The sequence below is a fragment of the Microbacterium sp. NPDC007973 genome (assembly GCF_042958465.1).
In the GTDB taxonomy this organism is placed as follows: Bacteria; Actinomycetota; Actinomycetes; order Actinomycetales; family Microbacteriaceae; genus Microbacterium; species Microbacterium galbum.
Window position 1 is genome coordinate 168,300 of the sequence record NZ_JBIBJJ010000004.1, and the last position, 225,637, is coordinate 393,936.

Annotated in this window: 216 protein-coding genes, 6 tRNA genes, 1 other RNA gene and 1 pseudogene (2 of these 224 only partly in view); 95 read left to right on the forward strand and 129 right to left on the reverse strand. The window is 70.7% G+C overall.

Features of this window, described 5'->3' with window-relative positions; genetic code table 11:
• The 6 genes from paaZ to ACFZA2_RS13545 form a co-directional block, all read right to left on the reverse strand.
• Positions 1-690: the beginning of a phenylacetic acid degradation bifunctional protein PaaZ gene (paaZ, locus tag ACFZA2_RS13520; RefSeq protein ID WP_391405747.1), read on the reverse strand. 1,404 nt of this gene lie to the left of the window's left edge; the window shows 690 of its 2,094 coding nt (coding positions 1-690); the start codon lies at positions 688-690; its stop codon lies beyond the left edge, outside the window.
• Entirely contained in the window at positions 687-1,487 is an 801-nt protein-coding gene (locus tag ACFZA2_RS13525; protein WP_391406922.1) for a 3-hydroxyacyl-CoA dehydrogenase family protein, read from the reverse strand. The genes paaZ and ACFZA2_RS13525 overlap by 4 nt, the downstream gene beginning before the upstream one ends.
• Before the next feature lie 206 nt (positions 1,488-1,693).
• On the reverse strand, positions 1,694-2,569 hold the full coding sequence (locus ACFZA2_RS13530; RefSeq protein WP_391405750.1) for an enoyl-CoA hydratase/isomerase family protein: 876 nt from the start codon (positions 2,567-2,569) through the stop codon (positions 1,694-1,696).
• Positions 2,562-3,752: a thiolase family protein gene (locus ACFZA2_RS13535; protein ID WP_391405753.1), complete on the reverse strand. Its 1,191-nt coding sequence runs from the start codon at positions 3,750-3,752 to the stop codon at positions 2,562-2,564. The genes ACFZA2_RS13530 and ACFZA2_RS13535 overlap by 8 nt, the downstream gene beginning before the upstream one ends.
• A 356-nt stretch (positions 3,753-4,108) precedes the next feature.
• A tRNA-Arg gene (locus tag ACFZA2_RS13540) sits at positions 4,109-4,184 on the reverse strand.
• 14 nt (positions 4,185-4,198) lie between these two features.
• Positions 4,199-4,933 carry an NRDE family protein gene (locus ACFZA2_RS13545; RefSeq protein WP_391405756.1) on the reverse strand — a complete coding sequence of 245 codons (735 nt, stop codon included), beginning with the start codon at positions 4,931-4,933 and terminating at the stop codon, positions 4,199-4,201.
• 171 nt (positions 4,934-5,104) lie between these two features.
• Between ACFZA2_RS13545 and coaBC the strand changes: the two genes are divergently transcribed.
• Positions 5,105-6,316 (forward strand): bifunctional phosphopantothenoylcysteine decarboxylase/phosphopantothenate--cysteine ligase CoaBC, encoded by a 1,212-nt coding sequence (gene coaBC, locus ACFZA2_RS13550; protein WP_391405759.1) that lies wholly within the window; start codon positions 5,105-5,107, stop codon positions 6,314-6,316.
• A gap of 64 nt (positions 6,317-6,380) precedes the next feature.
• Here coaBC and ACFZA2_RS13555 read toward each other — a convergent pair whose 3' ends face one another.
• From ACFZA2_RS13555 to ACFZA2_RS13570, 4 genes are all read right to left on the reverse strand, one after another.
• Positions 6,381-7,583, reverse strand: a complete 1,203-nt coding sequence (locus ACFZA2_RS13555; protein ID WP_391405762.1) for a DUF2510 domain-containing protein — start codon at positions 7,581-7,583, stop codon at positions 6,381-6,383.
• A gap of 66 nt (positions 7,584-7,649) precedes the next feature.
• Positions 7,650-11,180, reverse strand: coding sequence for an error-prone DNA polymerase (locus tag ACFZA2_RS13560; RefSeq protein WP_391405765.1), 3,531 nt, complete (start codon positions 11,178-11,180; stop codon positions 7,650-7,652).
• 66 nt (positions 11,181-11,246) lie between these two features.
• Positions 11,247-12,791, reverse strand: coding sequence for a DNA polymerase Y family protein (locus tag ACFZA2_RS13565; RefSeq protein ID WP_391405768.1), 1,545 nt, complete (start codon positions 12,789-12,791; stop codon positions 11,247-11,249).
• The gene (locus ACFZA2_RS13570; protein WP_391405771.1) at positions 12,791-13,507 is read right to left on the reverse strand and encodes a hypothetical protein; all 717 of its coding nucleotides are present in this window, start codon (positions 13,505-13,507) and stop codon (positions 12,791-12,793) included. The genes ACFZA2_RS13565 and ACFZA2_RS13570 overlap by 1 nt, the downstream gene beginning before the upstream one ends.
• A 303-nt stretch (positions 13,508-13,810) precedes the next feature.
• Here ACFZA2_RS13570 and ACFZA2_RS13575 point away from each other — a divergent pair, with 303 nt between their 5' ends.
• From ACFZA2_RS13575 to ACFZA2_RS13590, 4 genes are read left to right on the forward strand one after another with little or no spacing between them, the layout of a single operon-like run.
• Positions 13,811-15,727: a glycosyltransferase family 2 protein gene (locus ACFZA2_RS13575; RefSeq protein ID WP_391406924.1), complete on the forward strand. Its 1,917-nt coding sequence runs from the start codon at positions 13,811-13,813 to the stop codon at positions 15,725-15,727.
• A 1-nt stretch (position 15,728) separates the two neighbouring features.
• Complete coding sequence (locus ACFZA2_RS13580; protein WP_315994763.1) at positions 15,729-16,064, forward strand: STAS domain-containing protein; 336 nt, start codon at positions 15,729-15,731, stop codon at positions 16,062-16,064.
• On the forward strand, positions 16,057-16,473 hold the full coding sequence (locus ACFZA2_RS13585) for an ATP-binding protein (RefSeq protein WP_315994764.1): 417 nt from the start codon (positions 16,057-16,059) through the stop codon (positions 16,471-16,473). The genes ACFZA2_RS13580 and ACFZA2_RS13585 overlap by 8 nt, the downstream gene beginning before the upstream one ends.
• Positions 16,470-19,079 carry an OpgC family protein gene (locus ACFZA2_RS13590; RefSeq protein WP_391405776.1) on the forward strand — a complete coding sequence of 870 codons (2,610 nt, stop codon included), beginning with the start codon at positions 16,470-16,472 and terminating at the stop codon, positions 19,077-19,079. The genes ACFZA2_RS13585 and ACFZA2_RS13590 overlap by 4 nt, the downstream gene beginning before the upstream one ends.
• Before the next feature lie 60 nt (positions 19,080-19,139).
• On the opposite strand, the gene ACFZA2_RS13595 is transcribed toward ACFZA2_RS13590, so the two are convergent.
• The 4 genes from ACFZA2_RS13595 to ACFZA2_RS13610 all read right to left on the reverse strand — a co-directional run bounded on the left by ACFZA2_RS13595 (position 19,140) and on the right by ACFZA2_RS13610 (position 23,427).
• Entirely contained in the window at positions 19,140-20,321 is a 1,182-nt protein-coding gene (locus ACFZA2_RS13595) for a SpoIIE family protein phosphatase (RefSeq protein WP_391405779.1), read from the reverse strand.
• A 402-nt stretch (positions 20,322-20,723) separates the two neighbouring features.
• A complete protein-coding gene (locus ACFZA2_RS13600; protein ID WP_391405783.1) occupies positions 20,724-21,221 on the reverse strand; it encodes an HNH endonuclease in 498 nt (165 codons plus the stop codon).
• Between the two features lie 352 nt (positions 21,222-21,573).
• Positions 21,574-22,389: a M23 family metallopeptidase gene (locus ACFZA2_RS13605; RefSeq protein WP_315994768.1), complete on the reverse strand. Its 816-nt coding sequence runs from the start codon at positions 22,387-22,389 to the stop codon at positions 21,574-21,576.
• Between the two features lie 339 nt (positions 22,390-22,728).
• Positions 22,729-23,427 carry a metal-dependent transcriptional regulator gene (locus tag ACFZA2_RS13610; protein ID WP_315994769.1) on the reverse strand — a complete coding sequence of 233 codons (699 nt, stop codon included), beginning with the start codon at positions 23,425-23,427 and terminating at the stop codon, positions 22,729-22,731.
• 99 nt (positions 23,428-23,526) lie between these two features.
• Between ACFZA2_RS13610 and serC the strand changes: the two genes are divergently transcribed.
• Positions 23,527-24,648, forward strand: a complete 1,122-nt coding sequence (gene serC, locus ACFZA2_RS13615; protein ID WP_315994770.1) for a phosphoserine transaminase — start codon at positions 23,527-23,529, stop codon at positions 24,646-24,648.
• A gap of 63 nt (positions 24,649-24,711) precedes the next feature.
• Here the strand turns inward: serC and ACFZA2_RS13620 are convergent, their stop codons facing one another.
• Both ACFZA2_RS13620 and ACFZA2_RS13625 read right to left on the reverse strand, forming a co-directional pair.
• Positions 24,712-25,359, reverse strand: coding sequence for a DUF3027 domain-containing protein (locus ACFZA2_RS13620; protein WP_391405788.1), 648 nt, complete (start codon positions 25,357-25,359; stop codon positions 24,712-24,714).
• Positions 25,343-25,726, reverse strand: a complete 384-nt coding sequence (locus tag ACFZA2_RS13625) for a cold-shock protein (RefSeq protein ID WP_076676768.1) — start codon at positions 25,724-25,726, stop codon at positions 25,343-25,345. The genes ACFZA2_RS13620 and ACFZA2_RS13625 overlap by 17 nt, the downstream gene beginning before the upstream one ends.
• Before the next feature lie 106 nt (positions 25,727-25,832).
• On the opposite strand from ACFZA2_RS13625, the gene ACFZA2_RS13630 reads away from it, so the two are divergent.
• From ACFZA2_RS13630 to ACFZA2_RS13650, 5 genes are all read left to right on the forward strand, one after another.
• The gene (locus tag ACFZA2_RS13630) at positions 25,833-26,114 is read left to right on the forward strand and encodes a multidrug ABC transporter ATPase (protein ID WP_391405793.1); all 282 of its coding nucleotides are present in this window, start codon (positions 25,833-25,835) and stop codon (positions 26,112-26,114) included.
• A 1-nt stretch (position 26,115) separates the two neighbouring features.
• Complete coding sequence (locus tag ACFZA2_RS13635) at positions 26,116-27,846, forward strand: helicase-associated domain-containing protein (protein WP_391405796.1); 1,731 nt, start codon at positions 26,116-26,118, stop codon at positions 27,844-27,846.
• Between the two features lie 47 nt (positions 27,847-27,893).
• Positions 27,894-29,543, forward strand: coding sequence for a DNA repair helicase XPB (locus ACFZA2_RS13640; RefSeq protein WP_391405799.1), 1,650 nt, complete (start codon positions 27,894-27,896; stop codon positions 29,541-29,543).
• A 69-nt stretch (positions 29,544-29,612) separates the two neighbouring features.
• Positions 29,613-30,305, forward strand: a complete 693-nt coding sequence (locus ACFZA2_RS13645) for a response regulator transcription factor (protein ID WP_076676776.1) — start codon at positions 29,613-29,615, stop codon at positions 30,303-30,305.
• Between the two features lie 136 nt (positions 30,306-30,441).
• Positions 30,442-32,121 (forward strand): sensor histidine kinase, encoded by a 1,680-nt coding sequence (locus tag ACFZA2_RS13650; RefSeq protein WP_391406926.1) that lies wholly within the window; start codon positions 30,442-30,444, stop codon positions 32,119-32,121.
• Positions 32,122-32,484: 363 nt separating this feature from the next.
• Here ACFZA2_RS13650 and groL read toward each other — a convergent pair whose 3' ends face one another.
• The 5 genes from groL to ACFZA2_RS13675 all read right to left on the reverse strand — a co-directional run bounded on the left by groL (position 32,485) and on the right by ACFZA2_RS13675 (position 36,499).
• Positions 32,485-34,104, reverse strand: a complete 1,620-nt coding sequence (gene groL, locus ACFZA2_RS13655) for a chaperonin GroEL (protein ID WP_315994775.1) — start codon at positions 34,102-34,104, stop codon at positions 32,485-32,487.
• Positions 34,105-34,276: 172 nt separating this feature from the next.
• Complete coding sequence (locus tag ACFZA2_RS13660) at positions 34,277-34,477, reverse strand: cold-shock protein (RefSeq protein WP_391405804.1); 201 nt, start codon at positions 34,475-34,477, stop codon at positions 34,277-34,279.
• Between the two features lie 130 nt (positions 34,478-34,607).
• A complete protein-coding gene (locus ACFZA2_RS13665; protein ID WP_315994776.1) occupies positions 34,608-35,210 on the reverse strand; it encodes a LytR C-terminal domain-containing protein in 603 nt (200 codons plus the stop codon).
• Between the two features lie 35 nt (positions 35,211-35,245).
• Positions 35,246-35,500, reverse strand: a complete 255-nt coding sequence (locus ACFZA2_RS13670; protein WP_363389834.1) for a DUF3263 domain-containing protein — start codon at positions 35,498-35,500, stop codon at positions 35,246-35,248.
• Positions 35,501-35,509: 9 nt separating this feature from the next.
• Positions 35,510-36,499 carry a DUF2332 family protein gene (locus tag ACFZA2_RS13675; RefSeq protein WP_391405809.1) on the reverse strand — a complete coding sequence of 330 codons (990 nt, stop codon included), beginning with the start codon at positions 36,497-36,499 and terminating at the stop codon, positions 35,510-35,512.
• A 72-nt stretch (positions 36,500-36,571) separates the two neighbouring features.
• Between ACFZA2_RS13675 and msrB the strand changes: the two genes are divergently transcribed.
• On the forward strand, positions 36,572-36,991 hold the full coding sequence (gene msrB, locus ACFZA2_RS13680; RefSeq protein WP_315994779.1) for a peptide-methionine (R)-S-oxide reductase MsrB: 420 nt from the start codon (positions 36,572-36,574) through the stop codon (positions 36,989-36,991).
• Positions 36,988-37,557, forward strand: a complete 570-nt coding sequence (locus ACFZA2_RS13685) for a nitroreductase family protein (protein ID WP_391405812.1) — start codon at positions 36,988-36,990, stop codon at positions 37,555-37,557. Before msrB ends, ACFZA2_RS13685 begins: the two co-directional genes overlap by 4 nt.
• Positions 37,558-37,698: 141 nt before the next feature.
• Here the strand turns inward: ACFZA2_RS13685 and ACFZA2_RS13690 are convergent, their stop codons facing one another.
• From ACFZA2_RS13690 to ACFZA2_RS13700, 3 genes are read right to left on the reverse strand one after another with little or no spacing between them, the layout of a single operon-like run.
• Entirely contained in the window at positions 37,699-38,673 is a 975-nt protein-coding gene (locus ACFZA2_RS13690) for a DMT family transporter (protein ID WP_391405815.1), read from the reverse strand.
• A gap of 47 nt (positions 38,674-38,720) precedes the next feature.
• Complete coding sequence (locus ACFZA2_RS13695) at positions 38,721-39,092, reverse strand: GntR family transcriptional regulator (protein WP_391405817.1); 372 nt, start codon at positions 39,090-39,092, stop codon at positions 38,721-38,723.
• Positions 39,089-40,087, reverse strand: coding sequence for a hypothetical protein (locus tag ACFZA2_RS13700; RefSeq protein ID WP_391405820.1), 999 nt, complete (start codon positions 40,085-40,087; stop codon positions 39,089-39,091). The genes ACFZA2_RS13695 and ACFZA2_RS13700 overlap by 4 nt, the downstream gene beginning before the upstream one ends.
• A 233-nt stretch (positions 40,088-40,320) precedes the next feature.
• Between ACFZA2_RS13700 and ACFZA2_RS13705 the strand changes: the two genes are divergently transcribed.
• From ACFZA2_RS13705 to ACFZA2_RS13715, 3 genes are all read left to right on the forward strand, one after another.
• Complete coding sequence (locus ACFZA2_RS13705) at positions 40,321-42,210, forward strand: amylosucrase (protein ID WP_391405823.1); 1,890 nt, start codon at positions 40,321-40,323, stop codon at positions 42,208-42,210.
• 14 nt (positions 42,211-42,224) lie between these two features.
• The gene (locus tag ACFZA2_RS13710; protein ID WP_391405826.1) at positions 42,225-42,506 is read left to right on the forward strand and encodes a hypothetical protein; all 282 of its coding nucleotides are present in this window, start codon (positions 42,225-42,227) and stop codon (positions 42,504-42,506) included.
• Positions 42,507-42,578: 72 nt separating this feature from the next.
• On the forward strand, positions 42,579-43,052 hold the full coding sequence (locus ACFZA2_RS13715) for a nucleoside deaminase (protein ID WP_391405829.1): 474 nt from the start codon (positions 42,579-42,581) through the stop codon (positions 43,050-43,052).
• 43 nt (positions 43,053-43,095) lie between these two features.
• Here ACFZA2_RS13715 and ACFZA2_RS13720 read toward each other — a convergent pair.
• The 3 genes from ACFZA2_RS13720 to ACFZA2_RS13730 all read right to left on the reverse strand — a co-directional run bounded on the left by ACFZA2_RS13720 (position 43,096) and on the right by ACFZA2_RS13730 (position 44,601).
• Positions 43,096-43,168, reverse strand: a tRNA-Thr gene (locus ACFZA2_RS13720).
• 48 nt (positions 43,169-43,216) lie between these two features.
• The gene (locus ACFZA2_RS13725) at positions 43,217-43,591 is read right to left on the reverse strand and encodes a hypothetical protein (RefSeq protein ID WP_391405832.1); all 375 of its coding nucleotides are present in this window, start codon (positions 43,589-43,591) and stop codon (positions 43,217-43,219) included.
• A 56-nt stretch (positions 43,592-43,647) separates the two neighbouring features.
• Positions 43,648-44,601, reverse strand: coding sequence for a DsbA family protein (locus ACFZA2_RS13730; RefSeq protein ID WP_391405835.1), 954 nt, complete (start codon positions 44,599-44,601; stop codon positions 43,648-43,650).
• A 213-nt stretch (positions 44,602-44,814) separates the two neighbouring features.
• Between ACFZA2_RS13730 and ACFZA2_RS13735 the strand changes: the two genes are divergently transcribed.
• Entirely contained in the window at positions 44,815-45,918 is a 1,104-nt protein-coding gene (locus ACFZA2_RS13735) for an ABC transporter ATP-binding protein (protein ID WP_391405838.1), read from the forward strand.
• Between the two features lie 80 nt (positions 45,919-45,998).
• The gene (locus ACFZA2_RS13740) at positions 45,999-47,321 is read left to right on the forward strand and encodes a DUF4032 domain-containing protein (RefSeq protein ID WP_391405841.1); all 1,323 of its coding nucleotides are present in this window, start codon (positions 45,999-46,001) and stop codon (positions 47,319-47,321) included.
• A 187-nt stretch (positions 47,322-47,508) separates the two neighbouring features.
• Here ACFZA2_RS13740 and ACFZA2_RS13745 read toward each other — a convergent pair whose 3' ends face one another.
• The 3 genes from ACFZA2_RS13745 to cysS are packed head-to-tail and all read right to left on the reverse strand — an operon-like array spanning position 47,509 to position 50,555.
• Positions 47,509-48,150 carry an NAD(P)-dependent oxidoreductase gene (locus ACFZA2_RS13745; RefSeq protein WP_391405844.1) on the reverse strand — a complete coding sequence of 214 codons (642 nt, stop codon included), beginning with the start codon at positions 48,148-48,150 and terminating at the stop codon, positions 47,509-47,511.
• Between the two features lie 19 nt (positions 48,151-48,169).
• Positions 48,170-49,168, reverse strand: coding sequence for a 23S rRNA (guanosine(2251)-2'-O)-methyltransferase RlmB (gene rlmB / locus ACFZA2_RS13750; protein WP_391405847.1), 999 nt, complete (start codon positions 49,166-49,168; stop codon positions 48,170-48,172).
• Complete coding sequence (gene cysS, locus ACFZA2_RS13755; RefSeq protein WP_391405850.1) at positions 49,161-50,555, reverse strand: cysteine--tRNA ligase; 1,395 nt, start codon at positions 50,553-50,555, stop codon at positions 49,161-49,163. The genes rlmB and cysS overlap by 8 nt, the downstream gene beginning before the upstream one ends.
• Before the next feature lie 68 nt (positions 50,556-50,623).
• Between cysS and ACFZA2_RS13760 the strand changes: the two genes are divergently transcribed.
• The gene (locus tag ACFZA2_RS13760; protein WP_391405853.1) at positions 50,624-51,085 is read left to right on the forward strand and encodes a GNAT family N-acetyltransferase; all 462 of its coding nucleotides are present in this window, start codon (positions 50,624-50,626) and stop codon (positions 51,083-51,085) included.
• Between the two features lie 9 nt (positions 51,086-51,094).
• Here the strand turns inward: ACFZA2_RS13760 and ispD are convergent, their stop codons facing one another.
• Both ispD and ACFZA2_RS13770 read right to left on the reverse strand, forming a co-directional pair.
• The gene (ispD, locus tag ACFZA2_RS13765; protein ID WP_391405856.1) at positions 51,095-52,294 is read right to left on the reverse strand and encodes a 2-C-methyl-D-erythritol 4-phosphate cytidylyltransferase; all 1,200 of its coding nucleotides are present in this window, start codon (positions 52,292-52,294) and stop codon (positions 51,095-51,097) included.
• An 89-nt stretch (positions 52,295-52,383) separates the two neighbouring features.
• The gene (locus ACFZA2_RS13770; RefSeq protein WP_013585821.1) at positions 52,384-52,866 is read right to left on the reverse strand and encodes a CarD family transcriptional regulator; all 483 of its coding nucleotides are present in this window, start codon (positions 52,864-52,866) and stop codon (positions 52,384-52,386) included.
• A gap of 171 nt (positions 52,867-53,037) precedes the next feature.
• Here ACFZA2_RS13770 and ACFZA2_RS13775 point away from each other — a divergent pair, with 171 nt between their 5' ends.
• Complete coding sequence (locus ACFZA2_RS13775; RefSeq protein WP_315994793.1) at positions 53,038-53,601, forward strand: DNA modification methylase; 564 nt, start codon at positions 53,038-53,040, stop codon at positions 53,599-53,601.
• A gap of 67 nt (positions 53,602-53,668) precedes the next feature.
• Here ACFZA2_RS13775 and ACFZA2_RS13780 read toward each other — a convergent pair whose 3' ends face one another.
• Together ACFZA2_RS13780 and ACFZA2_RS13785 are read right to left on the reverse strand one after the other, a co-directional pair.
• Positions 53,669-54,352 carry a response regulator transcription factor gene (locus ACFZA2_RS13780; protein WP_315994794.1) on the reverse strand — a complete coding sequence of 228 codons (684 nt, stop codon included), beginning with the start codon at positions 54,350-54,352 and terminating at the stop codon, positions 53,669-53,671.
• Complete coding sequence (locus ACFZA2_RS13785) at positions 54,349-55,563, reverse strand: sensor histidine kinase (protein ID WP_391405860.1); 1,215 nt, start codon at positions 55,561-55,563, stop codon at positions 54,349-54,351. Before ACFZA2_RS13785 ends, ACFZA2_RS13780 begins: the two co-directional genes overlap by 4 nt.
• Positions 55,564-55,735: 172 nt before the next feature.
• Between ACFZA2_RS13785 and phoU the strand changes: the two genes are divergently transcribed.
• The gene (gene phoU / locus ACFZA2_RS13790) at positions 55,736-56,419 is read left to right on the forward strand and encodes a phosphate signaling complex protein PhoU (protein ID WP_315994796.1); all 684 of its coding nucleotides are present in this window, start codon (positions 55,736-55,738) and stop codon (positions 56,417-56,419) included.
• Between the two features lie 58 nt (positions 56,420-56,477).
• On the opposite strand, the gene ACFZA2_RS13795 is transcribed toward phoU, so the two are convergent.
• Positions 56,478-57,224: a phosphoglyceromutase gene (locus tag ACFZA2_RS13795; RefSeq protein ID WP_391405862.1), complete on the reverse strand. Its 747-nt coding sequence runs from the start codon at positions 57,222-57,224 to the stop codon at positions 56,478-56,480.
• A 60-nt stretch (positions 57,225-57,284) separates the two neighbouring features.
• On the opposite strand from ACFZA2_RS13795, the gene ACFZA2_RS13800 reads away from it, so the two are divergent.
• Positions 57,285-58,073, forward strand: coding sequence for a class I SAM-dependent methyltransferase (locus ACFZA2_RS13800; protein WP_391405865.1), 789 nt, complete (start codon positions 57,285-57,287; stop codon positions 58,071-58,073).
• Positions 58,074-58,158: 85 nt separating this feature from the next.
• Here the strand turns inward: ACFZA2_RS13800 and ACFZA2_RS13805 are convergent, their stop codons facing one another.
• The 4 genes from ACFZA2_RS13805 to ACFZA2_RS13820 all read right to left on the reverse strand — a co-directional run bounded on the left by ACFZA2_RS13805 (position 58,159) and on the right by ACFZA2_RS13820 (position 61,376).
• Entirely contained in the window at positions 58,159-59,268 is a 1,110-nt protein-coding gene (locus tag ACFZA2_RS13805; RefSeq protein WP_391405868.1) for an aromatic acid exporter family protein, read from the reverse strand.
• Complete coding sequence (locus tag ACFZA2_RS13810) at positions 59,265-60,353, reverse strand: YgfZ/GcvT domain-containing protein (protein ID WP_391405871.1); 1,089 nt, start codon at positions 60,351-60,353, stop codon at positions 59,265-59,267. Before ACFZA2_RS13810 ends, ACFZA2_RS13805 begins: the two co-directional genes overlap by 4 nt.
• Position 60,354: 1 nt before the next feature.
• The gene (locus tag ACFZA2_RS13815) at positions 60,355-60,954 is read right to left on the reverse strand and encodes an FABP family protein (RefSeq protein ID WP_315994801.1); all 600 of its coding nucleotides are present in this window, start codon (positions 60,952-60,954) and stop codon (positions 60,355-60,357) included.
• Positions 60,955-61,085: 131 nt separating this feature from the next.
• Positions 61,086-61,376, reverse strand: coding sequence for a hypothetical protein (locus ACFZA2_RS13820; RefSeq protein ID WP_391405875.1), 291 nt, complete (start codon positions 61,374-61,376; stop codon positions 61,086-61,088).
• A 116-nt stretch (positions 61,377-61,492) separates the two neighbouring features.
• Between ACFZA2_RS13820 and ACFZA2_RS13825 the strand changes: the two genes are divergently transcribed.
• The 4 genes from ACFZA2_RS13825 to ACFZA2_RS13840 are packed head-to-tail and all read left to right on the forward strand — an operon-like array spanning position 61,493 to position 65,860.
• The gene (locus ACFZA2_RS13825) at positions 61,493-62,185 is read left to right on the forward strand and encodes a response regulator transcription factor (RefSeq protein WP_315994803.1); all 693 of its coding nucleotides are present in this window, start codon (positions 61,493-61,495) and stop codon (positions 62,183-62,185) included.
• A 56-nt stretch (positions 62,186-62,241) separates the two neighbouring features.
• A complete protein-coding gene (locus tag ACFZA2_RS13830) occupies positions 62,242-64,410 on the forward strand; it encodes an RNA degradosome polyphosphate kinase (RefSeq protein ID WP_391405877.1) in 2,169 nt (722 codons plus the stop codon).
• A complete protein-coding gene (locus tag ACFZA2_RS13835; protein ID WP_391405880.1) occupies positions 64,407-65,345 on the forward strand; it encodes an NUDIX domain-containing protein in 939 nt (312 codons plus the stop codon). The genes ACFZA2_RS13830 and ACFZA2_RS13835 overlap by 4 nt, the downstream gene beginning before the upstream one ends.
• Positions 65,342-65,860 carry a 4'-phosphopantetheinyl transferase family protein gene (locus ACFZA2_RS13840; protein ID WP_391405883.1) on the forward strand — a complete coding sequence of 173 codons (519 nt, stop codon included), beginning with the start codon at positions 65,342-65,344 and terminating at the stop codon, positions 65,858-65,860. The genes ACFZA2_RS13835 and ACFZA2_RS13840 overlap by 4 nt, the downstream gene beginning before the upstream one ends.
• A gap of 60 nt (positions 65,861-65,920) precedes the next feature.
• Here the strand turns inward: ACFZA2_RS13840 and ACFZA2_RS13845 are convergent, their stop codons facing one another.
• Both ACFZA2_RS13845 and ACFZA2_RS13850 read right to left on the reverse strand, forming a co-directional pair.
• On the reverse strand, positions 65,921-67,219 hold the full coding sequence (locus tag ACFZA2_RS13845; protein ID WP_391405885.1) for a M1 family metallopeptidase: 1,299 nt from the start codon (positions 67,217-67,219) through the stop codon (positions 65,921-65,923).
• Positions 67,216-71,160 (reverse strand): Pls/PosA family non-ribosomal peptide synthetase, encoded by a 3,945-nt coding sequence (locus ACFZA2_RS13850; protein ID WP_391405888.1) that lies wholly within the window; start codon positions 71,158-71,160, stop codon positions 67,216-67,218. The genes ACFZA2_RS13845 and ACFZA2_RS13850 overlap by 4 nt, the downstream gene beginning before the upstream one ends.
• Before the next feature lie 159 nt (positions 71,161-71,319).
• Between ACFZA2_RS13850 and ACFZA2_RS13855 the strand changes: the two genes are divergently transcribed.
• The 4 genes from ACFZA2_RS13855 to pstB all read left to right on the forward strand — a co-directional run bounded on the left by ACFZA2_RS13855 (position 71,320) and on the right by pstB (position 75,519).
• Positions 71,320-72,447, forward strand: a complete 1,128-nt coding sequence (locus ACFZA2_RS13855) for an extracellular solute-binding protein (RefSeq protein ID WP_391405891.1) — start codon at positions 71,320-71,322, stop codon at positions 72,445-72,447.
• Between the two features lie 156 nt (positions 72,448-72,603).
• Positions 72,604-73,641 (forward strand): phosphate ABC transporter permease subunit PstC, encoded by a 1,038-nt coding sequence (gene pstC / locus ACFZA2_RS13860; RefSeq protein ID WP_391405894.1) that lies wholly within the window; start codon positions 72,604-72,606, stop codon positions 73,639-73,641.
• Entirely contained in the window at positions 73,638-74,720 is a 1,083-nt protein-coding gene (gene pstA, locus ACFZA2_RS13865) for a phosphate ABC transporter permease PstA (RefSeq protein ID WP_391405897.1), read from the forward strand. The genes pstC and pstA overlap by 4 nt, the downstream gene beginning before the upstream one ends.
• Positions 74,721-74,739: 19 nt before the next feature.
• Positions 74,740-75,519, forward strand: coding sequence for a phosphate ABC transporter ATP-binding protein PstB (gene pstB, locus ACFZA2_RS13870; protein WP_264631205.1), 780 nt, complete (start codon positions 74,740-74,742; stop codon positions 75,517-75,519).
• A 70-nt stretch (positions 75,520-75,589) separates the two neighbouring features.
• Here pstB and ACFZA2_RS13875 read toward each other — a convergent pair whose 3' ends face one another.
• The 4 genes from ACFZA2_RS13875 to sigK all read right to left on the reverse strand — a co-directional run bounded on the left by ACFZA2_RS13875 (position 75,590) and on the right by sigK (position 79,140).
• On the reverse strand, positions 75,590-76,474 hold the full coding sequence (locus ACFZA2_RS13875; protein ID WP_391405900.1) for an aminodeoxychorismate lyase: 885 nt from the start codon (positions 76,472-76,474) through the stop codon (positions 75,590-75,592).
• A 551-nt stretch (positions 76,475-77,025) separates the two neighbouring features.
• A complete protein-coding gene (locus tag ACFZA2_RS13880; RefSeq protein WP_391405903.1) occupies positions 77,026-77,664 on the reverse strand; it encodes a DNA-directed RNA polymerase subunit beta in 639 nt (212 codons plus the stop codon).
• 64 nt (positions 77,665-77,728) lie between these two features.
• Positions 77,729-78,541, reverse strand: a complete 813-nt coding sequence (locus ACFZA2_RS13885; RefSeq protein WP_391405906.1) for an anti-sigma factor domain-containing protein — start codon at positions 78,539-78,541, stop codon at positions 77,729-77,731.
• Positions 78,538-79,140, reverse strand: a complete 603-nt coding sequence (sigK, locus tag ACFZA2_RS13890; protein WP_366374899.1) for an ECF RNA polymerase sigma factor SigK — start codon at positions 79,138-79,140, stop codon at positions 78,538-78,540. The genes ACFZA2_RS13885 and sigK overlap by 4 nt, the downstream gene beginning before the upstream one ends.
• Positions 79,141-79,439: 299 nt before the next feature.
• Between sigK and ACFZA2_RS13895 the strand changes: the two genes are divergently transcribed.
• Positions 79,440-80,114, forward strand: a complete 675-nt coding sequence (locus tag ACFZA2_RS13895) for a fasciclin domain-containing protein (protein ID WP_363578462.1) — start codon at positions 79,440-79,442, stop codon at positions 80,112-80,114.
• Positions 80,115-80,224: 110 nt separating this feature from the next.
• Here ACFZA2_RS13895 and ACFZA2_RS13900 read toward each other — a convergent pair whose 3' ends face one another.
• Positions 80,225-81,253 carry an ABC transporter substrate-binding protein gene (locus tag ACFZA2_RS13900; RefSeq protein ID WP_391405911.1) on the reverse strand — a complete coding sequence of 343 codons (1,029 nt, stop codon included), beginning with the start codon at positions 81,251-81,253 and terminating at the stop codon, positions 80,225-80,227.
• Positions 81,254-81,300: 47 nt separating this feature from the next.
• On the opposite strand from ACFZA2_RS13900, the gene ACFZA2_RS13905 reads away from it, so the two are divergent.
• The 3 genes from ACFZA2_RS13905 to ACFZA2_RS13915 all read left to right on the forward strand — a co-directional run bounded on the left by ACFZA2_RS13905 (position 81,301) and on the right by ACFZA2_RS13915 (position 83,464).
• Positions 81,301-82,353 carry a FecCD family ABC transporter permease gene (locus ACFZA2_RS13905; protein WP_391405914.1) on the forward strand — a complete coding sequence of 351 codons (1,053 nt, stop codon included), beginning with the start codon at positions 81,301-81,303 and terminating at the stop codon, positions 82,351-82,353.
• Entirely contained in the window at positions 82,350-83,348 is a 999-nt protein-coding gene (locus tag ACFZA2_RS13910; protein WP_391405917.1) for a FecCD family ABC transporter permease, read from the forward strand. Before ACFZA2_RS13905 ends, ACFZA2_RS13910 begins: the two co-directional genes overlap by 4 nt.
• Positions 83,349-83,388: 40 nt before the next feature.
• Positions 83,389-83,464 (forward strand) — tRNA-Lys (locus ACFZA2_RS13915).
• Between the two features lie 145 nt (positions 83,465-83,609).
• Here the strand turns inward: ACFZA2_RS13915 and ACFZA2_RS13920 are convergent.
• The 8 genes from ACFZA2_RS13920 to ACFZA2_RS13955 all read right to left on the reverse strand — a co-directional run bounded on the left by ACFZA2_RS13920 (position 83,610) and on the right by ACFZA2_RS13955 (position 90,512).
• On the reverse strand, positions 83,610-84,803 hold the full coding sequence (locus ACFZA2_RS13920) for a low temperature requirement protein A (protein ID WP_391405920.1): 1,194 nt from the start codon (positions 84,801-84,803) through the stop codon (positions 83,610-83,612).
• Between the two features lie 93 nt (positions 84,804-84,896).
• Positions 84,897-85,433 (reverse strand): hypothetical protein, encoded by a 537-nt coding sequence (locus ACFZA2_RS13925; RefSeq protein WP_391405923.1) that lies wholly within the window; start codon positions 85,431-85,433, stop codon positions 84,897-84,899.
• Positions 85,434-85,590: 157 nt separating this feature from the next.
• Positions 85,591-86,538 (reverse strand): hypothetical protein, encoded by a 948-nt coding sequence (locus ACFZA2_RS13930; RefSeq protein WP_391405926.1) that lies wholly within the window; start codon positions 86,536-86,538, stop codon positions 85,591-85,593.
• 137 nt (positions 86,539-86,675) lie between these two features.
• Positions 86,676-87,281: an ATP-binding cassette domain-containing protein gene (locus tag ACFZA2_RS13935; RefSeq protein ID WP_391405929.1), complete on the reverse strand. Its 606-nt coding sequence runs from the start codon at positions 87,279-87,281 to the stop codon at positions 86,676-86,678.
• Entirely contained in the window at positions 87,272-88,315 is a 1,044-nt protein-coding gene (locus ACFZA2_RS13940; RefSeq protein WP_391405933.1) for a peptidoglycan-binding protein, read from the reverse strand. Before ACFZA2_RS13940 ends, ACFZA2_RS13935 begins: the two co-directional genes overlap by 10 nt.
• Positions 88,316-88,331: 16 nt before the next feature.
• Positions 88,332-88,916, reverse strand: a complete 585-nt coding sequence (locus ACFZA2_RS13945; protein ID WP_391405936.1) for a hypothetical protein — start codon at positions 88,914-88,916, stop codon at positions 88,332-88,334.
• Between the two features lie 53 nt (positions 88,917-88,969).
• Positions 88,970-89,230, reverse strand: a complete 261-nt coding sequence (locus ACFZA2_RS13950) for a hypothetical protein (protein WP_315994837.1) — start codon at positions 89,228-89,230, stop codon at positions 88,970-88,972.
• A gap of 340 nt (positions 89,231-89,570) precedes the next feature.
• On the reverse strand, positions 89,571-90,512 hold the full coding sequence (locus tag ACFZA2_RS13955) for a LysR family transcriptional regulator (protein ID WP_391405940.1): 942 nt from the start codon (positions 90,510-90,512) through the stop codon (positions 89,571-89,573).
• Positions 90,513-90,632: 120 nt separating this feature from the next.
• Here ACFZA2_RS13955 and ACFZA2_RS13960 point away from each other — a divergent pair, with 120 nt between their 5' ends.
• The 4 genes from ACFZA2_RS13960 to ACFZA2_RS13975 all read left to right on the forward strand — a co-directional run bounded on the left by ACFZA2_RS13960 (position 90,633) and on the right by ACFZA2_RS13975 (position 94,119).
• Positions 90,633-91,616 (forward strand): putative oxygenase MesX, encoded by a 984-nt coding sequence (locus tag ACFZA2_RS13960; protein ID WP_391405943.1) that lies wholly within the window; start codon positions 90,633-90,635, stop codon positions 91,614-91,616.
• A gap of 20 nt (positions 91,617-91,636) precedes the next feature.
• Positions 91,637-92,665 (forward strand): methionine synthase, encoded by a 1,029-nt coding sequence (locus ACFZA2_RS13965; protein ID WP_315994840.1) that lies wholly within the window; start codon positions 91,637-91,639, stop codon positions 92,663-92,665.
• A 135-nt stretch (positions 92,666-92,800) separates the two neighbouring features.
• Complete coding sequence (locus ACFZA2_RS13970; RefSeq protein WP_391405947.1) at positions 92,801-93,841, forward strand: aldo/keto reductase; 1,041 nt, start codon at positions 92,801-92,803, stop codon at positions 93,839-93,841.
• Between the two features lie 92 nt (positions 93,842-93,933).
• Positions 93,934-94,119 (forward strand): hypothetical protein, encoded by a 186-nt coding sequence (locus ACFZA2_RS13975; RefSeq protein ID WP_136586667.1) that lies wholly within the window; start codon positions 93,934-93,936, stop codon positions 94,117-94,119.
• A 7-nt stretch (positions 94,120-94,126) separates the two neighbouring features.
• Here the strand turns inward: ACFZA2_RS13975 and ACFZA2_RS13980 are convergent, their stop codons facing one another.
• A complete protein-coding gene (locus ACFZA2_RS13980) occupies positions 94,127-94,825 on the reverse strand; it encodes a hypothetical protein (RefSeq protein ID WP_391405951.1) in 699 nt (232 codons plus the stop codon).
• Positions 94,826-94,900: 75 nt separating this feature from the next.
• A complete protein-coding gene (locus tag ACFZA2_RS13985) occupies positions 94,901-95,389 on the reverse strand; it encodes an Lrp/AsnC family transcriptional regulator (protein WP_391405954.1) in 489 nt (162 codons plus the stop codon).
• 80 nt (positions 95,390-95,469) lie between these two features.
• Between ACFZA2_RS13985 and ACFZA2_RS13990 the strand changes: the two genes are divergently transcribed.
• From ACFZA2_RS13990 to ACFZA2_RS14000, 3 genes are all read left to right on the forward strand, one after another.
• Positions 95,470-96,399 carry a DMT family transporter gene (locus ACFZA2_RS13990; RefSeq protein ID WP_391405957.1) on the forward strand — a complete coding sequence of 310 codons (930 nt, stop codon included), beginning with the start codon at positions 95,470-95,472 and terminating at the stop codon, positions 96,397-96,399.
• Between the two features lie 94 nt (positions 96,400-96,493).
• Positions 96,494-98,080, forward strand: coding sequence for a molybdopterin-dependent oxidoreductase (locus ACFZA2_RS13995; protein ID WP_391405960.1), 1,587 nt, complete (start codon positions 96,494-96,496; stop codon positions 98,078-98,080).
• Positions 98,081-98,185: 105 nt separating this feature from the next.
• The gene (locus ACFZA2_RS14000) at positions 98,186-99,310 is read left to right on the forward strand and encodes an ATP-binding protein (protein WP_391405963.1); all 1,125 of its coding nucleotides are present in this window, start codon (positions 98,186-98,188) and stop codon (positions 99,308-99,310) included.
• On the opposite strand, the gene ACFZA2_RS14005 is transcribed toward ACFZA2_RS14000, so the two are convergent.
• From ACFZA2_RS14005 to ACFZA2_RS14060, 12 genes and pseudogenes are all read right to left on the reverse strand, one after another.
• The gene (locus ACFZA2_RS14005; protein ID WP_391405965.1) at positions 99,299-99,877 is read right to left on the reverse strand and encodes an isochorismatase family protein; all 579 of its coding nucleotides are present in this window, start codon (positions 99,875-99,877) and stop codon (positions 99,299-99,301) included. The genes ACFZA2_RS14000 and ACFZA2_RS14005 overlap by 12 nt on opposite strands.
• A 251-nt stretch (positions 99,878-100,128) precedes the next feature.
• Complete coding sequence (locus ACFZA2_RS14010; RefSeq protein WP_315994848.1) at positions 100,129-100,524, reverse strand: hypothetical protein; 396 nt, start codon at positions 100,522-100,524, stop codon at positions 100,129-100,131.
• 55 nt (positions 100,525-100,579) lie between these two features.
• Entirely contained in the window at positions 100,580-101,113 is a 534-nt protein-coding gene (locus ACFZA2_RS14015; RefSeq protein ID WP_391405968.1) for a hypothetical protein, read from the reverse strand.
• Positions 101,114-101,237: 124 nt separating this feature from the next.
• A tRNA-Thr gene (locus ACFZA2_RS14020) sits at positions 101,238-101,310 on the reverse strand.
• Positions 101,311-101,375: 65 nt separating this feature from the next.
• Positions 101,376-102,047 carry a deoxyribose-phosphate aldolase gene (deoC, locus tag ACFZA2_RS14025; RefSeq protein ID WP_315994850.1) on the reverse strand — a complete coding sequence of 224 codons (672 nt, stop codon included), beginning with the start codon at positions 102,045-102,047 and terminating at the stop codon, positions 101,376-101,378.
• A 56-nt stretch (positions 102,048-102,103) separates the two neighbouring features.
• Positions 102,104-103,645, reverse strand: coding sequence for an alpha/beta hydrolase (locus tag ACFZA2_RS14030; protein ID WP_391405971.1), 1,542 nt, complete (start codon positions 103,643-103,645; stop codon positions 102,104-102,106).
• Positions 103,642-104,820, reverse strand: coding sequence for a DNA polymerase III subunit delta' (locus ACFZA2_RS14035; RefSeq protein WP_391405974.1), 1,179 nt, complete (start codon positions 104,818-104,820; stop codon positions 103,642-103,644). The genes ACFZA2_RS14030 and ACFZA2_RS14035 overlap by 4 nt, the downstream gene beginning before the upstream one ends.
• Before the next feature lie 65 nt (positions 104,821-104,885).
• A complete protein-coding gene (tmk, locus tag ACFZA2_RS14040) occupies positions 104,886-105,560 on the reverse strand; it encodes a dTMP kinase (protein WP_391405977.1) in 675 nt (224 codons plus the stop codon).
• Entirely contained in the window at positions 105,557-108,466 is a 2,910-nt protein-coding gene (gene topA / locus ACFZA2_RS14045; protein WP_391405980.1) for a type I DNA topoisomerase, read from the reverse strand. The genes tmk and topA overlap by 4 nt, the downstream gene beginning before the upstream one ends.
• Positions 108,467-108,526: 60 nt before the next feature.
• A complete protein-coding gene (locus ACFZA2_RS14050; RefSeq protein ID WP_363389985.1) occupies positions 108,527-108,856 on the reverse strand; it encodes an Rv3654c family TadE-like protein in 330 nt (109 codons plus the stop codon).
• Positions 108,856-109,224 (reverse strand): TadE family protein, encoded by a 369-nt coding sequence (locus ACFZA2_RS14055; protein ID WP_391405984.1) that lies wholly within the window; start codon positions 109,222-109,224, stop codon positions 108,856-108,858. Before ACFZA2_RS14055 ends, ACFZA2_RS14050 begins: the two co-directional genes overlap by 1 nt.
• A 110-nt stretch (positions 109,225-109,334) precedes the next feature.
• A pseudogene (locus tag ACFZA2_RS14060) lies at positions 109,335-109,445 on the reverse strand (DUF4244 domain-containing protein); the annotation flags it as partial.
• A 39-nt stretch (positions 109,446-109,484) separates the two neighbouring features.
• Between ACFZA2_RS14060 and ACFZA2_RS14065 the strand changes: the two are divergent.
• The 10 genes from ACFZA2_RS14065 (at position 109,485) to ACFZA2_RS14110 (ending at position 116,656) form a co-directional block, all read left to right on the forward strand.
• A complete protein-coding gene (locus tag ACFZA2_RS14065) occupies positions 109,485-110,174 on the forward strand; it encodes a hypothetical protein (RefSeq protein ID WP_391405987.1) in 690 nt (229 codons plus the stop codon).
• A 390-nt stretch (positions 110,175-110,564) separates the two neighbouring features.
• The gene (locus ACFZA2_RS14070) at positions 110,565-111,242 is read left to right on the forward strand and encodes a hypothetical protein (protein ID WP_391405990.1); all 678 of its coding nucleotides are present in this window, start codon (positions 110,565-110,567) and stop codon (positions 111,240-111,242) included.
• Between the two features lie 70 nt (positions 111,243-111,312).
• Complete coding sequence (locus tag ACFZA2_RS14075; RefSeq protein ID WP_391405993.1) at positions 111,313-111,882, forward strand: hypothetical protein; 570 nt, start codon at positions 111,313-111,315, stop codon at positions 111,880-111,882.
• Entirely contained in the window at positions 111,879-112,505 is a 627-nt protein-coding gene (locus ACFZA2_RS14080; RefSeq protein WP_391405996.1) for a hypothetical protein, read from the forward strand. Before ACFZA2_RS14075 ends, ACFZA2_RS14080 begins: the two co-directional genes overlap by 4 nt.
• On the forward strand, positions 112,505-112,873 hold the full coding sequence (locus ACFZA2_RS14085) for a hypothetical protein (RefSeq protein WP_391405999.1): 369 nt from the start codon (positions 112,505-112,507) through the stop codon (positions 112,871-112,873). The genes ACFZA2_RS14080 and ACFZA2_RS14085 overlap by 1 nt, the downstream gene beginning before the upstream one ends.
• A 177-nt stretch (positions 112,874-113,050) precedes the next feature.
• Positions 113,051-113,506 (forward strand): hypothetical protein, encoded by a 456-nt coding sequence (locus ACFZA2_RS14090; RefSeq protein WP_391406002.1) that lies wholly within the window; start codon positions 113,051-113,053, stop codon positions 113,504-113,506.
• Entirely contained in the window at positions 113,503-113,724 is a 222-nt protein-coding gene (locus ACFZA2_RS14095; protein ID WP_391406005.1) for a hypothetical protein, read from the forward strand. The genes ACFZA2_RS14090 and ACFZA2_RS14095 overlap by 4 nt, the downstream gene beginning before the upstream one ends.
• Positions 113,724-113,999: a WhiB family transcriptional regulator gene (locus tag ACFZA2_RS14100; protein ID WP_391406008.1), complete on the forward strand. Its 276-nt coding sequence runs from the start codon at positions 113,724-113,726 to the stop codon at positions 113,997-113,999. The genes ACFZA2_RS14095 and ACFZA2_RS14100 overlap by 1 nt, the downstream gene beginning before the upstream one ends.
• Positions 114,000-114,156: 157 nt before the next feature.
• Positions 114,157-114,759: a recombinase family protein gene (locus ACFZA2_RS14105; RefSeq protein WP_391406011.1), complete on the forward strand. Its 603-nt coding sequence runs from the start codon at positions 114,157-114,159 to the stop codon at positions 114,757-114,759.
• 124 nt (positions 114,760-114,883) lie between these two features.
• The gene (locus ACFZA2_RS14110; protein WP_391406014.1) at positions 114,884-116,656 is read left to right on the forward strand and encodes a hypothetical protein; all 1,773 of its coding nucleotides are present in this window, start codon (positions 114,884-114,886) and stop codon (positions 116,654-116,656) included.
• On the opposite strand, the gene ACFZA2_RS14115 is transcribed toward ACFZA2_RS14110, so the two are convergent.
• The 5 genes from ACFZA2_RS14115 to ACFZA2_RS14135 are packed head-to-tail and all read right to left on the reverse strand — an operon-like array spanning position 116,653 to position 120,755.
• The gene (locus ACFZA2_RS14115) at positions 116,653-116,958 is read right to left on the reverse strand and encodes a hypothetical protein (protein WP_391406017.1); all 306 of its coding nucleotides are present in this window, start codon (positions 116,956-116,958) and stop codon (positions 116,653-116,655) included. The two genes, ACFZA2_RS14110 and ACFZA2_RS14115, sit on opposite strands and share 4 nt — an antisense overlap.
• Before the next feature lie 49 nt (positions 116,959-117,007).
• Positions 117,008-118,597: a recombinase family protein gene (locus ACFZA2_RS14120; RefSeq protein ID WP_391406019.1), complete on the reverse strand. Its 1,590-nt coding sequence runs from the start codon at positions 118,595-118,597 to the stop codon at positions 117,008-117,010.
• A complete protein-coding gene (locus ACFZA2_RS14125) occupies positions 118,560-118,814 on the reverse strand; it encodes a DUF4244 domain-containing protein (RefSeq protein ID WP_391406022.1) in 255 nt (84 codons plus the stop codon). The genes ACFZA2_RS14120 and ACFZA2_RS14125 overlap by 38 nt, the downstream gene beginning before the upstream one ends.
• 43 nt (positions 118,815-118,857) lie before the next feature.
• A complete protein-coding gene (locus ACFZA2_RS14130; protein ID WP_391406025.1) occupies positions 118,858-119,730 on the reverse strand; it encodes a pilus assembly protein TadB in 873 nt (290 codons plus the stop codon).
• A complete protein-coding gene (locus ACFZA2_RS14135; protein ID WP_391406029.1) occupies positions 119,727-120,755 on the reverse strand; it encodes a TadA family conjugal transfer-associated ATPase in 1,029 nt (342 codons plus the stop codon). Before ACFZA2_RS14135 ends, ACFZA2_RS14130 begins: the two co-directional genes overlap by 4 nt.
• A gap of 387 nt (positions 120,756-121,142) precedes the next feature.
• Between ACFZA2_RS14135 and acs the strand changes: the two genes are divergently transcribed.
• On the forward strand, positions 121,143-123,110 hold the full coding sequence (gene acs, locus ACFZA2_RS14140; protein ID WP_315994860.1) for an acetate--CoA ligase: 1,968 nt from the start codon (positions 121,143-121,145) through the stop codon (positions 123,108-123,110).
• A gap of 88 nt (positions 123,111-123,198) precedes the next feature.
• Here acs and ACFZA2_RS14145 read toward each other — a convergent pair whose 3' ends face one another.
• The 3 genes from ACFZA2_RS14145 to ACFZA2_RS14155 all read right to left on the reverse strand — a co-directional run bounded on the left by ACFZA2_RS14145 (position 123,199) and on the right by ACFZA2_RS14155 (position 124,728).
• A complete protein-coding gene (locus tag ACFZA2_RS14145) occupies positions 123,199-123,903 on the reverse strand; it encodes a phosphatase PAP2 family protein (RefSeq protein WP_391406033.1) in 705 nt (234 codons plus the stop codon).
• Positions 123,904-124,045: 142 nt separating this feature from the next.
• Positions 124,046-124,513: a RidA family protein gene (locus ACFZA2_RS14150; protein WP_391406036.1), complete on the reverse strand. Its 468-nt coding sequence runs from the start codon at positions 124,511-124,513 to the stop codon at positions 124,046-124,048.
• A complete protein-coding gene (locus ACFZA2_RS14155) occupies positions 124,510-124,728 on the reverse strand; it encodes a hypothetical protein (protein WP_108317699.1) in 219 nt (72 codons plus the stop codon). The genes ACFZA2_RS14150 and ACFZA2_RS14155 overlap by 4 nt, the downstream gene beginning before the upstream one ends.
• 117 nt (positions 124,729-124,845) lie before the next feature.
• On the opposite strand from ACFZA2_RS14155, the gene ACFZA2_RS14160 reads away from it, so the two are divergent.
• The 4 genes from ACFZA2_RS14160 to ACFZA2_RS14175 all read left to right on the forward strand — a co-directional run bounded on the left by ACFZA2_RS14160 (position 124,846) and on the right by ACFZA2_RS14175 (position 130,317).
• Complete coding sequence (locus ACFZA2_RS14160; protein ID WP_391406040.1) at positions 124,846-127,548, forward strand: transglycosylase domain-containing protein; 2,703 nt, start codon at positions 124,846-124,848, stop codon at positions 127,546-127,548.
• Positions 127,549-127,559: 11 nt separating this feature from the next.
• Positions 127,560-128,468 carry a metallophosphoesterase gene (locus tag ACFZA2_RS14165; protein ID WP_391406928.1) on the forward strand — a complete coding sequence of 303 codons (909 nt, stop codon included), beginning with the start codon at positions 127,560-127,562 and terminating at the stop codon, positions 128,466-128,468.
• Between the two features lie 114 nt (positions 128,469-128,582).
• A complete protein-coding gene (locus ACFZA2_RS14170; protein ID WP_391406043.1) occupies positions 128,583-130,082 on the forward strand; it encodes a hypothetical protein in 1,500 nt (499 codons plus the stop codon).
• 158 nt (positions 130,083-130,240) lie between these two features.
• A tRNA-Pro gene (locus ACFZA2_RS14175) sits at positions 130,241-130,317 on the forward strand.
• 519 nt (positions 130,318-130,836) lie between these two features.
• On the opposite strand, the gene ACFZA2_RS14180 is transcribed toward ACFZA2_RS14175, so the two are convergent.
• Entirely contained in the window at positions 130,837-132,861 is a 2,025-nt protein-coding gene (locus ACFZA2_RS14180; RefSeq protein ID WP_391406046.1) for a hypothetical protein, read from the reverse strand.
• Positions 132,862-132,977: 116 nt separating this feature from the next.
• Here ACFZA2_RS14180 and ACFZA2_RS14185 point away from each other — a divergent pair, with 116 nt between their 5' ends.
• Together ACFZA2_RS14185 and ACFZA2_RS14190 are read left to right on the forward strand one after the other, a co-directional pair.
• Entirely contained in the window at positions 132,978-133,385 is a 408-nt protein-coding gene (locus ACFZA2_RS14185; RefSeq protein WP_391406049.1) for an META domain-containing protein, read from the forward strand.
• A gap of 196 nt (positions 133,386-133,581) precedes the next feature.
• On the forward strand, positions 133,582-134,361 hold the full coding sequence (locus ACFZA2_RS14190; RefSeq protein ID WP_391406052.1) for an HAD-IIB family hydrolase: 780 nt from the start codon (positions 133,582-133,584) through the stop codon (positions 134,359-134,361).
• Positions 134,362-134,476: 115 nt separating this feature from the next.
• Here the strand turns inward: ACFZA2_RS14190 and ACFZA2_RS14195 are convergent, their stop codons facing one another.
• The 7 genes from ACFZA2_RS14195 to ACFZA2_RS14225 form a co-directional block, all read right to left on the reverse strand.
• Complete coding sequence (locus ACFZA2_RS14195; protein WP_391406055.1) at positions 134,477-135,298, reverse strand: siderophore-interacting protein; 822 nt, start codon at positions 135,296-135,298, stop codon at positions 134,477-134,479.
• Between the two features lie 10 nt (positions 135,299-135,308).
• Positions 135,309-136,082 (reverse strand): FadR/GntR family transcriptional regulator, encoded by a 774-nt coding sequence (locus ACFZA2_RS14200; protein WP_391406058.1) that lies wholly within the window; start codon positions 136,080-136,082, stop codon positions 135,309-135,311.
• Between the two features lie 62 nt (positions 136,083-136,144).
• Entirely contained in the window at positions 136,145-137,173 is a 1,029-nt protein-coding gene (galE, locus tag ACFZA2_RS14205) for a UDP-glucose 4-epimerase GalE (RefSeq protein ID WP_391406061.1), read from the reverse strand.
• A gap of 213 nt (positions 137,174-137,386) precedes the next feature.
• Positions 137,387-137,992: a thymidine kinase gene (locus ACFZA2_RS14210; protein WP_315994887.1), complete on the reverse strand. Its 606-nt coding sequence runs from the start codon at positions 137,990-137,992 to the stop codon at positions 137,387-137,389.
• 7 nt (positions 137,993-137,999) lie between these two features.
• The gene (locus ACFZA2_RS14215) at positions 138,000-139,472 is read right to left on the reverse strand and encodes a malate:quinone oxidoreductase (protein WP_391406065.1); all 1,473 of its coding nucleotides are present in this window, start codon (positions 139,470-139,472) and stop codon (positions 138,000-138,002) included.
• A gap of 100 nt (positions 139,473-139,572) precedes the next feature.
• Positions 139,573-140,643, reverse strand: a complete 1,071-nt coding sequence (locus ACFZA2_RS14220; protein ID WP_391406069.1) for an aspartate-semialdehyde dehydrogenase — start codon at positions 140,641-140,643, stop codon at positions 139,573-139,575.
• 227 nt (positions 140,644-140,870) lie between these two features.
• A complete protein-coding gene (locus ACFZA2_RS14225; protein WP_391406072.1) occupies positions 140,871-142,157 on the reverse strand; it encodes an aspartate kinase in 1,287 nt (428 codons plus the stop codon).
• A gap of 179 nt (positions 142,158-142,336) precedes the next feature.
• On the opposite strand from ACFZA2_RS14225, the gene ACFZA2_RS14230 reads away from it, so the two are divergent.
• On the forward strand, positions 142,337-143,734 hold the full coding sequence (locus tag ACFZA2_RS14230) for a threonine/serine exporter ThrE family protein (protein WP_391406075.1): 1,398 nt from the start codon (positions 142,337-142,339) through the stop codon (positions 143,732-143,734).
• 69 nt (positions 143,735-143,803) lie between these two features.
• On the opposite strand, the gene recR is transcribed toward ACFZA2_RS14230, so the two are convergent.
• The 8 genes from recR to ACFZA2_RS14270 all read right to left on the reverse strand — a co-directional run bounded on the left by recR (position 143,804) and on the right by ACFZA2_RS14270 (position 155,194).
• Positions 143,804-144,397 (reverse strand): recombination mediator RecR, encoded by a 594-nt coding sequence (gene recR / locus ACFZA2_RS14235; RefSeq protein ID WP_391406078.1) that lies wholly within the window; start codon positions 144,395-144,397, stop codon positions 143,804-143,806.
• Positions 144,397-147,408 (reverse strand): DNA polymerase III subunit gamma and tau, encoded by a 3,012-nt coding sequence (locus ACFZA2_RS14240; protein ID WP_391406081.1) that lies wholly within the window; start codon positions 147,406-147,408, stop codon positions 144,397-144,399. The genes recR and ACFZA2_RS14240 overlap by 1 nt, the downstream gene beginning before the upstream one ends.
• A gap of 254 nt (positions 147,409-147,662) precedes the next feature.
• Positions 147,663-150,200 (reverse strand): glycoside hydrolase family 65 protein, encoded by a 2,538-nt coding sequence (locus ACFZA2_RS14245; protein WP_391406084.1) that lies wholly within the window; start codon positions 150,198-150,200, stop codon positions 147,663-147,665.
• Between the two features lie 121 nt (positions 150,201-150,321).
• Positions 150,322-151,056 carry an HAD family hydrolase gene (locus ACFZA2_RS14250; RefSeq protein WP_391406087.1) on the reverse strand — a complete coding sequence of 245 codons (735 nt, stop codon included), beginning with the start codon at positions 151,054-151,056 and terminating at the stop codon, positions 150,322-150,324.
• An 84-nt stretch (positions 151,057-151,140) separates the two neighbouring features.
• Positions 151,141-152,298 (reverse strand): N-acetylglucosamine-6-phosphate deacetylase, encoded by a 1,158-nt coding sequence (locus ACFZA2_RS14255; protein WP_391406090.1) that lies wholly within the window; start codon positions 152,296-152,298, stop codon positions 151,141-151,143.
• The gene (nagB, locus tag ACFZA2_RS14260) at positions 152,298-153,083 is read right to left on the reverse strand and encodes a glucosamine-6-phosphate deaminase (RefSeq protein ID WP_391406930.1); all 786 of its coding nucleotides are present in this window, start codon (positions 153,081-153,083) and stop codon (positions 152,298-152,300) included. The genes ACFZA2_RS14255 and nagB overlap by 1 nt, the downstream gene beginning before the upstream one ends.
• A gap of 49 nt (positions 153,084-153,132) precedes the next feature.
• Positions 153,133-154,713, reverse strand: coding sequence for a PTS transporter subunit EIIC (locus ACFZA2_RS14265; RefSeq protein ID WP_391406093.1), 1,581 nt, complete (start codon positions 154,711-154,713; stop codon positions 153,133-153,135).
• A 31-nt stretch (positions 154,714-154,744) separates the two neighbouring features.
• On the reverse strand, positions 154,745-155,194 hold the full coding sequence (locus ACFZA2_RS14270; RefSeq protein ID WP_391406096.1) for a PTS glucose transporter subunit IIA: 450 nt from the start codon (positions 155,192-155,194) through the stop codon (positions 154,745-154,747).
• 167 nt (positions 155,195-155,361) lie between these two features.
• Between ACFZA2_RS14270 and ACFZA2_RS14275 the strand changes: the two genes are divergently transcribed.
• A complete protein-coding gene (locus ACFZA2_RS14275; protein ID WP_391406099.1) occupies positions 155,362-156,108 on the forward strand; it encodes a GntR family transcriptional regulator in 747 nt (248 codons plus the stop codon).
• A 7-nt stretch (positions 156,109-156,115) separates the two neighbouring features.
• Here ACFZA2_RS14275 and ACFZA2_RS14280 read toward each other — a convergent pair whose 3' ends face one another.
• The 3 genes from ACFZA2_RS14280 to ACFZA2_RS14290 are packed head-to-tail and all read right to left on the reverse strand — an operon-like array spanning position 156,116 to position 160,299.
• Positions 156,116-157,348, reverse strand: a complete 1,233-nt coding sequence (locus ACFZA2_RS14280; protein ID WP_391406102.1) for an acetate/propionate family kinase — start codon at positions 157,346-157,348, stop codon at positions 156,116-156,118.
• Complete coding sequence (gene pta, locus ACFZA2_RS14285; RefSeq protein ID WP_391406105.1) at positions 157,345-159,483, reverse strand: phosphate acetyltransferase; 2,139 nt, start codon at positions 159,481-159,483, stop codon at positions 157,345-157,347. Before pta ends, ACFZA2_RS14280 begins: the two co-directional genes overlap by 4 nt.
• A gap of 9 nt (positions 159,484-159,492) precedes the next feature.
• A complete protein-coding gene (locus ACFZA2_RS14290; protein ID WP_391406931.1) occupies positions 159,493-160,299 on the reverse strand; it encodes a DeoR/GlpR family DNA-binding transcription regulator in 807 nt (268 codons plus the stop codon).
• A 44-nt stretch (positions 160,300-160,343) separates the two neighbouring features.
• Between ACFZA2_RS14290 and ACFZA2_RS14295 the strand changes: the two genes are divergently transcribed.
• Complete coding sequence (locus ACFZA2_RS14295) at positions 160,344-161,012, forward strand: NUDIX domain-containing protein (RefSeq protein ID WP_391406108.1); 669 nt, start codon at positions 160,344-160,346, stop codon at positions 161,010-161,012.
• Positions 161,013-161,065: 53 nt separating this feature from the next.
• On the opposite strand, the gene ffs is transcribed toward ACFZA2_RS14295, so the two are convergent.
• The 7 genes from ffs to ACFZA2_RS14330 form a co-directional block, all read right to left on the reverse strand.
• An RNA gene (ffs, locus tag ACFZA2_RS14300) (signal recognition particle sRNA small type) lies at positions 161,066-161,162 on the reverse strand.
• Between the two features lie 101 nt (positions 161,163-161,263).
• Complete coding sequence (locus ACFZA2_RS14305; RefSeq protein WP_391406111.1) at positions 161,264-164,290, reverse strand: alpha-mannosidase; 3,027 nt, start codon at positions 164,288-164,290, stop codon at positions 161,264-161,266.
• Positions 164,291-164,319: 29 nt separating this feature from the next.
• Entirely contained in the window at positions 164,320-165,234 is a 915-nt protein-coding gene (locus tag ACFZA2_RS14310) for a carbohydrate ABC transporter permease (RefSeq protein WP_391406114.1), read from the reverse strand.
• Positions 165,231-166,163 carry a carbohydrate ABC transporter permease gene (locus ACFZA2_RS14315; protein WP_391406117.1) on the reverse strand — a complete coding sequence of 311 codons (933 nt, stop codon included), beginning with the start codon at positions 166,161-166,163 and terminating at the stop codon, positions 165,231-165,233. The genes ACFZA2_RS14310 and ACFZA2_RS14315 overlap by 4 nt, the downstream gene beginning before the upstream one ends.
• A 2-nt stretch (positions 166,164-166,165) precedes the next feature.
• Positions 166,166-167,524: an extracellular solute-binding protein gene (locus ACFZA2_RS14320; protein ID WP_363390077.1), complete on the reverse strand. Its 1,359-nt coding sequence runs from the start codon at positions 167,522-167,524 to the stop codon at positions 166,166-166,168.
• A 136-nt stretch (positions 167,525-167,660) separates the two neighbouring features.
• On the reverse strand, positions 167,661-168,857 hold the full coding sequence (locus ACFZA2_RS14325; protein WP_391406121.1) for an ROK family protein: 1,197 nt from the start codon (positions 168,855-168,857) through the stop codon (positions 167,661-167,663).
• Between the two features lie 60 nt (positions 168,858-168,917).
• Complete coding sequence (locus ACFZA2_RS14330) at positions 168,918-169,850, reverse strand: ROK family protein (RefSeq protein ID WP_391406124.1); 933 nt, start codon at positions 169,848-169,850, stop codon at positions 168,918-168,920.
• 166 nt (positions 169,851-170,016) lie between these two features.
• Between ACFZA2_RS14330 and ACFZA2_RS14335 the strand changes: the two genes are divergently transcribed.
• The 3 genes from ACFZA2_RS14335 to ACFZA2_RS14345 are packed head-to-tail and all read left to right on the forward strand — an operon-like array spanning position 170,017 to position 174,612.
• Positions 170,017-171,060: an AAA family ATPase gene (locus ACFZA2_RS14335; RefSeq protein ID WP_391406127.1), complete on the forward strand. Its 1,044-nt coding sequence runs from the start codon at positions 170,017-170,019 to the stop codon at positions 171,058-171,060.
• Between the two features lie 8 nt (positions 171,061-171,068).
• Positions 171,069-172,313 (forward strand): DUF58 domain-containing protein, encoded by a 1,245-nt coding sequence (locus ACFZA2_RS14340; RefSeq protein WP_391406130.1) that lies wholly within the window; start codon positions 171,069-171,071, stop codon positions 172,311-172,313.
• Positions 172,300-174,612 (forward strand): DUF3488 and DUF4129 domain-containing transglutaminase family protein, encoded by a 2,313-nt coding sequence (locus ACFZA2_RS14345; RefSeq protein WP_391406133.1) that lies wholly within the window; start codon positions 172,300-172,302, stop codon positions 174,610-174,612. Before ACFZA2_RS14340 ends, ACFZA2_RS14345 begins: the two co-directional genes overlap by 14 nt.
• Positions 174,613-174,658: 46 nt before the next feature.
• Here ACFZA2_RS14345 and ACFZA2_RS14350 read toward each other — a convergent pair.
• From ACFZA2_RS14350 to ACFZA2_RS14365, 4 genes are all read right to left on the reverse strand, one after another.
• Positions 174,659-174,750 (reverse strand) — tRNA-Ser (locus tag ACFZA2_RS14350).
• A 113-nt stretch (positions 174,751-174,863) separates the two neighbouring features.
• The gene (locus ACFZA2_RS14355) at positions 174,864-175,793 is read right to left on the reverse strand and encodes an acetamidase/formamidase family protein (protein ID WP_391406135.1); all 930 of its coding nucleotides are present in this window, start codon (positions 175,791-175,793) and stop codon (positions 174,864-174,866) included.
• Positions 175,790-177,211 (reverse strand): APC family permease, encoded by a 1,422-nt coding sequence (locus ACFZA2_RS14360; RefSeq protein WP_391406138.1) that lies wholly within the window; start codon positions 177,209-177,211, stop codon positions 175,790-175,792. Before ACFZA2_RS14360 ends, ACFZA2_RS14355 begins: the two co-directional genes overlap by 4 nt.
• A 68-nt stretch (positions 177,212-177,279) precedes the next feature.
• Positions 177,280-178,170: a proline iminopeptidase-family hydrolase gene (locus ACFZA2_RS14365; protein WP_391406141.1), complete on the reverse strand. Its 891-nt coding sequence runs from the start codon at positions 178,168-178,170 to the stop codon at positions 177,280-177,282.
• Between the two features lie 78 nt (positions 178,171-178,248).
• Between ACFZA2_RS14365 and ACFZA2_RS14370 the strand changes: the two genes are divergently transcribed.
• Positions 178,249-178,992 carry a FadR/GntR family transcriptional regulator gene (locus ACFZA2_RS14370; RefSeq protein WP_391406144.1) on the forward strand — a complete coding sequence of 248 codons (744 nt, stop codon included), beginning with the start codon at positions 178,249-178,251 and terminating at the stop codon, positions 178,990-178,992.
• Between the two features lie 70 nt (positions 178,993-179,062).
• Here ACFZA2_RS14370 and ACFZA2_RS14375 read toward each other — a convergent pair whose 3' ends face one another.
• Complete coding sequence (locus tag ACFZA2_RS14375; protein ID WP_391406147.1) at positions 179,063-179,683, reverse strand: GNAT family N-acetyltransferase; 621 nt, start codon at positions 179,681-179,683, stop codon at positions 179,063-179,065.
• Positions 179,680-180,051, reverse strand: a complete 372-nt coding sequence (locus ACFZA2_RS14380; RefSeq protein WP_391406150.1) for a MerR family transcriptional regulator — start codon at positions 180,049-180,051, stop codon at positions 179,680-179,682. The genes ACFZA2_RS14375 and ACFZA2_RS14380 overlap by 4 nt, the downstream gene beginning before the upstream one ends.
• Positions 180,052-180,172: 121 nt before the next feature.
• On the opposite strand from ACFZA2_RS14380, the gene ACFZA2_RS14385 reads away from it, so the two are divergent.
• On the forward strand, positions 180,173-181,666 hold the full coding sequence (locus tag ACFZA2_RS14385) for a SulP family inorganic anion transporter (protein ID WP_391406153.1): 1,494 nt from the start codon (positions 180,173-180,175) through the stop codon (positions 181,664-181,666).
• 22 nt (positions 181,667-181,688) lie between these two features.
• Here the strand turns inward: ACFZA2_RS14385 and ACFZA2_RS14390 are convergent, their stop codons facing one another.
• Positions 181,689-182,624 (reverse strand): AraC family transcriptional regulator, encoded by a 936-nt coding sequence (locus ACFZA2_RS14390; protein ID WP_315994918.1) that lies wholly within the window; start codon positions 182,622-182,624, stop codon positions 181,689-181,691.
• A gap of 507 nt (positions 182,625-183,131) precedes the next feature.
• On the opposite strand from ACFZA2_RS14390, the gene ACFZA2_RS14395 reads away from it, so the two are divergent.
• Complete coding sequence (locus ACFZA2_RS14395; protein ID WP_315994919.1) at positions 183,132-183,476, forward strand: hypothetical protein; 345 nt, start codon at positions 183,132-183,134, stop codon at positions 183,474-183,476.
• A gap of 120 nt (positions 183,477-183,596) precedes the next feature.
• Here the strand turns inward: ACFZA2_RS14395 and ACFZA2_RS14400 are convergent, their stop codons facing one another.
• Positions 183,597-184,046, reverse strand: a complete 450-nt coding sequence (locus ACFZA2_RS14400; protein WP_391406158.1) for a MarR family winged helix-turn-helix transcriptional regulator — start codon at positions 184,044-184,046, stop codon at positions 183,597-183,599.
• Between the two features lie 198 nt (positions 184,047-184,244).
• Here ACFZA2_RS14400 and ACFZA2_RS14405 point away from each other — a divergent pair, with 198 nt between their 5' ends.
• From ACFZA2_RS14405 to ACFZA2_RS14435, 7 genes are all read left to right on the forward strand, one after another.
• Positions 184,245-185,057: a hypothetical protein gene (locus tag ACFZA2_RS14405; protein WP_391406161.1), complete on the forward strand. Its 813-nt coding sequence runs from the start codon at positions 184,245-184,247 to the stop codon at positions 185,055-185,057.
• Positions 185,035-185,448 (forward strand): phage holin family protein, encoded by a 414-nt coding sequence (locus ACFZA2_RS14410; RefSeq protein ID WP_391406164.1) that lies wholly within the window; start codon positions 185,035-185,037, stop codon positions 185,446-185,448. Before ACFZA2_RS14405 ends, ACFZA2_RS14410 begins: the two co-directional genes overlap by 23 nt.
• Entirely contained in the window at positions 185,445-186,008 is a 564-nt protein-coding gene (locus ACFZA2_RS14415; protein ID WP_391406167.1) for a DUF3618 domain-containing protein, read from the forward strand. Before ACFZA2_RS14410 ends, ACFZA2_RS14415 begins: the two co-directional genes overlap by 4 nt.
• A 177-nt stretch (positions 186,009-186,185) precedes the next feature.
• Positions 186,186-186,371 carry a hypothetical protein gene (locus ACFZA2_RS14420; RefSeq protein WP_363390106.1) on the forward strand — a complete coding sequence of 62 codons (186 nt, stop codon included), beginning with the start codon at positions 186,186-186,188 and terminating at the stop codon, positions 186,369-186,371.
• Positions 186,372-186,543: 172 nt separating this feature from the next.
• The gene (locus tag ACFZA2_RS14425; RefSeq protein WP_391406170.1) at positions 186,544-187,740 is read left to right on the forward strand and encodes a glycosyltransferase; all 1,197 of its coding nucleotides are present in this window, start codon (positions 186,544-186,546) and stop codon (positions 187,738-187,740) included.
• 202 nt (positions 187,741-187,942) lie between these two features.
• Entirely contained in the window at positions 187,943-188,782 is an 840-nt protein-coding gene (locus tag ACFZA2_RS14430) for an SDR family oxidoreductase (protein ID WP_391406172.1), read from the forward strand.
• A 23-nt stretch (positions 188,783-188,805) separates the two neighbouring features.
• A complete protein-coding gene (locus tag ACFZA2_RS14435) occupies positions 188,806-188,997 on the forward strand; it encodes a DUF2795 domain-containing protein (protein WP_391406174.1) in 192 nt (63 codons plus the stop codon).
• 138 nt (positions 188,998-189,135) lie between these two features.
• Here ACFZA2_RS14435 and ACFZA2_RS14440 read toward each other — a convergent pair whose 3' ends face one another.
• Complete coding sequence (locus ACFZA2_RS14440) at positions 189,136-189,468, reverse strand: hypothetical protein (protein WP_391406177.1); 333 nt, start codon at positions 189,466-189,468, stop codon at positions 189,136-189,138.
• Positions 189,469-189,637: 169 nt separating this feature from the next.
• Between ACFZA2_RS14440 and ACFZA2_RS14445 the strand changes: the two genes are divergently transcribed.
• Genes ACFZA2_RS14445 through ACFZA2_RS14455 form a run of 3 tightly spaced genes read left to right on the forward strand, consistent with a single transcriptional unit; the run spans position 189,638 to position 192,541 of the window.
• Positions 189,638-190,732 (forward strand): type III polyketide synthase, encoded by a 1,095-nt coding sequence (locus ACFZA2_RS14445; protein WP_391406180.1) that lies wholly within the window; start codon positions 189,638-189,640, stop codon positions 190,730-190,732.
• A 47-nt stretch (positions 190,733-190,779) separates the two neighbouring features.
• On the forward strand, positions 190,780-191,439 hold the full coding sequence (locus tag ACFZA2_RS14450; RefSeq protein ID WP_391406933.1) for a methyltransferase domain-containing protein: 660 nt from the start codon (positions 190,780-190,782) through the stop codon (positions 191,437-191,439).
• Complete coding sequence (locus tag ACFZA2_RS14455; protein ID WP_391406183.1) at positions 191,432-192,541, forward strand: FAD-dependent oxidoreductase; 1,110 nt, start codon at positions 191,432-191,434, stop codon at positions 192,539-192,541. The genes ACFZA2_RS14450 and ACFZA2_RS14455 overlap by 8 nt, the downstream gene beginning before the upstream one ends.
• Positions 192,542-192,633: 92 nt before the next feature.
• Here ACFZA2_RS14455 and ACFZA2_RS14460 read toward each other — a convergent pair whose 3' ends face one another.
• The 3 genes from ACFZA2_RS14460 to ACFZA2_RS14470 form a co-directional block, all read right to left on the reverse strand.
• On the reverse strand, positions 192,634-193,248 hold the full coding sequence (locus ACFZA2_RS14460) for a hypothetical protein (RefSeq protein WP_391406186.1): 615 nt from the start codon (positions 193,246-193,248) through the stop codon (positions 192,634-192,636).
• A gap of 245 nt (positions 193,249-193,493) precedes the next feature.
• Positions 193,494-194,321 carry a UbiA family prenyltransferase gene (locus ACFZA2_RS14465; protein WP_391406189.1) on the reverse strand — a complete coding sequence of 276 codons (828 nt, stop codon included), beginning with the start codon at positions 194,319-194,321 and terminating at the stop codon, positions 193,494-193,496.
• Between the two features lie 118 nt (positions 194,322-194,439).
• A complete protein-coding gene (locus tag ACFZA2_RS14470) occupies positions 194,440-195,213 on the reverse strand; it encodes an MBL fold metallo-hydrolase (protein ID WP_391406191.1) in 774 nt (257 codons plus the stop codon).
• Between the two features lie 164 nt (positions 195,214-195,377).
• Between ACFZA2_RS14470 and ACFZA2_RS14475 the strand changes: the two genes are divergently transcribed.
• On the forward strand, positions 195,378-196,340 hold the full coding sequence (locus ACFZA2_RS14475) for an SDR family NAD(P)-dependent oxidoreductase (protein ID WP_391406194.1): 963 nt from the start codon (positions 195,378-195,380) through the stop codon (positions 196,338-196,340).
• Positions 196,341-196,432: 92 nt separating this feature from the next.
• Here ACFZA2_RS14475 and ACFZA2_RS14480 read toward each other — a convergent pair whose 3' ends face one another.
• Together ACFZA2_RS14480 and ACFZA2_RS14485 are read right to left on the reverse strand one after the other, a co-directional pair.
• Positions 196,433-196,993: a DUF2231 domain-containing protein gene (locus tag ACFZA2_RS14480; RefSeq protein WP_391406197.1), complete on the reverse strand. Its 561-nt coding sequence runs from the start codon at positions 196,991-196,993 to the stop codon at positions 196,433-196,435.
• Between the two features lie 5 nt (positions 196,994-196,998).
• Entirely contained in the window at positions 196,999-197,880 is an 882-nt protein-coding gene (locus ACFZA2_RS14485; protein WP_391406200.1) for a manganese catalase family protein, read from the reverse strand.
• Between the two features lie 240 nt (positions 197,881-198,120).
• Here ACFZA2_RS14485 and ACFZA2_RS14490 point away from each other — a divergent pair, with 240 nt between their 5' ends.
• The 4 genes from ACFZA2_RS14490 (at position 198,121) to ACFZA2_RS14505 (ending at position 200,926) form a co-directional block, all read left to right on the forward strand.
• Entirely contained in the window at positions 198,121-198,576 is a 456-nt protein-coding gene (locus ACFZA2_RS14490) for an Hsp20/alpha crystallin family protein (RefSeq protein WP_391406203.1), read from the forward strand.
• 106 nt (positions 198,577-198,682) lie between these two features.
• Complete coding sequence (locus tag ACFZA2_RS14495) at positions 198,683-199,753, forward strand: iron-containing redox enzyme family protein (RefSeq protein ID WP_391406206.1); 1,071 nt, start codon at positions 198,683-198,685, stop codon at positions 199,751-199,753.
• Complete coding sequence (locus tag ACFZA2_RS14500) at positions 199,750-199,950, forward strand: CDGSH iron-sulfur domain-containing protein (protein ID WP_391406209.1); 201 nt, start codon at positions 199,750-199,752, stop codon at positions 199,948-199,950. Before ACFZA2_RS14495 ends, ACFZA2_RS14500 begins: the two co-directional genes overlap by 4 nt.
• A gap of 13 nt (positions 199,951-199,963) precedes the next feature.
• Positions 199,964-200,926 (forward strand): glycosyltransferase family 2 protein, encoded by a 963-nt coding sequence (locus ACFZA2_RS14505; RefSeq protein WP_391406212.1) that lies wholly within the window; start codon positions 199,964-199,966, stop codon positions 200,924-200,926.
• Between the two features lie 79 nt (positions 200,927-201,005).
• Here ACFZA2_RS14505 and ACFZA2_RS14510 read toward each other — a convergent pair whose 3' ends face one another.
• Positions 201,006-201,365 (reverse strand): sugar ABC transporter ATPase, encoded by a 360-nt coding sequence (locus ACFZA2_RS14510; RefSeq protein WP_363390142.1) that lies wholly within the window; start codon positions 201,363-201,365, stop codon positions 201,006-201,008.
• A 187-nt stretch (positions 201,366-201,552) separates the two neighbouring features.
• On the opposite strand from ACFZA2_RS14510, the gene ACFZA2_RS14515 reads away from it, so the two are divergent.
• The 4 genes from ACFZA2_RS14515 (at position 201,553) to ACFZA2_RS14530 (ending at position 204,895) form a co-directional block, all read left to right on the forward strand.
• Positions 201,553-202,485: a helix-turn-helix transcriptional regulator gene (locus ACFZA2_RS14515; protein ID WP_391406216.1), complete on the forward strand. Its 933-nt coding sequence runs from the start codon at positions 201,553-201,555 to the stop codon at positions 202,483-202,485.
• A gap of 111 nt (positions 202,486-202,596) precedes the next feature.
• Positions 202,597-202,923: an ATP-dependent DNA ligase gene (locus ACFZA2_RS14520; RefSeq protein ID WP_391406219.1), complete on the forward strand. Its 327-nt coding sequence runs from the start codon at positions 202,597-202,599 to the stop codon at positions 202,921-202,923.
• A gap of 52 nt (positions 202,924-202,975) precedes the next feature.
• A complete protein-coding gene (locus ACFZA2_RS14525) occupies positions 202,976-204,181 on the forward strand; it encodes an NAD(P)/FAD-dependent oxidoreductase (RefSeq protein ID WP_391406222.1) in 1,206 nt (401 codons plus the stop codon).
• Between the two features lie 261 nt (positions 204,182-204,442).
• Positions 204,443-204,895 (forward strand): SRPBCC family protein, encoded by a 453-nt coding sequence (locus ACFZA2_RS14530; RefSeq protein ID WP_076677050.1) that lies wholly within the window; start codon positions 204,443-204,445, stop codon positions 204,893-204,895.
• 67 nt (positions 204,896-204,962) lie between these two features.
• Here ACFZA2_RS14530 and ACFZA2_RS14535 read toward each other — a convergent pair whose 3' ends face one another.
• Entirely contained in the window at positions 204,963-205,955 is a 993-nt protein-coding gene (locus tag ACFZA2_RS14535) for an aldo/keto reductase (protein ID WP_391406225.1), read from the reverse strand.
• 151 nt (positions 205,956-206,106) lie between these two features.
• Here ACFZA2_RS14535 and ACFZA2_RS14540 point away from each other — a divergent pair, with 151 nt between their 5' ends.
• Positions 206,107-206,589: a hypothetical protein gene (locus ACFZA2_RS14540; RefSeq protein WP_391406227.1), complete on the forward strand. Its 483-nt coding sequence runs from the start codon at positions 206,107-206,109 to the stop codon at positions 206,587-206,589.
• A gap of 133 nt (positions 206,590-206,722) precedes the next feature.
• On the opposite strand, the gene ACFZA2_RS14545 is transcribed toward ACFZA2_RS14540, so the two are convergent.
• The 3 genes from ACFZA2_RS14545 to ACFZA2_RS14555 all read right to left on the reverse strand — a co-directional run bounded on the left by ACFZA2_RS14545 (position 206,723) and on the right by ACFZA2_RS14555 (position 210,479).
• Complete coding sequence (locus tag ACFZA2_RS14545) at positions 206,723-208,051, reverse strand: Cpe/LpqF family protein (RefSeq protein ID WP_391406230.1); 1,329 nt, start codon at positions 208,049-208,051, stop codon at positions 206,723-206,725.
• 142 nt (positions 208,052-208,193) lie between these two features.
• Entirely contained in the window at positions 208,194-209,639 is a 1,446-nt protein-coding gene (locus ACFZA2_RS14550; RefSeq protein WP_391406233.1) for a PepSY-associated TM helix domain-containing protein, read from the reverse strand.
• Between the two features lie 240 nt (positions 209,640-209,879).
• Complete coding sequence (locus tag ACFZA2_RS14555; RefSeq protein ID WP_391406236.1) at positions 209,880-210,479, reverse strand: hypothetical protein; 600 nt, start codon at positions 210,477-210,479, stop codon at positions 209,880-209,882.
• Between the two features lie 116 nt (positions 210,480-210,595).
• Here ACFZA2_RS14555 and ACFZA2_RS14560 point away from each other — a divergent pair, with 116 nt between their 5' ends.
• A complete protein-coding gene (locus tag ACFZA2_RS14560) occupies positions 210,596-211,642 on the forward strand; it encodes an epimerase (protein WP_391406239.1) in 1,047 nt (348 codons plus the stop codon).
• A 69-nt stretch (positions 211,643-211,711) separates the two neighbouring features.
• Here ACFZA2_RS14560 and ACFZA2_RS14565 read toward each other — a convergent pair whose 3' ends face one another.
• Complete coding sequence (locus tag ACFZA2_RS14565; RefSeq protein ID WP_391406242.1) at positions 211,712-211,963, reverse strand: DUF3040 domain-containing protein; 252 nt, start codon at positions 211,961-211,963, stop codon at positions 211,712-211,714.
• Between the two features lie 49 nt (positions 211,964-212,012).
• Between ACFZA2_RS14565 and ACFZA2_RS14570 the strand changes: the two genes are divergently transcribed.
• Complete coding sequence (locus ACFZA2_RS14570) at positions 212,013-212,285, forward strand: hypothetical protein (RefSeq protein WP_391406245.1); 273 nt, start codon at positions 212,013-212,015, stop codon at positions 212,283-212,285.
• A gap of 1 nt (position 212,286) precedes the next feature.
• On the opposite strand, the gene ACFZA2_RS14575 is transcribed toward ACFZA2_RS14570, so the two are convergent.
• Positions 212,287-213,216, reverse strand: coding sequence for a helix-turn-helix domain-containing protein (locus tag ACFZA2_RS14575; RefSeq protein ID WP_391406248.1), 930 nt, complete (start codon positions 213,214-213,216; stop codon positions 212,287-212,289).
• A gap of 86 nt (positions 213,217-213,302) precedes the next feature.
• Here ACFZA2_RS14575 and ACFZA2_RS14580 point away from each other — a divergent pair, with 86 nt between their 5' ends.
• Positions 213,303-213,767 (forward strand): GNAT family N-acetyltransferase, encoded by a 465-nt coding sequence (locus tag ACFZA2_RS14580; RefSeq protein ID WP_391406251.1) that lies wholly within the window; start codon positions 213,303-213,305, stop codon positions 213,765-213,767.
• 220 nt (positions 213,768-213,987) lie between these two features.
• On the opposite strand, the gene ACFZA2_RS14585 is transcribed toward ACFZA2_RS14580, so the two are convergent.
• The gene (locus tag ACFZA2_RS14585; RefSeq protein ID WP_391406254.1) at positions 213,988-214,881 is read right to left on the reverse strand and encodes an SDR family oxidoreductase; all 894 of its coding nucleotides are present in this window, start codon (positions 214,879-214,881) and stop codon (positions 213,988-213,990) included.
• A gap of 51 nt (positions 214,882-214,932) precedes the next feature.
• A complete protein-coding gene (locus ACFZA2_RS14590) occupies positions 214,933-216,741 on the reverse strand; it encodes a glycoside hydrolase family 15 protein (protein WP_391406257.1) in 1,809 nt (602 codons plus the stop codon).
• 169 nt (positions 216,742-216,910) lie between these two features.
• Between ACFZA2_RS14590 and ACFZA2_RS14595 the strand changes: the two genes are divergently transcribed.
• Complete coding sequence (locus tag ACFZA2_RS14595) at positions 216,911-217,471, forward strand: Dps family protein (protein ID WP_391406261.1); 561 nt, start codon at positions 216,911-216,913, stop codon at positions 217,469-217,471.
• A 102-nt stretch (positions 217,472-217,573) separates the two neighbouring features.
• Here the strand turns inward: ACFZA2_RS14595 and ACFZA2_RS14600 are convergent, their stop codons facing one another.
• The 3 genes from ACFZA2_RS14600 to ACFZA2_RS14610 form a co-directional block, all read right to left on the reverse strand.
• Positions 217,574-217,990, reverse strand: a complete 417-nt coding sequence (locus tag ACFZA2_RS14600) for a hypothetical protein (RefSeq protein ID WP_391406264.1) — start codon at positions 217,988-217,990, stop codon at positions 217,574-217,576.
• 137 nt (positions 217,991-218,127) lie between these two features.
• Positions 218,128-220,659 carry a DEAD/DEAH box helicase gene (locus ACFZA2_RS14605; protein ID WP_391406267.1) on the reverse strand — a complete coding sequence of 844 codons (2,532 nt, stop codon included), beginning with the start codon at positions 220,657-220,659 and terminating at the stop codon, positions 218,128-218,130.
• A 193-nt stretch (positions 220,660-220,852) separates the two neighbouring features.
• Entirely contained in the window at positions 220,853-221,635 is a 783-nt protein-coding gene (locus ACFZA2_RS14610; RefSeq protein ID WP_391406270.1) for a hypothetical protein, read from the reverse strand.
• Between the two features lie 90 nt (positions 221,636-221,725).
• Here ACFZA2_RS14610 and ACFZA2_RS14615 point away from each other — a divergent pair, with 90 nt between their 5' ends.
• Positions 221,726-222,760: an LLM class flavin-dependent oxidoreductase gene (locus tag ACFZA2_RS14615; protein ID WP_391406273.1), complete on the forward strand. Its 1,035-nt coding sequence runs from the start codon at positions 221,726-221,728 to the stop codon at positions 222,758-222,760.
• A gap of 80 nt (positions 222,761-222,840) precedes the next feature.
• A complete protein-coding gene (locus ACFZA2_RS14620; protein ID WP_391406276.1) occupies positions 222,841-223,329 on the forward strand; it encodes a GNAT family N-acetyltransferase in 489 nt (162 codons plus the stop codon).
• On the opposite strand, the gene ACFZA2_RS14625 is transcribed toward ACFZA2_RS14620, so the two are convergent.
• The gene (locus ACFZA2_RS14625; RefSeq protein WP_315994959.1) at positions 223,313-223,681 is read right to left on the reverse strand and encodes a hypothetical protein; all 369 of its coding nucleotides are present in this window, start codon (positions 223,679-223,681) and stop codon (positions 223,313-223,315) included. The genes ACFZA2_RS14620 and ACFZA2_RS14625 overlap by 17 nt on opposite strands.
• A 227-nt stretch (positions 223,682-223,908) precedes the next feature.
• On the opposite strand from ACFZA2_RS14625, the gene ACFZA2_RS14630 reads away from it, so the two are divergent.
• Both ACFZA2_RS14630 and ACFZA2_RS14635 read left to right on the forward strand, forming a co-directional pair.
• Positions 223,909-225,312 carry a glycoside hydrolase family 113 gene (locus ACFZA2_RS14630; protein ID WP_391406279.1) on the forward strand — a complete coding sequence of 468 codons (1,404 nt, stop codon included), beginning with the start codon at positions 223,909-223,911 and terminating at the stop codon, positions 225,310-225,312.
• Between the two features lie 17 nt (positions 225,313-225,329).
• Positions 225,330-225,637: the 5' end (the start) of a DUF4440 domain-containing protein gene (locus ACFZA2_RS14635; protein ID WP_391406283.1), read on the forward strand. 361 nt of this gene lie beyond the right edge of the window; 308 of the gene's 669 nt are visible here — the first part of the coding sequence; its start codon is at positions 225,330-225,332; the stop codon falls past the right edge of the window.

Consider the following 225,637-nt stretch of genomic DNA (forward strand, 5'->3'; position numbering starts at 1 on the left):
GACGGTGTCGCCGAGGTCGAGGAGGTCGAACAGGCCCGGGACGCTCCCGCTGATCAGCTGCAGGGCTCCCTCGGGCAGGAGGCCGGTCTCGACGACCATCCGCACCCACGCCTCGGCGATGTACGCCGTCGGGGTCGCGGGCTTCACGATCGTCGGGAGTCCGGCGAGGAACGCGGGCGCGAACTTCTCGAGCGCCCCCCACATCGGGAAGTTGAAGGCGTTGATCTGCACGGCGACGCCCGGCAGGCGCGTGTACACGTGCCGACCGAGGAAGGAGCCGTCCTTCGACAGCGGCTCGATCGGTCCGTCGAGCACGACCTTTCCGGCGGGGAGTTCGCGACGGGCCTTCGACGAGAAGGTGAAGAGCACGCCGATGCCGCCGTCGACGTCGCTGAGCGAGTCGCGGCGGGTCGAGCCGGAGCGCTCCGAGAGGGCGTAGAGCTCTTCGCGGCGGTCGTTCAGCGCGATCGCGAGGTTCTTCAGCACCATCGCGCGCTGGTGGAAGGTGAGGGCGCCGATGCTCTTCTGGCCCGTCTCGCGTGCGAAGGCGACGGCACCCGCGAGGTCGAGCCCGCGCGTACTGACCCGCACGATCTCCTCCCCCGTCGACGCGTCCCGCACGATCGTCGCGTCGGGGTCGCCGTCCGGCGTCCACCACGCGCCCTTCACATAGCTCGGCAGAAACGTCATCGTTCGCTCCATTCGTAGAATCCGCGGCCGGTCTTGCGACCCAGGTGCCCCTGGGCGACGAGCTCTCGCAGCAGCGCGGGCGGGGTGAAGCGCGCGCCGAACGCACGCTCGAGTTCTTCGGCGATGCCCAGGCGCACGTCGAGCCCGACGATGTCGGTCGTGCGAAGGGGGCCCATCGGGTGCCGGTACCCCAGCTCCATCGCCGTGTCGATGTCGTGCGCCGACGCGACGCCCTCCTCGAGCATGCGGATGGCTTCGAGCCCGAGGGCGACGCCGAGGCGGCTGGAGGCGAAGCCCGGCGCATCGCGCACGACGACGGCGGTCTTGCCGATGGCCTCGACCCAGTCGGTCGCCGCGCCGACGACCTGCGGCTCGCTGCGCAACCCGGTGACGACCTCGACCAGCGCCGACGCCGGGACGGGGTTGAAGAAGTGCAGGCCGAGGAACCGCTGCGGGCGGCGGAGCGCGGCGGCGAGCGCATCGATCGAGATGGAGGAGGTGTTGGATGCCACGACCGCGTCGTCGTGCACGGCCCCCTCGATCCGCGCGAGGGCGTCGACTTTGAGCGCCCGATCCTCGGGGACGGCCTCGATCACGAGGCCCGCGTAGGCGAACGCGGCGGTGTCGACGCCGGTCGTCAAGGTGTCGGCATCCGGGATCTCGACGCCCTTCTGCGCGGAGCGGGCCAGAGCGGTCTCGACGCGCTCGCGGGCGGCCTTGGCGGCCGCCGCGTCGCGCTCGACGACGTGCACGCGGGCACCGGCGAGCAGGAACGCGTGCGCGATTCCCGCGCCCATCCGGCCGCCGCCGAGCACACCGACGCTGGTGGGCACGGATGCCGGGACCCGGGCGGTCGAGGGGCGCGGCGCGGCGGCGGTTCCGGGCGCGGCGGTTCCGGGCGCGGCGGTTCCTGGCGCGGCGGTTCCTGGCGCGGCAGTTCCGGGCGCGGCAGCGCGGCGGCGCGCGGCGGCGGCGTGGGCCGGAGACGTGGTCTCGGGAAGGGTCACTTCTTCTTCCTCTCGAGGAACGCGGTCATGCGCGCGCGCTTGTCGGCGCTGTCGAACAGCTCGGCCTGGAGTTCGCCGTCGATCGCGGGGTGCTCCGCGCGGGGCGCGAGCAGGGCGGTCTTGGTGAGGATGGTCGCGCGCGCGGAGTTCGCGGCGATGCGGTCGGCGATCGCGTGGGCGGCGTCCAGCAGGGCGTCGGGCTCGTGCACGCTCGACAGCAGTCCCCAGGCGAGGGCCTCGTCGGCGTCGATCACGCGCGCCGTCAGCAGAAGCTCACTCGCGCGGGCGTGGCCGACGATCTCGGGTAGCCGCCACGACGCTCCGGCCGCGGCGATGATGCCGAGCCCCGGCTCGGGGTTGCCGAATCGCACACGCGGGGTGCCGATGCGGATGTCGGCCGCGTAGGCGAGCTCGGCTCCCCCGCCGAGCGCGAAGCCGTCGACGGCCGCGATCACGGGCATCGGCAGGCGGCGGATGCGGTCGAACGCGGTCGCGTTGATCCCGCGGCGCGCGTCGTCGCCGGTGCGTTCGCGCAACTGAGCGATGTCGGCCCCAGCGGCGAAGATCCCCCCGGCGCCGGTGATGATGAGCGTGCGCGGGCGCTCCTCCAGCTCCTCACAGAGGGCGTGGAGTTCGTCGATCATCGCCTGGTCGATCGCGTTGCGGCGCTCCGGTCGGTCGAGGGTGGCGACGACGCGATCGGCGCGGTCGTCGAGGCGGATGCGCGGTGTCGAGCCCGTCGCCCCGGTGGCTGAGCTCGTCGAAGCCCCCGGCCCCAGGTCTCCGCCGGCCCCGGTCCCTTCGACAGGCTCAGGGACCTGCGCCGGCGCATCGACCTGAGCCGAGGTTGCCGGCGTGTGCGTCTCAGCCATCGACCCGCTCCACGATCATCGCCGTGCCCTGCCCGACGCCGACGCACATGGTCGCCAGGCCGTAGCGCGCGTCCTCGCGCTCGAGCCGACCGAGCAGCGTCACGAGAAGCCGCGAGCCGCTCGACCCCAGCGGATGTCCGAGAGCGATCGCCCCGCCGTCGGCGTTGACGATCTCGGGTTCGAGCCCCAGCCGGCGCATGCACGCGAGCGACTGCGACGCGAACGCCTCGTTGAGTTCGACCGCCCCCAGATCGAATGCGGACAGCCCTGCCTTCGCGAGAGCCTTCTCGGTCGCGGGCACGGGGCCGAGCCCCATGATCTCGGGCGCGAGACCGGCGGAGGCGTGGGCGACGATCCGCGCGCGGGGGCGCAGTCCGTAGCGCTCGACCGCGTCGGCGCTGGCGACCACGATCGCGGAGGCTCCGTCGTTGAGCGAGCTGGAGTTGCCTGCCGTCACGACCTCCCCGCCCTTCACGACGGGTCGGAGCCCGGCAAGGGCGTCGAGGGAGGTGTCGCGGCGGGGCCCCTCGTCGGTGTCGACGACTCCCCGCCCTGTATCGACGCCGACGATCTCGTCGCGGAAGTGCCCGGCATCCTGAGCCCGGACCGCCCTCTCGTGACTGCGCAGAGCGAAGGCGTCGGCGTCGGCGCGCGAGATGCCGTCGACGCGCGCGACCTCTTCGGCCGTCTCGGGCATCGTGAACGTGGCCTTGTCGCGCGCGGCGAGACGCGGGTTGGTGAAGCGCCAGCCGATCGAGGTGTCGAAGGCGTCGCCCGGCTTCGCCCACGCCCTCGAGGGCTTCGCCTGCACCCAGGGCGCGCGCGTCATCGACTCCACCCCGCCCGCTACGACGATGTCGGCGTCGCCCGCCCGCACCGCCTGAGCGGCGAGCGCGATCGCGCTCATGCCCGAGGCGCAGAGACGGTTCACGGTGAGGCCGGGGATGGCATCCGGAAGTCCCGCGAGCAGCACGGCCATCCGCGCGACGTTGCGGTTGTCCTCGCCGGCCTGATTCGCCGCCCCGAGGATCACCTCGTCGATCGCCTCGGCGGGAACACCCGCGCGGGTCACGGCCTCACCGACGACGAGGGCCGCGAGATCGTCGGGACGAACGGATGCCAATGACCCGCCGTACCGCCCGACCGGGGTGCGCGCACCGCCGATGAGAAACGCCTGCGACATCGCCATCCTCTCCCCCGCCGGCTCTGGCGGGGTCGCGTCCACCTCGACTGCGAGGTTTTCCGACCGATCGTTCAGTAATCATGTCATGCGGCCGACGCGAGGGCAACGGGGCGACTGAGGTCGAGCGCGAGGGCGGGGGGCGAGGGCACGGCCTCGACCACGACGCGAGAGAGACGACGGCCTCGACCTCGTCGCGAGCGACGCGGGCGAGGCCCCAAGCGATGTCGCAGACGCCGCAGGTGGCCCGGGGCCACATTCATCGCCCCGGGGCCACCTGCGGGCACACGTCGTACCGCCAGTCGAGAGGGACGCCGGATCAAGGGGCGCGCGCCCGGAGAGCCGCCCGCGGCGTGAGATGGTGCCCCCGACAGGATTCGAACCTGCGACGCCCGCGTTAGGAGTGCGGCGCTCTATCCCCTGAGCTACGGAGGCGGGATGCCACCAGCCTACCGCCGCGACAGCGGGTCGCCCGTGAGCAGCCGGGACGGGAGCCCGGCGTCCCAGTGTCCCGGCTCCGCCAGGCGCGCTTCGCGCATCTCGACGCCGTCCGGGCCGATGCTCGCGGCGCAGACGAGCAGCGATTCGAGAACGAGGCCGTCGTGGGCATCGCTGCGGAGGACCGACGACGCGGGGTCGTGCGTCGACTGTTCCACGACGCGCATCCACGGCTCCCACCACGCGGAGTCGGCGGCGAGTCCTGCGCCGCGAAACTCCGCGAGCCATCGTGCGATGCGCGGGGTTCCGGCGTCGTCGACCGCGTGGTGCGCGACCATGTGGGTGCCGGGGCTCAGCGGCGTGCGCCGCACCGCGAGGCCGTCCCACTCGACGAGGCGGGCACCCGTGGCATCCACCTCGACGAGGTTGAACCCGCGGGTCGGAGGGTGAGCCGGGATGCCGTCACCCAGCGCATCGAGGGCGATCGCGCCGCGGCTGACGACCTCGTCATCCGCGCGCGTCGAAAGGTCTTCTCGGTTGAGGAGCACCGCCAGCCGACCTCGATCGGGATCGACCGTCAGCCACGCACCGCCCGCGCGGTCGTCGCGCACACCGAGAACCCCGGGGCGGTCGGGCCACCACGGTCCGAGGCCGCGCCACGGGCGGTCCCGGTCCTCATCGCGGACCGCGAGGAGGCGCACGGGGCCACCGGGCGCGGCGGGGACATCGATGACGACGGTGCACACCCGCTCTACGCTACCCGCGCCCTGAGGACCGGGGATGCGACGAGGACAGGGCGCACGGCGCCACCTCGGCCTGTTCTCGTCGCATCCCCTGTTCTGGTGACGGCGGCACCTGTGCCGCTCGCTGTGCCCGCACCACCCCCGCCGAGCGACGCGACCTGGAAGACTGGTGCGATGTTCGTCGTGGTGGGAGTGACCGGGGGCATCGCCGCCTACAAGACCGTCGGCCTCGTGCGCCTGCTGGTGAAGGCCGGGCACGACGTGCACGTGATCCCCACCGACGACGCCCTGCGGTTCGTGGGACTGCCCACCTGGGAGGCGCTCAGTCGCAACCCCGTGACCACGTCGGTGCATGACGACGTCGCCAAGGTCCGTCACGTCGCGCTCGGCCAGTCGGCCGACCTCGTGATCGTCGCTCCGGCGACGGCCAACACCCTCGCGGCGATGACCGCCGGGCTCGCCTCCGACCTGCTCGGCACGACGCTGCTCGCGACCACCGCCCCTGTCGTGGTCGCTCCGGCCATGCACACCGAGATGTGGCGGCATCCGGCGACCGTCCACAACATGGAGGTGCTGCGAGGCCGCGGCGTGCACGTCGTGGGACCGGCCGACGGTGAGCTCACCGGCGGCGATTCCGGTCCGGGCCGCATGTCGGAACCCGAGGAGATCGCCGCCGCGGCCCTCGCCCTCGTCGAACGCCCGCGTGACCTCGACGGCGTCTCGATCGTGGTGAGCGCCGGCGGCACGCGCGAGCCGATCGATCCGGTCCGCTTCCTCGGCAACCGCTCCAGCGGACGGCAGGGTGTCGCGATCGCCCGCGCGGCCGCCGACCGCGGCGCGCGGGTGACCCTCGTCGCCGCGCATCTCGACGCCGACGTGCGCCCCGACCCCCGCGTCGAGGTCGTGGCGGTCGGAACCGCCGACGAACTCGGACGGGCGATGGATGCCACGGCTCCCGACGCCGATGTGATCGTCATGGCCGCGGCGGTCGCCGACTACTCCGTGGCCGAGGTGTCGGCGCACAAGCTGCGCAAGCAGGACTCCCCGGGTGGACTGACGGTGCACCTGACCGAGAACCGCGACGTCGTCGTCGGGCTCGTCGGAGCCCGGCGTGCGGGTCAGACGATCGTCGCTTTCGCCGCGGAGACCGTGGCCGATGACGACGAGCTCCTCGCGCGTGCCCGCGCCAAGGCCGCGCGGAAGGGCGTCGACCTCCTGGCTGCGAACGCCGTGGGGTGGACGCGGGGCTTCGAGGCGGCGGACAACGCCCTCACGATCGTGGATCGCGACGGACGCGTCGTGGCGACGGCATCCGGATCGAAGGATGACACCGCGCACGCGCTTCTCGACGCGATCGCGGCGGTGCGGGCGACGTCGCACGACTGACGGGCCTCGCCCGGAACCGCCGCGAGCCGGGTGAGGACGCCCTCGCCCACACCCGCGCGCCGGCTCAGTATCCGTAGTACTGGAGCTCCTCGATCAGCGGGATGATCTGCCAGAGCAGGAAGATCCCCCACGCGATGATGGCGATGAGCGCCACGACGTTGACCGCGATGGCCGCCCACATCGGCGCGAGACCGCTCCGTGTGCGCTTGCGCAGGATCACGGCGCGACCGATGACGTACACCAGCCCGCTGCCGATGAGGAAGACGAAGAAGCTCCACGCCCAGTGGAACGGCCGCTCGACCCCGCGAGCGCGCAGCACACGCCAGTCGAGGAACGCGAAGAGCACCGTGACCGCCGAAAAGACGAGTCCCAGCACGGTGGTGACGGCAGACACCACCGCCTCGACGGGCGACGTCCCGCCGCCGTAGACCTGCGCGTAGAACGACTCCTGGATGAAGGTCGACCAGTCGAACAGGAACAGCGAGAGAACCCCGACCAGCGGGAGGAGGGCCACCAGCCAGACCCAGACGGTGTTGGTGCGGATGTCGGTGCGCGGGGCGGCATCCGGCGAGGCGGAGGCGCTCGAATACGCCGGAGCTCCCGGGTAGGCGGGCGGACTCGCATACCCCGCGGCACTCGGCGAGCTCGTCGCGGTCGGATACGCGGGCGCGGGCGCCGGCGCCGACACGGGCACTATGGGCGGGACGACGGGCGGCACGGCAGAGGCTGCCGCAGGAGCCGGATCGGTCTCGGCACCATGGTCCGGGGCCACGACAGGATGCGGGGTCGCCGACGGCTCCGACGCGACGGCGGGCTCGGATGCAGCCGATGCACCCGTCGCGAGGTCGCGCTCCAGGGTCGCCGACGGCTCCGACGCCGCGGACGGCTCCGACGCGACGACGGGCTCGGGTGCGGTCGGCTCCGGGCTGCCCGCGGGCGCCTGTGCGGCCGGCTCCGGGCTACCCGCAGACTCCCCCGCGAGATCGGGGTCCGACGCCACGACGCGCTCACCGATCCCCGGCTCCGACGCGGTCGCGGCCTCCTGCGGTTCGGCCGAGGCGAGGGGCTCGCGCGCGTGTGGGACCGCGTCGTGCGCGACGGCGCTGTCCTCGCTCGTCGGCGCGGCCGTGGCCTCGGGCGCGGTCGGCGTCGACCCGTCGACCGCGCGCACCTCGTCGGTCCAGCTCGTGCCGTCCCAGCGGCGAAGGCCGCCGCCTCCTGCGGGGTCGGGATACCAGCCGTCGGGCGGTGTGGGCGTGTCGGTCATGGTCGTTTCCCCTGTCTGGTGCGGAACCGGGCGAGATCGCCCCGAGTCTAGTGAGGGTGCTCGAGGTCATCGGAAGTCCCTCGATGCGTGCGCGACCCCGACGCGCAGATCCGTGAACCCGTCAGCGACCACGTTGGTGACCCCCTCGACCGAGCGCTCGAGCATTCCGCGCACGATGAGAGCGGGCGATTCCCGGGCGACGCGCCGGTACCTGTTCCACACCCCCACCGAGCAGATGATGTTCATGAGCCCGTGTTCGTCTTCGAGGTTGAGGAAGGTGATCCCGGATGCCGTGGCCGGCCGCTGCCGGTGGGTCACCAGGCCCGCGACCTCGATGCGTCGGCCGGTCTCGAACGTGCGCAGTTCCCGCGAGGTGATCACCCCGCGGGCGTCGAGCGCGGAGCGGAAATGGGTCAGTGGATGGTCATCTGCCGAGAGGCCCGTCGCCCACAGGTCGGCGGCGAGCACCTCGTAGCTGGAGGGGTCGGTGAACAGAGGCGGCTGGACCGAGACCAGCGAGTCGGGGAGAAACTCGGGGCGATCCATCGAGGCCGATCCGGCGAGCCAGATCGCCTCGCGGCGGGTGTGCCCGAGGCACTCGAACGCCCCCGCCGTGGCGAGCGCCTCGATCTGCGCGGTGACGAGTCCCGTGCGCCGCACGAGGTCGCGCAGGTCGCGGTACGCACCCCCGCTCTCACGCTCGGCGACGATACGCTCGGCGACCTTGACCCCGATTCCGGTGACCTCCGCGAGCCCGAGCCGCACGGCGAACCCCCCGTCTCGACGGTGCGCGAGGGTCTCGTCGGGGTCGGAGGGGTCGAACTCCCCCGTCGGCGGCTGATCCGCGTGCGCGCACGCGGGGCGTCCGGTCGGCGCCCCGGCCCCGCGGTGGGGTACGTCGTGCGCATCGGGGGCTCCCCCGCCATCTCCCGGCCCGCGCCGCGTCTCGCCGACCGACGCCCCCGCCGGAGCCCCGGCATCCCCTCCATGCTGCGAACCGGCGTCGTCGTCGAGCACCTCGAGCGAGGCCTGGACCTTCGAGCGCAGCAGATCGGGTCGGCGCACCACCACACCGTGACGGCGGGCGTCGGCGGTGAGGGTCGCGGGCGAATAGAACCCCATCGGCTGCGCGCGCAGGAGCCCCGCGAGGAACGCCGCCGGGTAGTGCAGCTTGATCCACGAACTCGCATAGACCAGGAGAGCGAACGACAGCGAGTGCGACTCCGCGAAGCCGAAGTTCGCGAACGCCTGGATCTTCGCGTACAGCTCGTCGGCGACCCGACCGACCAGGCCGTTCTCGGCCATGCCGGCGTACAGCGTCTCGCGGAGGGAGTCGATGCGTTCGAGCCCGCGCTTCGACCCCATCGCCCGGCGCAGCAGGTCGGCGTCTTCGGCCGAGCAGTTGCCCACGGCCACCGCCATCTGCATGAGCTGCTCCTGGAACACCGGGACACCCATCGTGCGTGACAGCACCGGCTCGAGCTTGGGGTGCACGTAGGTGATCTCCTCCTGGCCGAGCTTGCGCCGCACGAAGGGGTGCACCGCCCCGCCCTGGATAGGCCCGGGACGGATGAGGGCGATCTGCACGACGAGGTCGTAGAACTTCCGCGGCTGCAAGCGCGGCAGCAGACCCATCTGCGCACGTGATTCGACCTGGAACACCCCGATCGAGTCGGCCCGGCACAGCATGTCGTACACGGCCTTCTCTTCTTTGGGCAGGGTCGACAGCTCCCACTCCTCCCCCGTGGCATCCCGGATCAGATCGAAGCAGTACTGCAGCGCCGCGAGCATGCCCAGGCCCAGCAGGTCGAACTTCACCAACCCCATCCAGGCCGCGTCGTCTTTGTCCCACTGGATGACCGTGCGGTTCTCCATGCGCGCGTGCTCGATGGGCACCACCTCGCCCACCGGCCGGTCGGTGAGCACCATTCCCCCCGAGTGGATGCCGAGATGCCGCGGCGCCTTGAGCAGCTCGGACGCGAACTCGATGACCTGATCGGGGATGTCGTGATCCGACCCGGTCTCGAGCGTCGCCCCCCAGCGCTCGACCTGCTTCGACCAGGCGTCCTGCTGACCCGGGGAGTGCCCGAGAGCGCGAGCCATATCGCGCACCGCGTTCTTCGGGCGGTACTGGATGACGTTCGCCACCTGCGCCGCCCGTTCGCGCCCGTACTCGCCGTAGACCCACTGGATGATCTCCTCGCGCCGGTCGGAGTCGAAGTCGACGTCGATGTCGGGCTCCTCGTCCCGCAGGCTCGACAGGAACCGCTCGAACGGCAGCTTGTAGAAGATGGAGTCGACCGCGGTGATGTTCAGCAGATAGCAGACGGCGCTGTTCGCGGCCGAGCCCCGCCCCTGACACAGGATGCCGCGACGACGGGCCTCGGCGACGATGCCGTAGACGATGAGGAAGTAGCCGGGGAAGTCCTTCATCTCGATCACCTCGAGCTCGCGCTCGATACGGCGGCGGTCGTCGTCGGAGAGATTCGGATACTTCGTCGGCACCGCCTCCCAGACCAGGTGCCGCAGCCACGACATGGGCGTGTGCCCCTCGGGCACTTTCTGCTTCGGCAGGGCCGGCTTGGCCCGACGCAGGGGGAACGCGATCTCGTCGGCGAGCGCCACCGTGCGCGCCACGGCTCCCGGATACCGGGCGAAGCGCGCGGCCATCTCGGCCCCCGAGCGCAGGTGCGCCCCGGCGTGGGCGGGGAGCCAGCCGTCGAGCTCGTCGAGGCCGCGGTTCGCCCGCACCGCGGCGACGGCGGCGGCGAGGAGCTGCTTCTGCGGGGCGGCGTAATGCACGTTGTTGGTCGCCAGGGTCGCGAGCCCCCGTTCGGCCGCGAGCCCGGCGAGCACGTCGTTGCGGCGTGAGTCGAGCGGGTCGCCCTGATCCATCAGCTCGACGTAGACGGCCTCGTCCCCGAACAGGTCGACGAGGGTGTCGAGCTCTCGCGCCGCACCCGCCGGCCCCTCGAACGCCAGGGCCTGTCGCACCGCCCCCTTGCGGCATCCGGTGAGCACCGCCCAGTGCGGATCGCGCGGACCCCCGGCGCGTTCGGCCAGGTCGTCGAGATCGTAGACCGGGCGTCCTTTCTCGGCGCCCTCGAGCTGCGCGTGGGTGATCGCTGCGGCGAGGCGGTGATACCCCTCTTCGCGCCGCGCGAGCACGAGGAGGTGCGAACCGGTCGGGTCGGCCTCGCCGTTCTGCGGGCCGCGGAGGCCCAGCGACAGTTCCGCGCCGAACACCGTCTTCACCGCGCGCGCCTCGGCGGCCTCGGCGAAACGCACGATGCCGTAGAACCCGTCGTGATCGGTGAGCGCGAGGGCGTGCAGGCCGAGGCGTTCGGCCTCTTCGACGAGCTCCTCGGGCGACGACGCCCCGTCGAGGAACGAGTACGACGAGTGGGCGTGCAGTTCGGCGTACGGCACGGTGTCGGCCGGACGCTCGATCGTCGGAGGCACGTAGGCGCCGCGCTTGTGCGACCACGCCGGACTGTCACCGCCGTCGCCGTTCGGCGGGGCACCGGTGGGGCGCCGCGCGTCGCTGAGCAGTCGTTCGAGCTCCGACCACTTCACCGGCGGATTGGTCCAGCCCATCACGCACCTCCCGATCCGAGGGGCGACGACCGAGCGGCGAGCGCGCGCGAGGAGAGCGGATGGGGGTCAGTCATAGCGCCCCTCCGCTCGCCATTCCCCCTCTTCGACGACGAGCAGCCACGCACCCCCGTCGGCGTCGACGACCTGGAACCGGTGCGCCCGCCGAGCGCGCAGGGGATCCCACCCGCGCTCGCTGATCGGCCAGGGACCCGCCCACTCCTGGATGCGTCGACGCTGCCCCGCCGTCTCGAGCACCGCGGGTGGGGCGCTCAGCGCGTCTCGCTCGCCCACGGTCACGGGCGCCCCCGCGATGTCGGTGACCCCCACCAGGCGAGGCTCGGGATAGACGGTCGCCGGCAGGGGGTCCGGGAGACTCCCCGGCCAGGGGCGCGTGCGCTCCTTCGCCGTGACGGCACGGTCTCCCCACGGCACCAGCACCTGCCGTTCGGCGAGCCACCGCCCGCCGCCGATCACCGGCGTGACCACCGCGCGATGTCCGAGCATCGCCTGCACGCGCGAGAGGGCGTGGTGCACGCGTTCGTCGGGCCCCGCACCGAACAGACCCCGGGCGTGGTGCGCGGCGGCATCGACGGCCTCGGGCTCGATGTGCACGCCCGCGACCCCGCTGCCGAAGATGCCCTGCGCGTCTTCGGCGAGCTGCCACCGCACGCGGTCGACCACGCCCGGCGCGTCGAACGAGCCGGGGTGCAGCCACACGCGCTCGCTGCGCTCGCCCCGCTCGCCGGTGAGGACGACGCGCAGTTCGGTGCACACCAGGTCGTGCGCGCCGAGGCGCGCGATGAACTCCTCGGCCGCTACGCGCATGCCGAAGGCGATCTGGTCGGCCAGCTCGAGCGGGGGCTCGAAGGCGACGTCGCGATGGAGCTCGGGCGGGGGCGTGCGCGGCAGCACCGGCTGGGAGTCGAGGCCCCCCGCCAGGGCGTGCAGACGCACCCCCCGTTCACCGAACCTCTCCCGCATCCTCTCGACCGGCAGGCCGGCCAGCTCGCCCAGGGTGTGCACCCCCAGGCGCGAGAGGAGGCTGCCGAACTCGTCGTCGTCGAGGGTCGCGATCGACAGCGGCGCGAGGAACGCGCCCGCCTCCCCCGGCGGTACGACGCGCACGGGCTCGTCGAGGCCGGCCGTGCGGGCCGCCTGCTCGGCGGTGAAGACGCCGTCGGCCACGCTCGCCCGCACTCCGGCGAACCCGTCGTCGTCGAGCAGGCGGATCAGCATGCGGGCCGCCTCGTGCTCGCCGCCGTAGTAACGGGCCGGGCCCCGGGCCTTCACGGCGCACAGCCCCGGCCGCACCACGTGCACGCCGGGGGCGTGCTCCTCGACGCGAGCGACCACGGGGGCGAAGGCTCGGGCGTCGCGCACAGCGTCGGCGGGCACCACCTGCAGCCCCGGGCACAGGGCCTGCGCATCGCGCCGCTTCTGCCCGCGCCGCACGCCGTGCGCGCGAGCCGCCCACGAGCACGCGACGACGACGTTGTTCGCGAACACCGCCACGGCGGCATCCGGCTTCGGAGGAGACACGGCCTCGCGCACGAACGCCGTGATCGGCCAGTCGGGGAACCACAGCACGAGACTGCGCGTCGGCGCCGTCATCAGCCCACCGCCCGCACGGGGTAGGCCTCGCGCTCGCGGGGCACGAGACGTTCGGCGGGGGCGCCGAGCAGTTCGATCGAGCCGTCGGCCGCGGGCAGCATCATGCGGGCGCGGCGGGCGTTCGGCGAGCGACGACTGCTGACCGACACCGTCAGTTCGCGCCCGGCCAGGTAGCCGTGCCCCTGCCCGAGCCCCGTCCAGTGCGGGTCGGCCACGTCGATCACGGCCTCCGCCTGCGGCCAGGCGCCCTGCACCAGCAGCACCGATCCGCGATCGCGCAGGCGTGCGGCCAGGCGGGTGGTCTCGGCCCCTCCTCGCGCGGCCGGGGAGCCGAGGGGCGGACGCACGGCCACCACGGGGAGCACCTCGGTGATCGTCGCGGTCACCGCGAGCCAGCGCGGTCCGGGATCGGGGATGAAGACGAGCCGGTCGAGGTCGAGCCCGTACTTCTCGGCCGCCTCGGCTCCGAGCTCGGGCATGCCGATGACCCCGCACCACGCTCCGTCTTGGGAGGGACGCGCCATCAAGGCCAGCAGAAGGGATGCCGAGCGGGCGAGCGCATATGCCGACCCCGAGCGCAGACCCCCGCCGGGCAGCAGCGACGAGAACGCCGGATGCGTGGGCAGCACGGGGGCGTCCATGCGCCGCCCCTGCATGCGCTCGAGGCGATCGCGCAGCGCGGTGATGTCGGGTACGGCCTGTACCTGGTCTCTCACGATCGCCCTCACTCCCACAGGTTAGAACATGTGTTCTAGTGTCTCAATCCTGTGGTCGAAGATACGATCGACCTCCGACATCGTCGGCCGGCGACCCCGTCACGACGAACCCGCGCCCGCGGGAGCGTACCTTCTCGACTCGACGACGCGCGCGTCAAGGATCGACGCGAGAGCCCGTCTTCATAGAAGATGAAAAGCGACGAAAGGTCCCCCCAATTGGTCGTCGAAACAACGATCCGTCGCGATGATCTGCGACGGGATGCACGACGTCGCGACGTCTCGCGCACACGACGTCTCGCTCTGGTGCGCGTGATCGTCATCCTGTCCGCCGCGACGGGCCTCAACTACATCACGTGGCGCTGGCTGGCGTCGGTGAACTGGGAGTCCTGGTGGATCGCGGTCCCCCTCGTGCTGGCCGAGACCTACAGCCTCATCGACTCCCTCCTCTTCGGCCTCGGCGCCTGGCGGCTGCGCGAGCGCCACGACGCTCCCCCGCTGAAGCACGAGGTGACGGTCGACGTCCTCGTGACGACGTACAACGAGCCCCTCGACCTCGTCATGGAGACCGCTCGAGCGGCCAAGGCGATCCGCTACCCGCACGAGACCTGGATCCTCGACGACGGCGACCGCCCCGAGCTGCGCGCCCTCGCCGAAGCCGAGGGCATCGGCGTGATCACCCGCTCGGAGGCGTGGCGCGATCGCCCGCGTCACGCCAAGGCCGGCAATCTCAACAACGCGCTGATGGTGACCGAGGGCGAGTTCTTCCTCATCCTGGATGCCGATCAGATCCCCTCCCCCGACATCCTCGACCGCACGCTCGGATGGTTCGAGGACGACCGCGTCGCCCTGGTGCAGACCCCGCAGTGGTTCACCAACGTCCCGGCCAGCGACCCCCTCGGCAGCCAGGCGCCCCTGTTCTACGGGCCGATCCAGCAGTCCAAGGACGGATGGAACGCCGCCTTCTTCTGCGGCTCCAACGCGATCCTGCGCCGCGAGGCCCTCATGCAGCTCGGTGTCTCGCGCTACGTCGGCGAGGTCACCCTCGCCGTCAACCGCGGCATCCGCTCGTCCCGTCGCGTGCTCGCCCGAGCGCGACGCGAGCACGCGACCGACGCCCGCATCGTGGCATCCCTCGATCGCGTCTCCCGCGCGCTCGACGACCTCAAGGCGGGGATCGCGCGCGGCGACGCCCTCGCCGATCTCACCTACGGGTTCCAACGGCAGATCATGGCGGTGCGCCGCGAGCTCGCCGATCAGGACATCGCCGACGTGCGCGCCGAGCTCGCCGAGCTGGCGGAGGTGACGGGAGACCCCGCCGCCCTCGCCGCGATCGACGACCTCGCCCTCGAAGCCCTCGGCGAGCGCAGCCTGTCGCCCCTGGCCGCGGTCGAGTCGGTCAGCATGCTGGTGGAGTCCTTCGACGTCGGGCGCGAAGAAGAGGCGCAGGCCATCATGCCCCTCGCCACGATCTCGGTCACCGAGGACATGGCGACCTCGATGCGCCTGCACGGCCTCGGCTGGAAGTCCGTCTACCACGACGAGGTGCTCGCGAAGGGTCTCGCCCCCGAGGACCTCCCCACCATGCTCACCCAGCGGCTGCGCTGGGCGCAGGGCACGATGCAGGTGATGTTCCGCGAGAACCCGCTCGTGCAGAAGGGCATGAGCTGGGGTCAGCGACTGATGTACTTCGGCACGATGTGGAGCTACCTGTCGGGCTTCGCCGCGATCGTGTACGTCGCCGCCCCCGTGCTGTACCTGTCGTTCGGCGTCATGCCCGTCCAGGCATGGAGCGTGGACTTCTTCGCACGCTTCATCCCGTTCTTCGTCATCAACCAGGTGCTGTTCCTGGTGGTGGCCAACGGCCGACCGACCTGGCGGGGCGCGCAGTACTCTCTCGCCCTCTTCCCCGTGTGGATCCGCTCCGTCACGAGCGCGTTCGACAACGTCTACCGCGGGCGTTCGCTCGGATTCTCCGTCACCCCGAAGACGCGCTCGCTCGAGAACCGCCCCCGCTGGGACCTCGTGAAGCCGCAGCTGTGGGTCATGGGCGCCCTCGTGGCCTCGCTCGGCGTCGTCGCCGTGCGCTACGCCGCGGGGCAGGCCGAGGGCATCGCTCCGCTCATCAACATCGCGTGGGTCCTGTACGACCTCGCCGTCTTCAGCATCATCGTCCGCGCGGTGCTGTACTCCGCCTCCGATCACCAACCGAAGGGTTATTGACATGCTCCAGGTCGACATCGACTCCCGCCCCGACGGAACGGTCGTCACGCCGCGCGGCCGTCTGACCATGGTGTCGGCGAAGTCGTTCCGCGAGACGGTCACCGCCGAGATCACCCGCGGGAAGGGCGACATCGTGGTCGTGGACCTCTCGGAGACCGAGTTCGTCGACTCGTCGGGACTCGGCGCGCTCGTCGCCTGCCTGAAGACCGCCCGCCAGGCCGGCGGCGACCTGCGCCTCGCGGCCCCGAGCGAGCAGGTCACGATGGTGCTCGGCCTCACCAACCTCGACCGGGTGCTGCGTCCGCGTCCGAGCGTCGATGAGGCCCTCCGTGACTGAGCCCGCTGCCCGCCGCTCCCTCGACGCCGCCGTCGTCCCGGCGAGCCTCGACGCCATCTTCGACCTGCTCGCCGGGTGGTGGGACGAGGTGGGCGAGGTGACGCCGATGACGCGGTTCGGCTTCGAGACCGCGGTGATCGAGATCGCCGGCAACATCGTCGAGCACTCGCGCGGCGAGTCCGACGAGCGCCGGTTCACCCTCGACCTCTTCGCCGACGCGCAGCGGCTCGTCGCGACCTTCCGCGACGACGGCGACCCTCCCCTGCTCGATCTGGCATCGGTGCGCATGGCGGATGCCGACGAGGAGAGCGGCCGCGGTCTGGCCCTCGCCAACGCGGGGGTCGACGACGTCGACTTCCGTCGCGACGGCGACCGGAACGTCTGGACGTTGGAGACGAGACGAGAGTGAGGCACGCGGGACGACGGATCGCGGCGGCCGTGGGGGCCACCGCCGCACTCCTTCTGATCGGCGTCTCCCCCGCCCTGGCCGCGGTACCCGCGCCCTCGGCGGCATCCGGCACGGTCGCGGCGCCCGCGACGCCGGATCCCGACGCGACCCCCGACGCGCCCGGGGCATCCGTCACGCCTTCCGCCACCCCGACCGCGACGCCGCCCGCCCCGGCGACCGACGGTGTGCGTTTCGGCCCCGAGCTCGACTGGGGCGACGACGGACCCGACGGCTACCGCACCCGCCTCGGCGAGACCCCGGCGATGTACAGCGTGCGCCTGTCGTACCCCCTCGACGCGCGTTCGATCTCGGAGTGGCAGCACGCCGCCCTGCAGGTCGCCGGGCAGGGTGCCTCGCTGGTGCTCACCCTGGAGCCCTCGGTCGAGCTCGAGACCCTGACCGACGCCGACGCGGCCGAGCTCACCACGCGCCTCGAGCGCTACCACTCGCAGTACGGCACCGAGCAGTTCGTGCGTTTCGCGCCCGAGATGAACGGCTCGTGGGTGTCGTGGGGCCAGCAGCCCACGGCCTACGTGGCCGCGTTCGACGACGTCGCCGCTGCCGTGCACGCCGGCACCTCCGGCGCCGAGATGGTGTGGAGCCCCTCCTACGGCGCCGGGTACCCCTTCGAACGCGCCGACGGCCGCCTCGACGCCATCACCGCGCGCGACCGCGTCGCGATCGACACCGACGGCGACGGACTGTTCACCGAGGCCGACGACCCGTACGGTCCGTATTTCCCGGATGCCGACTCCGTCGACCGCGTGGGACTGTCGCTGTACTACTTCGGCAAGGGCGAGGCGGCCGCCGCCGCCGGCCGCGACGTGCCGCTCGAGCAGAACACCGCCCCGGAGGACGGCGAGGTCGCCGCACGGCTCGACGAGAGATGGGGCTACACGACCGGTCAGCGCTCCTCGTTCTACGACCGCTTCGCCGTCGGCCAGGGCAAGCAGCTCCTGCTCGACACCGGTGCGTTGTACGACTTCGGTCGCGAGGGCGACTCCGAACTGGCGGTGAAGCGCGGCTGGTGGACGCAGGTGCTCGCCGAGCTCGGCGAGCACCCCCTCATCACCGGGGTCACGTGGCTCGAGGTGGTCCGCGAAGAGGCCGAGGCCGGTGGACGCGAGGTCGACTGGCGCGCGACGGCGAACGGCGAGCTGGCCACCGCGCTGCGTGACGACCTGCTCTCGACGGGCCTCATCCGCTGGGGACCGGTCTCCGATGTCGTCACGCCCGAGCAGGGGGTGGCCGCCACCGTGCAGGTGCGTCAGGGCGGCGCGGATCCGAACGAGGAGATGAACTGGATCACCGGCAGCGCAGCCGTCCTCGCGGTCGCGTTCCTGGCATCCGGGATCATCGGTCGCGCGTTGCCGAAATGGCGCTACGACGACACCTCGGCCAGCCGCGACCTGCGCATCGACATGGTGCGCGGCTTCATCATCGTGGTGGTGGTCGTGACGCACATCGAGGTCACGAGCCCGTTCGCCTACGCCTCGCTCAAGGCGATCGGTGCGATCACCGGGGCGGAGTTGTTCGTGCTGCTCAGCGGCATCGTGCTGGGCATGGTGTTCCCCGCGGCGGTCGCCCGCGCGGGCGAGTGGGGCGCGGCGGTGGCGGCGTGGGGACGCGCGCGCAAGCAGTACCTCGTCGCCCTGGCCGTGATCCTCCTGGTCTTCGCGATCGGCTTCCTCCCCTTCGTCGACGCCTCCGCGGTGACCACCTTCACCGATCGCGGGACGGGCGAAGGAGGCTCCGGCGACAGCGGACGCGTGTACGACCTCTATCCCAACGGCGAGCGCCTGCTCGACTATCCGCCGCCGTGGTACGCCGTCCGGCAGTTCCTCCTGCTCGAGATGGGCCCGTGGCCCTTCAACATCATGGGTCTGTTCGTGGTGCTGAGCCTGGCGTATCCCGCCCTGATGTGGCTCATCAAGAGGCGCCTGTGGTGGCTCGTGCTCGCTCTCAGCTGGGGCGTCTACGCCCTGCACGGCATCGCCCCCGACGTCCTGCGCCTTCCGTCGCAGTTCGACGCGGTGTTCCCCCTCGCGCTCTGGCAGGTGCTGTTCACGCACGGCCTCGTGATCGGGTACTACCGTCGCCGGATCATCCGCGCACTCACGTCGCTGCCCGGCAAGATCGGTGTCGGTGTCTTCGTGGTCGGCTATGCCGGCATCCTGGTCTACCTGTGGGCGGGGCAGACCTACGGCTTCACCCCCGTGCCCTTCCCGGCCGACCTCTACGCGGGTCTCTACGACTCCGGCTACCAGCGCATCTTCCTCGAGTGGGGGCGTCTGCTCGACCTGCCGCTCGTGCTGGTGTGCACCTACGCGGTGCTGACGGTCGCCTGGAAGCCGATCGAGAAGAGCATGGGCTGGCTCTGGATCCCCCTCGGCCAGGCGAGCCTGTACGTATTCATCGTGCACGTGTTCTTCGTGCTCGCCGTGGCGAACATCCCGGGGCTGGACCGCGGGAGCTTCTGGCAGGGGACGCTCATCCACGCGGCGGTCATCGGGATCATCTTCTTCATGGTCCGCAAGCGCTTCCTGTTCACCGTCATCCCCCGCTGACGGCCGCGACGACGGATGCCGGGTCCCTCGCGCCACGCGAGGACCCGGCATCCGGAGTGCTCAGTGCACCGACAGCACGACGGCGGTGACGTCGTCGTCGACCTCGTGGGTGGAGACCTTCAGCGCGAGCTCATCGAAGAACCCGCCGGTGTCGGCGGCGGCGCGCAGGTCGTCGCCGATCATGCGGAGACTCTCGAGCGTGGAATCGTAGGCGTCGAGCGCCCCGTCGGAGACGCTGACGAGCAGGTCGCCGCGACCCACCCGCACGTGACCGGGCTCCCAGTCGACGTCGGCCGGGCGCAGTCCGAGCGGGAGGTTGCGCGAGTCGAGCCTCTCGCTCGTCCCGTCGGCGTGCAGCACGAGGGTCAGGCCGTGACCGGCGTCGACGAAGTCGACCGTGCCGGAGGCGGCGTCCACGACGGCGTGGAAGACGGTCGCGAACACGTCGCGGTAGCGGCCGTCGGTGCGGGCCTCGGCCTCGACCGAGAGCATCGCCTGCACGGGGTCCATGTCGCGCCGGGACTGCAGGGCGCCGAGCAGCGCGTCGGCGACGACACCGGCGGCCTCGCCCTTGCCCATCACGTCGGCGAGGGTGACCACCACCCGTCCGCCCACCTGCTGCCAGCCGCTGCTGTCTCCGCTGACGACCCCGTGCGGGATGGCGAGGGATGCCAGGCGGACGCCGTCGGCGCTGCCCCGCTTCTCCCGCCCGGTCGCCGGGCCCGCTGCGGCGGCCGGATCGGCGGGGGCGGCCGGGACGGACGCGTCGGCCTCGCTCTGCCGCACCTCCGCCTGGGCCCAGCGGCCGAACTGCTCGAGGCTGCGCCGCTGCGCGTCGCTCAACGACCGGGCGTCGGAATCGAGCAGGCACAGCGTCCCCACGGCATCACCGTCATCGGTGCGCAGGGGGAAGCCCGCGTAGAACCGCATCCCGAATTCCGTGACCGACGCGATGTCGCGGAACCGCTCGTCGGCGGTCGCGTCGTCGACCTCGAGCAGACCGTCCTGCTTGACCGTCTCGCCGCAGAAGACCGCCTCGCGCGGCGACCGGCCGAAGCGCGGTCCCTCCGGTTGCGACTTCGTGTAGACCTCGTCGGTGTCGACGATGTTCACCAGTGCGTAGTCGACGTCGAAGAGCTCGCGCGCGAGGCGCGTGATGCGATCGAACCGTTCCTCGGGGGGCGAGTCCATCAGGCCTGTGCGGTCGACGGGGGATCCGGGGGTGGAGGTGTCGGAGGTCATCGGGGGGTCTGTCCTTCCGCGAGGCGTGACACCGCACGGATGAGCGGTGACCGACGCGCTCTCGCGGACGCGGATCAGCTTCGACTCGGAAGGCTCCCCCACGTCGTCGCGGAATCGATCGCGCCGACTCTTCGACTCTAGCGAGTGAGGGGCGACGTCGGGCGGACCCGCCCCTCGATCCCCGTTCTCGCCGGAGCGACCGGAGGTCCGCCTCCCTCGCCGCGACCTCGCCGATCACCGTCGGCACGAGGCGGTCGAGCACCGTCGCACGGGAACGCCGCCCACCGCTCCTTGAGACGTTCACCGCCGCAGCCACCGCGCCGTCCCGGCCGCGCGAGGGCACCGCCACCGAGGTGAGCCCGGGCGCGAGCTCGCCGTCGACGACGGCCCCCGCGCGTCAGATCAGGCGGCGAGCGCCAGGTACGGCTCCCAGCGCGGGTCGCTCTTGTCGACGCCCCGCACCGTCCACGACGAGCCGCGCGGGGGCGCGGGCACGAGTCGCAGCTCCCACCGCATCTCCTGCGGGGTGCGATCGCCCTTGATGTTGTTGCAGGCCAGGCAGCAGGCCACGAGGTTCTCCCACGTGTCCTTCCCGCCGCGAGAGCGCGGCAGCACGTGGTCGATGGTCGACGCGGCCTTTCCGCAATAGCCGCACCGGTGCGCGTCGCGCCGCAGGACCCCGCGGCGCGTGACCGGCACCTGACGCGCCCCCGGCACCCGGACGTATCGCGTCAGGATGATCACCGCCGGGCGGTCGTAGGTTCCCGCCGCCGCCCAGACGGGGTCTTCCTCGATGCGTTCGATGACCGTGGCCTTCTCGTTCATGACGAGCACGAGCGCTCGTTTGAACGACACGACCGCGAGGGGCTCGTAGCCCGTGTTCAGGACCAGTGTGCGCATTCCGCTTCCTCTCGAATGGCCGAGACGGCTTCTCGGATGTTCGACTCGCGACGACGGCTGAGGCGCAGGGGTATGAAAAAAGGCGCTGTCTAGACAGACAGCGCCTGGGTGATCGCGGCGAAGCCGCGGCATCCGAACACACGATGCCGAAGAACGAGCAGCCCGAGCGCATCCATGGTGCGGATGCGCGGGCTGGTGTTCATCGGCGTTCCCTCCGGTTCTTCCGACGTCGCTGACAGGCTAACCCACTGCGACACGCCCGGGGTCGGGTGCGGGGGGAAACAGGAAGCGGCGTGTCGGAGAACGATCGTCTCCGGCACGCCGCTTCAGGTCGCGATCTCCGCGACGAAGGTCAGCCCGCGTTCTGCTGCAGCCAGGCGTAGGGGTCGACGACCGAGCCGTTGATGTGCACCTCGAAGTGCAGGTGGTTCGCGGTCGAGCTGCCCGTCGAGCCGACGAGGCCGATCAGCTGGCCTGCGGCGACGGTCTGGCCCGCCTGCACCTGACGGCTGCCGTACGTCATGTGACCGTAGGTGGTCGACACCTTCTGGCCGTTGATCACGTGCTCGATGACGATGCCGACGCCGTAGCCGCCGTAGCTCTCGGACGAGACGCTCACGACACCCGCCGCGGCGGCGAAGATCGGCTGACCGCCGGGAGCGAGCAGGTCGACGCCCTGGTGGTAGCCCGAGTCCCAGAGACCACGGCCGAGGATGTAGCTGGTCAGCGGCCAGCGCACCTCGCCCGAGCCGGGAGCGGTCATCGTGAGGTCGATGTTCGAGACCGACGAACCGGCGGTGGATGCCGACTGGCGGGCCCGCTCCGCGGCAGCCGCCGCGGCGGCTGCAGCCGCCTCCTCGTCCTTCTTCTTCTGGATCTCCTCCGCCGTGGTGGCGGAGTAGCTGCTGCGGTCGAGGCTCTCGGCCGTCGCGTCCGACGCGACGACGAGCGACTGGTTGTCGGGGGCCGACATCTGCTGCAGCGACATCGTCTGGGCCGCAGGCACCGTGGCCGCGTACGCCGGGATCGCGACGGTCGCGACGAGCCCCGCGACCATCGAGAGGATCACGGCGCTGCGCAGCGGCTTGACACCGCGCCGACGGGCGGCGCCGGTGGGTGCGGGAGCGGTGCGGGCGACGGGTGCCGTCGCGGTGGAGCGGGACTGCATCGGGCGGCGGGTGGATCGAGCGACCTCTGCGCGCGCGCTCTTGCGGGTGGGACCCGTTGCAGGGACCTCGGGTAGGTCCGCAGCGGGATCGTTGTGTTCAGCCAAAGTTCCTCCGGCGCCTCTGCGTCTGGGACGCTGGCTCGTCAGCACTCGATGGTTGGGGGCACGATGTGCGGGCTTCACCCTCTGCGGACGACGAGCCGATGAGGCAAACCGCGAGGGGTCCGACGGCGGGCTTCTCGCCTGTGGACCCTCAGAGGCTACCCGAAGATAACGAACAAGTCACGCTCTGCATCGCGTGACGGCCCGATGCCCGGCGAAGGCTCAGCCTCGGTCGACTCAGCTCTCGGCGACGAGGAAGATGTGCGACGCGACCTCGACCGGGAGTTCGAGCCCCTCGTCGACGCCCTCCATCTGCACCAGCACGTACCCCTCGTTGAAGCGGTAGTCGCCGCGCGCTCCGGGCAGGACCCCCGCCGCCTTCAGCTGCTGCAGGAGCTCGGGGTCGACCTGCGCCGGCTCGGCGAGCCGACGGACCGTGCCCGAGATCGGTCCGCCCGCGTCGGTGAGCTTGCGCACCAGACCCACGACCCCGTCGTCGAACGTGGCGCTCGCGGTGTCGCCGAGCTGGTCGAGACCGGGGATCGGGTTACCGTAGGGAGACTCGGTGGGGTGGCCGAGCAGCTCGACGAGCCGGCGTTCGACCTGCTCGCTCATGACGTGCTCCCACCGGCAGGCCTCGTCGTGCACGTAGGCCCAGTCGAGACCGATGACATCGCTCAGCAGCCGCTCGGCGAGACGGTGCTTGCGCATGACGTCGACCGCCTTCTGACGACCGTCGGAGGTCAGCTCGAGGCGCCGGTCCTCGGACACCACCACGAGGCCGTCGCGCTCCATGCGTCCCACGGTCTGCGACACCGTCGGACCCGAGTGGCCGAGACGCTCGGAGATGCGCGCGCGCAGCGGCACGATCTTCTCCTCCTCGAGCTCCAGGATGGTACGCAGGTACATCTCGGTGGTGTCGATCAGGTCGGTCATTCAGCAGTCCTCGATGTCGCGCGGCAGGTCTTCCCAGCCTACCGACCCCCTCCGACATGAGCACCGGAGGGCCGGGACCGGGACCCTAGAATCGGTCCCATGCCGCACGTGGAACTGCCCAGTGACCTCCTGCCCGCCGACGGCCGCTTCGGATGCGGCCCTTCGAAGGTGCGCGGTGCGCAGCTCGAGGCCCTCGTCACCCGCGGGGCGTCGATCCTCGGCACTTCGCACCGCCAGGCGCCGGTGAAGAACCTCGTCGCCAGCACGCGCGAGCGCCTCGCGCAGCTGTTCCGCCTCCCCGAGGGGTACGAGATCATCCTGGGCAACGGCGGATCGACCGCGTTCTGGGATGCCGCGGCCTTCGGCCTCATCGAGAACCGCAGCCAGAACCTCGTCTTCGGCGAGTTCGGCGGCAAGTTCGCCTCCGCGGCCGCAGCCCCCTGGCTACAGGCGCCCGATGTCCGCAAGGCCGAGCCGGGCACCCGCACGGTCGCCGAGGCCGTCGAGGGCGTCGACGTGTACGCGTGGCCGCACAACGAGACCTCCACAGGCGTATCCGCGCCCGTCCAGCGCGTTCAGGCGGATGCCGGCGCGCTCACCGTGATCGACGCGACCAGCGCCGCGGGCGGCATCGACTTCGACGTGACGCAGGCCGACGTCTACTACTTCGCCCCGCAGAAGAACCTCGGCTCCGACGGGGGCCTGTGGTACGCCGCCGTCTCGCCGGCCGCGATCGAGCGCATCGAGGGCATCGCGGCATCCGACCGCTACATTCCCGAGTTCCTGAGCCTGAAGAACGCGCTCGACAACTCCCGCCTGCAGCAGACCCTCAACACCCCGGCCCTGGCCACCCTGCTGCTGCTCGACGAGCAGCTCGGCTGGATCCTCGACAACGGCGGTCTGTCGTGGGCGGCCGGGCGAACGGCGGAGTCGTCGGCGGCGCTGTACGACTGGGCGGATGCCAGCACGGTCGCGACCCCGTTCGTCGCCGACCCCGCCGACCGCTCCCCCGTCGTCGTCACGATCGACTTCGACGAGAGCATCGACGCCGCGGCGATCGCGAAGAGCCTTCGCGCCAACGGCATCGTCGACACCGAGCCCTACCGCAAGCTCGGCCGCAACCAGCTGCGGGTGGCGACGTTCGTCTCGATCGAGCCCGACGACGTCCGCCGCCTCATCGGCGCGATCGACTACACGATCGAACGCCTTCCCGGCGCCTGAGCCGCTCACGACGAAGGCCGCCCCGCATCACGCGGGGCGGCCTTCGTCGTTCGGGGCTGCGCGTCAGTAGCTGCGTTCGCCCTCGTCGCGATCGTCGTCGTCGAGATCGTCGTCGTACGCGTCCGCGTCGTCGTCGTCGTCCGCGTCGTCCGAGTCGTCATCATCCGCGTCGTCGTCGTCCGCCCGATGGTCGGCGGAGTGGTCCGCGTCGAGCTCGTCGATGTCCACGCCGTCGAGGTCACCGGCGTGGAAGCGGGCCTTGGGCTCGTCCTCTTCGTCGTCGTCGTCATCGGAATCGTCGTGCTCGTCGTCGGCGTCGTCGACCTCGTCGTCATCCGCGTCGTCGTCGGCATCCTCTGCCGCCGCGGCGGCCTGGGCCGCCTGGTACTCGGCCAGCCGCGTCGCCCACGGCACCCAGTCGGGGGCGAGCAGCGCGCCGTCTCCGGGGAGCAGCTCGACCTCGAGCACCGTCGGCTCGGAGTCCTCGACGACCGCCACGCTCACCGTCCAGAACCACCCCGGGTATCCCGACAGGCGCGTGTGGAAACGAAGCGAGACGACGCCGTCGTCTTCGAGGGTGTATCCCGCGGCGGGGCCGACGGTGTCGGCCGCGGTGATCTCGTGCAGGGCCGCGAGGGCGAGATCGTGCGCGCCGGTCAGCCGCTCGTCGGCGACCGGCGAGGGCTCACCCTGCTCAGGCTTCGAAGTCATCGGCGACCTTGCGCAGGACCGCGGCGATCTTCTGTGCGTGCGGGCCGTTGGGGTAGCGACCGCGACGCAGGTCGCCGCCGATGCCGTCGAGGAGCTTCACGAGGTCCTCCACGATGATCGCCATGTCGTCGGCCGGCTTGCGCGACCGCTTCGACAGGCTCACCGGAGCGTCCAGCACGCGGACCGACAGCGCCTGCAGTCCGCGCTTGCCGTCGGCCACGCCGAACTCGAGGCGCGTTCCGGCTTTGGGAGCGGGGGTCCCGGCGGGCAGAGCCGTGGCGTGCAGGAACACGTCCTGGCCGTCATCGGTGCTGATGAAGCCGAAGCCCTTCTCGTCGTCGTAGAACCTGACCTTGCCGGTGGGCATGGACACCTCGCTGGATATGTGCGCGAACGCGCGGCGGAACGCGGGAACCGAGCGGATCCCGGTCTTCCAGCCTACGACACCGGCGCCAGGCAGTAGGCTGAGCGCGATGAGCACCCGCACCACCGGCGGCAGCACGCCGGGCGACGACGTTCCCGTCCGACGTATCGACCGCATCCTGGCGTTCATGTCGCTGGGACTCCTCGTGCTGTCGATCGTGTGCTTCTTCGCGATCATCGTGGGCTCCAGCTCCGGAGCCGACATGGGCTCGGGCATCTGGCCGACGATCGGGGTCATCGTCTACATCGCCCCACCGGTCGCGTTCGCGTGCCTGCTGGCCGTGCTCATCATGAGCTTCGCCCGAAGGGCGCGGGCCAACAAGGCCCGCTGACGTGCCCGAGACCTCCGCACAACGCGCACTGGCGGTCTCGTTGGGCGCGCGCGACGACGCCTCTCTCGCACGCCTGTTCGCGGGGCGGCACGTCGCGCCCTCGAGCGCCTGGCGCGACATGTTCGACGCCGCCGAGGCGCTTCTCGATCCGGCCTCGGTCGCTCGCGAGCTGCCCGCCCTCACGCGCGACGAGGCGGTCGCGCTGCTCGACGCCGTCGCCGGTACCCCGGCGACCGGCGCCGCGCGCGACGCGCTGATTGCGCGCGCCCTGGTCGGCGACGACGGCATCCCGTTCCCGACCGTCGCGAGCGCGGCGCGTGAGGCGCTTCCCGACGGACTGCCCGCGGCCCCGTCCGCGACGACGCCTGCCCCGGCCGCCGAGACGGCCTCGGCAGCGGCGGAGGCCGCTTTCACCAACGCTGCCTCCGTCGCCGACATCCTCATGCTCACGCTCGAGTCCCCCCTCGGCCGCATCGGGTCGGGGTCGCTCGGCGCGACGGAGCGGCGACGGCTCGTCGACGCGGGGGCGGTGACCACCGCCGCCGAAGCAGACCTGCTGGTCGGCCTCGCCTCCGACGTCGGCCTCCTGGGCGCGAACGACCGGGCGTGGCTCGTTTCGCCCCGGGGCCGCGAATGGCTGCGCCTGCCGACCCTCGAGCGCTGGAGCCGCACGGCCGTGGCCCTGCGCGATGCTCTCCCCCGCGCGTATCGCGCGGATGACGGAGGCTGGATCCCCAGCGAGCGCTGGGCCGACGCCACCCCCTTCGACCCCGAGGGGCCCGAGCGCGCGACGCTGTGGATCCGGCGGCTGGTGCGCTGGGGCCTGCTCGACGCGGCGGGACGCGTGGCGCCCTGGGCGGCCCCCCTCGCGGCCGGCGGCGAGCTCGACACCTCCGCGTTGGAAGAGCTGCTGCCCCCCGAGGTCGACCGCGTCTACCTGCAGAACGACCTGACCGCGATCGCGCCGGGTCCACTGGCGCCCCACCTCGACGTACGGCTGCGCACGATGGCCGCGCGCGAGTCCCGCGCTCAGGCCTCGAGCTACCGCTTCAGCGCCGGCACGGTGGGCGCGGCGATCACCGCGGGCGAGACCGCGGAGTCGCTCCGGAGCTTCCTCACGGAGATCTCCCTCACGGGCCTGCCGCAGCCTCTCGCGTACGTCATCGAACGCACCTCCGCCGAGCACGGCCGCGTGCGCGTGGGCGTCGATGCCGACACCTCTCTCACGCGCGTGACCACCGACGACGAGACCCTGCGACGCTCGATGGAGGTCGATCAGTCGTTGCGCTCGATCGCCCTGGCGCGCGACGACGGCGACGACCTCGTCTCCCACGTCTCGGCCGACGTCGTGTTCTGGGCCCTCACCGACGCGCACTATCCCGCTGTCGCCGTCGATGCCGACGGCCGCCCCCGCGCTCTCGAGCGCGCGAAGCTCGCCGGTGCCGAGCAGCCGGCATCCGACCCCGACGAGCTCTACGCCCCGCTCCTGGAACGCCTGCGCACCGGCGCCCAGGACTCGGATGCCGCGTGGCTCGAGCGCGAGCTCGATCACGCGGTCCGCGCCCGCGCCGTGGTCGACGTGACCGTGCGGCTGCCCGACGGGTCGGCGCGCGTGTTCCGGCTCGAGGCGACGGGTCTCGGCGGCGGACGCCTGCGCGGTCGCGACCGCGCGGCCGACGTCGAGCGCACGCTCCCCCTCTCGCACATCGACGGGGTCGCCCCGGTCGACTGAGACCAGGGGACGCCGGGCCGCCCGCGACCCCGGTAGACTCGAACGCTATGTCTGACGGCCCCTTGATCGTGCAGAGCGACCGCACCGTCCTCCTCGAGGTCGCGCACCCCCAGGCGGAGACGGCGCGGCACGAGCTCGCGGTCTTCGCCGAGCTCGAGCGCGCACCCGAGCACATCCACACCTACCGCATCACGCGGCTGGGCCTGTGGAACGCCCGCGCGGCCGGCCATGACGCCGACGCGATGCTCGAGACGCTCGACAGGTGGTCGCGCTTCCCCGTCCCCGCATCCGTCAGCACCGACATCCGCGAGACGGTCAACCGGTACGGGCGCCTCGTCATCGAGCGCAACGACGAGGGCGCCCTCGTCCTGCGGTCGACGGATGCCGCCGTCCTCGGAGAGGTCTCGCGCAACAAGCGCATCGCTCCCCTGCTGATCGGGCATCCCAGCCCCGACAGCTACCTCGTCGACGCATGGGCACGCGGTCACATCAAACAGGAGCTGTTGAAGATCGGCTGGCCCGCCGAAGACCTCGCCGGATACACCCCCGGCACCCCGCACCCGATCGACCTCGCCGAAGACGGGTGGAGCCTGCGCCCCTACCAGCGTCAGGCGGTGGACTCGTTCTCCGAGGGCGGGTCCGGCGTCGTGGTGCTCCCCTGCGGCGCCGGCAAGACGCTCGTGGGCGCGGGGGCGATGGCCGACACGCGCACGACGACCCTCATCCTCGTCACCAACACCGTCAGCGCCCGTCAGTGGCGCGACGAGCTGCTGCGGCGCACGACCCTGACCCCCGACGAGATCGGCGAATACTCCGGTCAGGCGAAGGAGATCAAGCCGGTCACCATCGCGACGTACCAGATCCTCACCGCCAAGCGGAAAGGCCAGTACGCCCACCTCGCCCTGCTCGACGCCCTCGACTGGGGCCTCGTGCTCTACGACGAGGTGCACCTCCTCCCCGCCCCGGTCTTCAAGCTCACCGCCGACCTGCAGGCGCGCCGTCGCCTCGGCCTCACCGCGACGCTCGTGCGCGAGGACGGACGCGAGGGCGACGTGTTCAGCCTCATCGGCCCCAAGCGCTTCGACGCGCCGTGGAAGGAGATCGAGGCCCAGGGCTTCATCTCCCCGGCCGCCTGCTACGAGGTGCGCATCGACCTCCCGGCCGACGAGCGCCTCGAGTACGCCGCCGCGGCCGACGAGGACCGCTATCGCCTCGCCGCCACCGCCCCCGCGAAGATCGACGTCACGCGTCGCCTGGTGCAGCGGCATCCGGGTGAGCGCGTGCTGGTCATCGGGCAGTACCTCGATCAGATCGACGAGCTCGCCGAGGCCTTGAACGCCCCGCAGATCACCGGCGCCACCCCGATCCCCGAGCGCGAGGAACTGTTCCAGGGCTTCCGCGACGGCAGCATCCCGCTGCTCGTCGTCTCGAAGGTGGCGAACTTCTCGGTCGACCTCCCCGAGGCGTCCGTCGCGATCCAGGTGTCGGGCTCGTTCGGCTCGCGGCAGGAGGAGGCGCAGCGCCTCGGACGTCTGCTGCGACCCAAGCAGTCGAACCACACGGCGAGCTTCTACACCCTCATCGCGCGCGACACCGTCGACCAGGATTTCGCCCAGAACCGTCAGCGCTTCCTCGCCGAGCAGGGCTACGCCTACACGATCCTGGATGCCGACGGGATCGACGCCGCGGCCGCCTGACGCATACCAGCACGCGGCTTTCCGTTCCATATCCAGGACATTGCGGGGTCGGATCACGATAATGAGGGGATGACAGCTCCTCGCATCCTCGTCGTGGACGACGAACCGAACATCCGCGACCTGCTCATCACGAGCCTGCGCTTCGCCGGTTTCCAGGTGCGAGCCGTGGCCAACGGCGCGCAGACGATCTCGGCCGTGCTCGAAGAAGAACCCGACCTCATCGTGCTCGACGTGATGCTGCCCGACATGAACGGCTTCAGCGTCACCAAGCGGCTGCGCGGTGCGGGCTACACCGCCCCCATCCTCTTCCTCACCGCGAAGGACGAGACCGAGGACAAGATCGAGGGTCTGAACGCCGGTGGCGACGACTACGTCACCAAGCCCTTCAGCCTCGATGAGATCGTCGCCCGCATCCAGGCGATCCTCCGCCGCACGATGCAGGCCGACGAGGAGTCGATCATCCGCACCGGCGAGCTGACGATGGACCAGGACACCCACGACGTCAGCGTCGGCGACGTCTCGATCGACCTCAGCCCCACGGAGTTCAAGCTCCTGCGCTACCTCATGCTCAACCCCAACCGCGTGCTGTCGAAGGCCCAGATCCTCGACCACGTCTGGGAATACGACTTCAACGGCGACGCCGGCATCGTCGAGAGCTACATCTCGTACCTGCGTCGCAAGATCGATCCGCACTCCTCCGAGCCGCTCATCCAGACCAAGCGCGGCTTCGGCTACATGCTGAAGTCGGGCAAGAGCGCCTGAGCGGAAGGCATCCGTCCTGTCGCCCTCCGACGATGCCCTGACGCGCTGGTGGCGGGGTCTGAGCCTTCGGACCAAGGTCACCGGTGTGACCGTCGCGCTGCTCGCGATCGGTCTGTTCACCGCGGGCATCGGCACCATGGTGTTCCTGCGCACCACGCTGGTGAACAACCTCGACGAGCAGTTGGCCCAGCAGGCGGCGGGCAGCATCGCCAACAGCATCTTCACCACGACACCGGTCGACGGCGGCATCGAGTTCACGCAGGTCGAGAACGCCCCGCAGATCGGGTCGATGGTCGTGGTCTACGGTCCTGACGGCCGACGCGAGGCGTTCTACAACGGCACCTCGTCGAAGGCGCTGCCGCAGCTGCCCGACACCTTCACCGTCGAGCAGACGTACGGCCAGATCGACCGACGCATCGAGCTGGAGGACCCGGACTCCGGAGCGCATTTCCTCGCGCGCGTCGGCGTCCTGCAGGTGCCGGGCAACCCCGGCGTCTACACGCAGATGGTCGTGCAGCCCCTGGCGCCCACCGACCGCATCGTCGCCGCGTACGTCGGCATCTACGCGTTCGTCGCGCTGCTCATCCTCATCGCCACGGCCCTGCTCACGAGGTGGCTGGTGACCCTCGCCTTCCGCAACCTGCGCCAGGTCGAGACGACCGCGATGGACATCGCCGCGGGCGATTTCAGCCAGCGCCTCACCGACATCGTGCCCGACACCGAGGTGGGGCGGCTCAAGACCGCCATCAACGCCATGCTCGCGCGCATCGACGGCGCCCTCGGGCAACGGGATGCCACCGTGCGGCAGATGCGCCGGTTCATCGGTGACGCGAGCCACGAGCTGCGCACTCCGCTCGTGACGATGCGCGGCTATGCCGAGCTCTATCGCATGGGCGCGATCCGCTCCGACGAGGACGTGGCGCAGTCGATGGAGCGCATCGAGAAGGAAGCGATCCGCATGGGGGCGCTCGTCGAGGATCTCCTCGCGCTCGCCCGCCTCGACGAGCGCCGTGACGTCTCGATCACCGAGCTCGACCTGCGTCCCATCGCCCGTGACGCCGCCCTCGACCTGCGGGTGACCTCGCCCCAGCGCGAGGTCACGGTCGACGACACCACCTCTCGCGGTCCGCTCGTGCTGCCCACGATCACCCTCGATCCACTGCTCGATTCGGGCGGACACCCCGCCGAGGCCGCGACGCGACGGCGCACGGCTCCCACCACGTCGGCCATGGCGATCGCCGGAGCCACGCTGTCGCGCCTGCGCCGCCGCCAGAAGGACGGCACCGATCCCGCCACGACGACCGGGGAGGCACCGACGACCGAGCCGGCCGCCCCGCCGGCCGGAGCGATGCGTCCCACGCCGCGGCTGGCCCCGATCGTGCTGGGCGACGAGAACAAGGTGCGTCAGGTGGTGGCGAATCTCCTGGGCAACGCGCGTCGATTCACCGCCGACGACTCCCCCATCGGGCTGCGCGTGGGAGTGGATGCCGAGAACGACATGGGCTGGATCGAGATCATCGACCACGGCGAGGGCGTTCCCGAGCAGATCCGCGACCAGATCTTCCAGCGCTTCTGGCGCGCCGACACCTCACGCACGCGCGAGACCGGCGGATCCGGCCTCGGTCTGTCGATCGTGGCATCCATCGTCGATCTGCTGCACGGCACGGTCGAGGTCGTCGACACCCCCGGCGGGGGCGCGACGTTCCGGGTGTCTCTTCCGCTGGCCGATCGTCGCGACGCCGCGGAGCATGCGCTGATCGAGACGCAGCCGCTCGAGCGCCTCCCCGACGATCACCGGCCTGACACCCAGGCCTGAGACACTCGCCCCTCTCCCGACGGTCGGGATCACGTGAGCGGGCCCCCGTCGGCAGATCACGCCGCGTGTTCGCCCCGCGACGTGGGCGAAGCGATTTGCAGCACGCCGGAAGGACACGCGGCGGGCTCGAGCGCTCGCGCGCGAGCGGAAGCGGGCTCGGCGGCTTTCGTCGACGCACCGCCTCGAGCGGTCGGGCTCGAGCGCTCGCGCGAGCGAAAGCGGGCTCGGCGGCGGCGTTCGTCGACGCACCGCCTCGAGCGGTCGAGGCGCCCCCGTTCACGTGTGAGCACGAGCCACCCGACCCACCGGAACGAAGAACGCCCCCTCCCGGAGGAGGGGGCGTTCTCAGGCGTCAGGCGTGGATCAGAAGTCCATGCCACCCGTCGGGTCGCCCGCGGGAGCGGCCACCTTCTCGGGCTTGTCGGCGACGACGGCCTCGGTCGTGAGGAACAGACCGGCGATCGACGCGGCGTTCTGCAGAGCCGAGCGGGTCACCTTGGCGGGGTCGATGATGCCCTGTGCGAACAGGTCACCGTACTCGCCGGTCGCGGCGTTCAGGCCGTGGCCCACGGGGAGCTCCGACACCTTGTTCGCGACGACGCCGGGCTCGAGACCGGCGTTGAGCGCGATCTGCTTGAGCGGAGCCTCGATGGCGACCTTGACGATGTTCGCACCCGTCGCCTCGTCGCCCGAGAGCTCGAGGTTGGCGAGAGCGTTCTTGCCGGCCTGGATGAGCGCGACGCCACCACCGGCGACGACACCCTCTTCCACGGCGGCCTTGGCGTTGCGCACGGCGTCTTCGATGCGGTGCTTGCGCTCCTTGAGCTCGACCTCGGTCGCGGCACCGGCCTTGATGACGGCGACGCCACCGGCGAGCTTCGCGAGGCGCTCCTGCAGCTTCTCGCGGTCGTAGTCGCTGTCGGTGTTCTCGATCTCGCGGCGGATCTGGGTCACGCGACCCTCGATCAGCTCCGACTCACCGGCACCCTCGACGATCGTGGTCTCGTCCTTGGTGATGATGACCTTGCGCGCACGGCCGAGCAGGTCGACGGTCGCGTTCTCGAGCTTGAGGCCCACCTCTTCGGTGATGACCTGGCCGCCGGTGAGGATCGCGATGTCCTGCAGCTGCGCCTTGCGGCGGTCGCCGAAGCCGGGAGCCTTGACGGCGACCGACTTGAAGATGCCGCGGATCTTGTTCAGCACCAGGGTCGCGAGCGCTTCGCCCTCGACGTCCTCGGCGATGATGAGGAGCTCCTTGCCCTCCTGGATCACCTTGTCGACGATCGGCAGAAGGTCCTTGATGTTGGAGATCTTCTGGTTGGCGATCAGGATGTACGGGTCTTCGAAGACCGCTTCCTGACGCTCGGGGTCGGTGACGAAGTAGGGGTTGATGTAACCCTTGTCGAAGCGCATGCCCTCGGTGAGCTCGAGCTCGGTGCCGAAGGTGTTGCTCTCCTCGACGGTGACGACGCCTTCCTTGCCCACCTTGTCGATGGCCTCGGCGATGAGCTCGCCGATCGCGGGGTCGGCGGCGGAGATCGACGCGGTGGCGGCGATCTGCTCCTTGGACTCGACCTCCTTGGCGGAGGAGAGCAGCTCGTCGGTGACGGCCTTGACGGCCTTCTCGATGCCCTTCTTGAGCGAGATGGGGTCTGCGCCGGCGGCGACGTTGCGCAGGCCCTCGCGCACGAGCGCCTGGGCGAGAACGGTGGCGGTGGTGGTGCCGTCACCCGCGACGTCGTCGGTCTTCTTGGCGACCTCCTTGACCAGCTCGGCGCCGATCTTCTCGTACGGGTCGTCGAGCTCGATCTCCTTGGCGATCGAGACACCGTCGTTCGTGATCGTGGGGGCGCCCCACTTCTTCTCGAGCACGACGTTGCGACCGCGGGGGCCCAGGGTCACCTTGACGGCGTCGGCCAGCGTGTTGAGGCCGCGCTCGAGACCGCGACGGGCCTCTTCGTCGAAAGCGATGATCTTTGCCATAAGTGTGTCGTCCCTCCCGGACGGGTGACTTCCAGATTTTGGCACTCGACGAAAGCGAGTGCTAACTCATTCTGGCACTCGCCCCTGGGGAGTGCAAGCCGCGACGCCGTCCGTGAGACGACGAACGCCGTGGCATCCCGGTGCGGGATGCCACGGCGTTCGAGCCAGCGGATCAGGCCAGTCGCACGGACTCCGCCTGCGGGCCCTTCTGACCGGTGCCGACGGTGAATTCGACCGTCTGGCCTTCCTCGAGGACGCGGAATCCCGACATCTCGATGCTCGAGTAGTGGACGAACACGTCCTGCCCATCGGACACGGTGATGAACCCGTAGCCCTTCTCGGCGTTGAACCATTTGACGGTGCCCTGCGTCATGCGAATCTCCTGTTGCTGGATGACTCGGTCATCGTAAGCACGCCGGATGCCGCCGAACCGGCCCCTCCGGCCATTGTTGACGCGCGTGCCCCCAACTTGTTACGCCGCGGAAACACGCGGCGCGAGAGGGTCACTGCGCGGTGGCGGAGGGGGTCGCGCCGGCGGCGCGGTCGAGGCCGATCACCACGACGAGTCGCTTGACGGCACTCTCGTCGTCGGGGGTGTTCGGGTCGTCGGTCGGCTGCAGGAAGTCGCTCTGCGCGACCTCGGCGCCGCCGATGGTCTGCGCGAGGCCCCGCGCCGCCGCCTCGTCGCCGTCGCGCAGGTAGTAGATCGTGGTCTGCGCGAAATCGGTGGAGTCGGAGTCCCCCGTCTCGACGGTGTCACCGGCCCACCCCGCCGCCACGATCTGATCGCGCACCGTCGCGGCGAGGCCGTCCTGGCCCGTGCCGTTCAGCACCACCACGGAGTACGAGGTGTCGACGACGACGGCCTCGGTCGGTTCTGCCGACACGGTCGGGACCGGTGCGTCATCGGCGCCGAGGCTGATGCGGCCCGAGGCCACGAGCGACCCGAAGATGCCCACGATGATGAGCACGAGCGTGGCGATGGCCGCCCACAGGAACACGATCCATCCGCGCGTGCGCGGTCGCTCGGCCCGGTGCGCCCCGACCCGGCCGGTGGAATCGGGCAGGTCGTCGAAGCGATCCCGAGGGAAGGTCGATCTGGCCATTGGACGATGCTATCGGTCGACGCCTGAGCACCCCGTCAGCGGGCCGCCGTCCGACCCAGCCGGGCGCGCTGCTGCGCCACTGCGTCGTCGCGTCGCCGCCGCAGACGGCGAACGAGCATCGGGTCGTGCGCGAGGGCGTCGGGGGTGTCGATCAACCGCCCCAGCAGCTGGTAGTAGCGCGCCGGCGTGAGGTCGAACTCCGCCCGGATCGCCTCCTCCTTCGCACCCGCGTGGCGCCGCCATTCACCCTCGAAGGCGAGGAAGGCGAGGTCACGGTCCGAAAGAGGCACGGCGCCACGCTACTGCGCCGACGACGCCCCTCCCGGATGCCACGCCACCCACGCGCCGAGTGGATCCACCTCGGCCAGCACCTCCCCGTCCAGCGCCAGGGCGAATCCGCCCCGCTTCACGCCCGGTGTTCCCGTCCATCCGTCGTGGAGGGCGGGGGCGTCGAGCGTCACCCAGCGTCCCGCGGTGCGGGCGGCGTCGATGACCGCCCCGCGCCGAGCGCGCGGTACGTGCGCGAGAACGCCCGGCGTCGTGACCACGAGCGTGGCGTCGGCCGGGGCCTGCGCGGCGAGCGCCGGCAGGGCGTCCGCGCCGTCGCCGCAGACCAGGAGCGGCGGATCGACGGCGGCGATGTCGAGAGCGGCGACGATGCGCTCACGTCTCCCCTCCTCCCCCGGCCACACGAGCCCCTCGAGCCACGCCCGGTCATCCGCGTCCCGGGCGTCGAGCGGGTTGAGGTCGATCCCGGCCCGCCAGACGATCTCGGGCATCCGAAGGACGGGGTCGCCGGTGAGGTCGCTGTGCAGCTCGACCGTCGAGGGGCCGTCGACCGGGTCGAGGGCGATGAGCTCGTCGCCTCGGCGGTAGCGGTACGAGTACCGGTCGGGGTACAGGCACAGCCCGGCGCTCGCACCGACCTCGAGCAGCGCGATCGGACCGTCGATGCGGGCGAGCGCCGGCAGCAGAGCGGCACACCGGAGCGGCTCGTTGGTCTGCACGCTGCGCACCCGGCACTGCGCGGCGATCTCGTCGGCGTGTGCGACGACCCATGGGGCCCACGCGTCGACGTCGTCCATCGGCGCCCCCTGCACGCGCATCACCGCGAAGACGAGCGGGGGTTGACGGCGGGTCTCGGGAATCGGCACGAGCGCCGCAGCGACCGTCGGATCCTCCGCCACGCGATGCGCCCAGGCCTCGTAGACCGCGGATCGGCCGGGCGCCTCATCGCGGGCGAACCGTCCGTAGCGTTCGACGACGGCATCCACGGCATCCTGATCCACTCACGAATCATCGCAGCACGACCCGGTCGGCGCCGGGCACGAGACAATGGGAGCAGACGAAGGAGAGAACACATGACCTACGCCGTCGACAAGTCCGACGACCAGTGGCGCGCCGAGCTCAGCCCCGAGCAGTACGCGGTGCTGCGCCAGGCGGGAACCGAGCGCGCCTGGACCGGTGAGCTGCTCGACGAGAGCCGCGCCGGCCTCTACACCTGCGCCGCGTGCGGCAACGAGCTGTTCCAGAGCGGCACCAAGTTCGACTCGCACTGCGGATGGCCCAGCTTCTACGAGTCGGTGCGGCCCGAAGCGGTCGAGCTGATCGACGACAACAGCCACGGGATGCAGCGCACCGAGGTGCGGTGCGCCAACTGCGGCTCGCACCTGGGACACGTCTTCCCCGACGGCTTCGGCACACCTACGGGCGACCGGTACTGCATGAACTCGCTGTCGCTGAACTTCACCCCGGCCGACTCCCCCGCCGACGGAGCATGAGCGCCCTCGAAGCCATGCGCGACCGTCGGTCGTGGTCGAAGGTCACCGACCTCGCCCCGACCGGTCCCGAGCTCGAGGCCTTCGTCGCCGCGGCCGGTCGCGTCGCGGATCACAAGAGCTTGAAACCGTGGCGCCTCATCGAGATCCGCGGTGCGGATCGCGACCTCCTCGCGCGTGCGCTGAACAAGGCCGACGGCAAGAAGGGGTATTCCTCCAAGCCCCGGCGCGCTCCGCTCATCATCGCGGTCGTGGCCGATCTCGGCTCGAAGAAGATCCCCTCGTGGGAGCAGGAGGCCGTGGCATCCGGTGTCGCCCACATGCTGAGTCTCGTGCTCGACGAGGCGGGGTTCGGGGTGTTCTGGCGCACCGACGACAACACCCGCCACAAGGTGCTGGCGAAGGCTCACGGCCTGGCGAAGCACGAGGTGCTGCTGGGCTGGCTCTACGTCGGCGGCAAGCCGAAGATGTCGCGGCCGGTCCGGCGCAAGACGGTGGATGCCGCGAAGCACCTCTCGCGCATGCCGGGGGGCAAGAAGAAACGAAAGGTCGACGAAGCTCGCCTCTGACGCGAAAGCGACACGGCCTCGACGCCGCCGACTCCGGTCGGCGGCGTCGTCGTGTCTCCGGCGGGGCATGAACGCGCCGCGGGCGCGCGGCGTGAGCGGCGCGAACGGCCGACGTGTCGGGCCGCGTCCGGGGGAACGCTCCTAGCGGCTCCGGCGCCTCCACGGCACGGCGGCCACGGCGACCCCGGCGATCGCCACGGCCGCAGCGAGAAGCGCCACCGGGGTGGCGGGCGCGGCGGGAGCGGGCCAGAGGGCGTCGAGCAGCACCGAGGTGGTGAGCAGGCCGACCACCGACCCGAGACCCAGCAGCAGCACGCCCGTGCGGCGCACGACCACCGCCGACAGGAAGATGTAGACCACGCCGACGGCCCCGCCGACGTAGAGCCACGGTTCCGTCGGCACGGCGCGGGGAGCGCCCACGACGCCGACGTGCACGAACGCGGCCACGAGCAGCACCACGGTGCCGCCGATGAAATTCACCAGCGTCGCCGTCAGCGGACTCTCCACGCGCACGCGCAGTCGCCCGTTCGTCCCCTGCTGCCAGGCGACGCCCGCTCCGGCGATCGCCGGAACGATGAGCATCCAGAGCGGCACACCGCCGATGGCATCCCCCGACAGGCACACCACGACCCCGGCGATCGCCAGGAGCGCGCCGATGACGCGTCGCACCGTGACGGGCACGACGCCCGCCGGCCCGAAGCCGACGCGGTCCAGCACGAGCCCCCCGGTGGTCTGCCCGGCGACGAAACCGACCGTGAAGAGGGCGACTCCGATGGTCGCCACCGTCAGCCCCTGACTCGCGACGGTGAACGCTCCCGCAAGACCGCCCAGCAGCGTCCACGCGGGGATCGTTCGCGATCGGATGCCGGAAACGAGGCGCTCGAATCCGCGGCGACCCTGCGGAACCAGGGCCGACAGCGCGATGAGGATGACCAGCCCCGACCCGAACGAGATCGCGGCCGCGACGAACCCGTCACCGATCTCCGCCCCGAGCGTGCCGTTGATGCGGGCCTGGAGGGCCGTGAGGGCGCCGATGAGCACCGCTCCGGCGACGGCGAGGCCGACCGATCCGCGCTCCGCCACCGCTCTCCCCTCGTTCCCCCGCTCGGGGGCCACGGTCGATCGTAGGGGACGGCCGGTCGCGGCCGACGCGCGCCGATAGGTCACGCGGAACGGACGTCCTCCGACATGGTGCGCAACACGTCGATCAGCGTCTCGAGATCGACCCCCTCCGCCGCCGCCGCATCGGCGATCGACCGGAGGCGTCGCGCGAGATCGGCCGAGAGCGCGGCCACCCCGGGGGCGACCCGGGTTCCCGATCCCACCCTGCTCACGGTGAGACCGTCGGCCTCGAGGGCGCGATACGCCTTCTGCACCGTTCCCGGCGCCACACCGAAGTCGACGGCGGCTTGACGCACCGTCGGCAGCTTCTCCCCGGCGCCGAGCCGCCCCGAGACGATCAGCCCGCGGAAGAAGCGGTGGAGGTCATCGGTCGAGGCGGGCTCGACGACGTCGTCCGGAGTCGGAGTCCTCACGCCGCGCTCCCCGCGGTCCGGGCGAGGCGCCGGCCGGGCACGACGAGCTCGCTCGCGCGGATGACGAGGAGCGCGAGCACCACGATCCCGCTGATCTCGAGCACGGGCGCGAGCATCCCGCCGAGAACGATGAGATCCTCGTGCGGGACGGAGACGTTCACGGTCTCCCCGCTGTCGGCGAACGTCATCGACGTGAGGACGGCCGCCCGCGCCATGCGCAGCAGACCCGCCAGCGCCAGGAGCGTCGCCGCGAGAGCGACGGCGACCAGCCCGCGGGCCGTCATCGCGCGTCGAGAGCTCTCCTCGTCCCACCCGAGGCCCCCACGGAAGGGACGGACGCTGTTCCGATGCAGCGCGAAGACGGTCGCCGCGATCACGAGCACGAGGGCCGAGATCGTGGGGATGCCGTAGGCCCACCCGGGAAAGGGCAGAACGACGGGTGCGTACGCGGTGTTGGGGGCGTCCAAGGCGACGTGAGCGCTGACCCCCGGTTCGAGCGACATCGCCGTGGTCCCGAACACCACGACGATCGCCCCGGTGAGGGCGGCGAGCGCGACGAGCGCGACGAGTTCGCGACGCGGCCCGAAGGTCGTCCAGGTGCGCCGCGTCACCGAGAGGGCATCGACCGCGCGCCGCGCCCCTCCGGCACGCAGCGATGCGCCCAGGACGACGAGGCCGCCGGTTGCGATGAGAGGAGCGACGGCGAACCGCCACCACGACACGGTCGCCGACATGTCGAAGACGTACCCGCGCAGGACGATGTCGGCGAGCCACGCCGCGCCCACCATGAGGGCGAGCGCGCCGAGCGCGACGCGTTCGCGATCGGCGCCGGCGCCGGACGCCCCGCCCGGTCGCCGCCGGACGCGAGCGACGATGAGGGCGAGGACGACGGCTCCGGCGGCGCACACCACCGGAGACGACGCCAGCCCCCACCCGATCTCGGCCGGCGACGCCTGCCACAGCCTGCTCGCGATGCTTGCGATCTCGCCCATCATCGTGCGCCCACCTTTCGTATCTTTCCACTGGCACAATTTGTACCACACAGACGGAACAAAAGGGGTCAACTCGGGCCCCCGTCCGGATCACTCGCCCCTCCCTTCGCCGCGGGTACGCCGCCCCCAACCGCCCGTGTTTTGAAGAGGATGTACCGCGCACCCCGGCATCCGTGCCGAGATCGAGACCACGTCGTTGTCGCCCCCATCCCCTCCGATGCGTCAGGATTTCCCCCGTGACACAGCTCCGAGGCACCTCCCACGACGTCTCCGCGATCCTCGCCGACCTCGCCGCCGACCAGGTCGATCGCGAGTTCCTGGCGAACGCCGAGGTGCATCTCCCCCGCCTCCACGACCTGTTCGCCCAGCTCTACGGCGACCGCGCCGACGGCTTCGAGCGTCTGGCGTCCATGGTCGACCTCGCCCGACGTTCCTGGGCGGCGCGTCCCGCCGACCTCAAAGCACTCGACCGCGCGCGAGAGAGCGAGCCGGAGTGGTTCGAGAGCGAGCGCATGGTCGGAGGGGTCTGCTACGTCGACCGGTACGCCGGGGGACTCAGCGGCATCCGCGACTCCATCCCGTATTTCCGCGAGCTCGGCCTGACCTACCTGCACCTCATGCCGCTGTTCGAGAGCCCCGAGGGCAACAGCGACGGCGGCTACGCGGTCTCGAGCTATCGCCGCGTCAACCCGAAGCTCGGCACGATGGCCGATCTCGCCGAACTCGCCGCCGACCTGCGCCGGGCCGGTATCTCGCTCGTCGTCGACTTCATCTTCAACCACACCAGCAACGAGCACCGCTGGGCGCAGAAGGCCGTCGCGGGCGAGCGCGGGTACGAGGACTTCTACCTCATCTTCCCCGACCGCGAGATGCCCGACGCGTACGAGCGCACCACTCGCGAGATCTTCCCCGACGACCACCCGGGCTCGTTCGTGCAGCTCGACGACGGCCGGTGGATCTGGGCGACCTTCTACCACTTCCAGTGGGACCTGAACTACGCCAACCCCGCCGTCTTCGAGGCCATGGCCGGCGAGATGCTGTTCCTGGCGAACCAGGGTGTGGAGATCCTGCGGATGGATGCCGTGGCCTTCATCTGGAAGCGCCTCGGCACCACGTGCGAGTCCCTGCCCGAGGCGCATCTGCTGCTGCAGGCGTTCAACGCGGTGCTGCGGATGGCCGCTCCCGGCCTGCTGTTCAAGTCGGAGGCGATCGTGCACCCCGACGAGGTCGTGTCGTACATCTCCCCCGACGAATGCCAGATCTCCTACAACCCCCTGCAGATGGCGCTGACCTGGGAGGCGCAAGCCACCCGAGACGGACGCCTCCTCCAGCAGGCCCTCGAGCGCCGCCACGCCCTGCCCGCGGGCACGGCCTGGGTCAACTACGTACGCAGCCACGACGACATCGGGTGGACCTTCGCCGATGAGGATGCCGCCGAGCTCGGGATCGACGGCCACCCGCATCGCCGCTTCCTCAACGACTTCTACGTCGGCCGAGCCGAGGGCACCTTCGCCCGCGGCGTGCCGTTCCAGGAGAACCCCCGCACGGGCGACGCCCGCGTCACCGGCACCACGGCATCCCTCGCCGGGATCGAGGCGGGCGACGCCGGTGGCGAGGACCGCGTCATCCTCGCGCACGCGCTGGCCCTGTCCACCGGCGGCATCCCGCTGCTCTACCTCGGCGACGAGGTGGCCCAGCTCAACGACTACGGCTATTCCGACCGCCCGGAGGAGGCGGGCGACAGTCGATGGGTGCACCGCCCCTTCCGTCCCGCGCAGAACTACGCGGACCGGAGGGATGCCGACACCCCGGCCGGACGCGTGTTCGCCCGTCTCACGCGCCTGCTCGACGTCCGCCGCGCGACCCCGGAGTTCTCCGGCAACGAGCTGATCGCCTTCGACGCCCACGTCCCCTCCGTCGTCGCCTTCCTCCGCCCGGGCGACGACGGATTCGCCGTCCTCGTCCTCGCCAACGTCGCCGACTCGGCCGTCGAGATCGACGCGCTGACCCTGTCGGGCATGGCGCCCGAGGCGCTGGACCTCGTCTCGTCCGCGCCGATCTGGTTGGGAGCCGGTGTGACCCTCGGTGCGCACGGGACCCGGTGGCTGCGCGTGCGGCCGCGCTGACGAACAACGCGTTCATGAGCTCCGAAGCCGCCCCGCCCCGCAACCACGTCCGCCATGTCGTGGCGTTGCTCGCCGGGGTGGCGGCGATGGCGAGCGTCGTGTGGGCGCCGGTCGGTCTCGTGGGAGACCTCATCATGCTCGTCGTCGGCGTCGCGGCACTCCTCTTCGCCGGGGAGGCGGGTACCCGCCCCGGCCCCCTGCGCGCCCTCGCCATCGCCGGTGCACTGCTCGCGGGGCTGGTCACGGTCGCCGCGGGGGGCGTCTTCCTCGTGGCGCTCGCGAACGCCCTGTCGTGAGCCGGCGCTAGCACGGTTCTCCCCCGCCGCCCAGCCCCGGACCCCGGACGACCGGACGCCTAACGTCGAGCCATGAACCACCAGGAGCTGTCCGCCCTCACCGTCTCGCGCGCGCAGGAGAACGTCGATGCCGGAGGCAAGCCCTTCGCGTGTCTCATCGTCAAGGACGGCGAGATCGTCGTCGAGGCGGTCAATCACGTCGCCCAGGACGGCGACCCGACCGCGCACGCCGAGATCCGCGCCATCCGCGCGGCCGCCGAGAAGGGCATCCGCGACCTGGCCGGTCACGACATGTACGTCACGGCCTATCCGTGCCCGATGTGCCTGGGCGCCGTGTATTACGCCCAGCCGGACCGTCTCTTCTTCGCCGTCACGCGCGAGCAGGAGGGCGAGCACTACGAGGACGGCAACCGGCTCATGACGCTGGCGTCGTTCTACGACGAGTACACGAAGGCTCCCGAGGACCGTGCGCTGCCCGCCGAGCAGATCGAGGTGGATGACGCGACGGCGCCGTTCCGGGAGTGGACCGCGCGTCACGGATCCTGAGCCCCGCGGCGTCGGCCGGCGTCCCTCATCGTCACGGGCGACGTGCCGGCTACAGGACTTGAACCTGCAACCCCCGTATTACAAGTACGGTGCGCTACCAATTGCGCCAAGCCGGCGTGAGGCGCTCAGCGCCTCGGCGATCGAGTCTACGACGCGCGACGACCTCAGTCGTGCCGCCCGCTCTGGCGATCCCACTCCAGCGATTTGAACTGCAGGAAGGAGCAGAGATTGCCGGCGATGACCAATTCGGCGGCGAGGCTCGCCATGTCATGGGGGCTGAGCGTGAGGTCATCGGGGCGCGCGGTGAGCGTCGCCTCCCAGAGGGGGTCGTCGTAGCCGCGCGGCTGCATGTAGATCGACGCCTTGGTGTTGCGGAGGTTCATGACCACCAGCCCGGTGTCCTGACCGTCGGCATCTTCCTGGTCGACGACCTTGATGGTGCCGGCCACGGCGTGACCCTGGGTGAGGAACTCTTCGACCCACACCGCCAACTGACCACGGGATCGCCGCGGCGGGGAGTCCTCGAGCTCGTCGTCCATGTCACCAGAATCTCATACGTCGGTCATGCCACACATGCGGCGTCGCCGCGACGCGATCAACCCGCGGGAGTCGCCGAGGGGGTGGGCGTCGGAGTGGCCGTGGAGTAGTACGCGTTGCTGTCGACGGTGAGCACGAACTGCGCGAACTCCTTCGCGTCGTCCATGTTGCCGACGTACTCCGTGCCGTTCACGAGCACCGTCGGAGTCGCGGTGAGCGCGTGACCGTCGGTACCCGGCAGGCCCTTGATGGCGCGGTCGGTCGCGGCCTTCGCCCACGAGGTGTACGTCTCGTCTTCGATGCAGTCGCGCACGGTCGCCACGTCACTGACGCCAGCGCCCTGGGCCATGTCGGCGAGCTGCTGGTCGCTGTAGCCGTCGGAGTCCACCGCGGGCTGGTTGGTCAGCAGCTCGTGGTTGAAGGCGAAGAAACGGTCCGAGGCGTGGGTCGCGACGCACGCCGCTGCGCCCGCGGCCCGCAGGCTGTACTTCGTGCCGTTCGACTTCGACGTGAGCATGGCGACCGGGTAGTAGGTGAGGGTCGCCGCGCCGTCGTCGACCCACTTCGACAGCTGGGTCGCGTTGGCCGCCTGGAACTCGTGCGCCTCGGTCGACATGTAATCGACGTACACGCGGATGTCGACCGGAGCGGCCGTTCCGGTCGGTTCCGGAGTCGCGGCGGGCGAGGGGGCGGCATCCGTCGACATCGTCGCAGCGCTGCCGTCGACGGTCTGATCGGCGAGGGGGTCGGCGACGCCCGTCGCGGAGGTCACGATGAAACCGTCGTCGGTCGCGGTGTCGGGCAGGGCCTGCGAGCGCGCCTCGCGCGAGTTCAGCGCGGCGGAGACCCCGACCGCACCCACGGCTATCACCGCGACGGCCCCGACGCCCAGCAGCGATCGGCGCACGATGCGCCAGCGCGTCTGCTTCGCCTTGACCTGCTGCGCCTTCTCACGCACCGCCTCGCGACGGTCGCGTTCGGCGGGAACGTTCGGGGACTGGTCGTGGGACATGAAACCTTCCGGGCATAAACGTCTGCCGCATGAAATCGGGGGGAACGCGCGGGTGGAGCGAACGATCAACGATGCTAACGAGGCTGGCTGAGAAATGACCAGACACGTGCGATACTGACCCTGCGTCCACTGTCGGGCGCACGGGGTCGCCCCCGTTCATTCCATTCACTACGGATCGTCCGGCACGTACCTGCCGGTGAAGGAGAAGAAAACATGGCGTCCGTCACCTTCGACAACGCAACCCGTCTGTACCCGGGCGGCACCCGCCCCGCGGTCGACAAGCTGAACCTCGACGTCGCAGACGGCGAGTTCCTCGTCCTCGTCGGTCCCTCGGGCTGCGGGAAGTCCACCTCGCTGCGCATGCTCGCCGGCCTCGAAGAGGTCAACTCGGGTCGTATCCTCATCGGCGACCGCGACGTCACCGACGTGCCCCCGAAGGACCGCGACATCGCGATGGTCTTCCAGAACTACGCGCTGTACCCCCACATGACCGTCGCCGAGAACATGGGCTTCGCGCTCAAGATCGCCGGCGTCGGCAAGGAGGAGCGCGCCGCGCGCGTCCTCGAGGCCGCCAAGCTCCTCGACCTCGAGCAGTACCTCACCCGCAAGCCCAAGGCCCTCTCGGGTGGTCAGCGTCAGCGCGTCGCCATGGGCCGCGCGATCGTTCGCCAGCCCCAGGTCTTCCTCATGGACGAGCCGCTGTCGAACCTCGACGCCAAGCTCCGCGTCCAGACGCGCACCCAGATCGCCTCGCTCCAGCGTCGCCTCGGGGTCACCACGGTCTACGTCACCCACGACCAGACCGAGGCCCTCACCATGGGCGACCGCATCGCGGTCCTCAAGGACGGCCTGCTCCAGCAGGTCGGCACGCCGCGCGACCTGTACGAGACCCCGAAGAACGTCTTCGTGGCCGGCTTCATCGGCTCGCCCGCGATGAACCTCTTCACCGCCGACCTCGCCGAGGGTGGCGTGCGCTTCGGCGACCTCGTCGTCCCCGTGGAGGCCGACGTCATCGGCAAGGCGCACGGCTCCGAGGTCACCGTCGGTGTGCGTCCCGAGGACATCCAGGTCGCCCCGGCCGACGGCCGCGGCCTCTCGGTCGTCGTCGACCTCGTCGAGGAGCTCGGTGCCGACGGCTACCTCTACGGCCACACCGACATCAACGGCAAGCGCACCGACCTGGTCGCGCGCGTCGACGGTCGTCGTCACCCCAACGCGGGCGAGACGGTCGTGCTGGCCCCGGTTCCCGGACACGTCCACGTGTTCGACCTCGAGTCGGGCGAGCGCCTGACCGACCGGGCCATCGCCTCCGCCTGACCCTCGCACCGACGCGGCGCGTCCTCGTTCCCGACCTCGTCGGGTCGAGGGCGCGCCGCACCGTTTTCCCGGAGGTACCCGTGTCCGAATCGCTCAGCATCACGGCCAGCACCGTCGACCCGGGCCTTCTTCAGCTGCCGTGGTCGACCAGCCTCGCCGATTGGCCGAGCAGCCACATCGTCGCGCTGCCGAAGGGCATCTCGCGTCACCTCGTGCGCTTCGCGAACCTCTCCGGTCGCGTCGTGGCCATCAAGGAGACGACCGAGGAGATGGCCCGTCGCGAGTACGACATGCTCGGCAACCTCGACCGCCTCGACGCCCCGTGCGTCGATCGCGTCGCGGTGATCGCGGGCCGCACCGACGCCTCGGGGCGCCCCCTGCCCGCGGCCCTGGTCACCGCGCACCTTAAGTTCTCGCTCCCCTATCGCGCGCTCTTCACGCAGGTCCTGCGCCCTCACACCGCGACGCGCCTCGTCGACGCCCTGGCCGTCCTCCTCGTGCGGCTGCACAACGTGGGCTTCTACTGGGGCGACGTGTCGCTGTCGAACACCCTGTTCCGGCGCGACGCGGGCGAGTTCGCCGCCTACCTCGTCGACGCCGAGACCGGCGAACTCCACGGCAACCGCCTGAGCCCGGGTCAGCGGGCGCACGACCTCGACATCGCACGCACCAACATCGCCGGCGAGATCATGGACCTCGAAGCCGGCGGGCGCCTGGAGGGCGGGGTGGACGCCGTCGCCATCGCCGACGGTCTGGTCGCCTCGTATCACTCGCTGTGGGGCGCCCTCACCGACAAGGAGACCTTCGCGGTCGACGAGTCGTGGCGCATCACCGAGCGCGTGCACCGCCTGAACGCCCTGGGCTTCGACATCGGCGAGATGTCCATCCGCACCGCCAGCGACGGCACGCAGGTGTCGATCCAGCCGAAGGTCGTGGACGCCGGGCACCACCAACGCCGTCTCCTGCGGCTGACGGGTCTCGATGTCGAGGAGAACCAGGCCCGCCGTCTGCTCAACGACCTCGACGAGTTCCGCGCGCGCGTCTCGCGCCTCGGCGCCGACGAGGAGATGGTCGCCCACGAGTGGCTGACGCGCGTCTTCGAGCCGATCGTCATGGCGATCCCCTGGGATCTGCGCGCCAAGCTCGAGCCCGCTGAGGTGTTCCACCAGGTGCTGGAGCACCGCTGGTACATGTCGCAGGCGCGGGGCCGCTCCGTTCCCCTCGCCGAGGTCGTCAGCTCCTACATCGACGACGTCCTGCGCCACCGCCGCGACGAGGCGACCGTCATGGGCCCGCCGACCGACACCATGTCGCTTCCGACGGTGTCCGACGCCGACGCTCCGGCGACGGGCGAGGTCCCGACCACCGACACCGACCTCGTCGACTGGCGCGACCTGGTCTGAGACGCGGCGGTGTCGCACGCATCCCCCGCCGCCGAGGGCACGCGATCGCGTCGAGCTCACAGTGTCTGACGCACCACCTCGTCATCCCCGTGTCATTTCGCGCATAGGGCGGCACCCCGGCGGAACGACCGAGGCCGTGGCATCCGGAATCAGGATCCGGATGCCACGGCCTCGGTGGTCTGCGGTCTCAGTACCCGACGGTGAAGCGCTCCCGCGAGTGCGCGGGGTTCTCGATCTCGTCGAGCACAGCCACCGCGAAGTCGGCCCCGCCGATGAAGGAGTCGCCCTTGTCGTCGACGACGAGCACGTCGCCGCCGTCGCGGTAGGAGCCGGTGCGCTCCCCCGGCGCCCACGAGCCGAAGCCGCCCGCGGGGTGCACGTAGAACCAGTCGCGCCCGGTGTCGTCGGCCTGCAGGTCCTCGAGGATGCCGATGGCCTCACGTGCCTCGGGCTTGTACTCCTCGGCGAAGCCCTCGGTGTCGATCAGGCGCGGGCCGCCCTCGGCGACCAACGATCCACCGGCACCGCCGACCACGCCCACGCGGACGTTCTCGGGCAGAGCCGTGACGAGTTCGGCGATGGCGGGGCGGAGCTTGCCCTCCATGTCGCCGCGGGGGGCGGCGGCCGACACGACCACGTCGACGCCCTCGAGCTGGGCGACGAGACCGGGGACGTCGAGAACGGTGCCCTCGAGGTAGGTGGCCCCCTCGACGCGCTCGGTGGGGACCGAGCGGGCGATGGAGACGACGGTGTGACCGCGGCGGACGGCCTCGGTCACGATGTGGCTGCCGGCGTAGCCGGTGCCTCCGATGACGGCGATGCGGGGCATGAGCGTTCCTCTCGACGGGTCAGACGGTGCCGCGCAGCGTCGACACCTGGTACAGGGCGACGGATGCGGCGATACCGGCGTTCAGCGATTCGGTGGCGGCGGAGATGGGGATGGAGACGACCTGGTCGCACGTCTCGGTGACCAGGCGCGACAGGCCCTTACCCTCCGAGCCGACGACGATCACGACGGGACGGTCGGCGAGTTCGAGGTCGGGCAGCGACACGTCGCCGTCGCCGTCGAGGCCGAGGACGAAGACACCCTGCTTCTTGAACTCCTTCAGCGTCGCCGTGAGATTCGCGGCGAGGGCGACCGGGATGCGGGCGGCGGCTCCCGCGCTCGTCTTCCACGCGGCGGAGTTGACGCTCGCCGAACGACGCTGCGGGATGATCAGTCCCTGGCCGCCGAACGCGCCCGTCGAGCGGATGATCGCGCCGAGGTTGCGGGGGTCGGTCACTCCGTCGAGCGCCACGAGCAGCGGCACCTCGCCGCGGTCGATGATCTTCTCGAGCAGATCCTGCGGGTGCGCGTACGCGTACGGCGGCACCTTCAGGGCGACGCCCTGGTGCACGCCGTCGAAGCCGGCCATGCGGTCGAGCTCGGGTCGGGTGACCTCGAGCACGGGGATGCCGCGGTTGGTGGCGATCGACAGCATCTCCTTGACGCGGTCGTCCATCTCGACGCGCTGGGCGATGTACATCGCCGTCGCGGGGATCTTCGCCCGCAGCGCCTCGAGCACCGAGTTGCGGCCGGTGACCGTCTCGGTGTCGTCGGCGGCCTTGGGGCTCTTGCGGTTGGGGTTGCCGCCCACCGCGCGCACACCGGGGCGCCCCTTCCCGCCCGCTGCGGCGTAACGCTCTTCGGCGGCCTTGCGCTTGCCGGCGGGGTGCCAGGCGCGGTCCTCGGCCTTCGGGGTCGGGCCGCGCCCCTCGAGCGCCTTGCGGGAGTGCCCGCCGGTGCCCTTGAGAGGGCCCTTCTTCTTGCCGGGGTTGCGTGCTCCCGGGCGTCCTGGCTTAGGCATCGATACTCCAATTGGTTCCGGCCGGAGTGTCCTCCAGCGTGATTCCGGCGGCGGCGACGGCATCGCGGATGCGGTCGGCGGCTGCCCAGTCCTTGTCGGCGCGAGCGCGGGCGCGCTGCGCGATCATCTCGTTCACGAGAGCGTCGAGGGTCGCGTCGACCGACCCCGTCGCCCCGGTCGGCTCCTCGGCATCCAGCCCCAGGATGCCGAGCATCGCCGCCACCGCGCGGTGAGCGGCGACGGCGGTCTCGAGGTCTCCCCCGTCGATGGCCGCATTGCCGGCGCGCACGGTCTCGTGCAGGGTCGCGATCGCCTGCGGTACACCGAGGTCGTCGTCCATCGCCGCCGCGAAGTCCGCCGGCACCTCGCCGGGCACCACGACGAGCGGGTCGGCCGCGGCGGCACGCAGAACGCGCTGGCGGAAGGTCGAGATCCGCTCCAGCGCGCTCGCCGCTTCAGAGAACGCCTTGTCCGACACGTCGAGGCTCGAGCGGTAGTGCGCCGCCGCGAGGGCGTACCGCACGACCCGGGGGTCGTGTGCGGCGAGCACGTCGGCGGCCAGGGTGAAGTTGCCGAGCGACTTCGACATCTTCTGCCCGTCGACGGTGACCAGGCCGTTGTGCACCCAGTACCGCGCGAAGGCGTCGCCCGCGGCGGTCGACTGGGCGATCTCGTTCTCGTGGTGCGGGAAGCGCAGATCGAGGCCCCCGCCGTGGATGTCGAACTCGGGCCCGAGATAGCGGCGCGACATTGCCGAGCACTCGATGTGCCACCCGGGCCGTCCCGCACCCCACGGCGACGACCAGGTCGCCGAGGCGGGCTCGCCGTGCTTCGCGCCCTTCCACAGCGCGAAATCGTGCGGGTCGCGCTTACCCCGGGGATCCGCGTCGGCGGCGGGTTCCATGGCATCCAGGCTCTGCCGCGTCAGCTCGCCGTAGGCGGGCCACGAGCGCACATCGAAGTAGACGTCTCCCGAGGCGGCGTAGGCGTGCCCGCGCTCGATGAGCTCGGCGATGAGCTCCTGCATCTGCGTCACCGAGGCGGTCGCCCGCGGCTCGTACGTCGGGGGCAGGATGCCGACGGCGGCATAGGCCCGGGTGAACTCGAGCTCCATGCGGTACGCGAGCGCCCACCACGGCTCCTCGTCCGTGGCGTGGGCGAGCACCTTGTCATCGATGTCGGTGACGTTGCGCACGAAGGTGACGCGCCCGAAACGGTGCTCGAGCCAGCGGCGGAGCAGATCGAACGCGAGGGCGGCGCGCACATGGCCGATGTGCGGACCGGACTGCACGGTCGGTCCGCAGACGTAGAGGGTCACGTTCGAGGGGTCGAGAGGGACGAAGTCGCGCAGAGCCTGCGCTTTCGTGTCATACAGCCGAACGGTCACCCTCTCAGCCTACCGGCCGCCCCTGCGCGCGACCCGTGCCGGAAACACGCCCCGACTAGGGTGCCGGAGTGCCTCTGCTGATCCGTCCCGATGACCTCTCCTCCGATGCCACGCGCGCCCTGGCCGCCGCGCACCTCGCGGGGATGCTCGAGAACACCCCCGCCGAGAGCGTGCACGCCCTCGACCTCGACGGCCTCACCGCCGACGGCATCACGGTGTGGTCGGCGTGGGTCGACGACGAGCTCGCGGGAATCGGCGCGTGCAAAGACCTGGGCGATGACCGGGCGGAACTGAAATCGATGCGCGTGGTCGACGCCTTCCTCGGGCAGGGCATCGGTCGTGCGATCCTCCGACACATCGTCGAGGACGCCCACGAGCGCGGCATCCGCAGCCTCTGGCTCGAGACGGGCAGTACCGATGACTTCCTCCCCGCGCGTCGGCTGTATGCCAGTGAAGGGTTCGAGGAGTGCCCGGCGTTCCCGCCCTACGCCCCCGACCCGCTGTCGACGTTCATGACACGACGCCTCTGAGACGCGCGCTCAGGCGGGGACCACGAGCGCCGTCGCGAAGGCAGCCACACCTTCGCTGCGCCCGGTGAAGCCGAGACCGTCGGTGGTCGTCGCGCTGACGGAGACCGGGGCGCCCACCGCGGCGGAGAGGATCCGTTCCGCCTCGACGCGTCGCGCGGCGAAGCGCGGCCGATTCGCCTGCACCTGCACCGACACGTTGCCCACCCGCCACCCGGCGGCGGAGAGCAGCCCGACGGTGTGCGAGAGGAAGGCATCGGCGTGGGCGCCGGCGAACTCGGGCCGGTCCGTCCCGAAGTGCGTTCCGATGTCGCCGAGCCCCGCGGCGGCGAGCAGGGCATCGACGATCGCGTGGGCGACCGCGTCCCCGTCGGAATGCCCGGAGAGGGCCACCTCACCGGGCCACTCGAGTCCCGCGAGCCACAACGCGCCCTCTCCGCCGAACGCGTGGACGTCGGTCCCGACGCCCACTCGGGGCCCCCGCGGAGCCGGCGTCGCCGCGGCGACGGGCGACGGTCGCCCGGAGAGGAGCGCCCGAGCACGGTCGAGATCGGGGGCCGTCGTGATCTTGAACGCCACCGCGTCCCCCTCCACCGTCGCGACCGGGTGACCGGCGGACGCCACGGCCGCGGCGTCATCGGTGTGATCCGCGTCCGCGTCCCGCAGCGCAGCCTCGAGCACGTCACGACGGAAGCCCTGGGGTGTCTGCGCCGCGGCCAGCTCGGAACGATCGACCGCAGCGACCACGCGGCCGTCGGCGTCGACGCGCTTGATGGTGTCGACCACCGGCACGGTCGGAATGACGGCGACGGATCCCGCGTCGATCGCGGTCACGACCCGATCGAACACCGCGGGCGGCGTGAGCGCGCGGGCTGCGTCGTGGACGAGAACGATCTCCACATCGGCCCACAGCGCAGCGAGCCCGGCGGAAACGGACTCCTGTCGCGTCTTGCCGCCCGTCACGATCGTGACGAGGTCGGCGCGTTCCCCGGCGGCGTCGCGCGCGTCGGTGAGGGCTTCGCCCTCGAACCCCTGAGGAATGACGACGACCACCTGCGCCGGCTCGGCCGCGAAGACGCCCACGAGACAGTGGTGCAGGATGCTGCGCTCGTCGAGGCCGACGAAGGCCTTGGGCGCTCCGCCCTTCAGGCGGGTGCCGGAACCGGCGGCGACGACGATGACCGCGAGACGCGGAACCGGAGTGAGAGTCACCCGTTCACGCTAGCGCGGCCGTGCGCGCGCAGCGGCCGCGACGACGATCGGCGCGCGCCCGGGAAGGACGCGCGCCGATGTCGATGTCGTCAGGACGCGAGGACCTCGTCGAGCACGACGCTCGCACGGTCTTCGTCGGTCTTCTCGGCCAGAGCGAGCTCGGACACGAGGATCTGGCGCGCCTTGGCGAGCATGCGCTTCTCGCCCGCGGACAGGCCGCGGTCCTGGTCGCGACGCCACAGGTCGCGCACGACCTCGCTGACCTTGATCACGTCGCCCGACGCGAGCTTCTCGAGGTTCGCCTTGTAGCGACGCGACCAGTTGGTCGGCTCCTCGGTGAAAGGCGCGCGCAGCACGTCGAAGACGCGGTCGAGACCTTCCTTGCCGATCACGTCACGGACGCCGACGAGGTCGACGTTGTCGGCAGGGACCTCGATGACGAGGTCTCCCTGGGTGACGTTGAGCTTCAGGTACTTCTTCGTCTCGCCCTTGATAACGCGTTCTTTGACCTCGATGATCGTGGCCGCGCCATGGTGCGGGTAAACGACGGTCTCGCCAACCTCAAAAAGCATGGAGTTATGTCCTTTCGGCAACATCCAGGATACCACAGGCCCGCATGCGCTAAGGTTCCGCCCACCGTGACGCCTCTCGCTCTCTGCGCGCGCGAGGCCGAAGCAGGACCGGGGCGCCGCCGTGGACCGCGTAGGATGATTCCGATGTCGTCTGCCGTTCTTGGAGGATCCGTGAAAACGCGCCTGATCGCGTCCATCGCCGTGGGTGCCGCTGTCGTGCTGGGCACGACGGGGTGCAACCTCATCGCACCGCAGGCGACCACCATCGACTATTCCGCCTCCGACGGCGTGAACGTCCCGGCCGCCGCCGGTCCGCTGCACGTGCGCAACGCGCTCATCGTCGCCGACGAAGAGGGCACGACCGGCAACCTCGTCGCGGCGATCGTCAACGACACCACCGACTCGCTCACGCTCCGCGTCGAGGTCGGAGAGGGATCCTCGGCCGTGAAGTCGACCGTGATCGTGCCGGCCAACCGCACCGTCAGCCTGGGCGACCTCACCAGCGACACCGAGCCGCTCCGTCTCGACGGCATCGACGCGATGCCCGGCACCACGGTCCCCGTCTACTTCCAGTCCGGCGACGGCGAAGGCTCGCTCATGCAGGTGCCCGTGCTCGACGGCGCCCTCGAGTACCTCTCCCCCCTCGCCCCGACGCCGACGCCGTCCTTCTCGGTCACGCCGATCCCGGTCATGCCGACCGTGACGCCGTCGCCCTCCGCGACCCCCGCGTCCTGACGCGAACGACGAAGGCGCCGACGGTTCTCCGTCGGCGCCTTCGTCGTTCGCGGGGGCGGGTCGAGCGTCAGGCCTCGAAGCGGTAACCGAGACCGCGCACCGTGACGAGCATGCTGGGCTCGCTGGGGTTCTGCTCGATACGCGAGCGGATGCGCTTGATGTGCACGTCGAGCGTCTTGGTGTCGCCGAAGTAGTCGGTCCCCCAGACGCGGTCGATGAGCTGACCGCGCGTGAGCACGCGTCCGGCGTTGCGCATGAGCACCTCCAGGAGCTCGAACTCCTTGAGGGGGATGCTGATCTCGCTCCCGTCCACCGCGACCGTGTGACGGTCGATGTCGAGCACCACCCGTCCGCCCGAGAGCACACGGTCGTCGAGATCGGCGTCATCGGGGGTGCGGCGCCGCAGCACGGCCCGCATCCGCGCGAGGAGCTCGCGCGTGGAATAGGGCTTCGTGACGTAGTCGTCGGCGCCGAGCTCCAACCCCACCACGATGTCGACCTCGGAGTCCTTCGCGGTCAGCATGATGATCGGCACCTGAGAGGTCAGGCGCAACTGCCGGCACACCTCCGTCCCCGGCATCCCGGGGAGCATGAGGTCGAGCAGCAGGATGTCCGCTCCGCGCTCGCGGAAGGCCGCCAGAGCGAGCGCGCCGTCTTCGGCGATCTCGACCTCGTATCCTTCGCGGCGCAGCAGGTAGGCCAGCGGGTCGGCGAGGTCGGGCTCGTCCTCGACGATCAGAACGCGGGTCATGCGGTGTCTCCCTTCACGGGTGAGGCGATCGCTGCGGTGGCCTTTCGACCCTTGCGACGCGGTTTGGAACGGACGCTGTCGAGATCGGGCGTCTCCGACAGCGGAAGGCGGATGGTGAACGTCGACCCGCGGGAGGGCCGGGACCACAGGCGCACCTCGCCGCCGTGCCGCTGCACCGCGTGCTTCACGATGGACAGGCCGAGACCCGTTCCCCCGGTGCGTCGCGAGCGGGCCTGGTCGGCGCGGTAGAAGCGTTCGAACACTCGGTGCTGGTCACTCTCGGGGATGCCGATCCCCCGGTCGGTGACGGCGATCTCCACGACGCCGTCGTCGAGCTTGACCCCGACGCCCACCTTCGAGCCCTCCGGTGAGTACGCGATCGCGTTGGCGACGAGGTTGCCGAGCGCCTCGGTGAGGATCTGCGGCTCCCCGCGCACCCACAAGCCCTTCGTGCCGCCGCGGACCACCGTCACCTGCGCGGCGTCCGCCTGCACCGTGTTGGCCTCGACCGCGGCGGTCACGACCTCGTCGATCGACACGTCGCGCACGTCGCGCAGCTCGTCGGCCGCCTGCAGGCGCGACAGGCTCAGGATGCGATTGACGAGCGCGCTCAACCGGGTCACCTCGGCCTGCAGACGCACGGAGAAGTGCCGCACCTGTGCGGGATCGTCGGCGGCGGACTCGATGGCCTCAGCGAGCAGGCTCACCGCGCCGACGGGCGTCTTCAACTCGTGGCTGGTGTTGGCGACGAAGTCTCGCCGCATCTCCTCGACGCGCTCGCGCTCGGTGATGTCGCGCAGCACCAGCAGCGTCAGGCGTCCCGAGATGGGGGTGGCGCGCACCGCGACCAGCCGGGGTTCGGCGGGGGCGGCACCTCGGCGCAGACGCAGGTTCTCGGCGATACCGGCGCCTGTGTCGCGGGCCACGCGGGCGACACGCTTGAGCTCGTCGCTGGCGATCACCTCGCCGACCTGGACTCCGAACACCTCGGCCGCCGGCGAGAGCGCCAGCACCGTCGAGGAGGTGTCGCACACGAAGGCGGGGTCGTCCATCGCATCCAGCATGGCCTCCACGCCCTCCGGAACCTCGGTCGAGGTCTGAGCCAGAGTGCGGTTCCGGGCGCGGATGGCTCCGGCGATGAGGCCGACCACCGCGGCCCCGATCAGCAGGCCTGCCAGGAGCGCGAGCAGCGAGAGCTGCGGTTGTTCCATATCCACAGCGTAAAGGGGTGGATGCGACGTCACCCGCCGTTCACCCCTGCCCGGGCCCGGGCAGCGGCTACTATTCACTGTCACAGCACCACTCGTTAACCTTCGCTGGGAAGAATCCCCGAGGGTTGCGGGACACCCATGTGCCGTGCCGCCGACGAGGAAGGTACCCGCGATGCGCGAAGTATTCCACCAGTCCCTCGAGGACGTCCAGAGCCGCCTGGTCGAGATCGCCGACCTCGTGACGGTCGCCATCGACCGCGCCACGCGCGCCTTCGGAACGAGCGACGTCGCCCTCGCCGAGGAAGTCATCGAGGCCGACGCGATCATCGATGAGAAGGCCGTCGAGCTCGACGAGCTGGCCATCGAGATCCTCGCCCGCCAGCAGCCCGTCGCCCGCGATCTGCGCATCGTCGTCACCGCCCTGCGAGTGAGTGCGTCGCTCGAGCGTATGGGCGACATGGCCGAGCACATCGCTCAGCTCGCCCGCTCGCGCTTCCCCGAGCGCGCCATCCCCAAGGGACTGCGCACGACGTTCACGCGCATGGGCGAGCTCGACGTCGAGGTGGCGCGCAAGCTCGCCGAGCTGCTGCGCACGCAGGACCTCCGCATCGCCGAGTCCATCCGCGACACCGACGACGACATCGACGAGCTGCACATCAGCGTGTTCGAGAAGGTCCTCGGCGAGTCCTGGAAGGGCGAGGCCACCGCCACGGTCGACGCCACCCTCGCCAGCCGCTACCACGAGCGCTTCGCCGACCACGCCGTTTCCGTCGCGAAGAAGGTCGTCTACCTGGCCACGGGCGACTGGGCCGGTGCCGACGAGGAGGCCGAGCACGAGCCCAGCCCGGTCATCTGACCGCGCACACGACGAAGGGGTGGATGCCATGGCATCCACCCCTTCGTCGTGTGCGGCGTCAGTGCTTGTTGCCCTGCGCGGCGACGGCGGCCGCGCCGGCGGCAGCGGCCTCGGGGTCGAGGTACTCGCCCGGGCCGAGGGGCTTCATGTCGTCGTCGAGGCGGTAGACGAGCGGGATGCCGGTGGGGATGTTGAGCTCGGCGATGTCGGCGTCGCTGATGCCCTCGAGGTGCTTGACGAGGCCGCGCAGCGAGTTGCCGTGCGCCGTCACGAGCACGGTCTTGCCGGCCTGCAGGTCGGGCACGATGTCGGAGTGCCAGTAGGGCAGCATGCGGTCGATGACGATGGCGAGCGACTCCGTGTCGGGCACCTCGCCGTCGATGCCCACGTAGCGCGGGTCGCCGACCTGGCTGTACTGGTCGTCGGCGGGCAGCGGCGGCGGCGGGACGTCGAACGACCGGCGCCAGAGCATGAACTGCTCGTTGCCGAACTCCTCGAGGGTCTGCGCCTTGTCCTTGCCCTGCAGGGCGCCGTAGTGGCGCTCGTTGAGGCGCCACGAGCGCTTCACCGGGATCCAGAGGCGATCGGCTGCGTCGAGGGCGATGTTCGCCGTCTGGATCGCACGGCTGAGCACCGAGGTGTGCAGCACGTCGGGCAGCACGCCGGACTCGGCCAGCAACTCGCCGCCGCGCTTCGCCTCGGCCTTGCCCTGGTCGGTGAGTCGCACGTCGACCCAGCCGGTGAACTGGTTGGTCTTGTTCCACTCGCTCTGCCCGTGGCGGAGGAGGATCAGCGTGTGAGGCATGACTCCATGCTATCGACGCGGGACCCGCGCTTTGCGAGTGGGTGCTGGCATCATGTCCGAGTGACACCCTCGCCCGTCGGACGCCCCACCCGCGGCACCACGGGGACCAACCGCCTTCGGCGCGTCGACCGGTGGATCGCGCGCCACCCCGTGCTGCGGCGCACCGACGACCCCCTCGTCGTCGACCTCGGATTCGGCGCGAGCGCGGTGACGCCCCTCGAACTCCTCGCCCGGCTGACGCGCCAGCGAGCGGATGCCACCGTCTTCGGCCTCGAGATCGACCCCGACCGGGTCGCGCGTGCGCGAGAGCAGGCCGCGGGGGTCGCCGGTATCGCGTTCGCGCAGGGCGGCTTCGAGGTCCCCGTCGCGGACGGTCGACGCCCGGCCGTCATCCGGGCGATGAACGTGCTGCGCCAGTACGACGAGGCCGACGTCGCCGATGCGTGGGCGCGCATGTGCGGCCGCCTGCAGCCCGACGGCATCCTCGTCGAAGGCACGTGCGATGAGATCGGACGCATCGCCACCTGGGCGGAGGTGGGGGCGGATGCCGTGCCGCGCAGCCTCACGGTGTCGCTGAGCCTGAGCCACCTGGACTCCCCCGCGATCGCTGCGGAGCGACTGCCGAAGGCGCTCATCCATCGCAACGTCGCCGGAGAGCGCGTGCACGAGTTCGTGGCATCCCTCGATCGGGAATGGACGCGCGCGGCGGTGGTGGCGCCCTTCGGCCCGACCCATCGCTGGCGCACGGCGATGGCCGCCCTCGCCGCCGAGGGCTGGCCGCTGGTCCGGCGCGAGAGATGGCGACTGGGTGAGGTCGGGGTGGCGTGGGAGGCGGTCGCTCCGCGGTGAGTCGCGCGGAGCGCTCGATGGCGGCGGGATCGCCGCCGACGACTGCGCCGCGTCGCGACGAAGGGAGCCCGCCGGCGGGCAGCCGTTAGATCCGCGGCAGGAGTGCGCGCGCCTCGGCTGAGGGCATCCCCGCCGCGACGAGCAGGTCGACGGCGAGCGGGCGCATCGCGGCGACGAGATTGAGCTCGCCGATGCCGCCGTCGGGCAGGAGCCGCGCGGGGTCCAGGCGGGGGGTGAGGCCGGTGAGCGCCTCCCGCGCCGCGGGTTCCATCGAGATGTCGTCGAGGCCGTCGCGCACGAGGGCGGCCGCTCGAGCGAGCTCGGCGAGGAGGTCGGCGGGCACCGGGCGAGGCTGGCCGTCGGCGCAGAGGTAGGCGGCGCGCCGCGCCACGACCCGCAGATTGCGCGTCGCGAGGTCGAGCGCCTCCCGCACGCGCTCGTGGCGCTGCAGCTCGGTGCGCTGACGGCGCAGGAACGGCGAGATCCTCGCCACCTCGCGGCCGGACTCCAGCGATCCGCTCCAGGCGTCGACGTAGGTCTGCAACGAGCGTGCCCGCTCCAGACCCCGCTCCGCGCGAGCCCGGTCGCCCCTGCGCAGGGCCCGGACGATCGTGGCCATCGCCGCATCCACGGCGTCGAACAGCTCGTCGGCGTCGCGCAGCTCCGTGCGCCGCAGCGTTCGCGGGATGAGGGCCGTCACCGCCAGCGCCGCGACACCGCCGACCGCCCCGTCCACGAGGCGCAGAAACGGCGCGCCCGAGACGAGCACCAGAGCGATGAGCGACTGCACCACCGCGGCGAGCGCGAACCCCGGCTGCGGCGAGAGGAAACGCGCAACGACGAGTGTGACGGCCATCGCCACCGCGATCTGCCACCACCCGGCGCCCGCGACGAGCAGCACCACCTCGGCGATGAGGATGCCGACGAGCATGCCCAGGACGGTCTCCGCCACGCGCCACGGTCTCGCGTCGCGCACCAGACCGAGGCTCGAGACGGTCACGGTGGCGGCGAGCAGGGGCACGGGATGGCCGAGCACGAAATGCGCGAAGGCGAAAGCGGCCGTCGCGGCGACGACGATCTGCGCGATCGCGGGCACCGACTCGCGTACACGATGCAGCCGGCGCGACAGCGTCGACCGCCAACGCGAACGAGGGACGACGACCCCGACGGTCGTCGACGACTCGTCGGTGCTCATTCCGGGGCGCGGCGGCGGCCCAGGCGCGGAAGTCGCGGGACCGCGGCGGTCGCTCCGGCATCCGCCGGGACGACCGTTTCGGCGGATGCCGCGAGCGGGCCGTCGGCGGTCATGACGACCAGGGGCACGTCTTCAGGAGCAGTGCGCTTGACGAGGGCGAGAGCGATCGGCCCCTCCTCGTGGTGGACGGCGACCGACGTGATGGTTCCGATCACCGCGTCGCCGGCGCGCACCTCGTCGCCCCGAGCGGGCAGGACGTTGTCGCTGCCGTCGAGCTGCAAGGCGACCACACGGCGCGGCGGATGACCGAGGTTGTGCACCTTGGCCACCGTCTCCTGCCCGCGGTAGCAGCCCTTCGACAGGTGCACGGCCGTGCGCAGCCAGTCCATCTCGTGCGGCAGCAGCCGCTCGTCGGCGTCGACGCCCACGCGCGGGCGCCATGCCGCGACACGCAGCGCCTCGACGGCATCGAGCCCGGCCAGCGCGACCTCGCCGCGCACGGCGGCATCCACCAGACGCGCGTACTCCGCGGCATCCAGGATCGCCTCGGACCAGTCGCGCTCGGCACCCGGGTGCGGCTCGACCCGGGCGTAGGCCCACCCGCCGGGAGAAACCTCCGGCCACGGGTCGACCCACACGGGTGCGACCGTCGTCAATGCCGCCAGGGCCGAGCGCGTGCCACCCACGACGAACAGGTCGTCGGAGCGATCGCGCACCTCCACCCGCAGGCGGAAGCGCATGCGGGTCAGCCACGCCGCGAGGGCCTCGGCGTCGGTCGCGTCCACGAGGAGCCACGTGGTCTCGCCGTCGTCGACCACCGCGGCGGCATGCTCGACACGACCCTGCGGATCGAGGATGAGCAACTCGGTCGACACGCCGGGAGCGAGGTGAGTCAGGGCCTGCGACGACAGCGAGTCCAGCCAGCTGCGGCGGTCCTCACCGCCGACCGAGATGACGCGACGGTCGCCGAGGGGCGCGAGCGCCTGCCCGGATACGAGCTTGCGCTGCTCCGTGACGGGCGAGCCGACGTGGCGGAGACCGTGCTCGTCGACGACGGCACCGGGGACGTCCGTGAGCGCGCTCACGTCACTCCGCCCGCGCGAGACGGGCCGAGGCGTGCGATCCGAGCTCGCGCCCGAGGGCGGCGATGTCCCACGCCCAGAGCAGGTGGTTGTCGACGAGACCGTAGAGCCGCGTGGCGGCCGTGTAGGGCTTGGCACCGGCGGTGCGAACGACCGCGTCGGTCGCGAGGTCGATGCGCGGGCCCTTCACCTGCCCGACGTAGAGCTCGAGAACGCCATCGGCGTGCGCGAGGCTGACCTCGATGTCGAAGCCGCCGTCGGCGTTGCGCAGGGCTTCCACGTCGTCGGCGGAGCGCTCGGCAGCTGCGGCGGTCGCCGGCAGCAGCGCCGGGCCCGCATCGGCGTCGGAAGCGGGGCGCGCCAGGCGCCAGTACCCGATCTCGGAGACCAGGGGACGCCGCTCGTTTCCGTCGAGCAGCCAGGCGTCGGCCGAGTAGTTCAGGAAGGCGCCTCCGTCGTGGCTGAAGCTCACGCGATGCGCGAACTCACCGGAGAAGGTGCGCCCGCCGGCCTCGTAGTCGATGACGCCGGTGCCCTCCCAGACGCCGACGAGCCACGACAGGGGGACGAGGTCGGCCGGGAGGTCGGTCGGGATCTCGATCACGGGAGCGCTCAGCGCTGGCCGCGATAGAGGTTCCAGATGACCGTTCCCGACACGAAGGCGATCGCCAGCGAGGCGAGGCCGAGAAGTCCCACGAAGAACAGTTCGAGCGCGAGGAGGTCCATACGTCGATCTTAGAGGGCGGCGAGCTCGGCCAGCGCGAAACCGACCGTGATGACGCCGAGAACGACGAGTGCGCCGAGGCTGCTGAGCGCCATCCGCTGGATGAACGCCTGCGACCGGCCGTACCAGAGCTGCACGGCGAAGGCGGCGATGATGCAGCCGCCCAGCGCGACGCTGACCCACTGGGCGCGCCACTCCGCCGGGGCGAACAGCCCGATCGCCACGCCGGCCAGGGCGGCCAGCACCCAGACGGCGACGATCCCGCCGAAAGTGCGCCGCGGAGCGAGGTCGGGAGTGGACATGCCCCCATCATCGCCCAGGAGGCGTCGTCCACGCACGCGAAGCGCCGGTGACGGTGCGCCGCGGCGCGTCACCCTAAGATGATCGGGTGCGCGGCAGGCCGCGCGGGGAGGTCCACTTGGCTCAGCTTCTCGTTCTCAGTTCCGCCCCCGGCGGCGGTGCCGCGCTGCCCGCGCTCGAATTGCTGAGCCACCGCGTGCGCCAGATCCCCGCCGAAGCGGCGCAGCTGATCAACGCCCCCAGCGCCGACGTCATCTTCATCGACGCCCGCTTCGACCTGGTCGGCGCGAAGTCGCTGTGCAAGATCATGTCGACCACCGGCGTCGAGGCCCCGCTGGTCCTCATCGTGACGGAGGGCGGGCTCACGGCCGTCTCCACCGACTGGGGTATCGACGACGTCGTGCTCGTGGGTGCCGGCCCGGCCGAGATCGACGCGCGCATCCGCCTCGCCATGGGGCGCCGCACCGTCGACCAGGTATCCACGCGCATCCAGACCTCCGGCATCACGATCGACGAGTCGTCGTACTCGGCGAAGGTGCACGGCAAGCCGCTCGACCTCACCTACAAGGAGTTCCAGCTCCTGCACTTCTTCGCCACGCACCCCTCCCGCGTCTTCACCCGCGAGCAGCTGCTCAGCGAGGTGTGGGGCTACGACTACTTCGGCGGCACCCGCACGGTCGACGTGCACGTGCGACGCTTGCGCGCCAAGCTCGGCGATCTCGAGCAGCTCATCGGCACCGTGCGCAACGTCGGCTACCGCTTCAACGTCTACGAGGACGACGCGCCCGCCACGGCATCCGCCCCGGCCTGAGACGCGCGGAACCGCCCGTTCACTCCCGTGTCACCGACCCCTGCAATGATGTGGGAATGATGGAACACGACGCGCTGGATGCCGGACTCGGCGACGCCGACGACGACGACTTCGACGAGGCGGTCGAAGCCGAAGACGACCAGCTCCCCGACCACCGGTACCTCGACCGCGAGTTGAGCTGGCTCGCGTTCAATCAGCGCGTGCTCGAGCTCGCCGAGGACCCGAGCGTCCCGGTCCTGGAGCGAGCGAACTTCCTCGCCATCTTCGCCAGTAACCTCGACGAGTTCTTCATGGTGCGCGTCGCAGGTCTCAAGCGCCGCATCGTCACGGGACTCGCCGTCCCCACCAACGTCGGTCGCGCCCCGCTCGACGTCCTGGCCGACATCTCCGCCGAGGCCCATCGCCTGCAGCTGCGCCATGCCGCCGCATGGACCGAGAAGGTGCGCCCCGCCCTCGCCGAGGCCGGCATCGAGGTCGTGACCTGGGACTCGCTCGACGACGACACCGCCGCGCGCCTGACCGAGTACTTCCAGCGCAACGTGTTCCCGGTGCTCATGCCCCTCGCGGTCGACCCGGCGCACCCGTTCCCCTACATCTCGGGGCTCTCGCTCAACCTCGCCATCCGCATCCGCAACGCCCGCACCGGGCGTCAGGAGTTCGCCCGCCTCAAGGTGCCGCCGATGCTGCCGAGGTTCGTCGAGGTCGCCGGCGACGGCCCCGGCGTGCGCTACCTCCCCCTCGAGGAGCTCATCTCGAACCATCTCGGCGACCTCTTCCCGGGAATGGAGGTGCTCGACCACCACGCGTTCCGCCTCACCCGCAACGAGGACATGACGATCGAGGAGGACGAGACCGAGAACCTCATCCAGGCCCTCGAGGCCGAGCTGCTGCGTCGCCGTTTCGGTCCGCCGATCCGTCTCGAGATCACCGAGGACATGGATGACGTGACCCGGGCGCTGCTGCTGAGCGAGCTCGACATCACCGAGCAGGAGGTCTACCGTCTGCCCGGCTCGCTCGATCTGCGCGGCCTGTTCGATCTCTCTCGGATCGACCGCCCCGACCTGCACTACCCCCCGCACGTGCCCAAGACCGCGCTGGCCTTCCAGCCGCCGGAGCAGAACGGGCGCGCCGACCTCTTCGGGGCGATCCGCAAGGGCGATGTGCTCGTGCACCACCCCTACGAGTCGTTCGCGACGAGCGTGCAGGCCTTCCTCGAGCAGGCCGCGCGCGACCCGCACGTGCTCGCCATCAAGCAGACGCTGTACCGCACCTCGGGCGACAGCCCGATCGTGCAGGCGCTCATCGACGCCGCGGAGGCCGGCAAGCAGGTGCTCGCGCTGGTCGAGGTGAAGGCGCGCTTCGACGAGGCGAACAACATCGTCTGGGCCCGCAAGCTCGAGAAGGCCGGCGTGCACGTCGTCTACGGACTCGTGGGCCTGAAGACCCACTGCAAGCTCGCCCTCGTCATCCGCGAGGAAGAGGGGCGTCTGCGCCACTACAGCCACGTCGGCACCGGCAACTACAACCCCAAGACGAGCCGCATCTACGAGGACTTCGGTCTTTTCACGGTCGACGACCAGGTCGGGCGCGATCTCACCCGCCTGTTCAATGAGCTGAGCGGCTACGCGATCGAGAAGAAGTTCAAGCGGCTGCTCGTCGCGCCCCTGCACCTGCGCAAGGGCCTGCTGCGCCACATCGAGAAGGAGCGGCAGAACGCCCTCGCCGGCAAGCCGTCGGGCGTGCGCATCAAGGTCAACTCGATGGTCGACGAGCAGATCATCGACGCCCTGTACCGGGCCAGCCAGGCCGGCGTCCCGGTCGAGGTGTGGGTGCGCGGCATCTGCTCGATCCGGCCCGGCGTCCCGGGAATGAGCGAGAACATCACGGTGCGCTCGATCCTCGGCCGCTACCTCGAGCACTCGCGCATCTTCTCGTTCGCGAACGACGGGGATCCGCAGATCTTCATCGGCAGCGCCGACATGATGCACCGCAACCTCGACCGCCGCGTCGAGGCTCTCGTGCGCGTGATCGACGAGAACCAGCTGCGCGAGTTGACGACCCTGTTCGATCTGGCCATGGACGACGGCACCAGCTCGTGGCACCTGGGGTCGGAAGGCGAGTGGACGCGTCACAGCGTCGACGCCGAGGGCGCCCCGCTGATCGACCTGCAGGAGCACACCATGGCGCTCGTGCAGCGCAAACGACGCGCCCGGACGGCCCGGTGACGGAGACGGCCGTCTACGCCGCGGGCGGTGTCGTGTGGCGGGTGGTCGAGGGGAAGCTCCGCGTTCTCCTCATCCACCGCACGAAATACCGCGACCTGACGCTGCCCAAGGGCAAGGTCGACCCCGGTGAGACCCTCGCCGAGACCGCCGTGCGCGAGATCCGGGAGGAGACCGGCATCCGCGTGGCCCTCGGCGTGCCCGTGGGGGTGTCGCGATATCGGATGCCGAACGGCCGGACGAAGATCGTGCACTACTGGGCGGCCGAGGCGACCGACGCGGCCGTGCGCACCTCCAGCTTCGTGCCGAACAAAGAGGTCGCGGCGATCGAGTGGATGAGCCTGAAGAAGGCGCGCAAGAGCCTGAGCTATCCCGTCGACGTCGAGATCCTCGACGAGTTCCAGCGCCTGGTCGACGAGCGTGCTCTGCCGACCTTCCCCATCGTCGTCCTCCGACACGCCAAGGCGCGCTCGCGCGACGACTGGGACGGCGCCGACGACGTGCGTCCCCTCACCCCTCGCGGTCGGCGGCAGTCGCAGGCGATCGTGGGACCGCTGCTCGCGTTCGGCGTGCGGCGGGTCATCTCGAGCCCCGCCGAGCGGTGCGTCCGCACCGCGACGCCCATCGCGCAGGCCATCGGCCAACGCGTGCAGTTCTCCGCGTCGATCAGCCAGGACGCCTGGGAAGAGGGACGCGCCGACGCGCGGTCGGTCATCGGCCAGCGGGTGCGGTCGCGCAAACCCGTCGTGCTCGCCAGCCACGGCCCCGTGCTCCCCGACATCCTGCACGAGCTCGCGCTGGCCACCGGCACGATGAGCGGGTCGTACCTGGGCAGCGCCTCGGCGCTCGAGCCGGCCGCGTTCTCGGTCGTGCACGTGCCGGTGGAGCACCCGGGCGCGGGGATCGTGGCGATCGAGACGCACGAGCCGCAGGTGTGACGCTCCCCGCCGGGCTCACCGTCGCCTGGGGCGAGGTCCCCGCGGGCGTCGCCCGTCGTGCGGTGTCGCGGCGCCTCCTCGGCCGGCTGCTGCCCGAGGCGCGCTTCGTCTCGCGGTGCCCGGCCTGCGCGGGCGACCACGGTCGCGTGCACGTGGAGGGGGCGGATGCCACGGTCTCGGTGTCGTACGCACCGGGATGGGCGGTCGTCGCGATGATCCGCGAGCGCACGCGGGTCGGTGTGGACGCTGCTCCCCGTGAGGTGCGCGGGTTGGAGCGGGTGCGACCGGGCGCGACGGCGCAGGCGATCGACTGGGCCCGCGTCGAGGCGGTGCTCAAGGCGGACGGCCGAGGACTCGCGGTCGACCCGGCGCGGGTCGAGGTCCGCTCGGGCGGCACCGCCTGGACCGCGACCATCCGGCCCGGCGCTCTCGACGGCGCGACGTCGTCCGTCGTCTGGCGCGGCTGGGACCTCGACGCCCCCGATGGACTCGTCGCGGCGGTCTCCCTGCCCTGAGGCGATCGCGCTATCGAGCCGAAGGCGGGATCGGCCGAGAGGGCGCGGCGCGCGACCCGCTCAGGGACGAGGGGGAAGAGCCCGGTGGTCGATCCATCGCGACAGCACCGTCGCGGCATCCCCTCCCCCGGCAGCCTCCACGGCGCGGCGGAAGTCGTCGGTCGTCACGAGGCGGTGACGATGCTCGGCCGTCCACGCGCGCAGCAGGTCGAAGAACGCGGCGTCACCGACCTCGCGTCGGACCGCGTGCAGGGCGATCGCGCCACGTTTGTAGACGCGGTCGTCGAACATGTCGTCGGGACCGGGGTCGACCAGCAGCAGATCGCGGGGCTTCGCCACCAGACCCGCGTAGTTCTCGGCGACGCAGGTCTCGACATCGGTGCCGCCGGACTCCTCCGACCACAGCCACTCCGCGTAGCAGGCGAAGCCCTCGTTCAGCCAGATGTCGCTCCAGCGCGCGAGTCCGACGCTGTTGCCGAACCACTGGTGGGCGAGCTCGTGAGCGACGAGCCGCTGCGCAGCGGGGACGAGGTGGTTCATACCGAAGACGGCGAGCCCCTGCGCCTCGAGCGGGATCTCCAACTCGTCGGCCGTCACGACGAGGCTGCACGCCTCCTGGGGATAGGGGCCGAACAGCCGGTCGAACAGCCGCAGCATGTCGGGCACCGTCGCGAACGCCCGATCCGCGGCCGACGTCAACGCGGGCGGAGCTGTGACCGACACGGGCGGGATGACGCCGTCGCCGCTGCCGGCGAGCGGACGCGTCCGGTACCGACCGACGTGGACCGCCGCGAGATAGGTCGCCGTGGGCACGTCGGAGGTGAAAGTCGTCGTCACCCGTCCGCCGCGGCGGATGATCGCTCCTGCCACCCCGGTGGCCGCGACCGCGTAGCCGTCGTCGACGGTGATCTCCATCCGCATGCGCGCCCGGGCATCGGGGCGGTCGTTGCAGGGGAACCACGTGGGGGCACCGATCGGCTGCCCCGCGACCAGGGCGCCGTCGGTCAGCTCCTCCCAGCCCACCGTGCCCCACCGCGAGCGTCGAGGGGCGGGGGCACCGCCGTAGGTCACCTCCACCGCGAAGCGCTCCCCCGGCGCGATCGTGCGGCCGGGGGTGACGCGCAGCACGCGCGGTCCCGCGGCGAAACGCACGGGGGCGCCGTCCATCCGGACGCGTCCGGTCCGCAGGCCGACGAGGTCGAGCGCGAACGACGACAGGGACTCCCGGGCGATGCCCACGATCGTGGCCACCCCGTCGAGGCGGTTGGTGCGGACGCGATAGGTCAGAGACAGGTCGTACGACTCGACGTCGTACGACCTGTCTCCGCTCTGCGGGGCGTAGGGATCGGCGCCGCTCACGTCGTCGACTGGTAGGCGCGCACCTTCACCGCGCGCCAGGGGCCGATGGGGTTGCCGCTCCACCGCGAGCCGACGGGGACGGTCTCGCCGCGCATGACCAGCGAGGCCGGACCGACGGTCGCGTGCGCGCCCAGGGTCGAGGCGGGCAGCACCACGCTGTGAGGCCCGAGGGTCGCCCCGGGCTCGAGCTCGACGGTGTCCATGCTCATGATTCGATCATGGAAAAGGTGCGTCTGCACCACGCAGCCCCGATTGACCGTCGATGCGTCGCCGAGCGTCACGAGATCGGGCTCCGGCAGCCAATAGCTGTCGCACCACACGCCCCGGCCGATGCGCGCGCCCAGGCTGCGCAACCAGACCGCCAGGGCCGGCGTCCCGGCCGCCGCGCGGGCGAACCAGGGTGCGGCGACCATCTCGGTGAAGGTGTCCGACACCTCGGTGCGCCAGACGAAGCTCGACCACAACGGCTGCTCCCCGGCCCGGATGACGCCGACGATGGCCCACTTCGCCGCGGTCGACACCCCGGCCGCCACCGCACCGGCCGCGAGCATCACGACGCCCGACAGCAGCAGCGTCCACACGGGGCCGAGGCCCTCCCAGAGCGCGGCGAGCGCGAAGATCACGCCGAGGCCGATGCCGCACGTCACGACCACCGGAACGAAACGGCACAGCTCCCACAGCGTGCGGGCCAGCCGGAGCCGCGCCGTCGGCCGGTACGTGCGCGACTCGTCGCCCTCCGCGGACAGCCGTCGCAGGCGCACCGCGGGCGAACCGAGCCACGACGACCCGGCCTTCGCTTTGCGCGGCGCGGCCGACAGCACGGCCACGAGCCCGTCGCGCGGCACGCGGTGGCCCGGAGCCGCCATCCCCGAGTTGCCCAGGAATGCGCGCTTCCCGATACGCACGGGCCCGAGTCGCAGCCACCCGGCGTGCAGTTCGTAGGAGGCGACCATGGTGTCGTCGGCGAGGAACGCACCGTCCTCGATGCGGGTCATCGACGGGATGAGCAGAACCGTGGACGCCTCGACGTCGCGACCGACGCGCGCGCCCAGCATCCGCAGCCAGACGGGGGTGAACAGCGACGAGTACAGCGGGAAGAGGATCGTGCGCGCGGCATCCAGGAGGCGCTCGATCGTCCAGGCCTGCCACGCGACGCGGCTGCGCACAGGATGCGTCCCCTCGACGAGACCGAGCGAGAGCAGCCGCACGAGCAGCACCACGGATGCCGCGAACACGAGGCCGGTGACCGCGACGGCGGGTACGAGCCACGCGAAGGCCGCTCCCGCGGCGGCACCGAGGGTCGCTGATCCGCGCACCCCGTGCGCGAGCACGAGGCCGCCGACGGTGAAGGCGGACAACGGCAGGAGGGCGAGCAGCACCGCCGAACCGGCGTAGGCCCAGAGCCACCGCGTCGGTGTGGCCGGGCGCTCCGCCGGCCAGTCCTTGGCGGTGCCGCCGACGCGGACGGCGGGGGAACCGGCCCAGGACTGGTCGGCCTTCACGCGGCCGAAGACGGCCGAACCCGGCGCGATCTCGGCGCGTCGCCCGATGCGCGTTCCCGGCGCGAGGGTGGAGCGCGCCCCCACCGTCGCCTCGGCGCCGATGCGCACCTCGCCGATGCGCACGAGGTCGCCGTCGATCCAGTACCCGGTGAGATCCACCTCCGGTTCGATCGACGCACCGTCGCCGACGACGAGCAGCCCCGTCACCGGCGGCAGCGCGTGCAGATCGACGTCGCGCCCGATCCGCGCGCCGAGCGCGCGGGCGTAGTACGAGACCCACGGCGCCCCCGCCAGGCCCACGGCATCCACCTGATCGGAGATCTGCTCGGCGAGCCAGAGCCGGATGTGCACCCAGCCGCCGCGCGGATAGTCGCCCGCGCGGACCCCCGCGAGCAGGAGACGAGCGGATGCCACGGCGATCGCCATGCGCCCGAACGGCGTCGCGAACACGACCAGGCCGATGACCAGCACGGGCCACGGGACGCTCGGCAGCACGTCGAATCCGGGCAGGAGCCGCAGGATCGCGGACGCGGTGAGCAGGTACAGGAGCCATCGGATGCCGGAGAGGATGAACAGCGGAGCGCCCAGGACCGTCTGCACCCATTGCGTCGTGCGCGGCGTCGGGGCGGCCCGGTGGAAGGAGGCCGGCGTCTCATCGGCCAACTGCGGTCCGAGTGCCTTGGCCATCGCGCCCAGCCGCGGCACGTCGTAGATGTCGGCCACCGAGAACTCCGGCACACGCGCGCGGATGCGCGAGACGAGCTGCGCCGCGGCGAGGGACCCGCCCCCGAGGTCGAAGAAGTCGGCCCTGCGATCGGTGACCGGCATTCCCAGCACCGCCTGCCACTGCTCGGCGAGCCAGGACTCGTCGGCCGAGAAATCGGTGGCGGCGGGGGTTTCCACCCCGGGCAACGGCCACGGCAGCGCCGCGCGATCGACCTTCCCCGACGTGCGCACGGGCAGCGACTCGACGACGCCCAGAAGCGGGATGGTCGCCGCCGGCAGACGCTCGGCCAGCAGCGCGCGGGCCGCGTGCCGGTCGAGCTCACGACCCTCCTCCATCACGAGGTACCCCACGAGCACCGGCACGCCGGCTTCGGTCGTGCGCACGGCGACGGTCGCCGCGCTCACCTGCGGCAGGTGCTGGAGGGCCGACTCGACCTCGCCCAGCTCGATGCGGCGGCCCCCGACCTTCACCTGATCGTCGGCGCGACCCTGGAACACCAGCCCCTCCGTGTCGAAGCGCACGAGATCGCCCGAGCGGTACGCCCGCTCCCAGCCGAGTGTCGGCATCGGCGCGTACTTCTCGGCATCCTTGGCTGGATCGAGGTAGCGCGCGAGCCCCACACCCCCGATGATCAGCTCGCCGACCTCTCCCTCGGCCACCGGCCGACCCTCGCCGTCGACCACGGCGAGCGCCCACCCGTCGAGCGGCAGGCCGATGCGCACGGGAAGCGAGCCGTCCAGCGGTGCGGCGCAGGCCACGACGGTGGCCTCGGTCGGGCCGTAGGTGTTCCACACCTCGCGCCCCTCGGCGACGAGGCGGGCGGCGAGCTCGGGCGGACAGGCCTCGCCGCCGAAGATCAGCAGGCGCACGTTCTCGATGGAGTCCGCGGGCCACATCGCGGCGAGGGTGGGCACGGTGGACACGACCGTGATGCCCTGACGCAGTAGCCACGGCGCGAGGTCCTCCCCGGATCGCACGAGAGAGCGAGGGGCGGGGACGAGGCACGCGCCGTGCCCCCAGGCGAGCCACATCTCCTCGCACGAGGCGTCGAAGGCGACGGACAGACCGGCGAGCACGCGGTCTCCCGGGCCGAGCGGCTCGTCCTGCACGAAGATGCGCCCCTCGGCTTCGACGAACGCCGCCGCGGATCGGTGCGAGACGGCGACTCCCTTCGGCACCCCCGTCGACCCCGAGGTGAAGATGATCCAGGCGTCGTCGTCGACGGAGGGCGGCGCCACGATCGGCACGGCGCTCGTACTCGGGTGGGGCGCCTCTCCCTCGTACAACCGCACCAGGTCGCCCGTACCGTCGCCCGAGACGAACTCCCCGTCCCCCGCGACGATGCCGCGCACGCCCGCCTCTCCGAACACCAGCCGCGCGCGCTCGTCGGGGTCGTCGGCATCGACGGGAACATAGGCCGCCCCCGCGGCCATCACCGCGAGGATCGAGACGTAGAGCTCCTTCGACCCCGACGGCATCCGCACCCCCACCCGGTCACCGCGGCGTACGCCGGCATCGTGCAGGGCCGCGGCCGTCCGCCAGACGCGCGCCAGCAGCTCGCGGTAGCTGAGGGCGCCCGATCCGTCGTCGATCGCCGATGCTTCCGGATGCCGGGCGGCCACCGCCGACAGCAGATCGATGAGCGTGCGCGCGGGGGCGGCGGCATCCGTTCGATCGAGCGGGCCCTGGGCGGCGAAGGCAGAGGTCGTCACGGGGCTGAACAGTACAAGGCCTAGGCGAACACCCCGGACGGGCCACCCCGGTTCACCTTCCGTTCACCCATGCAACGCACACTCTTAAGAGTCGCTGTTTACCGTTCCCGACGAACCCTGCACCGGGTTCCGTCCCCAAACATGCGAAGGATTCACATCGTGAAGCTCTCCCGACTCGCCCAGCTGGGCACCGTGGCCGCCGTGGCCTCCCTGACTCTCGCCGGTTGCGCCGGCACCTCGGGCTCCGGCGACGCCGCGGGCTCCTCGGCATCCCCCACGTCGTCCGACGTGGCGTTCAGCATCGATCCGAACCTCTCGGGCACGATCACCGCGGGCGGCTCCAGCGCCCAGTCCAACGCGCAGGCCGCGTGGACGAGCGCCTACAACGCGCAGGCCAAGGGCGTCACGATCAACTACGACAAGTCGCAGGGCTCCGGCGGTGGCGTCACCAACTTCCTGAGCGGCGCGTACGACTTCGCCGGCTCCGACGCCCCCCTCAACGCCGACCAGACCGCGCAGTCCGAGGCCCTGTGCACCGAGGGCGGCGTCAACATCCCCGTCTACCTCGACGGTGTCGCGATCATCTTCAACATCCCCGGTGTCACCGACCTGAAGCTCTCGGGCGAGACCATCGCGAAGATCTTCGCCCTGCAGATCACCGACTGGTCCGACCCGGCCATCACCAAGGACAACGGCACCGCGCTCCCCGCCGGCGCCATCACCACCGTCGCGCGCTCGGACGGCTCGGGCACGACCCAGAACTTCACGAACTACCTCGCCGCGACCCAGTCGTCGGTGTGGACCTCGCCCGCCGGCAAGGACTGGCCGATCGAGGGCAACGTCTCGAAGCAGAAGGGCGGCTCGGGCGTCGTCGAGGCCGTCAAGGCCGGCTCGGGCACGATCGGCTACGCCGACCACTCGGCCATCGGCGACCTCAACGCCGCGTCGATCATCCAGGACGGCACCGCCGTCGCCTACAGCGCCGAGGCCGTCACCGCGACGTTCGAGGCCGCGGCCGTCGACGCCTCCACCGGTGTCACGGGCGACCTGGCGAAGAAGTTCGACTACTCGAAGCTCACGGCCGAGACCTACCCGATCCCGCTCGTGTCGTACGCGATCACCTGCACCACGTTCAAGGACGCCAAGCAGGCCGAGCTCGTGAAGTCGTACCTCGGCTTCGTCACCAGCTCGCTCGGCCAGCAGGTCGCCGCGAAGAACGCCGGCTCGGCGCCGCTGCCCGACTCGGTGCTCGAGGCCGCGGCCGAGACGCTCGCCGCCATCAAGTAAACATCTCTTCGGTTTCGGCCCGGCCCGCACCTCGCGTGCGGGTCGGGCCGGGCTGATCGGAACGGTCGACCCGGGTCGAACGCTCCGCTGAGCCGAATCCTCAGAGAACACCCGACCGAGGAGCACCCATGACCCGTGCCGAGCGTGAGGTCCCCCGTGACTGACACCGTCTCCGACACCGAGACCGCCCCGTCCGCACCGACCGATCCGACCACGTCGACCCCGGCCCGCACGAGCATCGTGGGCAAGCGCCGGGTCGGCGACTCCGTCTTCCTGGGTCTGTCGACCACCGCCGCGGTGTCGATCATGATCATCCTCGCGGGTGTCGCGATCTTCCTCATCCTGCGCGGTCTCCCCGCGATCACGGCCAACTGGAGCGAGGGCGACCTCGCCGGCTACCAGAACGGCCAGTGGTCGAACTTCTGGGAGTACGTCGGCCCGCTGCTCTTCGGCAGCGTGTGGGCGGCCCTGATCGCCATGATCATCGGCACCCCCGTGGCCATCGGCATCGCGCTGTTCATCTCGCACTACGCGCCGCGCCGCATCGCGGGCGCCCTCGGCTACGTCGTCGACCTGCTCGCCGCAGTGCCCTCGATCGTGTTCGGCCTGTGGGGCATCATCGTCATGCGCCCGCTGCTCCTGCCTGTCGGCGAGTTCCTGAACGAGTACCTCGGCTGGATCCCGCTGTTCCAGGGCCCCGTGTCGTCGACCGGCTCCACGATGCTCACCGGTGGGGTGGTGCTCGCGGTGATGATCCTCCCGATCGTCACCTCGATCACCCGTGAGATCTTCCTGCAGACCCCGCGTCTGCACGAAGAAGCCGCACTGGCCCTCGGCGCGACGCGCTGGGAGATGATCCGCCTGTCGGTGTTCCCCTACGCCCGCAGCGGCATGGTCTCGGCCACTCTGCTCGGACTCGGTCGGGCCCTCGGCGAGACCATGGCCATCGCGCTGATCATCTCGCCGAGCCTCATCTACTCGGTGCTGCTGCTGACCGACGGTTACAACTCGCAGACCATCGCGGCCAACATCGCGCTGAACTTCCCCATCGCGACCGACCTGCAGCGCTCGGCGCTCATCGGCACCGGTCTGATGCTGTTCGTCATCTCGCTGGCGGTCAACATGTTCGCCCGCTACATCATCGGCGCGACGGGCCCCGGCGCCAAGGGTCGCAAGAAGGGCAAGCGCTCATGACCGTCACGGCTCCCTCCGCGCCGCTGGCCCTCACCAGCGGCCAGCTGCCCCGCTTCATCGAGCCGATGGTGCTCGCGGGTGTCGCGATCGTCGTCGCCGGCCTGCAGTTCCTGTTCGGCGGCTTCAACCTCGCGGCGTGGCTCATCCTCACCGCGCTTCTGTACCTGATCGCCATCGGCATCGGCTCGGCCATCGTCGAGAACCGCCGCAAGGCCGTCGACCGGGTCATCCGCGGCCTCGTCACGGCGGCCTTCCTGCTCGCCGTGGCGCCCCTCATCTCGACGCTCTACACGGTCGTGTCCAAGGGCCTCGCCGTGGTGAACCTGCCGTTCATCACACAGGTCGGCGGCTCGGCATTCGACCCCGACACCCTCGAGGTCGTGGCGACCGCGGGTGCCTGGCAGGCGATCACCGGAACGCTCATCATCACGGGGATCGCCGCCCTCATCTCGGTCCCGATCGGCATCCTCGCGGCCGTCTACCTGGTCGAGTACGCCCAGCCGAACAACCCGCTGCGCCGCGCGATCACCTTCCTCGTCGACGTCATGACGGGCATCCCCTCCATCGTCGCCGGTCTGTTCGCGTTCTCGCTCTTCAGCCTGATCGTCGGCCCGAAGGCGTTCAGCGGGTTCTCGGCATCCATCGCCCTGTCGGTGCTGATGATCCCGATCGTGATCCGCTCCACCGAGGAGATGCTGCGTCTGGTTCCCGCCGACCTGCGCGAGGCGTCCCTCGCGCTGGGTGTGCCGCGTTCGGCGACCATCATCAAGGTCGTGCTGCGCACGGCCGCCTCGGGCATCATCACCGGTGTCGTGCTCGCGGTGGCCCGCGTCGTCGGCGAGACCGCTCCGATCTTCATCGCGGCGAGCTTCACCGACAACTTCAACGCCAATCCGTTCGAAGGCCCGATGCAGACGCTGCCCGTCATGGCGTACACCGCGTACAGCTTCCCCGGGCAGGACATCGACGCGTCGCAGGCCAACGCCTGGGGCGCCGCGTTCCTCCTCGTCGTCCTCGTCGTCATCTTCAACCTGATCGCCCGTATCGTGGCGGCGGTGTTCGCGCCCAAGGCGCGCTGAGCCCAGAAAGGCACCTCTCGTGTCCAAGAGCATCGAGGTCCAGGACCTCAACGTCTACTACAGCGACTTCCTCGCGGTCGAGGGCGTCTCGATCGACATCGAGCCCCGCTCCGTCACCGCCTTCATCGGTCCCTCCGGCTGCGGCAAGTCCACGTTCCTGCGGACGCTCAACCGCATGCACGAGGTCATCCCCGGTGGTCACGTCAAAGGCCGCGTGCTCATCGACGGCGACGACCTCTACGGACCGGGCGTCGACCCCGTCCTCGTCCGTCGTCACGTGGGCATGGTCTTCCAGCGCCCGAACCCGTTCCCCACGATGTCGATCCGCGAAAACGTCCTCGCCGGCGCGCGCCTGAACAACAAGCGCCTGTCGAAGAGCGACGGCGACGCGCTCGTCGAGAAGTCGCTGCAGGGCGCCAACCTCTGGAACGAGGTCAAGGACCGCCTCGACAAGCCCGGCGGCGGCCTCTCGGGCGGTCAGCAGCAGCGCCTGTGCATCGCCCGCGCGATCGCCGTCTCCCCCGACGTCCTGCTGATGGACGAGCCCTGCTCGGCCCTCGACCCGATCTCGACCTTCGCGATCGAGGAACTCATCTCCGAGCTGAAGAACGAGTACACGATCGTCATCGTCACGCACAACATGCAGCAGGCGTCTCGCGTGAGCGACAAGACCGCCTTCTTCAACATCGCGGGTACCGGCAAGCCCGGCAAGCTCATCGAGTACAACGACACCTCCACGATCTTCACGGCACCCACCGTGCAGGCCACCGAGGACTACGTCTCGGGACGCTTCGGATAAGCACTCGCCCCCCGCGAGCACGAAGGCCCCCGCTGTTGCGGGGGCCTTCGTCGTTCTCGAACGGGACGGATCAGTCGCGTCGACCGAGCAGGAAGGTGTTCAGCTCATCGGTGAGCCCCCGGTCGACGGCGACGGCGCGGCCGTCGACGGCGGAGAGGGGAGCCGCCAGGCGCACGCTCGATAGGAGCCACGCGGCATCCGCCCGCGACAGGTCGGCGACGGGGACGTTCTTGTAAACGGTGTCGACGCCGCGTCGCTCGAGGTGCGCGAACACGCTCAGCTGCGTCGTGCCGTGCAGGATCCCGGCGCTCGGCGACGGAGTGACGAACCGGCCGTCGATGCGGAGGAGAAGGGAGGCCGTGGGCGCCTCGAGGAGGTACCCGTCGGTCGTGACGAACACGGCGTCGTCAGCGCCCCGTCGCTTCGCCTCGCGGATCGCGGCCATGTTCACGGCGTACGAGAGCGTCTTGGCGCCGAGGAGCAGCCAGGGCGCGCGAGCGGGCACGCCGAGGGGGTATCCGCGATCGAGCGTCACGACGCGAACGCCGTCGCGTCGGGCCGCGGAGTTGTCGGGGGCCGTCGCCAGAGTGACCCAGGCGGTCGGTGTCGAATCGCCTTCGATGCCGCGACTCAGGATGAGCTTGATGACGCTCTCCCCCGGCCCCGCCTCGGCGCTGACGCGTTGGATCGCCGCGCGCCACTGCGCGAGATCGGGTGCCGGCAGATCGCACAGGGATGCCGAGTGCGCGAGTCGTTCGAGGTGCGGGCCGACCTCGTGCGGGCGGCCGTCGACGACGCCGATGGACTCGAAGACGCCGTCGCCACGCTGCGCGCTCAGCTCGCCGAGCTCGAGTGCGGGTGCGGTCGGGTCGATCACGCGGAGCGTGCTTCGCAGATCGCCGCCCTTCTCGAGGGATGCCACGGGGTCGATCATGAGAGCGAAGCGCAGAGCCATGACGTGAGCCTACGGGGAGACCCCGACACGCCCGGGTCTTGTCAACGGGGGTCGCGGAGGGAATGTCTCGGGGGCCGCCTTGTTACACTTTTCTGGCCGGGCCGCAGTAACCCCGGGCTCCATCTTCTGCCGCTCTGAGCGGCCTTGCGCCGAGAGGCGTTCTGCGGTCCGGCACTTATCTGCTCCGGCGTTCCTCATCGATGCGGCGTACAGTCCTCCCGCCCGTCGACCGCCTCGTTCCGTCCCGACCGCCGCGCTCTCCCACGCGCCCGTGCCCCGCGCCTGTGCCCCGCGCCCTCCTGGGTCGAGTGTCCACGACACGCCGCGACCGGCGCGTGCCTTCGGCGTGTCCTGGACACGCAACGGATGACGAGGCGGTCGCGTGGCCCAATGCCGGCCTCTGCGCCGCGCGGCTCCCGAAGCAGGAGGCCCGCGGCATCCCGTGACGAGTGTCCAGGACACGCCGCGTCCCCCGAGTGGATGCGGCGTGTCTTGGACACTCGAGGAGAAAAGGGGCCGGGTTGCGCGGAAGGGAGGCGGGGCGGGGCGGCTCAGGTGAGGGCGTCGCGGCGCCAGAGCGACGCGGATGCCGACAGGTCGTCGGCGTAGGTCGCGAGGCGCAGCGCGCGGGTGGTGAGCGCCGTCGCGCGCTCCGACTCGGTGTTCTCGTAGTCGTCGGCCAGATGCGTCGATCCGGCAGCCTGGACGCGGCAGAAGGCGGCGGCACGGTCGAGAGCCACCGCGAAATCGCCCTCGAAAAGACCGCGGAGGATGGTGTCGATGAGCTGCACGAGCTCCTCCGGGCCGGCCGGGGCGGGCGCTCCCGCGACCACCGCATCGACGGTGGCGATCTCCACCCGTCCCCGCTCGTACAGCAGCGCCGCCGTTGCCGCATCGTCGTGGATCATCAGCTGCAAGAGGTAGAGACGCCACAGGGCGCCGGGGAGCGACCGGGCAGGCGAGCGCGACCAGAGTTCGGCGATGTCGTCGATCCCGTGATCGTCGGTGAAGGCGACGAGGCGTTCCACCACGTCCACGCTCGGGTCGGCGCGAACCCGCGACAGCAGCGCCTGAGCCGTGCTGTGGGCGACGCGCGACACCTCGGCGGGATCCTCCGCCGAGAACAGGCGGTCGAAGAGTTCGGCGGGACGCCGGACCGGCTTGTGGAATTCGCGGGGTGAGTCGCTCATCATTCCAGGCTAGAGCGTGCCCCGCCGCGGGCGGGCCGCCGACGACCCGCTCACCGGTCGTGGATCACGCCGTGGCGACGGCGACGACCGGAGCAGTGCTGGGCGTTCCGTCGGGCGACCCGCCCGCCGGCTCGATCGTCACGGCGATGACATCGCCGCTGTGCATCTCGCCCTGCAGGACCGCCGTGGCCTTGCCATCGGCATCCGGTTCGAAGGTGCCCGCGGCGATCGGCGTCTCGCCGCGCACGAACCACAGCTCGTAGGTCTTCCCCTGCTCGGGGGCCGGCATGCCGTCGGTGACCAGAACGCTCTGCCCCGTCGACGGCGACCAGTGCGCGGTCGCCACGGTGCCATCGGGCATCGTCGCGGTCGCCGACTGCGCGTCAGGGGCGTCTTCGATCTGCTGGAGGGCCACGACGGCGGCCGGCGGAGCGAAGATCTGGCTGACGGTCACAGCGCCGAAGCCGAGCACGAGCACGGCCGCGAACGAGGCCGCGAGCGTGAACCACCGACGCGGTCCCCATCCGGATGCTGCGGACGGACCGACGGTGACGCTTTCGCGCTCGGGTGCGACCGGAGCGGCACCCACGGCCGCGAAGTCCTCCTCATCGAGACGCGAGGAGGACTCGTCGACCGGTGAGGCCGAGTCCTGCGGGAGCTCCGAGATACGCGCGAACAGGGACGCGCGGACGGAGGGTGGGGGCTCGACAGGCTCGACGGAGGCGCTGATCGCCGTCACGATGTCGCTCGCGTCGCGCACGTGGTGGTCCCAATGCGGGTTTCCCGCCAAAGCCTCCTGGTACGCGCGCTCATCTGCCTCTGACAACGCGTTCAACGCGTGTCCGACGGCGAGGTCGGCGAAATCCCTCTCGTTCACTTGTCCACCCCCATTTCCATTCTCAAGCGCGACAACCCGTCGCGCATTCTGGTCTTGACCGTTCCGAGCGGCGCCCCGACGAGGGTTGCGATCTCACTTTGGCTGTACCCGCCGAAATAGGCGAGCGTGAGGGCTTCCTTCTGGGCGTCGGGAAGCGCCGCCAATGCATCGACGACGCGCCGCCCTTCCATCTTCAGTTCTACTCTCTCGGAGACATCGTCATAAGCGACGTCCATATCGCGGAATCCCGCGCGCACATCTCGATCCGTACTCGACTGCGACGACCGGACCCGGTCCACCGCTCGCCGGTGCGCGATCGTGAGCACCCACGATCTTCCCTGACCTCTGTTCGGAGTGAACCGTGAAGCGGATTGCCAGACTTCGAGGAAGACCTCCTGCAGGACCTCCTCGCTCTGGGCACGGTCGACGAGCACGCGCAGGATCAGACCGAAGGCCCGCGCGGAGAGAGCGTCATACACGCCCGCGAATGCGGCACGGTCGCCGGCGGCGACGCGCATCAGAAGGGCGCCGATCTGGTCGACCGATCCCGTCCCGTCGTCGGGGAGGTCGAAGCCGTCGATCACCATGTCATCCATCATTGCCTACCGGCCTGGAGAGTCCCACGCATACGCGCGCGCGTCGCGGTTGAGCTAGGGAGGGCGGGAACGAACCCCCACGGGGTGCTCGAAAAATATTCGGAAGAATATTTACTCAACTCTGATCTGGGCTTTTCCTTCAAATGGGGCGGCATTTCGGGGTCCGCGCGCAACATTCCGCAATCCGATCCCCGGGGGGTCCCGAAGACCCTGTGTAAGCCGCTCCACGGCGAACCGCCCCTCGCACCGGGGTGTCCCTGCCGGGTCGCAGACCGCGATCCGAACGATTTCGGAGGAATGTCATGCTCACCAACAAGAAGCCTGTCGTCGCCGGTCTCGCCCTCGTTCTGGGTTCGGCCTTCGCTCTCACCGCATGTTCGGGTGGCACCACCTCGGGCAGCACCGCCGAGGAGAGCTCGTCCGCTCCCTCGATGGCCGCTTCGCCCTCCGCGTCGGCATCGTCGTCGATGATGGACCCGGCCGCCAACCTCGTGGGCCCCGGTTGCGCCGACTACGCCGCCGCCGTTCCCTCGGGCGCCGGTTCGGTCGAGGGCATGGCCGCTGACCCGGTCGCCGTCGCCGCGTCGAACAACCCCCTCCTCACCACGCTCACCGCGGCCGTCAGCGGCCAGCTGAACCCCAACGTGAACCTGGTCGACACCCTCAACGGCGGCGAGTTCACCGTCTTCGCTCCGGTCGACGACGCCTTCGCGAAGATCGACGCCGCGACGATCGACTCGCTGAAGACCGACACCGACACCCTGACCAAGATCCTCACGTACCACGTGGTTCCCGGCCAGATCGCGCCCGACGAGATCGACGGCACGCACACCACCGTCGAGGGCCAGGACGTCACCGTCGCCGGCTCCGGCGACGCGATCACGGTCAACGGCTCGACCAACGTCATCTGCGGTGGCGTCCAGACCGCCAACGCGACCGTGTACCTCATCGACTCGGTGCTGATGCCCCCGATGTAAGTCCTCGGAGCGTGAGCGATCACGCTTCCGACCGATCGACGACCGATCGGACCTGACGGCGAGCGCCGGACCCCAGGCGAGGGGGTCCGGCGCTCGCTTTCGTCTGCCGGTCAGCCGGCGCCGACCTCGCTGATGATCTCGTCCTGCACGAGCCGGGCCGCCGTGGGTCCGGCATTCATGAACCACGGGTCGTAGTCCACCGGTACGGCCCGCCCGTCGGTGACCGCTCCGAGCGTCGTCCACAGCGGAGCGCTCTCGATGAACGCGACGCCCTCCCCCGTGCCCGCGTAGAACACGTGGTCGGCGTCGGCGAGATCGATCTGCTCCGCGCTGATCTCCTGCGACGTCTCGTCGAACTGCTGCGACGAGGGGCGACCGAGGCCGAGATCCTGTGCGAGACCGCCGGCGAAAGACGGCACTCCCATGATGCGCGTGCGGTCACCCGTCGACTGCAGGAACGACACGGTCGTCGCTTCCGCCTCGCGTCCGGCGGCGAACGCCGCGCTGTCACCCTGGAGCGAGTCGAGAACGCCCCGCGCCGCGCCCTCGTCGCCGAGCGCGTCGGCGATGAGGAGGAAGTCGCTCTTCCAGTTGACCCCGTTTCCCTTGGTGACGACCGTCGGCGCGATCGCCGACAGAGCGTCGTAGAGCTCGGCGCCGCGCGTGGCGTTGACGAGGATGAGCTCGGGGGCGGCTTGCGCGATCGCCTCGAGGTCGGGCTCCGTGCGCTGGCCGATGTCGGTCATGGCGTCCAGGGCCGCGGCATCCTGGGGGAAAGCCTCGCGAAGGTACGCGGGCACGAGTCCGCTGTTCTCGGCGCGGGTGGCGGCGGTGGGCACCCGGCCCAGAGTGAGCAGGGCGTCGAGCTGGCCCGTCGACACCACGGCGATGCGGGTGGGGGCCGCGGGGATCTCGGTCACACCCGCGAAGTGGGTCACCGAGCGGGGGAAGACCCCGTCGCCCTCGGTCGAGCCCATCCCGGGCTCGAGGTCGCGCGCGACGACCCACTCCCCGGTCGAACCGGCTTCGGAGTCGATGGATGCCGCGGGGGCGGCCGTTCCGGCACACCCGGTGAGGGCCAGGATGGTCGCCGCGGCAAGGACGCCGAGCAGGCGTCGGGGACGGAAACGGTCGGTCACGGACGAAGAACGAAAGACGATCACCCAGTTAGGTTATCCTTACCTGTGTGCCCGACGTGACCGCCGCCGTGCTCCCGACGGCCGTCGCGGAGCGCGTGATCGCGCGGCGTCGTCGCGCACGCGCGCGCGCCCTCGTCCTCACGCTCGTGATGCTCGGGGCCGTGGCCATGCTGGTGATCGCGAGTCTCGCCATCGGCTCTCGCCCTCTCGCCCCCGGCGATGTCGTCGCCGCCCTCTTCTCGGATCGGCGGAATGCCGCGGGCGTCATCGTGCACGAGCTGCGAGCGCCGCGGACGCTCACGGCACTGCTGACGGGCGCGTGCCTCGGCGTGGCCGGAGTGCTCATGCAGGCCGTGACGCGCAACCCCCTCGCCGATCCGGGCCTGCTGGGCGTGAACGCGGGGGCCGCGGTGGGAGTGGTCACCGCGATCGCCTTCTTCGGCGTCGGCACGGCGAGCGGATACGTGTGGTTCGCCTTCGCGGGGGCCGCGGGTGCGGCGGTGCTGGTGACGGCCGCAGCACGATCGGGTCGGCGCGGCGACACCGTGGGTCTCGTGCTGGCGGGGGTGGCGCTGAGCGCGTGCCTCGGGGCGCTCGTGCGCATCATCACGCTCGTGGACGACGACACCTTCGAGTCCTTCCGCTTCTGGGCGGTCGGCTCATTCGAGCGCCGGGATCCCGACGTCGCCCTGCAGTTGCTGCCGTTCGCCCTCGCAGGTGTGATCCTCGCCGTCATCGTCTCGCGCGGTCTCGATCAGCTCCGCCTCGGCGCCGACCTGGCGCGCGCGCTCGGGGTGTCCCCCGTCCTCGTGGTCCTCGGCGCGGGCGCGGCCATCACGTTGCTGTGCGCGACGGCCACCTCCGCCGCGGGACCGCTCGCATTCATCGGACTGCTCGTCGCTCATCTCGTGCGCGGGATCGGCGGCGTCGGCGTCCGCTCGTCGCTTCCGGTCGCCGCGGTGACCGGCGCCGCCCTCACGGTCGCGAGCGACGTCATCGGGAGGGTCATCGCTCCCCCCGGGGAGATCGAGGCCGGGATCGTCGCCGCGTTCCTGGGCGCCCCGCTCCTGCTGTGGCTCGTCATCCGGAGGGCCTCGTGAGCTCCGTCGCGGCCGTCGCCCGACGACGTCGATACGCCCTGGTCACGGCGGCGATCGTCACCGTCGCCCTCGGCTCCGCCCTCGTGGGGGTGACCACGGGGTCCTTCCAGACGTCGCTGGACGATGTGGCGTCCGTCTTCTCCGGCGGCGCCGATGCGCGCACGAGCGTCGTGGTGCTCGGGCTGCGCGTGCCCCGCGTGCTCGCGGCGCTGCTGATCGGCACGGCACTGGGTCTGGCGGGCGCCGTCTTCCAGACTCTCGCCCGCAACCCGCTGGCGAGCCCCGACATCGTCGGCTTCACGGCCGGCTCGGCCACCGGCGCGCTCGTCGGCCTGATCGTCGTGGCGCCCACGGCGTCGCCGGCCGCGGGGGCGTGGATGGGCGGACTGCTCACAGTGGCCGTCGTCATGCTCATCGCGCGCAGCGTCGGCGTCTCCCGCGAACGCACGATCCTGGCCGGCATCGCCCTGTCGATGCTGCTGGCCGCGGTGAACGACTACCTGCTGACGCGCGCGCCGATCGAGATCGCCCGCAACGCCGACCAGTGGCTCCACGGCAGCCTCGCCGCCACCTCGATGGATGACGTCGCCCTGCTCGCCGGGGCGATCGGCATCCTGAGTGTCGTGCTCGTCCTGCGCCGGCGCGATCTGCGCGCCCTCGAACTCGGCGACGACACCGCCCGATCGCTGGGGGTGCGCACCCCGCGGGTGCGGCTCGTGCTGCTCGTCGTCGCCGCACTGCTGACCGGCACGGCGACCGCGGTGTCGGGTCCGATCGGCTTCGTCGCCCTCGCGGCTCCCCAGCTCGCCCGGCGCCTCTTCGGCACGAGCGGAATCCCGTTGCTCGGGTCGGCCCTGACCGGCGCGGCCGTCCTCGTGATCGCCGACGTCGTCGCGCAGCGCGCGCTCGCGCCGCTGCAGATCCCCGTCGGTCTCCTCACCGGCGTCGTCGGCGGGGCCTATCTGTTCTGGATCGTCGCGCGCTCGCGCCGGTGAGCACGTCGGGCTCGGGCGTCCCGGTAGGCTGGAGTCATCAGGGCCTGTAGCTCAGTTGGCAGAGCATCGGACTTTTAATCCGCGGGTCGAGGGTTCGAGCCCCTCCGGGCCCACCATGTCATCGTTCCTCGAGTATCGACCTCGACGATGTTCAGGCGAGTCGCGACGTGCGAGCGCTTCACACCGCCCCCGCTCCGAGGGGCGGTTTGTTTTCGCGCGCACGAACTCTTCGTCCACTGAAAGCGGCTGGCGAACGGCGAGTCATCCCCCCGCCCTCCTTCCGCGACGTATCCGCTCGACGGTCTCCCCCGCTGCCACGCCCACGAGAAGGACCGCGGCCGCGATCGACAGCCTGAGCGCGTCGAAGAGCGGGAGGAAGAAGGCCATCCCCGCGAGAGAGACCAGACCGACGAGGCCGACCAGCTGAGCTCGCGACCACCGTCTTTCGAGAGTGCGCCGGAAGAGCGCGGTGCCGGCGAGGAACAGCATGGGCGCGCCGACGATGACGATCGTCGCGGAGACACTCCGCTGGTCGGGATGCGAGAGCATCTCTTTGTCGCCCACGCTCATCAGGACGATTCCCGCGATGATCGGGAGATGCACCCAGGTGTACGCGGTGCGGGCGAGTCGGGCCGGTTCGTCCGACGCCTCGATCGCCTCCGCACCGATGCGCTCGCCGTGGTCGAAGTAGATCCACCATGCGGCCGCGGCGGTGACGAAGGCCGTCACCAGCGACGCGACCGACGACGCCGACGACTCCTTCTCGACGAAGGCGAGGCCGGTGATGAGCAACCCCTCGCCGACGGCGATGAGGACGAAGAGCGAGGTCCGTTCGGCGATGTGAGGGCCGGACAGATCCCACGATCGAAGAAGCACTTTTCCTCGACCCGGTATCGGGTACCCGAGGGTCGTACCGAGCAGTTCGAGAGCGAGAGCCGCGGTCCACAACGGCAGCTGCCACGCATGCGGCAGCACGGCGCCGACGATCCAGAGGGCGCCGCCCGCGGCGGTCCACCCGAGGATCAGAGCGAAATCGTGCGCCACCCGCCGGTCGTGGCGCGCCGTCGCCCACACGATGAACGCCGTTCGACCGACCTGGAGGACGACGTAGGAGAGCGCGAACGCCCACGCCCGATCACCGAACGCTTCAGCGATCGACACGCTCATCACGAGCGCGACGAAACCCAGTGCGACCACCGCGCCCCGAACGGGGAGCTTCACCGGGTCGAGCCAGTTGGTCACCCACGTGGTCGACACCCACGCCCACCACAGGGCGCACACCATGATGATGCCCTCGAAAGCGCCGAGCGGAGTCTGGTTCTCGTACAGGTAGGCCGACAGCTGCGTCAGCGCCAGGACGAACATCAGGTCGAAGAACAGCTCGACGTAGGTCACCCGATCCGCGCGCGAGGAGTCCGAGGGACGGAGGACGTCGCGGGCCATACCGAATGCCATGCCCCATCCTGACACCGGTGCAGGGGGCTCAGGCGGATCTCCGAGGCCGGTCGTGACGGGCCCACCTCCCACGGTGGGGCCTCACCGGCCGCCTCACCCGCCCGGGCAGTCGCAGGTCCCGCCACTGGCGCACTGGCACGGCAGCGACGGGTAGTCCTCCGCGGTCACCGTGCGGCGCACGTCGAGTCCGTCGATCGACTCCGGCTCCCCGTAGCGCGCGTAGTCGATGACGTCGGCGACATCGGCGAGACCGTGGCCGGCGCCGTCGGTGCAGTCGGAGGCGAGGGTGTGGATCTTCCGCTCACCGGCAGGGAAACGCAGCTCGAAGCAGACGGGCGCGCTGCGCTGGTCGTAGAAGAGTCCACCGCCCGTCTCGACCCCCGCCGAGGTCGCGAGAATCAGAGACGTTCCGTCATCGGATGTCGCGAGACCGAGGAGCTTGTACAACCCCCCGGCCGGGACGACGGCGGGGTCGGCGTACGCGGGTCGCACATCGGAGACGAATCCGATCCGGGCGATCGTCGCCTCCGGGTCGGAGACGATGTCGGCGCGAAACGGCCAGAAGGTGTCCTGCGCCCCGTCCACCGAGCGCGCGAGCGCATCCTCCAGCTCCGCCTCCGGCGAGGGCATCACCCCGCACCCCGCCGCCAGCAACGCAGACAGGCCGATGGCCACCGAACAGATACCGCGTCGTGCTCCCCCGTGCATGCGGGTCAGTGTGCCGCATCCCGCATCACCGCAGCGGCATGCGGGTACCCCGCGGCGTGACCAGAGACACCGGCCCTCCTCAACGCTCACGAAAGTAGGAGAGAGCGCGACCTGCATCGATCGACGCGACCCCCAGCAGTGCACCGCAGAACGCGCCGGCCATTCCCACGGCTGCTGAGAACAGGGAGAACTCCATCGCCGGCGAGAACGCGCCCCTCGCCTGCACCGCGGATAGCGCAGACGTGACCACGAGCGAGACCGCCGACGACACCGTCAGCCAGGTACTCGACTCGAGAAGCAGCATGACGCATTGATCAGCGGGGCGGATGCCGATCAGTCGAGCGGCAGCCAGTTCCACACGCCTGGATCGCACGGCGAAGAAGCCGAGCGATGCCCCCAGAACCACGAGCGATCCCGGGACAAGCACGCTGGCACGTCCGCGATACTTCGCTTCGCCATCGAAGCTCATTCCCATCGACGCGTTGAGCTGACCTACCGTCGGGGGGCCCTGACCCGCGTCGTCTCCTCCCACCACCGTCGAACTGGCTATGGACTGGATGCGGGGCGACTCCGGCCACACGTCCACCCAACATTGATCGAAGACCCCCGAGACGGGAGCCGTGTCGATGGCGGCATAGCCGAGAATCGCCCTCCGACCGTCGTCCGGATAGGCGAAGGTGCCTGTCAGATGAGCTTCGCCCGTCACGAGCTCCAACCTGGACCTGTCTGCACCGAGGGCTCTCGCCGCCTCTGCGGACAGGAAGACACCATATGCGTCACCCGTATCGGGCCGCAGCATGGGGAGGAGGCCGGGGGTGACATCGAAGGTGGGAAGCTCGACCCCCGGCGTGATGGTCGGCGTGATCTGTCGCGCGGCGGACCGCAGCGCGCCGGCCTGACGGACATTGGGTAGATTCGCGAGATTCGCGCACCGCAAGCCGTCGACGCGACCGGCGGCTTCGACCACGATGATGTTGGCGCCCGCGTCACGGTATGTCGCCGACGCAGCGAGGAGATCGGCGGTCACTGCCGCGTTCCATGCCAAGACGACCGAGAGCAACACGCACCAAACAGCGCCGAGAAGGACCGCTCGGGTCGTTCCCGACACCAGGTTTCGCCCCGCTTCGGAACACAGCACTCTCGGCCGGATCGTCGACCCGTCTCTCACGATTGATACCCCGCCAAGTCCAGGACGTCGGTGCAGGAGTCTCGCGTACCCGCATCGTGCGTGGCGATGACCACGATGCATCCTCGTTCCGCCAGGCGTCCCAAGAAGTCGTTCACAACGGCGGCCGTTCGCACGTCGAGTTGCGCGGTGGGCTCGTCGACCAGCAGAACGCCGGGCGCTGCGGCGATGGCACGCGCCAGCATCAGACGCTGCGCTTCCCCTCCCGAGAGGTGGCGAAACCGTTCCTCAGCCACGGAGCCCAAAGCGAATTGCTCGAGGAGATCCCGCGCCTTGCCCTCGGCCTCGGCGCGACTGTCGCCACGAGCAAGAAATGCCAATGCGACGTGATCGAGGGCGCGTCTTCCCGGGACCCCGTGGGGATTCTGAAACACCCAGTTCGACGTGGTCGACCTCGCACGGACGACACGCCCGCGGGTCGGTTCGAGATTCCCGGACAGGATGTTCAAGAGGGTGCTCTTCCCGGCACCCGACGGGCCCACGACGGCATAGGTTCGGCCCGGGATCAACTCCACACTGATCGCCGAGAAGAGAGCACGTCCCGTCTCGTATTCATGGCCGACGTCGTCGAGAATCAGGGACATGTCTGCTGATCGTCAGGGGCGATGAGGACCTCCGAGGGGCTCCCCGACGCGAAACTCATCAACGTGTAACCCAGCTCGCTCGTCAGGATCTCTCCTTCGTACGTCTGCACGCCGTCTGAGACGCACCCCTTTCCCGTGCGCGTGCCGAAAATGGCCGACGGAGGGATCCGAGAAACCCGGACCGGGGTCGTTAGCTGGACGTCACCCTTGAGTACAACCGTCTTTGGATCCGCCACGTACGCCTCGAAAGAGGGCGTCTCCGAGATCTCCGGCCACGACTGTCGATCGACATTCCCCTGCTCATCGACTGCCGCCGAGATGCCGTCGATGACGACGGTCCGCGGCAGGTCAGGCATGACGACCGGCAGAGTGCCAATCCCCAACGCGGACAGGCGAGGCGGGAGCTCCGCCACGACGTCACCCGGATGGACCACGCTTCCCACGGGGACGGGGCAGCTCGCGCCGGTCACCGACTCTTCGGGGAGCCAGACGATATCGGACGGTGCGATCTCGGTGACAAGGGGAGCATCTGACGCGATCGCGCGCCGCAGACCGTTGAAGAACGCGATGGTCTGCGGCCCCACGACCCCATCGATCGCTCCGCGAAACCCGAGGCTCGCGAACGAGCGCTGGAGCTCGCGGACGTCTCCCCCCTTCGCATCGGCGCCGAGCGGCCGCCATAGCGGATGCGGGGTGGACAGATCGATGAGCGGCGTGCCGTCGACGGCGAAGACCGAGTCGCCGCTGACAATTGCCGCCTCGGGCGCACAAGAACTCGAGGTCACGATCCCGCTCGTCTGAACGAGCACCCTCGAGCTGGTGTGGAGCGAGACCTCCATCACCACGGTGTGCCGGTCGGAGAAGTCATCCACCTGAACGTCGTAGCGTTCCACCGCGAACGGGGGCGCAAGGTCGGTAGGTACGGAAAGCCTGCCCTGCACGTATCCGACCGCCGCCCCACAGCCGACCAGAAGGGTCAGCGCGCCAACGAGGATGACGACCCGCTGGCGCTTCTCCGCTGATCGGCTCTTCATGACTCGATCGCACCTCCTACGGCGCACCCATGACGCCCAACGGATCTTGGACACATCGTTGGACGTCATCTGCCGACCAATCCACTCCCGTTTGGTCCGCCAGATCTTTGGCATATTGCGCCACGGTGTAGGCGACGGCGACGATGTGGTGCCGTTTGAAGCACTCGACCACGATGAGGGATTCGTCTTTGCGCTCGGGATTCCGTCGGATCTGCTCGTAGAGCATCGCGACCGATCCGACGGTCTTCTTCTCACACCCGGGCACCGCGTCGGTCGTCACCTGAGCCTCCGTGAGCTTCCCGTCAGCCCGGACGGAAAACCCGCCATCGGGATCGAGCACGACCGAGACACCGAGGTCCTCCAGGCAGCGGGTGAAATCGTTGCGAAGACCGGCGTACTCGGTGTCGGTGATGATGCCGTCGGCGAGGATGTCCCTCTGTGCGGATGTCGTGTCGGGATTCTCAAAGATGCGTGTGAACCAGTCCGACCACGGTCCGTGGAATGGGGGAGAGGTCGCGACGCGTGGCGGCTCGCCCCGATCACTCGACGCACCTGCGTTCGTATCCGGATCGGCGCACGCCGAGAGGACACTGACGCACACCAATCCAATGAGTACCGCCCGAAGAAGCGACCGCTCCCGCACAGCAGGGTTTCTCACACCGTGTGGAAGGCGTAGGTGTACCACACCACGTTCGCGTAGCTCGCGCTCTGCCACGACGTCTGGCCCGTGGGCGCCCAGCGCGCGTAATGGATTGTGCTGCCCTCCTTCACCTGGCTCTGAACGACCTTGTTTGCACAGAATGACGTGCTGTTGACAGCTCGGGACTCGGAGTAATACCCGCACGAGCCGTTGTCCGCGAAAGCGGCGGGAGCGGCGACGAGAGTCGCTCCACTCACTGCGATTGCGATGGTCATCGCGGCCGCGATTCTCGTCGTTGGCTTGATCATGATCGTCCCTCTCCTCCGTTGATGGCGGACGACGTCGAGCCGTCCACGCGCTCAGAGAAGCACCGGAGGACCATGCGGTGCACGGAATGCGTGCTGCGTCATGCGAAGGTGAAGCCAGCGAGCCTGTCCACTCTCCCGCGCTGGGCACGAGCTGCACATGCGCCTGAATGAGGAGGCGCGCCGCGACGGATCACCCATCTCATCGATCCCGCAGGAGCGGAGATTCGCCCGCCTCGACCACTTCCCGCACAACCGGCGTCCCGGCGCGGAGGTCCTCCCGCATGCGGCGCCAGCCGAAGCCCGCCTCTCAGTCGAGCAGCTCCACCCCGAACTCCGCGACGACCGCGCGCACCTCGCCGAGGTAACGCTGCGCCTGCTCGGTGAGGGGGATGGCGGTGCGGTCGATCCAGCCGATCTCGATCTGCTCGTCGACGTCGAGGGGCACGGCGACGATCTCGGGATCGAGATCGTCGCTGATGATGCCGGTCGAGATCGTGTAGCCGTCGAGACCGATCATGAGGTTGAAGATGGTCGCGCGGTCGGACACGCGGATCTCCTGCCGGCTCGACAGCGTCGAGAGGATCTCCTCGGCGAAGTAGAAGGAGTTGTTCGCGCCCTGGTCGAAGGTCAGGCGCGGGAGGTCGACGAGGTCGTCGAGGGTCGCGCGCGAACGGGATGCCAGGGGGTTGCGGCGCGAGACGAAGATGTGGGGAGCCGCGACGAACAGCGGATGGAAGGCCAGTCCCGAGTCGCGCAGCAGCTTGTCGAGCACGTTGCGGTTGAAGTCGTTGCGGAACAGGATGCCGAGCTCGCTGCGGAGGGTCCGGACATCTTCGATGATGTCGAACGTGCGCGTCTCGCGGAGGGAGAACTCGTACTCGGCGGCATCCGTCGCCTTCACCATGCGCACGAACGCGTCGACGACGAACGAGTAGTGCTGCGCCGAGACGCCCAGCAGGCGCCGGGAGGGAGGGCGGCCGAGGTAGCGCTGCTCGAGGAGCTCGGCCTGCTCCACCACCTGCCGGGCGTAGCCGAGGAACTCCACGCCGTCGTTGGTCAGTGTGATTCCCCGGGCCGAGCGCGTGAGCAGGTCGCGGCCGACCCGCGTCTCGAGGTCTTTCATCGCGGCCGACATGGTGGGCTGTGCCACGTAGAGCAGATCGGCGGCGGCGGAGATGGACCCCTCGGCCGCGACCTCGATGAAGTACTGCAGCTGCTGCAGGGTGATCCCGCTCGCGCGTTTTGCCATAGGTACAAGCTATATCAGTGCATAGTCGACGGGAATTACCCGATGACCCGGGGGTCGGCGCACGATGGAGGACACCACCGTCCGCGGGCTCATCCGGCCCCCGCACCCGATTGGCCCGTCATGGCGAACGACATCGCGTTCAGCATCACCACCACCCGTTTCGACGAGGACTACGCTCCGGCCGAGTCCTCGCGCGTCACGACGAACTTCGCCAACCTCGCGCGGGGTGAGGGCCGACAGCAGAACCTCCGCAACGCCCTGTCGATGATGAACCACCGTCTGAACGAGCTCGTGCCCGGCGAGGCCGACCGGTACCGCGTCGAGCTCGACATCGTCTCGGTGCACCTGCGCTTCGCAGACGGGGCCGATGACGAGGAGTTCCCCGTCATCGAGGTGCTCGACGTGAGCATCGTTGACACGCGTACCGGCGAGCGCCACCGCGGCATCGTCGGCAACAACTTCTCGTCGTACCTCCGCGACTACGACTTCAGCGTCGTCCTGCCTGCGGCGAATGCCGGCGGCGCCGGGTTCACGGTGCCGGAGGACTTCGGCATCCTGCACGGGAAGATCTTCCAGCACTTCCTCGACTCCGACGCCTACCGCGAGCGCTTCGCACAGGCTCCGGTGATCTGCATCAGCGTCTCGACGAGCCGCACCTACCGGCGCACGGGGGTCGTGCACCCCGTGCTCGGCGTCGAGTACGAGCAGGACTCCTTCTCGCTGACCGACGACTACTTCGGCCGTATGGGCCTGCAGGTGCGGTACTTCATGCCGCGCGGCAGCGTGGCACCGCTGGCGTTCTACTTCCGCGACGACCTGACTGCGGAGTACTCCGACCTGCAGCTCGCGGGCACGATCGCCACGATGGAGACGTTCCAGAAGATCTACCGCCCGGAGATCTACAACGCCGTCAGCCCCGCGGGCGAGGTGTACCGCCCGACCCTCGACGAGCCCGACTTCGTGCGCACCGGCATCGACTACGACCGCGAGGAGCGCAGCCAGCTCGCCGTGACGCAGGGCCGCTACGCCGAGGAGCACTTCGTGAAGCCCCACCGTCACATCCTCGACGCGTGGGCCGCCGACTACGCCGCACCCGTCCGATGACCACCGAAGGATCCGCCGCCGTGACCACGCTCCTGCCCACCTCGACCGTCGGCAGCCTCCCGAAACCCGCTTGGCTCGCCAAGCCCGAGGTGCTCTGGTCACCGTGGGAACTCGAGGGCGACGTCCTCGTCGAGGGCAAGCACGACGCCCTCCGCTCGGCGGTGCAGGAGCAGGAGCGCCGCGGCCTCGACATCATCAGCGACGGAGAGCAGACGCGCCAGCACTTCGTGACCACGTTCATCGAGAACCTCGACGGCGTGGACTTCGAGAACCGCGAGACGGTGCGCATCCGCAACCGCTACGACGCGAGCGTTCCGACCGTCGTCGGCGCCGTGAGCCGTCGCGGTCCGGTCTTCGTGGAGGATGCCGCGTTCCTGCGCGCGCAGACCGACCGGCCGATCAAGTGGGCTCTGCCCGGTCCCATGACGATGATCGACACCCTCTCCGACCGCTACTACGGCAGCCGCGAGAAGCTCGCGTGGGAGTTCGCCACCATCCTGAACGACGAGGCGCGCGAGCTCGAGGCCGCCGGCGTCGACATCATCCAGTTCGACGAGCCGGCCTTCAACGTCTTCTTCGACGAGATGAAGGACTGGGGTGTCGCCGCCCTCGAGCGCGCCGCCGAGGGACTGCGCGCCGAGACGGCCGTGCACATCTGCTACGGATACGGCATCAAGGCGAACACCGACTGGAAGGCCACGCTCGGTTCCGAGTGGCGCCAGTACGAGGAGTCGTTCCCCCTGCTGCAGCGCTCGAGCATCGACATCGTCTCGCTCGAGAGCCACCACTCGAACGTGCCGATCGATCTCGTCGAGCTGGTCCGCGGCAAGAAGGTCATGCTCGGCGCCCTCGACGTCGCCAGCGAGCGCATCGAGACGCCCGAAGAGGTCGCCGACACCCTCCGCCGCGCCCTGGAGTTCGTGGATGCCGACAAGCTCATCCCCAGCTCCAACTGCGGCATGGCGCCGCTACCGCGCCGCGTCGCCTTCGACAAGGTCAGCGCGCTGACCGCGGGAGCCGCACTCCTGCGCGAGGAGCTCGCGGGCTGATTCCGCGACGGGTCGGGAGGCCACGGCATCCCGACCCGTCTTCGATCGCCCCACGCGGAGCCGGTTCCGTCGCGAACGCGGATGCCGTGGCAGAGTCGGAACGATCCCTTCCCCGTTCCGAGGAGCAGCAGTCCCATGCCCATCGCCGCCGATGACCCCCGCCTCGTCTCGCCCTTCGACGCCGCCGCGACCCGCTACGACGACGTGCCGTTCCAGCGCGCCGGCGCCAGCGGCATCCCCCTCCCCCGCATCTCGCTCGGCCTGTGGCAGAACTTCGGCACCGGGCGCACGCTCGACAGCCAGCGCGCGATCCTGCGGCACGCGGTCGACCGCGGCGTCGTGCACATCGACCTCGCCAACAACTACGGCCCGCCCTACGGCGCCGCCGAGGCCACGTTCGGCACGGTGCTCGACAGCGACCTGCGGCGCTACCGCGACGAGCTGTTCCTGTCGACGAAGGCCGGCTACGACATGTGGCCCGGGCCCTACGGCGACGGCGGTTCGCGCAAGTATCTGATGCGCTCCCTCGAGCAGAGCCTCACGCGCATGCGCACCGACTACGTCGACGTCTTCTACTCGCACCGCGTCGATCCCGACACGCCGATCGAAGAGACCGTGCACACCCTTGCCGACATCGTCCGCAGCGGGAAGGCCCTGTACGCCGGCATCTCGAACTACCCCGCCGACCTCACCCGTCGCGCGCATGAGCTGCTCGCGGCCGAGGGCGTGCGCCTGTTCATCCACCAGCCGCGGTACTCGCTGTTCGACCGGACCCCCGAAGCGGAGCTCTTCCCGACGCTGCGCGGGCTCGCCGTGGGGAGCGCGGTGTTCTCGCCTCTGGCGCAGGGCCTGCTGACCGCCAAGTACCTCGACGGCACCGTGCCCGCCGACTCGCGTGCGGCCGACAGCCGCTTCCTCGACGCATCGGCGCTGACCGACGACTACCTCGAGCGCATCCGCGGCATCGACGGCGTCGCGCGCGAGGCAGGGCTGTCGATCCCCCAGCTCGCCGTGGCGTGGGTGCTGCGCGACCCGGTCGTCACCACCGCCATCATCGGCGCCTCGCGCACGAGTCAGATCGACGACGCCGTCGCGGCCAGCACCACGCCGCTGTCGGACGACGTGATCGAGGCCCTCGAGCCCTTCGCCGCCGGCGTGGGCGAGCGCATCGCCTGAGCGCACAGCACACCGTCGTCCGCGGCGCAAGCGGCATGGCATCCCTCGGTTCGTCGCGTTGGCTGGGACTCCAGCTGACTGAAGGAGGCGCCATGGGTGTTGCACGATGGATCGGGACCGGGGCCGTGGGACTGGCCGGAGCGGTGATCGCGCGGACGGCGATCGGACGCGCGGTCGCCGCCGGGACCGTGGCCTACCGCGTGTGGACCGACCCGAAGGTGCAGAAGGTGCGTCGCCGGGTGGTGGCGAAGCTCGCGAAGCAGCGCCGCGCGCGCTGACAGCGCCTCACCGCCCGGGGATCACCCCCAGGATGACGCAGGCCACGCCCGCGATGAGGAGGACCACCGCGTACAGCACGCGGTGGTCCTTCTCGATGAGCCGCACGTAGACGCCGTTCACCCGCGCCGCCGTCGTGGGAAAACGCGTCCATGCCGCCGCAAGCAGGACGAAGGGTGCGGCGAGCGCCGCGAGGAACACGGCGTACGCCAGCCACCGCAGGAGCGGGTGATCGCTGACCCCATCGGCCACGCGGCCCGTCATGTACATGATCGGCAGCGTGGTGAATCCCACGATCGAGCAGCTGACTCCCAGCACGAACGAGCTCCAACCATGGGCGTGCGACGACGCGGTCGTGCGGTGCGGTGAGCGCGCGGGTCGTCGGACCCTCCAGATCCCCACGGCGACCGCGCCGGCGAGGAACACCGCACCGGCCGCGAGGTCGACCCGGCGATCGAGCACCGCGTCGGTCGTGCCGCGTTCCGCCGCCGCGACGAACTCGGTCGGGTCGAAACTCTGCAGCAGGAGGTAGAGCACGGTGGCGCCGGTCGCGAGACCCGCGACCATCCACCCGACGCGGGCGCCGACCCGGGTGTTCTGCGCGAGGGCATCCGCCGTCGCGGCATAGAGCGCCGGGTTGAGGCCCAGGGTCACCCCAAGACCGACCATCGTGGTCAGGGCCGCCGTCCAGCGCGCGAGGTCGTCCACGTCGCGGGGCTCCTCTCAGAGGGTCAGGGCCCTGGTGGCGCTCGGGCGGATCGTCACATCGTAGCGAGGCGCGCGTCAGCGGCCGTCGGACGAGCGCGCACCCCCGACGGGGAGCGGCGAGAGCGGCTTGGTGACGCCGAAGGCGAACGTGGTGTCGATCGACGAGAGGGAGGGGATCGCGCGCAGGTGCTCACGCAGCAGGCGTTCGTACGCCTCGAAGGTCGGTGTGACGATGCGGACGAGGTAATCCCAGTCGCCGGCGAGCAGGTGAGCCTCGACGATCGACGGGATCGCGCGCAGTCGCTCCTCCACGGCATCCACCGTCGCCCCTTCGTGCGAGGCCAACCGCAGGCGGACGAACGCCGTGATCTCGAGATCGACGGCCTTCGGCGACACGACCGCGCGGTAGCCCGAGATGACCCCCGCCTCCTCGAGCCGGCGCACGCGACGCAAACACGGCGAGGGCGAGAGGCCGACCCTGTCCGCCAGGTCTTGATTGGTGAGGCGGCCGTCGCCCTGTAACTCGGAGAGAATGAGGCGGTCGATCTCGTCGAGGGCGTCCATCCGGCAGATTCTGCCAAATGAGACCCGGTACGAGCAATTTTCGCAATCCTCTGCGCCCATGATGTTTCTACGCTCGCAAGGTGACCACCTTCGCCCTGCCCCGCCCGTCGGCGCTTTCGCGACGTACTGTGGTCGGGATCGCGGCCGTGGCCGCCGTCGTCTGCCTGTGGTCGTCGTTCGCGCTGTCGACACGGGCGCTCGAGGCGACGGGGATGAGCATCGGCGACGCGGCGACCGTGCGATTCGGCGTCCCCGCCCTCGTGCTCTCCCCCTGGATCCCCCGCACGCTCCGCCGCCTCCGCGGCGAGCCCGCGACGGTGATCGCCCTCGTCCTGCTCGCGGGGCTGCCGCACTTTGTCCTCTTCGCCTGGGGCGCGCACCTCACCTCAGCCGCCCTGACCGGCCTCCTCGTCCCCGGGACGGTCCCCCTCTTCGTGACGATCCTGCTCTTCCTGCACCGGCGGACGACGGTGTCACGAACCCGACTCATCGCACTCGCGGCGATCGTCGCGGGAGTCGCGGCGAGCGCCGTCCTCATGGGAGGGGTGGCGGATGCCGGGGGCATCGCGGTTCTGCTCGCGGCCGGTCTCGTGTGGGCGGCCTACACCCTGGGGCTGGCGCGGACGCGACTCGACCCGGTCGGGGTCATCGCCCTCGTCTCCGTCGTGTCGCTCGTCGCCGCTCTCGCGCTCACCGCCACCGGTGCGATGCCGTCGCACCTGTTCGACGGACGCGTCGACGTCTCCGCCTGGGTGGCCTACGCCCTCGTGCAGGGCGTGGGAACGGGGCTCCTCTCGACCGCCTGCTACGTCGTCGCGGTGAAGAACCTCGGCAGCAGCATCCCCGCCGCCGCCGGGGCCCTGAGTCCCGTGCTGACCGCCCTCGTCGCTGTCCCCCTCCTCGGCGAGCAGATCTCCCCCGGGCTCGTCGTCGCGATGGTGCTGATCGTCACCGGGGTGGTCGCTTTCACCCTCGCCCCCGCACGGACGACGTCGACGCCGTCGCCCTGACGGCATCCGGCCCCGGCGGCATCCGATCCCGCTCCCGCTCCGAACAAAGGACGAGGCAGGCTCGCGCGTGCGCGGCGCCGGAAACGAGGACGCCATGACCACCGACACCACGGCACGCACCGTCGAGACCACGAGGGTGCGCCGGCCCCACGCCTGGATCTGGGCCGCCCTGGCCGGAATCGTGTCGGCGGCGACGCTGCTGGCGGTCGCCGAACTGTTCGCCGCCCTCGTGGCGCGCTCCGCGAGCCCCGTGCTGGCCGTCGGCTCGTTCATCGTCGACATCGTGCCGCGCCCCCTGAAGGAGCTCGCGATCACGCTGTTCGGCGAGACCGACAAGATCGCGCTGCTCGTGGGCGTCGGCCTCGGTGCGGCCGTCGCCGCCGCCGTGGCCGGGGTGCTGCAGTACCGGTTCCGGCCGGTGGGCGCCGTGCTGCTCGGGATCGGCGGCGCACTCGCCACCGCCGCGATCATCACGCGCACGGGCGCCGGAGCCCTCGCGTGGCTGCCGCCGGTGCTCGGCACGGTGGCGGGTGTCGTCATCCTCATCCTCACGATCGCCCGCCTGAAGCGCTGGGTCGCCGCGGCCGATGACCGCGACCTCGACGGGGTGCGCGCCGGGCGTCGTCAGTTCCTCCTGCTCACCGGATTGACCGCCGTCGGCGCCGTCGTCGTGGGTGTGGGCTCCCGCATCCTCAACGCCACGACCTCCTCCGTCGCCGCCGCGCGCGACGCCCTGCGCCTGCCCGCGCCGCGCACCACGGTCACCGTGCCCGAGGGCGCGAACTGGGAGATCGATGGACTGAGCCCGATCATCACGCCCAACAGCGACTTCTACCGCGTGGACACCGCTCTGACCGTTCCCAACGTCGACCCCACCACCTGGCGCCTGCAGATCGACGGCATGGTCGACACCCCCGTCGAGCTCAGCTTCGACGACCTCGTGAACATGGGCCTGAACGAGTACGGCGTCACCCTGACTTGTGTCTCGAACGAGGTCGGCGGAAACCTCGTCGGCAATGCGATCTGGACCGGCGTTCCGATCCGCGACGTGCTGCGTATGGCGGGCGTCCAGTCGGACGCCGACATGGTGCTCTCCGAGAGCGTCGACGGGTACACGGCATCCACTCCCCTCAGCTCGCTGACCGACGACAACCTCGACGCCATCTTCGCGGTCGCCATGAACGGCGAGCCCCTGCCGTTCGAGCACGGCTTCCCCGTGCGCATGGTGGTGCCGGGCCTCTACGGCTACGTCTCGGCGACGAAGTGGGTCACGAAGCTGACGGTGACCCGCTTCGACAAGGACGAGGCGTACTGGACGCCCCGCGGCTATGCGGCGCAGGCGCCCATCAAGATGTCGTCGCGCGTGGACACGCCCAAGATCGGCGCGCCCGTGCCCGCCGGCACCGTGGTCATCGCGGGGATGGCGTGGGCCCAGCCCATCGGCGTGCAGAAGGTCGAGGTGCAGATCGACAACGGCGACTGGCAGGAGACGCAGCTGTCGACGCCGATCAACGATCAGTCGTGGGTGCAATGGCGCCTCGAGTGGACCGCCGAAGCCGGCAGCCACTACATCGCCGTGCGCGCGACCGACAAGCAGGGCAACGTGCAGATCCAGGAGCAGGCTCCCATCGCGCCCGACGGCTCGAGCGGATGGCAGCGCACCCTCGTGACCGTGTCGTGATCGGGCGGAGTCGGCGAGTGGATGTCAATCGCTGTCTCTCCCGGCCGGTGACGGGCATGATCGAGCCATGCCTTCAGCAAGCATCCGCACCCGGTTCCGTGCCGCATGAGCACCGTGCCCGATGAGCCGCCGACCCTGCCCGCCACCCCGGGGGTGATCCCCGACCACCCGCTGACGAGCATCCGTCGCTCGATCCCGCGCGACTGGGACGAGCAGGTCGACCTCTTCGCGATCGTCAAGCTCGACAGCGGCGGCTTCGTCCGCGGGTGGAATCTCGGCGCGGAGCGCATCAAGGGCTACACCGAGGACGAGATCCTCGGCTCCCACTTCTCGCGTTTCTACCGCGAGGAGGCGCAGCGACGCGGCGTTCCCGATCAGTTGCTCGCCGCCGCTCAGCGTGACGGCCACGTCGAGGACACGGGATGGCGCGTCCGCAGTGACGGCACCGAATTCTGGGCGCGCGTGACCATCTCGGCCATCCGCAGCGACCAGGGTCAGGTGCTCGGTTTCGTCAAGATCGTGCGCGACCTCACGAGCGAGAAGCAGGCCGCCGACGAGCGCGCCTCCCTTCAGAGGACCTTCGCTCACGACCTGCTCTCCCCCGTCACCGCGCTCCGCGGCTACCTCGACCTCATCGCCGAGGAACTGCCGCCGGATCACCGCCTCCTGCGCCTCGCCGGTGACGCGAGCGACCACATCGTCGCCATGGCCCAGGCGCTCATGGCCGACGTCACCTCGTCCGCCGAGCGCGGTCGCCGCCGGGCGACCCTCGATCTCGTCGCGCGCGGCGCCGTCGCCCTCGTGCTCCCGGGCGAGCTCGGCCGCGTCCGGTTCGGCACCATGGATGCCATCCCCGTCCGCGCCGACGTGTTGGGACTGCGACGCGCGATCGCCAACGTGCTCGAGAACGCGGCGAAGTACTCCGACGACGTCATCGAGCTCGACGCCTTCGAGACCGACGAGGGCGCGGCCGTCCGCGTGCGCGACCACGGTCGTGGCATCCATCCCGACGATCTCGCGACGATCGTCGAGGAAGGCAGCAGAGGGCGTTTCGCTGTCACGACGGACGGCGGCCAGGGGATCGGCCTGTCGAGCGTGCACCGCGTCGTCGCCGAGCACGGGGGGAGCCTGCGCCTCACGAGCACCCCGGGCAAGGGCACGACGGTGACCCTGACGGTCCCCCGCGCCGACGACGACGAACCCGTCGTCCGCGAAGATTCAGTCGACTGAGCGGGCCAGCACCGCGCCGGCGGCCTCGATCTCGCGGAGGGCCTCGGCACTCGAATCGGGGTGCACCCCGGCGATCAGGTCGGTGAGCACCCGCACGCCGCGACCCGCCGAGACCGCGTCGAGAGCGGAGGCGCGGACGCAGTAATCGGTCGCGATGCCGACGATGTCGATGTCGCGGATGCCGTGCGACTCGAGAATCTGCGCGGCGGTCTCGCCGTCGTCGGACACCCCCTCGAACAGCGAGTATGCGGGCTTGCCCTGCCCCTTCTTCAGGTGGTGGGTGACGCGTTCGGTGTCGAACACCTCGTCGTAGTCGGCGCCGTACGTGCCGCCCACGCAGTGCACCGGCCAGGTGTCGACGAAGTCGGGGGTCGCGGAGAAGTGCCCGCCGTTGTCGTCGTCGCCGTGGTGCCAGTCGCGCGAGGCCACCACCACCGCGTAGTCATCGGCGTGCGCCCCGAGATAGCGCGAGATGCGGGCGGCGACCTCGTCGCCACCCTGCACGCCCAGCGCCCCGCGCTCGGTGAAATCGTTCTGGACGTCGACGATGAACAGGGCGCGGCTCATGAGGCGAGCCTACGCGCGTCGGGCTGGCCGCGGATCGCGTGCGGCGTGGCTCCGTGAGGTGCGGCGCGAGCTGCCGACGGGCGCGGGCGGGCGCGGCCGGCCACGGCCGGGCGAGGGCGGGCGAGGGCGGGCGAGGCCGGGCGCGGGCGGTCACGGAACGAGCCCGGGTCGCCGGGCCTCCCGGAGGGGTCGCGTCATCCGCGGGTGGTCCTGGGACGCGCCCGATGACCGGGCTCCGGGGAGGAGTCGGGTCACCCGCGGGCGAACAGCAGCACGATCGAGACGACGAACGCCACCGCGCCCAGTGTCAGGACGCCGGCGGAGAGCAGCGAGAGGAACCGCACCACGGGCGAGGACCGCGTGAGCCGCATGCGGTGCGACGCACCGCGGCGGTAGAAGATGTCGGCCATGTCGGCCGCGCCGATCTTCGCGTCGTCGTGCGCCGACAGGGGCGCCTCGTTGACGCCGCCGCCGTCGTCGAACCAGCGCACGACACGTCCGCCGTCGACCGGTTCGACCACGGCCCGAGCCGGAGACCACGTGCCGTCGAGCAGGAGGAGGACCACCGCCGCGAAGGCCAGGACGAGCCCCCCGCCCAGCCCGACCCACGTGAAGATCTCGATGAGGGCATCGAGGGCGTTCGACACGGGTGCTCCTGCAGGCTGACGACGCCGTCACGCGGACGCGGAACGGCTCTCCAGCCTATCGGCCCGTGACGGGCGCTCTTCGGCCTTCCAGGGCCTCGAGACGGCGCGTGGCGACGAAGGCGACGATGAGCGGTACGGCGGCCACCAGGCCGAACGAGATGTCGATCAGCTGCCAGCCGAGCGGCAGCCCGCGAAGCGCCCCCGCGATGAGGGCGAGGGGCACGATGCCGGCGCACGCGATCAGCCCCCATACCGTGACCCAGACGTTGCGGACGGGGTCCAAGAGCGGCCCCACGAATGCGACGGCGATGAGCAGGTGCGCGAACGCCAGCCAATCGGTGCCGTAAGCGATGAACGGGAACGCCGCAGCCGTGGCATCCAACCCCTCCCCCACCCGGTCCACCCAGCCCGTGAAGGCGGGAGCGAAAGCCGCGACACCCGTGAATCGCAGGGCCTCTCGAGCGAGGGCGAGTTCCTCCCGCAGCGGGAACGCGGTCACGCCGCTGACCACGAGACCCGCGATGACCACGCCGAGACACAGACGGATGACGCGACGCAGACCCCTCGCGTCAGAGACGAGTGCGGTCACGGTGCCCCCTTCGGGGCGTGTCACCCCTGCGCCGACCATACGGCCGCACGCCCACAGCCGACGCGCACTCGTCTCGACGACGAAGAAAGGCCCCCACCCGGTGGAAGCGGGTGGGGGCCTTCGGAGCCGCCTAAGGGAATCGAACCCTTGACCTATTCATTACGAGTGAATCGCTCTGCCGTCTGAGCTAAGGCGGCATGTGCGCGCTGTCGCGTGCACGATCATCGATCTTACATGCTCCAGCGGCCCTCGCGGTACGCGGTCAGTAGTCGCCCGTCGCGGAGCGGTCGGCGAGGATGTCGCGGCTCGACGACAGGCCGAGACGCGAGGCGCCCGCGGCGATCATCTCTTCGGCCGCGGCGCGCGTGCGGACGCCGCCGGAGGCCTTGACTTCGGCGCGGTCTCCGACCGTGCGCTTCATCAGCTGCACCGCGTGAACGGTCGCCCCGCCGGCGGGGTGGAAGCCCGTCGAGGTCTTGACGAAATCGGCTCCCGCCGCGACCGCGGCCTCGCACACGGCCACGATCGCCTCGTCCGACAGGGCGGCGGACTCGATGATGACCTTCAGGACGGTGGGCGCCGGCGCCGCGGCGCGGACGGCGCGGATCTCGGCCTCGACGACCTCGTAACGCCCCTCGATGGCGGCGCCGATGTCGATGACCATGTCGATCTCGTGCGCGCCCTGGGCGACCGACAGCGCCGCCTCGGCGGCCTTGACCTCGGCGTGGTGCTTGCCGCTGGGGAACCCGCACACGACGGCCAGTTTGAGACCCTCCGGCAGCTGGACCGGGAGGAACGACGGCGAGAGGCACACGCTGTAGGTTCCGAGCTCGGCGCCCTCGGCGATGATGCGCTCGACGTCGGCACGGGTGGCCTCGGGCTTGAGCAGCGTGTGGTCGATGTAGCTCGCCAGGTCGGCGATGGGCGCGGTCATAGGGGTCTCCTCCGGATGTGACGGATCAAGCGTAGGCGCACGACGTCGCCATGGGGCTACTCGCAGCGCAGATCGGGGCCGGGCACGGTGCCGTCGACGAGGTAGTCGTCGACCGCGCCGTTCACGCAGTCATCGCCCTTGTTGTAGGCCAGGTGGCCCTCGCCGACGTAGGTGACGAGGACACCCTGCGAGAGCTGATCGGCGAGCGCCTGGGCCTCGGCGTAGGGCGTGGCCGGGTCTCCGGTCGTGCCGAGCACCAGGATGGGCGGCGACCCCGGGGCCGTGATGGCCGCCGGCCGGCCCGTCGACGGCGCCGGCCAGGCCGCGCACGCGTCGGGCCCCACCCAGTAGGGCGCGACGACCGGAGCCTTCTGCTCCAGCTCCTGCTGCAACGCCGTCTCGTCGGTGTCGTCCTCGCGGGGGTAGTCGACGCAGTTGTAGGCGCGCAGGGCCTGCATGGTGTTGTCGGTGTACTGCCCGTCGACGCGGCCGTTGTAGAAGTCGGCGAGCTGGAAGGCGACGGAGGCGTCGCCGTTCTGCACGTCGGCGAGGGCCACGCGCAGATACGGCCAGTTCTGGTCGCTGTACAGTGCGGCGACGATGGCCGTCAGCAGCGTGTCGGCGCCGAGCAGGCGTCCGTCGGAGCCCGCGAGAGGGCGCGCGTCGGCGCGGGCGAGCAGCGAGGCCACGTCATCCATCGCATCGTCGACCGAACCCGAGAACGGGCACTCCGAGGTGCGCAGGCAATCGGCCATGAACGCCCGCAGCGCGTTCTCGAAGCCGACCGCCTGGGCGATTCCGCTCTCGCTCCCGGCGAGACTCGGATCGATGCCGCCGTCGAGCACCATGCGCCCCACGCGCTCCGGGAAGAGCCCGGCGTAGGTCGCACCGAGCAGGGAGCCGTACGAGAAGCCGAGGTAGTTCAGCTTCTCGTCGCCGAGGACGGCGCGCAGCAGATCCATGTCGCGCGCCGCGTTCTCCGTGGAGATGTAGGGCAGGATGCCGTCGCTCCCCGCCTCGCAGGCCTTCGCGAAGTCCGCCTGCCGCTGCTCGAGGGCCGCGTTGCGCTCGTCGCTGCCGCGCGCGCCCGGCGGGACGTCGTACAGGTAGGCATCCATTCCGGCGGCGTCGTAGCACGACACCGCCGTCGACCGGCCCACGCCGCGGGGGTCGAACCCGATCACGTCGAAGGATCGCGTCAGCGCTTCGTCGGCGACGAGCGACAACGAGTCGCGGACGGTGTCGACGCCGCTCACCCCCGGGCCGCCCGGGTTGGTCAACAACGACCCGAGCGGTTCGCCGGAGGTCGCGCGGTGCCGGATGACGGCGAGCTGCAACTCACCCGCAGAGGGGTCGGAGTAGTCGCGCGGGGCGGTGACGGTGGTGCAGTCGAAGCCGGCGCTGCCGCACGCGGTCCAGGTCAGCGTCTGGCCGTAGTAGGGCAGCAGAGCGGCATCGATGCCCTCCGTCTGAGGGGCGAGGGAGCGACCGCCGTCGGGGGCCATGGGCGGGATCTGTGCATAGAGGCAGCCCGTCAGTGCCAGCGCGACGCCCGCGAGACCTGCAATCAGCGCGGTCAGGCGCCGTCGCAGGCTCACGGGGCCGAACCGTTCGCCACGGTGATCATGAGGCTCTCCAGGGCGAGCAGCGGCGCGGCGTTCTGCTCGAGGTTGCGGCGCGTCGCCGAGATGCGATCGAGGACGCCGAGGGTGCGCGCGGGCGTCCACTGCGTCGCCAGCGCGCGCAGAGCGTCGAGGCGTTCGACGTTGACCAGGTCGGCCTCGCGGCCGTATTGGACCATCACGACATCGCGGAACAGCGATTGCAGATCGGTGAGCACACGATCGATGCCGTCGCGCAGGCTCCGCGTGGCCCGGCGCTTCTGATCGTCTTCCAGCGCGTTCACCTGCCCCCGCACCGAGGGCGGGACCGCGGCCCCCTCGGCAACCCCGAGCATGCGCAGCAGAGCACGTCGCTCCTCCTCGTCGCGAGTGGCGGTGAGCGCCTTGGCGTCCTCCGTGGCCAGGCGCACGATCTGCCCCGCGACCTCGACGGCGTCGCCGACCCCCCGCACGGCCAGCACGGCCGCGAGGGTCTCGGCGCGTCGCGCCCGGGCGTCGTCGTCGGTGGCCAGACGCTGAGCCATGCCGATGTGCCTCTGCGCGTGACGCGCCGACTCTTCGGCCACGTCGGGCGTGACCCCGGTGCGCTCGACGATGAGACCTGCGACATCGGCGACGGAAGGTTCCTGCAGCCGCAGAACGCGCACCCGCGAGCGGATGGTGGGCAGCAGATCGGCGTCACTCGGGGCGCAGAGCACCCAGACGGTCTTCTCCGGCGGCTCCTCGAGAGCCTTCAGCAGCACGTTCGACGTGCGCTCGGCCATGCGATCGGCGTCTTCGACGACGATGACGCGGTGCCGACCGAGCGAGGGCGCGAAGGACGCGCGCTCGACGAGACGGCGCGCCTCGTCGATGCGGATGACGACCTGCTCCGTCCGCAGAGCGGTGAGATCGGGGTGCGTCCGCGCGAGCACCTGATGCTGCGCCCGCTCGTCGCCCGGGTCGGCGATGAGCTCCGCGGCGAACGCGTAGGCGAGCGTCGAACGCCCCGAACCGGGCGGCCCGGTGATGAGCCACGCGTGGGCGAGCGCGGAGGGGTCGGATGCCGCATGGCGCAGGGCCGCGACGGCCTCGTCCTGACCCCACACGGCGTCCCATGGGAAGGGGGCCGCGCCGGCGGCCCGCGGAGACGGCTCGAGCGCGACGGACATGCGTTCCAGCCTAATCCCGGGGTCGGACAGCGCTGCTGAGCATCGACTGTCGGTGCACGTCCGGCTCAGCGGAGCCGCGCGGCGACGGCGTCCCGTACCCGAGCGGCCAGGACCTCGGGCGTCTGCGTCGCGTCGAGGACGACGAACCGATCGGGCTCGCGTCGTGCGAGGGCCAGGAAACCCTCGCGGACTCGGGCGTGGAAGTCGTTCTTCTCCGCCTCGAGCCGATCGAACGGCTTGTCATCGGCGTCGAGCCGCTGACGCGCGGCCGTCGGGTCGAGGTCGAGCAGCACGGTCAGGTCGGGGAGCAGGCCTCCGGTCGCCCACAGCGACAGCGCTCGCACGTCATCGGCGTCGAGCACCCGGCCCGCACCCTGATAGGCCACCGACGAGTCGAGATAACGGTCCTGGATGACGACATCGCCACGGGCGATGGCCGGCTGCACGACGGTCTCCACATGGTGCGCCCGATCGGCGGCGTACAGCAGCGCTTCGGCACGCGCGGCGATGTGACCGCGGTGGTGCAGGACGATCTCGCGGATGCGCACGCCCACCTCGGTGCCGCCCGGCTCGCGGGTGCGCACGACAGTGCGCCCGTCGTCCGTGAGCCACTCCTCGAGCATCGACGCCTGGGTCGTCTTGCCCGCGCCGTCTCCCCCCTCGAAGGTGACGAACAAGCCGGGACCCCCGGCCGACGCCGCCCGAGGGGCGTGCAGCGGCCGGGGTTCGAGGCCGGTCACGAGTTCTTCGCCGGGGCCTTGCGGGTGGTCGAGGTCGTCTTGGCCGCGGTGGTCTTGGCCGTCGTCGTCTTGGCCGCCGTCGTCTTGGCAGCCGTGGTCTTGGCCGCCGTCGTCCGCGTCGCGGTCGTCTTGGCGGCGGCCGTCTTCGCCGCGGCGGTCTTGGTCGCCGTAGTCTTGGCAGCCGTGGTCTTGGCAGCGGCGGTCTTGGCGGCCGTCGTCTTGGTGGCAGCCGTCTTCCGCGCGGTGGTCGTCTTCTTGGGTGCCGGTCCCTTGGCGCGCTTGTCGGCGATCAGCTCGACCGCGCGCTCGAAGGTGATCTCCATCGCGTTCTCGCCGCGGGGAACCGTGGCGTTCGTCTCCCCGTCGGTGACGTACGGCCCGAAGCGACCGTCCTTGAGCTTGATCGGCTTCCCGCTCACCGGATCGGCATCGAACTCCTTGAGAGCGCTCGACGCGCGACGCGCGCCGTACTTCGGCTCGGCGTACTTCGCCAGCGCCTCCTCGAGCGTGATGTCGAAGATCTGCTGCTCGTTGTCGAGCGACCGCGAATCGGTGCCCTTCTTCAAGTACGGACCGAAGCGACCGTTCTGCGCGGTGATCTCGTCACCCGTCGACGGGTCGGCGCCCACGACGCGCGGAAGAGAGAGCAACTGCAGGGCGGCGTCGAGCTCGATGGTGTCGACCGACATCGACCGGAACAGCGACGCCGTGCGGGGCTTCGGGGCCGCCTCCTTCTTGGCACCGCGCTTCTTCGGGGCCTCGACGACCTCTCCCGTGGCCTGATCGACCTCTTCGGGCTCCTCGGCGTCGACCTCCTGCACGTAGGGGCCGAAGCGACCGTCCTTGACGACGACGAGCTTGCCGTTCTCAGGGTTCTCCCCCAGCACGCGGTCGCCGGCGACGGGCGCGTCGATCAGCTCCTGGGCCTTCTCGGGGGTGAGCTCGTCGGGCGCCAGGTCTTCCGGAATGTTGACGATCCGCGGCTTGGCCTCGGCGTCGCCCGAGGGGTCGGCGACCTCGAGGTAGGGACCGTACTTGCCGAACCGCAGCGTGGCCGTGTCGGTGATGCGCGTCGAGTTGAGCTCGCGGGCATCGATCTCGCCGAGGTTGTCGACGATGTGACGCAGGCCGACCTGCTTCTCCGACCCGAAGTAGAACGACTTGAGCCACTCGGTGCGACGCTGCTCGCCGCGGGCGATCGCATCGAGGTCGTCTTCGAGTGCTGCCGTGAAGTCGTAGTCGACGAGGTCGGCGAAATGCTCCTCGAGCAGCCGCACCACGCTGAAAGCGAGCCAGCTCGGGACGAGCGCCTGCCCCCGCTTGGTGACGTAGCCGCGGTCGAGGATCACGCCGATGATGCTCGCGAAGGTCGACGGGCGACCGATGCCCTTCTCCTCCAGCGCCTTGACCAGGCTCGCCTCGGTGTAGCGCGGCTTGGGAGAGGTGCTGTGCCCCTTGGGCTCGACGTCGTTCATCGAGAGCTCGTCGCCCACCGCGACAGCAGGCAGCGACTGGTCGGCGTCGTCGTCGTTGCGCTTCTCGTCGGCGCCTTCTTCGTAGGCCTCCAGGAAGCCCTTGAAGGTGTAGACGGTCCCGGATGCCGTGAACTCGGCGACCTGCGCGGCGGCCTGCACCGTGAGGGTGACCGTCGTCGTCTCGTATTTGGCATCCGCCATCTGGCTGGCGACGGTGCGCTTCCAGATGAGGTCGTAGAGCTTCTGCTCGTCGCGGTCGAGCGACGAGGCCAGCGAAGCAGGGGTGCGGAAGGTCTCGCCCGAGGGGCGGATGGCCTCGTGCGCCTCCTGGGCGTTCTTCGACTTGCTCTTGTAGACGCGGGGGTTCGCGGGGACGGCCTTGTCGCCGTACAGAGCCACAGCCTGCGCGCGGGCGGCCGAGATGGCCTGTCCCGACAGCGCGACCGAGTCGGTTCGCATATAGGTGATGAAGCCCTTCTCGTACAGACGCTGCGCCACGCCCATGGCGTGCTTCGCGCTCATCGAGAGCTTGCGACCGGCCTCCTGCTGCATGGTGGACGTCGTGAAGGGCGCGCGAGGGCTGCGGGTACCCGGCTTCGCCTCGACCTTCGACACCGTGGCGCGACCGGCGGCGGTGATCGCGTCGGCCAGCGCACGGGCGGCCGCCTCATCGAGCACCACGACGGCCTTCTTGAGCTGACCGTTGTCGTCGTAGTCCCCACCGCGGGCGATGGGAGCCCCATCAAGACGGTTCAGTCGCGTGGTGAACGACGAACCCGACCGCGAGGCGAGCGCTTCGACGTCCCAGTACGACGCCGAGACGAACGCCATGCGCTCGCGCTCGCGCTCGACGACCATGCGCGTGGCGGCCGACTGCACGCGGCCGGCGCTCAGCGCCGTGCCCTCGCGACCGGAACCGACCTTGCGCCAGAGCACCGGCGAGACGTCCCAGCCGTAGAGGCGGTCGAGGACGCGACGCGTCTCCTGTGCGTCGACGAGCGAGACATCGAGGTCGCGCGTGTGCTCCGCCGCGTCACGGATGGCGTCCTTGGTGATCTCGTGGAAGATCATGCGGCGGACGGGGACCTTGGGCTTGAGGACCTCGAGCAGGTGCCACGCGATGGCTTCGCCTTCGCGGTCACCATCAGTGGCGAGCAGGACTTCGTCGGCGGTCTTCAGCGCGCGCTTGAGCTCGGCGACCGTCTTCGTCTTGCGATCGTTGACCACGTAGAAGGGATCGAAGTCGTTCTCGACGTCGATGGAGTACTTGCCGTACGCCGCCTTCTTGTCGGCCGGGATCTCTTTCTTCGACGCGAGGTCGCGGATGTGACCGACCGAGCTGAGCACCTCGTAGTCGTCGCCGAGGTATCCCTGGATCGACTTCATCTTCGTCGGGGACTCGACGATGACGAGCTTCTTTCCGTTTGCCACTGGGGTCCTTTCTTCGATGCACACCATACACACGCCTCCCTGTTCGGGTTCCGGGAGGTCTCACGGGCTCGAGACGACGGGAGGTCCGGCTCGCGAGCGCGCATCGAGGGGAACTCCACCGTACGCCCCGGCGACCGTGACCGTGGCGACCAGGCCGTCGACATGGCACTCCGCCAGCTCCCACCCCGCTGCGGCGGTCACCCGTGCGGCGGCGTCGCACGGGTAGCCGGTCACCGCACCACTGGCCGTGTCGGCCGCCGCGAGAGCCGCCGCATCCGCCGTCCCCGCCACCCGCCGCGCGGTCACCGCAGCACCGCCGACCGCGGCCACCGCCACCGTCAGGGCGGCGACGACCGCCACGACGCCGACGGTCGACGCGCTACCCGCCATCAGCGGCCGCCGTCGAGGGCGCAGGCCCGCGCCTCCGCGGGCGGGAGCGGAAGGGCGATCGGGATGGAGCGCGTCGCCGACGTCGACACGCAGACGAGACCGTCGCCGCGCATCACGGTCATCGAGCCGCCGGCCGCGGCGAGCGCCGCCGACGCCCCCGCGTCGTCCCCCCGACCGAGGAGCCGCGCTCCCTCGGTCGCCGCCTGCTGCAGACGGAGCGTCGTCATGGCCGTGCCGAGCACCCCCACCCCGAGCGCCAGGACGATGAGCACGGCGGGGAGGGTCACGGCGAACTCGGCCGCGACGGCGCCCCGCTCCCCCAGTGGGGAGAGCGGTATCCCGGTCGCACCCCGATCCTGACGCTGCACGCGCGTACCCGCGGCCGTGACAGACCCTCCCCGCGGGAGTCTCCGACCCGCGCCCGTTTTCCGCTCCCCGGGCCGGACGCTCGAGCCCGCCCGCGACCGACCAGGCGTCGTCATTGCACGGTGAGCGCGCGGCGCACGAGGTCGGTGAGGATGCCGCGCACCTCGTCGCTGCGCATGATGACGACGAGCAGCCCCGCGAAAGCGACAGCGGCCACTGTCGCTCCCTGGAGCGTATTCCGTACACCTATACGCTCGGTCGCGTGAGTGATGACTTCTATCAAGACGTGGCCATCCGCTGGGCAGCGCCAGTCCGCCCATGGCGCATCATGTCCGACCTCGTCCAGTTCATTGAGGGCGCGATGGGTCCACTCTGGAGTCAGGTGAAGTCGAGCTTTACCGCGTTGAGCACCACGGACATCTCATTTGAGTCAAATGATCTGGTGAGTCTGCAGCAGCGGTTCGAGGATTACGGCGGATCACTCAAAAGCATCCGTATCAACGCTGATGCGCACCCCGGCGGGAATCTGTTCTTGCTCGCCGCCTACGTTTTCGTCGACGACGGCGTCAAGACTTCGTCCGCGAAGGTCACCTGGAATGTGCCCTCGCGTGCTGACGCCGAGTCCTTCGGCTACAGCGTGCTGAAGTCGGTGGATGCCATGAGGAGCCGCAAACGGTGGGCCGGGGCTAGGACGACGTTCTCAAAGGTGGTCCACCACAGCACGGCAGGGGAGAGCGGGACGCCGCATGCGTACCTATCTGTTCGCGCAACCCGCTGGAGGCTGCGCCGATGGTTCGTCCGCAACCGCGATGGCATCATCGTGTCCCTCGCGACGGGCATCATCGCCAGCATCGCCATTATCTTCCTTCAGCTGTCGGGCGTTCTGCCCGTTCCCTCAGGCGAACCCGGCGAGCGCTCAACACCTTCTACGTCAGAGGTTTCGGAAAGTTAGCGCGTAACGCGCAAGAAAAACCCAGGTCAGCGCAAGATCGAGATCGCGAGTAGGATCAGCGCATCCGCCCTGGGGCACGAGAAAGCCGCCCCCCTCCGGCAAGAGGTGAGGCGGCTAAAGAAACGATCTCTCGTGATTAGCGTACCCGACGCCGCACCCGCACACAGTGACTTCTCTTGTGAGTCTTCGGCACCTGTGAAACCCCCCTCCCAGAGGGCTCTCTTCATCAGTGCCTACAGCACTCGAAAGCGACTCCGTGACTGCACCCCTGGGTGGTCCTGCGCATACGCCGACTGTCCATCGTGCGGCGAGCGCGTAGCGCGACGAGCACAGCAGGACGCCCTGGCCAAGTTCGCCGATCACCCATGGTGCCTGTCGATCCGGCTCTCCGTGGACCTGCATCGTGATCTTCACCGTGGCCATGATGACCTGGCCCGAGTGCGAACCTCGTTTCTGAAACTAGCCCGCCTGAATCACACGACCAGGGCCTACCTCCGCTCCACCGAAGTCACCAGACCAGATGCCCGCTGGAATTGGCATGACCACTGGATCATCGTCCCCATCGGGAATGCCGACGACGAGCGTCGACTCCTTCTCGACCTGTGGGATGACGCCTGCCGTCAGCACGGCCTCACGCCCTCCTCGTACGCCCAGCGGAGCACGACCGACTCCGCCATCACCTACATCCTGAAACCACGCGAGGGGAGCGGTGAGGGGTCCCTACGCGATGTCCTGGCCCGTGCAGCCCGTGGTGACGCCGACGCCGTGGACGACTGGATCGAGTGGGACCGATGGCGGCAGGCCCATCCTCGTGTGAGGTTCCGCCACACAATGTTCGCAGCCACCGCCACCAAGGCCGAGACCAGCACCACGGTCCCGCGCGACCAGTACACCGTCGCAGTCTCGGATTCCGATCTGGGCCGCATGTCCCTGCTCGCCGCCTTGGGCGTCACGAGCAAGCGTCAGCAGGCAAGCATCCTGGGGGTGAACCCCTCGACCATCGCCCGACGACGACGACACCTCCCTGCGCCCCGCCCTGGACTCATCCCGTTCCGCGTTAGCGCGTAACGCGCACTAAACCCCAGGTCAGACAAAGATTAAGTTGCAACCCTGGTACAAGCATTGATACAATCAATGCGTGACCACCTCGAACGCACCGACACGACGCCCAGGGCGTCCGTGCGGCGTGTGTTCCCTGCCCGCCTATGAGCGCGAGCAGATCGAGATCGCCCTGGCCGAGGGGGTCAGCCTTTCCCGCGTTTCCCAGCAGCACTGGGCCCCGGGCCGAGAGAGTCTTCGTCATCACCTCGATGGTGGCCACCTCCGTGCCGACCTCCAGGAACGCGCTGAGCGGGCCCTGGGCCTGGATTACACGAGCGTCGTCGCCCGCATCGCGGACATCGCCCAGCGGGCTCGCACGACGGCCCTGGAAGCAGCCGAGGCAGGCGACCGTGCTGGAGTGCTCCGAGCAGGCGACAGCGAGCTACGCGCCTTGGCCGTCCTCACGGCCAACGGCGAGTCCAGCGAACTCGACATCGCGCGCAATGCCTGGACTCAGGATGTGGCCCTTGCCGTCGTGCGTGTGGGCCGTCGCGGAGACCGCGCTGTCGATGCCGTGGCCGACGAACTCGATGCACTGCACCAAACCGAGATCGCCGACGAGATCCGCAACCTCCACCCCGATTCTGGAATCGAGATCACCTCATGACCGAGCAGACCACCCCCGCCGAGACCACCGGCCAGCGCCGCCTGCGCGAGGCGCGTGAGCGCGCAGCAGAGCGTGAGGCCAACCCGGCGAGCGCGACCGCCATCAAGCTCCCGACCCCCGGCGAGACTGTGCACTGCCTCGTCTCGGGGACGACGCTTCACCGAGGTGGATTCGAGGGCGGCTACGTGCTCCTCCGGGGTCAACAGTTCATCGTCACCGCTGAGATGATCGAGGCGAGCCGCGACCGGTTCGGGCGTCATCGCGGCGTCGCGCTCGTGCATCATCCCGAACTCCAGAAGCTCGCACACAAAGGCCGTGTGCTCTACGCCCCTGGGCCGACCCCCGAGGGCTTCGAGCCGTGGGAATACGGCGACCCTGCCTGGGCTGATGCCCGGGAGCGAGCCCGTCTCGACGCGCATGCGCAGCGGACGGACGCCGAGCGTCGTGCAGCCCTCGCCGAGGTCCACCGCCGCTACGGTCCCGCGCAGCCGATGAACTCGTTCACCAAGTACATCTCCGCCGCCGACCGCGAGGCTGAGGCCGACCGGAAGGCCCGCCTCGCCGCAGCCCGCGCCGGTCAGCCGTTCCTCGGCTCCAGCAGCGAGGGCGGGGGCGACGCCTGATGGCCGCGGGAGCGCCCGCGGGCAACAAAAATCGCGCGACGCACAGCGCGGTGACCGAGTTGGTGGCGCTGTACCTCGACGCCGAGGGTATCGACGCAACGGCGAACAGGCGACCTGCACGGCTGTCTGATCGCATCGGCGACGTGCGGCCCGACATCAGCGCCAAGGGCGTCGCCGTGACAGTGACCAGCAGACTCGATCACCGCCTGCACACCGACCTGGGCACGGCGGTGGCGACAGGCCGACTCGCCGGTGCGGACATCTCGGCCTTGGTGCAGTGGCGCGCGTCCCGCGACATCAGCGAGGCCTACACGGTGATGACTCTCTCCGACTTCGCCAAGTTGCTCCGACTCGCGCGGCCCGCCTGATTCGCAAACTCAACACGACTCCGCGCGAGAGCTTGGGCATGGCTCTCCCGCGGCCCCCGCTCGGTAAGGCGACCCCTTCTCCCGCCGACCCGAGCACGCCCGCTCTCCCGTCTCGGTTCCGGGGGAGCGGGCACCCCCGCACCCGGGGCCCTTCCCCACCACGAGAGCGAGCACATCATGGGCAGACACCCCGCCTCCAAGATCGGCGCGTGGCGCACGTCGGGCGTCAACCGGCCCGGTTACAGCCGACCCCCTCAGCAGGCGAACGCGGCCCCTCAGCAGGTCCTCAGGGGCGACATGCGCGTCGACCTCGCCAACCTTGGCCCCGATGCCACCGCGTACCTCGCAGCGGCGGAGGAGGCGGGCGTGACCCTCGTGCCGCCGTTCCGCCCGGACCCGGCCACCCCCTGCGCCACCGTGCGCGCCGGTCGGTTCAAGATCCGACTCCCTCTTGGCTGGGAGGCCAGCGTGAGCAAGTCTCGTCTGGGCGGGTGGGTTGTCTTCGTGCTGGAGCCAAACCACACGCTGCACGTCCTTGCCGAGCGCGAGGGGAAGCTGTGGGAGATGTCCAAGCTCCCCCAGTGGATCGCCGACGACTTCGTGAGCGACAAGTTCCAGGAGAACCCGCGGTGAGGGGCGTCCGGATCGTCTCTGTGGGCTACAGCGACAAGACCGCCGCCATCGCGTCAGACGCCCTCGTGCTCGTGCACCCCGCCGCGACGCTGTATCACGTCGCCGGTGACCTCCACCGTCTCCACGTGCAGGGCGACGCCGTGGTCGACGTGCCAGTGCCGCAAGGGACGCAGGCCTACCGCGCGGGCATGGCGTTGTTCTCGACGGACGGCGACTGATGCCGTCCCCCACCAAGGCGTACGCCGCACTCAGAGAGGCCTTGGTCGACGCCAAGCCGTCGTGCGCGGGCGACGACCGCTTCACCTCCGAGACCGCGAACGCGGCAGACCTCGCACCGCTCTGTCGGTCCTGCCCCGTCTTCGATGCCTGCCACGCCCTGGCCGTGTCGAGCGACCGGCCCCCGGTGTGGGGTGTGCTCGCTGGGATCGCGCGTCGGCACAGCAACCCCATGCTGGGCACCGGGCCCGGGCGGGTAGCCGAAATCTACGGTTGACGTTTTCGGAGCCGTCTTAGAAACGATCCACGGACGAGACAGCGCACCGAACTACCGAAAGGGCCCGACACGCCGGTCGAAGGTGTCTCACGGATTGCGTCTCCAAACGGGTGCGCACCCGTTGCTTTGGAGACACGACATATGAGACAATCGAGACATGACGACGAACACGGGCCGACTCATCGGATACGCACGAGTGAGCACCGCCGAGCAAGATGAGGCCTACCAGCGCGACAAGCTCATCAGCGCAGGCGTCCAGGGCCGTGACATCTACGTCGACCAAGGCGTCAGCGGCACCAAGACGAGCCGCCCCGCCTGGGATCAGATGATCGAGAACGGCCTCCAGCCTGGCGACACCCTCGTCGTCTGGAAGCTCGACAGGATGGGCCGCAACAGCGGGCACGTCATCACCACGATTGAAACCCTGGTCGGTCGCGGCATCAACGTACGAACGCTCGACGGCATCGACACGACCACGGCCACCGGGCGCGGCATGCTCGGGATGCTGGCCGTCTTCGCGCAGATGGAACGCGACTTCAACTCCGAGCGCACCCGCGCCGCGCTCAACCACAAGCGCGAGCAGGGCATCGTCGGCGGACGCCCCCGCTCCCTGGACACCAAGCAGGCCAAGCTGATCCAGCGTCTCTACGACGAAGGCGAGAAGGTGCCCGACATCGCACGCACCTTGAAGTGCTCCCGCGCGACCGTCTACCGCTACCTGAGCGCTAAGCAGTCCACCGAGCCCACCCCCGTCGACTAGACGCTCGTCGTCTCGCAGGCCCTCAGATTCCCCCGTGTGGGTCCTGGGAGCCTCTGTCATGTCCACACGGCTCGTCGTCGCTCGTCCTCGGTGAGGCGATGTGATGATCTTCGGTGGGGGAAGTATGACGAACGAGCACATGGTCAACTGGGCGCACAGTCGCGCCTACTTCGACCGCGTTGTCGAAGCATTAATCCGGCGCATGTGGGAGTCGAAACCGGACATCCAGGTGCACGTCATCGACGGACGCGGCGGTGATGATGGCCTTGACGTGTACGTCGAGCGCAACGGCGTCACCGTTCACGTCTACCAACTCAAGTTTTTTCCCGAAGGAATGTCGGGCGGCTGGAAGACTCGGCGCGCTCAGGTCAAGCGGTCCTTCAAAAGCGTGCGAGATCTTGACGGTCTCGAAGACTGGACCCTCGTCACGCCGCGGAATCCGACCGTGCAGGAGAAGCAGGCGGTCGGAGCCATGCGCGAAGGACGCGCCATCCGCATGCACGTTTGGGGACAGGCTGCACTGGACGATGAGCTATCCAAGTTCCCGACCCTTCTCACCTGGGCCCAGCGAGACGATGCGCTCACGTTCTTGAAGACCGCGGCGCACGAGAAGGACGCCCTGGCTGGGCCCGACGATTTACAGAACCGGGTGCGCGACATCGCCGCGATTGCCGACTCTCGCAGCATCTACTGGGGCGTCAACGTCTCTGTCGAGCACGGCGTCACAACCGAGACCTTCTACGCCAAGCGACCAGACGCACCCGAGAAGGAACCCATCAGCTTCACCATCGCGCCGACGTTCGGGCCGGAGCACACCGACTTGCAACAGCACTTCCGTCGCGTGATGGAGTTTGGCTCGACCAGCCCGGTCAGACTCCCTCCTGAGGTGCTGGGGACCTTTGAGGTGAAGGGGCCCGAATGGGTCGCGTCTCGAAGTGAAAGCGCCGCGCTCGAACTGGGCTCACCGTCGCTCAGTGAGGCCGCTCCTGCGGAGTTGCGCGTGAGACGGCCTGGAGCGGGCTACCTCGCTCGACTTCCTGGCGAGGTCACTGCGGTCTCTCGCGGGCTGAGGGGCCTGATGCTTCACGCCAACTTCTCCGGTCTCACGATGGAGTTCCGTAAGCCCGACGAGGGCACTGACGGCGACGCCGACATGCACTACGACGTGGTTGGCATGAATGCCACGGAGGCGCGAGCCGTGCTCCAGACCGTCAAGTACATGGACGAGGGCCATGACTTCGAGATATTCATCCGCGGCCAGTCGATCTTCCAGACGGAGGGCTACGCGCCCTCGGACTCTGGCACCAGGGTTCGGGAGACACTGTGGAGCATCGTCGACGATCTCGCCGTCCTGGAGAGGGAGTTCATGGTCGGCTTCGCTGTTCCGAACAGGATTTCGGTGGAGGAGCGCATAGACGTGCGCGTCGCGCGCCTCCTGGCCGAAGGGGTGGCGACGACCTCGCCCAAGATGGCCTCCTTGACGCTCACTGCCACCGATGAGCCTGGAGATGATGGGCCAGACATCCTCGATGGTCAGCCGCGCGCCATGACGACATCTAACAGCGACTTCGTCATCGAGGTGCTTGGGCAAGAACTCCATGTCGGCACGTTCCGGACGTATCACCCCGCGGTCGCTGTGCAGGATGCGAAGGCTCTGCGCGAGAAACGAGCACGGGGCGACATCAAGGGCTCAAAAGTCATCTTGGCTCCCACCGATGGCACCCCCCTTCGCATCTGGCTCGAAGAGCGGTGGAAGGGCGGGCCGAGCAGCGTCATCGTCCCCACACCCTGGGAGCTAACAGGCATCCCCGAGACCAAGGGCTTGGGTGACATCGACACCACGAAGGACTCCAAGCACCTGCCCGGCAGGACCTCGCACTCGATCACCTCCCTCTAGGCCCAGCGTTGCTCAGGGCCACCATGGACGCCACGTGCGCGACGACTACGGCCTAGCTCGATCCATGAGCCCAGGCCGTCGATCTGGGCCTCCAAGGCGTCGCACAGCACCGCTGAGTACCCGTCGCGGTAGTACCCGACCGCCAGGCCGCACACCTCGCGCAGTAGGTCGACATCCTCCCCGGCGAGCGCTCGAAGCTCCGCGATGACGGGCTCGGGGTCGCCCGTCCGGATGTTTCGCGTGAGCACCGACGACATCGCGACATCGAGCGCGACGCGCGGAGTCAGGCGGCGTGAGGGCATGGGCAGAAGCTACGGCCCACCCCCGACATCGTCAGCCCATGCCCAGCGATCAGGCGTCGAGCGCGTGCGCCAGCGCCGCCCTCACGCCGTCCGACAACGCCGAGTAGATACCCATGTCCGCAGCGACCAGCGCCTCATTTGCGAGCGCGGGCAGGGCTACGTGGTGACGCCCCGGTCGATTCCAGATCACCGCTACGGACGCAGCGGCTTGCTCCAGAGTGGTCACCCGGACGCCCTTACCTACAGGGCGTATGACGAGCACGAACAGTTCGGACACGATGCGGCGTTTCCGTGCGAGGGTGAGCGCGTCCCAGGCCGCTCGCACGTCCGAAGCCGTGACCACGGAGGCGAACGGATCGACGGACAGCGCAGCACCGATGGAGGCTGTGACCTCTACCAGCTCATCGTCAATGGGTGCGGCCCTGTCTCGGATCTCTGTCGCGCTGAACGTGCCAGACGCAGCGAGATCGAGCAGCGTCGCACGAACACCCCGCAGAGCACCCTCCCGCGCCCTGAGAGCGTCGAGATCCACCCCGGGCGCAGGTTGGATGAGCGACGCCGCGTCAGGGGCGCTCAGTCGCTCGATGACCACCTGCTCGACGTAGCGGTCCAGGATCTCGCCGGAGCGCTGGAAGTGTCCTGTCGGGCACCGGTATCCCTGGTATCGCTCCTTGGTACGCGCCGAGCGCACGCGGCTACCGCAAACGTCACAGACGGCGAGTCCCGAGAGTAGCCACCGTCGAGAGGTTCCCTGTTGCTTTCTGCGTGAGGGATCGATCAGAACCGAACGCGCAGCGCGGACCGCGTCCTCGCCGACGATGGGCTCCCACACGCCCGGGGTGCAAGCGTCGAGATCGACCGCCTCGGCGCGATAGTTCCCTGCGCCCGGAACGATAGGTGGCAACAGCGCGGCGTACATAGGTGAGATAGCAACCCTCCGCACAGTAGATGGGATCCACCGCGTCCCTTTCCGTGTCGCGCGGGTCGACGCGGTGAGCACCTCGCCCGACTCAGGATCTCGCGCTGTGCCAGCGTTCAGTTCCCGTGCCACCATGCCCAGAGGCGACCCTGCAATGACCTCAGAGAAGATGAAACGAACCGCCGCCGCCTCCTCCGGCACAATCTCAAAACGTCGCCCGTCAGGGTCCCGGCGGAGCTTCGCGACCCATCGGTATCCGTATGGCACTTTCCCCGACGACGGGTGTCCGTGCGCGTTCCTCGCCGCCCGATAGGGGATAGCGCGCTGAGACTTGGTGTTGATCTCGTTCTCCGCCACCAAGACGAACAAACTCAGGATGAAGAACCCCATCGCATCGCTCGTGTCGATCCCACCTCTCACGACGAGGATTCGCACGTCTCGACGCGGCGGCCTTACCTCCAGCACATCCGACAGTCGACGCATGAGCCTGTCCACTGCAACGACCAGGACGCAGTCGATCAGCCCCGCGTCGATGTCGGCCAGCATGCGAGCCCAGGCCGTTCCTGCTCCACGCGCCTTCGACGCGGACACGTCGTTGTCGACGTACGTCTCCTTGACACTCCAGCCGCGCCGCTCTACTTCAGCTACGCACTCTCTCCTCTGTTGTTCGATTCCCTGTTCCTCACGCACGCTCTGGCGTACGTAGATGCCAACCTTCATGGCGTCTCCTGTCTGTCCTTCGTGATACGCACGACAGGGGCCTGGGATAAACCTTCGGTACGTCTTTTTTCGCCACGGTGGCCATCGTCGCGATGGCGTACTCCGCGGTGGCGGCGCCGCGCTCGTCGAGGAACACGCGTCGCGCGCCGGCTCCGGTCAGGAGCGGGAACGGCGACGTGTCGCGGGCGAAGAGGGATCGGGGGTCGAGGTCGGACATGGGTTCTCCTTGTTCTTCAGAGGCATTCGGGTCGACGACGTGGTCAGGGGACGACGCCGGAGCGGAGCAGGCCGAGCACGATCGGGGCGACGGCGAGCAGGAGGAACGCGGGCAAGGTGCAGATGCCCAGCGGGAGGAGCAGCCGCGTCGACAGGCGTGCGGCCGCCTCTCGACCGTCGGTGCGTGCCCGGTGTCGCGACGCCCAGGCGTCGGCGCGGAGCAGCTCGGCGGCGGGGATGCCGGCTCGCAGCGCCAGGTCGAGCGTCTCGTCGATGGCACGCGCCCCGGACTCGCCGGGGCTGCGCGCGCGGCGCGCGATCACGGTCCGGGCCCGCTCGGGGGACGCGCCCGCGGAGAGCGCGACCGCCCACAACTCGGCTTCGAGACCCGGCACCGTCGCTGACGGACGCGCGGACCGCGCCAGCCGCCGCGTCCAGACACGCGCAGCAAATACCAGGGCGACTCCGCCGGCCAGGCACCCGCGCCCGATCGGATCGGCGAGGAGCGTGCCGGCGGTATCTGCTCCGAGGAGCATCCCCAACGGCACGCCGGCAACGGGGAGCCAGCCGAGCAGGCGGGCCGTCGCGAGCGGCTCGGCCACCGCGACACGCACGTCCGAGGTGACTTCGGCTGCATCGCGAAGGGCCCCCGCGACGGAACGGAGCGTCTCCGCCAACGGTGCGCCCGTCTCGACGGCGACGCTGTAGACGGCGGCGATGTCGGCCCAGGCCCCTCCGGCGGCGGCGAGTACGACGCCGACGTCATCGCCGCCCTCGGCGGCTCGGGCGGCGGCCCGCACGGCGGGATCCCCTCCCACCGCCAGGTGCTGCCACGCGAGGGCGGGCGCGGCTCCGCCACCCAGCAGCACCGCGAGCCGCACCACGGTCGCGTACGGGTCGCTCTTCGGCGCCGTCACGACCACTCCTGCGGGCGGATGGTCAGTCGGCGGCCGCGCAGGACGGGGCGCCCCCACGCTGTCACTCGTCGGAGTCCGTCCGAGCGCTCCACATGCACCACCGCGCCGACGGCGCTCACGACCTGCCGCGCCGTGGTCACGGCATCCATTCCGGAGAGTGCGCCCAGCGCCTCCAGACGCGTCGCGACGTCGGCGAGGCTGCTCGCATGGAGCGTGCCGGCGCCCCCGTCGTGTCCGGTGTTCAAGGCCATCAGGAGCTCGCGCAGCTCTTCGCCGCGACACTCCCCCAGAACGAGACGATCGGGCCGCATGCGCAGCGCCTCCCTGAGGAGCCGCGCGAGGGGGATGCCGCCTGCTCCCTCGATGTTGGCCTGGCGGGCCTCGAGGGCGATGTGGTGAGGATGCGCGGGACGCAGCTCCGCCACCTCCTCGATGGTGATGACACGCTCCGTCGGGGGCGCGGATGACAGCAGGGCGGAGAGCAGAGTCGTCTTCCCCGCGCCCGTCGCCCCCGTGATGAGCACGTTCTCGCGTCGGTCCACGAAGTCCTCAAGACGCTCGCGCTGCGCGGCCGACAGCATCCCGGCCCGTTGCAGCAGCGCGAGGTCGGGTGCATGCCACCGGGGGACGCGGATGGAGATGGTCCTCCCGCGGGTGGCGACGGGGGCCAGTACCGCGTGCACCCGGACGCCCCGCTCCCAGCGCACGTCGACGCACGGAGAAGCATCGTCGAGATGCCGTCCGCCTCGCGCGATCAGCCGGACGGCCAGACGGCGCACCTCCGTCTCGGTCGCCCGCCACGACGCCACGCGCTCGATCCCCGCGCCCCGATCGACGAACAGGCCGTCCTCTCCGTTGATGAAGAGGTCGGTGACGAGGGGGTCGTCGAGGAAAGGGCGGAGGAAGGTCACCGCGGCGTCGTCGTCGGCCGCGACCGCGCCGTCGCCCTGCGCCACCGGCCGGGTTCCGGCCGGGGCGATGCGTGCGGGGGAAGGGAGGGATGCCACGACCACGACGGTAGGCATCGCCGGAGCCCCGGCACGGGGCGGAGACGGGCATCCGTGGACAACGGCCCGGATCTCCTCGCTGGGGAGGAGGGGCGCGAGGGCCCGGAAAAGAAGGGGGCGGCATCCCTACAGTGGGGGGCGAGGGATGCCGCCGCGCGCCGGAGGAAAATTGGGGGGCTCCCCCCGACGCGAGTGCCGGAAGCGATGTTCGGGCGTTCCTAGAGTACGCGCGCCGATGAGCCGGGCCAACTCTCGCGACCTATTCATCGCGATATATCACCTGTTTCCCGGGCGGCTCCGATCCCAACTATCGGAGGTGGCCCCGGTGCAGAGCGGTCGCTAGCGTGACCCGGGTAGAACGCCGCGCATCGACGCGGCGTGACGTGAACGCGAAGGAGCGCCGCGATGAGCAGCCAGATCGACCACCTCCTCAACGAGACCCGGCGGTTCGCACCGTCGGCCGCTTTCGCCGAGAGCGCCGTCGCAGACCGGAGTCTGTACGAGCGCGCGGCCGCCGACCGCGAGGGCTTCTGGGCCGATCAGGCGCGCGAGCTGCACTGGCACACGCCGTTCACGCAGGTGCTCGACTGGTCCAACCCCCCGTTCGCGGAGTGGTTCGCCGACGGCGAGCTCAACGTGGCCTACAACTGCCTCGACCGGCACGTCGAGGCCGGGAACGGCGATCGCATCGCGCTGCGGTGGGAAGGCGAACCCGGCGACCAGCGCAACGTCACCTACGCGGAGCTCACCGACGAGGTCAAGCGCCTCTCCAACGTGCTCCTCGACCTCGGCGTCGAGCGCGGGGACCGCGTCGCGCTCTACCTGCCGATGATCCCCGAGGCCATCGCCTCCATGCTCGCCGTCGCCCGCATCGGCGCCGTGCACTCGGTCGTCTTCGGCGGCTTCTCGGCCGACAGCCTCCGCGCACGCATCGACGACGCCGGCGCGAAGGTCGTCATCACCGCCGACGGCGGCTGGCGGAAGGGGAAGGTCTCCCCCCTCAAGCCCGCGGTCGACCAGGCCCTCTCCGACCGCAACGGCTCCGGCATCCAGGAAACGGTCGAGCACGTGCTCGTCGTCAAGCGCGGCGAGAACGAGGTCGAGTGGAACGCCGACCGAGACATCTGGTGGCACGACGCCGTTCCGCAGGCCTCCGCCGAGCACGAGGCCGAGGCGTTCCCCGCCGAGACACCGCTGTTCATCCTCTACACCTCGGGCACGACGGGGAAGCCGAAGGGCATCCTGCACACCTCCGGCGGCTACCTCACGCAGGCCGCGTTCACGAACCGGGTCGTGCACGACGTGCACCCCGAAACCGACGTCTACTGGTGCACCGCCGACATCGGCTGGATCACCGGGCACACGTACGTGACGTATGGTCCACTCGCCAACGGCGCGACTCAGCTGCTGTACGAGGGCACGCCCGACACGCCTCACCCGGGTCGCTGGTGGGAACTCATCCAGAACCACGGCGTGACCGTCTTTTACACCGCCCCGACGGCGATCCGGTCGTTCATGAAGATCGGGCGAGACGTGCCGCAGAGCTTCGACCTGTCGTCGCTGCGCCTGCTCGGCTCGGTCGGTGAGCCCATCAACCCCGAGGCGTGGGTCTGGTACCGCGAGATCATCGGCGCCGACGAGACGCCCATCGTCGACACGTGGTGGCAGACCGAGACGGGCGCGATCATGATCTCGGCGCTTCCCGGGGTCACCGAGACCAAGCCGGGGTCGGCGCAGGTGCCCCTGCCCGGCATCTCGATCGCCGTCGTGGACGATGCCGGCGAACCCGTCGGCAACGGCAGCGGGGGGCTGCTCGTGGTCACCGAGCCCTGGCCCAGCATGCTGCGCGGAATCTGGGGCGATCCGGACCGTTACCGCGAGACCTACTGGGAGAAGTTCGCCGAGAAGGGCTACTACTTCGCCGGCGACGGGGCCCGCCTCGACGACGACGGCGACGTGTGGCTGCTCGGCCGGGTCGACGACGTCATGAACGTGTCGGGGCACCGTCTCTCGACCGCCGAGATCGAGTCGGCCCTGGTCGGCCACGAGGGCGTGGCCGAGGCGGCCGTCGTCGGCGCATCGGACGAGACCACGGGCCAGGCGGTGGTCGCTTTCGTGATCGTCAAGAGCCGCTACCTGAAGCAGAACCCCGTCGAGGGCCTCGGCGACGAACTGCGCAAGTGGGTCGGGGAGCAGATCGGCCCCATCGCGCGCCCGCGCGACGTCTACATCGTCGGGGAGCTGCCGAAGACCCGCTCCGGCAAGATCATGCGTCGCCTGCTGCGTGACGTCGCGGAGGGACGCGAGGTGGGCGACACCACGACCCTCGCCGACACCGCCGTCATGAGCGTCATCAGCGCCCAGGTGAAGTGACACTCGCCGGCCGGGGATGCCGCGTCCGCGGTGTCCCCGGCCGGTCCTTCCTCCGAGGCGGTTCCCCCGTGCCCCGGCGCGTCGCGCGTCAGACGACCCGGCGCGCGCGACGGCGTCGCATCCCGGCATCCACCCTCGCGACCACCACCGCCCATCCCCCGCGCACGGCCGGGAACACCCCCGCCACCCAGACGAGGGATGCCACCGCGTCGCCCAGGTAGTGCACGCCCTCGATCACGACGGCGGCGGTCATACCCGCGACGAGGACAGCGCTCACGACGATCACGAGCGAGCGCCACCGGGTTCCCCACGCCAGGCACACGCACGCGGCGACGAAGGCCGCGGTGAAGGCGACGTGACCGCTCGGGAAGGAGGCGTCGGCGGCCCGTCCGATCGTCGCCATCGCCGCCTCGCTCATCCCCGGTCGCGGACGGCCGACCACGACCTTGACCGCCTCGGCCGAGCCCCACGTCACCGCGACCGCGCCCAGGAAGACGGCGGCGGGCCGCCACGAGCGGGTCAGGCCCGCCACCGCGGCCGTCGCCGCGAGCGTGATGATCGCTGCGGGCATCGGCTTGAGGGCGAGATAGAACGCCTCCGCGGTCGACCGGAGCGCACCCCCTCGGAGGTGGTGGATGGCCGCCGACGCGGCGACATCGATCTCGGTCAGGCGCAGCAGGAAGCCGACCAGGATCAGGCCGACGATGGTCGCGACGGCGATCGCCGCCTGCCGCCGCAGGCGTGCGGGAGGGTGCGTCAGCACGGAACCGGTCACCGCGAGAGGAGGAGTCACGAGGGCGATCGTCCTCCTCGCTCCTTCTGAATCAGCCGAGTCACCCGTGGTGCCGGACCCGCCTCGCCGCACCGAAACGGCCGCCCGAACGCCGGAGGGCCGTGGACGTCATCCGCGTCCACGGCCCTCCACGATCACGTCGTCAGGCGACGGTGAAGATCACCTCGACCTCGACCGGGCTGTCCAGCGGCAGCACGGGCACGCCGACGGCTGATCGCGCGTGCGCGCCGGTCTCGCCGAACACCTCGCCGAGGAACTCGCTCGCTCCGTTGATGACTCCCGGCTGCCCGGTGAAGTCGGGGACGGATGCCACGAACCCGGTCAGCTTCAGGACGCCGGTGAGGTTGTCGACACCGCCGACGAGGGCTGCCGCAGCCGCGATGGCATTGAGCGCGCACTGTCGGGCGTAGCCCTTGGCATCCATCGGGGTCACCAGACCCTCGGACTCGCCGACCTTGCCGGTCGCCGGCAGCGTGCCGTGCACCATGGGCAGCTGACCCGAGGTGTAGACGAGATCGCCGTGGCGCTTCGCGGGGATGTACGACGCCACCGGCGGGACGACCGAGGGGACCTCGACGCCCAGAGCGGCCAACCGCTCGCTGACGCTCACTGCTGGCCCTCGAACTGACGCGCTGCCGCCTCGGCGGCACCCAGACCGGCGTTGGCGCTTCCGCCGCCGACGGGGCGCTTGAAGTAGGCGACGAGACCGCCCTCGGGGCCGGTCACCACCTGCACGAGCTCCCAGCCCTGCTTGCCCCAGTTGTTCAGGATCGCGGCGGTGTTGTGGATCAGCAGCGGCGTGGTGAGGTATTCCCACGTGGTCATGTGACGGCTCCCCGGCGGTCGCCGCGCGCGTGGATCTCGCGCGCGGAATCGGATACGTGCGCGCGCGAGCGCACGCCTTCGAGGCATCGCCCAGCAACGTCGCTTAGCATCAACCCTATGCCCGAGAACAAACGAACGGCTAGCGGTGCCCTCGGCGGCATCGTCGGCCTCGTCGGCCTGAGCGCGGTCGCCGGACTCCTCGTCACCGCCGCCGTGACGCCGGCCATCGCCGTCTCCGGCGCGGCCGCGTCGAGCGCGATCACGATCTTCGACAAGATGCCGAGCTACCTGCAGCCCGACGAGCTCATGCAGCCGACGACGCTGATGGCCGGCGATCAGGTGCTGGCGAAGTTCTTCGACCAGAACCGCTCCCCCGTCACCTTCGACCAGGTCAACCCCGTCATGTACGACGCGATCCTGTCGTCGGAAGACCCCCGCTACTACCAGCACGGCGGCGTCGACCTCATCGGAACGACGCGTGCCCTGCTCAGCAACGCCTCGGGCGGCGAGACCCAGGGCGGATCCTCGATCAGTCAGCAGTACGTGAAGAACGTGCTGGTCCAGCGCTGCGAGCGCGACGCGAAGGCCGTCGAGGCGACCGACACGACGCCCGCCATGACGCGCGACGAGGCCCTGCAGAAGTGCGCTCTCGAGGCGATCCAGTCCGACGGCGCCGCGGGCTACCAGCGCAAGCTCCAGGAGATGCGCTACGCCGTGCAGCTCGAGAAGGAGTACACGAAGGACCAGATCCTTCTGGGCTACCTCAACATCGCCAACTTCGGCGGCGTCACCTACGGCATCGACGCCGCGGCCAAGCGCTACTTCAACGTCACGGCCTCGCAGCTGAACGTCGGGCAGGCCGCGGTGCTCGCGGGCATGGTGCAGAACCCCAACCGGTTCCGCATCGACATCCCCGAGGGCTCGATCAACGACGGCACGACCGCGTGGAACAAGGCGCCCGACGGGTCGATCGACGACGTCGACCAGGGCACCATCCAGGCGCTGTACACGCTCCGCGACAACGGCGAGATCACGCAGGAGCAGCTCGTCAACGCCGCCGACGGCTACAGCGAGACGAAGGGCCGTCAGCTCTACGTGCTCAGCCGCATGGAGGCGGACGGCAAGATCACGCACGAGCAGTACGTGCAGTTCGCGATCGAGCCGATCACCCCCCAGATCACGTCGACCGACCAGGGCTGCGTCGTCTCCGCCGCGCCCTACTTCTGCCAGTACGTCGTCGCGACGATCCTCAACGACCCCGCCTTCGGAACCGAGACCGACGATCGCGTGCGGGCTCTCCGTCAGGACGGTCTGACCATCCAGACCACCCTCGACTGGCGTGTGCAGGATGCCGCGCAGCAGGCGATGAACGACAATGCGCCCGCCATGTACGCCAACATGGACTTCGGTTCGACGGCGGTCAGCCTCGAGGCCGGCACCGGCCGCGTCCTCGCGATCGCGCAGAACACGAAGTTCACCCAGGACCAGGCCCAGGCCGAAGCCGACCCGTCGTACAACTCGATCGTGTTCGCCGGCGACAGCACCTACGGCGGCTCCGACGGCTTCAACGCCGGATCGACGTTCAAGTTGTTCACCCTGGTCGATTGGGTCGAGAAGGGGCACTCGCTCAACGAGAACCTCAACGGTCGTCTGGGCCCCGTGCCGAACATGACGAACTCGTGCACCGGCGACTGGATCAACTTCAACAAGAAGGACATCATCCAGAACTTCGGGAACAGTCAGGGATACGTGGGTACACCGCTCCGCTTCACGCGGGACTCGCTGAACACCGGTTACCTCGCGATGGCCTCCGAGCTCGACCTCTGCGACATCGCCAAGACGGCGAAGAAGCTGGGCGTCACGCGCGGCAACGGCACCGACATCGACATGGCGGTCGCGAACAACGTGATCGGCAACGACCCGGTGTCGCCTCTCGCGATGGCGGGTGCCTACGCCACGGTCGCCAACGGCGGCACGCACTGCCAGCCCAAGGTGATCGACAAGGTCACCGACAGCGACGGCGCCGAGCGCCAGGCCCCGGTGCGCGATTGCACGCCCGCCCTCACTGCCGACGTCGCCGCCTCGGTCGGCTACGCCCTGCAGGGCGTCATGGCCAGCGGCGGTACGGGCTCCTCGGCGAACCCGTACGACGGCACCCCCGTGCTCGGCAAGACGGGTACGCACGAGGGCTGGAACACCTGGATGATCGAGTCGTCGACCAAGGTCACAACGGCGGTCTGGGTCGGCAACTGGCGCGGTATCGAGACGCTGTTCGGAAAGTACTGGAACGGACAGCAGCTCTCCGACATGCGCTACTCGATCGCCCGGGCGACCCAGAGCGCGGCCGACGAGTTCTACGGCGGCGACCGCTTCCCCGACCCGCCCTCGAACGCCCTGCGCACGCAGCAGCGCGATCTGCCGAACGTCGTGGGTCAGTCCATCGACAGCGCTCGCTCGACGCTCGAGAACGCGGGCTTCCGCGTCTCGGTCGGCGACCCGGTGGACGCCGATTTCGGTAACGACCGTGTCGCGGCGCAGAACCCCGGCGGCGGATCCGCCCCGGCCGGTTCCGTGATCACGCTCAGCCCCGGCAACGGCCAGGGGGGAACCGTGCCCGACGTGGCCGGCCAACCGGTGAGTTCCGCCCGCGCGGCGATGCTCTCGGCGGGCTATGGCACCGTCTCCATCGGTTCGTGCTCGAAGGACGAGAAGGCGCCCGCAGAGGGACAGGTCGTCTCGACCAACCCCGCCGGCGGCTCCTCCGCGAACAAGAGCACCAACATCGCCCTCACGATCGTCGCCAAGGACTGCCCCTCGTGACCGGTCCGGTGATGAAGGCCGCCCTCGCGCCCCTCGGGGTCGCGGGGGCGGCCGCCGTCGGGGCAGCCGTGTGGGGAATGGGTGTCGAGCGTTACCTCTTCACGGTGCGCTACCACGCCCTGCGCGTGCTCCCCAAGGGTGCGGAGCCGCTCCGCATCCTGCACGTGTCCGACGCGCACATGGCGCCGTGGCAGCATCGCAAGCAGGAGTGGATGGCACGACTCGCGGAGCTCTCGCCCGATCTTGTCGTCAACACCGGCGACAACCTCGGACACCGCGACGGTCTGACCGGTATCCGCGCGGCCCTCGCCCCTCTCCGCGGTGTCGCGGGCCTCGTCGTGCACGGCTCGAACGACTTCCAGGAGCCCTCCCCTCGGAATCCGCTCCGTTACTTCCTGGGCCCCTCGGGCAACCTCCCCGCCCACAAGCACCTCGACGTCGACGCCCTCGATCGGTTCTTCACCGACGATCTCGGCTGGAGCATTCTGGATGACACCGCGGTGTCGGTCGAGGTGAAGGGCCTACGGGTCACCGCCTTCGGCGTGAACGATGCCCACCGGAAGTGGGACAAGCCCGAGCTCATCCCGCCGGTGCTGGCAGCGCTTCCCGCCGCCGACCTCACGCTGGGGGTCATGCACGCGCCCTATCGCCGAACCCTGGACACCTTCGTCGAGTTCGGCGCCGACGTGCTGTTGGCCGGGCACACGCACGGTGGTCAGGTGAGGATCCCCTTCAGCAGCAAGGCCCTCGTCTCCAACTGCGATCTCCCCCTCGATCAGGCGCGCGGTCTGAGCGAGTGGACCGCGGCGGGGCGTACCGTCCCGCTCAACGTCAGCGCCGGCCTCGGGCACTCGATCTACGCCCCGGTGCGCTTCGCCTGCCGCCCAGAGGCGAGCCTGCTCACGCTGCTGCCGCGCTGACCTTTCCTCCACACCCGGAGAAGGGATCGATCCGTCCACGGATCGGTCCCTTTCTCGTGCGCACGGGCGGGCGATTCCCAGACCATCGAACTCCTCGATCGAAGGGAATCCCTCATGAACCATCCGCCTCCGTCGTTTCGTCGTCTGCCGGCCGCACTCGCCCTCCTCGCGGTCCTCCTCGGCAGCCTCGCCGTCGCACCCGCCGCTCAGGCCGCCGAGCGCGGCACGGGCTTCGGCACCTGGGCGCCGCTCTCACGCACCGGCTGGCACGGATCCATGCGCGTCGGAGATGTGCACACGTACTGCATCCATCCGGGCCTGCCCGTGGCCACCGACGCGACGACCGATCACGGCACATCGAGCGACGTCAACGGTCTCTCGCCGCAGCAGCTCGTGTCGATCAACCATCTCGTGTCCACCTATGGCCAGACCGACGACCCCGTGCAGGCCGCGAGCGTCGGGTGGGCCGTGAAGGCGATCGTCGACCGGCAGACCACTCTTCACTCGTGGGGGTACGAGGGAGACGACCTGCCCGGCGCCATCGATTGGATCATGCGACGCGCCAGCCCCGAGAACAGCGGTGCGATCCAGGAGCGGACGATGCGGTACCTCGCCGAGGCCGAGGCCGTGCCCGTTCCCCGCGTCGGTGGCACCCTCGCGCTCGGGACCGACGAGGCGGACCCGACCCGTGGTTCCCTCACCGTCGACGTCGATCCCGCCGCGACGGGAACGGTGCGGCTCGAGAACGCGGTCTTCGCCGACACAGGAACCTCCGTTCGCGAGAACGTCCACGGCGGTGAGGTCCACCCGATCATCGCCCCCGCCTCGTCCTCCGACGACGGGCGTCCCTACACCGTTCGCGCGACGGGTTCCTTCACGGTCCCGGCGGCAGCCATCCGCTTCTACTCCACCCCCGGTCAGCAGGAATCCGCGGGACCGGCCGATCCCGAGCGGTTCGACCTCTCGGCGGAGGATGCCACGCCGCGACCGGTGCAGTTCTCGCCACGCCTCGAGACGACCGCGCAGGTCGCGGAAGGGCGGTACGTCGACGAGGTCACGGTGTCGTCCCCCGAGGGGGTCTGGCCTCGGCGCGGCGACGGGTCGTTCGTGCCGATCACCGCGACGGCCGATATCTATCGCACCGGCGCCTGGCCCGCCGAAGCCGCGGAGGTTCCCGCCCATCTCACCCCCGTCTCGCACCTCAGCCTGACGACCGACCCCGCGCTGGGCGCCGGCACCTACACGGTGCGAAGCGCCGAGCTACCCGGCCCCGGCGTGTACACCGCCGTTTGGCGGATCGATCGGGAGGCGCAGGATGCCGCTGTCTCGCCGCACCTCCCTCGGGGCTACCTCTGGGTGGAGCGTTTCGCCTCCCCCACCCAGACGGAGCAGGTCGCACCGCCCGCGCCGCCCACGGCGGCAACCGCTCCGACTCCCCCGCCCGCCGGGACCCCGCCGCTCCCCCCGTCGGCCCCGGCCCCGCTCGCCTCCCTCGCCGCCACAGGGACGCCTTCAGCGGCGCTCCCCGGCGCGATAGGGATCGTGACGACGGCAGGGGGACTCGCGGCGGTGGCGTGGGCGTTTGCACGCCGGCGTCGCGCCCTGCACCCCTGACGACACCGGGCGGCGGTCCGCCGGGGGCGAGCCGCCGCCCGCCCGTCGTCGCTTGCCGATCGCGGCGGGCGCGCGACCGGCCCGCAAAGAGCGGCGCGCCCGAAGGTCCGTGTGGTTCGGAGCATGGCCCGCGGCAGGGTAGACTTTTCAAGTTGCAACGGGGTGTGGCGCAGCTTGGTAGCGCGCGTCGTTCGGGACGACGAGGCCGCAGGTTCAAATCCTGTCACCCCGACCATCGCATCATCGAGAAGGGCTCCCGCCCAGCGGGAGCCCTTCTTCTTTCCTCCTTCGAGGGAGGCCTGCGGGGCGCCGGCGCTGCAGGCCAGTCGCGTGTGAGCCTTCGTTCCCGGGCGGAGAGCGGCGCGTTCATTCCTCGCTCGAGCGCTCACGCCGCCCTGCCGGCCCGCACCGCAATGCCGACGTACGCCGCCTGCCGATGTTCGCCGCATGATGGTGTGCGCCGCATGCTGATGTGCCGCTCTGCCGATTCCGCCCCGTGCCGAAACACCGCGCCGCGCCCAGCCTTCCGCCGTACGAGAGCGCCTCGCCGTGCTTCAACCCGCCGCCGTGCCGAGTGGGCCCCGCGCCGTACGCCACGCCGTGCCCCGTCCTCCGCCGCGCCGAACAGCAGCGCCGTGCCGAACGGCAGCGCGTTGGCGACATCCGACGCACGACCGGAAATCCCGCCTGCACGAAAAAGCGCCCCCGGACCTTCCGAAACGGGAAGGCGCCGGGGGCGCTCACTCAGGGATGCTTAGCGCACGGAGCGACGCACCTTGCGGTAGCCGAGGGCACCGAAGCCACCCAGCATGAGGGCGAGAGCGCCCCACGCGAGGGGAGCGACGTCACCCATACCGGTGTTGGCGAGGCCGCCACCGTTGCCGCCGCCGGGGTTGCCACCGGGAGCAGGGGTGCCGCTGGGCGAGGGAGCCGGAGCGGGAGCGGCGGTGACCGAGAAGCTCACCGAAGCGGAGCTCGACACACCGTCGACCGTCTGCGTGGCGACCACGGCGTAGTCACCGGCGGCCAGAGCGTCCTTCAACACGACCGACCACTTGCCGTCCTTGACGACCGTCTCGCCGACCTTCGCGTCGTTGATGGTCACCGTGATGTCGGCGCCCGTCAGACCCGTGCCCGAGATGGCGGTGGGAACCGCGGCGCCGCTGTACGACTCGCCGTTCTGGATGCCGGTGATCACCGGAGCCGACGGGGCGACGGTGAACTCCACCGTGGCCGCTGCCGACGTCTGGCCGTCACGCGCCTGGGTGGCGGTGACCGAGTACTGGCCGATGCCCAGGTCGGTCTCGACCGACCAGGAGCCGTCCTCGGCGACCTTGGCGGAGCCCTTGACGTCGCCGGTGAGGGTCACCGTGGCGCCGGCGAGGCCGGTGCCCGAGATCGCCGTGAGCTCGTTCTCGACCGTGGAGCCGTTGGCCGGCGTCGTGATGACCGGCGCCTCGGCCTTGACCTCGACGGAGGCGTCGACCGTGGTCGAGGTGTTGTACCCGCTGACCGAGGTGAGCGAGAAGGAGTAGGTACCGAGCTTGTCGGGAGCGGGGAAGCTCCAGTTGCCCGAACCGTCGACCGTGACCTCGAAGGAGTCACCGGAGGACGGCTTGACCTTCAGCGTGGTGCCCACCTGAGCGGTACCCGAGATGACGCCTCCGACGCCCACCGAGCCGCCGTCGGCGGGGGTGGTGAGGGCGGGAGCGTCGATCTTGAGGGCGACGGTGTAGCCGTCGGTGCGGGCGAGACCTGCTTGCAGGTCGGCGACCCACATGAAGTTGCCGCCCGGGGTTCCCGTTGCGGGGTCGGGGTCGTTTCCGCCCGAGACCACACCGACGGCGGTGTTGCCCTGGAAGACAGCCCCGCCCGAGTCTCCACCGAGGACCATGTTGTAGTCGCCGACGACGCCGAATCCGTACACCCAGCGCCCGCTGACCTCGGCCCAACCCTCGATCGACTCAACGGTGCCCGACGTGAGGCCGGTCGTTCGCCCCGACTTGGAGGCCGGGACGTCGACCTGCGCCTGCCCAATGGCCTTGACAGCGATGGTTGAAGCCGCCAGGTCATTCGACGAGGCAGTCGTCCAGTCCGTGATCTCCGGCTTCAGATCCAATTCCGAGTTGGTCACATCGATGACAGAGATGTCCACCGAAGACTTGTCGCCGTCAGCGCCGACCGAGTTTCCGGGGCCCCCGTACTGCGAGTACGCGACGGTGCCGAGGGGAGCCAGCTCCTGGGGCGTCGTACCGCCCGCGGCCGTGTCGTTCGCGGGCTTGGTGAGAAGTGACTTGTTAGCAGTGCCGTCGACGGTGCAGTGGCCGGCGGAGATGACGGCGGGCGCGCCTTGGGAGCTCCACCCAGCGAAACCGACTGAACAGAGGAACCCGCCCTCAGCACCACTCGGGTCCGGGGAGTAATACCCGGCGCCGCCGACCACATCGGTGGCGGCCAGCGCTTTGATGGGGGTACCGATCGATTTCACGACGACGTTCGACTTCGAGTCGACGAAGCTGCGCGCCTCGCCGCTGAGCTCGTTCTCGTCGCCGGCCGTATAGACCACAACATTGCCGCGGCCATCCTTGGCCACGGCCTGAATGTCGTCGTCACCGCTCAGCAGCTGCTGCGCCGTGGCGTCGAAGTCCGCACCCGCCGTGGGCGCGATCGACGGGTCGTCACCGGCGAAAGCCACCGTGGGGGCCAGCAGACCGGATGCGGTGAGCGCAATGGCGGCGGTTGCGCCGCCCCATCCTCTGCGCTTGATGTTTCGTGTCATCGTCTCATCTCATGTGTGTCGTGGAGTGCGCACGATGATGCAGACGGGGATCGCGTTCGGGCCCCCACCCACCTCACAGCGTCGGCGCCTACCCTACGACAACCTGACAATCCGATATGAAGAATATTTCGTATTCCGATGAAAATGAGGAGAATCTCATGTTGCGCCGTGCGTTCGCTGTCGTCGCCCTCATCGCCGTGGGCTGGAGTATCACCGCCTGCGCCAGTTCTGCGGCCGAATCGGGGCTCACCTCGGAAACCGGGGAATGGGTAGGTATGGGACCGGAATCGCTCTCTCTGCGCGATGGCAAAGTCAGCGGAAACGATGGATGCAACGGCATCGGCGGAAGCTACAAAATGCAGGACGGCCGCATTGTCGTCACGATGGGTCTTTCGACCAAGATGGCGTGCCCGGGGGTCGACACATGGCTTCGCGGCATCGCGACCGCGATCGTCTCCGACGACACGATGACCGTCTACAACGGTGCAGGGGATCAGATCGGCGTGATGACGCGCGCCGGGTGAGCCTGCGCGCCCGCTCAGGCGGGACGGATCGCGCATGGCCCGAAGGAATTTTCCTAGCGCCGTGCACGAAGCGCGCCCCTCACCCCTCCTGTTCACCCGCAATCGCGGTTGTCGAGGGTCGATAGAATTCGAAGACGTCCACTCGAGTGGCGCACGCCTCTCGTGCGTCGCCCGTACCTCACCTCGCAGGAGCCCCGTGTCCGACACCTCGCCCCGCCTCGTCGCCTTCGACCTCGATGACACCCTCGCCCCGTCGAAGTCGGCCATCGATCCGCGGATCGGCGAACTCCTGCTCGCCCTCGCCGAGCGCGTCGAGGTGGCGATCATCTCCGGCGGACAGCTGCAGCAGTTCCGCACGCAGGTCGTCGAGCGCCTGCCCGAGGCGGCTCCGGAGCTGCTGTCGCGGTTCCACCTCATGCCCACCTGCGGCACTCAGTACTACCGCCTGACGCCCGACGGCATCGAGACCGTCTACGCCCATTCGCTGACCGACGACGAGAAGCAGCGCGCCCTTTCGGCCGTGCGCCAAGAGGCCGAACGCCTCGGGCTCTGGGAGGCCGAGCCGTGGGGCGACATCCTCGAAGACCGCGGTTCGCAGATTACGTTCTCCGCCCTCGGCCAGTCGGCCCCGCTCGAGGCGAAGATGGCGTGGGATCCGACGGGCGAGAAGAAGAACAGCCTGCGCGAGGCGGTGGCCGCGCGCATCCCCGACCTCGAAGTGCGCTCGGGTGGCTCGACCTCGGTGGACATCACCCACCGCGGCATCGACAAGGCCTACGGCATGGGCAAACTCGCCGACACCACGGGCATCCCGCTCGACGACATGCTCTTCGTCGGCGACCGGCTCGACCCCGACGGCAATGACTACCCGGTGCTCGCGATGGGCGTCGACTGCCACGCAGTGCATGGCTGGGAGGACACCGCCGGCTTCCTCGAGCAGCTCATCCCCACCCTCCCGGAGAAAGACCCGTCCTGACCTGCCGAGCTCGTCCACGTCCGGACGAGCGCGGCCGAACGAGAGGCGCGCGAACCGAGAGCCGAGGGCGCTCGATCGACAGGAGCATGGACGCGCCCCCGAGCCCCCGCTCGCCTCAGAGGATCTTCCCGATCGGTTCGCGTTTTTCGGCCTGGAATCGGTCCTCGGTCCGGCCGTAGGCCCAGTACCCCGAGAGCGACACCTGCTCGCGTCGGAGCCCCCACCGGGTGAAGACGATATCGCGAAGGGCTTTCATCGCCTCGCGTTCCCCGTGCGCGAAGACCTGGCCGCGCCCATCGAGTGGATGCCATGCCCCCACCGCCTCGGCCAGCACCGGCGTCGAACCGGCCGGGGCCTCGCCCCGGTGCACCCAGGTCACGACCACACCGGCGGGAGCTGTGAGGGGCACATGCTCGTCGGCGCTCTGCACCTCGAGGAACGCCGCGCCGACGGCATCCGGGGCGAGGGATTCCAGCGCGGCCGCGATCGCCGGAAGTGCCGACTCATCCCCGGCGAAAAGGTGCCAGTCGGCCGACGGATCGGGCGCGTATCCGCCCCCCGGTGACGAGACCACGAGGCGGTCACCGGGCTGAGCGTGCGCCGCCCAGGGACCCGCGAGTCCCTCCTCACCGTGGACGACGAAGTCGATGCTCAGCTCGTCGCCGTCGACCGCGCGCACGGTGTAGGTGCGCGTCACCGGCAGGTCGTCGGCGGGAAGGGTCTCTCTGAGCGCCGCCAGGTCGTAGGGCGGCTCGAGACCCAGCTCGGGCTTCGCGAACGTGATCTTCACGTATGCGTCGGTGTGGGGACTGTCGCGGAACGCCGTCAGGTCGGTTCCGCGAGCGCGCACGCGCACGAGGTGCGGACTCAGCCGCTGCGTGGCGACGACGTGGAGCACATGCTGCGGGCGCGGCGGGCGCGCGGGGCGATCGATCACGGGGTTCCTCTCACGGGGTGGCCGACGCCCGCACGGCAGCGCGCACAGCGTCGCCGACCGCGTCGTCGGCGGTGTCGGAGGGGCTCAGGGCCTGCGCCACCTCGGTGTAGTAGTCGGTGATGTGTGCGCGCACGCGCTCTCGCGCGCTGTCGGCATCTCCGCGGGACACGGCGTCGACGATGTGCCGATGCTCCGCTCGGAGCCGGTCGGAGGTCGCCGTCCACGAGTCCAGGCGAGCGGCTCCCGCCTGCGTATAGGCCTCGATCGAGCTGCGGAGCCCTGCCATCATCGCCGACACGACGGCGTTGCCGGACGCCTCCGCCAGCGCCTGGTGGAAGCGCGCGTCCAGGGCGAGGAACTCGACGGGGTCGAGGGACTCGGCATCCATCGCCTCGAGGATGCCGGCGATCTCGGTCAAGTCGGCGTCGGAGCGCGCAAGCCGCTCGGCGACGTCGCACTCGAGCACGACGCGGGTGCGCACCACATCGCTCAGGGGGAAGCCGTTCGCCGCCACCTGCAGGCGCAGGAAGGCCGCCAGGCCCCCGCGGGGGGTCGTCACGATCATCGCCCCGGCGGAGGGACCCGAGCCGGTCGCAGTGCGCACGACACCGAGCACCTCGAGCACCCGTACGGCTTCGCGCACGCTCGAGCGGCCGACGCCCAGCTGAGCGGCCAGTTCGCGCTCGGGCGTCAGGCGGTCGCCCGGGCCGAGGCGGCCGTCGCGGAGGTCGGCCTCGATCCGCTCGAGCACGACCTGCCAGGCGCGCGGTGCACTGTCCGGCATGAGGCTCCCCCTTCGCCCGGCGCGTCGATGTGGCCGGACCACATCACCCTACGCGCGCGGGATCACTCCGGGGCGGACGTCGCGTATCCGGCGGGGTTCGTCGTCTGCCAGTTCCAGTAGTCGCGGCAGGCGTCGTCGATCGTGAACCGCGTGCGCCAGTTCAGCACCTCGGCGGCCTTCGCCGGGTCGCAGTAGGTCGCCGCGACATCGCCCGGGCGGCGAGCGAGGAACTTCTTGGGCAGCTCGCGGCCGACCGCCTTCTCGAACGAGGCGACGAGCTCGAGGACGCTCACCGGACGCCCCGTGCCGAGATTGAACACCTGGTGCCCGGGCTGCGCCTGCTCGAGAGCGGCGACGTGCCCCTCAGCGAGGTCGACGACGTGGATGTAGTCGCGCAGGCCGGTTCCGTCGGGAGTGTCGTAGTCGTCGCCGAAGACGCCGATCTCGTCCAGGGTGCCGATCGCGACACGCGAGACGAAGGGCATGAGGTTGTTGGGGATGCCGGCCGGGTCTTCGCCGATGAGACCCGATGCGTGGGCACCCACGGGGTTGAAATAGCGCAGGACCGTGACGTTGAGCTCGGGGTTCACCCGGGCCACGTCCGCCAGCACGACCTCGTTCATGCGCTTCGATTTGCTGTAGGCGTTCGACAGGTCGATGCTCGTCGTCGACTCCTCCGTGAACGGCAGGTCGGCCGGGTCGGAGTAGACCGTGCCCGTGCTCGAGAAGACGAACGATCGGATGCCGCGGGCGATGCCGACCTTGAGCAGCGCGAAGGTGGTGTCGAGGTTGTTGGAGTAGTAGGCCAGCGGCTTCTGGGTGCTCTCCCCCACGGCCTTGAACGCCGCGAGATGGATGATCGCGTCGATCGGGCCGTGTTCGTCGAAGACGGCGGTGACGACGGACCCGTCGGCGGCGTCGCCGACGACCAGGGGGGCGGGCTTGCCGGTGATGCGCTCGACCCGCTCCGCGGCGACGGCGTGCGTCCCGGACAGGTCGTCGAGCATGACGACGTCGTGGCCGGCCTCGAGGAGGGCGACGGCCGTGTGGGTTCCGATGTAACCGGCACCGCCGGCGAGGAGGACGCGCATGCCTCCAGGCTATCGGTCGACGCCGCCTCGGATCAGCGTGCGCGCCCGCCGCGGTCGGCCCTCACGGCGCACGAGACGGCATCTGGCTGACAACTCGGCGTCATCCTGCAACCGAATCGTCAGCTGCATGCGGTCTCGCGGACCGAGCCGCGGGCGCGGGGCGCCGGGCGAGCGCGGGATGCCGTCTCGCGGTCCGGATGCCGCGGAGGCGCCTCAGCGGCCGTCGAGCCGCCCGCCGGACTCCCGCAGGTAGCAGGCCGCGCACATCGACTCGTAGGTGACCTCTCCGGCGATCTGGCCCTCGTCGATCGCGACCTGGTCGCCGTCGAAGACGAAGCGGCCGCCGACGAGGCGGGCGTTGAAGATCGCTTTGCGCCCGCAGCGGCAGATCGTCTTGAGCTCCTCCAGGCTGTGCGCGATCTCCATCAGGCGCGCGGATCCGGGGAACGCCTCGGTGCGGAAGTCGGTGCGGATGCCGTACGCCAGCACGGGGATGCCGTCGAGCACGGCGATGCGCAAGAGGTCGTCGACCTGGCCCGCGGTGAAGAACTGGGCCTCGTCGACCAGCAGACAGGCGACCGGGGCGTGGCCCGCCGTCGCATGGAACGTCGTACGCAGATCGTCGTCGGAACCGACGAGGAAGTCGACCGGTCGGGTGACGCCCAGGCGGCTGTCGATCTGGTCGGCGCCCTTGGTATCGATCTCGGGCTTGGCCAGCAGCACGCGCTGGCCGCGCTCCTCGTAGTTGTACGCCGCCTGCAGCAGCGCGGTGGACTTCCCGGAGTTCATCGCGCCGTAGCGGAAGTACAGCTTCGCCACGCGGGACTCAGGGGTTGATCGCGAGGGCGCGAGCCGTGGCATCCAGCTCTTTACGAGCGGCCTCGGGGTGCGTGTTGAGCGACTCGCCGTAGCTGGGGATGAGGTCGCGCAAGCGCGGCTCCCACTGCGGCATGCGCTCGGGGAAGCAGGTCTTGATCAAGCCCAGCATGATCGACACGGCCGTCGACGCGCCCGGAGAGGCACCGAGGAGACCGGCGATCGAGTGGTCTGCCGACGTGACGACCTCGGTGCCGAACTGCAGCACCCCGCCCTTCTGCTTGTCGCGCTTCATGACCTGGGCGCGCTGACCGGCGTCGAGCAGCTCCCAGTCCTCGTCCTTGGCCGTCGGCATGAAGTCGCGGAGGCTGTCGACCTTCTTCGCGTGCGTCTTCAGCAGCTCGCTCACGAGGTACTTGATGAGACCCGGATTGTCGACGGCGACCTTGAGCATCGGACCGATGTTGTGCGGGCGCACCTGCGTGACGATGTCGAGCATCGACCCGTTCTTGAGGAACTTCGGGCTGAAGGTGGCGAACGGGCCGAACAGCAGCGACGACTCGCCGTCGATGACGCGGGTGTCGAGGTGCGGCACCGACATGGGCGGGGCGCCGACCGAAGCCTGCGAGTAGACCTTCGCGCGGTGCTTCGAGACGATGTCGGGGTTGGAGGTCTTCAGCCACTGTCCGCCGATCGGGAAGACGCCGTAGCCCTTGATCTCGGGGATGCCGGAGCGCTGCAGGAGCTTCAGCGCCCACCCGCCCGCGCCGACGAACACGAAGGTCGCGTTGATCGAGCCGGGGGTTCCGCCGATCACGTGGCGGTACGACACCTCCCAGGACCCGTCCTTCTGCTTCTTCAGCTTCTTGACGTCGTGGTTGGTGACGACCTCGACGCCCTTCTCGCGAAGGTTCGCGAAGAGCTGTCGCGTGAGGGAGCCGAAGTCGACGTCGGTGCCGGCAGGCACGCGCGTCGCCGCGAACGGCTCGCCCTTGCGGCGCTTCTGCATGAGCAGCGGCGCCCACTGGTTGATGACGCGGGAGTCCTCGCTGTACTCGATGCCGGCGAACAGCGGCTGCTGCTTGAGGACCTCGTAGCGCTTGCGGAGGAAGGCGACGTCCTTCTCACCGCGGACGAAGGTCATGTGCGGGGTGGCGTTGATGAACGTCGACGGCTCGTCGAGCACGCCCTCGGCCACGAGCGAGGCCCACAGCTGACGGCTCTGCTGGAACTGCTCGTTGATTGCCACCGCCTTGGCGGGGTCGATCGAGCCGTCCTTGCCCTCGGGGGTGTAGTTCAGCTCGCACAGCGCCGCGTGGCCGGTGCCGGCGTTGTTCCACGCGTTGGAGCTCTCCTGCGCGACGTCGCTGAGTCGCTCCAGCACCGCGATCTTCAGATCGGGCTGGAGGTCCTTCAGCAGCGTGCCGAGGGTGGCGGACATGATGCCGCCACCGATGAGGAGAACATCGACGTTTTCAGTCACCCGTCGATTCTAGGTGCGGGCCGTGAGGTGTCTCGACATCGAGAGATCGGTCGGTTCGATGTCGAGACAACCCCGCAGCCATGGCATCCGGATGCCGGGATCAGACGGTCGCGGCCCGCTTCTGCGCGACGATCTCAGCGATCTGCACCGCGTTCAGCGCCGCGCCCTTGCGCAGGTTGTCGTTGCTGATGAACAGCACGAGGCCCTTGCCCTCGGGGGCCGACTGATCGGCGCGGATGCGGCCGACGTAGCTGGGGTCGGTGCCCGCGGCCTGCAGCGGCGTCGGGACCTCTTCGAGCGTCACGCCGGGGGCGTCGGCGAGGAGCTCCCGCGCGCGCTCGGGCGAGAGGTCGCGGGCGAACTCCGCGTTGATGCTGAGCGAGTGGCCCGTGAAGACGGGGACGCGCACGCAGGTCCCGGCCACGCGGAGGTCGGGGAGCTCGAGGATCTTGCGGCTCTCGTTGCGCAACTTCTTCTCCTCGTCGGTCTCGTTGAGGCCGTCGTCGACGAGGTTGCCGGCGAAGGGGATGACGTCGAAGGCGATCGGGGCGACGTACTTCTCGGGCTCGGGGAAGTCGAGCGCCGAACCGTCGCGCACGAGACGCTCGACGTCGCCCTGCGCGAGGACGCCCTCGACCTGCCCGAGCAACTCCCGCGCGCCGGCGAGACCGGAGCCGGAGACCGCCTGGTAGGTGCTGACGATGAGGCGCTCGAGCCCCGCCTCGGTGTCGAGTACCTTGAGCACCGGCATCGCGGCCATCGTCGTGCAGTTGGGGTTGGCGACGATGCCCTTGACCGCCTGATCGATCGCGTGCGGGTTGACCTCGCTCACGACGAGGGGGACCTCGGCATCCATGCGCCACGCGCTGGAGTTGTCGATGACCAGGGCGCCCGCCTCGGCGAAGCGGGGGGCGTGGGCGCGCGAACCGGTGGCGCCGGCGGAGAAGAGCGCGACCTCGACGCCGGAGGGGTCGGCCGTGGCGACGTCCTCGACGACGACCGCGTGGCCGCCGAACTCGACCGACGTGCCCGCCGAACGAGCGGTGGCGAACAGGCGCAGCTCGCGAATCGGGAACGACCGTTCGGCGAGGATCTCGAGCATGACGGTGCCGACCTGGCCGGTGGCGCCGACGACGGCGAGGGAGATTCCGGAATCGGAGATGCGGGTCATGCGGGTACCTCGGTGGTTCGGGTGATGGATGCCGCGAAAGCGGCGTTCGGGTCAGGGTAGCGCGGGTCGCGGTGGGACGACCGACGGCCGAGAGCCCTCGCAGGAACTTTGACGGCTACGCGTCGAGGAACGGCCGGATCCCGTCGGCGAGAGTGGAGACGACCGGAAAACTCCTGCCGCACGTCCGGACGCCGAGGCGGCGTCCGGCCCGAGTCGGGGAGGGCGGCTCAGCGACCGGTGCCGGCGTGGACGGTCGCCTCGGCGTCGCCGTCGAGACCGTACGCGGTGTGCACGAGGCGCGCGGCCTCGGCGAGGTCGACGCCGCGGACGACCACCGAGATCCGGATCTCGGAGGTCGAGATCATCTCGATGTTGACGCCGGCCATGCTGAGCGCCTCGAAGAGCGTGGCCGAGACGCCCGAGTGCGTGCGCATTCCCGCACCGACGACCGAGAGCTTGCCGATCTGGTCGTCGTGCACGAGGCTCTCGAACCCGACCTCGGACTGCTCGCCGGCGAGCGCCTTGAGCGCCGTCGTGGCATCGGTCTTGGGGAGGGTGAACGAGATGTCGGTGCGGCCGGTGGCGGCAGCCGACACGTTCTGCACGATCATGTCGACATTGGCGCCGGACTTGGCGACGATCTTGAAGATGTCGGCGGCCTTGCCGGGCACGTCGGGCACGCCGATGACGGTGATCTTCGCCTGGCTGAGGTCGGTGGCGACGCCGGCGACGATGGGCTCTTCCATGGCTTCACTTTCGGGGACGAGGGGGGAGGTCTTCGAGGCGTCGAGCACCCAGGTGCCCTCGCTCGCACTGAACGTGGAACGCGCGTGGATCAGCACGCCGTGACGGCGGGCGTACTCGACCGCGCGGATGTACAGCACCTTGGCGCCGTTGGCCGCGAGCTCGAGCATCTCCTCGCTGCCGACCCGGCCGAGCTTGCGCGCGAGCGGGACGACGCGGGGGTCGGCGGTGAAGATGCCGTCGACGTCGCTGTAGATCTCGCACACATCCGCCTCGAGCGCTGCGGCGAGCGCGACGGCGGTCGTGTCGGAGCCGCCGCGGCCGAGCGTGGTGATGTCGCGGGTGTCGCGGTTGAAGCCCTGGAAACCGGCGACGATGACGATCGCGCCCTCGTCGAGGGCCTCGCGCAGGCGCACCGGCGTGACGTCGACGATGCGGGCGGCCCCGTGGGTGGCATCCGTGATCATGCCCGCCTGGCTGCCGGTGAAGGAGCGGGCCTCGAAGCCCATCGAGTGGATCGCCATGGCCAGCAGCGCCATCGAGATGCGCTCACCGCTGGAGAGCAGCATGTCGAGTTCGCGGGGAGCGGGGATCGGGGCGACCTGACCTGCGAGGTCGAGCAGTTCGTCGGTGGTGTCGCCCATCGCGCTGACCGCGACGACGACCTCGTGACCCGCACGACGGGTATCGACGATGCGCTTGGCGACGCGCTTGATGCTCTCGGCGTCGGCGACGGACGAACCGCCGTACTTCTGGACGATCAGAGCCATGAAGAGAACTCCTGGAGGGGTCGTGCGTCGGGATGTCACGGCGCCGGCGCTCGAGCCGCGCCCGTGGATCATCCTAGAGGCGCGTGCATAACCGCTCCGCCATGCGTCTTCGCGGGCTCCGCGAGGGCGGCGCGGATAGGATCGACGGGTTCCACCCCTCCCCCTCCTGGAGCGATCGGATGCCGCCCACCCCCGGCCGCTGGCTGTCGTCGCTGCGACGGCTCGTGCACACCGACGATGCGACGTCGCTCGACACGACGCTGCTCCCCGTCATCGACGAGGCGCTCGCCTCGCGCATCCTCGATCTCGCGATCCGCATCGGCGAGACGATGCTCGTCGTCGGCGCTCCGGCGAACGAGGTGACGCTGACGATCGTGCGCGTGTGCGGCGCGTACGGACTCGACCCCGTCCACGTCGACGTCACCTACAACTCGATCACGATCGCGCACAGCCGCCCCGGAGCCTCGCACCCCACCACGCTCCTGCGCGTCGTGCGCGGGTCCGTGCCCGATCACGCGAAGCTCCAGCGTCTGCAAGCGCTCGTCACCGAGATCACCGGCGGACTCGCCCTCGACGACGCCATCGTGCGGTGTCGCGCGATCCGACGGCTTCCGTTCCGCTATCGCCCGGCGATCGTGATCGCCTCCCAAGCCACCCTCGCCGCCGGGGTGGCGATCATGTTCGGAGCCAACTGGCTCGCGCTGGTGCTGTCGTTCATCGCCGCCGCGCTGGCCGCGACGACGCAGTACGTCATGGCCCGTGCGCGCGTACCGTACTTCTTCGCGCAGATCGCCGGCGGGTTCGTGCTCACCGTGGTCGCCGCGCTCTCCCCTCTGCTGCAGTACACCGGCATCGAGGCGGCCGCCGCGATCAGACCGTCGGTGATCGTGGCATCCGGGATCGTGCTCATGCTCGCCGGTCTTACAGTCGTGGGAGCAGCGCAGGATGCCATCGACGGCTTTGCACTGACCGCGACCGGGCGCATCCTCGAGCTGACGACGCAGACGTTGGGCGTGGTGCTCGGAATCCTCGCGGGCCTCGAGACGGTGCGGGTGATCGGGCTGGGGATGTCACCGCCGTCGAACGCCCTCCCCCTCGGACCTGTCGTCTTCCAGTTCGTCGGTGCCGCGGTGATCGCCGTCGCCGTCGCAGTCTTCAACGGCGCGGGGGCGCGCATCATCGTCGTCAGCGCCGCGTTGAGCCTGGTCGCGTGGGCCGGTTACGTCGCCGCGACCGGACTCGGTTTCGAGGTCGCGGCCGCGAGCGGCGTGGGCGCGTTCATCGGCAGTTTCGTCGGCATCGTCGTGGCCTACCGGCTGCACGTGCCCTCCGTCGCCATCACAACCGCGGCGATCCTGCCGCTTGTGCCCGGAGCCGCGGTCTTCCGCGGTCTGCTGGGCATCGTGGAGTCGGGCGACGACCCCGCCGTGCTGATGACCGGTGTCACCACCCTCGCGGGTGCGGCGACCATCGGCATCGCGCTCGCGGTCGGCGCCTCGCTCGGCATCTACCTGGGGCAGCCGGTGCGCGCGACGTTGTCGAGCGTGACGCGGGTGCGGGCGCGGGCGCGGGGGTAGAGCTCTCGCCGCGGGTTCGTCTCGGGTGGGGGCACGCTCCCGTCCGGTGCGCGTCTCACCGCGCGGAGCTCAGAGGGTGCGGCGTCCCTCGAACGCGCGCCCGAGCGTCACCTCGTCGGCGTACTCCAGGTCGCCGCCGACCGGCAGGCCCGACGCGAGTCGCGTGACACGGATCTCCAGGGTGTGCAGCAACCGGCTCAGGTAGGTGGCGGTCGCCTCTCCCTCGAGGTTGGGGTTGGTGGCGAGGATGACCTCTTGCACGGTCCCGTCGGCGAGGCGCTGCATGAGCTGGGCAACACGGAGGTCGTCGGGCCCGATGCCCGCGATGGGGCTGATCGCGCCGCCGAGCACGTGGTAGAGGCCGCGGAACTCGCGCGTGCGCTCGATCGCGGCGACGTCTTTCGCGTCTTCGACGACGCAGATCAGGGTCGCGTTCCGTCGCGGGTCGCGGCAGATCGAGCAGCGCTCCTGTTCGGTGACGTTGCCGCAGATCTCGCAGAACTTCACCTTGTCGCGGATCTCGCCGAGCAGCGTCGACAGGCGCGAGACGTCGAACGACGGCGACTGCAGGATGTGGAACGCGATGCGCTGCGCCGACTTCGGGCCGATGCCCGGGAGGCGCCCGAACTCGTCGATCAGGTCTTGGACGATGCCGTCGTACATCAGCTGAACCTCGTCGGGGGCTCGTAGGGCTCGTCGCGCACGAAGGTGGCGCCGAGCATCTGGCGTACCACGGCTTCGCCGTAGCGCTGCACGCCGCCGCGGAGCGGGGCCATGCGGGGCACGACGACGGGCGGCAGCGGCGCCTCGGTCTCGTCGGCGGGCGGGATCACGTCGTCGTCGTCGACCTCGTCGGGCGGCGGGACGGACGACGCGACCTCGCGCGGCGGCAGCACCGCACCGGAATGCGGGGCGGTCTGTGCCGGCTCGACCACGGCGTCGTCGGGTTCGTCGTCGACGGCCAGAGCGGTGGGGGCACCGTCCGACGACGGGATGGGGGCGACCGCCCATTCCGTCACCGACGACGCATAGGGCGCGGAGGTGGAGGCCGAGCGCGAACCGGATGCCGGGGGAACCGGCCCTCGCGAACCCGCCGGTCCGGACGACGGCGCGTCCGCCGGGCGCCGAGGTGATCCACCGGACCCCCCGTCGCCGTCGAGGCGGGCGAGGTACTTCACGCGCACGCCCAGGACCGCCTGGATCGCCTGACGCAGATCTTCGCTCGGGCCGCCCTCGGGGGTACGGGTCTTGAACGCCGTGAGATCCGCCGTGGTGCGGAAGGCCAGGGTGAGCACGTCGGCGTCGAACGCGGCGACGGTGGCCGTGGACACCACCAACCACGACGACCTGCTGGCGACTTCGAGCTGGCCGAGCACCTCGGGCCAGGCGTCTCGCACGTGTCCCAGTTCGATCGGGCCGACGGGGATGGCGGGCGGGGTCGGGGCGACCGGCTCGAGGGGCGTCGGGTCGTCGGCGGGGGCGTCCGCACCCGTCGTCGCGGACGACGTCGAGGGAGCGGATGCCGCACCGGCGGGCGCGGAAGGAGCGGTCGGCTCCGCCGCCGCGGGGCCGTCGGAGCGTTCGCTCGAAGGGCTCGGTGTGCTCGTCGGCGTGGGGCCGGCGGGCGCAGGCTCGACGGTGGCGGGAGTCGCCTCGGTCGGGGTGCGCGCCTCGGACGGGCGAGCGGGCGGGGTCGGTGTGTCCAAGGGGGCGCTCGACGCGGCCTCGCCGGCCGGGGCCTCGCTGGTCCGCGCGTCGCCGGTCGGGGCCTCGCTGGTCGGCGTTGCGGCGCTCGGCGGTACGCGGTCCTCCGTCGGAACGGAAGAGCTCGATGCGCCGGGGGCCGACTTCGTCGGCCTCTCGGAGCCGGGCATCGGGGCGGTGTCGAAGGGGTGGGCGTCGCCGTCGTCGTCGAAGGGCGGCGGGGCATCGTCGTCGGTGAACGGCGGCGGCGCATCGTCGTCGGCGGGGAGCGGGGACCCAGGTCGGGCCGACGACCCGGACGCGTTCTGCGGGCCGGCGGAGCCCGGCTGAGCGATGCGCGAGGTCGTCGCCGCGGACGAGGGGGCATCCGCCTGCGATCGGGACGAGGACGCGCCGGGGTCGGCGATGCCGGGAGCGGCCACCGGCGTCGACACGGGCCGCGCGGGACCGGGGGACGCGACGGTCGGCGCGACGCCCGGTGATGCCACGGTCGGTGCCGCTGCAGGCGACCCCGTCGGCGCGGCGCCCGGTGATGCCACAGCGGGCGCCCCCGCGCCGGGCGATGCCACGGGCGGTGCAGCGACGCCGGGGGCGGCGATGCGGGGCGCACCCGGCGACGCGATGGCGGGCGATGCGATCGACGGCGATGTGACCGGGGGCGATCCGGCCGCGGGGGCGGCGATGCGCGGCGCGGTCGGCGTCGACCCCCCGTCGCGCGGGGCGGCGACGCCGGGCGCGGCGATGTCGGCGGCGGGCGAGGCCGGGCGCCCCGTCGCGGGAGCGACGGGGGCGGAGGCTCCCGCGTGCGCGACGTCGAGATCGTGGGCGGTCGCCGGGGCGGTGCCCTGCGGGACGCCGGCGTGGGTGAGCACACGCGCCACGAGCAGCTCGAGCTGCAGACGCGGAGAGGTGGCCCCCGTCATCTCGTCGAGCGCGGCGACGACGAGGTCGGCCGTCCGCGACAAGCGGTGCACCCCGAAGGCGGTGGCCTGCCGGGCCATGCGCTCGAGCTCGTCGTCGGGGACGCCGCGCAGTACGGCGGAGGCTCCCGCGCCGGTGGCGGCCACCACGATCAGGTCGCGAAGCCGTTCGAGCAGGTCGTCGACGAAGCGGCGCGGGTCTTGACCGGTCTGCACGACGCGGTCGACCGCGGCGAACGCCCCGCCCCCGTCACCCGCGGCGAACGCGTCGACGACCTCGTCGAGGAGCTCGGAGTGGGTGTAGCCCAGCAGCGCCACGGCCCGCTCGTAGCGCACGAGCACATGCCCCGCGGCATCCGCGTCGCTGCCGGCGATGAGCTGGTCGAGCAGTGACAGCGTGTCGCGCGGAGACCCTCCCCCGGCGCGCACGACGAGGGGCAGGACTCCGGCCTCGACGCCGACGCCCTCGCTCTCGCAGAGCTCCTGCACGTACTCGAGCATGGCCGCGGGCGGGACGAGACGGAACGGGTAGTGGTGGGTGCGCGAACGGATGGTGCCGAGCACCTTCTCGGGCTCGGTGGTGGCGAAGATGAACTTCACGTGCGCCGGGGGCTCTTCGACGAGCTTCAGCAGGGCGTTGAAGCCCTGCTGGGTGACCATGTGGGCCTCGTCGAGGATGAAGATCTTGAAGCGGTCGCGGGCCGGCGCGAAGATCGCGCGCTCACGCAGATCGCGGGCGTCGTCGACGCCGTTGTGGCTGGCCGCGTCGATCTCGACCACGTCGAGCGACCCGCCGCCGCCGCGGCCGAGCTCGACGCAGCTGTCGCACACGCCGCACGGGGTGTCGGTGGGGCCGGCTGCGCAGTTGAGGCAGCGGGCGAGGATGCGGGCGGACGTGGTCTTGCCGCAGCCGCGCGGACCCGAGAACAGATAGGCGTGGCCCACGCGGTCGCTGCGCAGGGCGGTCATGAGCGGCTCGGTCACCTGCGACTGCCCGATCATCTCGCCGAACGCCTCGGGGCGGTATCGGCGGTACAGGGCTGTCGTCACCCCACCAGCCTACGGCGTCCCTCCGACATCGCTTCCGTGACCGGCTCCGACCGGGTCGCCGCCGCCCGCGGTAGCCGATGTCGAACCCCGCGCAGGCCCCCCGACGTGCTCCCGAACAGGGGATGCCACCGGGACAGGCCGATCCCCCGGCATCCGCCCGTTCTCGGCGGTTCCCTGTTCTCGACGCCCCGCGCGCCCCCGCAACGACGAACGCGGCGACATCCCGGGAGGGATGCCGCCGCGTTCGAGCGGGATCAGAAGCCGCCGTCGAGGCCCACCGCGATGGGCGACTCGTCGTCGCTCACGAGCGGGATCGCCGCGGTCACGATCGGCACCGACGCCGACAGCAGCGTGCCGTCCTCGCGTACGGATCCCTCGAGCTGGCGGATCGAGGGGCGCCCCGGACGCACCGGACCCTGGCCGTGCAGCGCCACGCGCACGGTCTCGCCCGGCGCCACCGTGTAGTCGACGTCGCGCACCGCGAAGTCGACGGGGCCGCCCTCGCCCCCGGCCCGCAGCGTCAGCGCGGTGGCGGTGAGGGTGACGTCGAGGCGGGTGCCGTGCCAGTGCAGCACGTACGACAGCTCGGGCCAGTCGGCGGGCAGGCGCGGGTCGAAGGTCAGGCGGCCGAAGTGGTCGCGCATGCCGCCGAAACCGCTCACGAGCGCCGTCCACACGCCGCCGGCCGATGCGACGTGCACGCCGTCGGAGGCGTTGTGGTGCAGGTCGCCGAGGTCGACGAACGCGGCCTGACGGAAGTACTCCAACGCGAGGTCCTGATAGCCCACCTCGGCGGCCAGGATCGACTGCACGACGGCCGACAGCGTAGAGTCGCCCGTGGTCAGCGGGTCGTAGTACTCGAAGTCCGCGAGCTTCTCGGCATCCGTGAAGTGGTTGCCCTGCAGGAACAGCGCGAGCACCACGTCGGCCTGCTTCAGCACCTGGTACCGGTAGATCACCAGCGGGTGGAAGTGCAGCAGGAGGGGGCGCTGGTCGGGCGGGGTGTTCTCGAGGTCCCAGATCTCGCGCTCGAGGAACACGGCGTCCTGGGGATGGATGCCGAGGGCCTCGCTGAACGGGATGTGCATCGCCTCGGCCGCTTTCTCCCACCCCTCGGGCTCCGAGGGGTCGAGGTTCATACGGTCGGCCATCTGGGCGTAGGCGTCGGGGTCGTTCTCGGCGAGGTCGCGCACCGTGCGCGCGGCGAAGCGCAGGTTGAAGCGCGCCATGACGTTGGTGAACAGGTTGTCGTTCACGACCGTCGTGTACTCGTCGGGCCCCGTCACGCCGTGGATGTGGAACGAGTCGTGCTCGCCGTCGGCGGCGGCGTCGCTGGAGCGCCAGAAGCCGAGCGTCGACCACAGGCGCGCCGTGTCGACGGCGATGTCCACGCCCTCGCGGGCGAGGAACTCCTCGTCGCCCGTCGCCCGGACGTACTTGGCGAGCGCGAAGGCGACGTCGGCGTTGATGTGGTACTGCGCGGTGCCCGCGGCGTAATACGCCGATGCCTCCTCGCCGTTGATCGTGCGCCAGGGGAACAGCGCGCCCGCCTCATTGAGCTGGTGCGCGCGCTTGCGGGACGCGGGGAGCATGAGGTATCTCATGCGCAGGGCGTTGCGCGCCCAGAGCGGCGACGTGTACGCGAGGAACGGCAGGACGTAGACCTCGGTGTCCCAGAAGTAGTGGCCGCTGTAGCCCGACCCCGTGACGCCCTTCGCGGGCACGCCCTGCCCGTCGGCGCGGGCCGCGGCCTGCGCCAACTGGAACAGGCACCAGCGGGTCGCCTGCTGCAGGTCGCCATGACCGCCGATGCGCACGTCGGAGCGATCCCAGAAGTCGGCGTACCAGGCGATCTGCTGCTCGACGAGGCGGTCGATGCCCGTCTCGACCGCCCGGTCGAGGGTGCGGCGGCAGCGGTCAAGGAGCTCGCCCGTGGGCACACCGCGCGAGGTGTGGTAGCTCACCAGCTTGGTGATCGTGGTCGGAACGCCGGCCCGCGCGTGCACCCGGTAGACGTTCTTCGCGATGTCGGGCTCGATGAGACGCCGCGAGGTGTACTCGTTCTGGGTGTCGACGAGGTGGTCGGCGATCACGGCCAGGGTCATGCCCGATTCGCTGACCTCGTAGCTCAGCGCCGAGCGTTCGCCGTCCTGCCAGTACTCGCGCGGCTGCAGCACGCGGTCGCTGAGCTTCTCGGTCTTGCGCGGGTCGAATCCGGACTGCGTGGATGCCATCGGCGAGCCGCCGTAGATGCCCTCGCCGTCCTGGCGGTTGAGCAGCTGGCTGCTGACCGTGACGGGCGCGTCGGAGTCGAGGACGGTGACGGTCAGACGCAGCACGGCGAGGTGCTTCTCGTCGAACGACACGAAGCGCTCGTCCTGGATGCGCACGCGCTTGCCCGAGGGCGTCACCCACAGGATGTCGCGACGGAGGATGCCCTGGCGCATGTCGAGCACGCGCTCGTACTCGCGCACGTCGGCGACGTCGAGCGAGAGCGGCTCGTCGTCGACGTAGACGCGCATGACCTTGGCATCCGGTGCGTTGATGATCGTCTGGCCGACCTCCGCGAAGCCGTACGCCTGCTCGGCGTGACGGATCGGGAAGGTCTCGTGGAAGCCGTTGATGAATGTGCCCTGCTCGAGGGCGAAGCGCCCCTCGATGGAGTTGCCGCGCAGGCCCAGGTAACCGTTGCCGACGGCGAAGAGGGTCTCGGTGACCCCCACGTCGTCGAGGGAGAACTGGGTCTCGACGAGTCGCCACTCGTCGATGGGGAAGCGATCGCGATCGATCATCGGGCGGGCCTTCCGGTGGCGGGTTCGGGTCGGCACGAGCGGGCGGCATGCCGCTCGGGCGGGTGAGGTTCGGGGGCACCGTCCGCAGACGGAGCGAGGGACGCCGCGCGCAGGCGACGGCTCAGTCTACGAACGCCGCGAGGTCGTCGACGACCACCGTCGCGCCGGCGGTGGAGAGGTCGTCGGCGCCGACGCCGCGGTCCACGCCGACCACCACGCCGTAGCCGGCCGCGACGGCCGAGCGCACGCCGCTCAGCGCGTCTTCGACCGCGACCGATCGCGCGGGATCGACGCCCAGCATGCGGGCGGCCTCGGCGAACACGTCGGGGGCGGGCTTGGATGCCAGATGGTCGCGCTCGGCGACCACACCGTCCATCACGACGGGGAACCGGTCGCGCAGCCCCGCGGCCTCGAGCACCTCGACGGCGTTCTTCGAGCTCGACACGACCGCGATGGGGGTGCCGGCGGCCTGGAGCACGTCGAGGAGGGCGACGGACCCCGGATAGGGACGGATGCCCTCGCCGCGGAGGATGCGGGAGAACACCTCGTTCTTGCGGTTTCCGACGCCGCACACGGTGTCTTCGCTGGGGTCGTCCGACGGGTCGCCCCACGGCACCTCGACGTCGCGGCTGCGCAGCAGGCTCGCGACCCCGTCATAGCGCTTCTTGCCGTCGACGTACTCGAAGTAATCGCGGTCGGTGTAGGCCGGTTCGATCTTCCACGCCGCGAACAGCTCGTCGAACATCGTCTTCCACGCGCGCATGTGCACCTCGGCGGTGGGGGTGAGAACCCCGTCGAGGTCGAACAGCACGCCGTCGAACGAGGTGAGGTCGGGCAGGTCGGGGCTGTCGGTCACGGCGTGCTCCAGATCGGGGTGCGGTGGCGCGGGCGCCCGGAGCGCCGCCCCTCCAGCGTAGTGGCGGGGTGACGCGGCGAGGGGCTATCGCGCGGTGACCGAGAGGGCGCGTCCGCCGATCCACACCTGGGACGGATGCCAGTCGGCATCCCACTGCACGAGATCGGCCGCCGCCCCCTCGGCGACATGACCGATGTCGGTGCGCCCCAGCGAGCGCGCGGCGTTCTCGGTGCAGGCCGACAGGACGGCGGCGGGTTCGAGCCCCGCGGCGATCATGCGGCGCACGCCCTCATCGAGCACGATGCCGGCACCGGCGATCGTGCCGTCTCGTCGCCGGCCGAGCCCGTGGGCGTCGTTGGCGACCGGCTGGCCGCCGAAGTCGCACCACCGGTCGGTCTCGAGCCCCGCGGTGACGATCGCGTCGGTGACGCCGACCGTGCGTCGAGCGGCGGACGCGAGCACGAGCGAGACCACGCTGGGGTCGAGGTGCTGCCCGTCGATGATCGTGCCGACGAAGAAGCGGTCGTCGGAGAGCACGGCGCCCGGGACCCCGGGCTCGCGCGGTTTGAGGGGGCGCTGGGCGTTGAAGACGTGGGTGGTCATCGTGGCGCCGGCGTCGCCCGCTGCGTGCACCTGCGCGGCGGTGGCGTCGCTGTGCCCGACCGCGACGACGTAGCCCTCCCCGGCGAGACGGTGGACGGCTTCGAGCGCGCCGGGGAGCTCCGGGGCGAGGGTGACGGTGCGCAGCGCGGCGCGGGCCGCGGGGCGCTCGAGCAGGACGTCGAGGTGCTCGCGGGCGGGGGCGAGCATGAGGTCGGCGCGGTGCGCGCCCTTGCGGGCGGGCGAGAGGAACGGGCCCTCCAGGTGCGCGCCGAGGACACGGGCGACGGGTTCGTCGGCGAACCGCTCCCTCGCCCGCCCGACGCGCTCGAGGGCGGCGACGGTGTCGGGCAGGGGTGCGGTGATGACGGTCGGCTCGATCCCGGTGACGCCGCGCGCGGCGAGCCCGGCGAGGAGAGTCCGCCACCCCGCCTCGTCGGCGGCCGCCACGTCGACTCCGAACGAACCGTTGACCTGGAGGTCGAGCATGCCCGCCGTCACGACGCCGTCGACGACGTCGTGATCGACGCTCTCGTCCCCCGTCGCCGGGCGGATGCGGGTGATCCGCCCCGCGGCGATCTCGAGGATGACGGGGCCCACGAACGATCCCCCGATCAGCGCCCGCGAGGCACGCAGGCGCATCACAGTCCCTGCCCCGCCGGCTTCCCGGCGTAGGTGGTGCGGTAGTAGTCGACGAAGGCGAGCTGGCTCGCGGCATCCTCGTCGACGACGACCGTCGCGTGTGGGTGGAGCTGCAGCACCGAGGCCGGCCACCGCGCCGACACGGGGCCTTCGACCGCCTCGCGCACCGCTTGCGCCTTGCCGCGACCGAAGCCGAGCATGATCGCGTGACGGCTGTCGAGGATCGTCGCCAGCCCCTGCGTGAGGCAATGGGTGGGGACCTGATCGATGTCGCCGTCGAAGAACCGGGCGTTGTCCTGACGTGTGCGGGGCGTGAGGGTCTTCAGTCGCGTCCGACTCGCGAGGCTCGACATCGGCATGTTGAAGGCGAGGTGGCCGTCGGTTCCGATCCCGAGGATCTGCAGATCGATACCTCCCGCGTCGCGGATCCGCTGCTCGTACGCGGGACCGGCCTCCAGCGGCGGGACCTCGAGGTCGCCCGGGCCGACGATCGCGTCGGGGGCGAAGTCGACGTGCTGCTCGAGCTCGGTGCGGATGAACTCGCGGTACCGCTCGGGGTGACCGGCGGGCAGCCCGACGTACTCGTCGAGCAGGAACGCCCGCACCCTCGCGAAGCTCAGGTCCCCGTCCCGGTGACGGCGCGCGAGCTCGCGGTACACCGGAAGGGGCGTCGAGCCCGTGGCGAGGCCGAGCACCGCCGACGGAGTGGTGTGCAGCAGGGCGGAATAGGCGTCGGCGACGACGCGGGCGGCATCCTCGGGGGTGGGGACGACGACGACCTCCATCACCATCCCCCTCTCGCTCGGGCGCCGCGGGCGCGGCATCCGGTGTTCATCACAGCACCTCGAGGATGTCGTTCTTGAGCATCTCGGCGCGGGGGCCGAAGACGGCCTGCACGTTGTCGCCGACCTCGAGCACCCCGGCGGCGCCGAGCTGCTTCAGTCGTGCGTGGTCGACGAGTGTGCGGTCGGCGACCTCCATGCGCAGGCGGGTGATGCAGGCGTCGACGTGCTTGAGGTTGGCGCGGCCTCCGAAGGCGTCGATGAGCTGCTCGGCGGTGGACCCGGTGGGAGCCGGGGCGGTGGCAGCGGGTGCGGCGCCGGTGGCGGCGGCCGACGCGGGCGAGGCGATCGGCGACACGGCGGCGGGGTCGGCGTCGGCGTCGACCGCGGGGGCGTCGCTCGTCGGGGCGGACAGGTCTTCGCGGCCCGGGGTGCGCAGGTTCCACTTCTTGATGACGAGGCGGAACAGCAGGTAGTAGACGCCGAAGTAGATCACGCCCATCACCACCAGCAGCCAGACGTTGTTCGCGGCGGGCGCCGTGCCGTACAGGAGCAGGTCGAACAGGCCCGCGGAGAACGAGAAGCCGAGGTGGATGTCGAGCAGGTAGGCGACCGCGAGCGAGATGCCCGTGAGGACGGCGTGCACCACGTAGAGCGGGAACGCGGCGAACATGAACGCGAACTCGAGCGGTTCGGTGACTCCGGTCAGGAAGGCGGTGAGACCCGCGGCGCCGAGGATGCCGATCGCCGCCTTGCGCTGGGCGGGGTTGGCGAGGTGGATCATGGCGAGGGCCGCGGCCGGCAGACCGAACATCAGCACGGGGTAGAAGCCCGAGGTGAGGGCGCCGGCGGTGGGGTCGCCCGCGGCGAACCGGGTGAGCTCGCCCGTGACGACGCTGCCGTCGCCCTTCGTGTAGGAGCCCTGCAGGAACCACACGTAGGAGTTGAGGATGTGATGCAGTCCCACCGGGATGAGCATGCGGTTGGTGAAGCCGTAGACGAACGCCCCGATCGCGCCGGTTCCGCCGATGAAGGCGCCGAGGCCCGTCAGTCCGGTGTTGAAGATCGGATAGAAGTAGCTCAGTCCGAACCCGACGACCAGGCTCGCGAGCGAGACGACGATGGGCACGAACCTCCGTCCCCCGAAGAAGCCCAGGTAGGACGGCAGTTGGATGGTGTGATACCGGTCGAACAGCCACGCCGTGAGCAGGCCGATGACGATGCCGCCGAACACGCTGTAATTGATCTGCACCTGATCGCCCGCGGCCGTGGTCTGCCCGGCGAGCACCACCGGCGACATCGCCTTGAAGACGTTCGCGAGCACGAGGTAGCCGACGACGGCCGCGAGCGCCGTCGATCCGTCGGCCTTCTTCGCGAAGCCGATCGCGACGCCGACCGCGAACAGCAGCGCGAGGTTGTCGAACAGCGCACCGCCGGCCGCGCTCATGGCCTGGAAGAAGGGGCCGATGACCGGCAGGTCGATCTGGCCCAGCAGGTCGGGTTGACCGAGACGGAGCAGGATGCCGGCGGCCGGCAGCACCGCGATGGGCAGCATGAGGCTCTTACCCAGACGCTGCATCTGCGCGAAGCCCGGGATTCCACGGCGGCGCGCGGTGGGGACGGTGGTGGCCATGACGGTTCTCTCTCGACGGTGACGGAACGGATCAGACGGACAGGAGCGGGGTACCGGGGGTGATCTCGGCGCCCTCGGCGGCGTGCAGGGACACGTCGTCGGCGGAGCGCTCGAGGACGACCACGGGGACGACGCTGGCGAGGCCCGCCGCGCGGATCGCCGGCACGTCGTAGGCGATGACCGGGGTGCCGGCTTCGACTCGGTCGCCCTTGGCGGCGAAAGCCGTGAAGCCCTCGCCCTTCAGCTGGACCGTGTCGAGCCCGAGGTGCACGAGCACGCCCACCCCCTCGTCGGCCACGACGACGAACGCGTGCGGGAAGACCTGCAGCAGCGTGCCCTCGACCGGCGAGACGACGTCGACGATCTCGAGAGGCGGCTCGATCGCGACGCCCGGACCCATCGCCCCCTGGGCGAACAGCTGATCGGGTACGTCAGCGAGCGGCAAGACGACTCCGACGAGCGGGGACAGGATGACGGTCACGGGGACTCCTCGGGGGCGGCGGTTCGACGGTACGCACCAGCGGCCGTCGCTTAGGTTGGGAAACATCAGATCGTCTCCGCTCGACCGACCACGTGGCCCGTACTGGTACGTACCAGTGAAGCTACTGGCCGCCGCCGGGCGTGTCAACACCGAAAGTCGACGCCGTCATGCCCCGTCTCCGCGATGCCGACACCCCGCCCGCCGTGACCGCCGGGCCCATCCCCAAGCACGCCCAGCTACGGGCGATCCTGCTGTCGGACATCGGCACCACCTGGCCGGCCCACAGCGCCATCCCCTCGGAGCGCGAGTTGTCGACCCGTCACGGGGTGAGCAGGGCCACCGTGCGCGAGGCCCTGCGGCAGCTGATCGAGGAGCAGAAGCTGTACACGGTGCAGGGGAAGGGCACCTTCGTCGCCGGCGAGCGCGTGCAGTCGCAGCTGCACCTCGCGTCGTTCACCGAGGACATGCGCCGACGCGGCATGGTCGCCACCACGCTCGTCCGCCGCGCCGAGAGGGCGGACCCGCCCCTCGACGTGCGCGCGGCGCTCGGCCTCGACGACGGCGAGAAGGCCTGGTCGATCGAGCGTCTCCGCCTGGCCAACGGCATCCCGATGGCTCTCGAGATCGGGTGGTACTCACCGCGTCTCGCCGAAGACCTCGGAGAGCAGGACCTGGGCACCTCGCTCTACGGACTGCTGGCGGAGAGGTACGGCGTGCGCATCGACGCCGCCGAGCAGACGGTGTGGACGGAAGCGGTCGAGGATGCCGTCGCGACGGCGCTCGCGGTGCCTCCCGGGTCGCCGGTCCTGGTGTTCCGGCGCACGTCGCGCGCCGGCGGTCGCGCCGTCGAACACGTCACGTCGTGGTACCGCGGAGATCGCTACCAGGTGCACATGGCGCTGGCCGGAGGCTGAGTCGACCTCAGGCCGTGACCGACAGCGTCTGCCGGGCGATCTCGAGCTCCTCGTCGGTCGGCACGACGAGCACCTCGACGAGCGAGGCATCGGTGGAGATGCGACGGATGCCGCGCTCGCGCGCCGCGTTGCGCGCGGGATCGATCTCGACGCCGGCGAAACCGAGGGTGGCCATCGCCTCCGCGCGGACCGCGGGGGCGTTCTCCCCCACCCCCGCCGTGAACGAGATGACATCGACCCCGCCGAGCTGGGCGAGGTAGGCCCCTGCGTAGGCGCGCAGGCGGTGGATGTAGACGTCGAAGGCGAGCCGCGCCGCCGGGTCGCCGGCATCCCGTCGCTCCTGGATGTCGCGCATGTCGGAGACGCCGGCGATGCCGAGAAGGCCGGACCGCTTGTTCAGCAGCGTGTCGAGATCGGCAATGGACATCTCGGCGCGACGGGCGAGCTGGAGGAGCACGGCCGGGTCGAGATCGCCCGAGCGCGTTCCCATGACGAGACCCTCAAGGGGGGTGAGCCCCATCGAGGTGTCGACCGAGCGGCCACCCTCGATCGCGGCCACGGACGCACCGTTGCCGAGGTGGAAGACGATCTGCTTCAGCTCACCGAGGGGGCGCCCGACGAACGCGGCGGCGGCCTCGCTGACGAACTTGTGGCTCGTGCCGTGGAAACCGTAGCGACGGATGCGATGCGCCTCGGCGACCTCGCGATCGATGGCGTAGGTGTACGCCTCGGGAGCGAGGGACTGATGGAACGCGGTGTCGAAGACCGCGACGTGCGGCACGGTCGGAAACGCCTGCTTGGCGGCGACGATGCCGGCGAGGTTCGCGGGGTTGTGGAGCGGCGCGAGCACCGACAGCTCGTCGATGTTGATCTCGACGAGGGGGGTGACCACGGTCGGCGCGAAGAACCGCGCGCCGCCGTGGACGACGCGATGGCCCACCGCGACCGGCGGGTGCTCGTCGAGCGAGGGTCCGTGCGCGGCGAACGCCTCGAGCATGACGGCGAAGCCGGCGGTGTGGTCGGGGATCTCGCGCTCGATGGTCGAGGTCGCGTCGGTGACCGTGGGCGCCGGGCCGTCGGGCGAGGCGAGGGCCGCCGCCCTTACGGTGTGCCGCGCGACCCCGGTCGACTCCCCGATGCGCTCGACGAGGCCGCTCGCCAGGACTTCTTCGCGCGCCATGTCGAGCAGCTGGTACTTGAACGACGACGATCCGCTGTTGACGACGAGCACGACGCTCATTCGGGGCTCCCCTGGGCCTGGATCGCGGTGATCGCGATGGTGTTGACGATGTCGTCGACGAGCGCTCCGCGCGACAGGTCGTTGATGGGCTTGTTGAGCCCCTGCAGGACCGGTCCGATCGCGACGGCGCCGGCCGAGCGCTGCACCGCCTTGTAGGTGTTGTTGCCCGTGTTGAGGTCGGGGAAGACGAACACCGTGGCGCGTCCGGCGACCTCCGATCCCGGCATCTTGGCGCGTGCCACGGCCGCGTCGGCGGCGGCGTCGTACTGGATGGGTCCCTCGACGAGGAGCTCCGGGGCGCGCTCGCGCACCAGGGCGGTCGCCGCGCGCACCTTCTCGACGTCGGCACCCGTGCCGGACTCCCCCGTCGAGTACGACAGCATCGCCACGCGCGGGGCGATGCCGAACTGCTCGGCCGTGGCCGCCGACGACACGGCGATGTCGGCGAGCTGCTCGCTCGTCGGATCGGGGATGACGGCGCAGTCGCCGTACACGAGCACGCGATCGGCGAGCGCCATGAGGAACACGCTCGACACCACCGAGACGCCCGGGGCGGTCTTGATGATCTCGAACGCCGGGCGGATGGTGTGCGCCGTCGTGTGCGCAGCACCCGAGACCATGCCGTCGGCCAGGCCCAGGTGCACCATCAGGGTGCCGAAGTACGACACGTCGGTCACGGTGTCGGCGGCCTGCGCGTAGGTGACGCCCTTGTGCGCCCGGAGCCGGGCGTACTCGGTGGCGAACTTGTCGACGTGCACGGCGTCGAAGGGGCTGAGCACCTCGGCATCGCGGATGTCGATCCCCAGCTCGATCGCGCGCCCGCGCACCTCGATCGGCTCGCCGAGGATCGTCAGGTCGGCGATGCCGCGCGAGAGGACGGTGGCCGCCGCCCGAAGGACGCGGTCGTCGGTGCCCTCGGGCAGCACGATGCGGCGCTTGTCGGCGCGGGCCCGGTCGACGAGGCCGTACTCGAACATGAGCGGGGTGACGACGCTCGGGCGGGCGACGCCGAGCTCGCGCGTGAGCAGCTCGGTGTCGACGTGGCGCTCGAACAGCGCGAGAGCGGTGTCGTAGCGGTGCTGGGAGTCGGCGGCCAGGCGACCGCGCGTGTTCATGATGCGCACGGCGGTGTCGTACGTGCCGAGGTCGGTGGCGATGATCGGCAGCGGCGAGCCGAGGCCGTCGATGAGTCGCACGATCGAGTCGGGCAGCTCGAACCCGCCGTTGAGAACGATGCCGGCCAGCGACGGGAACGTGCCCGACGCGTTGGCCAGGAGAGCTGCGAGCAGCACCTCGGTGCGGTCGGCCGGGATCACCACGACCGCGGACTCCTTCAGTCGCGGCAAGACGTTGACCATCGACATGCCCGCCACGACCACGCCCAGCACCTCGCGCGTGAGCAGCGCCGGGTCGCCCTTGATGAGCTCGCCCTCGACCGAGCGCAGGACGCCGCGGACCGACGGCGCGATGAGGAAACGGTCCTCCGGAAGTGCCCACACGGGTACGGCGCGGTCCTCTCCGGCGACCGGAGCGGCGTCGACGACCTGGCGAACGGATGCCACGATCTCGTCGAGGTGGTCCGCATCGGCGCGGTTGGCGATCACGGCGAAGAGCGCCGCACGCTCGTGCTGCAGCTCCGAGATGGCGAGGGAGGCGATCTGACCGACCTCTTGCGGGGTGCGTGCGACCGACAGACCGAGGGTCTCGCTGTGCCCCTGCTGCGCGCGGCCGCCGAGAACGAGAAGCACCGGGGCACCGAGGTTGGCGGCGATGCGCGCGTTGTAGGCGAGCTCGGCGGGGCTGCCGACGTCGGTGTAGTCGCTGCCGATGATGACCACGGCGTCGCACTGCGCCTCGACGGCCTTGTAGCGCTCGACGATGCGCGCCAGCGCCGCATCGGCGTCGTCGCGCACGTCGTCGTAGGTGACGCCGACGCAGTCGTCGTACGCCAGGTCGACGCTGTCGTGGTCGAGCAGCATCTCGAGCACGTAGTCGCGTTCGGCCGTGGAGCGCGCGATGGGGCGGAACACCCCCGCGCGCGGCGTGACGCGGCTGAGGGCGTCGAGGACGCCCAGAGCCACGGAGGATTTGCCCGAATGACCTTCGGCCGACGTGATGTAGATGCTCTGCGTCACGCGTCCAGCCTAGAGCGGGCCCCCGACACCGCTTCGGGGTTGCTTCGGCGTCGAGTCATCAGGACGACACGGCAGCAGACGCGCTCCCGCGGCCCGCAGGTCCGATGTCAGGGGCGCCGCGGGATCGAGATCGGCCAGGATGCCGGTCACCTCGTCGAGCGGCAGGATGCCGAACCGCGACGCCGCTCCCAGCTTCTCCTCGCTCGCGAGCACGATCGTCTCGGCGGCCCGCTCGGCGAGCACGCGCTTCATCGCCGCCTCGTCGGCATCCCCGGTCGTCAGCCCGGCGGCGGGGTGCACGCCGGTGACTCCGAGGAAGAAGATGTCGGCGCTGATCCGCTGCGCCGCCTCGACGGCGGCGGACCCGCACGCGACGGCGGAGTGCTTGAACACCCGACCGCCGATGACGATGACCTCGGCCTCGTGGTTCAGCAGGGCGGCCGCGATCGTCGGCGAGTGCGTGATCACCGTGCCCGCGAACGAGCGGGGCAGCGCCTCGACCAGCGCCAAGGTCGTCGTCCCCCCGTCGAGGAGCACGGTGGCGCCGGGCTCGATCAGCTCGACCGCGGCCGCGGCGACGCGGGCCTTGCTCGAGCGCGCCACCGTCCCCCGCGCGTCGTAGTCCGCGACGGCCGGCGAGGCCGGCAGGGCCCCGCCGTAGACGCGGACGGCGAGGCCGGCGGCATCCAGTTCTCGAAGATCGCGGCGGATGCTGTCCTCGGAGAGGCCGAGGTCGAGGGCGACGTCTTTCACGACGAGGCGACCGTCGCGGCGAAGCCGCTCGAGCAGGGCGTCCTTGCGGGCGGCAGCGAGCATCACGCTCCACATTCTTGCACGTTTCTGCACTATTGTTCCGAATCATGAATGATGCGCGTCCCGGCACCACCGTCCCCGACCACCGCGGCCGCACCGGCCTGCACCTGACCGGTCTCGACCTCGACCGCAACCCGCGCGTGGTCGTCGAGGACGTCGAGCTGCTCGCCGCGGGGTGGCACGTGCTGCGCGCGTCGACGTTCCGCTACCGGAGCGACGACGGCGCGTGGAGCACGCAGACGCGCGAGACCTACGACCGCGGCAACGGGGCGACGATCCTGCTCTACGACCCGGCGCGGCGGACCGTGCTGCTCACCCGGCAGTTCCGCTACCCCGTGTACGTCAACGACCACCCCGACGGCATGCTGATCGAGACCGCCGCGGGGCTGCTCGACGATGACGACCCGGTGACCGCGATCCGCCGCGAGGCCGAGGAGGAGACCGGCGTCCACGTCGACGAGGTCGAGCATGTCTTCGATGTCTATATGAGCCCCGGATCGGTCACCGAGCGCCTGCACTTCTTCGCCGCCGCGTACGACGGCTCCGCGCGCCACGGCGATCGCGGGGGCCTCGCCGAAGAGGACGAGGAGATCGAGATTCTCGAGTACGACATCGATGACGCCCTGTCGATGATCCGCGACGGATCGATCCAGGATGCCAAGACGATCATGCTGCTGCAGTGGGCGGTGCTCGACGGGCCGTTCGCGCGGCGCTGACGGGCGGGGCCATCCGGCATCCTCGCCGCTGCGCGCCCCCCGTTTCCGGGCAAAGAAAAGACCCTCCGCGCACCCGGTAGAGCCTGGTTACCCTTGCTACGTTTCCGTCCTGGGGGAGTTGGCCTGGATGCCGCCACGCGGAGAGCCGAGTACAGCTTACCCGACCCGCGGAGCGCCTCCCACCCGCGCTCATCCCCCGCACGACGAAGCGGCCGGGGCGCGATGCACCCCGGCCGCGTGTCGATCGGACGTCAGCGCTTCAGACGAAGCGTCACGAGCTGGAACGGACGCAGCTCGAGATCCACGACGCCGCCCTGCACAGCGGTCACCGCTGCGGCGTCCACGTCACGCTCCAACAGGTCGGTCTCGCTCACGCGGGCGACGCCGAAGCCGGCCTCGAGGCGCGCCTGCGTGCGCTCTCCCAGCGCTTCGTAGAGACGGATGACCACGTCGCCCGATCCGTCCTGGGCGAGCTTGACGGCCTCGACGACGACGCCGGGAGCATCGATCGCCACCAGGGGTGCCACGGAGTCCTCCCCGGCATCGGTCACCACCCGCGCGGGCAGGTTGGTGCGGTAGCCCTCGGCGACGGCGTCGAGCACGTCGGCCCCCACGACGATGCCCACCTCGAGGTGGTGCGCGCCCTGGTCCTGCCCCGGGTCGGGGAACATCGCCGACCGGATGATCGACAGGCGCACGAGCGAGAAGGTCCCCCCGCCGTCGCGCTCGTGGCGGGTGATGTCGTGGCCGTAGGTGGAGTCGTTGGTCACGGCGACGCCGAAGTCGGGCTCCGCGACCCGCACCCAGCGGTGCGCGGCGGTCTCGAAACGTGCCGAGTCCCACGACGTGTTCGTGTGGGTCGGGCGCACGATGTGTCCGAACTGGATCTCGGATGCCGCCCGGTCGGTGTGCACGTCGACGGGGACACCCAGCTTGAGCAGCTTCTGCTGCTCGTGCCAGTCGACGTCGAGCGACAGCCGCACGGTGCGCGCGCCCGCGGCGAGCGCGACGCGCGTGACGATCGTGGACTCGCCGATCGAGCGCTCCACGACGACCGCGTCTGCGTCGATGCGCACGGCATCCGCGGTGTCGAGGGGTGTCGCGTGCCGGCGGTAGGTCTCGTCGATGTCCCACGCGTCCCACTGGGTGGGGGTGTCGCGGAAGACCTCGAACAGCCCCGCCACCTGGCCCGCCGGCACGACCTCGCGACCCGACACCACGTCGACGAGCGAGATGAGAAGTCCTCGGGCGTCGATCACGGCGTGGACGATGCCGTTGTCGAGCACGAAGCCCGAGCCCTCGGCGCGCGGGGTGACGTCGCGCGCACCCGGTGCGGCGGCGATGCCCAGCGCCGGCGCACCGGCGCGGGCGTGCGGCGCGGCGTTGACCAGCAGCGTGCGGTCGCCCTCGCCGACGAGCGCGCGGAGGCTGTCGGCGATGATCTGCTCGAGCTCGGTGGCGATCGCTTCGTAGTTGCGCTCGGCATCCCGGTGCACCCACGCGATCGAGGTGCCGGGGAGGATGTCGTGGAACTGCTGCAGCAGCACCAGGCGCCACAGGCGCTGGAAAGCGTCGGCCGGGTAGGCGGCGCCCGTCCGCACGGTCGCGGTTGCGGCCCACAGCTCCGCCTCGCGCAGCAGGTGCTCGCTGCGGCGGTTGCCCTGCTTCGTGCGCAGCTGGCTGGTGTAGGTGCCGCGGTGGAACTCGAGGTACAGCTCCCCCGCCCACACGGCCGGGTCGGCGTACTCCGCCTCGGCGGTCTCGAAGAACTCGCGCGGGGTGGAGTGCTTCACGACCGGCGCGCCCTCGAGGGAGTGCGTGCGGGCGATCGTGGCGGTCATCTCACGCGTGGGTCCGCCGCCGCCGTCGCCGAAGCCGTACGGCAGGAGCGAGGTGCGGGCCCGGCCCTTGTCGGCGAAATTGCGCTCGGCGTGGGCGAGGTCGGCCGCGGTGACCTCGGAGTTGTACTTGTCGACCGGCGGGAAGTGCGTGAAGATGCGCGAGCCGTCGATGCCCTCCCAGCGGAAGGTGTGGTGCGGGATGCGGTTGGTCTCGTTCCACGAGATCTTCTGCGTGAGGAACCAACGGGCGCCGGCGGCCTTCATGATCTGCGGAAGCGCGCCGCTGTAGCCGAACGAGTCGGGCAGCCACACCTCTTCGGTGTCGATGCCGAACTCCTCGAGGAAGAACGACTTGCCCTCCACGAACTGGCGGGCCATGGCCTCGCCGCCGACCATGTTGGTGTCGGATTCGACCCACATGCCACCCACCGGGACGAAGCGTCCCTCGGCGACGCGCGCCTTCAGCCGCTCCCAGAGCGCCGGGTAGTGCTCCTTCATCCACGCGAACTGCTGCGCCGACGACGACGCGAAGACGAACTCGGGGTCTTCGTCCATGAGCGACAGCACGTTGCTGAACGTGCGCGAGACCTTGCGCGCGGTCTCCCGCACCGGCCACAGCCACGCCGAGTCGATGTGGGCATGACCGACCGCGTGCAGTACGTGGGCACTGGATGCCGCGGGCGCGGCCATCAGCGGCGCGAGGACGTCGCGGCCGGCCTGTGCGGTGCCGCTGACGTCGTGCGGATCGACGGCGTCGATCGCGGCATCCATCCCCTCCACGAGGGTCGCGCGGCGCGCGGAGGTCGCGTCGAGCTCGGCGATCAGGCCGTGGAGCAGACGGAAGTCCTGCAGCAGGTTCCACACCGCGAGGTCACGGAGGCCGATCGACATCTCGCGGAGCACATAGAGAGGAGCGTCGCCCGCGGTCGCGGGGTCGCCGACCGGGGTGGGCTCGAAGGTGAAGAGGCTGCCGACGTCGGGATTGGATGCCGCCTCGACGAGCACGTCGACACGACCGTCGGCGTCGACCGCGGCCGGGCTGGCGTTGTTGAACGGCGAGACGCCCTTGATGGGCGCTCCCTCGCGGTTCCAGACGAGCGCCTCGCACTGGAAGCCGCTCTGACCGGCGGTGAAGCCGAGGTCGATGACGAGCTCGGCGACGGTGCCCTCGGGCAGGGCGCCCGCGGCGTCACGCCACGCGGTCGGGATCTCCCCCGACACGGCGAACCAGGTGGTCCCCCACGCGCGGCCCCACGGCGTCCCGATCGCGAACGGGCGGTAGGCGGCATCCCGCGCCTCGGCGAAGGTCACGGGCTCGCCCGGGGCCTCCCACGCCTGGATGTCGAGGGGCTGGCGGGCGCGGTAGACGGCGGGGGCGAGACGCTCGCGGACGAAGCGTTCGATGCGCATCTCGATGAGCGCGGTGCGGTCGTGCATGGGGTGTGTTCCTTGTCTGGGGGGACGGGTCAGCCCTTGACCGCGCCGGCGAGGGCCGACGGGCCGCCGAGTCCGCGCTGTACGAGCACGTACAGGCCGAGGACCGGGAGGGAGTAGACGATCGAGTAGGCCGCGAGCTGGCCGTAGGCCACCGCTCCGAACGACCCGAAGAAGTTGAAGATGCTGACCGCGGCCGGCTGGTAGTCGGGGCTGAGCAGCAGCACGAAGGGGACGAAGAAGTTCCCCCACGCCTGAATGAACGTGAAGATGAACACCACCGCGATACCGGGACGCATGAGCGGCAGGACGATCTGCACGAGTGTGCGCATCGATCCCGCGCCGTCCATCCACGCCGCGTGCTCGAGCTCGACGGGGACGCCGTCCATGAAGTTCTTCATCATCCAGATCGCGATCGGCAGGGCGCTCGCGGTGAGGAAGAGGATCGTGCCGCCGACGGAGTCGATGAGGTTCAGCTGGACGAACAGGCTGTAGACCGGCACCATGATCGCCGTGATCGGCAGACACGTTCCGAACAGCACCGCGTAGAGGAAGGGCTTCCCGACGCGCATCTTGTAGCGGGACAGCGGATAGGCCGCGAGCGACGCGAGCACCACGGTCGCGATCGCGGTGCCGCCCGCGAGCAGCACGCTGTTCCAGAGCGGGAGGAACAGCAGGTCGGGCTTCATCACCGCGGCGAAGTTGTCGAGGGTGACGACCTCGGGCATCTTGATCGCGAGGGTCGGCTGCGCGTCGAGGGACGCGGTGACCAGCCACACCAGCGGCACCACGAACAGGAAGCCGATGACGATCATGAGCGTGTTCGACAGCACGCTCAGCGCGCGCGTGCGCGGAGACGAGAGCGACGCCTTCGTGCGCGTCGGGGCGGGCACGGCCGACCGGGCGCGGCGGCCCGTGACCTCGGGGAGGGTGGTGGTGGCGCTCATGACGAGACCTCCTCGCGCAGGGCGCGGACGTAGAAGAACGAGAAGACGGCGCCGATCACGAGCATGATCGTGGCGATCGCGGTGCCGTAGCCGAGCTCGCCGAACTTCAGCCCCTGCTGGTACGCGAGGATCGGCAGCGTCGTGCTCTTGTTGCCGGGGCCGCCGCCGGTCATGACGAAGATGAGCGTGAACACCGACAGCGTCTGCAGGGTCACGATCATGGAGTTCGTGCCGATGGTGGAGCGGATCATCGGGATAGTGACGTGGATGAGGCGCTTGAAACCGCTGGCTCCGTCCATCTCCGCCGCCTCGGTGATCTCGGGCGGCACATCGGCCAGCGCGGCCGAGTAGACCATCATCGAGAAGGCCGTGCCGCGCCAGATGTTGGCGAAGATCACCATGAGCACCGGCAGGGTGAACAGCCAGCTGACGGGCTCCACGCCGAAGACCTCGAGGACGGCGTTCAGTGTTCCGTTGTCGCGGAAGAACGCGTAGGCGGCGAACGCCGCGACGATTTCGGGGAGCACCCACGCGGTGACGACGATCGTGCCGACCACGGCCGTCACGATGCGATTGCCCGAGCGCATCATCAGCGCCAGGGCCAGGCCCAGGACGTTCTGTCCGATCACGGCCGAGAAGAACACGAAGACGATCGTGTTGACCACCGCGACGGGGAAGTCGGGCGCCTTGAACAACTGGACGTAGTTGTCGAAGCCGACGAAGTCGCTCGCGACGGCCGTCGATCCCGACAGCGTCGCGTTCGTGAGCGAGCCCCACAGCGACACCAGGATGGGGCCGAGCAGGAACACGGCCAGCAGCAGGGCTGCCGGCAGGAGAGGGAGCGCCCGGGCCGACGACCGGAGGCCGCGCGTCTTCACGCGCGACCCCCGGCCGGTTCCGGTCGCCCCGGGGGTAGCCAGGGCGGTCACGATCAGCCCTGCTGGGTGTTGTCTTCGCCCACGATGCCGATGACGGCCTGGTCGTAGGCGGCGGCCGCGTCGTCCACGCTCGACTGACCGGTCATGACGGCTTCCATCGCGACCTGGATCTGGTTCGAGATCTTGTCGTAGTCCTCGGTCGCCGGGCGGAAGTGGGTGGTGTCGACGAAGCTCGAGAAGGTCTCGAAGCTCGGGTTGGCGTCGAGGTACTCGCTGGACTGGGCGACGTCCGCGCGCACGGCGATCTGGCTATTGTCGATGCCGTAGGCGGTGGCGTTGTCCTTGTTCACGGCGGTGGAGAGGAAGTCCCACGCGGCGTCGGCGTTCTTGGTGTTCTTCCCGATGGCGAGGGTCCATCCCCCCGACATGCTGGTGGTGCCGGGCGCCTGGCCGTCCTGCGTCGGCATGGCGGCGATGCCGAGGGCGTCGCTCCACTCGGGCCACGCGGCGGTGCCGCCGTCGACCCACGCGGCCGACTGCCACGAGCCGTCGAGAGCGATGGCGAGCTTCGACGAGGGCAGCCAGTCGGCGGTCACGCTGGTGAAGATGTTGGGGTCGAGCGCCTGCTGCAGCGACGGTCCGAGGCCGCCCTGGTAGACGTCGCTGACGAACTGCAGCGAGTCCTTGAAGCCCTGGCTGCCGACGACCCACTTCTTGCTGTCGGTGTCGTAGAGGGTGTCCTCGGTGCCGTACATGAGCATCTCGAGCCCCTGCATGGATGCCGCCTCGCCGGCGGTCTTGCCCGAGTAGACGTTGATCGGGATGACGTCGGGGTTGGAGGCCTTGACCTTCTCGGCGGCCGAGAGGATGTCGGCCCAGGTCTTGGGCTGCCACGGCACGGAGATGCCGGCGGCTTCGAAGAGGGCCTTGTTGTACCAGAGGCCGCGGGTGTCGGTGCCGAGCGAGACGCCGTAGGACTTTCCGTCGGGGCCGAGACCGGCCTGCTTCGCACCCTCGGCGAACTGCGACCAGTCGTCCCACTTCGCCAGGTAGTCGTCGAGCGGCAGGAGGTAGCCGGCCGCAGCGTCGGACTGGATCTTGAACGTGTCTTCGTACTGCACGTCGGGAGCGGTGCTGGCCGACTTGTTCATCAGCGCGAGCTTCGTGTAGTAATCCGCGCCCTCAGCCTGGATCGGGACGAGTTCGACCGTCATGCCCTCGTGCGCGGCCTCGTACTGCTTCTTGGCGTTCTCCATCAGCGTCTGCATCTGGTTGAACGTCGCCGTGGTCTGGTACGCGACTCGGATCGTCTTCGAGTCCGCCGCGTCGCCGCTGCCACCGGAGCAGCCGGCCAGAGCCACGGTCAGGGCGGTGGCGGTCAGAAGACCGGTCGCCATCGTCAGTTTCTTCATGGAAGCTCCCTTGCTCGGGTGGAGACACCGCGTCGCCAGAACCTTTTATAAATCAAATGGACTAACTCGGCAAGTCACGGCGGCCGGAGCGAGGTAACGATCGCGACACGCCCCGCTATGAACGGTCCGGGCCGCGTCAGAGCGCGATCATCATGCGCGCCGGTCGGGCCGCGAACGCGCCGTCCAGCATCAAGCACGCGGCTCCGACGGCCGCCACATCGAGCCCGACCACCGAACGCCGCACGATGATCGGCAGCGTCGCCGTCGACGCGGGATCCGAGGCGACATGCTCCGCGACGATGTCGGCGAGCACCCCGGAGAGGCGTTCCCACGCGGGACCGCCGAGCACGACCTCGTCGACGTCGAGGAGGTTGTTGGTCACCACGAGAGCCCGCGCGATCCGCTCCCCCGCTCGCCGCAGCACTCCCGCGGCCGCGTGGCGGGGATCCGCCGCATCGCGCACGAGACGGTCGAGGCCCGAGCGCGGGTCGGCGTCGAGGTACCCGGCCTCGGCGATGAGCACGCGCGGTTCGATCGACACCCCCAGGCATCCTCGCGACCCGCACGCGCACAGAGGTCCGTCCGCATCCACGACCACGTGCGCGATGCCCCCGGCGTTGCCGGTCCGCCCGCGCACCGGAGCGCCCGCCACCGCGAGCCCCATGCCGACGCCGGCGCCGTAGTACAGGAACATCGCGTCGCTGAGCACGTCGGAGCGGTCGAACCACATCTCGCCGACCATCGCCGCAGTGACGTCCTTCTCGACGATGACGGGCAGCCCCGTCGCCGCACCGAGGTCTTCGCGCACGTTCACGTTGTGCCACTGCGGCAGCAGCGGCGGATCGAGAAGGCGTCCGCCACGGGCGTCGAACGGCCCGGGGGCGGCGACGCCCACCCCGAGCACGAGCTCGCGCGGCACCCCCGCACGCTCGACGATCGTGTCGACGGCCGCGCCCACGGCCGTCACCAGGGCTTTCGGAGCGACCTCGCGGAGCCCGGGGATCTCGTCGTGCGCGATGACCTCCCCCGCCATGTCGACCACGACGATCGTGTCGACGACGGGGTCGAGGTGCACCCCCACGGCGAACCGCGAGCGCGGCTCGAGCTTGAGCAGCGTCCGCGGCTTGCCGGGACCGGAGATGACCTTGCCCGCCTCGATGATGAGACCGTCATCGGCGAGGCGGCGGGTGACGTTGCTGAGCGTCTGCGCGCTCAGACCGGTGCGCGCCGAGAGCTCGACACGACTCAACCCCTCCGGCGAGCGACGGATGAGGTCGAGCACCAGCGTCTGGTTGTATTCGCCGACGGCGGGCAGATTGGAACCCGTACGCATGTTCCCCGCCCTCACTCGCCGGCCCGCGGCGCGGTCCTCGGTCTCAGGGTAGACCCGGCCTCAGGACTGCAGTGCGATCGCTGCCGCCCCCAGCAGGGGCCCGTCGCCGTCGAGACCCGAGCCGACGATGCGGCACCGGCGCGCATAGGCGTGCAGCGCCGCCGCCTCGGCGGCCGCGCGCACCTGGTCGACGTAGTCGGTGGCCACCTGCGAGAAGCCGCCCGCGATGGCCACGGCCTCGAGATCGCACAGTGTCGCCGCCGCTGCGATCGCCTGCCCGACGGCGATGGCCGAGCGGCTGACGGCGGCGATGGCGATCGCGTCCCCGGCCGCGTGGGCGGCGGCGAGGTCGAGCCCCGTCTCACCCTCCCACCCGTGCCCCTGCGCCCAGGCGACGGTCCCGGGGCCGGCCGCGACGGCCTCGAGGGTGGATGCCACCACCTCGTCGCCCTCGATGGTGCGCACGAACGTCTGGCCCAGGTGGCCCGCGTTGCCGCTGGCGCCCGGAACGGGCCGACCGCCCAGGATGAGTCCGCCGCCCACGCCGGTGGACACCACGATCGCCATCGCGTCGTCGCAACCCACGAGCGCTCCACGCCAGTGCTCGGCGAGAGCGATGCAGGTGCCGTCGAGGGCGAGGCGGATCGGGCCGTCCACGAGCCCCCCGAGCACCTCGTCGATCGGGAGACCGGCGGCGAGGGGCAGGTTAAGGGGCGAGACCGACCGGGAGGGCAGGTCGACGGGGCCGGCACTGCCCACACCGATCGCGCCGACGCGGGCGCCGTCGACGGCGGCGAGCGCCGCGGTGGCGGCCTCGCGGATGTTGCGGGCGATCTCGTCGCGGTCCGCGGTCCTTCCGGTCGGACGCCGGGTCACGCTCGCCCGCTCGACCTCGCCGGCGAGCGAGACGAGGGCGGCATCCACCTTCGTCCCGCCGATGTCGACGGCGAGCACGTGCGTGACGGCGGGCAGGGACGGGGTGGTGTGCGACATGCGCGGGCTCCTCGGGTGGACCAACGCTCCCCGATCCTAGGGGCCCGAGCATCCGCCGGGTGACGCCTGTGTGCCGCGTCGTTTCGGGCCCCCGCCCATGCCGAGCGGGTTACGATCGGGTCACGGCGGCGACGACGCGCCTCCACCCCGCGACGCAAGGGATGCCATGGACGAGACGGTCACGCCCGAGGCGGCATCACGACTCCGCCGCCCCGACACCACTGCTCGGCCCGCGGCCGACGCGCCCCTCGACGCAGAGACGTTCGCCCGTCTGACCGGGGGAATCCTGGCATCCGTGTCGCAGGTGATCGACGGCAAGCCGGAGGCGGTCCAAAGCGCCCTCATCGCCCTCCTCGCGGAGGGGCACCTGCTGATCGAAGACGTGCCCGGGGTCGGCAAGACGATGCTGGCGCGGGCCCTCGCGGCCACGATCGACGCCGACGTCCGTCGCATCCAGTTCACCCCCGACCTGCTTCCGGGCGACATCACGGGCGTGTCGGTGTTCAATCCGGTGCAGCGGCAGTTCGAGTTCACCCCCGGCGCGGTCTTCGCCCACATCGTCATCGCCGACGAGATCAACCGCTCCTCGCCGAAGACGCAGTCCTCGCTGCTCGAGGCCATGGAGGAGCGGCAGGTGACCGTCGACGGGCGCACGCACGTCCTGCCCTCGCCCTTCCTCGTGGTCGCCACGCAGAACCCGTACGAGATGGAGGGCACGTACGCCCTACCCGAGGCGCAGCGCGATCGTTTCCTCCTGCGCATCTCGATGGGATACCCGGATGCCGCGGCCGAGGCGCTCATGCTCCGCCAGCGCGACGCGGTCAACCCGCTCGACGGGCTCACCCCCGTCGTCTCGGCCCGCCAGGTGACCGCCATGATCGCCTGGGCGCGCGGGGTGCACGTCGCCCCGGCACTCGAAGAGTACGTCGTGGCGCTCGCACAGGCGACGCGCAGTCACCCCGACATCCGGCTCGGCGCGAGCCCCCGGGCGACCCTGCAGCTCGTTCGCGCCGCCAAGGTGCGGGCGGCCCTCGACGGCCGGTCGTACGTGATCCCCGACGACATCACGGCCCTGCTGACGCCCGTCTTCGCCCACCGCCTGATCGCCAACCGGTCGGCGGCCGGAGGCAAGGCGGGGGCTGCGGTCGTGGCCGACGCCCTCGAGCGGATCGCCGCGAGCGTGCGCGTACCCCTCGCCGCCCGACCGTGAGAGCCCGGGTGAGGCGGTTCTGGCCGTTCACGGTGCGCGGCACGGGGGCGCTGCTGCTCGCCGTGGCGGCCTTCGTGATCGCCCAGCGCGCCGGTATCCCCGAGCTGCTGTACTTCGCGACGCTCCTGGCGGCGCTGCTCGTCGCGTCGGCGGTCGCTCTGCTGCTGACCCGGGGATCGGGCGCCGTCACGCGTGTCGTCTCGCCCGAGGTGCCGGAGGTCGGGGGCCGCGCGAGCGTGACCGTTCGCGCGGGTATCCAGAGCGCACTGCCGACGGCCCCGGGCCGGTGGCGGGACGCGCTGCCGGCGGGACTGACGGGGGCGGCCGAGGGGGCGTCGCCGACGATCTCGTCGAGCCTCAGCGGTGCGGCCTCCACGATCGAGGTGCGCTACGACGTGACGGGGGCTGCGCGGGGGGTGCACGCCCTCGGACCGTTCGAGGTCACCACCACCGACCCGTTCGGGCTGGTGCGCCGGCGCATCGCCCTCGGCCGCACCACCGCCGTGACCGTGGCCCCGACGGTGCGCGATCTCGCGGCCCTCCCCGTCGCCGCGGGCGAAGCGGGCGGATCGCGGCAGACCACGACGCTGCAGATCGGCCAGGGCTCCGACAACCTCGTCGCCCGCCCGTACGCGCCCGGCGACTCGATGCGCCGCATCCACTGGCGGGCCACCGCGCACCGCGACACGCTCATGGTGCGTCAGGAGGAGCAGGAGGCGAGCCCCGCGGCCACGATCGTTCTCGACCGCGCCCTGTCGCGCTGGTCTCCGGTGGCCGCCCACGCCCCCGGCGGCGACGCGGCGTTCGAGACGGCCGTCTCGGCATGCGTCTCGGCGGTCGCACGGCTCGTGCACGAGGGGTACACGGTCGACGTCGTGGACAGCGACGGTCAGCTTCTGGCCGATCCGGTGGAGGGCGGCGACGACTCCGACGCCCGTGCCACCGCGGCGGCCTTCGCGAGCCTGCGTGCGCGCCCGGACGACGGGACACGACGTGTCGTCCCCGCCACGGCGGCGGGCCTCACCGGCCCCGTGATCGTGGTCACCGGGGCCTTGCACGCGGACGACCGCGAGGCACTGAGGGCCGTGGCCCAGCGCTCCGCCCTTCCGATGCTGCTGGTCGTGGCCGAGAACGCCGATCTGGACTCGTTGCGCGCGGGCGGCTGGCGCGCGGCGCAGGTGCATCCCGGTGGCGATGTGGCCGCGGCATGGGACGACGCGATCGAGCAGGGGTACGCCCGTGTCGGTCGCTGACATCACGCAGTTGCGCACCGCTCGGCGGCGGCGCGACGCCGCGCTGCTGGCGGCGGGACTGTACGTCGCGATCATCGCGGCGCTGCTGCCCGCGTTCTCGGTGATCGCCCCCGGCGCGTGGGTGGCCGGCGCGGCGGCCCTGTCCGCCGCGGTGCTCGGGGCGGGGCTGCTCGTGCGGCTCGCGCACCTCCCCGCCGTGGTCGCCACCATCATCGAGGCGGCGGTCTGGATCGTGGGGCTCACGCTGCTGTTCGGTCGCTCGACCGCCCTGCTCGGCGTCATCCCCACCCCGGCGACCTTCGCGACGGTGCCGGGGCTGCTCTCGGGCGCCTCCGAAGAGATCCGCCTGGGGGTGGCCCCCGTGCCGCCCGAAGCCGGGCTGAGCTTCCTGCTCGTCGCGGCGGTGGGCGCCCTCGCCCTCGTGCTCGACCACGTCGTGCTGACGGCGCGCATGCCGCTGCTCGCGGGCGTCGGCCTGGTCGCGGTCTCGCTCATCCCCACGATCGCGATCCCTTCCGACGTCGACGTCGCCGGTTTCGTGCTGCTGGCCACCGCGCTGCTCTTCCTGCTCCGCATCGACACGCGGGCCCGCGCCGCAGCCCCCGTGCCGCGGCGCCCCTCCGTCCGCGCGCCCGGTCGGCTGGGGGTCTCGGCCACGGCCCTCGCCGTCGCCGTGGTCGCGGTGATCGTCGCCGTGGTCGCCACCCCGCTCCTCCCCCAGCCCGGCCTGCGTTTCGCCACCGGTGGATCGGGCGGCACGGGCACGACGATCAACCCCAACCTCGAGCTCGGCAACGATCTGCGCCAACCGCGCGAGGTCGACGTGCTCACGGTGCGGACGACGGCCCCGACGGCGCCGTACCTGCGGGCCGTGACCCTCTCCCGCTTCGACGGAGCGGTCTGGTCACCCGACAGCTCCGACACCGTGCCCGTCCCGGGCGACGGAGCAGTGTTCAGCCCGGTCGAGACCGACGCCGACATCGCCCGCGTCGACTGGACCACCGACGTCACCGTCGACGCCCTCGACAGCCCCTGGCTGCCCGTGCCCTACCCCGCCGCGACCGTCACCGGGCTCGACGGCGAGTGGCTCGGGATGCCGCAGAACCGCACGGTCGTCACGCGCGCGGGTTCCACGCGCGATCAGCAGTACGAGGTGCAGGCGAGTGTGCCGCGACCGACGCTCGAGCAGATCCGCAGCCGCTCGGTGGGCGACCCCGGCCTGAGCGCCGATGTCAGCGCCCTGCCCGCCGATGTGCCCTCGGTCATCGGCGACACGGCCCGCGAGGTGACGGCCGGGACCTCGACCCCCTACGACGCCCTGCTCGCGATGCAGACGTGGTTCCGCAGCAGCGCGTTCCGGTACTCGCTCGACGCACCGGTCGACGCGGGCTTCGACGGCGCGGGACTGGACGCGGTCGCCGATTTCCTGCAGGTGCGCGCCGGGTATTGCGTGCACTACGCCTCCGCGTTCGCGGTGATGGCGCGCTCGCTCGGCATGCCGTCGCGCATCGTCGTCGGATACCTGCCGGGAACGGCTTCCAGCATCCCCCAGCAGGGTGGCACCGAGTACACCGTCACCTCGAGCCAGCTGCACGCGTGGCCGGAGGTCTACTTCCAGGGCATCGGCTGGGTGCCCTTCGAACCGACGAACAGCCTCGGGGTGCCGACGAACTTCGCGTCGGGATCCACCTCGAACGGCGGCTCCTCGCCCGCCACCCCCGAACAGGATGCCGCTGCCCCCGACGCCCAGCCGTCATCGGCGCCCTCGTCGGCCGACCGCGGCGACGTGGGGACCGTGGACACCGGCGCCGCGGCGACGAGTGCGCGTCCGGGCGCTGCCTGGGTGCCCGTCGGGATCGTGGTGCTGGCGCTGCTCGTGGCCGCCTTCGTGCCGGCGCTGTTGCGTGTCGTCCGGCGCCGCCGACGTCTGAACGCCGCGGGCGCGGGGGATGCCGTGGCCGCGTGGACCGCGCTGCGGGAGGACGCGGTCGATCTCGGCATCCCGGCCCCCGGCGCCGAATCGCCTCGCGCCTTCGCCGCGCGACTGGTCGAGGAGCACGGCGTCGCCGCCGACGACGCCGACCTGCTGCGGGAGGCCCTCGAGCGCGTCAGCTATGCCGGTGACGCGCCCGACCCCGCGCACGGACCGGCGCTGGCCGCGGCGGTCGATCGCGTCCGAGCGGGCCTGCTCGCGCGGGCGACCCCGGCCCGCCGCGCGCTCGCGCGAGTGCTGCCCCGCTCGCTCGTGGTGCGTCCGGGAGCGGTGGATGCCGAGCGCGAGAGCGCGAGAATGGGCTGAACGGCGAAGAGCGCCACCCTCGATCTCGAGGATGACGCTCTTCGTGTGGCGGAAGTGACAGGATTTGAACCTGCGAGGCGAGTTACCCCGCCTACATGGATTCCAGCCATGCTCCTTAGGCCGCTCGGACACACTTCCAACAGGAAAGCTTACACGGCTGCCGAGCCCGCCCGAGTCACGGCCGCGTCCGGCCCGCCCCGCGCGACGCGAGCCCGCGCGCACGCCGCAGCCGCGGCGCTCGCCCGGTCGCGTCAGAGCACGTCCTTCGGCAGCCGGTGCAGCGTCACCGCCCCGACCGCGCGGAAGGGGTGCAGGGGGTCGGGGGCCGTCGACCCCGTGGGCCCGCCCAGTTCACTGTGGACGACCGCGCTCATCACGGCGTAGGCGTCCATCGCGTCCCACCCGTGTGCGCCGACGAGGGTGTCGAAGACGTCCTCGTACCCGCGTCGGATGCTCTCCTGCACCGGGTCGCCGAGACCGACGAAGATCCACTCGTCGGCGGTCTCGACGCGCGGCGCGCGGTAGCCGGCATCCTTCACGAGATCGATCGAGACCACCGCGACGCCGGCGGCCTCGATCGCCACGAACGACGACTCGCCGCGGGCCATGACGGCGTGGATGTCGCCGATCGACAGCAGCGCACCCTCGACCTCGACGGGCAGGTAGACCGTGGCGCCCGGGGCGACGTCGGTGAGGTCCATGTTGCCGCCGAGCGACGTCGTCGGCATGACGGTCGAGTTCACGCCCGCCGCGGGTGCGGTGCCGATGCACCCGATCATCGGACGCGCGGTGACCACGTGGCGGTCGGTGAGGTGCACGCCCACGGCGTCGATCGGGATGCGACGGCTGACGACCCGATCGGGCATGCGGTGCTGCAGCGCGCCGGCCCCCGGCAGGCTCTGCGACCAGCCGTACGGCCCGAGGCGGATCTCGTGCACGTGCACCGCGAGCGCATCGCCGGGCATCGCGCCCTCGACGTAGACGGGCCCGGTGACCGGGTTGATCGGGGCGCGCAGGGTGGCGAGATCCCCGTGCTCGTGCAGTTCGGCGTATACGGCGTCGTCGGTCTCGAAGGAGATCGTCGCGCCCGTGCCGGGGGTGACGCGCAGGACGGGTGCGACCGCGGCGTCGAAGCCCGGACGGCCGAGCTCCTTGCCGAGCGCGTGGGTGACGCTCGTCACGAGGCCACCTCGCCGCCGCCCTCTCCGGCGGTCGCGGTGGCGTGCTCGGGCAGGGGCCCGGTGGCGCCATCGTTCCTGCGGGCGAAGACGGCGTACACGACGCCGCCCACGACCAGCCACAGGATGCCACCCACCTTGGCGGTGATGTCGGCGTTGAGCAGCACATAGCCGATGATGAGGAACCCGATCACCGGCACGACGAGGTGCAGCAGGTAGTTCTTCGACTTCTTCTTGCCGAGGTAGTACACCGCGACCGAGACGTGCAGCAGCAGGAAGCCGAGCAGTGCGCCGAAGTTCACCAGCGACGAGATGACCGCGATCTGGCCGACGAAGAACAGCACGAGCACGAGCGAGATCGCGCTGACCGACAGGATCGCCGCGAGCGGCACCTGGCGCGCGTTCACCTTCGACAGGAAAGCGGGAAGGCGCCGGTCGCGGCTCATCGAATACAGCAGTCGTGAGGTGGCGGCTTGAGCGGCGACGGCGTTGGCGATGCCCACCGCGACGACGTTGACGGCCAGGAACGCCGTGGCCCAGCCGGATCCCGCAGCCTGCGCGACGAGCAGGAAGAAGGCGTTGTTGACGTCGTCGTCCGAGAACGCGATCGTTCCGGCGGCCAGGGCGCTGGCGAACCACGTCTGCGTGACGAACAGCACGGCCACGACGAGGAGGGCGATGATCATCGCGCGGCCGCCCGACTTCCGGTCGCCCGTGGACTCCTCGGCCATGGTCGAGATGCCGTCGAAGCCGAGGAAGCTCAGGACCGCGATCGACAGGGCGGTGGCGATGAGCGCGGGGTTGACCTTCTCGGCATCCCACACCGGGGCGATCGAGAACTCGGCCCCGGGGATCGCCCCGGAGGAGAGGGCGACCATGGCGATCACGACGAAGATCACCACGAAGAGGAGCTGGATGCCGAGCATGACGCGGTTCGCGAGCTTGATCGAGCCGATGCCGAGCACGTTGATGACGGTGTTGATGATCACGAACGCGACGGCCCAGATCCACTGCGGCACGTCGGGGAAGATACCGGCCATCGACGACGCCGCGAACACGTAGAGCAGGGTGGGGACGAGCAGGTAGTCGAGCAGGATCGCCCACCCGGCGAAGAAGCCGACGGTGGGGTGGATGCCGCGACCGACATAGGAGAAGACCGAACCGGCGATCGGGAAGGCCTTCGACATCTGCGCGTAGGCCAGCGCGGTGAAGATCATGGCCACGACGCCGGTGATGTACACCAGCGGCACCATCCCGCTCGCGGCGTTGTAGACCACGCCGAAGATCGCCCACGGGGCGATCGGCACCATGAAGACCAGGCCGTAGACGACCAGGTCGAGAGTGGACATGGAGCGCTTGAGCTCCTGCTTGTAGCCGAAGGATTCCAGCGATTGCTGGGCTTCGGGGGCGGACTTCGACATCGGGGCTCCTGATTCGGGTTCGGGTGGGGCGGGTGCGGTGGGGGCGGGACGGGTTCGCTCGGGGCGCGTCAGGGAAGGGGTGCGAGGAAGTCGGCGATGACGCCGCGGAAGACGTCGGGCATCTCGAGGTGCGTGCAGTGGCTGGCTCCCGCGAAGACGTGGGAGCGGGCGCCGGCGATGCGCTCGACGAACGGCGCCCACGTCTCGGGCGTGGCCTCGTCGTACTCCCCCGCCACGACGAGGGTGGGCACCGCGATCTGCGGCAGGCGGTCGATGATCGTCCAGTCGCGGCCGGTGCCGACGACGTGGAACTCGTTGGGACCGTTCATCGTGTGGTACACCGTCGGGTCGGCGAGCATCTGCGCCTCGCTGTCGACGAAGTCCTGCGGCATGGGCGTGATGCGACAGACGTGACGCTCGTAGAAGACGCGGGTGGCCTCGACGTAATCGGGGTGGTCGAGCGTGCCGTCGGCCTCGTGGCGATCGAGGGCCTCGCGGTTCTCGGCGGGCAGCTCGGACCGCAGGCGCGCGGCACCCTCGAGCCAGAGCTGCATGGATGCCGGGGAGTTGCAGATCATCAGGCCCTGAAGCCCCGCCGGCCGGCGCACGGCGATCTCCGCACCGAGCATGCCGCCCCAGGACTGCCCGAGCACGTGATACTCGTCGAAGCCCAGCGCCCCGCGCAGATGGTGGAACTCGTCGACGAAGAACTGCGGCACCCACTGCTCGACGGGAGCGTCGGGATGGTGCGAGCTGCGTCCGCAGCCGATCTGGTCGTAGTGCACGACGGTGCGGCCGGTCATCTCGGCGAGGGCGTCGAGATTCTTCACGTAGTCGTGCGCCATACCGGGGCCGCCGTGGAGGACGAAGAGCGGCGCGCGGCCGGTGGGTTCTGCGGGCTCGGTCAGGCGGGCCCAGGTGAACCCGTCATGGAACGGAACGGTGATCTCGCGTTGCATGGAGTCATCGTGGACCCGTTAAAGGTGTGTTGGCAAACCTTTTCTGCGGATTTAACATGGGGGAAACGACGGGAGCCCATGGCCGAGACCGACGACGCCTCCCTGGTGGAGCGCGTGACCGAGCGCCTCATCACCGCCGTCGCGGTGGGCGAATTCCTGCCCGGCACGCGGCTGCCGGCCGAACGCGACCTCTCGCCCCTGCTCGGAGTGGGCCGCACGACGGTGCGCGCCGCCCTCGATGACCTCTCCACCCGCGGGCTGATCGAACGCCGCCGTGGCCGCAGCGGAGGGACGTTCGTGGCGCAGCACTGGCCCGACTCGGTGGTCGTCGGCGTCGACCGGTGGTTCGAGGAGCGCTGGAGCGACCTCGTCGACGCCTGCACGGCGAGCTCGATGCTCCACTCGTCACTGGCTCGGCTCGCGGCCGAACGACGCACGGATGCCGATATCTCCACGATGCGCGACCGCCTCGCCGCCTTCCACGCGGCACCCTCGGGCGACCCGAAGCAGCGGGCCGACAGCCTGCTGCACCTGTCGATCATCGACGCGGCCCACAACACGGCCCTGCGCGACATCCTGCTCGAGCACGAGCGCCATCTCTCGCTCTCGGCCCCCGCCCACCCGTGGGGCGACCGCGAGAGCCATCGACGCATGGAGTCCCGCGCCGCGCGCGAGCACGACGCGATCGTCGACGCGATCGTCACGGCCGCCCCCGACGAGGCGGCGGAGCTCGCTCGCCGTCACGTGCAGATCGATCTCGAACTGTTCACCGAGGCCCGGGAGTTCGCGCGCCGCCGCGCCGCGCAGGCCGCGGCCGGCTGACCCGCCCTGCCCGCAGCGTCCACGAGACGGCGTGCGACGGACATCTCGACTGCAGGATGTCGCCGGGTCGTCAGCGGGCTGTCGTCTCGGCGTCGAAGGCGCGCGCGCCGGGCTCGGCGGACGACAGCCGCGCCTGGAGCCCCGCGCGCACGTCGGGCCACTCGTCGCGGAGGATGGAGAAGTACAGCGTGTCGGCGACGGAGCCGTCCGGCGCGATGCGGTGCCGGCGCAGGCGTCCCTCCGGCGTCGCGCCGAGCCGTTCGATGGCGCGGGCGCTGCGCTCGTTGCGCGCGTCGCATCGCAGCGCCACGCGGTTCACTCCCCAGGTCTCGAAGGCGTGGCCGAGGAGGAGGAGCTTGGCGGCGGGGTTGGTCTTCCCGCCTTGGAACGCGCGTCCGTACCACGTCGTCCCGATCTCGACCCGCCCCTGCGCGGGCACGTACTCGTAGAACGTGGTCGATCCGCGAACGGCGCCGGTGCCGGCATCCCGCACGGTGAAGGCGAACAGCCCCGGGGTGGCGAGCTGTCTCTCGACGTGCGCGGCGTAGGCGTCGACCGAGGTCGGCCACGGCGTCGTCATGCGACTCCACAGGTCGGGGTCGGTGAGGGGCCACGCCGCGGCGGCGTCGGACGGGTCGGCGGGAGAGAGACGGATGCCGTGCCCCTCGAGCGCGATGTCGTGGGCGGTCATCGCGCCTCCAACTGCGCGATGAACTCGTCGGCAGCGGCGACCTTGCGGCGCAGGTCTTCGCGGCGCTGCTGCGCCTCGTCGCGGATGCCGGCGAACCGATCCCGCAGCGCGGTGTCGCCGGGATCGGCCTCGAGACCGTCGACGACGCTCAGCAGCTCGCCCATCTGCTCGAGCGAGTAACCGAGCGGCTTCATGCGCCGGATGAGCAGCAGGCGCGATTCGTCGTCGGCGGTGTAGAGCCGGAACCCGCCCTCAGAGCGGGCCGAGGGACGCAGCAGGCCGATCTCGTCGTAGTGGCGGAGCGTGCGGATCGACAGCCCCGTGCGCTCGGCGAGCTCGCCGATCTGCATCGGACGCTCCTCGGTCATGGCATCCCCGATCCCGCAAACCTCACGTTACGGTAGAGTTCTTCTCGGTCGCGGTTGCGACCCCTCTATTCTTCCCCGCGCCGCCGCGGGTTCCCACCGAGCCCCCCTCAGGAGCATCGACATGACCGACGTCCTCGCGCGTGCGCGCCCCGAACCCACCGTCCTGCAGGCGCTGCGTTCCCCGCGCCTGCTCACCCGCGAGGTGCTCGCCGGTCTCGTCGTGGCGATCGCCCTCATCCCCGAGGCCATCGCATTCTCGATCATCGCCGGCGTCGACCCGCGTCTGGGACTCTTCTCGTCGTTCGTCATGGCCGTGGCCATCGCGTTCCTCGGCGGGCGTCCCGCCATGATCTCGGCGGCGACCGGAGCGATCGCGCTCGTGATCGCCCCCGTCGCCCGCGAGCACGGCGTCGACTACCTCCTCGCGACCGTGATCCTCGGCGGCATCCTGCAGGTGATCCTGGGACTCGCCGGTGTCGCGAAGCTCATGCGCTACATCCCGCGCAGCGTCATGGTCGGGTTCGTGAACGCCCTCGCCATCCTCATCTTCATCGCGCAGGTACCGCAGCTGATCGGGGTGCCGTGGGCGGTGTACCCGATCGCCGCGGCGGGCCTGGCGATCATGTACCTGCTGCCGCGCGTGACCAAGGCGATCCCCGCTCCGCTCGTGGCGATCGTGCTGCTCACGGGTGCGGCCGTGGTCTTCGGCATCTCGGTCCCGACCGTGGGCGACCAGGGCGCCCTGCCCGAGAGCCTGCCCGCGCTGCTGATCCCGAACGTGCCGTTCACCCTCGACACGCTCGGCATCATCTTCCCGTTCGCCGTGGCGATGGCCGTCGTGGGCCTGCTCGAGTCGCTCATGACCGCAGCCCTCGTCGACGACATCACCGACACTCCCTCGTCGAAGACGCGCGAGTCGCTCGGCCAGGGCGCCGCGAACGTTCTGTCGGGTCTGTTCGGCGGAATGGGCGGCTGCGCGATGATCGGCCAGACGATGATCAACGTCAAAGCCTCGGGGGCGCGCACCCGGATCTCGACGTTCCTCGCCGGCGTGTTCCTGCTGCTCCTGGTGCTGGCGTTCGGCGACGTCGTCGCGATCATCCCGATGGCCGCTCTCGTGGCCGTGATGATCGTCGTGTCCATCGCCACCTTCGACTGGCACAGCATCCGCCCCTCGACCCTGCGCCGGATGCCGCTGAGCGAGACCATCGTCATGGTGCTGACCGTCGCCGTCACGGTGTGGACGCACAACCTCGCGATCGGTGTCGGAGTGGGCGTCGTCGCGGCCGCGGTGCTGTTCGCACGCCGCGTGGCTTCGCTGACGAGCGTCACCCGCTCGGTCGACGGGGACACCGCCCGCTACGTCGTGGAGGGCGAGCTCTTCTTCGCTTCGAGCAACGACCTCACGACCCGGTTCGCGTACCACCGCGACCCCGCGCACGTCGTGATCGACCTGTCGCGCTCGCACGTGTGGGACGCCTCGACCGTCGCCGCGCTCGATGCCGTGCGCACGAAGTACGCCCACCTCGGCACGACCGTCGAGCTCGAGGGAATGAACGACACCGCGGCCCGCTTCCACGATCGCCTCAGCGGCGGCCTCGGCGCCGGGCACTGACCGGCGGTCGCACCGATCGGCGTCAGGAGCGCAGGGTCGACGAGGGCGTCTCGCCGAACTCCCCGCGGTACATGGCGGCGAAGCGGCCGAGGTTGGAGAAACCCCAGCGCGCGGCGATCGCCGCGACCGTTTCGACCGAGGGGTCGGCGCTGCGCAGTTCCGCCCGCGCGGCGTCGAGGCGCACCCGCCGCAGATACTGCATCGGCGTGCGACCGGTGGCGGCACGGAAGGCGTACTGCAGGCCGCGCGGCGACAAGCGTGCCGCCTCCGCGATGTCGGCGAGCACCACGGGTTCGGCGGCGTGCGCTTCGACGTAGGCCTTCGCCCGACGCACGGGCGCGGGCAGGGGTCGCGACGGCCGGCCGGCGGCGAGGGCGTCGGTGAAGGTCGTCGGGAAGGTCATGAGAGAGGCTTCGAGCATGAGCGTGCGCGCCTGCTGCTGGATGAGCGGGGTGCGCTCCGGCGAGCGCAACAGCACGTCGCGGGTGTACTCCCACGTGCGCGACCAATAGCGCAGACGCTGCTCGCTCACGGGGGCATGGCCCGTCGCCCGGACGCGCAAGCCTTCGTCCCCCGACAGACGACGCGCGGCGTCGTCGAACTCCGTCCGCGTGAATGAGACGCCGGTGCCCGCGATGCGACCCGTGAAGGCGATCTCCAGCGGACGGTCGACCACCATGAAGGGGACCGCGGTGTCGATGCGTTCGCGGCGATAGGTCCCCACCACCCGCGGGCCGGCGATGCGGCCCACCACCACCTGATCGAGCGGGTCGGATTCGACCAGCATCGTCGACCCGATCGTGTAGTCGCAGAAGCCGAATCCCGGCTCGGACGCCGCGTGCCACGCCATCGCGGGCTGAATGGCATCCGCGCGGGCGATGCGGGCTCCCGGAACGATGGTCTGCCACAGGTGCTCCACCGTCTCGGCGTCGCGGGTCTCGATGTTCGTATGCTCCACGCAGGCTTCCTAAATCGTCCGAGAATGTGCGGCAAGACCATTGCGTCGACAGGCGCCTTGCCGATATGGGAACGCTCTCACGCGCTGCAATGCACAGATCGACGATGACGCACCCGACCAGCGACGGTCGGCGCGGATGACCCCCCATCCGCATTCACCGTATCCATCAAAATGCGGAAAATGCGCATTTCGGCGCCGTCGGCCGCCGGACGCGAGCGAACAGCCGGGAAGCGCAGCATCGCGGAGCGAATGTTGACCCGTCGCCGCACCGCGGCGAGCATTCGCAGGCGGCATCTCGATGCAGCGACCCGACCGCTCCCGCTCCCCGGCGCGGTGGTCGGAGGCGTTCCGGCGCGGAGCTCGTGACTCCGCGCTGGAACGTCCGATGGTCTCCTTCCCCTCGCCGTCGATCCCGATGCGATCGCCGTCATTCCCCCCGCCGTGCGTCCGGCCGCCGTCATAATGGGTGCGGCGCCCGTTCGGCGCCCCGCCAGTCGAGGGGACCCGATGCCGTTTCGCACAGTGACCACGCTGCAGTCGTGGATCGACGATTTCCGCGCCCTCGGCTACGACGACGCGGACATCCTCCGCGTCATCCCGCAGGACAACGACGACGGCGGGGATGCCGGGCTGATCGCCGCCCAGCTGCGCAGCGTATCGACCACCTTCTACGTCGCCCCCGGCTCCGAGCAGGGCGCCACCGACTGGTCGGTCACCTTCGAACCGCGCGAAGACGCCGCTCCCCTGCCGGCCGGCCGCGTGATGGCCCTCGCGGGAGAACTCGCGACCCTGGCCGCGCTGTGCTCGTTCCTCCAGGCCCGCTCGGAAGCCTTCCTCGCAGCCGCCGAGTAGTTCGACTCGGCGCGTCGCGTGCCGTCCGTCCACCGACGCTCGGTGGGCGGGATCCCGAGGCGACGTCGCGAGATCGCAGCAGCCGGACGCGTGACCGGATGCCCGCGTCGTCCCCGGCCGTCAGCGTCGCGCGTGCGCGACGAGCTCGTCGACGACCCGGGCCACGCGGTCGGCCAAGGCCGGGTCCATGCGGGTGACGGCATCCTCGATCGCCGCGTCGAAGGCCCGCAGCTCCGACCACGGCGGGGCATCAAGATCGACGATGGCCGTGATGTGGTTCACGCGGCGGTCCTCGGCGTCCAGATCCCGTTTGACCGCTCCCCGCTGGACGAGACGGTCGATGAGGGTGGTGACCCCGGCCGAGGTGATGCCGAGATGGTCGCGCACGTGCGAGGGGCGCGCTCCGGGGTTGTCGCCGATGAACAGGAGTGCCCGGGCATCGAGCTCGTTCAGCGACAGGGCGCGGCGAGCCTCGGCGGCGGCGGTGCGCCGCGCCTCACCGTAGGCGAGAAGGGCGCGCCCGAGCGCCGACCCGGGGAGGGGCGACAGCGGGGCTTCGGATGACTGCACGACCCATGATCGTACTCATTCCGCGGCGGCGCGCACGACCGTTGCGACCGGCCGTCGGGCGGGTCCGTCCATCGGACGCTTTCCGAAGCGAACCGGCCGCCTCGCGCGTTGCACGCCATCCGCACCGGGGCAAGGCCCGAGGCGCAGCGGTGGTTCCGGACCTAGACCGGACACCCCAACGCCACGGAAGGAGCGAACATGTCGCAATTCACCACGTCTCAGGACGAGGACTCGGGCACAGCCGCGAAGGCGGGAGCCGCCGCGCAAGAGGCATCGGCGACCGCGAAGACGGCGGGGCACGCCGCCCAGGAGGTCGCGCAGTCCGGAGCCCACGAGGCGGCCGCCGTCGCCGGCGAGGCGAAGGCGCGCATCGGCGATCTCGTGTCGCAGTCGGGCCGTGAGCTGTCGGAGCAGGCCGCGACCCAGCAGAAACGCCTCGCCGACGGGCTCGGCTCCCTGGGCGAGGATTTCACCCGCATGGCCGACGCCGACGAGGGCGGCGGGATCGCGGGTGAGGTGGTGCGCCGCGCAGCGGAGCACGCGTCGACCGTGGGCTCGTGGCTCGCGGATCGCGACCCTCAGCAGCTCGTGAAGGACGTCACCGCGTTCGCCCGCCGTCGCCCCGGCACCTTCATCGCCGTCGCGGCCATCGCGGGGGTCGTGATCGGCCGGCTCAGTCGCGCGATCGCCGCCGGAGCCGCCTCCGACGAATCGGGTGCGTCCGCTCCCGCGACGCTCGGCGGTCCGCGCTACGCGGATGCGGACGCCGCGGTCCGCGCGAGCGACGACGGTTCGGACCGGCTCGAGGGGAACGTCCCCCCGGTGGGCGGCGTCGACGCGACGCCCACCGTCCCGGTCGGCGACGGCATGCGGCCGACCGAGCCGGTCGGCGGCGACACGGGCCTGACGGCCGATGTCGACGGCGGCGACCCGCCGCTGTACACGGAGTCGGCGGCACGCCTCGACGGTGCACGTGAGGGGGGTTCGGATGACCGACCCGACACCCTCTGAGCAGAGGGCGGCAACGACGTCGCTGGGCGAGCTCGTCGGCGAGGTCACTCGCGACATGTCGACGCTCATGCGGCAGGAACTGGCTCTCGCCAAAGCCGAGGTGAAGGAGTCGGCGACGAAGTCGGCGAAGGGCGCCGGGCTGCTCGGCGGCGCGGGATACGCGGCCGGAATGGTCGTGCTCTTCCTGTCGATCGCCCTCTGGGAGGCGCTCGCGCTGTTGATCGGGCACGCCTGGTCGGCCGTGGTGGTCGCCGTGATCTGGGCGGTGATCGCGGGGATCCTCTTCGCGATCGGCCGGAGCCGCCTGAAGACCGTGGAAGGGATGCCGCAGACGGCGGCCACCCTGCAGGAGATACCGGAAGCATTCGCAAGGAACGAGGAGAACCGATGACCGATTCACCGGAAGCCATCCGCGCCGAGATCGAGCGCACCCGTGCCGACCTGGGCTCCGACGTCGATGCCCTCGCCGACAAGGTGACGCCCTCGAAGATCGTCGATCGGCAGAAGAGCAAGCTGCACGGCGCCGTCCGCAGCGTCCGCGATCGCGTGATGGGGGTCGCCGACGATGCCGGGAGCACGGCATCCGGCCTCGCCCACCGGGCGGGGGACGCCGCGCACGACGCGGGCCACGCGGTGAAGGGGAACCCGCTCGCCGTCGGGCTCGTCGCCTTCGGCGCGGGCCTCGTGCTCGCCTCGCTCATCCCGCCCTCGCGCGCGGAACGCGATGCGGCCGCGAAGGCGAAGGACAAGGCGGCTCCGCTGATCGACGAGGCGAAGGACGTCGCGCAGGAGATCGTCTCCGACCTGAAGGAACCCGCGAACGACGCCGTGGGCGCCGTCAAGGACCGCGCCGCCGAGGCGGTGCAGCACGTCAAGGACGACTCCGCCGACGCGGTCTCCACCGTGCGGGACCGCGCGCAGGATGCCGGGGAGACCGTCCGCGGCGCGTGAGGACACCGCGGGGTGGGGCACCGGGCTCGCTCCACCCCGCGGCGCCGACGGCAAGCGCATCATGTCACCGTTGTCAAGCGGGCACCGCTGCAACCCGCGTCGGGCTATGACGGAGATCGAGACGCCCGTCGCGAGACGGGATGCATCCCGTCGGGAGACGGGAGTGAGGAGAACACCATGATCTACGGACAGCAGAGCGGACAGCAGGCGGGCTCGGTGTGGAGCATCGCCATGTCGACCGCCATGGGCAACGGCATCGTGCCGCGATCGACCGACGAACCGCGCGAGCGCACGGCGCCGCGTTGGCCCTGGTCGCGCACACGCGACGCCGGCGAGGCGATGGTGGTCGCGCCCCGCGCCTGACCCACCGCCCCTTCACCCGACGCGTCGGTCCCTCCCCCGGGGGCCGGCGCGTCGGCTCGTGTCCGGGCGTTCACACGATGGTCTCCCGGGCGTAACCCAGCCCACGGGGTCCACGCCTCAGCATGGGACGACCGCATCCGCGGTGCCTCTCCCCGGCTGAAACGAGACCCCGATGACGCGATCCATCCGTGTGCTCTCCCTCTACGAGGGCTTCTTCGCCGGTGGAGCCCGCATCCTGCATTCCGACGTCGTCGCGGGACTCGCGCGCGACGGCTCGCAGGAGCACCGGGTGCTCTCGCTCACCGCGTCCGCGCGCCGCGACGCGTCGCTGCAGTTGGCGCGCGATGACACGCGCTACCGACGCCTTCGCGAGGCGGGCGTGGAGATCACGGCGTTCGACCGCGTCGCCGGCGACCGCCCGATCGCCCCGGAGGACTACACCGCGGCCGAACTCGACCACGCCGCCGCTCTCTTCTCCGACGCCGACGTCGTGCTCTCGCTGAAGGAGCAGCCGCTGAGCCTCGTCGTCGCTCTGGACCGGGCAGGTCTGCTTCCCGACGTCCCCGTCGCGGCGTGCCTGCACCGATCCGACCCGACCCACTCGGGTCCCGCCCTGGGGTGGCTGACGGATGCCGCCGCCTCCGGCGCCGTGACGGCCACCATCTCGTGCGCCCTGTCGACCTCCGACGCCTATGCGCGAGCCGGGGTGGCGGCGCACGAGGCGTGGGTCATCGACAACGGCATCGACACACGCCGCTTCCGCCCGGGCACGCGGGCGGAGCGCCGCCGCATCCGCTCGGCCCTCGGCATCCCGGAGTCGGCACCCGTGGTGCTGCTGGCCGCGCGCTTCGACGCGATGAAGGATCCGGGGCTCTTCCTCCGCGCCGTCGCCGCGCACGCGCGCCGCGCGCCCGCCACGCACTACCTCATGTGCGGCTCCGGGATGACGGCCGACAACCCCGCGTTCCGCGCGCTGCGCGCCGAGAGCGGGGTCGGTGACGAGGTCGCCCTCCACGCGCTGGGCCTGCGCGAAGACATGCCCGAGCTCTACCGCATCGCCGACGTTGTGGCGCTCACGAGCGCCTTCGGCGAGGCGTCTCCGCTGTGCCTGGTCGAGGGCGCGGCCTCCGGGGCCGTACCCGTGACGACCGACGTCGGCGACGCCGCGCGCATGGTGGAGGGGTTCGGTCTCGTCACCGCGCGCGACGTCGCCGCCATCGCCGAGGCGTGGGGCGACGCCCTCGCCCTGCGTCCGGCCCTGCGCGGGGCGGCTCTCGCGGCCCGCGGACGATTGGACCGCCGCCGCATGATCGACGAGTACCGGGGCGCGATCGCGGGACTGCTGCTGCGCGACGCGATCGCGGCCTGACCCCGGCGGCACGCCGACCTCGATCGCAACACAGGTCCCTGAGCCTGTCGAAGGGACCGGGAGCCACGGGCCACGGTGGCTTCGACGAGCTCGGCCGCCTCGGCATCCTTCGACCGACGACGCACCCCCACGACTGTCAACCCTCGTGCGCGATCGCCGCGCACCGGGTGGGGTGGGGCCTCCGATCCCCCAGGAGGCAGACATGTCGCAACCCGCCCAGCAGCAGAGCGTCCCCGGCACCGACCGGGAGATGGATCCCCGTCCCGACTACGGCGAGGAGAGCTACCGCGGCTCCGGCCGACTCGAGGGCAAGGTGGCCCTCATCACCGGGGGCGACAGCGGCATCGGCAAGGCCGTGGCGCTCGCCTACGCCTGCGAGGGGGCCGACGTCGCGATCGCCTACCTGAATGAGCACGAGGATGCCGAGGAGGCCCGTCGCTTCGTCGAGGACGCCGGTCGTCGCGCCGTGCTCCTTCCGGGCGACGTCTCCGACCCGCAGCACTGCCGCGACCTCGTCGCCCGCACGGTGGAGCACCTCGGCAAGCTCGACGTCCTGGTGATCAACGCCGCGTTCCAGATGAGCCACGACACCCTCGAGGAGATCGACGACAGCGAGTGGGACCACACGTGGGCGACGAACGTCAGCGCGTACTTCCACACCGTCAAGGCCGCTCTGCCCCACCTCGCGGAGGGCGCATCGATCATCGCGTCGAGCTCGGTCAACTCCGACATGCCGTCGCCGCAACTGCTTCCGTACGCCGCGACGAAGGCCGCGATCGCCAACATGACCGCCTCCCTCGCCCAGCTCCTCGCGGAGCGCGGCATCCGGGCGAACAGCGTGGCGCCCGGGCCGGTGTGGACGCCGCTCATCCCGGCGACCATGCCGGCGGACAAGGTCGAGAGCTTCGGCGAGCAGGTGCCGCTCGGGCGCCCGGGGCAACCCGCCGAGCTCGCACCGGTGTACGTGCTGCTCGCCTCGGACGAGGCCAGCTACGTCTCCGGCGCCCGCGTCGCGGTGACCGGTGGCAAGCCGATCCTCTGACCCCCGAAAAGAAGGAGAACACCATGGCCGATCTCCCCGACGCGATCGAGATGCAGAAGTACCTCGCCGGAGTCGACTACCCCGTCGGCAGGCACGAGCTGATCGGGATCGCCGAAGACAACGGCGCTCCCGCTGAACTGCTCGAGCGGCTGCGCGGGTCCGACGTCGACCAATTCGACAGCCCCACCGCCGTGAGCAGCGCCCTCGGCGGCTGAGCACGGTTTCGACGCCCCGTCCGGCTGCCCGGGCGGGGCGTCGTCGTGCGATGGGTGCACGGTGACGGCGGGGCCCGGCGGCTTCGACAGACTCAGCCGCCTCGGCCGGTGGCGTCGGTGGCCGACGCGGGCGGGACGTCAGACCGGCGGCATCCACGCGGCGATCGCGATGACGACGATCACGAGGAGCGCGACCGCCGCCTGCACGCACATCAGCACGGCGAAGATGTACCCCTGATAGGCGGTGCGGCGCCCGCCGAGCCCGTTCGCGAGCAGGGCCGCGAAGATCGCGACCTGGAAGGCGATGCCGATCCACGCCCACGCGGCGACGATGGGGATCGAGAAGGCGAACAGCACGATCGCGATGACGGCGAGGATGCCGGATGCCACCAGCCACACGCGCACATTCGGCTCGCGCACCGCCTTCTGGGCAGTCACGCGGGTGGGGTCGAGCGGGCGGCGATCGGTCATGGCGCACTCCTTCGTCGGGAACGAGGGGCCACCGTAGGTCGGGCGTGACGGAGCGCCGCGGGGATTGACACCGACCATCGGTCGTACCGGCGGAATCCGCACCATAGACGCAGCGCGACACCGGCACCATCCCCGCGCCGGGGCCCGCGAAGCGTGTCTACAGTGAGGCATGACCGCCCGAATCGTGTCGATCGGCACGGCCCTGCCCGACACCCGCGTCACCCAGTCGACGCTCCGCGACCTCTTCGCCGCGCAACCGGGCTTCGACCGCAAGGCCCAGCGCCTGGTCGGGGCCGCCTTCGACGCCGCCGCGATCGACACCCGTCACGTCGTGCTGCCGCAGCTCGCGGGCGCCGCCGGAGACGGCCTCCCCGTGCGCGACGGCGACACGCTGCTCATGCCGCCGACGGGGGCCCGCAACGACGAATACCGCCGCACCGCCCCGGGGCTCTTCGCCGCGGCGTCGCGCGCCGCGATCGACGGGTCCGGATACGGCACGGATGCCGTGACGCACGTCGTCACGGTCTCGTGCACGGGGATGTTCGCCCCCGGGCCCGACTACCACCTCGTGCGCGACCTCGGACTCTCCCCCACCGTCGAGCGGTACCACCTCGGATTCATCGGCTGCGCGGCCGCGATCCCGGCGCTGCGCCTCGCGGCGCGGATCGTCGGCGACGACCCGGCCGCTGTCGTGCTCGTCGCCTGCACCGAGCTGTGCTCGCTGCACTGGCAGACCTCGTCGCACCCCGACCAGATCGTCGCCGCCTCGGTGTTCGCCGATGGCGCGGGAGCTGCGATCGTGGCATCCGGAGATCCCTCCCGCGACGGCCTCGACCTCGACGGCTTCGCCACCCACGTCACCGACGACGGCGAGAAGGACATGGCCTGGACCGTCGGCGACTCGGGCTTCGAGATGACGCTGACGCCCGAGGTCCCGCGCATCATCGGGCGCGAGATCTCGGCGATCGCCGCCGACGTGCTCGGCGACCTCGCCGACGTCGACGCGTGGGCGGTGCATCCGGGCGGGCGCAGCATCCTGGATCGCGTCGAAAGCGCCCTCGAGCTGGATGCCGCAGCCCTCGCGCCCTCGCGCGACGTGCTGCGCCGGTACGGCAACATGTCGAGCGCCACGCTGCTGTTCATCCTGCGCGACCTGCTCGCCGACCCCGCCCTGAAGGACGGCGACCGGGTGGCGGCGATGGCCTTCGGTCCGGGACTGACCGTGGAGGCGGCGACCATCATCGCGCGCCGCGCCTCGGCGTGAGCGCGCTCTCGGGTCTCGCGCGGCGCGACACCGCGCTGACCGAGCTCATGGACGACCCCGACTGCGACCCGCGGGCGCTCGCGGCGACGTATCGCCGCTTCGACGTGGTGAACCGCCTCGTCTCGGCGTGGGGCCGCGTTTATCGCACGCGGGTGCGGCCCGAACTGGTCGCGCTCGGTCACCCCGCCCGCGTGCTCGACCTCGGCTCGGGCGGCGGCGACGTCGTCGCGCGACTGGCCGGCCTCGCCGCACGCGACGGCCTCGAGGTCGAGTGGGTGGGGGCCGATCCCGACCCCCGCGCGCACGAGGCCGCCCGGCTGCGGGAGCGTCCCGGTGTGCGCTTCGTGTCGCAGGGGTCGCGGGAGCTGATCGAGGCCGGTGAGACGTTCGACCTGGTGCTGTCGAACCACGTGCTGCATCACCTCGACGCCGCCTCGCTCGCCGCCTTCGCCGCCGACAGTCTCACCCTCTCCCGCGGTGCGGTGCTGCACGCCGACATCGCGCGCGGGCGTCTCGCCTACGGCCTGTACGCGGTGGGCATCGCGCCGCTCTCGATCGGCACCTTCCTGCGCGTCGACGGGTTGCGCTCGATCCGCCGCAGCTACCGCCCCGCAGAACTGGCCGCCGCCCTGGGCACGCCCTGGGCCGTCGAGACACCGGCGCCGTTCCGGGTGCTCGCCACGGCGAGAGGGCGCGCGCGTGACTGAGGTGCTCGTCGTGGGCGCGGGGCCGGTCGGCCTCGCCCTCGCCGCCGACCTGCGCTCCCGTGGGGTGGCCGTGGAGGTCGTCGAGCGACGCGCCGATCCCGGTGCGGGCACGCGGGCCATCGGCATCCATTCCCCCGCCCTGGCCCTACTCGAGGTGTCGGGGGCGACGGACCGCATCCGGGAACGGGCGGTGCGCATCGCGCGCGGCGAGGCACGCGCCGACGGTCGCGTGCTGGCCGAGATCCGGTTCGACCGGCTGCGGGCCCGGCATCCGTACGTGGCAGCCCTGCCGCAGTCCGACACGATCGAGGTGCTCACCGCGCTCGCTCCACCGGTGCGGCGGGGTGCGGGCGTGGTGACGCTGCGCCAGGAGGGCGACGGCGTCCGCGCCCAGCTCGACGACGGGGACGAGATCCGCGCGGGAGTCGTGGTCGTCGCCACCGGGTGGTCGGGGCGCGACCTCGTGTATCGCCCGGGGGCTGTGCGCACTCACCACTACCCCGATACGTACGTCATGGCCGACGTCGTGGCATCCGGCGGGCCGGTCGCACGCGTGCACCTCGAGCGCGACGGTGTGGTCGAGTCGTTCCCCCTGCCGGGCGGGCGGCGCCGGCTCGTCGCGTGGGCGGGGACGGGCGAGGTGACGGATGCCGATGGCTTCCTCCGCGACGCCGTCGCCGCCCGCACCGGGACCGCGGTCGAGATCGCGGGCGCGTCGACCTTCGGCGTGCGGCGCGCCGTGGCTCCGGCCCTGCGGCGCGGACGGGTGATCGTCGTGGGCGACGCGGCGCACGAGGTGAGCCCGATCGGCGGTCAGGGGATGAACCTCGGCCTGCTCGACGCGCTGACGCTCGCGCCCCTGCTGGCACCGTGGCTACGGCACGGGGACGACACGGATCTCGCTCGGTGGGAGCGCGACCGCCTCGCCTCGGCGCGGCACGCGGCGCGTCTCGCCTTCCTGAACACGCTGCTCGGGCGCGCGGCCGGCGCCTCCGCCCACGCTGCGCGCACGACGGCGCTGCGCGCGATGCTGCGGGGGCCGGGCGGTGCCGTGTTCACTCGGGCGTACGCGATGCGGTTCGACCGGGCGGCGCGGGGCTAACGGGCGCGGCCGCGGCGGGGCGCGTGGCCCGCGACAGGCGGCGGTGGCGCGAGCCGCATGAGAGCGATGCCCCGGGAAGCGGGACGAGCTCGTTACAGGCGCAACGCGAGCACGTCGCCGGGATGAATATCCCGATTCCTCTCGATGTCGGTCATTACGCCGATCGTGGCGTAGTCGATGCAGAACCGCTCGCCGATCGCGGGAAGGCTGTCGTTGTCAGCGACGACGTAGGACGTCGGCACGCCGTCGACGACCTCGACCTCGCCCATAGCGCCCTTCCGCGCCCCCTGATCGAACGGCTTCGTCCCGAGGGGCGGCATCGCGTTGGAGTTGCAGTACCGGGTGCCCGGATCGGCGGGGAACACCATGCCGCTGTTGGTCGCACGGTTGTAGTTGTGCGTGGCCGGGTCGTAGTACTCGACACCCTCCGGAAGCGGATAGCTCGGCTCACCGTAGGCCGCGACGAAGTTGTTCGGGCACCCCTCGGTGCCCTCGCACCGGAAACCGACGGGGTAGACGAGCCACAGCGAGCCGTCCGGCACATACTCCGGGAAGGAGCGCTCGGGGGCGTTCGACGGCTTCTCGGGCGTGGGTGCGGGCGTTTCGACGGCGGCGGGAGTGGATGCGGGAGTCGGGGCGCACGCCGTCATGCCCGCGAGGAGCGCGAGCGAAGCGAGGCTGACCGTGATCTTTGCGAGAGAGGTCATCCCGCCAGCCTGCCAGACGTTCGCGGTGCCCACCCGATCCTCCCGACGTGGAGGGACTCACCGCCGCGCCATGCCGGATATGCGCCCCACCGCGCAGGTGCGGCGCAGGTCCGCTCTGTCCTCGACATCTGCCGGCGGCCAGGGCGAAGACCTCCGCGCCGCCCCGGGAAGAACGGTGACGGGGCCGTACAGACGGGTGTCGGCGCCGGCGCCCGTCGTCGTGCACGCCGACCCGTCGGCCGAGGTCAGGTCGCGACGAGCTGGGCGGCGAGCAGCAGGGCCGCGAGCATCGTGAGCTGGAACACCGCGCGGCCGGGCGGGCGCACCACGACCATCACCACCGCGGCGAGCGCGACGATCAGCACAGCCGCGAAGAAGATGACGCCGACGGTGGTGGCATCCGTCCCGAGGAGCACGGCGACCGCGCCGACCGCGATCCCCAGCGCTGCGAGCATCACCGAGGCGCGGGCGCCGAGTCGGTGCGGCAGGCCCCGCACGCCCGTGCGCCGATCGTCGTCGAGGTCGCGGACGACGTTGGTGAGGTGCACGGCGGCGCCGAGAGCGGCGCCGGCGAGCGAGGCCCAGGGGGCGGCGAAGCCCGGATCGGGCAGCGACAGCGTCGCAAAAGAGGGGAACAGACCGAAGCTCAGCAGGAAGGGGAAGATCGAGAACGGCGTCGACTTGAGCCCGGCGTTGTAGCTCCACGCCGAGGCGAGGGCGATCGCGTGCGCGGCCAGCAGTCCCGGCCCGAGCGGCACAGAAAGGACGACGGCGACGACCAGGGATGCCACGGCCACCGCGAGCGCCCGCTCGGGCGTGACCGCTCCCCCGGCGATCGGCTTGTCGAGGCGGCCGACCGCCGCGTCGCGGGCGCCGTCGATCGCGTCGTTGGAGAGTCCGACCGAGACCTGCCCGGCGAACACGGCCACGACCAGCAGCAGGAGACGCCAGGGCTCCACCCCGGCCGCGATGCCCAGCGCGAGCGACAGGGCCGTGACTACCAGCGTCGGCCCGGGGTGAGTCGCGCCCCACAGCGCCCGCACGAGGGGCGGCTTCGCCGCGGCATCCGTCACCCGGACGACGCTACCGTGGCCCGGCGCGTTCGCGGCACCGCGCGATGGGGAGCGCACGAGGTCGTCCCGCGGGGCGACGCCGGCCTCCGCGGGGGCCGCGTGAGGGGGCCCGCGGCGATCAGTGGGCCCCGGTGGCGTGCGCGTCCCGCACCGCGTGTTCGACCCCGGCCGTCCACGGGTCGCCGTGGCCCGGGAGCACCGTGCCAGCCCGGGTCTCGGCGAGGGCGCCGAGCACCGCGAGCGCCGCGATGCTGTCGGCGGTCGCCGCGCGGGCGACGATCTGCGGCCCCACCCGCCCGGTGTACGGGTCGAGGGTGACCAGGGCGTCGCCGGTGAACAGCAGGTCGCGATCGGGCAGGTGAAACGCCGTGTGACCGTACGTGTGGCCGGGCGTCGCGATCGGCACGAGACCGCCCAGGAGGGGTTCGCCCGGGCGGATGTCGCCGAGCGCGGCCGCACCGCGGACGGAGAGCGCCCCGGCTCGGGCCATCTTCGCGAGAGCCGGGATGCCTCCGGGGTGACGGAGCGGATACAGGGCGCGAGACGCCTCGCGGTCGTAGCGGTAGGGATGCCGCACGAGCGGCACGTCGGCTTCGTGCACGTGGATCGGGACGTGGTGTTCGCGCTGCAGGCGGTCGACGGTGCCGACGTGGTCGAAGTGGCCGTGCGTGAGGGCGACCGACACCAAGTCGTCGGGACCGGAGCGATGCGCGGCCAGGGCGGCGACGAGGTACGGCCACGACCGCGGCAATCCCGCGTCGATCAGGATCAGGCCGTCATCGGTGGCGACGAGGTAGCTGTTGGTGAGGGCGCGCGTGATCATCAGCACGCCGTCGGCGATCTCTCTCACCCCGTCGGGCGTGCGCCCGAGTCCTGCGTGTGCTTTCGACATGTCGCACACCCTCGGGCGGGGACGGGCGGACCGCACACGGGGTTGCGGGTGCGCCGAGGCGCTGTTATCGCGTCCGACCGGCGTCAACCCCCTCGGGGTGCCCGGCCCCGCCGCTTAGCGTCGCTCCGCGAGGAGCCGCCGAGGCCTCACGCGGAAGGGACAGCATGGGTCAGGTCGTCGTCGTCACCGGTGGTTCACGCGGAATCGGACGGGCGACGGCCCTCCGCTTCGCCCGTCGCGGCGCACGGCTCGTGCTCGTTGCACGCGATGAGGTCGCCCTGGCCGCGGCCGCCGAGGGCTGCCGTCGCCTCGGGGCGGAGGTGCTCACCCTCTCGATCGACCTCGCCACCCCCGACGGACCGGCACGGGCAGCGGATGCCACGGTCGCCCGCTTCGGACGGATCGACGTGTGGGTGGGGTCGGCGTCGGTCTTCTCCTACGGCTCGGTCGAGGACACCCCCGACGAGGTGCGCGATCGGGTGATCGAGACGAACCTCCTCGGGCACATGCGCGCCGCCCGCGCCGTGCTGCCGTACTTGCGCGCGGGCGGGGGCGGCACGATCGTCTTCGTCGGCTCGCTCTACTCGCAGGTGTCCGGGCCCTACGTCTCGTCGTACGTCGCCGCGAAGCACGGCCTGCTCGGCTTCGCGCGCTCGCTGCGTCAGGAGATGCTCGCGCACCGCGGCATTCGCGTGAAGGTCGTGCTGCCGGCGAGCATCGACACCCCGATCTACCAGCGCGCGGCGAATTACACCGGACGCACCGCCTTTCCACTCCCCCCGGTGGTCGCCGCCGACCGCGTGGCCCGCGCCATCGTGCGTGTGACGCGCGGACGCCGGCACGAGGTGGGCGTGGGGGCCGCGCAATTCGTCACCCGTCCGCTGCAGTTCCTCGCGCCGCGCGTCTACGACCGCTTCATCCGCGCGCTGCAGCACGCCCTCGGCCTGCGCCGCCGGCCCGCGGCGCCGACCAGCGGCGCGGTGCTCGAGGCGCAGCACGACCCCGGCGCGGTGAGCGGCGGCTGGGCGCGCGTGCCGCTGCGGCGCCCGCTCCGCCGCGGGAGACTAAGCCGGTCGAAGCCTCCGGTCCCTTCGACAAGCTCCGGAACCTCCGCCGCAGGGAGCTGAACGGGGGATCGACCGGTCCCTTCGACAAGCTCAGAACCTCTGCCGCAGGAGGCTGAGCCCGTCGTAGCCCCGCGGACGAGAGGACGGATCGCTCAGGCCGCCGTCTCGAAGCCCTCGCGTTGCGTGTTCTCGTCGGCGACCCGCACGCCCCAGCGGTAGGCGAGCTTGCCGCCCAGCCAGCCCGAGACGCTCAAGCCGGCGGAGGCGATCGCACTGAGCCCGAACGCCACGACCGGTACCCGACCGAGGTCGAGCAGCCGAAGGACGAGGCCGGCCGAGAACAGCCCCATCGCGGTGACGTTGAGAGCGAGATGCGCCAGGGCGGTCCGACGAGCAGGCGTCCCGGGCGGGATGCGCGAGAGATCGAACAGACCGAGCACCGACGCGCCCACCGCTCCGCCGAGACCGATCGCGATGAGCCAGCGCGACCCGGTCGCGAACGCCCGCGGGTCGTCGGCGGCGAGACCGAGCAGGTCGAACACGAGGCTCGACGACCAGGCCCCGATGGGCACGGTCACCGCGACCGGGTGGAACGGGTGCCCGTACGGTCCCGCCACGATCGAGCGCGGCACCTTGGCCGCGCGCATGGCGGGGAAACTCGCTCCGCTCCGCGGCGCCGAGACCGTCGAGGGCCCCGGCGCCACGGCATCCATTCCGCTCATTCCTTGTGCAGCGCATCCTGCGCGCGCCCGGCGAGCTTCTCGACGGTGTTGGGCAGCTCGGTCGTGCCGTAGAACCGCACGTCGGGCTTGGTGGGCGGGGGCATCGGCACGCCCGCGGGGGGCTCGGGGAGGTAGGTGAATTCGCCCTTGCCGTCGGGGGTCGGCCCCGACGCCCACGTGCCGTCGCCGGCCTGGGTCCCGTTGCTGAAGTTGATGTATTGGTACGACACGTCGCGATCCTCCTTGTCGAGGGGGAAGTTGCTCGGCACGGGGAGCTGCTCGTAGCCCTCGGCCTGCAGCTCGGCGGCCGCGGCGGCCCACTGATTCTGATGCATGGTGTCGCGGGCGAGGAGGAACGCGAGCAGGTCCTTCACCCCGTGGTCATCGGTCTGGTGATAAAGCCGCGCGACCTGCACGCGCCCCTGCATCTCGGCGTTCGCGTTGGCAGTGAAGTCGGCGAGCAGATTCCCGCTCGCGGTGATGAAGCTGCCCTGCCACGGGTTGCCGTTCGAGTCGACCGGACGCGCGCCGGCTCCGGCGACGATTCCGTGCTGGATGTCGGTGCCGCCGACGACGGCCGCGACGGTGGGGTCGTTCTGCACGGCCTCCTCGGTGATCCCGAGCGGGGCCTTCTCGAGCAGCTGCGCGATCATGATCGCGAGCATCTCGACGTGGCCCATCTCCTCCGCCCCGATACCGAACACGAGGTCGCGGTACTTGCCGGGCATGTGCATGTTCCACGCCTGGAACTGGTACTGCATCGCGACCGAGATCTCGCCGTACTGGCCGCCGAGCACCTCCTGGAGCTTGCGGGCGTAGACGGCGTCGGGCTTGTCGGGGGTGGCGCTGTGCTGGAGTTCCTGTCGGTGGAAGTACATGTCTCTCCTTCGTCGGGGGGGATGCCGACCGGGGGGCGCGACATCGACGGCCACGAAACGCCCGCTCGCGGGGGTCCGGCACGGGGGTTGCGGGCGCGGTCGACGCGGGCCACAATCGCGCGCCCGACTTCTTGGCACTCTCGACCCGAGAGTGCTAATCTTCTGCCGAGTTGAGCGAACCTGACTCAACTTCTAGAGCCCCGGATGCCACGTCCGGACCGATCGAAAAGGAGAACGACCATGGCCACCTACGACCCCTTCCGCGACCTCGACCGCCTCGCGTCGACGCTCCTCGACGCCCGCCGCGGCGGTGGTCCGCGCCGGATGCCGATGGACCTGTACCGCGACGGCGATCACTACGTCCTCGCGGCCGACCTGCCCGGTGTCGACCCCGGGTCGGTCGACATCGACGTCGACGGCCAGCTGCTGACGATCCGCGCCGAGCGCACCCTCGGTTCGGGCGAGGGCGTGAAGTGGATCACCCGCGAACGCGAGACGGCATCCTTCGTCCGACAGCTCAACCTCGGGCAGGGCATCGACACCGAGCGCATCAGCGCCGCCTACCGCAACGGCGTGCTCTCGGTCACGATCCCCGTCAGCGAGAAGGCCAAGCCGCGCCGCATCGCGGTTTCGACCGACGACGGCGACGGCGTGATCGAAGCGCACGAGAGCACGCCGCAGCCCATCGAGCAGTGATCGGCGCCGGGCGAGGGAGCGGTCCCATCGGCGGGCTCCCTCGCCCGGGCGCCTCCGCTTGTCAAGGGTCTCGAACAACCCCCGCTCCCTGACGCACAGTGCCCGGGTGCCCCCCACCCTGTCCTCGCCCCTGCCCCCTGCGCCCGTCGACGACGTCGAGCCCCGGCTGGTGCCGTTCGACGCCCGCGGACCCGTGAGCGCTGCGATCCTGCGTCACCTCGTGGACGGTGTCGCGACCGGGCACACGGCCCTCGCCGACGCGGCGGTCTCCGCGACCGCCGACATCGAGCGCGACGACGATCTCCAGCTCGCGCTCTTCGCGCTGTACGCCTCGTCGTATGGATCGATCGCGGCGTTCCGTGCCGAGCTCGAGTGGGATCCCGCGCTCATCGCCACCCGCCGGGTCATCGAGACGGCCTTCGAGGCCTCGCTGCGCGAGAGCGTCGCCGTCCCGCAACCACCCGCGCCCACCGCGGATGCCGTGGCCCGCGACCTCTTCGCCCTGACCGGCGCCGAGGGCGGCCCCAGCCTCTCGCGTCACCTGGCACGCAAGGCCACGCTCGAGCAGGCGCACGAGTTCCTCGTGCACCGCACGGTCTACACGCTGCGCGAGGCCGACCCCCATTCCTGGGCCATCCCCCGTCTGACCGGCCGCCCCAAGGCCGCCCTCGTCGAGATCCAGTCCGACGAGTACGGCGCCGGTCGCCCCGACCGCGTTCACGCGACCCTGTTCGCACGGGCGGTCCGCGGCGCCGGACTCACCGACGCCTACGGCGCCTATATCGACGACGTTCCCGCCGTCACCCTCGCGTCGCACAACACGATGTCGATGTTCGGACTCAACCGCCGCTTACTCGGTGCGATCGTCGGTCACCTCGCCGCGTTCGAGATGACCTCCTCGATCCCCAACCGTCTCTACGCCGAGGGGCTGCGCCGGCTGGGCTTCGGCGACGACGTGTGCGAATACTTCGACGAGCACGTCGAGGCCGACGCCGTGCACGAGCAGATCGCCGGACGCGACCTCGCCGGCGCCTTGGCCGAGGACCGGCCCGACCTGCTCCCCGACATCCTGTTCGGCGCGGCAGCATGCCTCGAGGTCGACGACCGCGTCGGCCGACACATGCTGGACGCGTGGTCGCGGGGCGCGTCGTCGCTGCGCACGGAGGACGAACGATGACCGACGACCGCGTCACGATCACGGCCTACCCCGACGGTCCCCTCCTCGTCCGCGGTGACGCCCACCTCCTGACCAGCGAGGGGGCGGAGGTGCCCCGTACCCGCCGCACCGTCGCCCTGTGCCGCTGCGGACTGTCGACCATCAAGCCACTCTGCGACGGAACCCACAAGGCGTCGGGTTTCCGCACCGAGGATTGAGGCGCTCGCCCCGATGCGTCTCGACGCCGACTACGTGCTGCCGCTGCGATGGAGTGACGACACCGACCTCGACGAGCTCACGGACTACCTCCACGAGCTCGTGGGATGGATGGATGTCACCGTCGTCGATGGGTCTCCACCCCCGCTCTTCGCCGCCCACGCCCGCGCCTTCCCCCGCGCCGTCCGTCACGTCGCGCCGTCGTCGGTCGCTCTCGGCAACGGCAAGGCGTGCGGGGTGGTCACGGGACTCGCTCTCGCCGGACGCGAAAGTGTGGTGATCGCCGACGACGACGTGCGCCATGACCGCGCGACCCTGATCGCTCTGCTGTCCGATCTGTCGGATGCCGAGCTCGTCGCGCCGCAGAACGTCTTCGCCCCTGCCCCCTGGCACGCCCGCTGGGACACAGCGCGATCCCTCGTCAACCGCGGATTCGGACGTGACCATCCGGGCACCTATGCGGTGCGGCGATCGTCACTCCCCCACGGATACGACATGGACGTGCTCTTCGAGAACCTCGAGATGGAGCGGACGGTTCGTGCTCGCGGCGGCCGTGTGCGGCACCGCCTCGATCTCTACGTGCGCCGATTGCCGCCGGACACGCGTCAGTTCCTCTCGCAGCGGGTGCGTCAGGCCTACGACAGCCTCGCCCAGCCCGTCCGCCTGTGCGCCGAGCTCGCACTCGCGCCCGCCGTGGTGGTGCTGCGCCGGCGTCCCGGCATCCTGTGTCTGCTGGCGGCGATCGCCGTCGCGGTCGCCGAGAGGGGGCGTCGTCGCCAGCACGGTGCCGCTGTCTATCCCCGCACCGCGGCTCTGTGGGCACCTCTGTGGGCCGCGGAGAGGGCCGTCACCAGTTGGCTCGCGCTTGCGCTGCGCGTGAAGGGCGGGGTCGTCTACGCCGGCCGTCGTATGCGCCGGTCGGCCACGCCCTCACGCGTGCTTCGTCGCCGGGTCGCGGGAGGCCGCGACCATGCGTAGGCGGCCCGACAGGAGAGAGGCCCGCGCACACGATGACGCCCCGACCACCGGGAGCGGTGACCGGGGCGTCGGGAGTGCGTCAGAGATCTTCCGGAGCGAGATCGCCCTGGCCCTCTTCGCCCAGTTCGACGACGCCCGGGTCCTCGCCCTGCGAGTCGGTGCCGGTGGACTCGGGGTGGATGTCCTCGAGGGGGATGTCGCTGTCGTCTGCCGGGATCTCGGCAGGGTCGGCACCGGTCGCGGTGGCCGGGTTGATGTCATCGGGATCGGCGCCCTCGTCGAGAGCGGTGGTGGCGTCCCACTCCGCCTGCGCCGGGTCGAGCGCGGGATCCGGCTCGATGGACGTGTCGCCGTCGCGCAGGGGCTGCACACCCGCGATTCCCACGTCGGCAGCCGGCATGGTCGCGTCGGGGGTCGGGTCGATCGAAGCGTCGCTCATGAGGGGTCCTTCCGTCGGACGCGGGGGGCCGCCGGAATCAGCGGTGAACCCATCCAACGCGGGCCCCGTGCAACCGGCCCGCCCCTTGACAGCCTCTCAGCGCGCCCATACCGGACGTCACGTCCGGCCCGCGCTCCGCTCCACCACCCCACCCCGGGCCGCGCCTCGACGCGGCGGAAGGAAAGCCATGGGAGAGTTCCTCTCGGTGCGCTCACGCGGAATCGACGATGTCGAACGCGTGTGGCGCCGATTCGTCCCCAGCGCCCGCCTCGAGCGGGCGGACCCCCGCACCGTGTCGTTCACGTGGACCTCCGTCGAGCTCGCGCACTTCTCCGCAGTCTCGTATGAACTAGGGGCGACCGTCCATTCCTCCGTGCGCATGACCGACCAGATCATGGCGTGCCGCCTGATCGCGGACGACGTGCGGATCGAGTCGGAGGGACGTCCCGTCGACCCGCGGAGGCCGTGGGTGACCTCGGATGCCGGGGCCGACGCGCGATGGACGGGATCGGCGCGAGTACGCGCCTTCGTCTTCGACCGCAGCGACGCCGAGCGCGTCGCGCGCATCGCCTCGGGTGACGACCGCCTCGTGCTGCGACGGATCGATCCGCAGCCGCGGGATCGCGATGCCGCCACCCAGTGGGAACGTTCCTTCGCGCACGTGTCGTCGTCGCTGGCCGCCGTCCATGACGACGACATCTTGGCCGCGGAGCTGCACCGGCACGCGCTCCTGTCGACCCTGTCGGCGTTCTCGACCTCCTATGCCGAGGCCGTGCAACGGGCGCACCAGCGCTCGTCGGCGCCGCGCGCCGTGCGCCGCGCCGTCGCGCACATCGAGGGGCACGCGCACGAGCCGCTCACCCTCGAGGACATCGCCGCGGCAGCGGGGATGTCGGGGCGCGGGCTGCAACACGCGTTCCGCCGCACTCTCGACTTGACGCCGATGGAATACGTGCGCCGCGTGCGGCTCAGTGCCGCCCACGAGGAGTTGCGCTCGGGCACCGCGGTGTCGGTCTCCGACGTCGCGAAGCGCTGGGGTTTCTCCAGCGCCTCGCGCTTCGCCCGGTACCACCGGGAGCACTACGGACAGAACCCGGCGCAGGTGGCCCGCATGTTCTGAGGCGTCGCGTTCGGTCTCGCCGTTGCGCACGGGGTGTCGGCGAGACCTTTCGACCACATAGCGATTGCACAGTGAAGACGGCGGGGCACGTCAGCCCGCGAAAGGACAGATGTGGGCAAGTTCATCTACGAGGGCGGCGTTCGCAACGAGTTCGAGGACCGCCTCCTCGCGCACCTGCAGGTGGTCGTCGGCAACAAGCTGCGCCGCGGGGAGCCGTTCTACTTCGTGTGGAAAGACGACATCAGCACGGGAGGCGGCCGCACGTCGGTCTGGGTGCACCCCCGCGCCAACATCGTCTTCAAGTTCAACGGCGGACGCCCGCCCGCACTGAACCGCGCATGGCTCGAGGCGCTGATGTCGACGGCCAACTCCCCCACGGGTCTGTACGTCGTCCCCGAACCCGCCGACGAGACGGTGCCGCCCGAGTCGTACGCCTGACGCGGCTGTCAAGGCGCTGGCATCCCGGCCGCCGGCGGCGGAGCGTGGAGCAATGACCTCTTCCTCCGCCGCGCCCGTACGCGTCGTCGTGATCGGCGGCGGCAATGCCGGACTCTCCGTCGCCGGGCGGCTGCATCGCGCCCGAGTCGGCGAGATCACTGTCATCGAGCCGCGCGAGCAGCACGTCTTCGCCCCCCTGCAATCTCACATCGCGGGAGGGGCCGCGCGGGCGTCCGAGGCCGTGCGACGTCAAGCCGACGTCATCCCGCCGGGGGTGCGGTGGCTGCGCGACGAGGCCTTCACCGTGGATGCCGAGACTCGGCGCGTGCATCTCGTCTCGGGGGGACGGATCGACTACGACCAGCTCGTCGTCTGCGCCGGCATGCGGATGGCGTGGGAGCAGATCCCGGGCCTGACCGAGGCGATGGCGACCCCCGAGGGCGTGTCGAACTACGACTACGACCTCGCCGCGAAGGCCTCCCCGGTGCTGCGCGATATGCGTCGGGGCACGGTGGTGTTCACCCAACCGCCCGAGCCGGCATCCTGCGGTGCCGCCGCGCAGAAGCCGATGTACCTCGCGTGCGACTGGTGGCGCGCGATCGGCGTCCGTGACGACATCCGCGTCGTGTTCGTCTGCCCCGATCCCGTGCCCTTCGGCATCCCGGCCATCGATGGCGAACTCCGTCGCAAACTCGACGAGTACGGCATCGAGGTGCGGTATCAGCGCGAACTCACGAGCGTGGATGCCGACAGCCGCACGATTGAGATCGGACACGGCGAGGCGCGCGAGACCATCGCGTACGACGTGCTGCACGCCGTTCCGCCCCAGCGGGCGCCGGAGTGGATCGCCGGCAGCGGGCTGTCGGCATCCGATGATCCGCACGGGTTCGTCGACGTCGACCCCGAGACGTTCCAGCACGTGCGCCACCCCGAGATCTGGGCCGTCGGAGACGCCGCGACCGTCGCCACGCGCCGCTCGGGCGGGGCGATCCGGCAGCAGGCGAAAGCGCTCGTGAAGAACATGACGGCCGTCCTGGCCGGCCGCACCCCGACCGCGAGGTACAACGGCTACAGCGTCGTTCCCTTCACGGTGTCGCGGGGCACCGTCGTGTTCGCCGAGTTCGACCGCGCGGGTCGGTTGCAGCCCACCGTCCCCTTCTGGCGGTCGCTCTTCCGCGAGCGCCGCCTGTCGTGGATCGCCGATCGCCGCGTGCTGCCGTGGGTGTACTGGCACCTGATCCTGCGCGGGCGCGCCTGACGGCGCCGACCCGCGGCCACGGGGCCGCGCGCCCGGTCGCTCGCGCCCGGCGTCGGGTCGCGATGAACGCCATTCGTGCGCAGAAACGCCTTGACACCGCGTTTCCGCGCACGGATGGCGTTTAGGCGGGTGGGAAGCGAGCGACGGGACCCGCTCGCGCCTATAGGGCACGAACGCCGATCCCTCAACCCCGGGGGCGGGTCGTCGGGATCGCGCGAAGACTGGGGGCAGCCCCGGAAACCCACGAGAAGAGGACATGCCATGGCACAGGTCATCGAAACCATCGACGTCGACGTTCCCGTCCGCGTCGCCTACAACCAGTGGACCCAGTTCGAGGAGTTCCCGCACTTCATGAGCTTCGTGGAGTCCATCACGCAGAAGTCCGACACGCTCACGCACTGGAAGGTGAAGATCGCCGGTGCCGAGCGCGAGTTCGACGCCGAGATCACCGAGCAGCACCCCGACGAGCGCGTCGCGTGGAACAGCGTCGGCGGCGACGAGAACCACGCGGGTGTCGTGACCTTCCACCGCCTGTCCGACACCGAGACGCGCGTGACCGTGCAGATCGACTGGGAGCCCGCGGGCGCCCTCGAGAAGCTCGGCGCGGTCTTCGGCGCCGACGACCACTCGGTGAAGAAGGACCTCGCGAACTTCAAGGAGTACATCGAGTCGCGCGGCGCCGAGTCCGGCGCCTGGCGCGGCGACGTCAGCTGACGTCCGCCCCCTCCGACGAAAGCCGGGCCCGCCTCCTGAGGCGGGCCCGGCTTTCGTCATGGCGGCGTCACCACTGCGGGTGGATCTCCGCGCGCAGACGACGGTCGTACACGTCGCGCACGAGGGCGTCGAACGCGTCGAGGTCGAAGCCGCCGTCGAGCAGGCCGCCCGCCTCGGCGTTCACGCGGGCCTGCTGCACCGAACGCGCTCCCGGAATGACCGCCGTGACGCCCTCGCGCGACGCGATCCACGCGAGCGTGGCGGCCGGCAGCGTCACGCCCTCCGGCAGCGCGGCCTTGAGTTCATCGGCCGCCGCCACGCCCTCCTCGAACGGCACTCCTGAGAACGTCTCGCCCTTGTCGAAGGCTTCGCCGTTGCGGTTGTAGGTGCGGTGGTCGTTCTCGGCGAAGGTCGTGTTCGTCGTGTACTTCCCCGACAGCAGGCCGCTCGCGAGCGGCACGCGCGCGAACACCGCGACGTTCTTCTCGGCCGCGAGGGGCAGCACCTCGTCGAGGGGCTTGAGGCGGAACGGGTTGAAGATGATCTGCAGGTTGGTCAGGTTCGGCCGCCGCAGCGCCGACAGCGCCTGATCCATGGTCTCGACCGACGCTCCGTAGGCGGCGATCACGCCCTCCGACACGAGCTGGTCGAGGGCGTCCCACGTGGCGTCGTCGTCGATGACGGCCGACGGCGGGCAGTGCAGCTGCACGAGATCGAGCGTCTCCGTGTCGAGCAGTCGACGCGAGCGATCGAGCCAGCCGCGGAAGTTCTCCATCACGTAGTTCTCGGGCACCTGGTCTTCCCGGCGCCCCATCTTGGTGGCGACGGTGATACCGGCATCCGGCCTGCTCTTGAGGAACGCCCCGATGATCTGCTCGGACCGGCCGTCTCCGTAGACGTCGGCGGTGTCGAAGAGGGTGACGCCGGAATCGGCCGAGGCCTCGAGCACGGCACGGGCATCGCCCTCGCTGACATCACCCCAGTCGGCGCCGAGCTGCCAGGTGCCGAGGCCGATCGCCGAGACCTCGCGGCCGGTACGGGAGAGGGGACGCTGCTGCATTGCGGTTCCTTTCGAAGCTGCTCCGAGCCTATCCAGCCCCTCCGACTCCGGGGCCGATCGCCGACGGATGCCGATGACCCGGCGAGCGCAACCCCGGATGCGCTCGCGCGTACGACGCCTAGCGTGGCCACACACCCACGGAAGGAACAGCATGGACATCCCCGCCGAGCGGCTCCCCGGAGCCGACGAAGAGAACATCGTCCCCGACTCCGACGGTCTCGCCGCCGATGTGCCCGCGGGCGCCGCGGGCGCCGATTCGGGAGCCGTCGGCACGGCTCGCATCGACCCCGACGACGAAGCGCGCCTGCAGGGCATCTCGAGCCAGAACGACCTGCCCGGCGTCGGCACGCGCGCCGCCGACGGACTCACCGAGCGCGGCACGGACGACGCGCGCGGCGAGGGCGGGTCGACATCGCGCCACACCGAGGACACCGGGGGCGCGGGCCACGACGACCTCCCCACGGAGGAGAACGAGGACGTCCGGACCCCGGCCTCTCCCCCGCGCAGCGACGACGGCGGCGAGCCGCACGTCGACGCCGACGACCCCATCGCGGCCTTCCAGCCGGGCGTCGGTCGCGACTCCGCGGCATCCAGCAAGATCGCCCAGGGCCTTCCCGACCCCGACGAGGCCTGACCGACCGGCGCGGGAGGTTCGGTCGTCCGGGCCTCCCGCGCCCACTCCCTTCGTCAGGCTCAGGGACCTCCCCCGCAGAAGGCTGAGCCCGGCGAAGCCTCCGCAACCCCCGCAGCCTGGCCGGTCACGAGCGTCAGTGCGTCAGGCGCAGGGCGTCCTCGGCGAGGTGGAAGAAGCTCGGCATCGCCTCCGAGACCGCGGCGACGTCGGTGTCGGCCATGAGCAGCACCACCGTCGCCTCCCCCGCGTCATCGCGCACGAACCAGCTGCCGGTCAGCACCCCGCGGCTCGAACCGCCCTTGAACGCCACGTACGGCCAGGTTCCGACGTCGAGTCCCTGGCCGGGATTCTCGCTCAGGATGCCGAGCACCTCGGCATCCTGCGTCCGCTGCAGCGCGCGGTGCACGGCGGCGACGTCGGCCGCCGACGCGAACCAGTCGAACCCGTTCCACCACTGCGACGTGGTCACCGCCTCGCCCTCCACGGCGAGGGGCGCCGCGGCGATGCGATCCAGGACCGCCCGCTTGCCGCTGTCGTCGGCGGCGTCCCACTCGGCACGTAGCGCAGGGTCGCCCCATCCGAGCGTGAAGATCTCCTTCGTGGAGGGGAAGGGCGTCAGTACCGCCGGATCGGCGTGACCGCTGCGTGCGACCGCCGCTTCGACGCGCTCGCGCCCGAGCCGCGCGATGAGAAGGTCGGTCGCCGTGTTGTCGCTGATGCGGATCATGGCCGACGCGGCATCCCGCACCGACACCTCGGTGCCCGCGGGGGCATCCTGCAACTCGCCCGAGGGCAGACTGCGGTCGGTGTCCGCGAGCACGAGGGTGTCGCCCCACGACACCTCCCCGGATGCCACGGCCTCCGCCGTCGCGAGCAGCACGTACAGCTTGAACACCGACGCCAGCGGGGCGGAGCGGTCGGCGTCGAGGGAGACCACGGTCTCGTCGCCGCGCTGGACGAGGGCGCTCACCTCGCCGGGCAGTTCGCGCAGCCGCTGCTCGACCTCGTCGAGCGAGGTCGACGGCTCCCAGGCCGGGGCGACGGGGCTCAGCAGCATCGTGGTGATCCGCCCCGCGGAGTCGATCGCGAGGGTGAGGTCGAAGGGGTCGCCGAGGGCACCGGCGACCGTGGCGCGCGCCTGCGTCTCGGTGCCGGTGTAGGCGGTGACGGTGAACGGCGCCGCCGGGCGGATCTGGCGGTTCACCATCTCGGCGACCTGCTCCGCCGGCACCTGCTTCTGGAAGTTCTCGTCCAGCACCCGAGCCCACTCCCCGGCCGTGGTGTCGTCCTCGGCCTCGAACAGGTCGAGGACCCACGTCACCCGATCCCCGACGGGGGTGGAGGGGATCTCGACGGATGCCGCGGCGTTCGCGGTCGGGACGGGTTTCGCGCTCGTGCACGCGGTGAGGGCGGCGACGGCGACGAGCGAGACGAGGGCGGTCAGGCGACGGGCGAGGGTCACGAGGTTCCTTCCGGTGGGGTCCTCCCACGCTACGAGCGGGCGGCTTCGCGCACCTCCCCCTCTCGACGGAGGTGCGCGAAACGGCCGAGGAGCGGGACGACATCCGCCGGACCCCCGTCCGCGGCAAACCGTCCCCCGGGCCTCAGCGCGCTGCCGTGCCGCGCGTCCCCGGCGGGGCACCGCGCCGCGCCCGCCACCCGACGAGCACGTCGATCACGACGAACGCGGCGAGCGTGTACCCCACGAGCGGAAGGAACAACCCCATCGCGATCGCGACGACGAGCACCGCCGCGATCCCCCACCACGGCGCCCGCCCCAGAGCCCCTCGGGCCGGTGCGGCCGCGAGACCGCGGGTCGGTCGACGCCTCCACCACATCGCGTACCCGAGCACGACGAGAGCGGCGATGCCGAGGGCGAGCGCGAACAGCACGAGCTGGTTGGCGAGGCCGAACATCGTCCCCGAGTGCAGATCGATGCCCCACCGCGAGAGTTTCGCGAGCAGGGGGTAGTCGGCGAAGTCGACGCGATCGGTCACCTGCATCCGCGATCCATCGATCGCGACGGCATCCACCTCGGTCGGGAAGCTGCGGTGGATCTCCTGCACCACCCACGCCTTCCCGGCGGCGGCGGGCGGTTTGATCTCGACGTCGCCGCTGTTCACATTGATGCGCTGCGCGATCGCGAGGACCGCGTCGAAGGTCGCGGAGTCGGCGGGGCCGGTCTGTGCCGCTGCGCTGTGCCCCGCGTGCCCGGCATGCTCTCCACCCGCGGCCCCTCCGTCGAGCGAGGTCGTCAGCGTCGGAGTGCCCTCCCCCACCGCGGCTCGGAGGTCGGACACGTGTGCCCCGGCGAACGTCGACCACGTGATGCCGGTCGCCGAGAGGAAGACCGCGCCGAGCACGACCCAGATCCCGACGGCGGAATGCCACCCCGACAACCGGCGGTAACCGGTGTGACGGCGGTTCGGACGCACGAGGTCGCGGCGGCCCCGGCGCGAGCGCACGAAGCGTCCGATCCACAGTCCGAGCCCCGCAAGGGCGACGATCCCGAGCCAGGATGCCGCGAGCTCGCTGTACCAGCGCCCCGCATCCCCGAGGTGCAGCGAACGGTGCAGATCGCTGATCCAGTGCCGTAGCGGCAGCGCTCCGCTCGTGCCGTAGGCGGGCAGATCGCCGCGGATCTCGGTCGTGGCCGGATCGACGAAGATCGCTCGCGTCGTACTCTCGGGCAGCGTCTCGTCGGCGAACATGACGCGCGTGGTCGCGCCGGCCTCGGGCGCGGGGCGCACCGCGACGGGCGTCGATCCGTCGCCGAGGTGGGCCTGCGCCGCCTCGATCTGCGCGGCGAGCGAGACCCCCGGGGCGTCCGAGGCCGCGGTCAGCTCATGCGCGTACATGATCTTCTCGAGGGTCGGTGCGACCGCGTACAGGGCCCCGCTCACCGCCGCGACGAGGATGAACGGCCCCACGAGGAGACCGGCGAAGAAGTGCAGGCGCCGCAGCAGCGGGGTGAACCACCCTGCGCTGCCGGGCGGGCGGACGGCTGGGGAGGGGGCCGCGGCCGCAGGAGGGAAGTCAGTGGCGGTCATGCGACGACCACCGGACGAAGACGGGAAGAGGGCATGGGGATGTCGCTTTCCGGGCGCGAGCGCCCGTCATCCGGCGCGCACAGCGGCACCGGCGTCGCGGCCTCCGACGGGCGACCCGCGGGCCGGCGCGTGCGGAAGGGCACGGAGAGGAAGGGGGGCGCGTCCGAGAGGGACGCGGGAGGAACCGGCGCGTGCATCGCGCGCGGCCGGATCCCCACCCGGAAGAGGGCGGGGAGAAGCTCAGGATGCCGCGAGCGGCGGACCGCGACGGCGAGCCGACGCGACGATGACGGTCGAGATCGGCACGACGTCGGCGACGACCATCGCGTGCACGCGACGAGTCGGCGCCGGGCCGCTGGAGACGGCGGCGACGCGCGCCCGCGCGCGCACCCACGCGACGCAGCGACCGGCGAGCGCCCCGAGGACGGCGACCGTGCGCTCACCGCGATACAGCATCGCCGTGGTCGCGACGGCCGCGACGAGGTGACCGGCCCACATCGCGGCATCCACCGAGACGACCGGTGCGGTGGCGTCACCCGTCAGCAGGAGCGGCGCACCGTGGACGTGACCCGCGACCCCGGGCTGGAAGCTGCCCAGCACGAAGAGCGTGTGGAAGAGCAGCTGGCTGAGGGCGACCGCGAGCCCGAGACGCGCCGGCGAGAGCCGGCGTCCGGCCAGGACGGTGCACACGACGAACGACAGGGCGAGGGGCACGACGACCCCGAAGAGGCCGGGCACCTCCCCGCCGCCGGAGACGTGGGAGAGCAGGGCGACGAAGGTGGCGACGGATGCCGCCACGGCGCCGCGCGCGACGCGCGGGGCCCGGCTCTGTCGTCGCATGGACTCATTGTGGCAGCACCGGAGGACCCGCTCCGCGCCCGACGACCAGGCTGTGCGCCGAGGATCGGCGGTTTGCGCGACTCGGTCGGTAGCATCGACCGACGACAGGAGCCCCCGTGACCGATCACCCCGCGGACCGCGACGGCGGACCCCGACCCGCTTCACGCCCGCGCGCCGTCATCGCCGGCGCGAGCGGCTTCGTCGGGCGGGCACTGACCCGCGCGTTCGAGGACGACGGCTACGACGTCTACACCGTCGGCCGCACGGGGTCCGCGGTCTGGGGGGATGCACCGGCGATCGGGCGCCTGATCGACGGCGCCGACGTGCTGGTCAACCTCGCCGGGAAGATCGTGTCGTGCCGGTACACCGACGCGAATCGCGACGAGATCCTCCGCTCCCGCGTCGAGACCACGCGCGCGCTGCACACCGCCGTCGCTGCGGCCGAAACGCCTCCACGCGTCTGGATGAACGCCTCCACCGCCACGATCTACCGGCACGAGACCGAGCGCGGCAACGACGAGATCGAGGGCGTGCTCGGCGACGGGTTCTCGGTCGACGTCGCCACAAGCTGGGAGCGCGCGTTCTTCGCCGGCGAGCTGCCCGCGACACGCCGCGTCGCGCTGCGCATGGCCATCGTCCTCGGCGACGGCCCCGCCACGCGCATGCTGTTCGCCCTCGCGAAACTCGGAGTCGGCGGGCCCCAGATCGACAGCTGGTGGTTCCCGCACCGGCGCTACCGCGGCATCGGCGCCCGTCCGACCGGACCGGTGTGGTCGTCGTGGCACCGGACGCGCGGACACCAGCGCTTCAGCTGGATCCACATCGACGACGTCGTGGCATCCGTCCGTTTCCTGCGCGACCACGACACGCTCTCAGGGCCCGTCAACCTCTCCGCCCCGGGCGTCAGCGACAACCGCACCCTCATGCGGGAGCTTCGGAGGGTGGCCCGGATGCCGTGGGGCCTGCCCGCGTGGAGATGGATGCTCGACCCGGCGATGGCGGTCTTGCGCAACGAGCCCGAGCTGGTGCTCAAGAGCCGGTGGGCGCTCCCCCGCCGCCTGACCGAGGCCGGGTTCACCTTCCAGTTCGCCGAGCTCGGTGGCGCCCTCGACGACGTCGCCGCATCGCGTCGGCCCCGAGCGCGCGACATCTTCGCCGGCTGAACGACGACGCCGCCCCGGCGCGGCCTCGAAAAGGCGGCACGCCCGGAGCGGCGTCGGTGAGACCGGTGGTCAGACCTGTCGACGGATGAAGCGCATGAGCGCGGCGATGATGCCGATGATCAGGATGATGATCCCGATCCACAGCAGGAACTTGACGGCCTCGACGAAGACGCCGAGGAACAGGAGCACGAGGCCGACGATGACGAGGATGATGGCGAGAGCTGGCATACGGTCCACCCTGCACCTCCGGGTGGGCCCGGGCCGCGCCCTTGACACGCGCCGAGCCGGCCGACATGAGCGTGTCAAGACGGTCGCCGACACGGCATCCGGCGGCTAGCGTCGAGCACACCACGACCCCGAGGAGGCGGCAATGGCCGATCGCGACGTCACCGAACACGCCAACGGACACGGCACCGGACCCGGCGAGGGCGAGTACACCGACGTCCAGCTGCCCGACGGCGAGATGGACCGCGGCAGCGCCGACCAGCCCGGCGAGTACGTCGACCGCGAGAACGCCGACGGCAGCGAGAGCCGCCCGCGCGCCGACGAGGCCGGTGCCTACACCGACGTCGAGCAGCCGAGCGGCCACGAAGCGCGCGAGGACCTCGACGACCCGGGCGAGTACACCGACCGCGATCGCTGAGTCAGCGATCCAGCGTCCGCCGCGGCGTCGTGCGATACGCGTCGCGGTAGGCCTGGACGAAGGCCGCCAGATCGACGAACCCCCAGCGGGCCGCGATGTCGACGACGCTCGTCGTCGTGGGGTCGGCCGCGAGCAGATCCGCGTGCGCGGCGCTCAGCCGCGCGTGCGCCAAGTGGTCCTCCGGGGTGGATGCCAAGTGCCCATTGGCCAGGAATGCCCGACGCAGGCCCTGCGTCGAGGTCCCGACCGCCCGAGCGGCGTCGTCGATCGTGACGGGCAGCGACGCGTGATCGTCGATCCACGAGACCGCCGCGGCGTACACCGCCGCCTGCTCGATCGCCGAAGCCCGCCGCTCGCGCGGATCGCCGAGGAGGGGGAACGCCTCGAGCGTCGCAGCGACGAGCGCCCGGCGCACGTGAGCGCGAACGAGCGGCTCGGCGAGAAGCGGCGTCTGCGTGAGCGCCCAGCGCACGGTCGCCAGCCAGTAATCGCGCAGCCGCCTCGACACGGGACCGGTGTCACCGAAGCGGATCTCCAGCGCCTCGTCGCCGTAGATCGTCCGAGCCGTCTCGCGGAGCCACTGCGCATCGAACGACAGCAGTTGCACCTCGGTCTTGTCGGGGCGGCCGATCAGCTCGTGGCCGGGCTCGACGATGCCCGGCTCCACGCTGTAGTCACCCGCGCGCGATCCGATGCGCCACGCGTATCCGGGGCCCGAGGTGGCGAAGAAGAAGCGGTCGGCCTCGTAGACGATCTCGGCTCGGCACTCCCAGGCGAGGCGTCGCAGTGCGAAGGACTCGTCGCCGACGGCGTGCTCGGAGATCGACGCGTGGTCGGCCAGGACGTCGACGTGCCCGTACTGCGCCTGGAGCCAGGCCTGCGTGTCGGCGACGCCGTCGGTACGGACGCGCGAGTCGAAGAAGTCGTTCATGGCGAGATGCGCGAGACCCCTGAAAGACGTCGCAGCACGCCCCATGATAGTTAACCTCCGCTTCGAAACCGCCGGGAGAGAACCCCATGACCGTTGAGCCCGTCATCCGCCCCATCCACCCCGACGACGCCGGCGAGGTGCTGACGATCCAGCGCGCCGCCTTCGCCAGCGAGGCGCTCATCTACGGCGATCCCGACATGCCGCCGCTCACCCAGACCCTCGAGGAGCTCGCCGCGGAGCTCGTCGAGAACCTCGGCTGCGTCGCGGTGAGCGGGACCCGTATCGTCGGTGCCGTGCGGGCCCGCCGCGACGACGATCTGCTGCTGATCGGCCGGCTGGCGATCGCGCCGGACCAGCAGGGCGAGGGCCTGGGAACGCTCCTGCTCGCGGCGGTGGAGGAGCGCGGACGGGAGGCCGGGGCGACCGAGGCCGAGCTGTTCACGGGCGGGCTGAGCGAGGCCAACCAGCGCCTGTACGAGCGCGAGGGCTACCACCGCACCGAGACCACCGCCGACGGCGAGATCTTCTACCGCAAACGCCTCGACGCCTGACCCGCTCCCGGTGGGTTCGACAGGCTCAGCCACCTCTCGTCCCCACGCCACGCCTCCGTGCCGCGCGCGAGCGCCCCGTGCCGCCCGCGAGGACCCCGAGCCGCCCGCGAGGTCGCGAGCCGCACGCGAGGTCCCTGAGCCCGTCGAAGGGACCGCACCCCCGGCACACGCCGAAGGGCCGCCGTCCGAACCCGGACGACGACCCTTCGCGGTGCAGCGCTTACGGCGTGGGCATGCCGCCATTGACGTTCAGCGTCTCGCCGATGACGTAGCTCGACTCGGCCGACGCGAGGTACACGTACGCCGGGGCGAGCTCGGCGGGCTGACCCATGCGTCCGAGCGGCGTCTCCTCGCCGAACTCGTCGACCTTCTCGTCGGGCTGTCCGTCGGTGACCTGCAGCGGCGTCCAGATGGGTCCCGGTGCCACCGCGTTGACGCGGATGCCCTTGGGCGCCAGCTGCTGGCCGAGAGCCTTGGTGAAGGTGTTGATCGTCGCCTTCGTCGAGGCGTAGTCCACGAGGATCGGCGCCGGCGAGTACGCCTGGATCGACGTCGTGTTGATGATCGTCGAGCCGGGCTGCAGGTGCGGCACGGCCTCCTTGCAGATCCAGAACATCGCGTAGACGTTCGTCTTGAAGGTGTCGTCGAACTGCTCGTCGGTCAGCGTGGTGACGTCCTCGTTGAAGATCTGCTTGCCGCCGTTGTTGACGACGATGTCGAGCCCGCCGAGGCCCTCGACCGCTTCCTTCACGAGCGTGCGCGCGTACTCGCGCTCCCGCAGATCGCCGGGGATCTGCACCACGGTCGCGCCGGCCTCGCGCAGGATGCCGGCGATGCGATCGGCATCCACCTGCTCCTGCGGCAGGTACGACATCGCGACCGAGGCGCCCTCGCGGGCGAACGCGATGGCGGTGGCCGCGCCGATGCCGGAGTCGGCGCCGGTGATGAGCGCCTTGCGCCCCGTGAGTCGGTCGCTGCCGACGTAGGTGTCCTCGCCGAGGGCGGCCTTCGGCGTCAGCTCGGCATCGAGGCCGGGCTCCTTCTCGTCCTGCGACTGCGGGTCGATGTCGGCGTAGAGCTTCGCCGGGTCGGTGAAGGTGTACTGCGTGCTCATGGCGAGTCCTTTCATGGGGGGATGCCGAGGCACGGCGCCTCGACGGGAGGGTCAGCGGTTGTTCAGCACGGCGTCGTCCACGAGGTCGCGGATGACGAGGGCGGCGTTGATGAGGGCGAGATGGCTGAGCGCCTGCGGCAGGTTGCCCCAGAACGCCCCGTCGGACTCGGCGATCATCTCGGAGTAGATCCCGACGTCGTTGCCCTGGGCGACGAGGGCGTCCATCGCCTCGAGGGCCTCGTCGTGCCGACCGACGCAGGCCAGGGCGGTGGCTCGCCAGAAGGCGCAGGCGACGAACGTCTGCTCCTCCTGGTCCATGCCGGTGTAGCGATAGACGAGGTGGTTCTCGGTCGTGAGGCGCTCCGTGATGGCATCCAGGGTCTTCGACATGCGCTCGCCCCGGTCGAATCCCGTCGGCGCATGCAGCAGCACGGAGGCGTCGAGGTCTTCGCTGCCGGGCGCGATCGTGTAGGCCTGAAGCTCGTCCGACCAGCAGCGCTCCTCGACCCAGCGGTGGATGCGATCCCGCTCGGCGCGCCAGCGGTCGCCGTTGTCGGGGATGTGCCCGCCGTCCGCCAGCCACTGGGCGTCGTCGAGGGCCTTCCAGCACCCCATCTTCGACGAGGTGTAATGGCGGAGCTCCGGGAGCTCCCACATGCCCGAGTCCTCGCGACGCCAGAGGTCGCACGTGCGATCGGCGACGTCGGCGAGGAGCCGCCCGGTCTGGGTGTCGAGGCGGTTGCCGGCCTCGACGTAGGTGCGGCACAGCGCGATGAGGTCGCCGTACACGCCGAGTTGCAGCTGCCCCTGCGCGGGGTTGCCCGTGACGACCGGCTGATTGCCGTTCCACCCCGGGACCTCGTGCTTCTCGAGCCCGATCTCGGCGTCGCCGTCGAGCGTGTACATCACCTGGACCTCAGGACCGTTCTTGCGGATCGTCCGCAGCAGCCACGAGATCGCCGCGTGCGTCTCCTCGCGCAGACCGAACCCCACCCACGCGTGCGCGGTGTAGGCGAGGTCGCGGACCCATGCGAAGCGGTAGTCCCAGTTCTTGCCGCCGCGGGGGTTCTCGGGCAGCGATGTCGTCGCCGCTGCGGCGATGGCCCCGGTCGGGCTGAACAGCAGGAGCTTGAGCGCGAGGGCACTGCGTTGCACGTCGTCGGCCCACGGACCCTCGTAGGAGAACTCGTCCGACCACATCTGCCAACCGCCGATCGTGCGGTCGATGCCCCGGTCCACGTTCTTCGCGTCCGGGATGCGCAGGGGCTCGCCCTCGGTCGCGGCGATGACGAGCAGGTGCCGCGAGCCCTTCGTGGTCGTGAACCCTCCGTCGATGCTCTCGTTGCGGGCATCCGGGTCTCCATGGACTCCGTGCTCGTGGCCCGTCACCGCGAGCGAGACATGGCCGATGCGCATGACCGAGAAGCCGTCGATGCGTTCGGTCCAGGGGGCCGCGGAGCGCAGCATCGTGCCCGGCTGAACGCACCACGCGAACTCCACCTCGCCCTTCACTCCGTCGACGCGGCGGGCGAGCTCGGCCCACGGCAGGCGTCCGGCGATGCCCGTGACCATCGCGTCGGTGAGGGTGGCCACCCCGGAGGCGGTTGTGAAGGTGGTCTCGAGGACGTTCGTGCGCGGGATGTACCGCCGAGAGACCTCGTATTCCTCCACGGGCGCCAGTTCGATGCAGCCTCCCGCCGACTCGTCGACGAGACGCGCGAAGACCGGGCGCGAGTGGATGTTGGGTAGCGGAAGCCAGTCCACCGAACCGTCGAGGCCGATGAGCGCGACCGTTCGGCCGTCGCCGATCGCGGCGTAGTCGCGAAGGGGCCGAGACGGTGCGGGAGGAGTGGGAGGCACGTCTTCACGGTAGGAATCGCGTGCCGAGGCTCCCCCGGGGTTGTCGTATGGCGTCCGAGCGGCTACGGACGCGGCTCCGGTACCTCTCCTCCGACGCGCTCGCAACCCCCGCCGCCCGCTCGAGCCTGCGGCCTAACGTCGCTACCGACCGTGAGCGAAAGGAACGCGCATGTCCACCACCACGAAGGACGCCCCCACCAAGAACCGTCGCCGCCCCGCGCGCGGAGGCAGCGGTCCGGAGACCACCGACGAGCAGAACGCCGAGAAGGGGTTCCAGGCGTCGGAGCAGCTGACCGACGCCCTCCAGGCCGTGCTGGTCGACCTCATCGAGCTGTCGATCCAGGGCAAGCAGGCCCACTGGAACGTCGTCGGCAAGAACTTCCGCGACACCCACCTGCAGCTCGACGAGATCATCGACGCCGCGCGCGAATTCGGTGACGAGATCGCGGAGCGCATGCGCTCGCTGCACGCCCTGCCCGACGGGCGCAGCGACACGGTCGCCGAGACCACCACTCTCCCCGAGTTCCCGCAGGGCGAGGTCGACACGGCCGAGGTCATCGACCTCATCACCGAGCGCCTGGATGCCGTCGTCGGCACCGTCCGCGACGTGCACGACGACGTCGACGAGGAAGACCCCACGAGCGCCGACATCCTGCACGGCGTGCTCGAGCGTCTCGAGCAGCTGTCATGGATGGTCAGCGCCGAGAACCGCGTCGCCCGCAAGTCCTGAGCGGAACCGATCACGCCGGATGCCGGGGCCTCAGGGCCTCGGCATCCGGCGTTCGTGCGAGGGCCCGGGCGCCGCACCGATGGTCGGCGCGGACGGGAAGCGTCAGCCGCGCGCGATCAGCAGGGGCGGGTGCGGGCCTTCGAGCCGCGCGAGCGAGGCCTTCATCTCCACGATGCTGTCATTCATGCCGGCGATTCTCGCGGTGATGTCGAGAATGTTCGCGTCGATCTTGAGCAGCCGGTCGTCGATCTGCCGTTCGCGGGCGTCGATACGCGCCATCCGCTCGTCGAACCGTGCGTCAGCGCGGTCCATGCGGGCATCCGCCCGCTCCATGCGGGCCTCGAGGCGGTCGAACCGGTGATCGATCTGTTCGAAGCGCTGATCGACCTGTTCGAACCTCCGGTCGACCTGCGCGAAGTTGCGGTCGGTCCGACGCTCGACCCGATCGAGCATCCATTTCACGCCGCCCAGAATCGCCGCAGAGAACGTGAGGAACAACGCGGCGAGGGCGATGAACACCTGTGCGATGTCGAGAGTCACGGCCGATCCTTCCTGTGCGCGGCGTGCGTTCACTGTACGACGCCGCTCACCGGAAATCACATGCGCACGTGCGATCGGTGGAGAACTTCACCCATCGCAGGATCGGGGAGGAGGCGTCAGAGCCGCAGCACCTCGGTGACCCGGACCACCGCGGTGCCTTCCTCCTCGGATGCCGCGAGGTCGACCTCCGCGCGGATGCGCCAGTCGTGGTCGCCCGCGGGGTCGTCGATGGTCTGCTCGACGCGCCACACGCCGTCGGAGGCCGACGACTCGTCGATGTCGACCAGAGCGGACGAGCGTGCCGCTCCGCCCGTGCCGATCGCGTCGTGCTCGTCGAAGTAGCGATCGAGAACGTCGGGCCAGCCGGCATCCGGATCCAGCTCGACGAGCTCCTCGTCCCGCTGCAGAGCAGCGAGTTGCACGCGCCGGAACATCTCGTTGCGCACGAGCACGACGAACGCGCGGCGGTTGGTGAGGATCGACGGCGGCGCCGGAGGCACGACGGGGGCATCCGGATCGTCTGCCGGGTTGATGAGCTGCTCCCACTCGTCGACGAGGCTGGAGTCGACCTGCCGCACCAGTTCGCCGAGCCACGCGATGAGATCGAGCAGGTCGGGCGTCTGCGCGTCGACCGGCACCGTCTGCCGGATCGCGCGATAGGCATCGCTCAGGTACCGCAGCACCAGACCCTCGCTGCGCGCGAGCTGGTACAGCGAGACGTACTCGCCGAAGGAGCAGGCCCGCTCGAACATGTCGCGCACGACCGATTTGGGCGAGAGCTCGAAATCGCGGATCCAGGGCTGGCTCGACGCGAACACCTCGTACGCCTGCGCGAGCAGTTCCTCCAGGGGCTTCGGCCAGGTGATCTCCTCGAGCAGCTCCATCCGCTCGTCGTATTCGATGCCCTCGCGCTTCATCGCGGCGACCGCCTCGCCCCGCGCCCGGAACTGCTGCTGCGACAGGATCGGGCGCGGGTCGTCGAGCGTCGCCTCGATCACGCTGACGACGTCGAGCGCGTAGTGCCCCGTGCCGACCGATGACGCCGGGGGCGCGGCATCCGGTCCCCTGCCGAGCTCGACCTCGGGGTCGAGCATCTCGATCGCGGCGAGCGCGAACGGCGACAGCGGCTGGTTGAGTGCGAAGTTCGGCTGGAGATCGACGGTGAGCCGGATGCCGTCGGCCCCCGCCTCGACCACGCCGGCCTGCACCAGGGTGCGGAAGATCGCGATCGCGCGCCGCGCGAGCTCGTACTGGCGGGCGCGGGGCTCGTGGTTGTCGAACACGAGCGAGCGGACGTTGCCGAACACGTCACCGCCGCGCGCGATGACGTTGATCAACATGGCGGCCGAAAGCGTCATCTGCGGCTGGAGCGGCTCGGGCTCCGCCGCGACGAGACGGTCGTAGCTCTGCTCGGTCCAGTTGACGAAGCCCTGCGGCGCCTTCTTGCGGACGATCTTCTTCTGCTTCTTGAGGTCGTCGCCGGCCTTGAGGATCTGCGCTGCGTTCTCGATTTCGTGATCGGGCGCCATCACCACGACGGTGCCCGCGGTGTCGTAGCCGGCGCGGCCCGCGCGCCCCGCGATCTGGTGGAACTCCCGCGCCGAGAGCTGACGCATGCGCGTGCCGTCGTACTTGGTCAACGCCGTCATGAGCACGGTGCGGATCGGCACGTTGATACCGACCCCGAGCGTGTCGGTACCGCAGATGACGCGCAGCAGCCCCCGCTGCGCGAGCGTCTCGACCAAGCGGCGGTAGCGCGGCAGCATGCCGGCGTGGTGCACGCCGATGCCGGCGCGCACGTACCGCGAGAGCGTCTTGCCGAAGCCGGTGGTGAAACGGAACCCGCCGATCGCCTCGGCGATCTCGTCGCGCTGCTCGCGGCCGATGATGCGGATCGACGACAGCGCCTGCGCGCGCTCCATGGCCGCGGCCTGCGAGAAGTGCACGACGTAGATCGGCGCCTGCTTCGTGTCGAGCAGCTCCTGCACGGTCTCGTGCACGGGCGTGCGGGCGTACTCGAAGTGCAGCGGCACCGGGCGCTCGACGCCGGTGACTCTCGCCGTGGGCCGACCGGTGCGGCGCGAGAGGTCGTCGGCGATGTCCTCGACGTCACCGAGGGTGGCCGACATGAGGATGAACTGCGCGCGGTTCAGCAGCAGCAACGGCACCTGCCACGCCCAGCCGCGGTCGGCCTCGCCGTAGTAGTGGAACTCGTCCATGACGACTTGATCGACATCGGCGGCGGCGCCCTGGCGGAGGGCCAGGTTGGCGAGGATCTCCGCCGTGCAGCACACGATCGGCGCCTCGGCGTTGACCGAGGAGTCGCCGGTGACCATCCCGACGTTCTCGGCGCCGAAGATGTCGACGAGCGCGAAGAATTTCTCGCTCACGAGCGCCTTGATAGGCGCCGTGTAATAGGTGCGGCCGCCTCGGGAGAGGGATGCCGCGTGCGCGGCGACCGCGACCAGGGACTTCCCCGTGCCGGTCGGGGTCGACAGGATGACGTTCGCCCCCGACACGATCTCGATGATCGCTTCGTCCTGCGCCGGGTACAGCGTCAGCCCGCGCGAGGCCGCCCACTCGACGAAGCCGAGGTACACGGCATCCGGATCGCTGCCGGTCGGCACGTGCTCGAGGAGGGGGGTCACTCCCCCACCCTCTCATCCGCCGGGCGGGCGGACCCCTCGACAGGCTCGGGGCCGCCAGGGCGGAGCCCGAACCGAGGCGCCCGGACCCGAACCAGGGCGGCTGCGCCGAACCGAGGCGGCTGAGCCCGCACCCGAGGCGGCTGAGTCCGTCGAAGCCACCGGCCCCACCGCTCGCGCCTGGCGACCCCGTGCCTCACCCCGCGTCGCTGAAGACGCCCACGTTCTCGCCGTCGTACACGAATTGCACGCTCGTGCCGACCGGGAAGCGCTCGATGAAGGCGTCCGGCATGCCGTCGGCGACGACGAACTGCACGGTGGCGGGGAAGATCCCCGCCCCGCATCCGCCGTAGACGAAGTTGCCGCGGAAGCCGGTGGTGCCGTCCTGCCCGACCTCGTCGGTGTCGAGCAGATACAGGCACGAGCTGCGATTCTCGCTCGCATCGACCTGGGCCGTGCCGACGAAGGCGCTCACTCCGTAGAAGTCCGCGAAACCCCGTTCGTCCCCCGTGCGCTGTCCGAAGATGGTGGGGCTCTGCGCGCCCGGATCCTCGACGAGGGTCGCCACCTGCGGCGCTCCCACGGACGCGGCGACCGGCACGAACCCGACCCCCACGGTGGTCGCCGCGCTCGCGAGCGCCGCAACGAACGCGAGGGACAGTGCCCACGCCCATACGGTGCGCTTGGAGCGCAGGAGCGGGGCGCGCTCGCGCGCGACATCCTCCTCGGGCTCGGCTTCCTCGTCACCGTCGACGGGCGCCGCGGCGCCGACCGCCGGGGCCGAGGGAGGCGGGACCGTCGGAGCCGAGGCTGACGGAACCGGTGCCGTCCCGACCGCCGGAGCTGCCCGCTCGGACCGCTCGAGGTCTTCCAGCGCGAGCAGCCGCTCGTACGCGGCCGGGTCGGCGGAGATGTCGGCGCTCGGACCGTACGCCCGCGCGCGCAGTCGCCGCAGCTCCTCCCGCACGCCATCGTCCATTCTCGAAATGCTTCCACACCTCGCGGGCGTCCGGGCCATCTCGCGTTACATGCGTGGGAATAGATCAGGATGCCGTGCGTTGCACCGCGTATGCGCTCCTTCGGCACACTCTCCTTCGGCCACTACGGCCCCCTCGGCGGGGGACACCATCTCTCCGCGGGCGACTCGATGCTCCAGGCGATCGACCTCGCCCAGGGCATGGACGACCTCGGCGTGAACGGCATCTCGTTCCGGGTGCACCACTTCGCCCGTCAGCAGGCGGCGCCCATGCCGCTGCTCGCGGCGATCGCCGCGCGCACCTCCCGCATCGAGGTCGGCACCGGAGTCATCGACATGCGGTACGAGAACCCGCTCATGCTCGCGGAGGAGGCGGCATCCGTCGACCTCATCAGCGGCAACCGCCTGGCCCTCGGCGTGAGCCGCGGGTCACCCGAGACGGTGCAGCGCGGCTACGAGGCGTTCGGGTACACGGGGTCGCAGGACCCGCGTGGCGCCGACATCGCCCGCGATCACTTCGACCTCTTCCTGCGCGCGATCGAGGGCGAGGGTCTCGCCGAGCGCGACCCGATAAGCCCCTTCGGCGGCGGAACGGGTCTGCAGCGCATCGAGCCCCACTCCCCCGGCCTGAAGAAGCGCATCTGGTGGGGCGCCGGCACCACCGCGACCGCGGAGTGGGCGGGGCGCATGGGGGTGAACCTCATGTCGTCGACGCTGCTCACCGAGGCCGACGGCACGCCGTTCGACATCCTGCAGGCCCAGCAGCTCGACGCGTTCCGCGCCGCGTGGCGCGAGGCGGGGCACGCCGGGGAGCCGCGCACCTCGGTCAGCCGCAGCATCTTCCCGATCGTCACCGCCGAAGACGAGATGTACTTCGGAGGGTCCGCGGGCAGCGACCAGATCGGCGTGATCGACGGCATGCGCTCGACGTTCGGCAAGACCTACGCCGCGCCGCCCGAGGTGCTCGTGGAGCAGCTGCAGAACGACGCGGCCGTGATGAGCGCCGACACCCTCATGCTGACCATCCCGAGCCAGATGGGCGTGGAGTTCAACCTCCGCCTCGTCGAGAACTTCGCGACGCACGTCGCGCCCGCCCTCGGCTGGCAGCCGACGCTCGCGACGGTCTGACCACCCCGGATGGACCCGGATGCCGCCCGCTCGGCATCCGGGTCCGTTCGTCGTCTCGGAAGCAGTCGTACGGTGGAGGAATGACCGTCGTGCGGACCGCCGTCTTCCCCCGAGACGCCGCCTCGGTCTCGAGACTGCTCAGCGACTACCTGCGCCGGACGGAGTCGGAGAAGGCCGAACGCGGGCTCGCGACGCCGGGGGCGACGCTGGCCGGTCGCTACGCCCGTGAGATCGAAGACCCCGCGGCGGCCTTCGCGGGGAACCGGGTGCTCATCGCCACGGTCGACGGCGTCGACTGCGGCATCGTCGTCGTAAGCGTCTCGCCCGTCGCCGTGGAGCTCTCGCGATTGTGGACCACTCCGCCGGCACGGGGTCGAGGGGTCGGGTCCGCGCTCCTCGACACGGCCCTCGCGGATGCCGTCACACCCGTGCGCCTCTCGGTCTGGCGCTGGCGGGAGGACGCCGTCCGCCTCTACCGACGCCGGGGCTTCACGGTCGTCGCCTCGTGGGACGACCGCCCCGATCTCATCTGTCTGGAGCGGCCGGCGCCGGTCAGCGCCAGGCCGTGACGCCGCGCGAGCGGGCGACCGTCTGCGAAAGCAGGTATTCGCCCCAGGCCACCGCGTACGCGCCCAGCGCCGCCCACGCCCATCCCGTCGGCAGCACACCGGCGATGCCGAGAAGACCCGCCACGGTGAGAGCACTGACGACGACCAGCACGGGGATGACGGCGCGAGGGGCGGCGAGCGCGCTGTCGGACTTCCAGATCACCAGGACGGCGCCGGCCGTCGCGAGGAGCAGGATGAGCGGCGCCCACCACGACCCCAGGACCGCCATCGCGATCGACGCTCCGACACCCGCGACGGCGAGCGATGCAGTGCGGAGGATGCGGATGCGCCGGGCGCGCTCGTCGGATGACACAGTGACTCCTCAAGTGACGGGTCTCCCAGCGTAACCGGCGTCATCCGGGCGCCGTCCGCCCGGGAGAAGACCCAGAATCGACGCAGATCCCGGCGCTGAGGCGTCGCGCCGCCCGCCGCGCGCCCTAGCCTGGGACGGCGGGCCCCGAGGCCCTCACCGGTCGACGTCGACACCGCGCATCACACGGCATCGCGCATCTCACGGCATCGCATCGGGAAGGGGCCGATATGGACGTTTCACGACGCGGCCTTCTCCTAGGCGGTCTCGGAGTGGTGGCCCTGGGCGCCGCGAGCGCCGCGGCCGCAACGGTCATCACCAACGGCGCTCCGGCAGAGCCCGTCATGTCTGCGTCGAACAGCGCCTCCGGCGCATCCCCCTCTCCGAGCGCGAGCACGCCCGCCGACCTCGACCTCCACGTGTGGGACACCGTCCGCCGCCCGCTGTCGAAAGCCGACGACGCGACGCTGGCGCTCGTCGACGGCGAACTCCCCGCGGGCCTCGCGATCGTCGGTGCGACCCTCGCCGGACGACCGACGACCCAGGGCCCGTACGCCTTCACGATCGAGGTGCGCCGGGACGACGACCGTCGGCGGCGCCGATTCGCCGGCACGGTCGGCGACATCAGGCGCGACCTGAGCATCTCGCTCAGCCTCGACGAGAAGACCCCCCTCTCCGCGACGGCGCGCGAACTCGACCGCATCGCCCTCCTCGGCGCTCACGCGACCCTCGTCGTGCTCTGCTACATCCCGGATGCCACCTCGACGACGTTCACCCGCGTGTCCGACGATCGCATCCGCAAGGTGTTCGCCCTCGCGAAGGATCGCGGCGTCCGCATCACTCTGCTGAAGCCCCACATCGCCACCGAGAAGGACGGCGACGGCTTCTATCGCGCGAACTACGCCCCGGCATCCGTCGACGGCTTCTTCTCCCGGTGGACCGAGCAGATGGTCCATTTCGCGGGCCTCTGCGCCGACAACGGGATCGAGTACCTCTCCCTCGCGTGCGAGCAGCCGGGCCAGACGGACGCGGCGCAGTACGCGAAATGGGTCGATCTCGTGAAGACGGTGCGAACGGCCGAGCCCGGGGTGAAGCTCACCGCCGCCTTCACCACGCTGGAGCTGTATCTGCTGCACACGTACTGGCTGCCGCAGGGCACCCCGCACATGGCCCAGCTGCTCGACGTGTTCGGCATCAACTCGTGGATCCGCCTGACCGACAAGGTCTACACCCCGTCCGCGCCGAACATCACCGTCGACGAGCTCGCCGGCGGCTGGCGCGGAGCCGACGGTCGCACCGACGACCACCTCGGAAAGCTCGAGGACGTGTGCGCGCAGCTGCGCATCCCCTTCCTCATCACCGAGGTCGGCGTGCAGCCGCGGGTCGACGGTCTCGCCCAGCAGGAGGGCAGTACCCCGCCCACGGGCGCCCTGAACCACGACGTGCAAGCGCTGCTCTACCGCTCGGTCCTGAAGGCCCCCCTGCGGTCGTCGTGGTGCACGGGAGTCTCGATCTGGCACATGCGCGCCCCCTTCGCCTTCGGCGACGTGTACCACGACACCCTCTTCCCGGGCGAGAAGGTGCTGAAGGATGCCATCGCGAAGACCCCGTCGCTGGCATCCCCCGCCACCTGAGCCCGTAGCGTGGGCGGATGACGTCTGCCTCGACTCCCCACCGCGGCCGCGAGGTCACGCTGTCGGGCTCGCTCCGCTGTGCCGACGAGACCGAAGCCGCGCGGGTGCGCGCACACCTGCCCGCGCATCTCGCCCTCACCCGGGCCGAACCGGGCTGCGTCTGCTTCGACGTCGACCCCACCGACGACCCCCTCGTGTGGCGCGTCGAGGAGCGTTTCGTCGACGAGGCCGCGTTCGACGCCCATCAGCGCCGCGTCGCGGCGAGCGCGTGGGGCGCCGCGACCGTCGGCATCGAGCGCCGGTATGAGATCCGCGGACGAGACCG

Coding starts and splice junctions, on each gene's coding strand:
- ACFZA2_RS13735 (WP_391405838.1), top strand. CDS start 44,815: ATGGCGTCCGTCACCTTCGACAACGCAACCCGTCTGTACCCGGGCGGC.
- ACFZA2_RS14225 (WP_391406072.1), bottom strand. CDS start 142,157: ATGGCTCTGATCGTCCAGAAGTACGGCGGTTCGTCCGTCGCCGACGCC.
- ACFZA2_RS14485 (WP_391406200.1), bottom strand. CDS start 197,880: ATGTACTTCCACCGACAGGAACTCCAGCACAGCGCCACCCCCGACAAG.
- ACFZA2_RS14245 (WP_391406084.1), bottom strand. CDS start 150,200: ATGATCGATCGCGATCGCTTCCCCATCGACGAGTGGCGACTCGTCGAG.
- ACFZA2_RS14460 (WP_391406186.1), bottom strand. CDS start 193,248: ATGACCTCTCTCGCAAAGATCACGGTCAGCCTCGCTTCGCTCGCGCTC.
- acs (WP_315994860.1), top strand. CDS start 121,143: ATGAGCAGCCAGATCGACCACCTCCTCAACGAGACCCGGCGGTTCGCA.
- ACFZA2_RS13795 (WP_391405862.1), bottom strand. CDS start 57,224: ATGCCTCACACGCTGATCCTCCTCCGCCACGGGCAGAGCGAGTGGAAC.
- ACFZA2_RS14555 (WP_391406236.1), bottom strand. CDS start 210,479: ATGCGACGACAGAGCCGGGCCCCGCGCGTCGCGCGCGGCGCCGTGGCG.
- ACFZA2_RS14445 (WP_391406180.1), top strand. CDS start 189,638: ATGACCGCCCGAATCGTGTCGATCGGCACGGCCCTGCCCGACACCCGC.
- ACFZA2_RS13725 (WP_391405832.1), bottom strand. CDS start 43,591: ATGGACGACGAGCTCGAGGACTCCCCGCCGCGGCGATCCCGTGGTCAG.
- ACFZA2_RS13955 (WP_391405940.1), bottom strand. CDS start 90,512: ATGGCAAAACGCGCGAGCGGGATCACCCTGCAGCAGCTGCAGTACTTC.
- ACFZA2_RS13645 (WP_076676776.1), top strand. CDS start 29,613: ATGACAGCTCCTCGCATCCTCGTCGTGGACGACGAACCGAACATCCGC.
- ACFZA2_RS14575 (WP_391406248.1), bottom strand. CDS start 213,216: ATGAACGACTTCTTCGACTCGCGCGTCCGTACCGACGGCGTCGCCGAC.
- ACFZA2_RS14535 (WP_391406225.1), bottom strand. CDS start 205,955: ATGCAGCAGCGTCCCCTCTCCCGTACCGGCCGCGAGGTCTCGGCGATC.
- ACFZA2_RS14135 (WP_391406029.1), bottom strand. CDS start 120,755: ATGCCTACCGTCGTGGTCGTGGCATCCCTCCCTTCCCCCGCACGCATC.
- ACFZA2_RS14500 (WP_391406209.1), top strand. CDS start 199,750: ATGACCGACGACCGCGTCACGATCACGGCCTACCCCGACGGTCCCCTC.
- ACFZA2_RS14585 (WP_391406254.1), bottom strand. CDS start 214,881: ATGAGCACGCAGTACACCTTCACCGACCCGGCGAAGCTCTACGCCGAC.
- ACFZA2_RS13830 (WP_391405877.1), top strand. CDS start 62,242: ATGATGGAACACGACGCGCTGGATGCCGGACTCGGCGACGCCGACGAC.
- ACFZA2_RS14365 (WP_391406141.1), bottom strand. CDS start 178,170: ATGCAACGCGAGATCACCGTTCCGTTCCATGACGGGTTCACCTGGGCC.
- ACFZA2_RS14125 (WP_391406022.1), bottom strand. CDS start 118,814: ATGTCCGACCTCGACCCCCGATCCCTCTTCGCCCGCGACACGTCGCCG.
- ACFZA2_RS13785 (WP_391405860.1), bottom strand. CDS start 55,563: ATGGAACAACCGCAGCTCTCGCTGCTCGCGCTCCTGGCAGGCCTGCTG.
- sigK (WP_366374899.1), bottom strand. CDS start 79,140: ATGATGGATGACATGGTGATCGACGGCTTCGACCTCCCCGACGACGGG.
- ACFZA2_RS14330 (WP_391406124.1), bottom strand. CDS start 169,850: ATGTCGCACACCACCCCGTCCCTGCCCGCCGTCACGCACGTGCTCGCC.
- ACFZA2_RS14530 (WP_076677050.1), top strand. CDS start 204,443: ATGGCACAGGTCATCGAAACCATCGACGTCGACGTTCCCGTCCGCGTC.
- ACFZA2_RS14105 (WP_391406011.1), top strand. CDS start 114,157: ATGACGACGAACACGGGCCGACTCATCGGATACGCACGAGTGAGCACC.
- ACFZA2_RS13925 (WP_391405923.1), bottom strand. CDS start 85,433: ATGCCCTCGCCGGAGGCGGAGCTGGAGGATGCGCTCGCGCGCTCGGTG.
- ACFZA2_RS14475 (WP_391406194.1), top strand. CDS start 195,378: ATGGGTCAGGTCGTCGTCGTCACCGGTGGTTCACGCGGAATCGGACGG.
- ACFZA2_RS14440 (WP_391406177.1), bottom strand. CDS start 189,468: ATGACCGATCGCCGCCCGCTCGACCCCACCCGCGTGACTGCCCAGAAG.
- ACFZA2_RS14490 (WP_391406203.1), top strand. CDS start 198,121: ATGGCCACCTACGACCCCTTCCGCGACCTCGACCGCCTCGCGTCGACG.
- ACFZA2_RS14120 (WP_391406019.1), bottom strand. CDS start 118,597: ATGAAGGTTGGCATCTACGTACGCCAGAGCGTGCGTGAGGAACAGGGA.
- ACFZA2_RS13660 (WP_391405804.1), bottom strand. CDS start 34,477: ATGACGCAGGGCACCGTCAAATGGTTCAACGCCGAGAAGGGCTACGGG.
- ACFZA2_RS13630 (WP_391405793.1), top strand. CDS start 25,833: ATGAGCACCCGCACCACCGGCGGCAGCACGCCGGGCGACGACGTTCCC.
- ACFZA2_RS14080 (WP_391405996.1), top strand. CDS start 111,879: ATGACCGAGCAGACCACCCCCGCCGAGACCACCGGCCAGCGCCGCCTG.
- ACFZA2_RS14255 (WP_391406090.1), bottom strand. CDS start 152,298: ATGCGCCTGCGTGCCTCGCGGGCGCTGATCGGGGGATCGTTCGTGGGC.
- ACFZA2_RS14160 (WP_391406040.1), top strand. CDS start 124,846: ATGCCCGAGAACAAACGAACGGCTAGCGGTGCCCTCGGCGGCATCGTC.
- ACFZA2_RS14265 (WP_391406093.1), bottom strand. CDS start 154,713: ATGGCCACCACCGTCCCCACCGCGCGCCGCCGTGGAATCCCGGGCTTC.
- ACFZA2_RS14610 (WP_391406270.1), bottom strand. CDS start 221,635: ATGGACGATGGCGTGCGGGAGGAGCTGCGGCGACTGCGCGCGCGGGCG.
- ACFZA2_RS14405 (WP_391406161.1), top strand. CDS start 184,245: ATGTCGCAATTCACCACGTCTCAGGACGAGGACTCGGGCACAGCCGCG.
- ACFZA2_RS14385 (WP_391406153.1), top strand. CDS start 180,173: ATGACCGACGTCCTCGCGCGTGCGCGCCCCGAACCCACCGTCCTGCAG.
- ACFZA2_RS13685 (WP_391405812.1), top strand. CDS start 36,988: ATGAGCGCCCTCGAAGCCATGCGCGACCGTCGGTCGTGGTCGAAGGTC.
- ACFZA2_RS13780 (WP_315994794.1), bottom strand. CDS start 54,352: ATGACCCGCGTTCTGATCGTCGAGGACGAGCCCGACCTCGCCGACCCG.
- ACFZA2_RS14000 (WP_391405963.1), top strand. CDS start 98,186: ATGAGCACCGTGCCCGATGAGCCGCCGACCCTGCCCGCCACCCCGGGG.
- ACFZA2_RS13970 (WP_391405947.1), top strand. CDS start 92,801: ATGCCCATCGCCGCCGATGACCCCCGCCTCGTCTCGCCCTTCGACGCC.
- ACFZA2_RS14595 (WP_391406261.1), top strand. CDS start 216,911: ATGTCCACCACCACGAAGGACGCCCCCACCAAGAACCGTCGCCGCCCC.
- ACFZA2_RS13730 (WP_391405835.1), bottom strand. CDS start 44,601: ATGTCCCACGACCAGTCCCCGAACGTTCCCGCCGAACGCGACCGTCGC.
- ACFZA2_RS14005 (WP_391405965.1), bottom strand. CDS start 99,877: ATGAGCCGCGCCCTGTTCATCGTCGACGTCCAGAACGATTTCACCGAG.
- ACFZA2_RS14325 (WP_391406121.1), bottom strand. CDS start 168,857: ATGCGTACGGGTTCCAATCTGCCCGCCGTCGGCGAATACAACCAGACG.
- groL (WP_315994775.1), bottom strand. CDS start 34,104: ATGGCAAAGATCATCGCTTTCGACGAAGAGGCCCGTCGCGGTCTCGAG.
- deoC (WP_315994850.1), bottom strand. CDS start 102,047: ATGACCGCGCCCATCGCCGACCTGGCGAGCTACATCGACCACACGCTG.
- ACFZA2_RS14295 (WP_391406108.1), top strand. CDS start 160,344: ATGAATGATGCGCGTCCCGGCACCACCGTCCCCGACCACCGCGGCCGC.
- ACFZA2_RS13665 (WP_315994776.1), bottom strand. CDS start 35,210: ATGGCCAGATCGACCTTCCCTCGGGATCGCTTCGACGACCTGCCCGAT.
- ACFZA2_RS13625 (WP_076676768.1), bottom strand. CDS start 25,726: ATGCCCACCGGCAAGGTCAGGTTCTACGACGACGAGAAGGGCTTCGGC.
- ACFZA2_RS13920 (WP_391405920.1), bottom strand. CDS start 84,803: ATGGCATTCGGTATGGCCCGCGACGTCCTCCGTCCCTCGGACTCCTCG.
- ACFZA2_RS14470 (WP_391406191.1), bottom strand. CDS start 195,213: ATGTCGAAAGCACACGCAGGACTCGGGCGCACGCCCGACGGGGTGAGA.
- ACFZA2_RS14155 (WP_108317699.1), bottom strand. CDS start 124,728: ATGACCACGTGGGAATACCTCACCACGCCGCTGCTGATCCACAACACC.
- ACFZA2_RS13715 (WP_391405829.1), top strand. CDS start 42,579: ATGAACCACCAGGAGCTGTCCGCCCTCACCGTCTCGCGCGCGCAGGAG.
- phoU (WP_315994796.1), top strand. CDS start 55,736: ATGCGCGAAGTATTCCACCAGTCCCTCGAGGACGTCCAGAGCCGCCTG.
- ACFZA2_RS13560 (WP_391405765.1), bottom strand. CDS start 11,180: ATGGGCTGGACCAATCCGCCGGTGAAGTGGTCGGAGCTCGAACGACTG.
- ACFZA2_RS14620 (WP_391406276.1), top strand. CDS start 222,841: ATGACCGTCGTGCGGACCGCCGTCTTCCCCCGAGACGCCGCCTCGGTC.
- ACFZA2_RS14615 (WP_391406273.1), top strand. CDS start 221,726: ATGCGCTCCTTCGGCACACTCTCCTTCGGCCACTACGGCCCCCTCGGC.
- ACFZA2_RS13565 (WP_391405768.1), bottom strand. CDS start 12,791: ATGACGGCGCCGACGCGCAGTCTCGTGCTGTGGTTCCCCGACTGGCCG.
- ACFZA2_RS14415 (WP_391406167.1), top strand. CDS start 185,445: ATGACCGATTCACCGGAAGCCATCCGCGCCGAGATCGAGCGCACCCGT.
- ACFZA2_RS14395 (WP_315994919.1), top strand. CDS start 183,132: ATGCCGTTTCGCACAGTGACCACGCTGCAGTCGTGGATCGACGATTTC.
- ACFZA2_RS14380 (WP_391406150.1), bottom strand. CDS start 180,051: ATGACCGAGGAGCGTCCGATGCAGATCGGCGAGCTCGCCGAGCGCACG.
- msrB (WP_315994779.1), top strand. CDS start 36,572: ATGACCTACGCCGTCGACAAGTCCGACGACCAGTGGCGCGCCGAGCTC.
- ACFZA2_RS14100 (WP_391406008.1), top strand. CDS start 113,724: ATGCCGTCCCCCACCAAGGCGTACGCCGCACTCAGAGAGGCCTTGGTC.
- ACFZA2_RS13600 (WP_391405783.1), bottom strand. CDS start 21,221: ATGCGCACACTGGTCCTGAACACGGGCTACGAGCCCCTCGCGGTCGTG.
- ACFZA2_RS14090 (WP_391406002.1), top strand. CDS start 113,051: ATGGGCAGACACCCCGCCTCCAAGATCGGCGCGTGGCGCACGTCGGGC.
- ACFZA2_RS14425 (WP_391406170.1), top strand. CDS start 186,544: ATGACGCGATCCATCCGTGTGCTCTCCCTCTACGAGGGCTTCTTCGCC.
- ACFZA2_RS14050 (WP_363389985.1), bottom strand. CDS start 108,856: ATGGCGGGTAGCGCGTCGACCGTCGGCGTCGTGGCGGTCGTCGCCGCC.
- ACFZA2_RS13650 (WP_391406926.1), top strand. CDS start 30,442: ATGGTGTTCCTGCGCACCACGCTGGTGAACAACCTCGACGAGCAGTTG.
- ACFZA2_RS14110 (WP_391406014.1), top strand. CDS start 114,884: ATGACGAACGAGCACATGGTCAACTGGGCGCACAGTCGCGCCTACTTC.
- rlmB (WP_391405847.1), bottom strand. CDS start 49,168: ATGCCTAAGCCAGGACGCCCGGGAGCACGCAACCCCGGCAAGAAGAAG.
- ACFZA2_RS13710 (WP_391405826.1), top strand. CDS start 42,225: ATGAGCTCCGAAGCCGCCCCGCCCCGCAACCACGTCCGCCATGTCGTG.
- ACFZA2_RS13700 (WP_391405820.1), bottom strand. CDS start 40,087: ATGATGGGCGAGATCGCAAGCATCGCGAGCAGGCTGTGGCAGGCGTCG.
- ACFZA2_RS14570 (WP_391406245.1), top strand. CDS start 212,013: ATGGCCGATCGCGACGTCACCGAACACGCCAACGGACACGGCACCGGA.
- coaBC (WP_391405759.1), top strand. CDS start 5,105: ATGTTCGTCGTGGTGGGAGTGACCGGGGGCATCGCCGCCTACAAGACC.
- ACFZA2_RS14165 (WP_391406928.1), top strand. CDS start 127,560: ATGAAGGCCGCCCTCGCGCCCCTCGGGGTCGCGGGGGCGGCCGCCGTC.
- ACFZA2_RS13985 (WP_391405954.1), bottom strand. CDS start 95,389: ATGGACGCCCTCGACGAGATCGACCGCCTCATTCTCTCCGAGTTACAG.
- nagB (WP_391406930.1), bottom strand. CDS start 153,083: ATGGAGGTCGTCGTCGTCCCCACCCCCGAGGATGCCGCCCGCGTCGTC.
- ACFZA2_RS14450 (WP_391406933.1), top strand. CDS start 190,780: ATGGACGACCCCGACTGCGACCCGCGGGCGCTCGCGGCGACGTATCGC.
- ACFZA2_RS14180 (WP_391406046.1), bottom strand. CDS start 132,861: ATGACACGAAACATCAAGCGCAGAGGATGGGGCGGCGCAACCGCCGCC.
- ACFZA2_RS13880 (WP_391405903.1), bottom strand. CDS start 77,664: ATGAGCGACTCACCCCGCGAATTCCACAAGCCGGTCCGGCGTCCCGCC.
- recR (WP_391406078.1), bottom strand. CDS start 144,397: ATGTACGACGGCATCGTCCAAGACCTGATCGACGAGTTCGGGCGCCTC.
- ACFZA2_RS14170 (WP_391406043.1), top strand. CDS start 128,583: ATGAACCATCCGCCTCCGTCGTTTCGTCGTCTGCCGGCCGCACTCGCC.
- ACFZA2_RS14525 (WP_391406222.1), top strand. CDS start 202,976: ATGACCTCTTCCTCCGCCGCGCCCGTACGCGTCGTCGTGATCGGCGGC.
- ACFZA2_RS14220 (WP_391406069.1), bottom strand. CDS start 140,643: ATGACCCGCATCTCCGATTCCGGAATCTCCCTCGCCGTCGTCGGCGCC.
- ACFZA2_RS14320 (WP_363390077.1), bottom strand. CDS start 167,524: ATGAAGAAACTGACGATGGCGACCGGTCTTCTGACCGCCACCGCCCTG.
- ACFZA2_RS14510 (WP_363390142.1), bottom strand. CDS start 201,365: ATGAGCGACGCTTCGATCGACCCGACCCCCGACGCGACCATGCCGGCT.
- ACFZA2_RS14360 (WP_391406138.1), bottom strand. CDS start 177,211: ATGTCGAAGTCCGCCCCCGAAGCCCAGCAATCGCTGGAATCCTTCGGC.
- ACFZA2_RS14515 (WP_391406216.1), top strand. CDS start 201,553: ATGGGAGAGTTCCTCTCGGTGCGCTCACGCGGAATCGACGATGTCGAA.
- ACFZA2_RS14185 (WP_391406049.1), top strand. CDS start 132,978: ATGAAGAATATTTCGTATTCCGATGAAAATGAGGAGAATCTCATGTTG.
- ACFZA2_RS14505 (WP_391406212.1), top strand. CDS start 199,964: ATGCGTCTCGACGCCGACTACGTGCTGCCGCTGCGATGGAGTGACGAC.
- ACFZA2_RS13525 (WP_391406922.1), bottom strand. CDS start 1,487: ATGGGCGCGGGAATCGCGCACGCGTTCCTGCTCGCCGGTGCCCGCGTG.
- ACFZA2_RS13530 (WP_391405750.1), bottom strand. CDS start 2,569: ATGGCTGAGACGCACACGCCGGCAACCTCGGCTCAGGTCGATGCGCCG.
- ACFZA2_RS14200 (WP_391406058.1), bottom strand. CDS start 136,082: ATGCCGGACAGTGCACCGCGCGCCTGGCAGGTCGTGCTCGAGCGGATC.
- ACFZA2_RS13555 (WP_391405762.1), bottom strand. CDS start 7,583: ATGACCGACACGCCCACACCGCCCGACGGCTGGTATCCCGACCCCGCA.
- ACFZA2_RS13895 (WP_363578462.1), top strand. CDS start 79,440: ATGCTCACCAACAAGAAGCCTGTCGTCGCCGGTCTCGCCCTCGTTCTG.
- ACFZA2_RS14085 (WP_391405999.1), top strand. CDS start 112,505: ATGGCCGCGGGAGCGCCCGCGGGCAACAAAAATCGCGCGACGCACAGC.
- ACFZA2_RS14375 (WP_391406147.1), bottom strand. CDS start 179,683: ATGACCGCCCACGACATCGCGCTCGAGGGGCACGGCATCCGTCTCTCT.
- ACFZA2_RS13605 (WP_315994768.1), bottom strand. CDS start 22,389: ATGCAGTCCCGCTCCACCGCGACGGCACCCGTCGCCCGCACCGCTCCC.
- ACFZA2_RS13875 (WP_391405900.1), bottom strand. CDS start 76,474: ATGGCTCTGCGCTTCGCTCTCATGATCGACCCCGTGGCATCCCTCGAG.
- ACFZA2_RS13935 (WP_391405929.1), bottom strand. CDS start 87,281: ATGTCCCTGATTCTCGACGACGTCGGCCATGAATACGAGACGGGACGT.
- ACFZA2_RS14630 (WP_391406279.1), top strand. CDS start 223,909: ATGGACGTTTCACGACGCGGCCTTCTCCTAGGCGGTCTCGGAGTGGTG.
- ACFZA2_RS13950 (WP_315994837.1), bottom strand. CDS start 89,230: ATGACCATCGCAATCGCAGTGAGTGGAGCGACTCTCGTCGCCGCTCCC.
- ACFZA2_RS14115 (WP_391406017.1), bottom strand. CDS start 116,958: ATGCCCTCACGCCGCCTGACTCCGCGCGTCGCGCTCGATGTCGCGATG.
- ACFZA2_RS14290 (WP_391406931.1), bottom strand. CDS start 160,299: ATGCTCGCTGCCGCCCGCAAGGACGCCCTGCTCGAGCGGCTTCGCCGC.
- ACFZA2_RS13620 (WP_391405788.1), bottom strand. CDS start 25,359: ATGACTTCGAAGCCTGAGCAGGGTGAGCCCTCGCCGGTCGCCGACGAG.
- serC (WP_315994770.1), top strand. CDS start 23,527: ATGCCGCACGTGGAACTGCCCAGTGACCTCCTGCCCGCCGACGGCCGC.
- ACFZA2_RS13535 (WP_391405753.1), bottom strand. CDS start 3,752: ATGTCGCAGGCGTTTCTCATCGGCGGTGCGCGCACCCCGGTCGGGCGG.
- ACFZA2_RS14550 (WP_391406233.1), bottom strand. CDS start 209,639: ATGACCGCCACTGACTTCCCTCCTGCGGCCGCGGCCCCCTCCCCAGCC.
- ACFZA2_RS14540 (WP_391406227.1), top strand. CDS start 206,107: ATGGACATCCCCGCCGAGCGGCTCCCCGGAGCCGACGAAGAGAACATC.
- ACFZA2_RS13580 (WP_315994763.1), top strand. CDS start 15,729: ATGCTCCAGGTCGACATCGACTCCCGCCCCGACGGAACGGTCGTCACG.
- ACFZA2_RS13640 (WP_391405799.1), top strand. CDS start 27,894: ATGTCTGACGGCCCCTTGATCGTGCAGAGCGACCGCACCGTCCTCCTC.
- ACFZA2_RS14230 (WP_391406075.1), top strand. CDS start 142,337: ATGCCGCCCACCCCCGGCCGCTGGCTGTCGTCGCTGCGACGGCTCGTG.
- ACFZA2_RS14310 (WP_391406114.1), bottom strand. CDS start 165,234: ATGAGCGCCACCACCACCCTCCCCGAGGTCACGGGCCGCCGCGCCCGG.
- ACFZA2_RS13975 (WP_136586667.1), top strand. CDS start 93,934: ATGGGTGTTGCACGATGGATCGGGACCGGGGCCGTGGGACTGGCCGGA.
- ACFZA2_RS14435 (WP_391406174.1), top strand. CDS start 188,806: ATGGCCGATCTCCCCGACGCGATCGAGATGCAGAAGTACCTCGCCGGA.
- ACFZA2_RS13770 (WP_013585821.1), bottom strand. CDS start 52,866: ATGCTTTTTGAGGTTGGCGAGACCGTCGTTTACCCGCACCATGGCGCG.
- ACFZA2_RS14305 (WP_391406111.1), bottom strand. CDS start 164,290: ATGCACGACCGCACCGCGCTCATCGAGATGCGCATCGAACGCTTCGTC.
- ACFZA2_RS13745 (WP_391405844.1), bottom strand. CDS start 48,150: ATGCCCCGCATCGCCGTCATCGGAGGCACCGGCTACGCCGGCAGCCAC.
- ACFZA2_RS13940 (WP_391405933.1), bottom strand. CDS start 88,315: ATGAAGAGCCGATCAGCGGAGAAGCGCCAGCGGGTCGTCATCCTCGTT.
- ACFZA2_RS13805 (WP_391405868.1), bottom strand. CDS start 59,268: ATGAGCACCGACGAGTCGTCGACGACCGTCGGGGTCGTCGTCCCTCGT.
- ACFZA2_RS14580 (WP_391406251.1), top strand. CDS start 213,303: ATGACCGTTGAGCCCGTCATCCGCCCCATCCACCCCGACGACGCCGGC.
- pstA (WP_391405897.1), top strand. CDS start 73,638: ATGACCGTCACGGCTCCCTCCGCGCCGCTGGCCCTCACCAGCGGCCAG.
- ACFZA2_RS14420 (WP_363390106.1), top strand. CDS start 186,186: ATGATCTACGGACAGCAGAGCGGACAGCAGGCGGGCTCGGTGTGGAGC.
- ACFZA2_RS14335 (WP_391406127.1), top strand. CDS start 170,017: ATGGACGAGACGGTCACGCCCGAGGCGGCATCACGACTCCGCCGCCCC.
- ACFZA2_RS14410 (WP_391406164.1), top strand. CDS start 185,035: ATGACCGACCCGACACCCTCTGAGCAGAGGGCGGCAACGACGTCGCTG.
- ACFZA2_RS14430 (WP_391406172.1), top strand. CDS start 187,943: ATGTCGCAACCCGCCCAGCAGCAGAGCGTCCCCGGCACCGACCGGGAG.
- ACFZA2_RS13610 (WP_315994769.1), bottom strand. CDS start 23,427: ATGACCGACCTGATCGACACCACCGAGATGTACCTGCGTACCATCCTG.
- galE (WP_391406061.1), bottom strand. CDS start 137,173: ATGCGCGTCCTCCTCGCCGGCGGTGCCGGTTACATCGGAACCCACACG.
- ACFZA2_RS13595 (WP_391405779.1), bottom strand. CDS start 20,321: ATGACCTCCGACACCTCCACCCCCGGATCCCCCGTCGACCGCACAGGC.
- ACFZA2_RS14275 (WP_391406099.1), top strand. CDS start 155,362: ATGCCCCGTCTCCGCGATGCCGACACCCCGCCCGCCGTGACCGCCGGG.
- ACFZA2_RS14035 (WP_391405974.1), bottom strand. CDS start 104,820: ATGTCCGTCGCGCTCGAGCCGTCTCCGCGGGCCGCCGGCGCGGCCCCC.
- ACFZA2_RS13820 (WP_391405875.1), bottom strand. CDS start 61,376: ATGTCCACTCCCGACCTCGCTCCGCGGCGCACTTTCGGCGGGATCGTC.
- ACFZA2_RS14480 (WP_391406197.1), bottom strand. CDS start 196,993: ATGGATGCCGTGGCGCCGGGGCCCTCGACGGTCTCGGCGCCGCGGAGC.
- ACFZA2_RS14280 (WP_391406102.1), bottom strand. CDS start 157,348: ATGAGCGTCGTGCTCGTCGTCAACAGCGGATCGTCGTCGTTCAAGTAC.
- ACFZA2_RS14370 (WP_391406144.1), top strand. CDS start 178,249: ATGGCCGAGACCGACGACGCCTCCCTGGTGGAGCGCGTGACCGAGCGC.
- ACFZA2_RS13995 (WP_391405960.1), top strand. CDS start 96,494: ATGACCACCGACACCACGGCACGCACCGTCGAGACCACGAGGGTGCGC.
- ACFZA2_RS13960 (WP_391405943.1), top strand. CDS start 90,633: ATGGCGAACGACATCGCGTTCAGCATCACCACCACCCGTTTCGACGAG.